At 34.4% G+C, this 230,686-nt stretch carries 185 protein-coding genes, 11 tRNA genes, 2 rRNA genes and 1 CRISPR repeat array (1 of these 199 running past the window's edge); of the genes, 54 read left to right on the top strand and 144 right to left on the bottom strand.

Translation table 11 applies throughout. The features are described from left to right. The 7 genes from J3U23_RS00995 to J3U23_RS00965 all read left to right on the top strand — a co-directional run. On the top strand, nucleotides 1-258 hold the 3' portion of the coding sequence (locus J3U23_RS00995; RefSeq protein ID WP_267330067.1) for a regulatory protein RecX. The gene continues 243 nt to the left of window position 1, outside the view; only the last 258 of its 501 coding nucleotides appear in the window; the start codon falls outside the window, past its left edge; it ends in the stop codon at nucleotides 256-258. 196 nt (nucleotides 259-454) lie between these two features. Beyond that, a complete protein-coding gene (gene alaS / locus J3U23_RS00990) occupies nucleotides 455-3,088 on the top strand; it encodes an alanine--tRNA ligase (protein WP_220225106.1) in 2,634 nt (877 codons plus the stop codon). A 139-nt stretch (nucleotides 3,089-3,227) separates the two neighbouring features. Beyond that, on the top strand, nucleotides 3,228-3,428 hold the full coding sequence (gene csrA, locus J3U23_RS00985) for a carbon storage regulator CsrA (RefSeq protein ID WP_065562297.1): 201 nt from the start codon (nucleotides 3,228-3,230) through the stop codon (nucleotides 3,426-3,428). A 123-nt stretch (nucleotides 3,429-3,551) separates the two neighbouring features. Then, a tRNA-Ser gene (locus tag J3U23_RS00980) sits at nucleotides 3,552-3,644 on the top strand. Nucleotides 3,645-3,662: 18 nt separating this feature from the next. Next, a tRNA-Arg gene (locus J3U23_RS00975) sits at nucleotides 3,663-3,739 on the top strand. A gap of 16 nt (nucleotides 3,740-3,755) precedes the next feature. Further along, nucleotides 3,756-3,832: transfer RNA gene (locus J3U23_RS00970), tRNA-Arg, on the top strand. Nucleotides 3,833-3,850: 18 nt separating this feature from the next. Beyond that, nucleotides 3,851-3,927, top strand: a tRNA-Arg gene (locus tag J3U23_RS00965). Between the two features lie 504 nt (nucleotides 3,928-4,431). Here the strand turns inward: J3U23_RS00965 and J3U23_RS00960 are convergent. Continuing rightward, nucleotides 4,432-4,704, bottom strand: a complete 273-nt coding sequence (locus J3U23_RS00960) for a DUF4190 domain-containing protein (protein WP_065734217.1) — start codon at nucleotides 4,702-4,704, stop codon at nucleotides 4,432-4,434. Nucleotides 4,705-5,304: 600 nt separating this feature from the next. Between J3U23_RS00960 and serS the strand changes: the two genes are divergently transcribed. Beyond that, nucleotides 5,305-6,597, top strand: coding sequence for a serine--tRNA ligase (gene serS / locus J3U23_RS00955; protein ID WP_267338214.1), 1,293 nt, complete (start codon nucleotides 5,305-5,307; stop codon nucleotides 6,595-6,597). A gap of 74 nt (nucleotides 6,598-6,671) precedes the next feature. After that, the gene (gene rarD / locus J3U23_RS00950; RefSeq protein WP_065734215.1) at nucleotides 6,672-7,568 is read left to right on the top strand and encodes an EamA family transporter RarD; all 897 of its coding nucleotides are present in this window, start codon (nucleotides 6,672-6,674) and stop codon (nucleotides 7,566-7,568) included. A 52-nt stretch (nucleotides 7,569-7,620) separates the two neighbouring features. Here rarD and pflA read toward each other — a convergent pair whose 3' ends face one another. From pflA to J3U23_RS00915, 7 genes are all read right to left on the bottom strand, one after another. Next, on the bottom strand, nucleotides 7,621-8,379 hold the full coding sequence (gene pflA, locus J3U23_RS00945) for a pyruvate formate lyase 1-activating protein (protein WP_267330064.1): 759 nt from the start codon (nucleotides 8,377-8,379) through the stop codon (nucleotides 7,621-7,623). A gap of 261 nt (nucleotides 8,380-8,640) precedes the next feature. Beyond that, on the bottom strand, nucleotides 8,641-10,923 hold the full coding sequence (pflB, locus tag J3U23_RS00940) for a formate C-acetyltransferase (RefSeq protein ID WP_267336726.1): 2,283 nt from the start codon (nucleotides 10,921-10,923) through the stop codon (nucleotides 8,641-8,643). A gap of 64 nt (nucleotides 10,924-10,987) precedes the next feature. After that, complete coding sequence (gene focA / locus J3U23_RS00935) at nucleotides 10,988-11,836, bottom strand: formate transporter FocA (RefSeq protein WP_218058385.1); 849 nt, start codon at nucleotides 11,834-11,836, stop codon at nucleotides 10,988-10,990. 293 nt (nucleotides 11,837-12,129) lie between these two features. Continuing rightward, on the bottom strand, nucleotides 12,130-21,951 hold the full coding sequence (locus J3U23_RS00930) for an SdrD B-like domain-containing protein (protein ID WP_267338213.1): 9,822 nt from the start codon (nucleotides 21,949-21,951) through the stop codon (nucleotides 12,130-12,132). Then, nucleotides 21,951-25,493 carry a hypothetical protein gene (locus tag J3U23_RS00925; protein ID WP_267336724.1) on the bottom strand — a complete coding sequence of 1,181 codons (3,543 nt, stop codon included), beginning with the start codon at nucleotides 25,491-25,493 and terminating at the stop codon, nucleotides 21,951-21,953. Before J3U23_RS00925 ends, J3U23_RS00930 begins: the two co-directional genes overlap by 1 nt. Nucleotides 25,494-25,880: 387 nt before the next feature. Then, nucleotides 25,881-26,951 (bottom strand): membrane-bound lytic murein transglycosylase MltC, encoded by a 1,071-nt coding sequence (mltC, locus tag J3U23_RS00920; protein WP_065562304.1) that lies wholly within the window; start codon nucleotides 26,949-26,951, stop codon nucleotides 25,881-25,883. A gap of 9 nt (nucleotides 26,952-26,960) precedes the next feature. Continuing rightward, complete coding sequence (locus tag J3U23_RS00915) at nucleotides 26,961-27,230, bottom strand: oxidative damage protection protein (RefSeq protein WP_065562305.1); 270 nt, start codon at nucleotides 27,228-27,230, stop codon at nucleotides 26,961-26,963. Nucleotides 27,231-27,430: 200 nt separating this feature from the next. On the opposite strand from J3U23_RS00915, the gene J3U23_RS00910 reads away from it, so the two are divergent. The 3 genes from J3U23_RS00910 to J3U23_RS00900 all read left to right on the top strand — a co-directional run bounded on the left by J3U23_RS00910 (nucleotide 27,431) and on the right by J3U23_RS00900 (nucleotide 30,320). After that, a complete protein-coding gene (locus J3U23_RS00910; RefSeq protein ID WP_267338212.1) occupies nucleotides 27,431-28,642 on the top strand; it encodes an aspartate aminotransferase family protein in 1,212 nt (403 codons plus the stop codon). A gap of 67 nt (nucleotides 28,643-28,709) precedes the next feature. Further along, entirely contained in the window at nucleotides 28,710-29,321 is a 612-nt protein-coding gene (gene yihA, locus J3U23_RS00905; protein ID WP_065562307.1) for a ribosome biogenesis GTP-binding protein YihA/YsxC, read from the top strand. Between the two features lie 12 nt (nucleotides 29,322-29,333). Then, nucleotides 29,334-30,320: a serine/threonine protein kinase gene (locus J3U23_RS00900; RefSeq protein ID WP_267338211.1), complete on the top strand. Its 987-nt coding sequence runs from the start codon at nucleotides 29,334-29,336 to the stop codon at nucleotides 30,318-30,320. 89 nt (nucleotides 30,321-30,409) lie between these two features. Here the strand turns inward: J3U23_RS00900 and J3U23_RS00895 are convergent, their stop codons facing one another. Next, on the bottom strand, nucleotides 30,410-30,706 hold the full coding sequence (locus tag J3U23_RS00895) for a GIY-YIG nuclease family protein (RefSeq protein WP_065562309.1): 297 nt from the start codon (nucleotides 30,704-30,706) through the stop codon (nucleotides 30,410-30,412). Between the two features lie 496 nt (nucleotides 30,707-31,202). Between J3U23_RS00895 and J3U23_RS00890 the strand changes: the two genes are divergently transcribed. From J3U23_RS00890 to J3U23_RS00860, 7 genes are all read left to right on the top strand, one after another. Further along, on the top strand, nucleotides 31,203-31,907 hold the full coding sequence (locus J3U23_RS00890) for a lipopolysaccharide core heptose(II) kinase RfaY (protein ID WP_065734822.1): 705 nt from the start codon (nucleotides 31,203-31,205) through the stop codon (nucleotides 31,905-31,907). A 189-nt stretch (nucleotides 31,908-32,096) separates the two neighbouring features. After that, nucleotides 32,097-32,681 carry a hypothetical protein gene (locus J3U23_RS00885; RefSeq protein WP_065734821.1) on the top strand — a complete coding sequence of 195 codons (585 nt, stop codon included), beginning with the start codon at nucleotides 32,097-32,099 and terminating at the stop codon, nucleotides 32,679-32,681. A 100-nt stretch (nucleotides 32,682-32,781) separates the two neighbouring features. Beyond that, nucleotides 32,782-33,225, top strand: a complete 444-nt coding sequence (locus J3U23_RS00880) for a hypothetical protein (RefSeq protein ID WP_065734820.1) — start codon at nucleotides 32,782-32,784, stop codon at nucleotides 33,223-33,225. A gap of 433 nt (nucleotides 33,226-33,658) precedes the next feature. Further along, nucleotides 33,659-34,954: a 2-hydroxycarboxylate transporter family protein gene (locus J3U23_RS00875; protein WP_065562313.1), complete on the top strand. Its 1,296-nt coding sequence runs from the start codon at nucleotides 33,659-33,661 to the stop codon at nucleotides 34,952-34,954. A gap of 113 nt (nucleotides 34,955-35,067) precedes the next feature. Continuing rightward, on the top strand, nucleotides 35,068-36,228 hold the full coding sequence (locus tag J3U23_RS00870) for an NAD(P)-dependent malic enzyme (protein WP_065562314.1): 1,161 nt from the start codon (nucleotides 35,068-35,070) through the stop codon (nucleotides 36,226-36,228). A gap of 107 nt (nucleotides 36,229-36,335) precedes the next feature. After that, nucleotides 36,336-37,952 (top strand): DcuS/MalK family sensor histidine kinase, encoded by a 1,617-nt coding sequence (dcuS, locus tag J3U23_RS00865; protein WP_267338210.1) that lies wholly within the window; start codon nucleotides 36,336-36,338, stop codon nucleotides 37,950-37,952. Between the two features lie 4 nt (nucleotides 37,953-37,956). Next, nucleotides 37,957-38,628, top strand: coding sequence for a response regulator (locus tag J3U23_RS00860; protein WP_065562316.1), 672 nt, complete (start codon nucleotides 37,957-37,959; stop codon nucleotides 38,626-38,628). A 53-nt stretch (nucleotides 38,629-38,681) separates the two neighbouring features. On the opposite strand, the gene yfbR is transcribed toward J3U23_RS00860, so the two are convergent. The 21 genes from yfbR to J3U23_RS00755 all read right to left on the bottom strand — a co-directional run bounded on the left by yfbR (nucleotide 38,682) and on the right by J3U23_RS00755 (nucleotide 61,330). Next, entirely contained in the window at nucleotides 38,682-39,275 is a 594-nt protein-coding gene (gene yfbR / locus J3U23_RS00855; RefSeq protein ID WP_065562317.1) for a 5'-deoxynucleotidase, read from the bottom strand. An 81-nt stretch (nucleotides 39,276-39,356) separates the two neighbouring features. Continuing rightward, a complete protein-coding gene (gene lpxC / locus J3U23_RS00850) occupies nucleotides 39,357-40,301 on the bottom strand; it encodes a UDP-3-O-acyl-N-acetylglucosamine deacetylase (protein WP_065734818.1) in 945 nt (314 codons plus the stop codon). 37 nt (nucleotides 40,302-40,338) lie between these two features. Continuing rightward, nucleotides 40,339-41,472, bottom strand: a complete 1,134-nt coding sequence (gene ftsZ / locus J3U23_RS00845; RefSeq protein WP_370632624.1) for a cell division protein FtsZ — start codon at nucleotides 41,470-41,472, stop codon at nucleotides 40,339-40,341. A gap of 92 nt (nucleotides 41,473-41,564) precedes the next feature. After that, nucleotides 41,565-42,818 (bottom strand): cell division protein FtsA, encoded by a 1,254-nt coding sequence (gene ftsA / locus J3U23_RS00840; RefSeq protein WP_065562320.1) that lies wholly within the window; start codon nucleotides 42,816-42,818, stop codon nucleotides 41,565-41,567. 21 nt (nucleotides 42,819-42,839) lie between these two features. Beyond that, nucleotides 42,840-43,673, bottom strand: coding sequence for an FtsQ-type POTRA domain-containing protein (locus J3U23_RS00835; RefSeq protein WP_081299464.1), 834 nt, complete (start codon nucleotides 43,671-43,673; stop codon nucleotides 42,840-42,842). A 14-nt stretch (nucleotides 43,674-43,687) separates the two neighbouring features. Continuing rightward, complete coding sequence (locus J3U23_RS00830; protein WP_065734816.1) at nucleotides 43,688-44,596, bottom strand: D-alanine--D-alanine ligase; 909 nt, start codon at nucleotides 44,594-44,596, stop codon at nucleotides 43,688-43,690. A gap of 2 nt (nucleotides 44,597-44,598) precedes the next feature. Then, nucleotides 44,599-46,047, bottom strand: a complete 1,449-nt coding sequence (gene murC, locus J3U23_RS00825) for a UDP-N-acetylmuramate--L-alanine ligase (RefSeq protein WP_416380082.1) — start codon at nucleotides 46,045-46,047, stop codon at nucleotides 44,599-44,601. Nucleotides 46,048-46,144: 97 nt separating this feature from the next. Then, complete coding sequence (murG, locus tag J3U23_RS00820) at nucleotides 46,145-47,191, bottom strand: undecaprenyldiphospho-muramoylpentapeptide beta-N-acetylglucosaminyltransferase (RefSeq protein ID WP_267338209.1); 1,047 nt, start codon at nucleotides 47,189-47,191, stop codon at nucleotides 46,145-46,147. Continuing rightward, entirely contained in the window at nucleotides 47,191-48,342 is a 1,152-nt protein-coding gene (gene ftsW / locus J3U23_RS00815) for a cell division protein FtsW (RefSeq protein WP_065562324.1), read from the bottom strand. Before ftsW ends, murG begins: the two co-directional genes overlap by 1 nt. Continuing rightward, nucleotides 48,339-49,673 (bottom strand): UDP-N-acetylmuramoyl-L-alanine--D-glutamate ligase, encoded by a 1,335-nt coding sequence (gene murD / locus J3U23_RS00810; protein ID WP_267338208.1) that lies wholly within the window; start codon nucleotides 49,671-49,673, stop codon nucleotides 48,339-48,341. Before murD ends, ftsW begins: the two co-directional genes overlap by 4 nt. 23 nt (nucleotides 49,674-49,696) lie before the next feature. Further along, on the bottom strand, nucleotides 49,697-50,779 hold the full coding sequence (mraY, locus tag J3U23_RS00805; RefSeq protein WP_065734813.1) for a phospho-N-acetylmuramoyl-pentapeptide-transferase: 1,083 nt from the start codon (nucleotides 50,777-50,779) through the stop codon (nucleotides 49,697-49,699). Nucleotides 50,780-50,784: 5 nt separating this feature from the next. Then, the gene (gene murF / locus J3U23_RS00800) at nucleotides 50,785-52,149 is read right to left on the bottom strand and encodes a UDP-N-acetylmuramoyl-tripeptide--D-alanyl-D-alanine ligase (protein WP_267338207.1); all 1,365 of its coding nucleotides are present in this window, start codon (nucleotides 52,147-52,149) and stop codon (nucleotides 50,785-50,787) included. After that, a complete protein-coding gene (gene murE / locus J3U23_RS00795; protein ID WP_267338206.1) occupies nucleotides 52,146-53,693 on the bottom strand; it encodes a UDP-N-acetylmuramoyl-L-alanyl-D-glutamate--2,6-diaminopimelate ligase in 1,548 nt (515 codons plus the stop codon). Before murE ends, murF begins: the two co-directional genes overlap by 4 nt. A 13-nt stretch (nucleotides 53,694-53,706) precedes the next feature. Continuing rightward, nucleotides 53,707-55,479 (bottom strand): peptidoglycan glycosyltransferase FtsI, encoded by a 1,773-nt coding sequence (ftsI, locus tag J3U23_RS00790; RefSeq protein WP_081299465.1) that lies wholly within the window; start codon nucleotides 55,477-55,479, stop codon nucleotides 53,707-53,709. Beyond that, the gene (ftsL, locus tag J3U23_RS00785) at nucleotides 55,479-55,853 is read right to left on the bottom strand and encodes a cell division protein FtsL (RefSeq protein WP_065562329.1); all 375 of its coding nucleotides are present in this window, start codon (nucleotides 55,851-55,853) and stop codon (nucleotides 55,479-55,481) included. Before ftsL ends, ftsI begins: the two co-directional genes overlap by 1 nt. Further along, the gene (gene rsmH / locus J3U23_RS00780) at nucleotides 55,846-56,787 is read right to left on the bottom strand and encodes a 16S rRNA (cytosine(1402)-N(4))-methyltransferase RsmH (RefSeq protein WP_416380086.1); all 942 of its coding nucleotides are present in this window, start codon (nucleotides 56,785-56,787) and stop codon (nucleotides 55,846-55,848) included. Before rsmH ends, ftsL begins: the two co-directional genes overlap by 8 nt. Before the next feature lie 9 nt (nucleotides 56,788-56,796). Beyond that, a complete protein-coding gene (mraZ, locus tag J3U23_RS00775) occupies nucleotides 56,797-57,243 on the bottom strand; it encodes a division/cell wall cluster transcriptional repressor MraZ (RefSeq protein WP_065562331.1) in 447 nt (148 codons plus the stop codon). Between the two features lie 378 nt (nucleotides 57,244-57,621). Continuing rightward, nucleotides 57,622-58,320 carry a 6-phosphogluconolactonase gene (pgl, locus tag J3U23_RS00770; RefSeq protein WP_267338204.1) on the bottom strand — a complete coding sequence of 233 codons (699 nt, stop codon included), beginning with the start codon at nucleotides 58,318-58,320 and terminating at the stop codon, nucleotides 57,622-57,624. 14 nt (nucleotides 58,321-58,334) lie between these two features. Then, complete coding sequence (gene zwf / locus J3U23_RS00765; protein ID WP_065562333.1) at nucleotides 58,335-59,795, bottom strand: glucose-6-phosphate dehydrogenase; 1,461 nt, start codon at nucleotides 59,793-59,795, stop codon at nucleotides 58,335-58,337. 191 nt (nucleotides 59,796-59,986) lie between these two features. After that, entirely contained in the window at nucleotides 59,987-60,271 is a 285-nt protein-coding gene (gene rplY, locus J3U23_RS00760; protein ID WP_065562334.1) for a 50S ribosomal protein L25, read from the bottom strand. 186 nt (nucleotides 60,272-60,457) lie between these two features. Further along, entirely contained in the window at nucleotides 60,458-61,330 is an 873-nt protein-coding gene (locus tag J3U23_RS00755; RefSeq protein WP_065562335.1) for a D-hexose-6-phosphate mutarotase, read from the bottom strand. Between the two features lie 174 nt (nucleotides 61,331-61,504). Here J3U23_RS00755 and hemW point away from each other — a divergent pair, with 174 nt between their 5' ends. Further along, complete coding sequence (gene hemW, locus J3U23_RS00750; RefSeq protein ID WP_267338203.1) at nucleotides 61,505-62,638, top strand: radical SAM family heme chaperone HemW; 1,134 nt, start codon at nucleotides 61,505-61,507, stop codon at nucleotides 62,636-62,638. 198 nt (nucleotides 62,639-62,836) lie between these two features. On the opposite strand, the gene J3U23_RS00745 is transcribed toward hemW, so the two are convergent. From J3U23_RS00745 to rpsU, 15 genes are all read right to left on the bottom strand, one after another. Beyond that, entirely contained in the window at nucleotides 62,837-63,802 is a 966-nt protein-coding gene (locus tag J3U23_RS00745) for a sugar kinase (RefSeq protein ID WP_065562337.1), read from the bottom strand. Between the two features lie 5 nt (nucleotides 63,803-63,807). Beyond that, nucleotides 63,808-64,641: a DeoR/GlpR family DNA-binding transcription regulator gene (locus J3U23_RS00740; RefSeq protein ID WP_267336707.1), complete on the bottom strand. Its 834-nt coding sequence runs from the start codon at nucleotides 64,639-64,641 to the stop codon at nucleotides 63,808-63,810. 226 nt (nucleotides 64,642-64,867) lie between these two features. Continuing rightward, nucleotides 64,868-65,983 carry a bifunctional diaminohydroxyphosphoribosylaminopyrimidine deaminase/5-amino-6-(5-phosphoribosylamino)uracil reductase RibD gene (gene ribD, locus J3U23_RS00735; protein WP_267338202.1) on the bottom strand — a complete coding sequence of 372 codons (1,116 nt, stop codon included), beginning with the start codon at nucleotides 65,981-65,983 and terminating at the stop codon, nucleotides 64,868-64,870. A gap of 8 nt (nucleotides 65,984-65,991) precedes the next feature. Further along, complete coding sequence (gene nrdR / locus J3U23_RS00730) at nucleotides 65,992-66,444, bottom strand: transcriptional regulator NrdR (RefSeq protein WP_034882816.1); 453 nt, start codon at nucleotides 66,442-66,444, stop codon at nucleotides 65,992-65,994. A 154-nt stretch (nucleotides 66,445-66,598) separates the two neighbouring features. Further along, nucleotides 66,599-67,888, bottom strand: a complete 1,290-nt coding sequence (gene thrC / locus J3U23_RS00725) for a threonine synthase (protein WP_267338201.1) — start codon at nucleotides 67,886-67,888, stop codon at nucleotides 66,599-66,601. Between the two features lie 70 nt (nucleotides 67,889-67,958). Further along, nucleotides 67,959-68,897: a homoserine kinase gene (thrB, locus tag J3U23_RS00720; protein ID WP_267338200.1), complete on the bottom strand. Its 939-nt coding sequence runs from the start codon at nucleotides 68,895-68,897 to the stop codon at nucleotides 67,959-67,961. After that, entirely contained in the window at nucleotides 68,898-71,354 is a 2,457-nt protein-coding gene (thrA, locus tag J3U23_RS00715) for a bifunctional aspartate kinase/homoserine dehydrogenase I (RefSeq protein ID WP_267338199.1), read from the bottom strand. Nucleotides 71,355-71,672: 318 nt separating this feature from the next. Then, nucleotides 71,673-72,002: a hypothetical protein gene (locus J3U23_RS00710; protein ID WP_065562343.1), complete on the bottom strand. Its 330-nt coding sequence runs from the start codon at nucleotides 72,000-72,002 to the stop codon at nucleotides 71,673-71,675. 139 nt (nucleotides 72,003-72,141) lie between these two features. After that, a complete protein-coding gene (locus J3U23_RS00705; protein ID WP_065734801.1) occupies nucleotides 72,142-72,894 on the bottom strand; it encodes an SDR family oxidoreductase in 753 nt (250 codons plus the stop codon). A 160-nt stretch (nucleotides 72,895-73,054) separates the two neighbouring features. Further along, on the bottom strand, nucleotides 73,055-73,507 hold the full coding sequence (gene uspA, locus J3U23_RS00700; RefSeq protein WP_065562345.1) for a universal stress protein UspA: 453 nt from the start codon (nucleotides 73,505-73,507) through the stop codon (nucleotides 73,055-73,057). A 64-nt stretch (nucleotides 73,508-73,571) separates the two neighbouring features. After that, nucleotides 73,572-75,086 carry an inorganic phosphate transporter PitA gene (gene pitA / locus J3U23_RS00695; protein ID WP_065562346.1) on the bottom strand — a complete coding sequence of 505 codons (1,515 nt, stop codon included), beginning with the start codon at nucleotides 75,084-75,086 and terminating at the stop codon, nucleotides 73,572-73,574. Between the two features lie 68 nt (nucleotides 75,087-75,154). Then, nucleotides 75,155-76,126, bottom strand: a complete 972-nt coding sequence (locus J3U23_RS00690; RefSeq protein ID WP_065562471.1) for a bile acid:sodium symporter family protein — start codon at nucleotides 76,124-76,126, stop codon at nucleotides 75,155-75,157. 62 nt (nucleotides 76,127-76,188) lie between these two features. After that, nucleotides 76,189-78,027: an RNA polymerase sigma factor RpoD gene (rpoD, locus tag J3U23_RS00685; RefSeq protein ID WP_065562347.1), complete on the bottom strand. Its 1,839-nt coding sequence runs from the start codon at nucleotides 78,025-78,027 to the stop codon at nucleotides 76,189-76,191. 81 nt (nucleotides 78,028-78,108) lie between these two features. After that, nucleotides 78,109-79,887 (bottom strand): DNA primase, encoded by a 1,779-nt coding sequence (dnaG, locus tag J3U23_RS00680; protein WP_065734800.1) that lies wholly within the window; start codon nucleotides 79,885-79,887, stop codon nucleotides 78,109-78,111. Between the two features lie 114 nt (nucleotides 79,888-80,001). Next, complete coding sequence (gene rpsU / locus J3U23_RS00675) at nucleotides 80,002-80,217, bottom strand: 30S ribosomal protein S21 (protein ID WP_034882800.1); 216 nt, start codon at nucleotides 80,215-80,217, stop codon at nucleotides 80,002-80,004. Between the two features lie 181 nt (nucleotides 80,218-80,398). On the opposite strand from rpsU, the gene hemB reads away from it, so the two are divergent. Beyond that, nucleotides 80,399-81,415, top strand: a complete 1,017-nt coding sequence (gene hemB / locus J3U23_RS00670; protein ID WP_267338198.1) for a porphobilinogen synthase — start codon at nucleotides 80,399-80,401, stop codon at nucleotides 81,413-81,415. Nucleotides 81,416-81,721: 306 nt separating this feature from the next. Beyond that, complete coding sequence (locus J3U23_RS00665) at nucleotides 81,722-82,594, top strand: hypothetical protein (RefSeq protein ID WP_065562350.1); 873 nt, start codon at nucleotides 81,722-81,724, stop codon at nucleotides 82,592-82,594. 28 nt (nucleotides 82,595-82,622) lie between these two features. On the opposite strand, the gene nudC is transcribed toward J3U23_RS00665, so the two are convergent. The 6 genes from nudC to epmB all read right to left on the bottom strand — a co-directional run bounded on the left by nudC (nucleotide 82,623) and on the right by epmB (nucleotide 87,088). Further along, complete coding sequence (gene nudC / locus J3U23_RS00660) at nucleotides 82,623-83,423, bottom strand: NAD(+) diphosphatase (RefSeq protein ID WP_065562351.1); 801 nt, start codon at nucleotides 83,421-83,423, stop codon at nucleotides 82,623-82,625. Between the two features lie 61 nt (nucleotides 83,424-83,484). Then, nucleotides 83,485-85,119 (bottom strand): membrane protein insertase YidC, encoded by a 1,635-nt coding sequence (yidC, locus tag J3U23_RS00655; protein WP_267338197.1) that lies wholly within the window; start codon nucleotides 85,117-85,119, stop codon nucleotides 83,485-83,487. Next, a complete protein-coding gene (gene yidD / locus J3U23_RS00650; protein ID WP_416380081.1) occupies nucleotides 85,119-85,439 on the bottom strand; it encodes a membrane protein insertion efficiency factor YidD in 321 nt (106 codons plus the stop codon). The genes yidC and yidD overlap by 1 nt, the downstream gene beginning before the upstream one ends. Continuing rightward, a complete protein-coding gene (rnpA, locus tag J3U23_RS00645; RefSeq protein ID WP_267338196.1) occupies nucleotides 85,412-85,762 on the bottom strand; it encodes a ribonuclease P protein component in 351 nt (116 codons plus the stop codon). The genes yidD and rnpA overlap by 28 nt, the downstream gene beginning before the upstream one ends. Before the next feature lie 11 nt (nucleotides 85,763-85,773). Beyond that, nucleotides 85,774-85,914: a 50S ribosomal protein L34 gene (gene rpmH / locus J3U23_RS00640; protein WP_025314679.1), complete on the bottom strand. Its 141-nt coding sequence runs from the start codon at nucleotides 85,912-85,914 to the stop codon at nucleotides 85,774-85,776. Nucleotides 85,915-86,062: 148 nt separating this feature from the next. Then, nucleotides 86,063-87,088, bottom strand: coding sequence for an EF-P beta-lysylation protein EpmB (gene epmB, locus J3U23_RS00635; protein ID WP_065562354.1), 1,026 nt, complete (start codon nucleotides 87,086-87,088; stop codon nucleotides 86,063-86,065). A gap of 32 nt (nucleotides 87,089-87,120) precedes the next feature. Between epmB and efp the strand changes: the two genes are divergently transcribed. Further along, nucleotides 87,121-87,687: an elongation factor P gene (gene efp / locus J3U23_RS00630; protein WP_034882790.1), complete on the top strand. Its 567-nt coding sequence runs from the start codon at nucleotides 87,121-87,123 to the stop codon at nucleotides 87,685-87,687. A gap of 160 nt (nucleotides 87,688-87,847) precedes the next feature. Here the strand turns inward: efp and trmL are convergent, their stop codons facing one another. The 4 genes from trmL to thiI all read right to left on the bottom strand — a co-directional run bounded on the left by trmL (nucleotide 87,848) and on the right by thiI (nucleotide 92,051). Further along, on the bottom strand, nucleotides 87,848-88,333 hold the full coding sequence (trmL, locus tag J3U23_RS00625; RefSeq protein WP_141673912.1) for a tRNA (uridine(34)/cytosine(34)/5-carboxymethylaminomethyluridine(34)-2'-O)-methyltransferase TrmL: 486 nt from the start codon (nucleotides 88,331-88,333) through the stop codon (nucleotides 87,848-87,850). A gap of 18 nt (nucleotides 88,334-88,351) precedes the next feature. Next, nucleotides 88,352-89,725, bottom strand: a complete 1,374-nt coding sequence (cpxA, locus tag J3U23_RS00620) for an envelope stress sensor histidine kinase CpxA (RefSeq protein ID WP_267338384.1) — start codon at nucleotides 89,723-89,725, stop codon at nucleotides 88,352-88,354. A 31-nt stretch (nucleotides 89,726-89,756) separates the two neighbouring features. Continuing rightward, complete coding sequence (locus J3U23_RS00615; RefSeq protein WP_065734796.1) at nucleotides 89,757-90,476, bottom strand: response regulator; 720 nt, start codon at nucleotides 90,474-90,476, stop codon at nucleotides 89,757-89,759. A 126-nt stretch (nucleotides 90,477-90,602) separates the two neighbouring features. Beyond that, nucleotides 90,603-92,051 carry a tRNA uracil 4-sulfurtransferase ThiI gene (gene thiI, locus J3U23_RS00610; RefSeq protein ID WP_267338195.1) on the bottom strand — a complete coding sequence of 483 codons (1,449 nt, stop codon included), beginning with the start codon at nucleotides 92,049-92,051 and terminating at the stop codon, nucleotides 90,603-90,605. Between the two features lie 175 nt (nucleotides 92,052-92,226). Between thiI and secG the strand changes: the two genes are divergently transcribed. From secG to J3U23_RS00595, 3 genes are all read left to right on the top strand, one after another. Then, a complete protein-coding gene (secG, locus tag J3U23_RS12060; RefSeq protein ID WP_065734794.1) occupies nucleotides 92,227-92,613 on the top strand; it encodes a preprotein translocase subunit SecG in 387 nt (128 codons plus the stop codon). Between the two features lie 7 nt (nucleotides 92,614-92,620). Next, a tRNA-Leu gene (locus J3U23_RS00600) sits at nucleotides 92,621-92,706 on the top strand. A gap of 355 nt (nucleotides 92,707-93,061) precedes the next feature. Then, nucleotides 93,062-93,505 (top strand): hypothetical protein, encoded by a 444-nt coding sequence (locus J3U23_RS00595; protein ID WP_267330036.1) that lies wholly within the window; start codon nucleotides 93,062-93,064, stop codon nucleotides 93,503-93,505. 365 nt (nucleotides 93,506-93,870) lie between these two features. Here J3U23_RS00595 and mukB read toward each other — a convergent pair whose 3' ends face one another. The 3 genes from mukB to mukF are packed head-to-tail and all read right to left on the bottom strand — an operon-like array spanning nucleotide 93,871 to nucleotide 100,383. After that, nucleotides 93,871-98,289: a chromosome partition protein MukB gene (gene mukB / locus J3U23_RS00590; protein ID WP_416380085.1), complete on the bottom strand. Its 4,419-nt coding sequence runs from the start codon at nucleotides 98,287-98,289 to the stop codon at nucleotides 93,871-93,873. A gap of 2 nt (nucleotides 98,290-98,291) precedes the next feature. After that, the gene (gene mukE / locus J3U23_RS00585) at nucleotides 98,292-99,017 is read right to left on the bottom strand and encodes a chromosome partition protein MukE (protein WP_065562474.1); all 726 of its coding nucleotides are present in this window, start codon (nucleotides 99,015-99,017) and stop codon (nucleotides 98,292-98,294) included. A gap of 43 nt (nucleotides 99,018-99,060) precedes the next feature. Next, a complete protein-coding gene (mukF, locus tag J3U23_RS00580; protein WP_065562362.1) occupies nucleotides 99,061-100,383 on the bottom strand; it encodes a chromosome partition protein MukF in 1,323 nt (440 codons plus the stop codon). A 292-nt stretch (nucleotides 100,384-100,675) separates the two neighbouring features. Here mukF and J3U23_RS00575 point away from each other — a divergent pair, with 292 nt between their 5' ends. Continuing rightward, on the top strand, nucleotides 100,676-101,398 hold the full coding sequence (locus J3U23_RS00575) for a DUF4198 domain-containing protein (protein WP_267338193.1): 723 nt from the start codon (nucleotides 100,676-100,678) through the stop codon (nucleotides 101,396-101,398). 49 nt (nucleotides 101,399-101,447) lie between these two features. Here the strand turns inward: J3U23_RS00575 and J3U23_RS00570 are convergent, their stop codons facing one another. Then, nucleotides 101,448-102,836 (bottom strand): MFS transporter, encoded by a 1,389-nt coding sequence (locus tag J3U23_RS00570; protein ID WP_267338192.1) that lies wholly within the window; start codon nucleotides 102,834-102,836, stop codon nucleotides 101,448-101,450. Between the two features lie 556 nt (nucleotides 102,837-103,392). Here J3U23_RS00570 and pntA point away from each other — a divergent pair. Continuing rightward, complete coding sequence (gene pntA / locus J3U23_RS00565; protein ID WP_065734782.1) at nucleotides 103,393-104,925, top strand: Re/Si-specific NAD(P)(+) transhydrogenase subunit alpha; 1,533 nt, start codon at nucleotides 103,393-103,395, stop codon at nucleotides 104,923-104,925. Between the two features lie 15 nt (nucleotides 104,926-104,940). Beyond that, on the top strand, nucleotides 104,941-106,335 hold the full coding sequence (gene pntB / locus J3U23_RS00560; protein ID WP_065562366.1) for a Re/Si-specific NAD(P)(+) transhydrogenase subunit beta: 1,395 nt from the start codon (nucleotides 104,941-104,943) through the stop codon (nucleotides 106,333-106,335). A 66-nt stretch (nucleotides 106,336-106,401) separates the two neighbouring features. Here pntB and J3U23_RS00555 read toward each other — a convergent pair whose 3' ends face one another. From J3U23_RS00555 to oxyR, 3 genes are all read right to left on the bottom strand, one after another. Next, a complete protein-coding gene (locus J3U23_RS00555; RefSeq protein WP_267338191.1) occupies nucleotides 106,402-107,430 on the bottom strand; it encodes an alpha/beta hydrolase family protein in 1,029 nt (342 codons plus the stop codon). Between the two features lie 99 nt (nucleotides 107,431-107,529). Next, nucleotides 107,530-108,174, bottom strand: a complete 645-nt coding sequence (gene fabR / locus J3U23_RS00550; protein ID WP_065562367.1) for an HTH-type transcriptional repressor FabR — start codon at nucleotides 108,172-108,174, stop codon at nucleotides 107,530-107,532. A 31-nt stretch (nucleotides 108,175-108,205) separates the two neighbouring features. Next, nucleotides 108,206-109,129 carry a DNA-binding transcriptional regulator OxyR gene (oxyR, locus tag J3U23_RS00545; RefSeq protein WP_065562368.1) on the bottom strand — a complete coding sequence of 308 codons (924 nt, stop codon included), beginning with the start codon at nucleotides 109,127-109,129 and terminating at the stop codon, nucleotides 108,206-108,208. A 410-nt stretch (nucleotides 109,130-109,539) separates the two neighbouring features. On the opposite strand from oxyR, the gene pcnB reads away from it, so the two are divergent. The 6 genes from pcnB to sppA all read left to right on the top strand — a co-directional run bounded on the left by pcnB (nucleotide 109,540) and on the right by sppA (nucleotide 118,130). Next, nucleotides 109,540-110,841 carry a polynucleotide adenylyltransferase PcnB gene (pcnB, locus tag J3U23_RS00540; protein WP_065734779.1) on the top strand — a complete coding sequence of 434 codons (1,302 nt, stop codon included), beginning with the start codon at nucleotides 109,540-109,542 and terminating at the stop codon, nucleotides 110,839-110,841. A gap of 74 nt (nucleotides 110,842-110,915) precedes the next feature. Continuing rightward, complete coding sequence (lptD, locus tag J3U23_RS00535) at nucleotides 110,916-113,297, top strand: LPS assembly protein LptD (protein ID WP_267338190.1); 2,382 nt, start codon at nucleotides 110,916-110,918, stop codon at nucleotides 113,295-113,297. 62 nt (nucleotides 113,298-113,359) lie between these two features. After that, nucleotides 113,360-114,673, top strand: a complete 1,314-nt coding sequence (surA, locus tag J3U23_RS00530) for a peptidylprolyl isomerase SurA (protein ID WP_065562371.1) — start codon at nucleotides 113,360-113,362, stop codon at nucleotides 114,671-114,673. Then, complete coding sequence (rsmA, locus tag J3U23_RS00525) at nucleotides 114,666-115,463, top strand: 16S rRNA (adenine(1518)-N(6)/adenine(1519)-N(6))-dimethyltransferase RsmA (RefSeq protein ID WP_267338189.1); 798 nt, start codon at nucleotides 114,666-114,668, stop codon at nucleotides 115,461-115,463. The genes surA and rsmA overlap by 8 nt, the downstream gene beginning before the upstream one ends. Before the next feature lie 4 nt (nucleotides 115,464-115,467). Continuing rightward, nucleotides 115,468-116,280, top strand: coding sequence for a bis(5'-nucleosyl)-tetraphosphatase (symmetrical) ApaH (apaH, locus tag J3U23_RS00520; RefSeq protein ID WP_267338188.1), 813 nt, complete (start codon nucleotides 115,468-115,470; stop codon nucleotides 116,278-116,280). Nucleotides 116,281-116,312: 32 nt separating this feature from the next. Beyond that, nucleotides 116,313-118,130: a signal peptide peptidase SppA gene (sppA, locus tag J3U23_RS00515; RefSeq protein ID WP_267330032.1), complete on the top strand. Its 1,818-nt coding sequence runs from the start codon at nucleotides 116,313-116,315 to the stop codon at nucleotides 118,128-118,130. Nucleotides 118,131-118,157: 27 nt separating this feature from the next. Here the strand turns inward: sppA and J3U23_RS00510 are convergent, their stop codons facing one another. The 4 genes from J3U23_RS00510 to moaC form a co-directional block, all read right to left on the bottom strand. Further along, nucleotides 118,158-119,972: a sulfatase-like hydrolase/transferase gene (locus J3U23_RS00510; RefSeq protein WP_267330031.1), complete on the bottom strand. Its 1,815-nt coding sequence runs from the start codon at nucleotides 119,970-119,972 to the stop codon at nucleotides 118,158-118,160. Nucleotides 119,973-120,164: 192 nt separating this feature from the next. Continuing rightward, nucleotides 120,165-120,608, bottom strand: a complete 444-nt coding sequence (moaE, locus tag J3U23_RS00505; RefSeq protein WP_255305717.1) for a molybdopterin synthase catalytic subunit MoaE — start codon at nucleotides 120,606-120,608, stop codon at nucleotides 120,165-120,167. Nucleotides 120,609-120,612: 4 nt separating this feature from the next. Further along, nucleotides 120,613-120,858: a molybdopterin synthase sulfur carrier subunit gene (moaD, locus tag J3U23_RS00500; RefSeq protein ID WP_267338187.1), complete on the bottom strand. Its 246-nt coding sequence runs from the start codon at nucleotides 120,856-120,858 to the stop codon at nucleotides 120,613-120,615. Nucleotides 120,859-120,862: 4 nt separating this feature from the next. Beyond that, nucleotides 120,863-121,348 (bottom strand): cyclic pyranopterin monophosphate synthase MoaC, encoded by a 486-nt coding sequence (moaC, locus tag J3U23_RS00495; RefSeq protein WP_065562378.1) that lies wholly within the window; start codon nucleotides 121,346-121,348, stop codon nucleotides 120,863-120,865. Between the two features lie 188 nt (nucleotides 121,349-121,536). Between moaC and priA the strand changes: the two genes are divergently transcribed. Continuing rightward, nucleotides 121,537-123,693 carry a primosomal protein N' gene (gene priA, locus J3U23_RS00490; protein WP_267338186.1) on the top strand — a complete coding sequence of 719 codons (2,157 nt, stop codon included), beginning with the start codon at nucleotides 121,537-121,539 and terminating at the stop codon, nucleotides 123,691-123,693. A 44-nt stretch (nucleotides 123,694-123,737) separates the two neighbouring features. Here the strand turns inward: priA and J3U23_RS00485 are convergent, their stop codons facing one another. The 21 genes from J3U23_RS00485 to accD form a co-directional block, all read right to left on the bottom strand. Continuing rightward, the gene (locus J3U23_RS00485) at nucleotides 123,738-124,037 is read right to left on the bottom strand and encodes a ComEA family DNA-binding protein (protein ID WP_267336692.1); all 300 of its coding nucleotides are present in this window, start codon (nucleotides 124,035-124,037) and stop codon (nucleotides 123,738-123,740) included. Between the two features lie 152 nt (nucleotides 124,038-124,189). Further along, nucleotides 124,190-126,073: a SurA N-terminal domain-containing protein gene (locus tag J3U23_RS00480; protein ID WP_267338184.1), complete on the bottom strand. Its 1,884-nt coding sequence runs from the start codon at nucleotides 126,071-126,073 to the stop codon at nucleotides 124,190-124,192. Nucleotides 126,074-126,200: 127 nt separating this feature from the next. Further along, nucleotides 126,201-128,636: an endopeptidase La gene (gene lon, locus J3U23_RS00475; protein WP_267330026.1), complete on the bottom strand. Its 2,436-nt coding sequence runs from the start codon at nucleotides 128,634-128,636 to the stop codon at nucleotides 126,201-126,203. 162 nt (nucleotides 128,637-128,798) lie between these two features. After that, nucleotides 128,799-130,064 carry an ATP-dependent protease ATP-binding subunit ClpX gene (gene clpX, locus J3U23_RS00470; RefSeq protein ID WP_267338183.1) on the bottom strand — a complete coding sequence of 422 codons (1,266 nt, stop codon included), beginning with the start codon at nucleotides 130,062-130,064 and terminating at the stop codon, nucleotides 128,799-128,801. Nucleotides 130,065-130,083: 19 nt separating this feature from the next. Next, the gene (clpP, locus tag J3U23_RS00465) at nucleotides 130,084-130,686 is read right to left on the bottom strand and encodes an ATP-dependent Clp endopeptidase proteolytic subunit ClpP (RefSeq protein WP_305054763.1); all 603 of its coding nucleotides are present in this window, start codon (nucleotides 130,684-130,686) and stop codon (nucleotides 130,084-130,086) included. Between the two features lie 89 nt (nucleotides 130,687-130,775). Further along, nucleotides 130,776-132,077: a trigger factor gene (gene tig / locus J3U23_RS00460; protein ID WP_065734764.1), complete on the bottom strand. Its 1,302-nt coding sequence runs from the start codon at nucleotides 132,075-132,077 to the stop codon at nucleotides 130,776-130,778. 105 nt (nucleotides 132,078-132,182) lie between these two features. Continuing rightward, nucleotides 132,183-133,211: a UDP-3-O-(3-hydroxymyristoyl)glucosamine N-acyltransferase gene (gene lpxD, locus J3U23_RS00455; protein ID WP_267336689.1), complete on the bottom strand. Its 1,029-nt coding sequence runs from the start codon at nucleotides 133,209-133,211 to the stop codon at nucleotides 132,183-132,185. Further along, on the bottom strand, nucleotides 133,211-133,699 hold the full coding sequence (locus J3U23_RS00450) for an OmpH family outer membrane protein (protein ID WP_267338181.1): 489 nt from the start codon (nucleotides 133,697-133,699) through the stop codon (nucleotides 133,211-133,213). The genes lpxD and J3U23_RS00450 overlap by 1 nt, the downstream gene beginning before the upstream one ends. A gap of 41 nt (nucleotides 133,700-133,740) precedes the next feature. Continuing rightward, nucleotides 133,741-136,164: an outer membrane protein assembly factor BamA gene (gene bamA, locus J3U23_RS00445; protein ID WP_267336688.1), complete on the bottom strand. Its 2,424-nt coding sequence runs from the start codon at nucleotides 136,162-136,164 to the stop codon at nucleotides 133,741-133,743. 25 nt (nucleotides 136,165-136,189) lie between these two features. Then, a complete protein-coding gene (gene rseP, locus J3U23_RS00440; RefSeq protein WP_267338179.1) occupies nucleotides 136,190-137,500 on the bottom strand; it encodes an RIP metalloprotease RseP in 1,311 nt (436 codons plus the stop codon). Nucleotides 137,501-137,513: 13 nt separating this feature from the next. Next, entirely contained in the window at nucleotides 137,514-138,350 is an 837-nt protein-coding gene (locus J3U23_RS00435; RefSeq protein ID WP_267338178.1) for a phosphatidate cytidylyltransferase, read from the bottom strand. Further along, on the bottom strand, nucleotides 138,344-139,069 hold the full coding sequence (locus J3U23_RS00430) for an isoprenyl transferase (protein ID WP_065734759.1): 726 nt from the start codon (nucleotides 139,067-139,069) through the stop codon (nucleotides 138,344-138,346). The genes J3U23_RS00435 and J3U23_RS00430 overlap by 7 nt, the downstream gene beginning before the upstream one ends. A gap of 47 nt (nucleotides 139,070-139,116) precedes the next feature. Further along, nucleotides 139,117-139,749 (bottom strand): cAMP-activated global transcriptional regulator CRP, encoded by a 633-nt coding sequence (crp, locus tag J3U23_RS00425; RefSeq protein ID WP_034903327.1) that lies wholly within the window; start codon nucleotides 139,747-139,749, stop codon nucleotides 139,117-139,119. Nucleotides 139,750-139,834: 85 nt separating this feature from the next. Next, complete coding sequence (locus tag J3U23_RS00420) at nucleotides 139,835-140,041, bottom strand: YheU family protein (protein WP_065734758.1); 207 nt, start codon at nucleotides 140,039-140,041, stop codon at nucleotides 139,835-139,837. Nucleotides 140,042-140,167: 126 nt separating this feature from the next. After that, nucleotides 140,168-141,247, bottom strand: a complete 1,080-nt coding sequence (locus J3U23_RS00415) for a hypothetical protein (protein WP_267338177.1) — start codon at nucleotides 141,245-141,247, stop codon at nucleotides 140,168-140,170. Nucleotides 141,248-141,364: 117 nt separating this feature from the next. Then, nucleotides 141,365-144,040: an inverse autotransporter beta domain-containing protein gene (locus J3U23_RS00410; protein ID WP_267338176.1), complete on the bottom strand. Its 2,676-nt coding sequence runs from the start codon at nucleotides 144,038-144,040 to the stop codon at nucleotides 141,365-141,367. Nucleotides 144,041-144,497: 457 nt separating this feature from the next. Continuing rightward, a complete protein-coding gene (gene purF, locus J3U23_RS00405; protein WP_267338175.1) occupies nucleotides 144,498-146,012 on the bottom strand; it encodes an amidophosphoribosyltransferase in 1,515 nt (504 codons plus the stop codon). A gap of 18 nt (nucleotides 146,013-146,030) precedes the next feature. Next, a complete protein-coding gene (locus tag J3U23_RS00400; RefSeq protein WP_065562475.1) occupies nucleotides 146,031-146,516 on the bottom strand; it encodes a CvpA family protein in 486 nt (161 codons plus the stop codon). 70 nt (nucleotides 146,517-146,586) lie between these two features. After that, complete coding sequence (locus J3U23_RS00395) at nucleotides 146,587-147,141, bottom strand: SPOR domain-containing protein (protein ID WP_267330018.1); 555 nt, start codon at nucleotides 147,139-147,141, stop codon at nucleotides 146,587-146,589. Further along, nucleotides 147,131-148,420 (bottom strand): bifunctional tetrahydrofolate synthase/dihydrofolate synthase, encoded by a 1,290-nt coding sequence (gene folC / locus J3U23_RS00390; RefSeq protein WP_416380084.1) that lies wholly within the window; start codon nucleotides 148,418-148,420, stop codon nucleotides 147,131-147,133. Before folC ends, J3U23_RS00395 begins: the two co-directional genes overlap by 11 nt. 3 nt (nucleotides 148,421-148,423) lie before the next feature. After that, a complete protein-coding gene (gene accD, locus J3U23_RS00385) occupies nucleotides 148,424-149,314 on the bottom strand; it encodes an acetyl-CoA carboxylase, carboxyltransferase subunit beta (RefSeq protein WP_065562398.1) in 891 nt (296 codons plus the stop codon). A gap of 307 nt (nucleotides 149,315-149,621) precedes the next feature. Between accD and tmaR the strand changes: the two genes are divergently transcribed. Continuing rightward, nucleotides 149,622-149,942 (top strand): PTS system regulator TmaR, encoded by a 321-nt coding sequence (tmaR, locus tag J3U23_RS00380; protein ID WP_065562399.1) that lies wholly within the window; start codon nucleotides 149,622-149,624, stop codon nucleotides 149,940-149,942. 62 nt (nucleotides 149,943-150,004) lie between these two features. Here the strand turns inward: tmaR and yciH are convergent, their stop codons facing one another. The 7 genes from yciH to tmk are packed head-to-tail and all read right to left on the bottom strand — an operon-like array spanning nucleotide 150,005 to nucleotide 156,625. Then, nucleotides 150,005-150,325 (bottom strand): stress response translation initiation inhibitor YciH, encoded by a 321-nt coding sequence (yciH, locus tag J3U23_RS00375; RefSeq protein ID WP_065562400.1) that lies wholly within the window; start codon nucleotides 150,323-150,325, stop codon nucleotides 150,005-150,007. A gap of 5 nt (nucleotides 150,326-150,330) precedes the next feature. Continuing rightward, nucleotides 150,331-151,035: an orotidine-5'-phosphate decarboxylase gene (pyrF, locus tag J3U23_RS00370; protein ID WP_065734751.1), complete on the bottom strand. Its 705-nt coding sequence runs from the start codon at nucleotides 151,033-151,035 to the stop codon at nucleotides 150,331-150,333. Nucleotides 151,036-151,065: 30 nt separating this feature from the next. After that, a complete protein-coding gene (locus J3U23_RS00365) occupies nucleotides 151,066-152,241 on the bottom strand; it encodes a hypothetical protein (protein ID WP_267338173.1) in 1,176 nt (391 codons plus the stop codon). Then, nucleotides 152,234-153,520: a DUF459 domain-containing protein gene (locus J3U23_RS00360; RefSeq protein ID WP_267338172.1), complete on the bottom strand. Its 1,287-nt coding sequence runs from the start codon at nucleotides 153,518-153,520 to the stop codon at nucleotides 152,234-152,236. Before J3U23_RS00360 ends, J3U23_RS00365 begins: the two co-directional genes overlap by 8 nt. A gap of 18 nt (nucleotides 153,521-153,538) precedes the next feature. Next, nucleotides 153,539-154,939, bottom strand: coding sequence for an MBOAT family O-acyltransferase (locus tag J3U23_RS00355; protein WP_267330014.1), 1,401 nt, complete (start codon nucleotides 154,937-154,939; stop codon nucleotides 153,539-153,541). Nucleotides 154,940-154,997: 58 nt separating this feature from the next. Further along, nucleotides 154,998-155,987, bottom strand: a complete 990-nt coding sequence (holB, locus tag J3U23_RS00350; RefSeq protein WP_267338171.1) for a DNA polymerase III subunit delta' — start codon at nucleotides 155,985-155,987, stop codon at nucleotides 154,998-155,000. An 11-nt stretch (nucleotides 155,988-155,998) separates the two neighbouring features. After that, on the bottom strand, nucleotides 155,999-156,625 hold the full coding sequence (gene tmk, locus J3U23_RS00345) for a dTMP kinase (RefSeq protein WP_065562405.1): 627 nt from the start codon (nucleotides 156,623-156,625) through the stop codon (nucleotides 155,999-156,001). A 462-nt stretch (nucleotides 156,626-157,087) separates the two neighbouring features. On the opposite strand from tmk, the gene J3U23_RS00340 reads away from it, so the two are divergent. Together J3U23_RS00340 and J3U23_RS00335 are read left to right on the top strand one after the other, a co-directional pair. Beyond that, the gene (locus tag J3U23_RS00340; RefSeq protein WP_267338170.1) at nucleotides 157,088-157,591 is read left to right on the top strand and encodes a hypothetical protein; all 504 of its coding nucleotides are present in this window, start codon (nucleotides 157,088-157,090) and stop codon (nucleotides 157,589-157,591) included. A gap of 99 nt (nucleotides 157,592-157,690) precedes the next feature. Continuing rightward, the gene (locus J3U23_RS00335; protein WP_267338169.1) at nucleotides 157,691-158,215 is read left to right on the top strand and encodes a hypothetical protein; all 525 of its coding nucleotides are present in this window, start codon (nucleotides 157,691-157,693) and stop codon (nucleotides 158,213-158,215) included. A gap of 83 nt (nucleotides 158,216-158,298) precedes the next feature. Then, nucleotides 158,299-158,632: direct repeats of the CRISPR family, unit length 29 nt; unit sequence CGGTTTATCCCTGTGTATACAGGGAACTC. Between the two features lie 84 nt (nucleotides 158,633-158,716). Here the strand turns inward: J3U23_RS00335 and cas2e are convergent. From cas2e to casA, 7 genes are read right to left on the bottom strand one after another with little or no spacing between them, the layout of a single operon-like run. Beyond that, the gene (gene cas2e, locus J3U23_RS00330; protein ID WP_267338168.1) at nucleotides 158,717-159,010 is read right to left on the bottom strand and encodes a type I-E CRISPR-associated endoribonuclease Cas2e; all 294 of its coding nucleotides are present in this window, start codon (nucleotides 159,008-159,010) and stop codon (nucleotides 158,717-158,719) included. A 2-nt stretch (nucleotides 159,011-159,012) separates the two neighbouring features. Further along, the gene (gene cas1e / locus J3U23_RS00325) at nucleotides 159,013-159,930 is read right to left on the bottom strand and encodes a type I-E CRISPR-associated endonuclease Cas1e (RefSeq protein ID WP_267338167.1); all 918 of its coding nucleotides are present in this window, start codon (nucleotides 159,928-159,930) and stop codon (nucleotides 159,013-159,015) included. A gap of 10 nt (nucleotides 159,931-159,940) precedes the next feature. Then, on the bottom strand, nucleotides 159,941-160,612 hold the full coding sequence (gene cas6e, locus J3U23_RS00320; RefSeq protein WP_267338166.1) for a type I-E CRISPR-associated protein Cas6/Cse3/CasE: 672 nt from the start codon (nucleotides 160,610-160,612) through the stop codon (nucleotides 159,941-159,943). Continuing rightward, entirely contained in the window at nucleotides 160,613-161,356 is a 744-nt protein-coding gene (cas5e, locus tag J3U23_RS00315) for a type I-E CRISPR-associated protein Cas5/CasD (protein ID WP_267338165.1), read from the bottom strand. Between the two features lie 12 nt (nucleotides 161,357-161,368). Next, nucleotides 161,369-162,433 carry a type I-E CRISPR-associated protein Cas7/Cse4/CasC gene (gene cas7e, locus J3U23_RS00310; RefSeq protein WP_267338164.1) on the bottom strand — a complete coding sequence of 355 codons (1,065 nt, stop codon included), beginning with the start codon at nucleotides 162,431-162,433 and terminating at the stop codon, nucleotides 161,369-161,371. Between the two features lie 5 nt (nucleotides 162,434-162,438). After that, a complete protein-coding gene (gene casB / locus J3U23_RS00305) occupies nucleotides 162,439-163,059 on the bottom strand; it encodes a type I-E CRISPR-associated protein Cse2/CasB (RefSeq protein ID WP_267338163.1) in 621 nt (206 codons plus the stop codon). A 25-nt stretch (nucleotides 163,060-163,084) separates the two neighbouring features. After that, entirely contained in the window at nucleotides 163,085-164,635 is a 1,551-nt protein-coding gene (gene casA, locus J3U23_RS00300; RefSeq protein ID WP_267338162.1) for a type I-E CRISPR-associated protein Cse1/CasA, read from the bottom strand. A gap of 858 nt (nucleotides 164,636-165,493) precedes the next feature. Between casA and J3U23_RS00295 the strand changes: the two genes are divergently transcribed. Then, the gene (locus J3U23_RS00295) at nucleotides 165,494-165,931 is read left to right on the top strand and encodes a hypothetical protein (protein ID WP_324169942.1); all 438 of its coding nucleotides are present in this window, start codon (nucleotides 165,494-165,496) and stop codon (nucleotides 165,929-165,931) included. Between the two features lie 14 nt (nucleotides 165,932-165,945). After that, nucleotides 165,946-166,302 (top strand): fumarate reductase subunit FrdD, encoded by a 357-nt coding sequence (gene frdD, locus J3U23_RS00290; RefSeq protein ID WP_065562411.1) that lies wholly within the window; start codon nucleotides 165,946-165,948, stop codon nucleotides 166,300-166,302. Between the two features lie 63 nt (nucleotides 166,303-166,365). On the opposite strand, the gene J3U23_RS00285 is transcribed toward frdD, so the two are convergent. The 5 genes from J3U23_RS00285 to J3U23_RS00265 form a co-directional block, all read right to left on the bottom strand. Beyond that, on the bottom strand, nucleotides 166,366-167,226 hold the full coding sequence (locus J3U23_RS00285) for a hypothetical protein (protein ID WP_065735187.1): 861 nt from the start codon (nucleotides 167,224-167,226) through the stop codon (nucleotides 166,366-166,368). Nucleotides 167,227-167,295: 69 nt separating this feature from the next. Further along, nucleotides 167,296-169,041, bottom strand: a complete 1,746-nt coding sequence (gene yejF, locus J3U23_RS00280) for a microcin C ABC transporter ATP-binding protein YejF (protein WP_267336679.1) — start codon at nucleotides 169,039-169,041, stop codon at nucleotides 167,296-167,298. Further along, entirely contained in the window at nucleotides 169,038-170,069 is a 1,032-nt protein-coding gene (locus J3U23_RS00275; RefSeq protein WP_267330009.1) for a microcin C ABC transporter permease, read from the bottom strand. The genes yejF and J3U23_RS00275 overlap by 4 nt, the downstream gene beginning before the upstream one ends. Next, nucleotides 170,069-171,157 carry a microcin C ABC transporter permease YejB gene (locus tag J3U23_RS00270; RefSeq protein WP_065562415.1) on the bottom strand — a complete coding sequence of 363 codons (1,089 nt, stop codon included), beginning with the start codon at nucleotides 171,155-171,157 and terminating at the stop codon, nucleotides 170,069-170,071. Before J3U23_RS00270 ends, J3U23_RS00275 begins: the two co-directional genes overlap by 1 nt. Before the next feature lies 1 nt (nucleotide 171,158). After that, a complete protein-coding gene (locus tag J3U23_RS00265) occupies nucleotides 171,159-173,105 on the bottom strand; it encodes an extracellular solute-binding protein (protein ID WP_267338161.1) in 1,947 nt (648 codons plus the stop codon). Nucleotides 173,106-173,504: 399 nt separating this feature from the next. On the opposite strand from J3U23_RS00265, the gene cas3 reads away from it, so the two are divergent. Further along, nucleotides 173,505-176,210: a CRISPR-associated helicase Cas3' gene (gene cas3, locus J3U23_RS00260; RefSeq protein WP_267338160.1), complete on the top strand. Its 2,706-nt coding sequence runs from the start codon at nucleotides 173,505-173,507 to the stop codon at nucleotides 176,208-176,210. Nucleotides 176,211-176,548: 338 nt separating this feature from the next. Here the strand turns inward: cas3 and J3U23_RS00255 are convergent, their stop codons facing one another. The 12 genes from J3U23_RS00255 to J3U23_RS00200 form a co-directional block, all read right to left on the bottom strand. After that, a complete protein-coding gene (locus tag J3U23_RS00255; protein WP_267338159.1) occupies nucleotides 176,549-176,785 on the bottom strand; it encodes a hypothetical protein in 237 nt (78 codons plus the stop codon). A gap of 37 nt (nucleotides 176,786-176,822) precedes the next feature. Next, nucleotides 176,823-177,338 carry a ClbS/DfsB family four-helix bundle protein gene (locus J3U23_RS00250; protein WP_065735182.1) on the bottom strand — a complete coding sequence of 172 codons (516 nt, stop codon included), beginning with the start codon at nucleotides 177,336-177,338 and terminating at the stop codon, nucleotides 176,823-176,825. A gap of 1 nt (nucleotide 177,339) precedes the next feature. Beyond that, nucleotides 177,340-177,657: a chorismate mutase gene (locus J3U23_RS00245; RefSeq protein ID WP_065735181.1), complete on the bottom strand. Its 318-nt coding sequence runs from the start codon at nucleotides 177,655-177,657 to the stop codon at nucleotides 177,340-177,342. Between the two features lie 84 nt (nucleotides 177,658-177,741). Then, a tRNA-Ala gene (locus J3U23_RS00240) sits at nucleotides 177,742-177,817 on the bottom strand. Between the two features lie 120 nt (nucleotides 177,818-177,937). Next, on the bottom strand, nucleotides 177,938-178,936 hold the full coding sequence (gene secF / locus J3U23_RS00235) for a protein translocase subunit SecF (protein ID WP_416380083.1): 999 nt from the start codon (nucleotides 178,934-178,936) through the stop codon (nucleotides 177,938-177,940). A 12-nt stretch (nucleotides 178,937-178,948) separates the two neighbouring features. Further along, nucleotides 178,949-180,805, bottom strand: coding sequence for a protein translocase subunit SecD (secD, locus tag J3U23_RS00230; RefSeq protein WP_267338157.1), 1,857 nt, complete (start codon nucleotides 180,803-180,805; stop codon nucleotides 178,949-178,951). 45 nt (nucleotides 180,806-180,850) lie between these two features. Beyond that, nucleotides 180,851-181,180, bottom strand: coding sequence for a preprotein translocase subunit YajC (gene yajC, locus J3U23_RS00225; RefSeq protein WP_065562420.1), 330 nt, complete (start codon nucleotides 181,178-181,180; stop codon nucleotides 180,851-180,853). 123 nt (nucleotides 181,181-181,303) lie between these two features. After that, a complete protein-coding gene (locus tag J3U23_RS00220) occupies nucleotides 181,304-182,806 on the bottom strand; it encodes an NADH-quinone oxidoreductase subunit N (protein WP_176713976.1) in 1,503 nt (500 codons plus the stop codon). A gap of 207 nt (nucleotides 182,807-183,013) precedes the next feature. Beyond that, on the bottom strand, nucleotides 183,014-184,552 hold the full coding sequence (locus J3U23_RS00215) for a complex I subunit 4 family protein (protein WP_065735177.1): 1,539 nt from the start codon (nucleotides 184,550-184,552) through the stop codon (nucleotides 183,014-183,016). A gap of 17 nt (nucleotides 184,553-184,569) precedes the next feature. After that, a complete protein-coding gene (locus J3U23_RS00210; protein WP_267330001.1) occupies nucleotides 184,570-186,417 on the bottom strand; it encodes an NADH-quinone oxidoreductase subunit L in 1,848 nt (615 codons plus the stop codon). After that, nucleotides 186,414-186,716: an NADH-quinone oxidoreductase subunit NuoK gene (nuoK, locus tag J3U23_RS00205; RefSeq protein ID WP_065562424.1), complete on the bottom strand. Its 303-nt coding sequence runs from the start codon at nucleotides 186,714-186,716 to the stop codon at nucleotides 186,414-186,416. The genes J3U23_RS00210 and nuoK overlap by 4 nt, the downstream gene beginning before the upstream one ends. Nucleotide 186,717: 1 nt before the next feature. Beyond that, nucleotides 186,718-187,209 carry an NADH-quinone oxidoreductase subunit J gene (locus J3U23_RS00200; RefSeq protein WP_065562425.1) on the bottom strand — a complete coding sequence of 164 codons (492 nt, stop codon included), beginning with the start codon at nucleotides 187,207-187,209 and terminating at the stop codon, nucleotides 186,718-186,720. Between the two features lie 324 nt (nucleotides 187,210-187,533). Between J3U23_RS00200 and ppc the strand changes: the two genes are divergently transcribed. Then, nucleotides 187,534-190,176, top strand: a complete 2,643-nt coding sequence (gene ppc / locus J3U23_RS00195; RefSeq protein ID WP_065562426.1) for a phosphoenolpyruvate carboxylase — start codon at nucleotides 187,534-187,536, stop codon at nucleotides 190,174-190,176. An 11-nt stretch (nucleotides 190,177-190,187) separates the two neighbouring features. Here the strand turns inward: ppc and J3U23_RS00190 are convergent, their stop codons facing one another. The 5 genes from J3U23_RS00190 to aspS form a co-directional block, all read right to left on the bottom strand. Continuing rightward, entirely contained in the window at nucleotides 190,188-191,261 is a 1,074-nt protein-coding gene (locus J3U23_RS00190; RefSeq protein ID WP_267336670.1) for an SEL1-like repeat protein, read from the bottom strand. A gap of 192 nt (nucleotides 191,262-191,453) precedes the next feature. Further along, the gene (gene ubiD, locus J3U23_RS00185; protein ID WP_267338156.1) at nucleotides 191,454-192,917 is read right to left on the bottom strand and encodes a 4-hydroxy-3-polyprenylbenzoate decarboxylase; all 1,464 of its coding nucleotides are present in this window, start codon (nucleotides 192,915-192,917) and stop codon (nucleotides 191,454-191,456) included. Between the two features lie 50 nt (nucleotides 192,918-192,967). Then, the gene (locus J3U23_RS00180; RefSeq protein WP_065735172.1) at nucleotides 192,968-193,384 is read right to left on the bottom strand and encodes a hypothetical protein; all 417 of its coding nucleotides are present in this window, start codon (nucleotides 193,382-193,384) and stop codon (nucleotides 192,968-192,970) included. A 15-nt stretch (nucleotides 193,385-193,399) separates the two neighbouring features. After that, nucleotides 193,400-193,849 carry a dihydroneopterin triphosphate diphosphatase gene (gene nudB / locus J3U23_RS00175; protein ID WP_065735171.1) on the bottom strand — a complete coding sequence of 150 codons (450 nt, stop codon included), beginning with the start codon at nucleotides 193,847-193,849 and terminating at the stop codon, nucleotides 193,400-193,402. Nucleotides 193,850-193,859: 10 nt separating this feature from the next. Then, complete coding sequence (aspS, locus tag J3U23_RS00170; RefSeq protein WP_267329997.1) at nucleotides 193,860-195,617, bottom strand: aspartate--tRNA ligase; 1,758 nt, start codon at nucleotides 195,615-195,617, stop codon at nucleotides 193,860-193,862. A 285-nt stretch (nucleotides 195,618-195,902) separates the two neighbouring features. On the opposite strand from aspS, the gene J3U23_RS00165 reads away from it, so the two are divergent. From J3U23_RS00165 to dusC, 6 genes are all read left to right on the top strand, one after another. Further along, on the top strand, nucleotides 195,903-196,448 hold the full coding sequence (locus tag J3U23_RS00165) for a cysteine hydrolase family protein (RefSeq protein WP_267329996.1): 546 nt from the start codon (nucleotides 195,903-195,905) through the stop codon (nucleotides 196,446-196,448). 32 nt (nucleotides 196,449-196,480) lie between these two features. Then, nucleotides 196,481-197,257, top strand: a complete 777-nt coding sequence (locus tag J3U23_RS00160) for a DUF3100 domain-containing protein (protein ID WP_065562433.1) — start codon at nucleotides 196,481-196,483, stop codon at nucleotides 197,255-197,257. A 10-nt stretch (nucleotides 197,258-197,267) separates the two neighbouring features. Further along, nucleotides 197,268-197,717 carry a hypothetical protein gene (locus J3U23_RS00155; protein ID WP_065562434.1) on the top strand — a complete coding sequence of 150 codons (450 nt, stop codon included), beginning with the start codon at nucleotides 197,268-197,270 and terminating at the stop codon, nucleotides 197,715-197,717. Nucleotides 197,718-197,737: 20 nt separating this feature from the next. Beyond that, nucleotides 197,738-199,057, top strand: coding sequence for an amidohydrolase (locus tag J3U23_RS00150; protein WP_065562435.1), 1,320 nt, complete (start codon nucleotides 197,738-197,740; stop codon nucleotides 199,055-199,057). A 76-nt stretch (nucleotides 199,058-199,133) separates the two neighbouring features. Next, a complete protein-coding gene (locus J3U23_RS00145) occupies nucleotides 199,134-199,913 on the top strand; it encodes a molybdopterin-synthase adenylyltransferase MoeB (RefSeq protein ID WP_267329993.1) in 780 nt (259 codons plus the stop codon). Continuing rightward, entirely contained in the window at nucleotides 199,904-200,854 is a 951-nt protein-coding gene (gene dusC, locus J3U23_RS00140) for a tRNA dihydrouridine(16) synthase DusC (protein ID WP_267338155.1), read from the top strand. Before J3U23_RS00145 ends, dusC begins: the two co-directional genes overlap by 10 nt. Nucleotide 200,855: 1 nt before the next feature. Here the strand turns inward: dusC and J3U23_RS00135 are convergent, their stop codons facing one another. From J3U23_RS00135 to J3U23_RS00115, 5 genes are all read right to left on the bottom strand, one after another. Beyond that, nucleotides 200,856-201,785 (bottom strand): hypothetical protein, encoded by a 930-nt coding sequence (locus J3U23_RS00135; RefSeq protein ID WP_267338154.1) that lies wholly within the window; start codon nucleotides 201,783-201,785, stop codon nucleotides 200,856-200,858. 28 nt (nucleotides 201,786-201,813) lie between these two features. Beyond that, nucleotides 201,814-203,352 (bottom strand): murein biosynthesis integral membrane protein MurJ, encoded by a 1,539-nt coding sequence (gene murJ, locus J3U23_RS00130; protein WP_267336662.1) that lies wholly within the window; start codon nucleotides 203,350-203,352, stop codon nucleotides 201,814-201,816. 138 nt (nucleotides 203,353-203,490) lie between these two features. Continuing rightward, nucleotides 203,491-204,846, bottom strand: a complete 1,356-nt coding sequence (locus J3U23_RS00125; RefSeq protein ID WP_220225229.1) for a citrate/2-methylcitrate synthase — start codon at nucleotides 204,844-204,846, stop codon at nucleotides 203,491-203,493. A 17-nt stretch (nucleotides 204,847-204,863) separates the two neighbouring features. Continuing rightward, the gene (gene icd, locus J3U23_RS00120; RefSeq protein ID WP_267338153.1) at nucleotides 204,864-206,126 is read right to left on the bottom strand and encodes an NADP-dependent isocitrate dehydrogenase; all 1,263 of its coding nucleotides are present in this window, start codon (nucleotides 206,124-206,126) and stop codon (nucleotides 204,864-204,866) included. A gap of 19 nt (nucleotides 206,127-206,145) precedes the next feature. After that, complete coding sequence (locus tag J3U23_RS00115; protein ID WP_267338152.1) at nucleotides 206,146-208,410, bottom strand: aconitate hydratase; 2,265 nt, start codon at nucleotides 208,408-208,410, stop codon at nucleotides 206,146-206,148. Between the two features lie 392 nt (nucleotides 208,411-208,802). Between J3U23_RS00115 and J3U23_RS00110 the strand changes: the two genes are divergently transcribed. Both J3U23_RS00110 and pepT read left to right on the top strand, forming a co-directional pair. Then, nucleotides 208,803-210,362, top strand: a complete 1,560-nt coding sequence (locus J3U23_RS00110; RefSeq protein WP_267338151.1) for an AbgT family transporter — start codon at nucleotides 208,803-208,805, stop codon at nucleotides 210,360-210,362. Nucleotides 210,363-210,383: 21 nt separating this feature from the next. Further along, nucleotides 210,384-211,613: a peptidase T gene (gene pepT, locus J3U23_RS00105; protein ID WP_267338149.1), complete on the top strand. Its 1,230-nt coding sequence runs from the start codon at nucleotides 210,384-210,386 to the stop codon at nucleotides 211,611-211,613. Nucleotides 211,614-211,665: 52 nt separating this feature from the next. Here the strand turns inward: pepT and J3U23_RS00100 are convergent, their stop codons facing one another. The 9 genes from J3U23_RS00100 to znuA form a co-directional block, all read right to left on the bottom strand. Then, the gene (locus J3U23_RS00100; protein ID WP_267338148.1) at nucleotides 211,666-213,771 is read right to left on the bottom strand and encodes a TonB-dependent receptor; all 2,106 of its coding nucleotides are present in this window, start codon (nucleotides 213,769-213,771) and stop codon (nucleotides 211,666-211,668) included. A 323-nt stretch (nucleotides 213,772-214,094) separates the two neighbouring features. Next, nucleotides 214,095-214,170: transfer RNA gene (locus J3U23_RS00095), tRNA-Lys, on the bottom strand. 136 nt (nucleotides 214,171-214,306) lie between these two features. Further along, nucleotides 214,307-215,050 (bottom strand): tol-pal system protein YbgF, encoded by a 744-nt coding sequence (gene ybgF, locus J3U23_RS00090; RefSeq protein ID WP_065735159.1) that lies wholly within the window; start codon nucleotides 215,048-215,050, stop codon nucleotides 214,307-214,309. A 67-nt stretch (nucleotides 215,051-215,117) separates the two neighbouring features. Next, the gene (pal, locus tag J3U23_RS00085; RefSeq protein WP_065562447.1) at nucleotides 215,118-215,591 is read right to left on the bottom strand and encodes a peptidoglycan-associated lipoprotein Pal; all 474 of its coding nucleotides are present in this window, start codon (nucleotides 215,589-215,591) and stop codon (nucleotides 215,118-215,120) included. Nucleotides 215,592-215,762: 171 nt separating this feature from the next. After that, nucleotides 215,763-217,058, bottom strand: coding sequence for a Tol-Pal system beta propeller repeat protein TolB (gene tolB, locus J3U23_RS00080; protein WP_065735188.1), 1,296 nt, complete (start codon nucleotides 217,056-217,058; stop codon nucleotides 215,763-215,765). A gap of 373 nt (nucleotides 217,059-217,431) precedes the next feature. Further along, a complete protein-coding gene (gene mutM / locus J3U23_RS00075) occupies nucleotides 217,432-218,241 on the bottom strand; it encodes a bifunctional DNA-formamidopyrimidine glycosylase/DNA-(apurinic or apyrimidinic site) lyase (RefSeq protein ID WP_267338147.1) in 810 nt (269 codons plus the stop codon). A gap of 13 nt (nucleotides 218,242-218,254) precedes the next feature. After that, nucleotides 218,255-220,579 (bottom strand): bifunctional glycosyl transferase/transpeptidase, encoded by a 2,325-nt coding sequence (gene mrcB / locus J3U23_RS00070; protein ID WP_267338146.1) that lies wholly within the window; start codon nucleotides 220,577-220,579, stop codon nucleotides 218,255-218,257. Between the two features lie 124 nt (nucleotides 220,580-220,703). After that, nucleotides 220,704-222,065, bottom strand: a complete 1,362-nt coding sequence (gene mepM, locus J3U23_RS00065; protein WP_267338145.1) for a murein DD-endopeptidase MepM — start codon at nucleotides 222,063-222,065, stop codon at nucleotides 220,704-220,706. Between the two features lie 29 nt (nucleotides 222,066-222,094). Then, on the bottom strand, nucleotides 222,095-223,027 hold the full coding sequence (gene znuA, locus J3U23_RS00060) for a zinc ABC transporter substrate-binding protein ZnuA (protein ID WP_267338144.1): 933 nt from the start codon (nucleotides 223,025-223,027) through the stop codon (nucleotides 222,095-222,097). Nucleotides 223,028-223,121: 94 nt separating this feature from the next. Between znuA and znuC the strand changes: the two genes are divergently transcribed. The 3 genes from znuC to J3U23_RS00045 all read left to right on the top strand — a co-directional run bounded on the left by znuC (nucleotide 223,122) and on the right by J3U23_RS00045 (nucleotide 226,335). After that, entirely contained in the window at nucleotides 223,122-223,892 is a 771-nt protein-coding gene (znuC, locus tag J3U23_RS00055; protein WP_267338143.1) for a zinc ABC transporter ATP-binding protein ZnuC, read from the top strand. Beyond that, entirely contained in the window at nucleotides 223,892-224,692 is an 801-nt protein-coding gene (gene znuB / locus J3U23_RS00050; protein ID WP_267329982.1) for a zinc ABC transporter permease subunit ZnuB, read from the top strand. The genes znuC and znuB overlap by 1 nt, the downstream gene beginning before the upstream one ends. 119 nt (nucleotides 224,693-224,811) lie before the next feature. Continuing rightward, nucleotides 224,812-226,335, top strand: coding sequence for a YifB family Mg chelatase-like AAA ATPase (locus J3U23_RS00045; RefSeq protein WP_220225242.1), 1,524 nt, complete (start codon nucleotides 224,812-224,814; stop codon nucleotides 226,333-226,335). 4 nt (nucleotides 226,336-226,339) lie between these two features. On the opposite strand, the gene J3U23_RS00040 is transcribed toward J3U23_RS00045, so the two are convergent. From J3U23_RS00040 to J3U23_RS00010, 7 genes are all read right to left on the bottom strand, one after another. Continuing rightward, nucleotides 226,340-226,678, bottom strand: a complete 339-nt coding sequence (locus tag J3U23_RS00040; protein ID WP_065562455.1) for a DUF413 domain-containing protein — start codon at nucleotides 226,676-226,678, stop codon at nucleotides 226,340-226,342. 134 nt (nucleotides 226,679-226,812) lie between these two features. Then, nucleotides 226,813-226,888: transfer RNA gene (locus tag J3U23_RS00035), tRNA-Trp, on the bottom strand. Nucleotides 226,889-226,896: 8 nt separating this feature from the next. Beyond that, a tRNA-Asp gene (locus J3U23_RS00030) sits at nucleotides 226,897-226,973 on the bottom strand. Between the two features lie 32 nt (nucleotides 226,974-227,005). Continuing rightward, nucleotides 227,006-227,121: ribosomal RNA gene (gene rrf / locus J3U23_RS00025) — 5S ribosomal RNA — on the bottom strand. 151 nt (nucleotides 227,122-227,272) lie between these two features. Then, nucleotides 227,273-230,171: ribosomal RNA gene (locus J3U23_RS00020) — 23S ribosomal RNA — on the bottom strand. A 209-nt stretch (nucleotides 230,172-230,380) separates the two neighbouring features. Beyond that, nucleotides 230,381-230,456, bottom strand: a tRNA-Ala gene (locus tag J3U23_RS00015). A 48-nt stretch (nucleotides 230,457-230,504) separates the two neighbouring features. Beyond that, a tRNA-Ile gene (locus tag J3U23_RS00010) sits at nucleotides 230,505-230,581 on the bottom strand. Between the last annotated feature and the right edge of the window lie 105 nt (nucleotides 230,582-230,686).

The following is a 230,686-nucleotide window of genomic DNA, read 5'->3' as shown; positions in this document are numbered from 1 at the left end:
ATGCGTGCTCATAAAGGTTATGGAAAATATAAAATAAGCTTGGAATTAAAACAGCGAGGTTTGCCATCAGATCTTAGTAGAGAGCTATTACTTTTAGCTGATATTGATTGGTCAAAAATTGCATGTCATCAATTATTAAAAAAGTTCAAACTTATCGAACCAAAAAATAATCAACAAAAACAAAAAGTAATACAATTTTTAAAGGCCCGAGGATTTACACAACTTGATATAAAAACTGCGTATAGTTTGTTGACTTAAATTATTATAGTCCCTACAATATTACTTAGATAATACCCATTACGTAAAAAGCTCTCAAGATCTTTTAATTTTATTCCTTATTACTTATTAATAGTAACTAGATCAATCGTTGTACTAAGAATATTTACTTTTCAACTTAAGTTGTAACGGGTATATTACTATGTCTAAAAATTTATCGTTTAATATGGAAGCATAAATGAAAAGCACTGCAGAAATTCGTCAAAGTTTTCTTGACTTTTTCCATAGCAAAGGACACGAAATCGTTGCAAGTAGTTCCCTTGTTCCACACAATGACCCAACACTTTTATTTACAAATGCGGGAATGAATCAGTTTAAAGATGTTTTTCTTGGTATTGATAAACGACCTTATACCAGAGCAACAACATCTCAACGTTGTGTACGAGCAGGCGGAAAACATAATGACCTTGACAACGTAGGTTATACTGCTAGGCATCATACTTTTTTTGAAATGCTTGGGAATTTCAGTTTTGGCGATTATTTTAAACGTGATGCGATTCATTTTGCTTGGGAACTACTAACCAGTGAAAAATGGTTTAATCTTCCAAAAGACAGATTGACGGTTACTGTTTATGCAACTGATGATGAAGCATTTGCTATTTGGGAAAATGAAATCGGTATTCCTAAAGAGCGTATCATCCGCATAGGCGATAATAAAGGTGCACCATATGCATCCGATAACTTTTGGCAAATGGGTGATACAGGACCTTGTGGGCCTTGTACAGAAATTTTTTATGATCATGGTGATCATATATGGGGTGGACCACCTGGAAGTGCAGAAGAAGATGGTGACAGATTTATTGAAATTTGGAATCTCGTCTTTATGCAATTTAACCGCCTCGCTGATGGTACTATGGAACCTTTGCCTAAACCATCAGTTGATACTGGTATGGGGCTTGAACGAATAGCAGCTGTGTTACAACATGTCAATTCAAATTATGATATTGATTTGTTTAAAACATTAATAAAAGCTGCTGCTGAAATCATTCAAGTTAAAGATTTAGAAAGTAAATCATTAAGAGTAATTGCAGATCATATACGTTCTTGCGCCTTTTTAGTTTCTGATGGAGTCCTACCTTCAAATGAAGGGCGTGGTTATGTATTACGTCGAATTATTCGCCGAGCAGTACGCCATGGACATATGTTAGGTGCTAAAGATATTTTCTTCTATAAGCTAGTTAAACCATTAATTGACGTAATGGGAAGTGCTGCTAATGAATTAGCAAATAATCAAAAGATAGTTGAAAATACACTTAAAACTGAAGAAGAGCAGTTCTTAAAAACATTAGAACGGGGTTTATTCTTACTAGACCAAGAGTTAGGTAAGATTACTAACAATGTATTACCTGGCGATATTGCTTTTAAACTCTATGATACTTATGGTTTTCCATTAGATTTAACCGCTGACGTTTGTCGCGAGAAGAATATCACTATTGATGAAAATGGCTTTAATCAATGCATGGAAGAACAACGTAAACGAGCTCGTGAATCTAGTTCATTCAGCGTTGATTATAGCAATATGATTAAGCTTGATGATAAGACAGAGTTTTTAGGTTATCAATCTAGCGAAGCTTCAGGAAAAGTGATTGCAATCTTCCAAAATGGAAACAAAGTTGAAACAATAAATGCCGGTGATCAAGCTGTTGTCATATTAGATAAAACACCATTTTATGGTGAATCTGGTGGTCAAGTTGGCGATAAAGGTGTATTAACCGCTGCCGATTTAGTATTTAACGTTTCAGACAGCCAGAAATATGGTAAAAGCATTGGTCATATAGGTAAGGTCACCAAAGGATCATTGAAAGTTGGTGATATAGTAACAGCTGCAATCGATGTAGAGATACGTGAACGCATTCGTCGTAATCATTCTGCAACACATTTATTACAAGCCGCGTTACAACGTATTTTAGGAAGTCATGTACATCAAAAAGGATCATTAGTTAACGATAGCTATCTTCGGTTTGATTTTTCACATAATCAACCGATTACATCAGAACAAATTGAAGAAATTGAAAATTTAGTTAATCAACAAATTCGACGTAATTTACCAGTAGACATAGAACTCATGCCTATTGATCAGGCTAAAAATAAAGGTGCTATGGCGCTATTTGGTGAAAAATACGAAGATATTGTAAGAGTATTAACTATGGGAGATTTCTCCATTGAGCTTTGCGGTGGAACACATGTTGATAGAACTGGAGATATAGGGCTATTTAAAATTATTTCTGAGTCAAGTATTGCATCAGGAGTACGTCGTATTGAAGCTACTTCAGGTCAAAATGCGATGGAATATATACACCATGAATCCAATTTGCTAAATCAAATTGGACAATTGGTTAAAAGTGATAAATCTGCTGTTTTATCACGAATTGAGCAACTGCTCGATCAAACCAAAACACTTGAAAAAGCAATAGAGCAGTTAAAAGCCCAACAAGCTAGCCAACAAAGTGGGCAATTGCTTAATCAATGTGTGGAAATAAATAATAAAAACTTACTAATTGCTAAGGTTGATAACGTCGAGGCAAAAATGTTACGTACCATGATTGATGATCTCAAAAATCAATTAAAAACTGGCGTAATTATTTTAGCTGCTGTCAATGATGGCAAAATCAATTTAGCTGCTGGTGTAACCAATGATTTATTAAACATTGTTAAAGCTGGCGAATTAGTTTCTCAATTAGCATTAAAAGTAGGTGGTAAAGGCGGTGGGCGGCCTGATTTCGCCCAAGCAGGTGGAATGGATCTTTCGGCGTTACCAGAAGCGTTATCTTCTGTAAAAAAGGAAATCAGTAATAAATTACAAGCAAGTTAGCCGGAAGTACTCCAGTGTTGTTAATTAGACATTAGTGTATTTCTGTAAAATTACGTCTTTCTATCTCTTCGATAGTAGGCTGACGAAGCTATATCTTAAAATTGTTTGGATATATACTTAACTGATATTAGGAGATCTAATGTTAATTTTAACTAGGAGAGTAGGTGAAACACTTATCATTGGTGACGATGTTGTTATTACCGTCTTGGGCGTGAAAGGTAATCAGGTCAGAGTCGGTATTAACGCACCTAAAGAAGTTTCTATTCATAGAGAAGAAATCTACAACCGTATTCATCAATCACAAGACAAAGTTGATGAATTAGTTCAACCCAAAGAGTAATATTGGGCACTAAATAAACAACCAGCACGTGTTCGCAAAAAAATGTTTGACTTATTTTTTGTAGAACGTAATATGTGCGCCACACATTATGATTTTGTTGTTCAAGCAGAGTCATAATGTTTTGGTGAGATGGCCGAGAGGCTGAAGGCGCTCCCCTGCTAAGGGAGTATGCGGTCAAAAGCTGCATCGAGGGTTCGAATCCCTCTCTCACCGCCATTTTAAAAATTAAAATATGCATCCGTAGCTCAGCTGGATAGAGTACCCGGCTACGAACCGGGCGGTCAGGGGTTCGAATCCCTTCGGATGCACCATTTTAAAATCTAATACGCATCCGTAGCTCAGCTGGATAGAGTACCCGGCTACGAACCGGGCGGTCAGGGGTTCGAATCCCTTCGGATGCACCATTTTTTACGAACTTACAAGCATCCGTAGCTCAGCTGGATAGAGCACTCGGCTTCGAACCGAGCGGTCAGGGGTTCGAATCCCTTCGGGTGCGCCATTTAAGCATCCTAAAAACCTTCTTCGATTTATAATGCAAATTAAACGTTATATTGAATATCATGAAAGGTTATACTCATTAACAATGTTATTTACTTTTTAGCTTATTAGGACTACAAACTATTTTAAAAACGTTGAATGCTATAAATCACTATACAAAGCTTTTTCTGTTTTCCCTTAAATATTACCCTACCCGCTCTTAAAAAGCTTCGTACAAGCTTAAATTTTAAATTGGCAATAATAAAATTAAAGTACATCGATTTAGAAAAATAAAGTTATAAAAAGAACATCTAGGACAACCGAAAAATAATTACTTAAAAGCTTTGTTTATACTTTCAATGATGAAATTAAAGAATTAAATATTAAGAAGCCTATATTGAATGTTTGATATGAAATGCAATGCGTTTATTGCAGAAACAATTGGGTATTTATTAGAACACAATCTTTTATTCATAATAAGCTGACAGCTTTTAATTCACCATAACATTATTCTTTATTTATGAGATTAATGGTTAGCTGATAATAATATACTGCCAATTACGAAAAAGAATAAAAACCATAATACAAGGGTAATGATTCCACAAACGATTCCTGCTGTTGCAAAACCAGAACCACTTTTGTTATTAGTTTTTATATCACTTTTAGCAACTGCACTTAATACTATAGCTACAATAGCTAATACAATGCTTATAAGGCCTATTGGGATTAGTGATATAATTCCGCAAACCATCCCTGCTATAGCTAAACCACTTATTACTTTATATTGCTGTTGATCCACTTATTTTTTGCTCCGTAAAGATTTCGAAAAGTTAAACAAATTGTGATTAAGTATAATATTATCGGTTTAGCAGATCAATCTAAGACAGATTCCACTTTACCAATGGCAAATCATAATAATTTATTCCATTAAATATCTTAATAAGATTTATATCAGCAAAAATATACATATAATCTTAAATAAATGGTTTGTACGTTGATTTACAACTATGAAATACAGAAAAATAGACTTCAACTCAAAATACAGCATTGGTATTATAAAATTTACTAAAAAATGATTGTTAATAACTTGTATTTGTTTTTCCTTTTATGAATAATAGTTAAGTTAAAATATTCAACAGTATTAGCAAATAAAATAATAAATAAAATTTATATATGTATAAAATCAGCGTATATAAAAAATGATTATTTTTTATCCTATTGAACTACATTGGTTTATGGCTATCAGTTAGATTTCTTCGGGTTTACCACTTCGGTTGAAACCCGATATAATTCTAGTATACTAAGCTCACAAATTTCATATGTGTTATTCATCATATTTTTTGTTAACTCAAACAGAAAATTAAATAGATAACATTAATAAACGATAATGGACTTTTTTATGTTGGACCCAAATTTACTTCGAAACGAATTAGATCTTGTTGCTAGCAAATTAGCACGTCGTGGTTTTAAATTAGATGTTGAAACCATTCGACAATTAGAAGAAAAGCGCAAAATATTACAAGTTGAAACTGAAAATTTACAAGCACAGCGTAATGCCCGCTCTAAAGCTATTGGGGAAGCTAAAGCACGTGGTGAAGATATTTCAGTTGTACGAGAAGAAGTAAACCAATTAGGCGAAAAGCTTAACAGCGCTAAAGCAGAGCTTGATATCCTTTTAAACCAAATTAAAGATATTGCATCCAACATTCCAAATATTCCTGATGACTCTGTACCCGATGGTAAAGATGAGAGCGATAATGTTGAGGTATCTCGTTTTGGTACACCAAGGACTTTTGATTTTCCAACCCAAGACCATGTCGCTTTAGGTGAACGTTTTGGTGGCCTTGATTTTGCTGCTGGGGTAAAACTTACTGGTGCACGTTTTGTGGTGATGAAATCACAATTAGCCCGTTTACATCGAGCAATTACTCAATTTATGTTAGATCTGCATACTGAACAACATGGCTATGCTGAAATTTATGTTCCATATCTTGTTAATCATGCTACCTTATTTGGCACAGGTCAATTACCTAAATTTGCAGGTGATCTTTTCCATACTAAACCTCTCGATGAAGAAGCTGAAAGCAGTAACTATGCATTAATTCCAACAGCAGAAGTGCCGGTAACTAACTTAGTGCGTGATGAGATACTTGATGAAAGCCAGCTTCCGATGAAAATGACTGCTCATACACCTTGTTTCCGTTCTGAAGCAGGCTCTTATGGCAAAGATACCCGTGGCTTAATTCGTATGCATCAGTTTGATAAAGTCGAACTTGTGCAAATTGTTAAACCGGAAGAATCTATGAAAGCTTTAGAAGAGCTGACAGCACATGCGGAAAAGGTTTTACAGCTACTTGAATTGCCATACCGTAAAATCGTATTGTGTACCGGCGATATGGGCTTTGGTTCATGCAAAACTTACGATCTTGAAGTTTGGGTACCGGCTCAAAACACTTATCGAGAAATCTCGTCTTGTTCTAATATGTGGGATTTCCAAGCTCGCCGAATGCAAGCTCGATATCGTAATAAAGCGGATAACAAAACCTATTTAGTCCATACCTTAAATGGCTCAGGATTAGCTGTTGGACGCACATTAGTGGCAATCATGGAAAACTACCAACAGGCAGACGGAAGCATTAAAGTGCCTTCTGTTTTAGTACCATATATGAATGGTGTTGAAGTAATCGGTTAACCATGTACTAAAAGTTTGCTTACTTCATTTTTAGCGCTATTAATTAGCGCTATTTTTTTATTAAAGGTGGAAAAATGATTAAAGGTGTTGTCCTTTCAATACTCGCATCATGCCTTTTTGGCTTACTTTACTACTATCCGGTTTTACTACAGCCTCTTCCTGTGGTTGACATCTTTTGCTGGCGTTTATTAACCTCGTTTCCAGCCATAGTGGTGTTAGTCTTTATAGAACACCAGTGGTCTGCAATTAGGGATTTATTTAAGCGTATTAGAGAGCAACCGATGATTTTAGTCGGATTGATCTTTTCCTCCCTATTGTTAACTATTCAGATGTTAATTTTCATTTGGGCACCGCTTAATGGGCATGGCTTATCGGCTTCTTTAGGTTATTTCTTATTACCATTAACCATGGTGATTTCAGGTCAAATTTTTTACAAGGAAAAACTCAGTTTTTTGCAAAAGATTGCCGTTTGTCTTGCTGCTATCGGCGTAGCCGTTGAAATCTATACCACAGGCGCATTTTCGTGGGAAACAGCAGTGGTTGCATTGGGTTACCCCATTTACTTTATTACACGTCGTAAATTGCAAATAGAGGGGATTTGTGGCACCTTTTCCGACTTCTTTTTTATATTTATTGGTTGCGTGATTTATTTCGCCTTTAATTACCCATTTAGCCAGATTGTGAGTGATATTACGCACTTTCACATTTTTATCCCAATGCTAGGGATCATTACTGCTATCGCCTTTGCTATGTACTTTTTAGCTAGACGACTATTACCTTTGGGATTATTTGGTTTGCTTGGATATGTTGAACCCGTTTTATTAACGCTTGTATCAGTTCTATTTTTACATGAATCGATCTCGGCACAACATATTATCTCTTACAGCTTTATTTGGTTGTCAGTATGTGTACTTGCGCTGGAGGGAACGATTTTTGTTTTGCGAGCAATAAAGCGTAAAAGAATTAGATAAAAAAGGATAGCAACTAAAAAGGTACCATAGCCGGTACTTTTTTATTATCATGTTATTTACTAAATGTAACCGATTGACCATAACTTTCTATGATCTGTTGTATTCTGTCTAAGGTTTCTCGCGGTGGCGCCTCTACCCCTTCTAACTGATATTTATCTCCGAACGTATCCCATTTGTAAGCGCCCATTTTATGATAGGGTAATAACTCTACTCGCTCAATATTCTCCATACCTTGAATAAATTGCCCTAAAAGATGTGCGGAATTATCATCATCAGTCCACCCCGGTACAACCACATATCGTATCCAGGTTCGCTTATTAATTTTTTGTAGATATTTAGCAAACTCGAGCACACGCTTATTAGGTACGCCAACTAGTTTTTGATGTATTTCATCATTGATTTGTTTGAGATCTAACATGACTAAGTCTGTCACTTCCATAAGTGCTTCAACTGTGTGATCTAACTGTCTTGCATAACCATTGGTATCTAAGCATGTGTGAATACCTTCTTGATGACAAGCTTTAAACCATTCAGTAATAAACTCAGATTGTAGTGTCGCTTCGCCGCCAGAAGCGGTTACGCCCCCGCCATTAGGCATAATAAAACTTTTGTAAGTAACGATCTCTTTCATCAGTTCATCAACAGTGACTTCACGGCCTGCTTTTAAATCCCAAGTATCTCGGTTGTGGCAGTACAAGCAACGCATCAAGCAACCCTGAAAAAAAACAATGAAACGTATACCAGGCCCATCTACGGTACCAAACGACTCATAAGAGTGGATGCGACCTTTGATTGGTTGCTTTGTTGTCATAATAATATTTTGTTCCATAAAAATTCTCTAGTGCTTGCTCATATTACTTTTTTATTGTTTAAGATATTTTAACTCATATGATACTTTCTTACACCAATTGTATTAATTGGATAATCGCTTATTAAATTAATGATGAGAATAACAGTTGAAAAACATTCTTTTTAATAATATTGATATGGAATCAATAAATCTTAATCTTATTCTGATAAAAAAATAGCGCCTCAAGTAGGCGCCATTTTAAGTTAGTATCAGTTAACTAAATTACATTGATTGTGTGAAAGTACGTGTAATAACGTCTTTTTGTTGTTCTTTAGTTAGTGAGTTGAAACGTACTGCATATCCAGAAACACGAATAGTTAATTGTGGATATTTTTCAGGATGTTCCATCGCATCTAATAATGTTTCACGATTTAATACGTTAACATTTAAATGTTGACCACCTTCAATAGTAGCTTCGTGATGGAAGTAACCATCCATTAAACCAGCTAAGTTACGTTTACGAACATCATCATCTTTACCTAATGCATTAGGAACGATTGAGAAAGTATATGAAATACCATCTTTCGCATAAGCAAATGGTAGTTTAGCAACAGATGTTAATGAAGCAACCGCACCTTTTTGGTCACGTCCGTGCATTGGGTTAGCACCTGGTCCAAATGGCGCACCAGCACGACGACCGTCTGGAGTGTTACCTGTTTTCTTACCATATACAACGTTTGAAGTAATGGTTAATACAGATTGTGTAGGAATCGCATTACGATAAGTTTTAAGTTTTTGAATTTTCTTCATGAAACGTTCAACTAAATCAACTGCAATATCATCTACACGTGGATCGTTGTTACCGAATTGTGGATATTCACCTTCGATTTCAAAGTCCACTGCTAAACCATCTTCATCACGAATAGTTTTTACTTTTGCATATTTGATAGCTGATAATGAGTCAGCAGCAACAGATAGACCTGCAATACCACATGCCATTGTACGAATAATGTCACGATCATGTAGTGCCATTAATGATGCTTCGTAGCTGTATTTGTCATGCATATAGTGAATTGCATTTAGTGCAGTTACGTATTGTTTTGCTAACCAATCCATAAAGTGATCTAAACGTGCAAATACTTTGTCAAAATCAAGATATTCGTCAGTGATTGGATCTTCTTTTGGTCCAACTTGCATTTTAAGTTTTTCATCTACACCGCCATTGATTGCGTATAGAAGAGTTTTAGCAAGGTTGGCACGCGCACCGAAGAATTGCATTTGTTTACCAACGATCATCGGGCTTACACAACATGCGATTGCATAGTCATCGTTATTGAAGTCAGGACGCATTAAATCATCATTTTCATATTGTAATGATGAGGTATCAATAGATACTTTAGATGCGAACTCTTTGAATCCACTTGGTAACTGTTCTGACCAAAGAATAGTCATGTTAGGCTCAGGTGATGGACCCATTGTATATAGTGTGTTTAAGAAACGGAATGAAGTTTTAGTAACTAAAGTACGTCCGTCAACACCCATACCTGCGATTGATTCAGTTGCCCAAATTGGGTCACCAGAGAATAATTCATCATATTCAGGCGTACGTAAGAAACGAACCATACGTAATTTCATAACGAAATGGTCAACAATTTCTTGAGCGTCTTTTTCAGTAATTAAACCTGCTTCAAGATCACGTTGGAAGTAAATATCAAAGAATGTAGAAGTACGACCAAGAGACATTGCCGCACCATTTTGAGATTTAACTGCAGCTAAGTAACCGAAATATGTCCATTGCACTGCTTCTTGAGCTGTTTTAGCTGGTCCAGAGATGTCGTAGCCATATTTAGCTGCCATTTCTTTGATTTGACCAAGAGCACGATGTTGTTCAGCGATTTCTTCACGACGTTGCATAGTCATTGCTAAATCAACACCATTTTCAAAATCAGCTTGTAATGAATTGAATTGAGCAAATTTATCTTGCATTAAGAAGTCGATACCGTAAAGTGCAACACGACGGTAATCACCAATGATACGACCACGGCCATAAGCATCAGGAAGACCAGTGATAACACCTGATTTACGACAACGAAGGATATCAGGAGTGTAAATATCGAAAACACCTTGGTTATGAGTTTTACGATACTCAGTAAAGATTTTTTTGACTAAAGGATCAAGAGTTCGGTTGTATGCTTTACATGAGTTCTCGATCATTTTGATACCACCAAACGGGATAATCGCACGTTTTAATGGTTTTTCAGTTTGTAAACCAACAATCTTCTCTAAATCTTTTTCGATATAACCTGCATCATGAGCAGTAATAGTAGAGATTACACTTGTATCAAAATCTACAGGAGCATGAGTAGCATTTTCAATTTTAATGCCTTCCATGACTTTATCCCATAATTTAGTTGTAGCATCTGTTGCGCCAGCTAAAAAAGATTCATCACCTTCATATGGTGTGTAATTTTTTTGAATGAAATCGCGAACATTGACATTACTTTGCCAATCACCCTCTTTAAATCCTTTCCAAGCCGTTGCTTGTACTTCGTTTAAATTACTCATAGTTATTAACCTCAGGTTTACAAAAATATCTATCTACTCTTACATAAGGGTAAATATTATAAAATCAATGTGGCTTACGAAGATGTAAAGCCCAATTAGGGATAGCGACTAACAAGCCTCCTAAAATATTCCCGATAGTAACAGGAATTAAATTATTTACAATAAAATGCTCAACGGTTAATGCCTTAAATGAATCCGGAGATATTCCAACAGTAGTCCAAAACTCAGGTGATGCAAAATTATTAATTACAATTCCCATAGGAATCATAAACATATTTGCAATACTATGTTCAAAACCACTTGCAACAAACATTGCTACAGGTAATACCATAATTAGCATTTTATCAAGTAGACTGCGACCAGCATAACTCATCCAAGCAGCTAAGCAAACCATTAAATTAGCTAATAAACCAAGAAATACAGCTTCGATGAAAGTATGATGTAATTTATGATCTGCGGTTTGTAATACATTCAATCCCCACAAACCATTGGCTACCATATATTGCCCAGAAAACCAAATAATTCCTACAAATAGTATAGCACCGATAAAGTTACCAATATAGACCAAAATCCAATTACGGAACATTTTTATCCAACTAATTTTATGTGTCATTTTAGGTAAAATGGTTAAAATAGTTGAAGTAAAAAGATCTGTTCCACAACATACAACAAGCATCAAACCTAACGAGAAGCAGATACCGCCAACTAATTTAGCCAAGCCAAAAGCAACGGTTGAAGTCCCTGTTGTAGCAGTAATATAGAAAACGAATGCGATAGAGATAAAAACACCAGCAAGGATAGCTGATACTATAGTACTAGTAGGGTTTTTATTTACTTTATAGTTGCCAAGTTCCTCGGCGATTTGGGTCATTTGCGCGGGAGAAAACGAGTCCACAAGCTTATCATTACTCAAGTTGACATCCTCAAAAAAACTATGCTTTTATGAGGCGCATAGTATACTACTAATTTAAGTCAGATCATCAATTTTTTAGTTAAAAAAAAACATTTTTTTTAACCAATTGTTTTTTTAGTTACTTTTCAATGTTTTTTTTCTGCACTTAAATAGTTAATATTTAGAGATAAACAATTATAAATCAATGTAATTATCAGTTAGAAATAAAAAATTCCGCCCTTTTCCTAATAAATCAGAAAAGGACGGAAATTAAGGTGGTTTAAAATTTGGATCTTACGATCCAAATTCATTTGTTATTGACTCTTTTCCTCTGAAACTGTGAAGTCAACTTTACTTGGTAAGCCTGGTGATACTCTCACTACTTTAGGATTACGCCCAATTACTTCATAGCCTTTCGGTAGTGATCTTGTATCTAATTTAAGAACAAAATTCGCACCTCGTTCCCAACGTCCACCAGATACACCGACTATGTGATAACGACCACTAGCATCAGTTGTAATAATTTCACCACGTACAGTAACTAGTTTTACACCACCTAAGCCTTCTTCACCTTCGTCCTGAACACCATTACCATTTTTATCAACATACACTTTTCCGAAGATTAGTGCATCATCAAATAATGGATCAGCAGTAACAGTTACTGTTGCCTGAGAAGTATTAGATACAACTTTTCCATTTATTGAATTAACTGCTACAGCTGTATTAGTGTATTCACCTTGAGTGACACCAGCACCAACAACAAGCATATAGGTAAAGGTTAATTCACCTTTTGGTTTTAATTGAATAAGTTGTGAATTTACTGTTCTTCCTCCAGTAGGATCTTCAACTTTTTTACCATTAAGGCGAGTGGAGCCTTTAACAAATTTAAAGCCTGCTGGTAAAACGTCTTTGATCTTAATAGTTGAAACGCGTGAACTATTATTCGTTATTTTAATAGAGTAAGGAACAATATCACCAACCGTTACCTTATCTTTTAATGCAATTTTAGCAATAGTTATATCAGCATCTGAACTACGATAACCTAATAAAATTCCATATGCTAAATTACTTGTTCCATCATTTACCATAACTGGTACAGTATGTTCACCACCTACACCATTAAAGTTTATTGTAGCCGGTGGGTTAGAGAGATTAATTAAATCATGCTCTACTAAATTACCACTAGCATCTCTATACTTATCAAATGATGGTATTAGATCATATAAAGGATTACCTCGACCTACACTAACAGTTCCATCATTATAATCGCCATAAAGAACACGGATAAAGTAACGTGCGCTTGTACTACGAGTAGTATCACTGATTAGATTACGGAAATTAAATTTACCATTGTCATTGCTGGTCGAAACAATTGGACGACCATTTCTATCCATTATATGGTTTTTATTACCATCTAATAAGTAAACTTTAACTCCAGATAAACCTTTATAACCAGATACTCCAGTTAAACCAGCACCTTGATTATCATCTAGAACTTTACCTTCGATAATACCACCATTGATATAACCAAAGTTTTGATCAGATAACTTACCTGTAATATTTATGACGGCAATATTCGCAGTTTGCGGTAATTTTAATTCACCACTTGCATTATGATGGGCATCATCAGGGTCAAAGCTAGCTTTTAGTGTTGATGGTACGCCAGCAATTTCAATACTCCATTTGCCCGGAATAAGATTAGCAACATCATAATCTATATCACCAGCAGCTAAATTACGTGTGAAGTTAATTGACGGATTATTCACATTTTTAAAGGTAATTGTTATTGGAGCATTAATAGCTGTATCTATTGAAGGATTATATTCTCCATCATCATTATTATCCAAGAACACTTTACCTTTAATGCCACTAATACCACTCCAAGCAAATGTAACGTTTTTAGCTTGATCTGTTGCACTAGCAAACTGATAGGTTTCTTCCATCAAGTTATCTGTTTTATTGATTGTTGCGGCAATATTACTATCAGTAAGCATGAAGCTACTAATGTAACTATTACTTCCCATACTAACTTTAACTTTATAACTAATACCAGAAGCTAAATTGTCAAATTGATATTTACCAAGCTCATCAATATTTGTTCCAGTAGTAGTTGCGGCTTTCTTATCAATTAAATTATCGTCTACAAATAACTCAACTTGATAATTTGGAATTAGAGAATCAATACCGATATCCCGAGATGAAATAGCATTACCATCTTGAGTATCAACATCAATTACAACTTGACCGCTAATACTTGCTTGTCCCTTCAATCCAAAATCAACATTCGTGACCAAATTAGAAGATGTTGCTTCAATTTTAATTCTTGTTCCATTTGTTATAGATGTTGAATTTGAACCTTGAGGCTGAATCACATAACTGTAACTATAACCTGCAACGGCTGTTGCGTTTACAGTTACATCCCATTGACCTTCAGCTATATTATTAATTTCATATTGACCATTAGGATCACTAATTGCAGTTAATACTATATTATGATCATTAACATCTCTTGCCTCAACGGTAACTCCCGCTAAAGTTGTATCGTATGTTTGATGCACACCTTTTCCAGAAACATCTTTATAAATAGTTCCTTTCAAGGTTTTTTGGCTCTTATAACCATAGTCAATCTGAGCAAGATCTTGAGTAGCAGATGTTAATGCTAATGTATCATGATTAATTGCAGACCCACCATTTATCATAGCTGGACTGAAACTGATTTGATAGCCAGCTCCAGTCAAGTTACTATCATTAACAGTCAATTCATAATCATTATATGCGGTAAGGTTTTCAAACTTATAACTACCGTCACTTCCTGTAGTTGTTGAAATAGCCGTTGTACCGTTTAAACCATTTGCTTTAAGGGTAACCTCTACACCGCTTAATGGTCTATCAATTGATGCTGCATGATAATTTAAACCGACATTATCATTTACATCCACGTCAACAACAACTTTACCTGATATTTTTGCACTACCTTTCAAACCGAAATTAATATTTTTTCCTACCGTATCATTTGACGCGATTATTATTTTCAATTCGCCAGGGTTAACTTCGCTAATAGTTGCTTTACCTACGGCAGCATCAAAATAACTATAATTCCAACCTGACGGTGAATTTGAAATTTTAATTATCCAAGTACCAGCAATCAGATTGTTTAGTGAATAACTACCATCTGCAAGAGAAACTGCATTAATAGTTAAATTATTACTTTGATTAACTGCGGTAATTCCAACACCTGCTAGCGGAGGATAGTTAGTATTATGCTGACCATTACCCATAATGTCTTGATAGATATGTCCACTTATACCTAAATTAGATTTATAACCAAAGTCATTCCTATCTGATTGCGCAGCATCGCCTGAAATAGAAATTGTCGCAATATCCGAAGCAGTATTTGCTGATGCTTGACCAGAAGGACTAAAGCTAATGACATAACCATTTAATTTATTAGATGGGTCAGTCACTCTAATTCGGTAGCTACCATTAGCTAAATTATCAAAAGTAAATTCACCATCACTATTCGATACCGCTTCCTTATAAATAACGGTATCACTATTTGGGTCTATCAATTTTATGGTTAAACCATCGACACCAGTATCGAATGATGACAATTGCTCATCCGCATCATTATCAAACACGACTTTACCAGTAATCTTAGCTTGGCCTTTCATACCTAAATCAAGTTTGATCTCATTGCCAGTATTTGAATCTACTTCATAAGTGATACTATTATTATTGACAGCAGTTGGGGTTACCACTTTTTCAACAAAATAACTATAGGTTAAATCAGTTCGTGTCGGATGAGAGACAGATACTGTCCATTTACCTTCAGTAATATTATTGAAGGTAAATTCACCGTTACTTCCTACAGTTTTAGTATGAGTTACATGCTTATTGTTACTCAATTCGCCTTCAACTTTAACTACCGCCCCATCTAGTTTTGGATTGAATGTTTTTTCAGACTCATTCCCACCGATATCTAAATAAACATTCCCTGATAATTTACGATCAAACTGATACCCAAACACTCTTGTATTTGGATTTGCTTCAAAACTTGTATCATTTGGTCCATTTACATTAAAAGTTGCTGTCTCAGATACAGGTGATGGATTTCCAGGACTAAAGACTAATTTATAATTAGAATCACTCACATTACTACTTATTTCATAATTATAAGCGCTCAATCCTGTTATTTCGAAAAGACCAGTTGATGCATCAACAGTAAATTCTTTTGTTTTAAATCCAGCTTTATTAGTTGCCGAAGTTAGTGTTATTTTCGGCGTTATAGGAGTAGCTAGCTGACCAAAGCTTATATCGTTAGAACTATAAACTCCATCACTATCACGATCAATAACGACATAACCGGTAATCTTACTATTACCTCGATAACCAATATCAATGTTATCAACAACATTTTGATCAGCTGTCACTTCAACTTCTAACGATAAATTATTACTTTGTTGTATTGGAACAACATTATTTCCAATAGTCGTATAATTTAGAACATAACTATTCCAATCAGTTATTGTTTGTGAAGATGCTGTTGAAATAGCCCATGTTCCTACCGGAATATTATCAAATACAAAGTTACCATTTGGATCAGTTGTTGCTTCAAATGGAGTTTGTCCACCACTGAAATTTGAACTTGATACTTTCGTTAGAACCAGTTTAACACCTGCAAAACTAGTGTCTACACCGGTTCTATCTTTGCTATCATCAACATCAATAACAACTTGACCTGATACTCGTCCAGTATATTTGAAAGCTGTACTGCTATTAAAATCATTATCAGTTAAAGGTTCAAAATTGAATGTATTAGTATTATTCGGTATATCAGTCGCTGGTACTAATACAGTCGAATTAGGCGTACTAACCTTAATTTGATAATTATAATCTTTTGGTAATTTATCAAACAAATATTGCCCATTTTTCGATGCATTACCATTCAATGCAATGTTAGCCGTTTTTGTCTTGTTAAGCGTCTTAAAAGTATCTGTATTTGGTTCTTGATAAGATAATTCAACCTCAACATTATTAGTCAGTTTTTGATCAGTTTTAATCTTATCACTATTATTATCTATCCAAACATCACCACCTAGTTGTAGTTTACCTAAAACTACATAGTGATTATCTAATGATCCCTCTTCTTTCAATGCTTTTACAGGAATAACAATATCTTGCGCTCTATTACCTGCTTTACTGAATTTAAAGTCATAGCCCGGAAGAGTGTTCATTTCAATTTTAACTGAGTAATCAACATCATTTCCATATAAAAGATCTGCAAAATGATAGTGCCCATTGGTTGTCAATTGTGTCATTAACAACTGACCTGTACCATTTAAACCATCATAAAGCTTAACTGTTACTTGGTTTGAACTATTGATTAAATGTGCATACTCATTCAATCGACTTGTATCAGTATTAGTATCATTAAAATCGACATAAATATCACCTTGGATACCATCATGGCTTGCTTTGCTATAGAAGAAGGTTTTATCCGTTACCCCTGAATTAGTAATAGCAATACCTGAAATAGTATCAATTGGTTGAGTAGTGCTCACACTATTTCGAACAACAACATAATATGCTGGTGGATGTTTCACGTTAACTTTATAATTTCCACTCGGTAAATTATAGAAATGATATTCACCATTCTCATCGCTATTTTGACGAGCCATCTCTTTACCGTTTTCATCAATCAAACTCAATAAAACATTTTTCAATGGTTTATATTCTGTAGGATCTGGATCATCAATTAATGTTTTACCAGAAATACCACTATTTATTGCTGTAGGGCTAGTAATCCCTGCTGAAGGATTAGGGTTTGTCCCTCCAGCTAACAAGAAGTATTTACTTTGTTGGTTTTGCCTTCCCGAACTAAAGCTAATTGGCGATAAAACTGTATTGGTATTTTTATCAGCATTAGAAATAACACCATACCCACTAGGAGGCACAATTTGAACAACATAAGTATCATTAAGTTGATTTTTATCTAAATCAAAACTATAAACCCCAATTTGATTAGTTTTTATCGTCTTAAATGGACTACCAGTTGCCGTAGGTCCCTTATATAAATTTATAGTAACATTTTGTACTGGCACATCACCTGTTTTATCGAAATTAATATCTGCTTCACCATTATTATTAATATCAATTAACACATAACCATAAATAGAGGAATCACCTTCTTTTTTATAAAGAAAATCTAACGCCCCATTTGGTACAGTTGGATTGCTTTGTGTAATTTTAATATTAGAAATTGTGTCAGATAAACTTTTCAATTCATAACGACTTGTATCTAATCCTTCAGCTGTGACTTTAACTTTATAGTCATCATATAACAGGTTTGTAAATTTATAATTACCATTACCATCTGTCATTGTATATGAGTAAACATTATTAGAACCATTACGATATAACTCTACTCGAACCCCTGTCATTGGCACGTCACCATTATTAGGTTCAAAAATACCATTGTTATCATAATCGTAATAAAGTTTTCCACCAATTTCAGTGGTTTCTCTTAATCTTAGTAACCAATATTGATCTGGAGTACCATTTTGCAATAGTTCTACCTGCATATACTCCAAACCATTTTGTACTTTATTCGGTAAATAGCTGCCTTTCGTTTGACCACTATTACCTACTATTTCGAATGCATTATCCAACCCTTTTAGTTTTAACATCATGTTGGAAATATATAATTTATTCATCAACCTTGCATTTGTCTTGTTATAGACAAATCTAGCGTTGTCTTTTACTCCCTTATCTATAAAATCTGGTGTATTGAATAATGATTCAAAACTTCCACTGTAATGATTTTTATAAAGACGAGGAGTAAATACCCCTTCAACAGTTATTTTGGAAGGATTATACCTTTCGAGTTCTTCTTTAGTTAACAAAATTGACTGATCATTCTTAACATTTGAACCAGTAACATCCAGATAGATATTACCTGAAACAGCTTCAGTTAACGCTTCTGGAGCTGTATTTGCTTGCATAAACCACTGTTTATCAGCTTGCATTCCATTAGCTAAAGATCCATCAGCTTGAACTTCAAACTGCAATGTACCTGGTTCAGTCGCAGGATCTTGATCGGCTATATCAATATAATCATCAGTGCTAGTCTTATGCACAATTTTATATTTACCTTTCGGTAAAGATTTTAAATCGAATGCATGATAATAATCACCAATATCTGCCCAATATTCATAATGATCGTTATCCCAATAATAGAGAGCAAAATTTCCTTTACCGACTTCAATTGTTTGCTCGCCTGCATATTGAGTGTCACCATTTATATCATTAATTGGTGCACCAGAAATAGTACCTTTACCTTGCATAAGGAAGTTTTTAGTAATAGGCGCATCAAGTGTTGTAAATTTAACTCTGTAAAATGGATATAAATTCTCACTAGCGTTTGTAACTGTTTTTATTCCATCATATTTTACCTTAATCATATAATCTGTATTAGGAGTTACATTATTAAGTTGCCCATTAAATGTGTAGTCACCTTTACCATCTGTGATTTGCTTATCAAGAAAGTTTATACCATTTTCCGTACAATCGCTTTCGTTACCATCACGGCAAAGTAGAACTGTTGCATATTTCAATGGCAAATCATTAGAGTTATAAAGTTGTCCTGTTTGGATCTTACTGTCAGCTAACCATGTATCAAGGTATACTGTACCTCGGATAACATAATCATCGACTCTCAACTTATACCAAAAATTGGTATTAGTATTAAATACTCTACCGCCATTAACTGATAATTCAATTTGTGATATGGTTTTTTTGTTATTACCTGGATCTATACTAAACCCTTTATTTTGGTCATTATTTTCAAAAACTAGATCCCCGTCTTTGATATTACTAGCCAAACCATATGTCTGTTTAGCCGTAATTCGATAATCACCATTCGGTAAATTAGTAAATTCATATTTACCATTTTCATCAGTAGAAAAGTTAGTAAATTCGACCCATTCACCGTCAACTTTCCTATCCAAAACAACTCGATTATATTTAATAGCTGTATCATTATTAGGAACATAACTACCTAAAACACCTGGATGACTATTATTTAAATAAACATAACCTGAAATAGTATTTTTCTGTTTAGGTACAAAAATAAGTCTATCGTCCCAAACTCTACCAGGGGTTAGCATCACCGTGAAATTCTGTAATGATGTAGGTTTTTCCAGAAGATTAGTATCATAACCTTCAACCGTATAATTAAATAATCCACAACGGTCAATATAATAATTCTGAAGGTCTCTTAAACCATAATACCCTGGTCTTTTATAAGTTACTTCAAGTTTATTATTTTTAGAGTCAGTTGCTTGGGTAACGCCATCTTCTTCATAAAATACTATCTTAGTATAGGTACTGGCTGAATTTGCCTCCAATCCATTGTAAGTTGTACTCCAACTCCAATGTCCTCCAGCTGTTTCTAAGTAGTTAACAACCATTAAATTACCCAAAGCTTCTTGCACTGGTGAATACCAGAAGTTTTGATATCCTTTCTTAGTATTTAAATTAGGAATAATGATTTCTTTTCCAGCAATATTATCTTTTGTATTGTTGCTTAATGTGACTTTACCTTTATGGCTACTTCTTGAATTTGGTGAAGTACTCGTTGATTTCCCATCAGTATCATTGATGAAATAGAATTTAGTCTGATCAATACCAGATTCAGTCAACAGAACTTTGTAATCTTTACCTTTAGTAAGACCTATAAATTGGTAGAATCCTGTTGTACCATTCGTTTTTGTAGTGGAAATTTTTTTCCATTCTGAACCAGTATGTTGATAAAGTGCTACTTTTGTTGACATTCCTCGGCTACCAACCGAAGTATCATAAAGATTATTATCCGATTTGCCTGAATCGGGACCGCTGCTAAGATATTGTTGTGATCCGATAACAAAAACATTACCTGATATACTAGATAGTGTTGTATCATTTGGGTCAATCTGGAATAAGAAATCAGGACCTGTTGGATTACCTATCTCATCAGGTATTTTCGCTTTCTTTCTCAGATCGCTTGGTAAATATTTAAATGGAGGTGCAGGAACATTTGATACTACAATATCATAACTTGCTACAGCTAAATCACTGAAACCATAAAAACCATCTTCTCCCGTAGTAACTGGATTTGTACCCATAACAGGGATAGTAGTATTCTCATAATAAATATCAACTCTTATTCCTTCTAATCCTGGATCGCTACCGACAGTGTAAAGTCCATCATTATCCATATCAAACGCAATGATACCATCTAGCTTATTCGGATTTCGCTTTTTGAGATTAAAAGAGCCACTTTGTTCAGCGCCTTTCATTGCAAATTTAATTTTATCATCATAGGTATTATTACCATTTGGTAAAGTAACATCCCACAATTTATACTTTAAACGCTTTAAAAAAATATCAACTTCAGCATCAAAGTAAACAGTATATTCATCATTCAATAATGTGTTTTTTATCTCAACTTCACCATTAGAATTAGTATCTAATACTATTACATTTTTTGTTGATGCATTAAGCAATTTAACGGGAAGATCATTAATCCCCTGATTATTATAATCTTTAACTTTAAGGTGAACAGTTCCACCATTACCTTTTAAAAATAGATTTTGACCCAATTCACCAGTCATACCACTGACTGAAACTGACTTGGAAACACTTTCATTATTTGTTGTTTTCACTTCAACACTATAAGAACCTAATGAAGATACATCAAATTCATAAGCTCCATCTTCATCAGTGTTTACGCTAGCAATTTTCGCACCTGTATAATCTTTTAGTTCAACAGGTAAGTTTTTTAATGGGAAGTTGACATTATTAGAGTTACCATCATAATCCAGAAAGACTTTACCTGAAATCGGTATCGCATTTGCTACCGATAGAGCCATAAACGAAATAAAAAATGAGAACAACACTAAATTAAAGTGTTTTATTATCGCTTTATAATTAAAAACTTTTATTAATGATCTTCTTTTAGATTTTGTGTTATGCTCAGTTCGCATTATCTTTTCTCCTGATATGCGTAAATTCTTTTTAACGTTTTCGACTTTTTGATCTGATTTCACTTGCATTTGTAAATGCGGTTGACCATTTTTAACTTTTTGCCAACTGTTCATTAGAAACTCCCCACGACATTTACAAACCAACCATGTGAACGGTAGTTCAGGTGCGTTAAGTTATCGTTATAATCAGTGAAGTTGTAACCTACACCCATCTTGATATTGTCACCAACATTGCGATAAACACTGGTGACTAAACCATCTTTATGGTCATCGGCTAAGCTTGTGCGTAATGTTCTTCCTTCTACCTGATATTCCCAATCGCCAAGTTTGTAATTGACTCTTAAGGCATATAAGTCTGCGCCTGATGAGTACCAATTACTTTCGCCTTTGTAACGTAAATGCCCTTGACGGTGCGCCGCTTTAAACGCCGTCTCCCAATTTGCATTCCATTCATAAACCCCTTCTAACGACCACACCCAGCTCTTCTGATCATATAAGCTTGATGTGTAACTTTTACTGCCTGATGAGGTAGAGTTTGCGATTAGCTGATCGTCAGGATCTAATCCATATACATAGGTCAGTTTTCCAAATAGATTTAGGTTATTAATAGCTTGTGGCCGATAAGCAAAACCAACCATTGATTCAGTATAATTGCTTACAACCTTATCATCGCGTTCACCTAATGTTTTAGCAAAATCAAACTGAGTAAGCCAACTTAAGTTTTCACTTACGATAGTTTTAGCACGGTTTGTTGTGACCCATTGTTTGATACGCTCACTCGCTTCATCTATACGATATTCAAGGCGATTACGCATTTGAAATTTTTCATTTTTAAAGCCATAACCTACTGCATATACATCTCGGCGAGTTTCATCATTTCCTGTCAAACTGGTACTATTTCGATTACGGTTATTTACTCGACCTATAGAGTAAGACCCTTCGACATATTGCGCTTCGGTTGGTTTATAATTGACACCATAGATATCTGAAGTAGTGTGATCGATTTTGCTGGTTTTAAATTGACGCTCAGAATATAACTCCATTTTACTTGTCGCATTGGTTTTTCCACCAAAAACAGTAGTTATTCCACGACCAGAAGTTGAATCGACATCATTTAATAATTTGGTGTATAAACTGGTTCGTTCATTAACATCCCAGCTACCTTGTACACCACCCCCTGCGCCTCGGTTAGAACCAAAAACTTCAGCACCGATATTGATGCTTTCTGTCACTTGCGAGTTATAACCTAGCGTCGTGCGGTTATCATCGGCAACATCACCTGATTTATTTAAGGTTAATTGTTGGATGATATAACCTTTATCTCGGCCATCAAAGAATGAACGTTCTAATTTTGCCGCTACTAATGTTTCTTTAGTTGAATCACTACCATAATTATGATCATTTCGTTGTTGGAGCTCTAAAGCGGTTTTATATAATTCACCTAAGGCAGTGTAGTATTGTGCGCGAGTAATTCGTTCAACGTAATTTGCTTTATCTTTTTCTTGACTATGACCAACCAATACACCTTTTTTATCTGGTTCAAAGTCATAACGCAATTCACCGCCCCATTCTTCTAAATCACTACTACGTGCTTTAGCAAAAGATGAAAAACCTTCTTGTTGCATCGAGTAATAGCCTTTGAAACTTAGTGGAACATCTTTTTCGGTAAAATCATTAAAATCGATTTTTTGTTCTATTTTCCAAGCAGCCCCACGAGTATCACCTGATAGCACAGTTTCAGTAAATGATAGACCACCATTGCTCGATACAAATATATCATTCATTTTCGCTTTGGTTTTGGCGTATTCTAATTGAGTATGTGTTCCTTGCGTTGGTCTTACAATTAAATCCACACCTTTCAATTCATAATTATCACCACTAGCCTGATCTTCACTTAGGTAAGTTCCCCCAATTCGTAGATAATCGTTTAACCAGTGATAAGCTCTTCCACCAAAAACTTTCTGACCTTCAAGATCAAATCCATCAGAGTAATATTCATATTCAGCAATAATCCAAACTGGATCACCACCAACTAAGTTTCCACCTTCGATAATGGAACTACCCGAGCCACCACTGGAGGTCATTGGTAATGGTTTAGTTAGTATTATACGACCTTGGAATTGGTTAACTTCATAATCCACACCTTCGGTTAAAGTACTGGTAGTTAATACTCGTCCAGTGTTACGATCGCGTACTTCGACCGAAAGTTTTAAACTACCTTGAGTTACACGTTGATGTTTCAAAAAGTATAAGCTACCACCAGTTGAGGCTAATTCATTATGACTACCTCGTGTTTCACCATTTGATAAAAATATGGTAGCTAATGTACGAGTATCGCCATATTTTGTCGTCTGCTCACTTTCATGGTAAAGCTTAGCACCGTATAGACTTCGGTTAAAATTTGCAAATTCATTGCCAGTAATTTGGGTATTATAATTACCCCATAACCCGTAATTTTTTCCTTTCTCTAACTTAACATAGAATTTACCTTCGGTATCAACATCACTTTCAGTGGTTGAGTCATCACCATAAATTGGATAATAAGCTTGAGGATCGATTTCTCGAACAAAACGCGTTGGGTCTTTTTCACCTAAATGACCAAATGCATTTTTTAATTTGGTTTCGGTGGTATCTAAATGAGCTGTTAAGCGATAATCTTCTTTATTGGCTTTTAAATAAAATGCAACTCGACCATCCCAACTACCTTTACCACTATAATGATGGCTATCAGCATCTTCTACTATTGATTGGCCTTCACCGCTAACATTATTTTGTGCATATGTGACATCAACAATACCAACATAAAAAATATCATTTTCTTTTTGAACAACTAATTTTTCGTTTTGTGAATGAGTTTGACCAAATTCATCTTTCCAAGTTAAATCGAACTGATATTCTCCTGGCGATAAAATCATCTCTCGCATGGCACGACCACTATTATCCACAACCAATCGTTCACCATTTAACATCACATCTTTTTTATCTTTTAGTCCCGCCATTTGAATGACAACTTTACGATCCTGCGCACCACTGACAATGCCTTGATGATCGATCCGACTTTCTCCAAAACCAGGAATAGTACTATCTGATTTTAATTTACCAAAGGTCAAGTTAGTGGCTGGTGAGGAAGAAATATTGGATTTGCTATATGAAATAAATTCACTCTCTTGTTTTATACCATGGCCTAATGTACTAAAGTTAACAGCATGAACGTTATCTTTTAAGCCGTCATGACTAGTCGTGGTTAAAATCGCTTTATAATCACTATCAATTGACAATGGTTCCCCATTGTCGGTATCACCTTGCCACAATAACGCTTCATATGGGCTAATTTCATTAAACTTCAATGTTTTTATTGGATGTTGGTTATCGACATCAGACTGGCGATAAATAGTGATTTGATATTCTGCTATTTTGCTCGGATAGTTGGTATAGACATAAAGCCCCATTGGGGTATTGAATAAACCTTGTGATGTTAATTTAAGCTTCGGATTATAGATACTTAAATTTAGTTTTTCCGCTGAATTAAATTCATCGCGAATAATATTTAATTTTGGTACGGTCTCTGTACCCGCATAAACACTATTTGAACCAAGTAAAAATGCAGCACTTATACTTAGATAAGAAATGTTACGGAAACGATTAAATTTGACCATGAACTATTATTTCCTTTCACTTAAATACATCTTGTTGTTATAAAAATAGAGCTGAAGAAATTTCAAAATTAAAGAAATGAAAATTTTCTATATATTTATTTACAAACATATAATTATTAAAAATTTATTATAAAAATTTTGATATATTCTAGATTTGACCTTGATAGCCAGCAACTTCATATTTGATAAGAGTTGTAAGCCAAAAAAATGTTATAAAACAAATTATTAAACGTCATACACAACTCTTGAAGTAAGCTTTTTTAAAGAAATGAAAGGGAAAGGTTAAAATATTAAACTTTGCATAAGAAATATAATGTTTTTTAAAAGGACCATCACAATATTACATTATTAAAAATAATGTGATAGCCCTATAAAGAATAGATACTTTTATTTATTATCTAGGATTCTACTAACTTTGATAAGGTAATTTCGTGACTCTTGAGAAACATGTGAAGTCACTAATTTCCGATAAACTTGTTGAGGTGTCATCGAGTTAATTATATTGATCGCTTCATTTCGGTCATCAGAAAAAGTACGTAATACACTTCCTGCTCCACCATTATAAGAGGTGATCATTGCATATCGTAGTGATATTGGATTATTTATACCTGCTAAATACTTAGTTTTTAGTAAAGATAAATAAGCAGTTCCCATATCAACATTATTACGAGGGTCAAGTAAAAACTGACGGCTCGGTTCACCAGGTTTACCCCGCAACTTGAAGATGTCTCGACCAGCAGTGTGTTGCTGTACTTGCATTAATCCTAATGCATCTGTACGACTTACCGCAAATGGGTTAAATGCTGATTCAACTTCCATAATAGCTAAAATCAATCGTTCATCAATAAAGTAACGATTTGACGCTTCAGTCACTAAAGGTAAGAATTTTCTTGCACGTTGATTAATATGGTTTGGAACAAGTTTGATTTCAACATAAGTGATTTTATGAGCTCCAGAAGAACGTACTTTTAAATTATTGGCAAGCAAATAATCGGCAAAGCTATTTGCCCTACCACTCCAACGAATTGGTTGTCTTTCTTGATCAAGAACCTGATTATATAAAAAAGGTTCTTGTGATAAATCCTGACTTATTTTATCTCGCCTGATAATATCAACAGGTTCAGGCATAAGTAATGTTGATACAATTGCGTCCTTCAAATTATTGATTGGTGTATCAGATAAAGTTTCAATGGTAATTATCCCAGAAACAAAATTGATATGAACTCGAGTTTGTAGATTATCTTCATATTGAACATAATCTTTAGGACCAGCAATAAGAACCTCTTTAGGTCCCCAGATTTGTTCTATATTATTAGCGTACTGACTTATTAAAATATTAAATGCATTAGTATCTTTTATATAATAGTCTTCATCAGTTTTTTTGTTATTTGAGCCAGGACAGGCTGTTAATAAACTTACTGAAATGAGTAATGTAAGAATTTTAAAATTGTTTTTCATTGTAATCTCTCAATTTTCAGGTTTATATCCATCAATAACCACGTCTTCACCTTCAAACAAAAACTTTATCATTTCGGTTTCAATTTTTTTACGATGTTCTAAATTCATCATATTAAGCTTATTTTCATTAATTAACATTGTTTGCTTCTTAAGCCATTCTTGCCATGCTATTTTAGAAATTTCATTATAAATACGCTTGCCTAGCTCTCCTGGGTAAAGCTGAAAATCTAGACCTTCGGATTCTTTTTTTAAATAATGGCAATAAATAATACGACTCATATTTATTCCTATTTTATTAACGATTAGTAATTAATCGCTAATTATACCCGAAAATAATTGCAGAAAAGAATAAAATATACAAAATATCCAACTTTTTTAAATGAATATAAATTCAATATTTATGAATAAATATTTACTTTACTATCTTTATAAATAACATAAAATAGAAAAAGACTGTTAGATAAGATAAGGATCGTATAATGCAGCCAGAAATAACACGAGAACTGTTTGACAAAGTAATCCTACCCGTTTACTCACCAGCTAAATTTATACCTATTAAAGGGAAAGGTAGTAGAGTATGGGATCAACATGGTGAAGAGTATATCGATTTTGCAGGAGGGATTGCGGTTAACGCGCTTGGTCATTGCCATCCTAGGCTAATTAATGCCTTACATCAACAAAGTGAACAATTATGGCATGTAAGTAATGTTTTTACCAATGAACCGGCTTTACACCTTGCCCAAAAAATTATTAATAATACCTTTGCTCAGCGCGTTTTCTTTGCTAACTCAGGTGCCGAAGCAAATGAAGCCGCCTTCAAATTAGCAAGATATTATGCGGCGCAAAAATATAGTCCTTATAAAACTAAAATTATCTCGTTTTATCAATCATTTCACGGTCGCACCTTTTTTACAGTATCAGTAGGGGGACAAGCTAAATATTCCGATGGTTTTGGTCCTAAACCTGCTGATATTATTCATGTCCCTTTTAATGATTTAAATGCCGTTAAGGCAGTAATGGATGATCATACGTGTGCAGTGGTGTTAGAACCGGTACAAGGAGAAGGTGGATTAAATGCAGCAACGCCAGAATTTTTGAAAGGTTTGAGAGCACTTTGCGATCAATATAACGCTTTGTTGATCTTTGATGAAGTTCAATGTGGAATGGGGAGAACTGGTACTTTATACACTTATCAGCAATATGATGTGGTTCCAGATATTTTAACTTCTGCAAAAGCACTTGGCGGAGGATTCCCTATCAGTGCAATGTTAACAACCGATGACATAGCATCGGTAATGCACCCAGGTGTTCACGGCACGACTTATGGTGGTAACCCTCTTGCTTGTGCTGTTGGTTGTGAGGCATTTGATATTATCAACACACCTGATGTACTTCAAGGCGTTCAAAAACGCCGAGCAATCTTTATTGAACAACTTGAAAATATAAATGATAAATTCAAAGTATTTCGAGAATACCGTGGTAAAGGACTACTTTTAGGTGCTGAATTACAACCAGTGTTTCATAATAAAGCACGTGACTTCTTGAATGTTGCCTCCGAATTTAAAGTAATGATCCTTAATGCAGGACCAAATGTGCTTCGTTTTACCCCTTCACTAATTATATCTGAAGACGAAATAAACGAAGGAATGAACCGACTTAGCAAAGCAGTCGAAAAAGTTGTCAATTCCTAAGTTTTTCTATACAGTAACGGCATTTTAAGTGATTAAGTGCCGTTAATGCACTTAAAGGACATTTTTTATGACCGACATTCGACCATTAAACTATGCTAAAACGCATTTTATTTTAAGTGCACCCGATATTTCACATTTACCAATTGATAGTGGCGTTGAAGTTGCCTTTGCCGGCAGATCTAATGCCGGTAAATCAAGTGCACTTAACACATTAACCAATCAAAAATCTTTAGCAAGAACCAGTAAAACACCGGGGCGAACGCAACTTATTAACCTATTTGAAGTGGAAGAAAATTGTCGTTTAGTTGATTTACCGGGCTATGGTTATGCACAAGTTCCGGAAGCGATTAAACGCAAATGGCAAAAATCATTAGGCGAATATCTGCAAAAACGAGAAAGCTTAAAAGGCTTAATTGTATTAATGGATGTTCGGCATCCGCTTAAAGATCTCGACCAACAAATGATTGAGTGGGCTGTATCAGTTGATATTCCTGTTATGCTACTGTTAACTAAAGCCGATAAACTTGCTTCAGGCGCATTAAAAAAACAGGTTAACATGGTTAAAGAAGCTATCTTACCTTTTCAAGGTGATATTACTGTTGCACCGTTTTCATCGCCAAAACGTATCGGCTTAGAGCCTTTGAAACAGAAATTAGACCAATGGTTCAGCCAGCAATAAAGGAACGTTAAAATGGATAGTTCAGCCTTTTCATTTCAATCATTATCACCCGACGTTATTTTTGCAAGTTTGGCAACCGTTGGTATTCGGGTTGATTCGGGGCTGACGGCTTTAAATAGTTATGAAAATCGTGTCTATCAATTTTCTGATGAGGATCGCATACGATATGTCGCCAAATACTATCGCCCCTATCGTTGGAATCAGGCACAAATTCTTGAAGAGCATCAATTTACTAAGCAACTATCAGAAGCTGATATTCCTGTCGCTGCGCCATTAACCTTTAATGGTCAAACTTTGCATGAATATGAAGGCTACCTATTTGCTCTGTTCCCAAGTGTAGGAGGACGGCAATATGAAAGTGATAATATCGAGCAGATGGAATCGGTAGCCACTTTGCTGGGACGTATTCATCAAATTGGTGCAAAACAACCTTTTATTTATCGCCCTACAATTGGACTGGAAGAATATCTTTATCAGCCTAAAGAAGTTTTGTTAACCTCTAATTTGATCCCAAAGAAAATCCATGACGAACTCAAGACCAGTTTAACCCACTTAATACAGATTGTTGAGCAGCATTGGCATACCGATTGGCAACCAATTCGCCTGCATGCTGATTGCCATGCCGGTAATATATTATGGCGTGATAGTGCCATGTTTGTCGATTTTGATGATGCGCGTAATGGACCAGCGATTCAAGATATTTGGATGTTACTCAATGGCGATCGAAAAGCGCAACAATTGCAACTTGATAGCATTCTTGAATGCTATCAAGAGTTTTATCATTTTGATATGAGCCAACTGAGTTTAATTGAGCCACTTAGAGCAATGAGAATGGTGCACTACCTAGCTTGGATAGTTCAGCGTTGGCAAGACAGAGCTTTTCCAATCGCATTTCCTTGGATACTCGATGCTGATTTTTGGTATCAGCAATTAGCTGAATTTAATCGGCAAAGTCAAGCCATTAAAGCACCACCGCTACAATTGATGTCAATGTTTTAAATTGAGCAGTATCAAGAATAATTTACGCCATATAACCTCTATTGCAGATCGGGACAATAGTATCATTCAATATTCTGCAATTGAGCAAATCATCGATTGATTAAGGTTAATAAATTCACTAAGTCGGGGGCGTTTGCCACTAGTTGCTCTTTTTTCTGTTTAGAAAGCTGTTTTATACGATACTCAAGTTTCAATGCGGTTGATCTGTCACCGACACTGATTTGATAAACAACGGTTAAATTATGATGCCCTTTAAGGTGTTTAGCACCTTTACCATTTTGATGCTGGCGTAAACGCCTGGCGACATCAGTTGTGATACCGGTATATAAAGAGTGTTTAGCCGTTCTGATAATATACAAAATCCAAATAGCAGAATGATTACCCATAACCAAATTTAAAACGCAGATGTAATTTAGATGGATATAATACGCTGTTTAACCAATTTAATCAGTAAAGTCCCGTTCTATTATTAGAGATGATCGGTTTGGTAGATCGACATCTTTGTCAAAGAGCCACATTAATGTCATATCATCCTGTTTATATTTGACAATGCTAATACAAGGATTTAGCCAAATTTGTATAATTCTATCAACTGATAACAATAAACTCATCTGTATTTAATCGCTAAGCTAAATTGCATAATAGAGTAAAGATTAAATTAACTTTATTGGCAATAAGTACACTGAGACATAACAAAAATACTATTGTATTAAACGTTACTTGCCCGCCTTTTTACCAATTTTATGTAAAATAAATTTCAGCTAACTAGTAATCAATATTTTTTCGCACGCATCACCTGTTAATATTGACAGTTTCATTTACTTTAAGCTTGATAGTGTTTAAGATAAACTCATTTTTTGATGTATCTTAGGACTTTAAAACTTGAATAACTTTGCAAACATTATTGAAATCGAGCGCGGCAATATGAAGTTCGCTTACGTACAAAATGATGAGATAAATTATTTGGAACTTTTTGACCAATTTTTGGCCGAAGAAGGACATCATGAGCTACTCGATCCAAGTGATAAAATTGAGAGATATACTTATCTAATTAATCACAATCAATCTAAATTTATTTTCAAAATAGATGGCGGTGTTGAGCATCGTTTAGAACGTCGACTTATTGCTAAAATCACTGGTGATTTTTATTTTAATCTGATTCGTAAGCTGGCTAAAATTTCGTTGGATAAATGCGATATCGCTTATGAACTCTATTTAGTCGCTTTTGATAAAACCACCAATCGCCACTATATGATCTTTAATTTTATAGAAGGACGTTCATTAACATGGGATGAAATGCGTGAATATGGTGAGCAAGTTAAAGCATGTATTGAAAAACTGCATAGTTATAATCTTGTTTCAAACGATGTTCACGGTGGTAACTTTATTTTAACTCCAGAGGGTAAAATCAAAGCAATCGACTTAACTAACTCCGGTTTTATTTGGTTAACTAAAGCCAATGATGCAATCGAATTGCGTGAGCGCTTTGGTATTAAAATTAATGTTCCTTTCTTGGCTATGGCAATTAAAAAATTTACTCACGGATTTAAACGGTTATCGCGTAAAATTCGAGGTAAAGAAGATTAATAAATTAAATGAGAGAAAGACAAACCTCTCTCATTTTTCTGCAAATAAATATAATTAATTCAATATATTAAATTATACATTTTAATGATTTTCAGCTCTAAAAAATATTTAAATTCTTCTGTTCTAAATACTGGTAAATACTTTTATAACCGTTTAGAATAAAACTAATCATGCAAAGAAGGATGAGTTATGAGAAAGTTAATTGGTTTTACTGTTTTAGTTGCGTTGCTAACTGGTTGTTCTTCTCAGAAGATGCTGTCAATCTATCAAACAGATGGTGTAGAAATTACTCAAAACACGTTTGGTGAGGATATCATAAATAAATACAGTACTTCACAACCAATTACCATTCTTCATTCTTCATTATCACTCTGTATTACACAAGAACTTGATAATCGCCCAGTAGTTTTGAACCGTGAAAACTATTTAAGTTCGGCATGGTGGCCATATTATAATATGGCTTCTCTACAAGCAATTACGATAAATGGTGGTGATACTCTCATATTAGTTGAAGGAAATAATGTTGTTGCTAACGCTATTACCAATTATCAATCACAATCTAAATACTTCGTTAGTTATACATTAACCGCAACTCGCAATGCCAAAAATATTCATTACTTATTTAGCAATATCAAACAAGCTCAACAATATACTGCTTCTATTGGCAATGAAGGGTTTGAAAATGTAAAAACCTTGGAAAGAACCCACCCAGATTTAGTTATTGATGCACTCAATAAAGAAGTCGATAAAATTCAGGCTTGTTTATTACATTAATACTGTACGCTAAAAAAAAATTACAGTTGAGAAACGGGGGTTTTAAGCCTAAAATTGATACAAAATTCTTATCAAGACATTTTAAAAAGTAAAACTCATCATGAAAAAAATTCTTTTTTTATTATTGCTTCCATTTTCTAGCTTTGCACAAAATGACATAAATGACTTTTGGAAAAATGATTTTTGGCAAATTAATGAAGTAGTAAATCATGAATTGGATTTATTTGAGTTATCCAATCCCCCCGCTGAAAGATTACATATAAGTTCGGATGGAACGAAATTTATTTACGGTAACTCGCTAACTTTTAATACTAATGGTACTTTCTTATCAAAATACTCTGCTAGGTGTGGTAACGATTGTTTTACCGGTTCGGAAGGTACTTTTGAAAAAATTGATGAAACACATCTTCGATTACAAATCAATTTATTCTCGCGTTCTGGCGATTGTGAAGGCGTAGAAGATAGAACAGTTCGAGATTTAGGAACTTTTGAAATTAAACCAACTGAAAATGGCTATGAATTAGTTAAATTAAAGGATGAATGAAGACTAGCTATAAAATAATAAGATAATAAGTAAGTAATATCCTTCTTTTCATTAAATTAATTAAACCAACTCCTTAATTTATTATTCCCTAAATTATTTGTTATCTATTAGATAAACAATACAAAAATTGTTGATTCATTGATGTATAAAAAAAGTTGAGGAGCGGGGTTTTTTGAGTTTAAAAATAGTCAAAATTTGACATCAATCCATTCTTTAATTAGATAACTTATAAAAGTCTTTCTAATAAATTAGTCATTACTAATTCTTCCATTTTAAAGGTGACTTTGTCATAAAAACCTATATAAATCAATCATAAAATTATTAAGATACTTACATTAGTTACAAAACTAGTTAGTTAACTTTCTTATTCTTCTGATTTCTTTCTGCATAACTATACTGCATATGTGCTATAAAAAAATAAAGAGGTTTAGTTATGAGTATGTTACAAGATATAAAAGAAAACAAAATGTATATAGGTTCACTTCCCCTCCCCATATTTTTAGTTTGTTCGATTATCGTTATTATTGCTGCACAATTAGATATGCTACCTAAAAGCCTTATTGGTGGTTTTGCTGTGATATTACCTTTAGGTTGGTTTTTAGGCACTGTCGGGCAGAATATTCCATTTTTCAAAAAATTTGGGGCGCCTGCCATTTTGTCACTTATCGTTCCTTCATTATTGGTTTACTACAACGTTTTTGATGAGAATACTTTATCAGCAACAAAGATGTTAATGAAAGACTCTAACTTTTTACTCTTTTATATCGCCAGTTTAGTGTGCGGTAGTATTCTTGGTATGCATCGAGTTATTTTAGTTCAAGGCTTTATTCGAATGATGATTCCGATGCTATTAGGTATGTGTTTAGCTGCGTTTGTTGGCGTCTGTGTCGCCGTAGCTTTTGGTGATGATTGGGAGCACGCCTTCTTTTATACAGTTTCACCAGTAATGGCAGGAGGAATTGGTGAAGGTGTTTTGCAACTGTCCAATGCCTACAGCAATATCCTTAATCAAGATTATAATGTTTTTGTTAGCGCATTAATTCCTGCAACTGTTGTAGGTAACTTTTTTGCAATCACTTTTACGGCGATTATGAGCCGAATTGGTGAAGTTAAACCTCACTTAAGTGGGCACGGTCAATTAGTAAAAATTGAATTTGATGGCTTAGCTGAAGCGTTAAAAGATGATAAGACACCACTTGATGCTCGTGCAATGAGTGGCGCAGTTATGATTTTAGCTACGTTATTTATCTTCGGTATGATTTTAGAAAAAGTAACTCATTTCCCTGGTCCTGTTTTAATGATTATTGCTACCGCTGTAGTTAAATATTTTCGTTTATTACCAGCGAGTGTCGAACGAGGAAGCCAACAATGGTACAAATTTATCTCAGGCAACTTTACCTTTCCATTAATGGCAGGACTTGGGCTACTTTATATAGATTTAAATAGCGTAGTTAAAGTATTAACTATCCCATACTTTATTACCATTATCTCTATCGTCTTCACTGTTTCAATGACAGGATTTGTTTGTAGCTTCTTCTTAAAAATGTATCCAGTTGAGGCATCTATTATTTCATCTTGCCAAAGTGGAATGGGTGGAACTGGTGATGTAGCAATACTTTCAACAGCCAATAGAATGAACTTGATGCCTTTTGCACAAGTTGCAACACGATTAGGGGGAGCTTTAATGGTGATATGCACCACGGCACTAATGCGTTATTTACATATGTAGTTTTATAAACATTAAAAAATTAATTAGAAGTTTTAAAAGCAGTTTGAGATAAATATTGGTTTGATCTCAAAAAATATTAAATATAGTTTTAAGTATTTAAAAAGGTAAGCATTATGACAACAGTACAAGAAAAAGCGTTAGCAATCAGTAAACAAATGCACGGTAAATTTGAAACTCACTCGAAAGTCCCTGTTAATTCAATGGCAGATCTTAGTGTTGCTTATACACCAGGGGTTGCGGCAGTTTGTACCGAAATTGCTAAAAATCCCGATTCAGTTTATGAATATACTAGTAAACGTAATTTAGTTGCGGTTATCACTGATGGTTCAGCTGTTTTAGGGTTAGGAAATATTGGGCCAGAAGCAGCAATTCCAGTAATGGAAGGCAAGGCAATTTTATTTAAACAATTTGCAGATGTTGATGCAATACCTTTATCAATTAATACTCAAGATCCAGATGAGTTAGTTAAACATATAGCAGCATTAGCGCCCTCATTTGGCGGTATCAATCTAGAAGATATTAGTGCACCAAGGTGTTTTGAAATTGAAAAACGATTACAAGAATTATTAGATATTCCTGTATTCCATGATGATCAACATGGTACAGCAATCGTTGTATTAGCAGCGCTTTATAATGCACTTAAAGTTGCAGGTAAGTCGATCGAATCGGCCAAGGTGGTGATTAACGGTGGCGGAGCAGCTGGTTTAGCAATTGCCGATATGTTATTAGCCGCTGGAGTAACCGATCTTAAAATTGTCGATAAGATTGGTATTTTATCCGAAGATGATCTTTCCTTACCACCTCACCATTTAGCCATGGCGAAGAGAACCAATAAGAACAAACAAAAAGGTACATTACAAGATGCGGTTAAAGGTGCTGATGTGTTTATTGGTGTTTCAGCCCCAGGAGTATTAAAAGCAGATTGGGTTAAAACGATGGCAGAAAAATCAATTATTTTTGCTATGGCAAATCCAACACCAGAAATATTCCCAGACGAAGCTAAAGCAGCTGGTGCTTATATTGTCGGTACTGGGCGTAGTGATTATCCGAATCAAATTAATAATGTTTTAGCATTCCCTGGCATATTTAGAGGCGCTTTAGATGCTAGAGCAAAAAATATTACATTAGCCATGCAGCTTGCAGCAGCAAAAGGATTAGCCAATATCATTACACCTGACAAACTATCAATTGATTGTATATTGCCAAATGCATTTGAACCTAATGTAGCCAAGGTGGTTGCTGAAAGTGTAAAAAATGCAGCAAATAATCTTTGATAGTCGATTAAATTAGCTATAAACCTACTAATACGAAATTTATTAGTAGGTTTTCCTGCCTAATAAGTTATGATAGTAAGTGATCGCTTTTTATACAGTAAATGAGAATGAGATATTTATTTAATAAATTACCACTCAACGTTAAGTTAATAAGCCTGATTTGCTTAGTGTTTATACTTTCAGTTATTGCACAAAATATTTATATTGTTCATGTAGTGAATAACGAATATCTTATCAACTCTCGCCAACGAGTTGAGAATATCGCAAATATTATCTCTACATCACAAAGTATCATTGACGAAATACAAAATCCAACACCAAAAAATATTGCTTCCATTCAAAAAACAACAGAACAATCCAGAGTATTAACACAAACTGATTTTATTGTGATATTTAATATGCAAGGCGTTCGATATTCGCATCCCGATGAAAATAAAATAGGTCAAACTATAGTCGGTGGAGATGAACAACGCGCATTAAATGGTGAGTCCTATACTTCAATTGCGAAAGGCACATTGGGAGATTCTGTTCGGGCTTTTAAGCCAATTATGAATGATAAAGATCAACAAATTGGTGTAGTTTTAGTTGGTCAGACCTTGCAAAAAATTAATCATTTAGCATCAAGAACAAGTCAGCCGATTTGGCTATCCTTGTTTGCTTCATTATCGATAGCTATTCTTTTGGCCTATTTGTTATCTCGCAATATAAAGAAAATTTTATACGGCCTTGAGCCAGTTGAAATGGCACAGCTATTTGCTGAGCGAAATGCTATTATCCGAACGGTAAAAGAAGGCATTGTGGTTATCAATCGAGATGGATTAATTACACAGATCAATGATGAAGCAATTAGAATTTTGCGCATAAAAAAAGATAAAGAAAATATTATAAGCTTACCTATTGGTGACTTTATTCCAAATACTCGACTGCACGAAGTGATGATGAGTGGAAAAGCTGAATATGATTGTGAACAAAATATTAATGGCGTGGTGATACTAACCAATCGAACTCCATTATTTGTTAATGATATTTTAGTTGGAGCTATTGCTTCATTTAGAGATATGACAGAAGTACGTAGATTGGCAGAAAATTTAACAGGAGTTAATCGTTATGCCGATGCTTTACGTTCACAATCTCATGAGTTTAATAATAAATTACATGTTATTTATGGGTTAGCCTTTAATGACAATAAATCTGAATTAATTGATTATCTTGAAGAAATTATTGGCAATCAACAAGCGGAATCTAAACTTGTTAGTCAATATATTAAAGATCCAATTATTGCAGGATTTTTAAATAGTAAATTTAGCCGAGCACGTGAGCTAAATGTGACATTAACGTTTAATATTGATGGTATTTTGGCACCAATAACAGATACATCTGTGACACATGGTTTAGTTACAATACTTGGTAATTTAATTGATAATGGACTTGATGCAGTACAATTTTTGGATGATAAGCAGATAAAGGTGAGTTTAGTTATTGATAATTCTAATTTTCAGATTGAAATCAATGATAATGGTGAAGGTATTTCTGAAAATGATATTCAATATATTTTTCAAAAAGGCTATTCGACAAAGGGCGATAATCGTGGTTTTGGGCTTTATTTAGTGTTAGCTAGTATTGATGAGTTAGATGGGCAAATACAATTATGTGATTCTGATAATAAAAAAGGGACTTGCTTTAAGGTATTATTACCATTAGAAGAGATTTATAGGAAAAAATAATCATATGGTAGAAGTTTTAATTGTTGAAGATGATCCGATGGTAGCAGAGCTCAATAAAAAATATTTGCAAATGCTTCCTGGTTTTAATTTAGTGGCAACTGTTACTAATGGAGAACAAGCGCTACATTTTATCCATGATAATCATATTGATCTATTGTTGCTTGACGTTTTTATGCCAAAACTAAATGGTCTTGATCTGTTAAAATATATTCGAATTAGTTACCCTAAAATAGATATTATTATGGTAACCGCCGCATGTAATACCAATGATATCCAAACCGCATTACGTTTAGGAGTCATTGATTATATTGTTAAACCCTTCACTTTTGAGAGATTTCGTACGGCTTTGATTTCATATCAAGAACGAATTCGCCTATTATCATCTTCCGAAATACTAAACCAGAATCAATTAGATGATCGAATTTTCACTAAAAACTTTAATACTACAAACAGATTACCAAAGGGAATCGACTCACAAACTTTACAATCTGTTCGAGATGTTATTGTTAACTATCAACAAGATTTCTCTATGAGCGATATTATCGAATTGATTCCTTTATCTAGGATATCGGTTAAGAAATATCTTGATTATTTAGAAGAGTTAGGAGAAATAGAAAGCCATTTGACCTATTTACCAATTGGCCGTCCAGTAAAACGTTATATTTATCAAAAATAGTTTATTTAGTTTGTTATTAATTGTGCTGTAAATGATTACTAAGTTTACTAAAACTATTCATCCATTGTAATTTCATCTAATGATAAGCTGAAACTTGGGACAAATACATCTAAAAAATAATCCATTTCTGGAGTATTACGATCTGATAATGTTTTTTTCAATCGTTGTTCTGCTAACCTAAACTCATTATTACCCGCACTAAGCTCTTCAATTGTTTTAAGATATGCACACAAAGCATCTGCTTGTTTTACAATGCTTTTTTCATCTTCATCATAATAATCGTCATCAATTAGTGTTTTAAAGTCATCTTGTAACTCTTTTGGCAACATATTAATGAGTTTATTTTGAGCTATTTTTTCAATCTTTTTGTATTCAGATGTGATCTGTGGGTTGTAATATTTAGTCGGTGTAGGTAAATCACCCGTTAATACTTCTGATGCATCATGATACATAGCCAGTAATGCTATGCGTTCAGGGTTAACATTACCATTAAATCGTTTGTTTTTAATTATCGCTAAAGCATGTGCAACAAAAGCAACTTGAAGGCTATGTTCTGATACATTTTCAGTTCTCACGTTACGCATTAAAGGCCAACGATTAATTAGTTTTAAACGCGATAAATGAGCAAAAAAATGGCTGTTATTCATTATGATTATCTCATTGATTCTAAAATAAAAAACGCCTCCAAATCGGAAGCGTTAGTAAATTTATAATACGATTTTAATGACTTATGCTAAAACAAGCTGTCTTGTACCTAAAGCAACAGGAACATTTTGTTCTTCATCAAAGGTGACATATTCCCAAGCATCTTGTTTAGCTAATAACGCTTGCAATAGTTGGTTATTTAAAGCGTGACCTGATTTATAACACACTACTTCACCAATCATATTGTGGCCACTCATGTATAAGTCACCAATGGTATCTAGCATTTTATGACGTACAAATTCATCTTCAAAACGAAGACCATCTTCATTAAGAACTTTATAATCGTCAACAACAATTGCACAATCTAAGCTACCGCCTAAACATAATCCTTTAGATTGTAATGCTTCAATATCTCGCATAAATCCAAACGTTCTTGCACGACTGATTTGACGAATAAAAGACTCTGAAGAAAAATCCAATTGGTAACGTTGTGAACTGTTATCAATAGCTGGATGACGAAAATCAATAGTGAAATCTAATCGAAAACCACTATATGGTCTTACTTCTGCCCATTTATCACCATTTTCGACACGAACAGTTTCTTTAACTCGTATGAATTTTTTCAGCGCATTTTGCTCAGTAATTCCAGCATCTAATAATAAGTAAACGAATGGGCTTGCACTTCCGTCCATAATTGGAATTTCGGGCGCATTTACTTCAATAATAATATTATCTATACCGAGCCCAGCTAATGCAGAATTGATATGTTCAACAGTTGAAATACGAACATTATCTTCATTAACCAAACAGGTACAAAGCATTGTATCACGCACAGATTTTGCATCCACAGGAAAATCAACATACGGATTTAAATCTGTACGGCGATAAATAACACCTGTGTTCTCTGGCGCAGGACGTAAAGTCAAAGTAACTTTTTTGCCAGTATGTAAACCGACACCAGTTGCTTGAATTGTCTTTTTTAAGGTTCTTTGTTTCACTTCGCACCTACTCTTTTTATTCGCTTCCATTATCCATTAGACAATAAGAAATCAAATAAGTTCAATACTAATTAGCCTGCTTACGGATAAAAGCAGGAATATCTAAAATTTTATGTTCTTCCATTGGAGAAACCGCTGGTTCATTAACAACTTTAGGCATTGGTTCCTCTTGTTGCTGTGGCAAATGATTTGTTTGGCCAAACAATGAACCATGTGATGTAACTGGCTTATTAATTTTAACTTCTGGACGTTTATCCATACCAATACCAGTTGCAACCACTGTCACACGAATTTCATCAGACATGTCTGGATCAAATGTAGTACCAACAACCACAGTTGCATTGTCAGAAGCAAAAGCTCTAACAGTACTACCAACAGTTTCAAATTCTTCTAAACCAAGATCAAGACCAGCTGTAACATTAACTAACACGCCACGCGCACCCGATAAATCAATATCTTCAAGTAACGGGCTTGAAATAGCCATTTCAGCAGCTTCTTCGGCACGGTTATCACCACTCGCACGACCAGAACCCATCATAGCGTAACCCATTTCGGACATTACCGTTCTAACGTCGGCAAAGTCAACGTTGATATGACCTGGTTTGGTAATTAATTCAGCAATACCTTGTACTGCACCTTTTAAAACACCATTAGCAGCAGCAAAAGCGTCTAATAGCTTAACGCCTCGACCTAATACTTTTAATAATTTATCATTTGGAATTGTGATAAGAGAGTCAACGTGTTTAGCTAACTCAGCAATACCTTGCTCAGCAAAAGCCATACGTTTTTTACCTTCAAATCCAAAAGGCTTTGTAACAACAGCTACAGTTAAAATACCGAGTTCTTTAGCAATTTCTGCAACAACTGGAGCTGCACCTGTTCCTGTTCCGCCACCCATTCCGGCTGCGATGAATACCATGTCGGCACCCTCAATCGCACTACGAATAACATCACGATCTTCTTCTGCTGAATTCCTTCCCACTTCTGGATTAGCTCCAGCACCAAGTCCTTTGGTCACATTATTACCGATTTGGATAGTTTGACCAACTTTAATTCTTTTCAATGCTTGTGCATCAGTATTTGCTGCAAAAAACTCAACGCCTTCAATATGTTCAGCAATCATATGCTCAACAGCATTACCGCCGCCGCCACCTACACCAATAACTTTAATGACTGCTGCTGGCTCATCATCCGCAACCATAGGCTCAAACATAACTTATCTCCAAATTTACGATCTAACAACATTGTACAGATAACCAGCTACAATGTCTACGAAGTTATTAAATATATTAGCTAAAATTCTTTTTTAAACCAACCGGTCAATCTTTTAGCTATCCCTTTCAATGATGATTTATTGCTATCTTTAGTATCATCATTTAATAAACTTTGTTTTCCATAGTGCAATAAGCCTACGGTTGTAGAACAATAAGGCTTTTGCACATAATCAGTTAATCCTGAAATATTCAAAGGTTGTCCAATACGAACTTGATTTTGAAAAACTTTTTCAGCACATTCAACCATGCCTTTAATTTGAGCTGCTCCACCAGTTAAAACAATCCCTGCTGCCAACTGATATTTCACATTTTGTTTCTTAAGTTCATCTTGTAACACTAGTAATTCTTTTTGGACTAAAGATAAAAGTTCTGAATAGCGTGGTTCTATTACATCTGCTAATGTTTGTCTTTGTAATGAGCGTGATGGTCGTCCTCCAACACTCGGCACATCAATAACTTCATCTTTACCAACTAATGAACCGACAGCACAACCATAACGAATTTTGATATTTTCAGCATCCATTGGTGGTGCACCAAATGCATAAGCGATATCACTAGTAACAACATTGCCAGCATAAGGAATAACTACCGAATGACGTAATGCACCACCTGTATAAACAGTAACATCCATTGTTCCGCCACCGATATCAATAACACATACACCTAATTCTTTTTCATCATCAGTCAAGACTGCATAACTAGAAGCCAACCCAGAGAAAATAAGTTGATCAACTTTTAAACCACAACGTTCAACAGCCTTAACAATATTTCTTGCCATATCATTATGACAGGTGACCAAATGAACTTTCGCTTTCATTCTTACACCAGATAATCCGATAGGATTTTTAATGCCTTCTTGTAAATCAATTGAATACTCTTGAGCAATAACGTGCAAAATACGATGTTCATCTAATATTCGAACGGATTTAGCTGTATGAACTACGTTTTCGACATCTTCTGCCGTAACCTCTTCATCAGCAATTGGCACCATACCTATTTCATTTTGACAACGAATGTGTTTACCCGATAGGCTTAAATAAACAGAAGATATTTGGCAATCAGCCATTAATTCAGCTTGGTCAACTGCTCGTTGGATTGATTTAACAACTGATTCAAGGTCATTTACACCACCTTTATCAACGCCTTTCGATGGACAATGTCCAACACCAATAATATTGACCACACCATCAGGAAGCACTTCACCGACAAGGGCAAGTACTTTGGATGTGCCAACTTCAAGTCCAACAACCAATTTTTTCTCTGTTGCTTTCATACTTAAGCCTTTATTTATTCCTTATTGCGATATTTTTTCTCGTTGTACTGCGATGCCGTTTTCATAACGCAAATCAGCAGCCGTTATTTTTTCATCAGCTGGCATTCTAGACTGAATTTCAGGAAATAATTTAATAAATTGTTGATAGCGTTGTTCTATTTTTTCACTACCAACTATCAATTTTATATCCTGACTTTCAGAACATAAATCAGCTGTACATTGTTTAATCAGCAATTGCCAAGCATTACGTTCATCAGCTATAGCTGCTTTAATTTCTGATGCAAACTTGTTATTAGCTAACTTTCTAGAAATTTCTTCTAGCTTAAAATACGTTTCTAATATTGTTTTTGCTTTACCTTCAGGGCCATATATCCTAGGTAATTGCAATTCACCCAAACGATCTAATGGCACACTAAATACATTGCCAGCATTATCAAGTAGATATAAATCATTCCAGTAAAATGCAGGTTTGTATTCTTCAATATAAACAATCAACCTATCCGGCCATTGCTTACGGATACTAGCTTGTTTAACCCAAGGGTATCGCATTATTTCTTGTTGAATATCGTCAACATCCTGTCCTATATAGGTATTTGGCAATCCTAAACCTAATATTGCTTGTCGAAGATCATCTTCAGTTGTGTAAGTATACTCTCCACTTAAAGTCAATTGTGATAAAACCATCTGATCTGGATCTTCCATCCAGTTCTTAACACAATTGATAGCCCAGGCACTAATACAAATAATTATAATAAAGAACAAAAAACCTATCATTTGTTCTGAATTACGAAAAACAAGCAACCTTCTTCTATTTTGATGTTCTCGTTTGTGTGCTGCTTGTCGGACTTTTTTCATAAAAATAAAGCCAATTATATGGTTGCTAATTGTAAAATACGTTTAACCAATTCACTAAATGACCATCCGTATTCTTTTGCTGCCATTGGTACTAAACTATGGTCTGTCATTCCTGGAGCAGTGTTTACTTCAAGTAAATATGGTTTTTCATTATTATCAAACATAATGTCCACTCTACCCCAACCTCGGCAACCAACGGCTTTATAAGCATCTAAAGCTAATTTACGAATCTCTTGTTCTTTTTCATCAGATAATCCGCTTGGACAGAAATATTGGGTTTTATCTGACAAATACTTTGCATCATAATCATAAAAATTGGTAGCAGGCTTAATGTAAATTGCTGGTAAAACCTCATCACCAACTATCGCAACGGTAAACTCAGGGCCAGATAAAAACGATTCAACCATTACGGTATTATCATATTTGAATGCAACATCAATAGCAGCTTTTAATTCTTCTGCCTTATCAACTCTTGTCATACCAACACTTGAGCCTTCATGGCTTGGTTTAACAAATAATGGTAATCCAAGATTTTTAACAATATTTTCAATGTCAATTAATTGCGATTTTTCAACCATAACGTAATCAGCAACAGGTAAACCAAGTGATTTCCAAACTAGTTTTGTTTTTAACTTATCCATGGTTAAAGCTGATGATAAAACATCACTTCCGGTATAAGGAATGTTTTGATAAGTTAAAATAGCTTGGGTAATACCATCTTCGCCACCTCGACCATGTAAAATAATAAAAGCTTTAGTAAACCCTTCTTGCTTCAAATTTGTTATACAGTGATCTTTAGTATCGATAAGATGAGCATCAATACCATTTTCTTGTAACCCTGAAAATACTGCTTTACCTGATTTTAGTGATACTTCTCGTTCAGCAGAGGTCCCACCATACAACACAGCAACTTTATCAACCATTATTATAAAACCTCTTTTGAAAATAGTTGGCTACTGGCTAACTGACGGGCAACTCGGCCAACGCTTCCAGCACCTTGAGTTAATAACAAATCCCCACCTTGTAATAATTCTTTCATTATTTCAGGTAGAAGATCTAAATCAGAAACATAAATTGGATCAACTTTTCCACGATTACGAATTGAACGGCAAAGTGATCGACTATCTGCGCCTGCAATAGGCTGTTCACCAGCAGAATATACATCTAACATAACTAACGCATCAACTTGAGAAAGAACCTGCGCAAAATCATCAAATAAATCACGAGTACGCGTAAATCTATGTGGTTGAAATAACATCACCAATCTACGGTCAGGCCAACCATTTCGAGCTGCCTGAATTGTGGCATTAACTTCGCTTGGATGATGTCCGTAATCATCAACCATCATAATATCTTTTCCATTTCCATCAGGAAAAATACCTAATAGATCGAATCGACGGCTAGTTCCAGCAAATTTTGCTAAAGCTTGTATAATTGAATTATCATCAATACCATCTTCAGTCGCAGCGATAATTGCTGCTGCTGAGTTTAAGGCATTATGTTTGCCAGGTGCATTTAATTCAATTTCTAAATCGTTATGATCTGGGCGACATACTGTGTAGTAACTAACGCCTCTTTCCTGACGATAATTTTTAATAACAACATCGGCTTCTTCACTAAAACCATAAGTGATAATTTTACGACCAACAATCGGTAACAATTCACGATTAATAGGATCGTCATAACACATAACAGCTAATCCATAAAAAGGAAGATTACGTAAAAAGGAAATAAAGGTTTGTTTAAGATTCTCAACACTTCCTTGATAAGTATCCATATGATCAGGTTCAATATTAGTTACTATAGATACCATAGGCTGTAAGTGTAAAAATGAAGCATCACTTTCATCGGCTTCTGCAATAAAATATCGACTACTACCTAATCTAGCATGGGTTCCTGCTGCTTTAACCAAACCACCATTTACAAAAGTTGGATCGAGTTTAGCTTCTGCATAAATAGCAGTTACCATTGCTGTGGTAGTCGTTTTACCATGGGTTCCTGCAATAGCTATACCATATCGAAAACGCATTAATTCGGCTAACATTTCAGCTCGTTGAATTACAGGAATACGAGCTTCTCTAGCTGCAACGACTTCTATATTATCTTGAGAAATCGCTGATGAGATAACAACAACACTTGTACTAAGAACATTTTCAGCAGCATGTCCGATAACAATCTTTGCGCCTAATGTTTCTAAATGTTGTGTTACTGCATTTTCAGCAATATCAGAACCGCTAATTTGATAGCCTTCATTAGCAAGAACTTCAGCAATCCCTCCCATTCCGGCACCGCCAATACCCACAAAATGGATATGTTTGACACGTTTCATTTCTGGAATGATTGCTCTTAATTCAGCTAATTCCTTAGTATTCACTATTAAACCCCTGGTTAATTATTTATTAAGTAAAGTCATTTTTTGCTCTCAAACAGAACTTAGCAAAACTGTTACTTAAAATTATAAATAAAATTCGTTATTTTACCACTGAAATCAGTGTTTCTGCCACTCTTTCTGTCGAATTTATAATGGATAAACTTTTCGCTTTTACAGCCATTTCAACTAATTCTTGTCGACTTAGGTTTGAAAGTAATTGAAATAATGAATCAACATTAAAATCAGGCTGTTCAATAATCTTAGCAGCATCAATATCAGCTAAAGATTTTGCATTCCAAAATTGCTGGCGATCTTTATGCATAAAAGGAACAAAAATAGCACCAATACCAACAACTTCTATTTCACTCACAGTTAATGCACCGCTTCGACAAATAACTATATCAGCCCAACTATAGGCTTCTTTAACATCACTAATAAATTCTGTTACTTGGTTAATGTTACAGTTCTGATAAGATTTAATTACATCATCTAACATTCCTTTGCCCGTTTGATGCCAAACAATAAATTTATCAGACAATTTTGAAATTGCTTGAGGAACAACAGTATTGATTACTTTGGCGCCTTGACTACCACCCATAACCAAGACTCTAATAGGGCCTTGTCTATTTCTGAGTCTTTCACTGGGTTCTTCAATTGTTAATAAGTCACTACGAACTGGATTACCAACCACTTCGGCATTTTTAAATGCTGTTGGAAAAGCTTGTAAAACTTTAGTTGCAATTTTAGACAAATATTTGTTTGTTAATCCCGCAATGCCATTTTGTTCATGTAGTACCACTGGAATACCTAAACTTTTGGCAGCTATTCCACCAGGCCCTGAAACATACCCGCCCATACCTAAAACAACATCAGGACGATACGCTTTTAAAATTTTCCTAGCTTGTAAAACAGCTTTCAATATTTTATAAGGCGCTTTTAATAATGCTAGTTTACCTTTGCCACGTAGTCCTGATATTTGAATAAAGTCTATTTCAATTCCATTTTCAGGCACTAACTGTGCCTCCATACGATCAGCTGTACCTAACCATCTTACTTGCCAACCTTGTTTCATTAAATGATGAGCAACAGCAATACCAGGGAATACATGCCCACCAGTACCACCAGCCATGACTAATAACTTTTTCATTATTTAATTGACCTTATTCTTGCTTGAGCTTGTTGTTGTCTAAACTCAAAATCTATTCTTAGTAATATTGCAACTGCAATACTCATTACAATAAGGCTTGAGCCGCCATAACTAATAAATGGCAAAGTTAAACCTTTTGTAGGTAACATACCGGATGTTACACCAACATTAACAAAAGTTTGAAAACCAAACCAAATGCCGATTTCACAAGCCAAATAGCCTGAAAATTGAGATCCTTCGTTTAACGCCCGATATCCTATAGCTAATGCTTTAAATGTTAGAAAGAAAAGTAATAACAACAAAGCTACGACACCGATATATCCATACTCTTCTGAAATAATTGAAAAAATAAAATCAGTATGACATTCAGGTAGATAGCGTAATTTAAAAATAGAATTACCAATTCCTTGTCCAGTTATACCACCATTACCAATAGCCATTAATGAAGCAACAAGCTGATAACCGGCTCCAGTGGCATCTTGCCATGGATCAAGGAATGTCATTAAACGTGTCAAACGGTAAGATTCATATAAAATAAGGCAAGCAACTGCACCAACCCCAGTTAGTAAAATGGCAATAAATTGCCATAATTGTGCACCAGCAATAAATAAAATGCCAATTGTGACCATGAATAATACAATCACCGTACCTAAGTCAGGCTGTTTTAGTAATAAAATTGATAAAACAGCCATCACCACCATAGGTTTAAAAAAGCCCCAAAATCCGTTTTGAACTTCATCTGATTTACGAGCTAGATAACCTGCTAAAAATAGAAATAATGATAATTTAGAAAGCTCAGCTGGTTGAAAATTAAAAACACCTAACGGAATCCAACGCGACGCACCATTAATTGAAGAACCGATCCCCAAAACCACTATCAGCATAATAATTGAAATAATTAATAAAACTGATCCAAATTGTTGCCAACGTTGCATAGGAATATATAAAGCTATACACATTAAAAATAGCGACATTCCAATTTGGATTAACTCGCGTTGGGTATAAAAGAAAGGAGCACTTTCACTAAATGCCATTGATGAGGATGTCACCATAATTAAACCAAATATCATTAAACCAATCACTGTCCAAAGCAACTGGTTATCGAAAGGAATATTTGGATTTACTTGTTTTCTTATCCAAAAGAATGTCATTTTTCACCCCTTTGAGTATACTGCTTAGCAAGTTGTGCAAAAAGATTTCCGCGTTCAATGTAATTTTTAAACTGATCTAAACTTGCACAAGCAGGCGAAAGCAACACCACGTCTTTTGGTGCTACTTTTTTAGCTATACATTCAATAGTTTCAGCCATCGTTTCTGTAATCGTTGATATATTAGGCGCTAAATTAGCAAGTAAATTTCGATCTCGTCCAAAACAGAAAATTTCAATATTTCTACCTTTTAAATAAGGAATCAAAGGTGAAAAGTCTGCTGATTTGCCATCTCCACCTAGCAATAAAAACAATTTTCCATTACATATAACACTATTTAAAGCAGCTTCTGTGCTACCTACATTTGTTGCTTTAGAGTCATTAATCCATTTTACCCCATTACTATCAAATACTAACTCAAAGCGATGAGGTAACCCCTGAAAATTAGCAATAGTTTTCAAACTTGAATCACGATCAATGTTTAAACTATCGGCAATAGCTAATGCTGCTAATGCATTCAAATAATTATGACATCCAATTAATTTCATTGCGTTAGTCGCTAGGACTGGCTTTTGTTGTGCAATCAAGTATTCATAATTATCATCTAAATGATAATCTCCAGCCTTTATTCCAAATGAAACACAGTGGTGATGATTATTCTTTGGTTTAGTTAATTTATCATCATGATTAATTACACAACATTTTGCATTGTGATAAATGCGTTGTTTAGCTTCAGCATACTGCATTAAACCAAGAGGATAACGATCCATATGGTCTTCGGAAATATTCAATATTGTTGCCACAGAAGCTTGTAAGCTTGATGTCGTTTCTAACTGAAAACTCGAAAGTTCTAACACATAAATATCACAATCTTGTTTTAATAGAGAAAGAGCAGGTTCACCGATATTGCCACCTACGCCAACTTTTAATCTAGCCTCTTTGACAATATCCCCAACCAATGTAGTAACGGTTGTTTTACCATTTGCCCCTGTAATAGCAATAATTTTTTTATTTCTATCTTGATTAACTTCACGGCAAAAAAGCTCGACATCACCAACAATCTCAATACCTTTTTCAGCGGCTTTTTGTAATTCAGGTGTAGATAATGCAATACCAGGACTGGCAATAATCAGATCTGCATCAAATAGCCAGTCTATATTTAGATTTCCTAAATGATAAATAACACGATCATCTAATTGCTCTAATCCTGAAGGAGATAAACGTGTATCAATCACTTTCGGTATAACATTCTGAGCAAGAAAATAGTCAACACACGAAAGTCCTGTTATCCCTAATCCGATAATAACAACTTTTTTACCTTGATAGTCAACCATGATGCAATCCTACTCTATTTTATTTAACGTAATTTCAAGGTTAATAAACCAATTACGACTAACATCAATGAAATAATCCAAAACCGAACAATTACTCTTGGTTCTGGCCAACCTTTTAATTCATAATGATGGTGAATTGGTGCCATTTTGAAAATTCGTTTACCTCTTAATTTGAACGAACCTACTTGTAAAATTACGGATAAAGTCTCTATAACAAAAATTCCACCCATTACTAATAATAAAAATTCTTGTCTCAGTAGTACTGAGATAATCCCAAACACACCACCTAAAGCTAACGAGCCTACATCACCCATAAAAACCATCGCCGGATAGGTGTTAAACCATAGAAAGCCAAGACCTGCACCAATGATTGCAGTACAAACAATCATTAGTTCGCCACTAAATTTGATATATGGAATATGTAAATATGCAGCAAAGTTAACATTACCTGTCGCCCAAGCAACAAGAGCAAAACCAGCAGCTACAAACACAGTTGGCATAATTGCTAAGCCATCTAAACCGTCAGTAAGATTTACTGCATTACCTGCACCAACAATAACCACATAAGTCAGTAAAATGAACCATAACCCTAATTGCGGCATAACATCTTTGAAAAAAGGAACAACTAATACTGTTACGGAACTATCTTTCCCATATGCATAAAGACCAAAAGCCACAATTAATGCAATAACTGACTGCCAAAAATATTTCCACCTAGCAATTAAACCCGCAGTATTTTTACGGATAACTTTTAAATAATCATCAGCGAAACCAACAAGACCATAACCAAGTAAAACAAATAAGGTTACCCAAACATAAGGATTTCGTAGATCTGCCCATAGAAAAACAGAAAACGAAATAGAAGCTAAAATAAGCGTTCCCCCCATTGTTGGTGTTCCCTTCTTACTTAAATGAGATTCAGGACCATCGTGGCGAATAACTTGACCAATTTGTAATTTTTGAAGCCAATCAATTACTTTTTGCCCCATAATTAACGAAATTGCCAATGATGTTAATAACGCAAGAATAGCCCTTACCGTTAGATAAGAAATAACATTAAAAAAAGTAAAATATTTAACTAAATATTCTGATATCCACACCAACATAATTTTTAATCCTGACCTGTTTTTAATTGAATTTCTGTGATTAATTCTTCCATTCTTGCACTACGTGAACCTTTAACTAACATAGTTAAGTTTGGATATTTTTGTAATAACGCTAACAAAAACTCCACTGCTTTATGTTTATCAACAAAATGGTGTCCAACACCACTAAATTGGCTAATCAATTCGCTTAAATCACCAACACTAACAACACAATCAATTTTTTGTTGTTTAGCTAATTCACCAATTTGTTGATGATAATTTTTTGCGTTATGTCCCAATTCCGCCATATCACCTACAACTAAAACTCGATAACCTGGTTGAGTTGCTAAAACATTAATAGCAGCCGACATTGACCCAACATTAGCATTATAGGAATCATCCCAAATTAATTGAGTTTGATTTAATTTAATTGGGTAAAGACGCCCTTTCACAGATTTCGACGTTGCTAATCCCTTCTTAACTTCTATTAAAGTTGCACCTACTGATATTGCTAAAGCTGCAGCAGCAATTGCATTAGATACATTATGCTCACCAACTAATGGTAAGGTGATTTCACTCTCACCAATTGGTGTGCACAATGTGAAAATAGTCTGATCCATTACTTTTATATTACTAGCATAAAAATCAGCAGAAGAATTATGTAAAGAAAAGGTCCAAACAGTTTTATTATTTAGCTCTTTTAACCAATTATCAGAACAACTATCTAAATTAATAATCGCGATGCCGTTTTCTGAAAGCCCTTCAAAGATTTCACCTTTAGCTGTTGCTACCCCTTCAAGTGAACCAAAACCTTCAATATGAGCTAAAGCAATATTATTAATGAGTGCACTATTTGGTTTAACTAAACGAGTGGTATAAGCAATTTCACCAATATGATTTGCACCCAGTTCAATAACTGCAAATTGATCTTGCTTTGATAATCTTAATAACGTTAATGGAACTCCAATATCATTATTAAAATTACCTTGAGTATAAAGTGTTTCACCACACTGCTGTAAAATAGTAGCAGTCATTTCTTTCACAGATGTTTTACCTGATGAACCAGTCAACGCGACAATTTTAGCTGAGCTTTGATCTCGCACAAATGAAGCGATTTGACCTAATGCTAAATGGGTATCATTTACTACTATTTGAGGAATATCATCGTCGAGTTTGTGATTAGCAATTACCAAACAAGCTCCATCTTTAATAGCTTGTTTAGCAAATAAATGACCATCAAATTTATCACCCACTAATGCAATAAATATTGATTTATGAGTAATTTTTCGTGAATCAGTACAAATTTCTTCAATAGTTAATCTCTCATCTTGAATATGATAAGAAGTCCCATTAACTATTTTTTCAACTTGCTTAATATCTAAAGGAATCATGATTGATTCTCTACCCCTAAAATCTGTTTTACGGTTTCTTGATCTGAATAATGATGCTTTGTTATACCTATAATCTGATAATCTTCATGTCCTTTCCCAGCTATTAGAATAACATCATCAGGTTTGGCTTGAGCTAGGGTCTTTGTGATAGCTTCAACTCTATCAGTAATAACTTGTGTATTTTTAACGTCAGTTAGCCCTTCTTGTATATCATGAATAATTTTTATTTCATCTTCAGTACGAGGATTATCATTAGTTAATACAATTTTATCGGCAAACTGTTCAGCAACTTCCCCCATTAATGGTCTTTTACCTGTATCTCTATCGCCTCCACAGCCAAAAATCACCCATAATTTACCTTTGCAATGAATGCGGCTTGCTTGTAATGCTTTTTGTAGAGCGTCAGGTGTATGGGCATAATCAATGATTACCGTTGGGCTATTTTTCACGTGTATCACTTCCATGCGACCACATATTGGCTTAAGATACGATGCCATATTGACTACTGCAAAAAATGGATAATCAAGTGTTAGTAATGTTGCGATTGCTAATAGTAAATTTGATACATTAAATTCACCTAGTAATCGGCTATGAATAATGGCATTACCCCAACTTGATTCCATATAAATTTCGGCACCTTTATCATGATATTCAATCATTGACACACCAACAAAAGGGTTGTCCATCATCTTCAAGCGTCGCAATGACTTAGGTTGGCATGATACTGCAGTCGCTTTTGATAATTTATCAATCCAACGTCGTCCATAAGCATCATCATAATTAATAATGGGTTTTCCTGAACTAGCTACCTGCTTTTCTTTTTCATCAGAACTAAATAGCGACCATTTTGCCTTAGCATATCTATTCATCGTTTTATGATAGTCAAGATGATCTCGGCTTAGATTAATAAATACTGTCGCTGCACAATGTAATTCTTTTACCCGACTCATCGATAACCCATGGGAAGAAATTTCCATTGCCACAACTTGAACACGTTTTGCTACAAAATCAGCTAGATAAGACTGAACTTCTACAGCAGATAAAGTTGTGTTTGGCGAGGGTTCGAGATGATTGTAAACACCATTACCAATCGTGCCTAACAATGCGGATTTTTTATTTAATAAAGTTGCACATTGTGCAATCAACTGCGTAATTGTCGTTTTACCGTTTGTCCCTGTTACTCCAATTACAGATAAATGTTTAGAAGGCGAATGATAAAAATCAGCTGCAATTTTTGATAATTTTTGAGAAAGTTGAAACACACTTATTTGTGGAATAACTTTCTCGTCTTTTTGATTTAGGTAATCAATTTTCAAATCATTTGATTTTCTGTTTGTTTCAGTTAGAACAAGTACAGCACCTGATGAAATTGCTTGAGGAATAAAATCTTTACCATTAACGGTATACCCTTTAATAGCTACAAACACATCTCCTTTTTGCACTTTCCGACTATCAATTACTAATTGATTAAGCGGGAAATCATCTACTGGTAGTTGATTCCCACCTAATAAGTTATATAAAGTTTTAAATGTGCTTGTTGCCATTATTTATTACCTATTAATATACAATCATTTGACCATCAACTTGACGATCTGGTTTTACATTCATTGTTCTAAGAACTCCCCCCATAATACGGCTAAAAACAGGGGCTGAAACAGAACCACCATAATATTGCCCAGCTTTTGGATTATCGATAACAACAACCAGTGAATATTTAGGTCCTGTTGCTGGTGCAATACCAGCGGTATAAGCTAAATATTGATTAACATATCGTCCACCAGATAGTTTTTTAGCTGTACCCGTTTTAACACCTACACTATATCCAGGGACAGAAGCTTTGGTACCACCTCCAGTCACAGCAACCGCTTCCATTAATTGCACTACTGTTTTAGCTGTTTTTTCAGCTACAACACGTTTACCTTCTACTGGCTCGTTAATTTTTAATATTGAAACAGGTCGATAAACACCATAGCTACCGATAGTTGCATAAGCCCTAGCTAGCTGTAGTGGGGTAACACTTAATCCATAACCAAAAGAAAACGTCGCTCTTTCTATATCAGCCCATTTTCTTGTTCTATCAGCAGCAATTGAACCACTCACTTCTCCACCTAAACCGAGTTCAGTTGGTTGTCCTAACCCAAAACGGCTATAAAACTCAACAAGGTCACCTGATTGCATTTGTAAAGCTAACTTACTCACACCGACGTTACTTGATTTTTCAAGGATACCAGCCAAATTTAGGGCTTTTTGATAAGACACATCTTTGATTTCATAACGATTTACCAAAAAAGGTCTAGTATCAATAACCGTGTTTAAATCAGCTATTTTTTTCTCTAATGCAGCCATAACAACTAAAGGTTTAACTGTTGAACCTGGCTCAAATGCATCTGTTATCGCTCGATTTCGTAATAAACTATAATCAATTGAAGATCGATTATTCGGGTTATAGGATGGACTGGTTGCCATAGCCAATATTTCACCCGTGTGAACATCAATTAAAACAGCTGTGCCACTATCAGCTTTGTTAAATTCCACAGCTTGACTAAGTTCACTGTAAACGAGCGATTGTAAACGTTCATCAATACTTAATGTCAAATCAGAAGCAACTTCACTTTCAGTCCTTTCTAATTCTTCTATAACTCTACCAACACGATCTCGCCTAACAACACGTTGTCCTGATTCACCAATCAGCCATTTATTAAAGCTTTTTTCAATTCCTTCTGAACCTTTTTCCGTTCCATTTTCATCAATGTCAGTTAAACCGATTAATTGTGCTATATTTTCAGCTGCTGGATAATAACGTTTAGATGTTTTGGCAAACGAAATACCAGGTAATTTTAATTGTTTTAAATAATCCGATATTGTTGGTGTAATTTGTTTAGACAAATAAACAAAACGCATCGATGGATTACTCAATTTTTGCTCTAGTGTCGACATTGGAATATTCAATGTCTTTGCTAATCCTTGCCAACGGATATCATTAGGATCAACTCCGCCTTTTTGTACAACAATTTTCGGATCAGCCCAAACATCATACATAGGTACACTAACAGCCAATGCTCTGCCATTACGATCCGTAATCATTGCTCGAGGTGCGCTCATTTCTTGATGACGAATTGAGCGTTTATTGGCTTCAGCAATTAACTTATCAGGTTCTATTATTTGTAAAATTGCCAATCGGACAAGTAAACCAATAATTGCTAAAATAATAAAACCATAAACAATATAAAATCGAGTGAGGGTAAAAATTTGTTTTTTACTATTTAATTTATTCCCTTTATTCGATTTTGTAGTATGTTTTACATTATCTCTTTTATTAGCAAACTTCATTATTTACTCTTTATCACAATAACGGTTTCATTTTGCGGTGTCACATACGACATGCCCAATTGATTTTTAGCTTTATCTTCAACACGTTTTGGATCAGCAAGTACATTTTCCTCAATAACTAAATTACGCCATTCACTTTCTAAAACATCTTGTTCGAGTAATAATTGTTCACGTTCAAATAATTGTTTACGGACTTGCTGGGTTATAACTAATACAGCTCCAGCAGAAATAATAATAAAAACCAATAACAATAATGAAATTTTTTGATGGCCGAGCAAATCACTAAGGATTAATCCAAATAAACTTTTGCTGGGTCTTTTTTGATTGTGTATATCTACACTTGTTCTTTGATAAATTTCATTGTTACTATTCATTTTTCCTTTCTGCTATCCTTAATATCGCGCTTCGAGAACGCGGGTTACCATATATTTCATTATTGCTTGGCTTAATTTTGCCAAGTGATTTTAATTTAGCATCACCATATTGTTTAATTTGTTGTTCTGTTAATGGTAAGCCAGCTGGTAAATTAGGACCTTTACTCTGTTTATTTATAAATTGTTTTACAATTCTATCTTCTAATGAATGAAAACTAATAACTGCAAGTCTTCCTTGAGCAGCAAGCACTGACAAACTACTATTTAAGGCTTGCTCAACTTCTTCCAATTCACTATTTATATAAATGCGAATAGCTTGGAACGAGCGTGTTGCTGGGTGTTTATTTTTATCTTTTTTCGGTGTTGCTTTTTCAATTAGATTTGCTAATTCTAATGTACGAGTAATTGGTGAAACTTTATTCTGTTCCACAATTGCACGTGCAATCCTTTTGGCAAACTTTTCTTCCCCAAAAGTTTTTAAAACCCATGCGATATCATTTTCATCACTATTTAGTAACCACTCACTTGCAGTTACACCTTTGCGGTTATTCATCCGCATATCAAGTGGTCCATCTCGCATAAAAGAAAATCCTCTTTCAGGATCATCTAATTGTGGAGATGAAACCCCCAGATCTAATAAAAAGCCATCAATATTACCTAACAACCCTAAATCATTGATATATTGATGTACATTCGAAAACTCTCCTCGAATAAAAGTAAACCTAGGATCGGTTATATTAAGTGAGGCTTGTTCAGCACGTTCATCTCGGTCAATTGCAATTAGTTTCCCTTCTTCGCCCAATTGTTCAAGAATTAACCTAGAATGACCACCACGCCCAAAAGTACCATCAATATAAATACCGTTTTTTTTTATATTTAATGCAGCCACAGCTTCATTTAACAAAACAGTTTTATGTTGATAATCCATCTTTATTTACTCTTATTAAATTGTTAGACTTTTTAAATTTTCTGATAAGTTTTCAACATCTGTTGATAATGTGGCAATGTCATCACTAATTTGTTGATACCAAATTGCTTCATCCCATATCTCAAATTTATTAGATTGGCCAACAAACATGGTATGTTTTTCTAGTTTTGCATAAGTACGTAAAGTTGGTGGAAGTAAAATACGTCCTGCATTATCTAAATTACATTCCGTTGCATAACCTAATAATAGTCTTTTAATTCTTCGTTCTGCTTCAACAACTGTTGATAATGTTGATAGCTGTAATTCAATTTTTTGCCATTCAGTCATTGAATAAAGTGTCAAACAGGGGTGATATAAACCAATGGTACAAACTAAACCATCAGGCAAAAATTCACGATAACGAGTAGGGATTGCTATTCGCCCTTTGCTATCTAAATTGACTGAAATTGCACCACTAAACATGAAAGCACCGTAATTGTTAATTTTTATTGTTTTTAAATTATTAAAAAAATCAATATGTTAATTAAAAAACCTATTTTTTACCACTTAACCCCACTTTTTACCACAAAAGTTACAAAAATAATAGATATTTAATCAAATAATTTCTAACAATTTAAGAAATTAATAAGATAATAAGTGAGCACTAACAAATTAAGTAAAGCGCTTAGAAATGGTAAGACAAAATTATTAACAGTGTTTATTAATATCCGAAACAAACTAATAAATAAAAAAGCCACAAATAATCAATTTATTAATAATTAAAAATAGCTCAATAGATGTTTTAATATGAGACCATAAATGAGAGCTTTGCCAGTAAAACTGGCAAAGTTGATTGTTCGGTTAAGATGCTGTCCAAAAACCAATTACATTGACTTTGTTTTGTTGCAGTATTGCACGAATTGGCATTTGATTAATATCATCTCCCTTTTCTGCTTGTTGTAATACCTGCATTTTGCTTCCTCCAACTAAATGCAGATAGATATTTTGACTATCTAAAATAGTTGGTAATGTTAAAGTAATGCGGTCTAATGGAGCCGTCAATGGAGTCATTCCAACAACTTTGCGACCTGATTTCATATCCAAACCAGCCCGCAAATTTGCCGCACCCGGGAAAAGTGAGGCAGTATGACCGTCTTCTCCCATTCCTAAGATTAAAACATCTAAAGGCATAGGAATTTTATTTAAAATTTTGTCTGTAATTTCTGCACCATCAAATGGATTATCACAACTATTTTTTAAACCTACAAAATTGGCCAATTTAGCTTTATTTTGTAATAAGTAAGTTAACACTAATTTTTCATTACTAGCGTCATCGGTATCATCTACCCACCTATCATCTACTAATGTAATAAAAACATTGTGCCAATCTAAATCTTGTTGGCTTAATAGTTTAAATAATGGAATAGGTGTTTTACCACCTGATACAGCAATAGAAGCATGTCCCTTTTTATCAATAGCTTGTTTCAAATCTTTGACAATATAAGCAGCTAAATCTTCAATTAATAATTGACTATTTGGATATTTTTTTAATGTAAACATATTGTTAAATTCCTCTATTCAAACTCATGCCATGAATGACCATCTTTAGTTATCAAAGCAACCGAAGCGACAGGCCCCCAAGTACCAGCAGGATAAGTTTTAGGTGGTTCATTATCTAATTTCCAGGCACTAATAATTGAATCAACCCATTTCCAAGCTGCCTCTACTTCATCTCGATGAACAAATAATGCTTGTCTTCCTCGCATCACTTCAAGTAACAACCGCTCATAAGCATCAGCACTTTGTTGATGAAAAGTTTCACTAAAACTTAAATCTAACTTAGTCGTTTGTAAATTATGTGTACTGTCTAATCCTGGCACCTTATTTAAAATTTCAATATCCATACCTTCATCTGGCTGTAGACGAATTGTTAGTTTATTCTGCGGTAGTTCAGAATAAGACTCACTAAATAAATTAAGGGGTAAAGATTTAAAATAAACTACTACTTCAGAACACTTGCTTGGTAAACGTTTTCCGGTTCGTAAATAAAAAGGCACACCCGCCCAACGCCAATTATCAATATCAACTCGAATAGCAACAAATGTTTCCGTATTACTTTGTTTGTTTGCACCATCTTCTTCTAAATAACCAGGAACATTGATACCATTAACAAACCCTGCAGTATATTGTCCTCTAACAACTTTTTCACGGATATTTGCTTTATTAATTGGACGTAATGCATTAAGTACAGCAATCTTTTCTCTACGCAAGCTATTATCTTCAAGATTTGCAGGTGGAGACATGGCAATCATCGTCAGAATTTGTAATAAATGGTTTTGCACCATATCACGCATTTGACCCGCTTTATCAAAATAACCCCAGCGGCCTTCAATTCCTACTTGTTCTGCAACAGTGATTTCAACATGATCAATAGAATTTCTATCCCAAAGCGAAGCAAATACAGGATTAGCGAAACGAAGTGCGAGTAAATTTAAAACTGACTCTTTTCCTAAGTAATGGTCGATACGATAAACTTGTGATTCACTGAAAAATTTTGCAACTGAATCATTAATTTCCTTTGATGATTGCAGATCAAAACCTAGTGGTTTTTCCATTACAATTCTATTTTGAGCCTGATTTAAACCTGCTTCAGCTAACCCTTGGCAAATCGTACCAAAGGCATTGGGATGCATCGCAAAATAGAAAATAGCAGGATGTGACTTTTCAAGCTTATCTTTTAATAAATTAAAACCGGCAATGTCATTAACATCTAATTTATGAAAGTTAAGGCGTTGGCTAAAACGTTGCCAAATACTTTCATCTAGTGGTTCAGTCATAAATGTGGTTAACGCATCTTTTGCAACCTCAGTGTAAGCGGCTTGATCCCAATCAGCTCGACCTACACCTAAAATTTTTGTCTGCTTTGGCAACTTTCCATATTTTTCTAATTGATATAGAGACGGTAAGAGTTTGCGCCTTGTTAAATCCCCTTTAGCGCCAAAAATTACCAAATCGCAAGCTGGGATATCAGACATGAGTTTCTCCTAAAATGGTGTAATCTACAATTTATTTTATTATGTTTAATACCAATATACATCAAGTTAATAGAATAAATTATAACAATAGGTATTTGTCGTTTTAAGACTATAGTAAAAAATAAAAGGTCACCATTTAGGTGACCTTTTATTTAAAGATATTGTTGAATGATTTTTCAACAAACATATGATTATGCGCGTACAAAATCCATGTGAACTAATTTTGGTTTAAATGGATGACGTTGTACTGCTTGCACTTTAGCTTTAACTGCTTTACCGTCAATTTCAATAGTTAGTACTTCAGAATAAAACTCTGGTTTTTCTTGCATATTGAAAATTTGATTGTGATCTAACACAATAGAAATTGCAGGTTCTGTTCCACCATAAACAATTGCTGGGAACTGACCAGCGTGACGCAGGCGGCGGCTCGCACCCTTACCATGCTCTTTTCTAACTTCTGCTTTAAATTTAAACATATTGATTTCTCTTGTTTATTCTAAATAAAAAACCAATTACAGGCGACCCAGTAGTTGGCTATAAAATTGATGCTCTAAAAAGCGCTAAGGATTATAAAGTGTTATGATTGTAAACGCAATCAAATAATCAGTTTAATAAAGATATAGTCTTATATTGATTGCGTTTGCAATATCAAAACCTAATGATTAAATAACTTCAATCTTAAATCCATATGTTGATTTCTGTATTGGCGATAATTTTAACGCCTTATTAATACGACACGTTTCAACACATACCATAGATTGATATTCTTCATCAGCAAAATCCGCCATTGCTTTAGCTTTATCTATCCAAGGATTCCAAGTAACAACATCACTTGCATTAACATTAGTTAATTTAATTGTTCGTTTACCATCGGTAATAAGGATTGAGTCATCCGCATGGGTATAAATGCGATCAACCTCTTGATTAAAGGTAAGTTGCCCTGAAATTGATGGTTTATTTTCAACTGCTAAGCGTTCTTGATAAGAATCGCCTAAACCTTTAACAGTGACATCATTAATATTATTAACTTCAAAATAAGTATGTAATGCACTTGTTGCTTCGAAATCCCCAGTGCAAGATAAATTCACTTCACACGTTTGTCCAACATGAATGGTTAACCAAGCTTGGAAAGGTTTTGTGAAAAACTGTTCTGTTTGCTGATTATTAGTTAATGATAAAGTTAAATTCACTCCATTATTATCTTCTTTGCAAGAATCTAATTTCCATTCAACCAGACGCGCAAAACCATGCATAGGATCACCCAATTTACCAAACCATGGCCAACAAATTGGTACTCCCCCTCTAATTGCAACTTCCTTTTTAAAGTTAGCTTTTTGACTTAACCAAATAACAGGTGTCGGTTCTGTTGAAGGTTGCCAAAATAAAAGATGAGCACCTTGTAACGATACTGCTGCTGAACACGTTTTATGTTTAATCACTATGACAGGCAATTCACCAAATGTACATTGATTAACTGATGCACTCACTGATGTACTTGATAAATCACTATCTAAAATCTGCTTAATAATACTCATATTTACTCCTAACTATCTAATTTGCTTGGCGAACATCGTCTTTAGTCATTAATTGTACGCGCATTATTCGAATTATAAAAACGGAATAAAAGCTTTTTTTACTAAATTGGAGTAATATAGCCAGCTATTTATTATCAGTTGCTGACACTTTTTTAAAAATTTGAGGAAAGGTATATGGTTCAATATAAAATCCCGTTGAGTTTATATATACATATGCCATGGTGTGTACAAAAGTGTCCATATTGTGATTTTAATTCACATAACATGAAGAAAACGCCCGATTATTCAGCATATATAAATCATTTAATTAATGATTTAAAACAAGACGTCATGCTTTCAAATGATCGTTCTATTGACTCTATTTTTATTGGTGGAGGTACACCCAGTCTTTTCTCCGCGGATTTAATTAATAAATTATTAATGAGTATAAATAAAATTATACCAATTAATCACGACGCAGAAATAACAATTGAAGCCAATCCTAATTCAGTTGATGTAGAAAGATTTAAGGGATATCAACAAGCTGGAATTAATCGAATATCAATTGGTGTACAAAGCTTTCAAGCAGATAAGCTTGCAAAATTAGGACGAGTTCATAATCCGCAAGAAGCAATAGATGCTGGAAAATTAGCACAAAATTTAAAGTTAAAAAGCTTTAATATAGATTTAATGCATGGCTTGCCTAATCAAACAGTATGTGATGCATTAAGTGATCTAAAACAGGCAATAGAAATTGCACCGCCACATTTATCTTGGTATCAACTTACAATAGAACCTAACACTTTATTTGGTTCTAAACCGCCTGTTTTACCTGATGATGATATGTTATGGGATATTTATCAACAAGGCCATCAATTATTAACTAAGCATGGTTACCTACAATATGAAACATCTGCTTATGCAATGGCCAATTATCAATGCCAACATAATTTAAATTATTGGCGGTTTGGTGATTATATCGGTATTGGTTGTGGTGCTCATGGAAAATTAACCCAAAATGATGGCACAATTATTCGCACCGTAAAAACAAAACATCCTAAAGGATATTTAGAAGGACGCTATTTGGAACAATCTTATACTGTCCCTAAAGATGAGTTAGCATTTGAATTTTTTATGAATAGATTTAGATTATTTGAAGCCACACCTAAATCCGAATTTGAACAACGAACTTTTTTACCTTTACACTCTATTGATAAGCAGATATCGACTGCTGTTGAAAAAAAATATTTGATTGATAACAACCAATGTTGGCAAATCACAGAGCATGGGAAATTATTTTTAAATTCATTACTTGAAATATTCTTATAACGAAATCAGTTAAAAGATTTACTATTTATTAACAAAACAAATACTAACAATTTAACTAAACCTACGCATATCTTAACTAAAACACATCTGAAAAGAGTGCATAATATGTACAACAATGAATTTATTTCATTGTTTTCCTATTCCTTATGTTTTCCCAATAACATTGTTATTGGGATTTTTTTAGGGTTTGAAATAAGATTAATTATTTATATTTTCCGATAAGAATTTTTCAATCGCGATAAGGGATGATGTTCCTTCCATTGGCCCTTTATAAGATGAAGACAACGCATAACAAGCATTTGCATACATTAAAGTCTGTTCAACACTAAATCCTGACAGTAGTAAACTCACAAAAGTTGCATCAAAGCAGTAATCAGCACCCGAATGGTCAATCGCATCAATACTAAAACCCTTAGAATAAATTGTATTAATATTATTTTTATCATCGCAACAATAATAATTTGCACCATCACTGCCTTTTTTCACCACGAGATGTTTGATACCTTTCTCCAATAAAGCTTTAATCGTTTCTTCATCACTTTCATAATTTTCAGAAAAATACCTAACTTGTGTTTCATTAATCAAAATGATATCGGTAAATTCTAATATATAACTAAAAGACTGTTCTATCTCACGAATCTCCGACATTTCTTTATGCAAATTAGGATCAAAAGAAACAGTTCCACCATGGCTTTTAATAAAATTTATTACTTTGCACATCGCATCAATGGCTCGAAATGAATAAAGTGATGATCCCATAATATGTAAATGATTGCAGTCTTTTAATAAAGCTTCATTCACATGATCAAATGAAATTAAGCCACAGGCACTATTTAAAACGTTATAAATTAAACTTCGCTCTTTTGGACCAATTTGCGTTGAAAATGCGCTAGCTGTTTTTACTTTATTGTGAGATGTGATCCCATTAACATTAACCCCATCTTGTTTAAGTCGGTTGATGCACATTTTTCCAAAAGGATCTTTTCCTACACAACTTAAAAAGATAACTGGAAAACCTAATTTGGCAACTTGATTTGCAAAGATAGCCGGGGCTCCACTAGGGTATGGTCCAATATATTCATTTGTATAATCAAACCGTTGATTGAATTCCTTAGCAACAAATTCAACAAACAATTCGCCCATTGTACAAATTTTAACATCCATGTTAATTAGGCCTCCAATGCATTATGGTAAGTCACAGAATATTTAGTTGTTGTATGTTGTTTAAAATTAGAATTAAGCAATAGTTGATGATATTCATTAACAGCGGAGCGGGATAAAATAATAACATCCATGTTTTTTAATTTACCAATAGTATGATTATCATTACTGCTGATTCTTGGTGGTAAAATACCGATAGAATGATCTGAACTTTTTAATATCTGTTGATAAAGTTCTTGATGTTCAATATCTTGAATAGCTAAATAATTGTTAGTATTAATAGCTGCGAATTCGAATATAAAATGTGATATTGGGAATTGCGTTAATATAGATGATGAAAAGTTAGGATGCTGTAGTACATTACCATTTATTAAAAAACCACCAACAAGAATCACTTCTGCATCTGAGAATTCTCTAACCAGTTTCGCGTTATTAATATCATTTAAAATAACTGTTAATGATTTTTTATTATGCAGAAAAGGAATCAATTTTCGAATCAAATGACCATGACTTAAAAAAATTGTATCACCATCTTCAATATAATTTAGACAAGTTTTTACTAAATTAACATCACTATTATCAGTATTAAGATATGATGCCAAACGACTTGGATACACACTATTTGAATTGCTAATAAAATCTTCAGGCGAAATATAGATTGCTCGCCCAAAAAAACGTTTTAAATACCCTTGATGTTCTAAATATGTTAAATCCTGACGAATAGTTACATGAGAAACTTGTAGCATGTCAGATAACTCATCAACTTTTATTTCTCCATTTTTGCGCACAATCGCAGCAATTTCCAATCGCCGCTTTAATTGTGCCGAAGATACTTTAGCCATTTCACATCCTATGTTAAAAGATAAATACCTAACTCAAAAACAGATAAAATTTATCATACAAGTTGTAAACGATAAACCCTAGAAAGGAACTGAACCGATTAAGTAGTGTAAAAATATACTCAGTTTGTACTTTATTTTTAAATTACAGAGATATAGTTAATCGTTAAAATAGAATATTAACAACTCAAAAATTGTTAAATAGCACAATATATTTAAATAAAAGTTATCAAAAAACCCCGTTCCTCAACATTATTTTCAGATCATCTCCCACCATTTCAACAGATTCAAATCGGAACTGAGGTGCTAACGAAAGTTTTTGTAAGTGAGGTAATACAAACATATCTTGTGCATTATGACCAAGCAATTTAGGTGCATAATAGATGATTAACTCATCCACGAGATTTTGCTCAATTAGCGCACCGGCTAAATGAGATCCAGCTTCAACCCATACAGAATTTATTTGCTGCTTGGCTAATATGGATAATAATTCTAATAAGTCGACTTGATGACTGTTTGATGATTCAATGATAAGTTTTGTATTTGGTGATGATATTAGAACATTTTGCTTTCTAACCAACCAAGTTTCACCAGGCTGATTAAAGATATTTTCATCACCCGTCATTTGATTTTTGCTATCGATTATCACTCGTATAGGTTGACGAATTTCGGTAGAAGGGTAAATTTCTTTAATTGAATCAGGTAATTCATTATATCTAACCGTTAAACTCGCATTATCTTCCTGAACTGTTTTTCTGGTACTTAAGATACAACTTGCCTGAGCTCTATATTGCTGAACATCTTGTCTTGCCGCAACGGAGGTTATCCATTTACTTTCGCCTGATGCCATAGCTATTTTACCATCTAAAGAAACTGCCATTTTAAGTTGTACAAATGGCAAACCTGTTCGCATCCGTTTTAAAAAGCCTTTATTAATGGCTTCGGCTTGATCAGCTAACACACCAACACAAACTTCAATGCCTGCATCAGTTAATCTCTTTATACCTTGTCCTGCGACATTGGGATTAGGATCCTGCATAGCAATAACAACTCGTTTAATTCCCGATTTAACCAGTGCATCTGCGCAAGGAGGTGTTCTTCCATAATGGCTGCAAGGCTCTAGCGTTACATAAGCCGTAGCATCTTTAGCTTCATCACCAGCCATTTTTAGTGCATAGACTTCTGCATGAGGTAAACCAGCTTTCATATGAAAACCTTTACCAATGATGTGATCATTTTTAACAATGATACAACCGACATTAGGATTAGGGGTAGTAGTGAAGCGACCAAATTTAGCAAGCTCAATAGCTTGCTGCATATAAAATTGATCTTTATTCATAGTCATAATGAGGATTACTTTTGTTGTAACTTAGCAATTTCATTACTGAATTGTTCAATATCATCAAAGCTAAAATAGACAGATGCGAAACGAATATAGGCAACTTTATCAAGATTTTTAAGCTCTTCAATAACAAAATTACCAATTAATTTGGCCGGTACTTCCCTTTCTCCTGTTGCTCTCAGTTTCGATTTAATTCGAGTAATTGCATCTTCAATTGCATCAAAACTAACAGGGCGTTTTTCTAGTGCTCGTTTTATACCATTTCGGAGTTTATCTTCATTGAAAGGTTCGCGAACTTTATTGCTTTTAATAACATTAGGCATAATTAATTCAGCCACTTCAAATGTCGTAAAACGCTCATTACATTCGACACATTGTCGACGACGACGAACCTGAAACCCTTCACCAACTAAACGAGAATCAATAACTTTTGTATCATCTGCATTACAAAACGGACAGTGCATAAATATATCCTGATAACGTTTTAACTTACATTACAATAGCCGAAATTAGCCATTTAAACAAGTTATCAACAAAGTAATATAAACTAGCTCTATTAATTAACTTATAATTCAAAAAAGCTAAAAACCGTCACCAATCTGGTGACGGGAATTGAATTTACCATGTCAATGAGATTAAGAAATCACGTAATTTATTAAAATCATCAGGCATATGGTGAGAAAGTAAAGGCATATCAGCTCGTTCAGCCAGAGGTTGTGGTAGCGAGATTGATCGGCCAAGGATATCCTCAACTACTTCTTTAAACTTAGCTGGATGAGCTGTACCCAAAAATAAACCATACTCCCCTTCTTGCAACTGGTCTCGTAATGCACGATAAGCAATAGCACCATGAGGCTCGGATAAATATCCTTTTTTATCTAATTTCTTAACCGTTTCTACGGAAACGGCATCAGAAACAGCAGCATGCCCTAATGATTTAAGTACCCAACCTTCTCGTTTATAAATTTCTTCGATTCTTGGCCAGTTGTTTGGCTGACTAACATCCATAGCATTTGATAATGTTGCCACAGTTTTATGGGGTTCCCATATTCCTGTTTCTAAATAACGTGGAACCGTATCATTAGCATTAGTAGCAGCAATAAAGCGTTTAATTGGTAACCCCATCGTTTTAGCTAGTAAACCAGCAGTTAAATCACCAAAATTACCACTTGGTACTGAAATAACTAATTGTTCGCGTTGTTTTGGCGTAAGCTGTGCATAAGCCTCAAAATAATAGCAAATTTGAGCTAAAAGCCGACTGATATTAATCGAGTTAGCTGAGTTTAAACCTATTGTAGTTTTTAGCTCTTCATCATCAAACGCTTTTTTAACTAAAGCTTGGCAGGCATCAAAATCACTTTGAATAGCAATTGTGTGAATGTTATCGCCTAAAGTACAAAATAGTTTTTCTTGTAACGGACTAATTTTACCTTCCGGATATAAAATCACTACACGAATATTGGGTAAGTGATAAAACGCATGGGCGACAGCAGCACCAGTATCACCAGAGGTTGCTGTTAAGATAGTAATCTTTTTATCTGCTGCCACTTGGACTAAAGCCTGAGCCATAAAGCGTCCACCAAAGTCTTTGAATGCTAATGTTGGGCCATGATAAAGTTCTAATGTTCCAATATCATCTTCTACTGATTTAACTGGAGCTGGAAATTGGAATGCGTTTTGCACTAATCGATGCATATCATTATCGCTAATTTCATTGCCAATAAACGCCGATAAAATTTTGGCACTACGTGTTATAAAGTCCATTTTTAAAAGTGCTTCTATTTCTGCAGATGAAAATTTTGGCAATTGTTCTGGAAAAAATAAACCTTGTTCTTTCCCTAAACCTTGTTGTACCGCCTGCGCGAAACTAACTTGCTCTGAATGATCTTTTAAGTTATACAGTTTCATAATGTGTTCCAATTCTTTTATGCTTTAATTGTTTTTTTATTGATTTAATATTATTGTTTTGTTTAATAACTTAAATCTCTCTTGCACCTTGTGGATCTATTTTACAAATATGAGTAAAACCTTCTTCATTTTGTAGATAAGAACTTTTTAACAACGACTCAATCTGCTGCGCAGTTTCAAGGTTGTCGGCCACCACAAACATCGTCGGCCCTGAGCCTGATATACCCGAGGCTAGTGCACCAAGTTGTTTGACCTTTTTTTGTGTTTCATCGAAATTAGGTAGCAATTGTTTACGATAAGGTTCTGCAATATTATCAATCAACATTGCTGCTGCAAGTTTTGGTTGTTTAGTATAACAAGCATGTAAAAAACCACCTACGTAACGACCGTGCGCGACACAATCGGCTTTTTGATATTGAGCTGGTAATATTGCTCGAGCTTCAGCTGTAGAAACTTTAATACCAGGATAAGCCATCACCCAATACCAATTTTCAAAATGAGGTATTGACTCACTTATAATGCCCATTTCGTCGAGAATAAGTTGCATTCCACCTAAATAGCAAGGAGCAACATTATCATAATGCACACTACCAGAAATGCAGCCTTCAAGTTCGCCCATCATGGAGAGCAATTCAAATTTATTAAATGGTTCATTAAAAAACTTATTTAACGCAACAAAAGCACCAACAATAGAGCAAGCGCTTGAACCTAATCCAGAACCAATAGGCATGTTTTTTTCAAGCGTCATTTTTATCGGTAATGTTTTCCCTATGGCTTTACAAAAACGCTGCCAACATTGATAAACAATATTTAATTTGGGATCCTTTGGTAAATTTTTAACAAATTGACCTTGGCTGGTAAAGCTAAACTCAGTTGCAGACTCGATAGTAATACAGTCGCCCAACATCGCACCACTAATTGGATTGATTGCTGCACCTAAAATATCAAAGCCAACACTAATATTTGCCATTGATGCAGGTGCATACACAGTTAATGATTTTTGACTCATTTAGCCTCCAATTTTTCCAGATGTGGTTCGTAAAATATCGGCAAACACACCCGCAGCTGTAACGTCATTACCAGCACCATAACCACGTAATACTAATGGAATTGGTTGATAGTACCTAGTATAAAATGCTAAAGCATTTTCACCATTTTTAACTTTATAAAGTGGATCATCATTATCAACAGATTCTATCTTAACGCTACATTGGTTTCCATCAATACTACCAACATAACGTAACACTTTTCCTTCTTTAGCTGCCTTTTCTGATTTTTCTTTAAACTGAGCGTCTAATTGTGGTAGTTTTGCCATGAATTCATCGATACTACCTTTAGAATATTCAGCTGGTAATACTGACTCAACTTTAATTTGATCAAGTTCTAGTTGTAATCCAGCCTCCCGAGCTAAAATTAATAGCTTTCTTGCGACATCTGTTCCTGATAAGTCATCTCTAGGATCAGGCTCGGTAAAACCTTTTTCTTTCGCTAATTTAGTTGCTTCTGACAATGACATACCTTCGTCTAACTTACCAAAAATGAAAGACAATGATCCAGATAAAATCCCTGAAAACTTGATCAATTCATCACCAGCATTAAGCAGATTTTGTAAATTTTCTATCACAGGTAAACCTGCACCAACGTTAGTATCATATTGAAATTTTCGCTTACTATTAGCTGCTTCTTGCCGTAAACGATGGTAATAAGCCATCGAACTTGTATTGGCTTTCTTATTTGGCGTTACAACATGAAAACCATTAGCTAAAAAATCAACATATTTATCTGATACATCACTACTTGAAGTACAATCGACTAAAATTGGATTGAGGAGCCGGTTATTTTTAGCAAAATCAATAATGCTATTTAGAGTATAATTGGTCTCGCTTTGTTTTATTTGATCGCGCCAATTTGTTAAATCAATACCATCCCGATTAAGTACAGCATGTTTGGAATTAAATAAACCACAAACACGTAAATCGATTTGTTTGTTTTTAAGCCATTTTTGTTGCCGACCAATTTGATCAACCAATGCACCACCAACACCACCAACACCAATAACAAACACATCTAACATTTTGTCAGTACCAAATAGCATTTGATGCGTCACACGTACACCCATTACGGCAACATCATTATCAACAACGACCGAGATTGAGCGTTCCGATGAGCCTTGAGCAATTGCTACGATATTAATATTGGCTCGGGCTAATGCAGTAAAGAAATTAGCCGATAAACCACGTAAAGTACGCATACCATCACCAACAACTGAGATAATTGCTAATTTTTCGATAACTTCAATTGGTTCAAGTAAGCCATCCTTTAACTCTAAGTAAAATTCTTGACTTAATGCCTCTTCAGCTCGGTAGAGTTCGGTTTGAGGCACACAAAAACTAATACTATATTCAGATGATGATTGCGTAATAAGTACCACGGAAATACCAGCATAAGACATAGCGGAAAAAACACGCGCTGACATACCTACCATGCCTTTTAATCCTGGACCTGATACATTAATCATAGCCATGTTATTTAAATTAGTGATACCTTTTACTGGTGTTGAGCTATCAACAACATTAGCGCCGATTAACGTGCCTGCTGCATCTGGATTATTAGTATTTTTAATTAAACATGGAATTTGAAATTGAGCGATAGGTAAAATTGTTCTTGGATGAAGCACTTTTGCACCAAAATACGATAGTTCCATAGCTTCTTGATAAGACATCGTTTTTAGTAATTTAGCATCAGGCACAATTCGAGGATCACAAGTATAAACTCCGTCAACATCAGTCCAAATTTCGCAGCTGTTGGCACGTAAACACGCTGCTAATACTGAAGCTGAATAATCAGAGCCATTACGGCCAAGAACAACTAATTCTCCTTTTTCATTACCAGCGGTAAACCCTGGCATCAAAATTATATTTTCTGGAGGTATATGCATTTCACTGATTCGATGCGATGACTCGACAATATCAACTGTAGACTCTAGATAGTCCCCCTCAGCAATCAGCATTGCCACAGGGTTAATAACTGTTACAGCATGACCTTTCGCTTTAAGCAATTCTTGCATAATTGCAATCGAAAGTTTTTCACCTCTACAAATGATACTTGCATTAATACTATCCGGACATTGACCTAATAGCCGAATACCTTCTAATAGTTGTTTAACGTTATTTAACTCACCTAGAGCAAACTTTTTCATTTCTTCATAGGCAAAATTAGGTACCGCTTTCGAAATACCTTCTAGTAAGTCTGCAAAGATTTTTTCAGCATCGTAGATATTAGTTTGGATATCTTGTTTTGCAATGGTTTTTTCAACCATTGCCACTAGATGATTAGTAATTTTAGCTGGTGCAGATAAAACCGTTGCCGTTTGTTCTTGTTTAGCATTATTTTCAATAATCTCTGCTACACGCAAAAAACGTTCTGCGTTGGCAACAGATGTTCCTCCAAATTTTAAAACTTTCATATCACACCTTACTTATTTTTCTAACTTATGCCAATGATAATTCAAAATGCAATTTTTAAAAAATACTGATAAAACTAATATTTTGAATTCTTTTTACTTTAATTTCTATTTAAGAACTTTTTTATTTCACAAAGTAAAAAACCCGCCTTTTGGGGCGGGTTTTTCGATATTTTTAAGGAAAAATCAACCCGCCCTATATTTCATAATAGTGCCGGTGGTACCAATAATGCCTGAAATCATCATTACCATTTTCATTATTTTTCCTTAACTAAACCCTAAACAAAACAGCCCGACATTTTCATGTCAGGCTGTAAATAATTAAAATACCTTTTTGCTGTTTTCGTATTCATTCACTACCTTATTTAAGGCTTGATAGATACTTTCGGCATTTTGTTTTTGTAATGCCTCATCAAGTATGTTGAGATACGATAACATTAATTTTTGATTGTCTTCAGCAAATTGTGGTGAAACTTCCTGATCTTCATATAACATCACATAAGTGCGAGCAAATCCAAAGATTAAAAAGTAAACCGATGCGTTATTCGGATCTTCTTGGATTAATGACCTCATAGCCTTACGTAGTTTTACATACGAATCGGTACCAGGTAAGCTTGTCGCAAATGTTTTTGTTACTTCTGAAAATGTCATTGCTAAAACCTCAATCAAAATCACAAATAAGAAGAATAGCAATCCATTAACATAAGTGCAAGTCTATTTTGTTTTTCAATTCACTTTTTTATTATTTTTTTAAAACCTCGGTATCATATAATGGTAATTTAATTTCACCTTAAACTTCTTTGCAAACTGATAACCCTGCTGAAGCTTGTGCGACCGGCATAATTTCAATTGAATTCACATTAAAATGATTTGGTGTATTAACTAACCATGAGACGGTATTGGCAATATCTTCTGGTGTAATAAAATCCACATCTTTATATACCGCAGCAGCTTTTTCGTCATTACCATGGAATCGGACATTGGAAAACTCTGTTCCTCCACATAATCCGGGTTCGATATTTGTTACTCTGATTTTTTTACCCAATAAATCTGTTCTTAAATTAGCACTAAACTGCTTAACAAATGCTTTTGTTGCACCGTAAACATTTCCACCTTTATACGGATATGTACCAGCAACTGATCCAAGATTAATAATATAACCATAGTTACGCTCTACCATGCCAGGTAATATTTGATATGTTAAATGCACTAATCCAATAACATTGGTTTCAATCATTGTTTCCCAATCATTGTAATCAGCTTCATATGCGGGTGCTAAACCTAAAGCTAATCCTGCATTGTTAATTAATATATCGATAGGCTGAAACTCTTTAGGCAGCTGTAACAAAATTGTTTCAACAGAGTCTTTTTTTGTCACATCAAGAGTTAGCGGTAAAAAATTATTACCTAATTCTTGTGCAAGTTTTTGTAATTTATCAAGTCGTCTGGCTGCACCAATTACTTTATAACCATCAGTAATAAGTTTTCGGCAAATTGCTTTACCAAAGCCAGAAGAAGCACCAGTAACTAAAGCAATATTCATATCCAATCTCCTTCATAATAATTACAAGTGTATACCGATATTGAATGAAAAGAAAAATAGGTGCCAAAATATATACAACTTGTTTGAAAACATAACTATCTAAATTTTAGATAAAAATATATAAAAAAACCCGCTACAAGGCGGGTTCATATCGTATGTTTCATTTAGATGGTTCTTCGGATGGCTCATCATCTTTCAAAGGAACAATCAATGTATCGATATGGGTATTATTAATTAGCTGGCGTGCTGAAGACATTAATTTACTCCAAAAATCTTGGTGATGACCACAAACAACTAGATCTGCCCCATATTCGTGGATAGCTTCAATTAATACTTGTCCAAATTCACCATTACCAGAAAGAGTATGTGCAATTGGATAACCTGCATCATCAGCTAATTTATTTAATGCAATATGTGCATCTTCAGTGATACGATCTTTCATATCATTCATATTAATATCAACAAGGCCTGTATAAAGGTCAGAGTAATTGATGCCCACATGAATGAGTGATATTTGAGCATTATATGGTCTAGCCATTGAGACTGCTTTTTCAACAAGAACTTCACTTTCAGGTGATAAATCCACTGCGACTAAAATGTGTTTATAAGCCATAATATTCACTCCTTCCTATTTTGACGCTCTAATTAAATTAAGATTTTATTCTTCCTTTTTACTACTAAATTAATTTTTGAGCAAGCCAAAAAAGTGACCCAGATAACAAAATTGAAATAGGTAAAGTAAGAACCCAGGTTAATGCAATATTTTTAATCGTTTTACTTTGCACTCCTCCACCATCGACAATCATCGTACCGGCAACAGATGAAGAAAGGACTTGTGTTGTCGATACAGGCATTCCTGTATAACTTGCTATACCAATTGATAACGCTGTAGTAATTTGAGCTGAAACCCCTTGTGCATAAGTCATTCCCTTTTTACCAATCTTTTCACCAATAGTAATAGCTACTCGCCGCCAACCAATCATTGTGCCAACTGCAAGTGCTGAAGCTACTCCGATAATTATCCAAATTGGTGCATATTCAATTGTTTTTAATAAATCATTATTTAATGATTTTAGGTACTGTTTATCTTCTGCTGATACATTTGGTTGTTTAGCAACATGAGATACCGTATCAGATAAACATAATAAAATACGTCTAGTTTGAGAACGTTGATCTACATTAAGCGAACCATAATCGTTAATTTTATTGAACAAATTGTTAGCAATACTTAACGTAGTGAAGGATCGAGAATAATCACAATGATATTTATTTAAATCATTTTCAGGAGTTGCAGTATCAACTGCTGATTGTTTACCAATTACTGTATTGAGATCATCATTATGAGTGATAAAGTACTCTTCAATATTATGAATCGCATTTCTGGTATTGGTAATTTCATAAGTTGATGCCCCCATGTTAACAATAAAACCAGCGGGTGCAATGCCCATCAATACTAACATCAATAAACCAATACCTTTTTGCCCATCATTTGCGCCATGCGAGAAACTTACACCAGCAGCTGAAATAATAAGCATAATCCGAATCCAAAATGGCGGTTTCTTTTTACCATATAGCTTTTCACGCTGTTCTGGTGTCATAAAAATTCGTTCTCTTTTTTTACTACGTTTTTTACCTTGACCTTTACGGGTCCAATATTTTCGTAATAAAAAAATCATTAATCCAGCGATAACAAGACCAACAATTGGTGAAATGATTAATGATAGGAAAATTTGTATCATTTTTGGAATATTAAGTGCATCAATGATAGATGTATCCATAATAAATGCATTAGCCAATGCAACACCAATAATTGCACCAATTAAAGTATGAGAACTTGAAGCAGGAATACCTACATACCAAGTACCCAAATTCCAAATAATAGCAGCGAATAAAATTGAAAAGACCATCGCAAGTCCATGAGAAGAACTTACATTAAGTAATAAATCAGTAGGTAAAAGGTGAACGATTGCATAAGCAACACTAAGCCCGCCAAGTAATACCCCAAAAAAGTTAAACATACCAGCCATAAAAACAGCGAGCTGTTCTTTTAATGCTCTAGTATATATTACTGTCGCAACTGCATTTGCGGTATCATGAAATCCATTAATTGCCTCATAAAAAAGAACAAAAAATAGCGCTAAAACTAGTAATATAATCGTAGAAAATTCTAAATCAGCAAATAGATGAAACATAATATATCTTTCTGTTGTTAATAGCGCTTCTATTATCCTTGAGAATAACCCAATGAGCAAAACAATTTTTATATTTTTCTTTTCGCGTAATGAGAAGCTAAAACAGCGCAGATCATTAATTGTACTTGATGGAAAATCATTAACGGTAAAATTATTATGCCTGTTATAGACATAGGAAAAATTACACTAGCCATTGGAATACCACTCGCTAAACTTTTTTTAGAGCCACAAAATACAATAGTAATTTCATCCTCTTTGTTAAAACCCAAGAATCTCGAGCTATAAGTCGTAATTAATAACACAATAGTTAATAAGATGATTGAATACACAATGATTTCTAAAAGAGATAAAAAGCTGACTTTCGACCAAATACCATTAACCACTGCATCACTAAAAGCCACATAAACAACTAATAATATCGATATACGATCGGTCTTAGAAATTACACCTTTATATTTATCTACCCATTTACCAATAAAACGTCTTGATAAATGACCGACAATAAATGGCACCATCAGTTTAAGCATAATAGATTCAATGGCATCTAATATATTCATTGAAGCAGCAGCTTGAGTATGAATTAATAATCCAACTAATACCGGTGTGATAAAGACACCTAATAGGGTCGATGCAGAAGCACTACAGATTGCAGCAGCAACATTGCCTTTTGCAATTGATGTAAAGGCAATGGCTGACTGAACGGTAGCTGGTAGGACACAAAGATATACAAAGCCTAAATAAAGATCTTCTGATAAAAAAGTTGGAACCAGTACCTGCATCATCACCCCTAAAATAGGGAATACTACAAAGGTAGTAGTAAATATCAACAGATGCAATCGCCAATTTTTTATACCAACAATTATCGCATCAAACGACAGTTTTGCACCATGCATAAAAAACAATAGACCAATAGCAAAAGTTGTAAGATTTTCAAATAACACTTTTGCTTGTCCTTTACATGGAAAAATACTTGCTGTAGTCACAACGCAAATCAAAGTCAGCAAGAATGGATCAATTTTAAATCGTTGAAGTATATTCATGATATTAGCTTGATAAGTTAAAAAAATCGCCACATAAGTGGCGATTTAGCTAAAGTTATAATTTATTCCAAGAAACTTCTAAGAACATCAGATCGGCTAGGATGACGTAATTTACGTAATGCTTTAGCCTCAATTTGACGGATACGTTCACGCGTTACATCAAATTGTTTACCTACTTCTTCAAGAGTATGGTCTGTATTCATATCAATACCAAATCGCATACGTAAGACTTTTGCTTCACGTGGTGTTAGACCAGATAAAATGTCACGTGTTGCACTACGTAAACTTTCCGATGTAGCTGCATCTAGTGGTTGCTCAAGTGCAGTATCCTCAATAAAATCACCTAAGTGTGAATCTTCATCATCACCGACTGGTGTTTCCATTGAAATTGGTTCTTTTGCAATTTTTAGTACTTTACGAATTTTTTCTTCAGGCATTTGCATGCGGTCAGATAACTCTTCTGGTGTTGGTTCACGCCCAATTTCCTGAAGCATTTGACGAGAAATGCGATTTAGTTTATTAATTGTCTCAATCATATGCACAGGGATACGAATTGTTCTTGCTTGGTCAGCAATTGAACGAGTGATAGCTTGTCTAATCCACCACGTTGCATAGGTTGAGAATTTATACCCTCGGCGATATTCAAACTTATCAACCGCTTTCATCAATCCAATATTACCTTCTTGAATAAGGTCCAGGAACTGTAAACCACGATTAGTATACTTTTTAGCAATAGAGATAACTAAACGTAAGTTTGCTTCAACCATCTCTTTCTTGGCTCGACGAGCTTTAGCTTCTCCAATAGACATTCTTCTATTAATATCTTTGATTTGTTCGATAGAAAGATTAGTTTCTGTTTCAATTTGCTGTAAAGCTTTAATTTGCTCTTCAATTGATGATTCAAATTCTTTTAATTTAGCAGCAAATGCACCTTTACCTGTACTCGCTTTTTTATACCAGTCCATGCTATTTTCATTGCCAGTAAAATGAGTCATAAACTGTTTTTTCGGCATTTTACATTGTTCAACACAAATTCGCATAATAATACGCTCATGAGATCTTACTCGATCCATCATGCTTCTCATATTATTAACAAGAATATCAAACTGCTTGCCAACTAATCGGAATTGTTTGAAAACTTCAGATAGATTTTCAATTTCTTGTTGTGCTTTTTTATGAGCACGTCCATATTTTTTAATTGCAGCAGAAGTTTTATCATGTTGCTCTTGTAATTCAGCAAATTTCGCTTTTGCTACTTCTGGATCGATAGAGACATCATCATCAGCTGAAGAATCGCTTTCTTCTTCACTTTCATCATCACTATCGTCAATATCGATCTCTTCTTCACCGTCTTCCAATTCTTCAGGAAGTTCTTCTTCTGACTCTTCAGCATTCGGATCGACAAAACCAGTAATAAGGTCGGACAAGCGAACTTCGCCGCTTTCGATTAAATTATATTGTTCTAAGAGATAAGTAATGGCTTCTGGATATTCAGATACTGAGGTTTGAACTTGATTAATCCCATCTTCAATACGTTTTGCGATATCAATTTCGCCTTCACGGGTTAATAGTTCAACCGCACCCATTTCACGCATATACATACGTACTGGGTCAGTAGTTCGACCTATTTCTGATTCTACATTAGATAAAACTAATGCTGTTGCTGCTTCAACTGCCTCTTCATCTGGAACATTATCTGAAAGTAATAATTCATCTGAGTCTGGAGCTTCTTCAAGTACTTGAATCCCCATATCATTGATCATTTGGATAATATCTTCAATCTGATCTGAATCAATGATTTCTTCAGGCAAGTGATCATTGACGTCAGCATAGGTCAGGTATCCCAGCTCCTTACCCCGTATAATTAGGAGTTTTAACTGTGATTGAGAATTTTGCTCCATAAAGTATCACCATTTAGTTATTCGGTCATGTGTATTATATGTGCAGAATAAAAAGTATTTTTCTACACATACCCTATATATTTAGTCTTTTTTTGATAAAACAAGTATTAGTGTCGCTAATTCTTTTTTCTCTGCGGTACTTAATCCGGAGACTCTCTCTTTTGCGATCAGTTCATCTTGCCTTTGGGCGAGTATATTATCATATAACTCTTTTAAAGTATTAGAAAAAATTGATTCTATTTCATCATCTTGGTAATGGTACTCCCAGGTTGCTAAACGACTTAGCTGTTTATAATATGGTCGGTTAATACATTCAGTTAATATTTGTGCTGTAGTTATATTTGGATATTGTTGGCATAATTCAAGTAGTTCAATAAATATATCAATTCCCGCTAAGTTAACTTGCCTCATAACGTTAATATCAGATACCATCTTAGCTAGATTTGGATATTGAAGTAACAAACCAATTAAAATCCGCATAGTGGTCAATTTCATTTTTGGCACAGGTGCTGAATCAATAGTTCTATTTTCGCTTATATTATTATTCGCGATTAATTGTTCAATTTGGGATAGATCCAATAGACCCAAATAACGCCCTAATTTTTGAAGTAAATTAAGTCTAAATACTTTTGCTTTTACCTGTTCAAGTAAAGGAATAGCAAGTGAACTCAATTTAGCTTTACCTTCAGCTGATTTTAAATCGACCTGTTTTAATAACTCATCGAACAAAAATTCAGATAAGTTAGGCGCCTTTTTTATGTAATCTTCAAAGCCATCTTTTCCGACTTTACGCACGTAACTATCAGGATCTTCATCTTGTGGTAAAAAAGCAAAAGTTATATCTTTACCATCAATCAAACAAGGTAGTAATACATTAAGCGCTCGCCATGCAGCATTTCGCCCGGCTTTATCACCATCGTAACAAAATATTACGGAATCTGTTGCTCTAAATAGAAGCTTAATATGCTCTTCTGATGTTGCTGTTCCTAAAGCAGCTACAGCGTAATCAATACCGTACTGTGCAAGAGAAACAACATCCATATAACCTTCAACAATTATTAATTGCTTTAAATTACGATTAGTTTCTTGAGCTTCATAAAGTCCATATAATTGAAAACCTTTATGAAAAATAGGAGTTTCAGGTGAATTTAGATATTTCGCCGACTCATTGAAGATCGTCCTTCCACCAAAAGCGATAACATTACCTTGTCTATCGCGAATCGGGAACATGATACGCCCACGAAAGCGATCATATCGATTACCTATATCGTTATTGACAGACATCCCTGCCTTGTCATATAGCACCACTTCATTTTCAGTCTTAACTATATTTTGAAAAGTTAGTTGTTTTGAATTAGGTGCATAACCGATTTTATACCTAGCTATAATCTCTGCGTTTAATCCGCGTTGTTCAAGATACTTTTGAGCATCTACCGAAGTCGATAATGCTAATTGCTGCTGGTAGAAATCAGTTATTTTAGACATCAATGAATAAAGATCTCGACGAACATTACGAGATTCAATTTGCTTTGATGCATCAGCTTGATTATTTTCGTTATCCGTGTATGGAACACGGATTCCTTGCATACTAGCTATCTCTTCAATTGCCTCAGGAAAAGACAATCGCTCATATTGCATCAAAAAATTTACTGCAGATCCAGTAGCGCCACATCCAAAACAATAGTAAATCTGCTTTTTTTCGCTTAATGAGAAAGAAGCGGTTTTCTCATCATGAAAAGGACAACAACCAAAATAGTTATTTCCTTTTTTTTTCATTTTAACGCGCTTACCTATCACATCAAGGATATTTGTGCGGGCAAGCAAATCTAAAATAAAATCGCGAGGAATAAGACCTTTCATGATAAAATTCAACCATTTATGGCATTACACAAAGACAACAAGCCGTAGTAAAAGTACGGCTTGTTAAAATTTTTATATTAAAAAAATAAATAAATTAAATTTTCAGTATAAATATTAATATAGACGAGTGCGACGAGCGTTTTCTCTTTCTAATTTCTTAGCGTGGCGTTTAACAGCAGCTGCTTTTGCGCGTTTACGAATAGTTGTTGGTTTTTCGTAAAATTCACGGTTACGAACTTCAGCTAAAACTCCTGCTTTTTCGCAAGAACGTTTAAAACGACGTAATGCTACATCGAAAGGTTCATTTTCACGTACTTTAATTACTGGCATGTGCCTCTCACCTCAAATTTGGTTAATATCACAAGGGACTAAAAATTAGTGCGCAATTTTACCTCTAAATCATATAAGTTGTAAAGTAAAATATCGTATAATTACGACATAACAAATTATTTGCTAATCTTACTTTTGAGTCAGATAATAAGACCGTTTAATCAAAAATATAGGTATTTATATGTCATCAGTCTTTACCGGTCAATATCCCCAAAGACGATTACGTCGTAATCGTGCTCATGATTTTAGTCGTCGCCTAGTTGCAGAAAATCGTTTAACAGTTGATGATTTGATTTATCCAGTATTTATCGTTGAAGGGAAAAATATTATTCAATCTGTATCATCAATGCCCAATGTTAAAAGAATGAGCGTTGATGTATTAGTGAAAGAGGCAGAGCAAGTTGCCAAATTAGGCATTCCTATATTGTCTTTGTTTCCTGCTATTGAGCCTTCTCAAAAATCACTGTTAGCTGAAGAAGCTTATAACGAAAATGGATTAGTTCCTAAAGCAATTAGGGCACTAAAAAAAGAGTTACCAGAACTCGGAATTTTAAGTGATGTTGCACTCGATCCTTATACCACTCATGGCCAAGACGGTATTATTGATGATAGTGGTTATGTTTTAAATGATACTTCTGTTAGTACTTTGGTTAAACAAGCATTAGTTCAAGCTCAAGCAGGTTCTGATATTATTGCACCCAGTGACATGATGGATGGTCGAATTGGCGCAATTCGTAATGGGCTAGAATCACATGATTTTGTTAATACGCAAATAATGGCTTATTCAGCAAAATATGCCTCTAGCTTTTATGGACCATTTCGTGATGCTGTAGGTTCAGCAAAAAACATTAAAGGTGGTAATAAAAAAACCTATCAACTTGATCCGGCCAACGCTAATGAAGCATTACAAGAAATTTACCAAGATTTAAGTGAAGGTGCTGACATGGTAATGGTTAAGCCTGGGTTGCCTTACCTAGATATTGTTCGTAAAGTAAAAGACACTTTTGCGGTACCAACCTTTGCCTATCAAGTATCTGGAGAATATGCAATGTTGATGGCCGCAATTGGAAACGGTTGGTTAGATGAAAAATCTGTCATCATGGAATCATTACTCTGTTTTAAACGCGCGGGTGCAGATGGGGTTTTAACTTATTTTGCCAAACAAATAGCTCAATGGCTCAATAACCCAGAGCATTGATGGTTTTATCTGATTCATATCAATCGGCAACTTATCGCAGATTGATATGATCAATATTTAAATTTTCTTACCTCATCATTTTTTTCGAAGTAATCTGTTAATTTAAAAATAAAAATTCTGACGAAAACTATATCTTTGACCTCCAATTTGCTAATATTTGTAAAGCTTATCTATAAGAAACGAATACAAATGAAATTCAAATTTATGCTCTAAACAGACTAAGATTGCAATAAAATACTGAAGTTGATTAAGCTTTTTTATTAGATATAAATAAAACTCTAACTCTAACATTAAGAGACTAATATTATGAAAAATTATATCTATCTATTCTTTTTGACTATTTTTTTATTAACGGGATGTGATAATCAAAAAAAGGCAGAAACAAATGCCGCCTCTAGTACAAGCAAAAATCAAGAGGCCCAAACTGAGAATAATGCTGTAAACAAAAATATAAATAATGAATTTAAATCCCAATCATCAATATTGGTAAGTAATAGTTATCTTTTTCATACCGAACCAGAACTCCTACCTCATAAAAAACTGATCAAACACCAAAAAATCCAAGGACCGACAGAAAAAACGATCAATTATAATGCTCAAGGTTATGTACAGAATTATGATCTTGAAGGTTTATATGGCGAAATAAACTATGATACAGCCAAATATATTTATGGCATGAAAGATGTTAGGAATAATTACGATGTTTCTTTTGACGATTCAAAAAATATTATTGGTATGAAAGATGATAATGGTGACATTGTTGCCATTAATGAATTTGATGAACAAGGTCATTTAGTTGAAACAACCTTATCCAACTTTGCCGATAATAATATTGTTTTTAATAGTAAAATTATTTATAACGGCGATCTGGTTGAACAAGTTTTATATAATGCTTATATAAAATCAGATGAACGAACTAAACTGCCCGTTTTAGTGAGAGAAAAAGATATAGTTTATAACACTAATAATCAGCTCGAAAAAACAATTACTAGAACATATAAATTATCAGCAAAAGGTAATGTAATCATCAATGATAAAAATGAGCAAGAGTTAGAATCAACTGAGACTTGTACCTATTTCGCTTATAACGAAAATAACGACTGGACTAAAGCTGTTTGTGAAACAGTAGGAGAAGGTTCAAGTAAAATTGATTTAACCAGAACCATTGAATATTTATAAATTGTTAATTAAGTGAATATGATGAATTTTACTCACCAAACTCATCATATTCACGACAAAGTATAATTGTATCTTCAATCAAACGTCTTGCTATCGTGCCATATTCGGGTATTTTAGGTAATTGAGAATAATGATACCAATTTGCTTCGACTAACTCATTTTTATCGATAGTAATTTCACCACTCTCATAATCAGCTAGATAGGCCATCATCATGGAGTTAGGAAACGGCCAAGGTTGTGAACCAATATAACGAATATTTTTAATTTTTATTTTTGACTCTTCGTACACTTCTCGGGCAACCGTCATTTCCATTGTTTCACCAATCTCTGTAAAACCAGCTAAAACGGTATATAAATTTTCTTGATTATGCCTAACATGCTTTGCCAATAAAATTTTATTTTTATCTCGAATAGCAACTATAATTGAAGGGGAAATTTGTGGGTAATAACGTTGGTGACAATTACTGCATAAACAACACCACTCTGTTTTACTAATATGCATCTCATGACCACAATAACCACAATATTTATGAGAACGATAAAACTCAGACAATTGTACCGCCCTGCCAGCCATATTAAATAATGATTGATCAGCATTATTAAGTAAGGGGCGAATCGTTGACATAGAGTTTTTCATTTCTTGGCAAATCAACCAAGCGGTTTGCCCATTCCACTCACCAATTGGTTGAGCTAGTTTGTTGGTAAAACCTAATTCACTAGCAATACCATGAGGAACTTCGCCATTTGGCAACCATAATCGCCCATTTTGACTAACAAACCAATAACCTTTTTCGTTACCAATTAAATTAAATTGTTGTTGTATATTCATCACATCAATACCAAAAAATAACTAATAAAAAGGAGGATCTTAATCCTCCTTTTTGGCAATACTATTTCTTTTTCTTTTTCTTTTCGTGTAGACCTTTTTTCTCAAGCTCCCAGTAAATTATACGTTGCTGAGCAATCGTAAATAAATTACTTACAATATAGTATAATACTAAACCTGATGGGAACCATAAGAAGAATACCGTAAAGATTAATGGCATATAAGTCATTAATTTTTGTTGTAAAGGATCGGTAACCGGTGTTGGTGACATCTTCTGAATTAAGAACATAGTTGCACCCATTAACAATGGGAAAACATAATATGGATCTTGTGCAGATAAGTCATGGATCCAAAGAGCGAATGGAGCATGACGTAACTCAACCGTGTTACCTAACATGTAAAATAATGACAAGAAGATAGGCATTTGAATCAGTAATGGTAAACAACCACCGAGAGGATTAACTTTCTCTTTTTTATAAAGAGCCATTGTTTCCATACTCATTTTTTGTCTATCATCACCATAACGCTCTTTTAATGCTTGTAAACGAGGTTGCAATAACTTCATTTTAGCCATTGAACGGTATTGTGCTCGAGTTAATGGGAATAAAATACCACGCACAATAAAAGTGATCACAATGATTGAAAAGCCCCAATTTCCAATAAAACTATGGATAAATTCCAATAAGTAAAAAAGAGGTTGAGATAAGAACCATAACCAACCATAGTCAACGATTAAATCAAGATGATTAGCTGTTTCTTTTAATTCACTTTGAATTTCAGGACCTAACCATAATTTGGCATTAATTGATTGAGTCTTGCCTGGTTGAATAACTGTTGTTTCACCTTCAAAACCAATTGTTGCTTGTGAATTGTTAGCTGTTGCACGTGAATAGAATAAATTATTTTGTTCCTGCGTAGGAATCCAAGCAGAAGCAAAATAGTGCTGCAACATAGCAATCCAGCCAGTTTTAGTTTTGACTTCTAACGCATCATCTTTGATATCACTGAAACTATATTTACTATAATTAGTGTTTGCACTGGAATAAGCTGTACCTCGGAACGCGCTTAGTCCTAATCCGCCACCACCTTCAGTAACAGCATCTTTGGGGAGTTCAATAGTCTGCCTCAACTGGCCATACATTGATACTTCTAACGGATTTTGGGTTTGATTGTTCACGTCATACTGTACATCAATAGCATAATTACCACGATGTAAGATGTAATATTTAGTATAAGTTACACCATTAACTTGATAGGTAAATGGAACCTTCAACTCATCTTGACCATCAGCTAAAACATATTCAGATTGATCAGTTTGATATAATGGTCTTTTTGAGCCTTGAGTTGCATTGTCTGGACCATCTTTACCTTTTAACCCACTTTCAGCAATGTAAATAAAATCAGGCTTAGAAGTAAGTAGTTGGAAAGGTGTACCTGAATGAAGAGACTGCTCATATTTCAACAATTGAGCAGATTGCACATCGCCACCATAGGTATTAACCGTTAATGACAATACATCAGATTTTATTGTGATAGTTTTACCTTGCACTGAATCCGCTGTTGAACTATCTTCACCTATTTGTTGTGTCAATTGGTTAGCAACTGGGGGTTTTGGTGCATGATCATCTACCCACGCTTTCCAAATCAGGAAAGAAACGAAAAGTAAAGCAATGACTAATATATTACGTTGAGATCCCATTAGTGTTTTTCTCTATTGGTTTTAGTTTTCTTAGGAGGAACAAAATCTTCACCTCCTTCATGTAAAGGGTGACATTTTAATACACGTTTGACCGTTAGCCAACCACCTTTTATCAATCCGAATCGCCTTAATGCGATTATGGCATACTGTGAACAGCTGGGAGTAAAGCGACATTTAGGACCAAATAACGGACTAATGATACGTTGATATAAACTAATAACAAAAACAAAAACATTAATAATCAAAGCGTTAACTGCATAAACATGCTGTTTGACAATTAATATTAATTTACTTAGTTTTTTTTGATGATTTGCTGACATAGTTTATCTAATGTCTCAACTAATTGTTGATTATTCAATTGTATAACAGGCTGTTTAGCCATCAAAATAAAATCGATATTAGGAAACTGATGTTGGTGGTGACGAAAATATTCTTTGACTAACCGTTTAATACGATTACGCTCATGGGCTCTTTTAACCTGTTTTTTAGCTATAGCAAAGCCTAATCTGGGATGACTTAGATTATTTTTACGTGTAACTAGAGTCAGGAAAGGCGAACCTGCACGAATAGATTCTTGAAATACATGATTAAAATCAAAGGGAGTTAACAAGCGTAACTCCCGAGGAAAAGTGAGTTTAGTCACTCAACTTTAAATTAGCTAGCAACAGTTAAACGAACACGGCCTTTAGCGCGACGGCGAGCAAGAACTTGACGACCGTTTTTAGTAGCCATACGAGCACGGAAACCGTGAGTTCTATTGCGTTTTAATACTGATGGTTGAAATGTGCGTTTCATGACGATTTATATCCAAATCTAATTTATCAACAAGTTGTAGAGTATAAACTCCACAGCATTAATTAAAGAGGTCCGAATTATAGAGTCTATTTTATTTTTCGTCAACGGGATTTTGAAACATAAATTGTAAGGACCTTTTCAAATTTCATTAATCACTAATAGCTAAAACTCGCTTACTTGCTTCACCACCAACTTCACGCGCTAATTTTGGAACTAAATAACCCGATAGTTTTTTTGTCAATTGCCGCATGATTTTTTTGGCCTCATCATCATCGACTAAAAAATGAGCCGCACCTTGTACTTTATCTAATAAATGGATGTAATAAGGTAAAATACCAATTGAAAATAACTTATTACTTAACTTCGCTAGCACATCAGCATCATCATTAATATTTTTTAATAAAACACTCTGATTTAGTACTGTTACCTCACTTTTCTTTAAATCTTTGATGGCATGAGCTACATTATTATCAATTTCATTCGGATGATTAATATGGGTAACTAACACAACTTGTAAACGTGTTTTTGCAAATAATCGACACAACTCAGAAGTAATACGATTAGGTATCACCACCGCTAAACGACTATGAATACGTAAACGCTTAATATGACGAAATTTCTCTAATTCAGCTATTAAAAAAGCTATTTCATGATCTTTTGCCATTAAAGGATCGCCCCCCGAAAGAATAATTTCATCAAGTTCGGTATGCTGTGCAATATACTCTAATGCGATACTAATATTCTTTTTGTTACTTTGATTATCATGATAAGGAAAATGTCGCCTAAAACAATAACGGCAATTAATCGCACAAGCAGTTTTAGTCATTAATAATGCGCGATTATGATATTTATGTAGTAATCCTGGAATATTGTTATGTTGCTCATCAAGAGGATCTTTAGTAAAACCCTGTACGTTTATTAATTCCTGTTCATCACAAAGTACTTGAAGCAGTAAAGGATCTTGAGGATCACCTTTTTTCATTCGATTTATAAAAGCCATAGGCACACGAAGTGGAAATTGTTTTCTTGCCTGTAACATGGGTAAAGAAATTTCCTCAGAATCTAAATCCAGACAATGATAAAGCTTTTTGATATCTGTCACTACATTAGCGAGATCAAAAATCCACTCATCTTTATTTGGTTGTTCAACATTTTGCTGTATAATATGGCTCATTTTTGTAATTCAGAATGATAGTTGGAGCTTTTATGGCATCTTATAGTACTAATGAGTTTAAAGCTGGTCTTAAAATAATGCAAGATGGCGAGCCGTGTGTAATTGTTGAAAATGAATTTTACAAGCCAGGTAAAGGACAAGCAATTAACCGTGTAAAAATTAAAAAATTACTTTCTGGTAAAACTGTTGATAAAACATTTAAATCAGGAGAATCTGTTGAAGCGGCTGATGTCGTTGATATGAACTTAACTTATCTTTATACCGATGGTGAGTTTTGGCATTTTATGAATAATGATACATTTGAACAACTTTCTGCTGATGCAAAAGCTGTAGGTGACAATGCTAAATGGCTAGTCGATCAAGCGGAATGTATTTTAACCTTATGGAATGGTCAACCAATTGCTGTTACTCCACCAAACTTTGTTGAATTAGAAGTTATTGAAACTGATCCAGGATTAAAAGGTGATACAGCGGGAACGGGTGGTAAACCAGCTACATTATCAACTGGTGCAGTTGTACGTGTTCCTTTATTTGTGCAAATTGGTGAAGTACTTAAAGTTGATACACGTTCAGGTGAATACGTTTCTCGCGTTAAATAGTAATTCATCAAAATAATTATTTAAATAATGAGGTCGATATGACCTCTTTTTTTAAGTAAAAAAATTTAAGTTAAATTTTTGAGTTGAGGAACGGGGTTTTTGAGTTAAACATCTGCAAAAATTTTTCATTTATTTGGTAATTAAAAATCAAAATTTAAATTTATTTAGCCCCGATATAATTAAGCTGTCGCCATGACTCATAAACAACTACTGCAACTGAATTAGACAGATTCATACTTCGGCTATTAGCAACCATTGGAATCCGAATTTTTCTATCTTGCGGCAATGCATCAAGAATTTTTGCTGGTAAACCTCTCGTTTCTGGACCAAACATCAAAAAGTCAGCTGATTTATAATTTACTTCACTGTGTGGTTTTTGACCTTTTGTCGTTAAGGCATAAACTTGAGAAGCTAAATCAAGTTGGTTCTCATCTAAAAAGCACTCAATATTTTTATAACGTTTTACATCAACAAATTCTTGATAATCTAATCCTGCTCGTCTCAATTTTTTATCATCCCAATAAAATCCCATTGGCTCAATAATATGTAAATTAAAACCAGTGTTAGCACACAAACGAATGATATTACCAGTATTAGCAGGAATTTCAGGTTCAAATAAAACAATATTTAAAGATGCATCTGACACAATTATTTCTCTTAGCTGTTAATATTTTTGAAGAGGTAATACTATCACAATTCTAAGTCCATCTAAGTGGCTTTTCTCTGCTTTAACAGTGCCATTATCTCGAGTAATAGCGTTAGAAACAATGGCTAAACCTAAACCTGTGCCACCTGACTCACGATCACGAGCTTCATTAGTACGATAAAACGGCCTGAATATTTGCTCTAACTCACTATCAGCAACACCTGGCCCATCATCATCAATAGTGATAATTGCAGTTTGTTGTTGAATAACAAAATTAACATCAATTCGCTGATTTGAATAACGAAATGCATTCCTTACTACATTTTCAAGCGCGCTACATAACGCCGTTGGATAACACAAAATTGTATTATTAGTTGGGGGAGTAAGAATTGAAAATTGTTTTGAAATTTGATTAGCTTCAAAAGTCGCATTATCTAAAACATTTTTAAATAATTCGTCTAACTGTTTATATTCACGAACTTCGTTATTATCATGCTGATTCCTTGCTAATGACAATAAATCACCAATCATTGAATCAAGCTTTATCGCTTCATCACTTATTCGTAAAACTTCGTTACTTTCACCTTGTTTACGACGTAGCAGTGAAGTTGCTAATTGCAATCGAGTTAATGGTGTCCGCAATTCGTGAGAAATATCAGAAAACAATTGTTGCTGTAACTCTTGCATCCTTTTCAACTCTCTAAGCATGCGGTTAAAACTTGCCCCCACTGCTTTATATTCATACGATCCAACTTTTTCGAGTTCAGGCCACTGTTGTAGATTACCTTTGGCTACTTGCTCAGCAGCCAATCGCAATCCACGTGCTGGCCTAGCAATACTCCAAGATAGCCACAACAAGAATGGTGTACTTGCCAACATGGTTAATGTCAAAAGCAAGAAAGGATGATCAAATATTAAATTAACAAATTGAGACTGAATATCCGATGCAGGTTGTAATAAAAATAATTGATAGTCTTCATTAGCATAATGAAGCAAGAAAGGACCAATAATTTCTTGGTTATCATAGATTTTCTTAGCTGGATCATCAACATCTTGGGATTTTTCACTAAAACTTTTTACTAAATCAATATTATTAGTATCTGCTGTGATAATTTGTTGATTGGGTGTAACAATAAATAATAGTTGCCCAGCCTTTTGATGATTATCCATTACAACAATGAATCTCATCCACCAACGGAAACTATCTTTAGGTATCTTGGTTAAATCTTTTTCGATTTCTTTAGCCAGTACATTGCCACTTTCTTTATCTTTATTGGCTAAATAGGTTAAATTTCGGGAGTCTAGCTTTGGCAAGGCCATTACCAGAATAAGAAAGAAAGCAATAGTAAGTAAGAATATTGTGAAAATTCTAATTGTTAGGCGATCAAAGATCCACATATACTCTTACCATATGAAGAAATAGCTAGTTTTGTAATACATCATCATTTTGATCTACAACAAACAGATATCCTTTTGAACGTAATGTTTTAATCCATGGTAAACCATCGCTACGAGGAGGAAGTTTTTTACGCAAATTAGAAACATGAACATCAATTGAACGAGCTAAAGGTAAAAATTCTTTACCTAATACGTTTTCGCTTAAATCATCCCTTGAAATGATTTTTCCAGCATTTTCAAGAAGTTGCAATAATATTTGGAATTCAGTACCCGTTAATTCAATATATTTATCATCAAATGAAACAGATTGCTGTTTTCGATTAACGGTAAGTTTATCAATGGTATATTGAACTGACTTCTCACCAGAAGTCACAGCCATATTATCCCAACGTTTCCTACGTAATAATGCGTTGATACGAGCAATAAGCTCCCGATCATTAAATGGCTTTAAGATATAATCATCAGCACCAAGCTCAAGCCCAATAATTTTATCAAATTCGTTATCTTTAGCTGTTAAGAAAATTACTGGAACGGTATATTTATTTCTCAGTTGAGATAATACACTTAGCCCATTCATTTCTGGCATCATAATATCAAGTAATATTAGGTCAATGCTACTATCAAATTTATCTAAAGCCTGAACACCATTATTAGCTATTACGACTTCAAATCCTTCTAATTCTAATAATTCACATAACATTGAGGCAATTTCTGGATCATCATCAACTACGAGCAATTTGTTCATTACTACCCTCATTAATTAAGAAATTTATAACTTTTATATTGGTTTTTGATTATTGTAAATTTATTTTATATTTTTAAAAATATTATATAGATAAAATGAAAGAATGTCGTAAATAATTGTTAAGATTTATAGTTTAAACACTTTTATATTACTAAATCCTTGTTCAATAAGATAAAGTGCTTGTAATTTACTCATAATACCTTTAGCACAATACAATAAATATTGTTTTGATTGATCTAGATCGCCAAATTGCGTCGCCAATTTATAAAAAGGGATGAGCTTAATATCGACATTTTCAATTTCTAATGGGTTATCCTCTTGTTCCTCAGGTGAACGAATATCAATTATAATTTGATTCTCTTCTAATGTTGAAACCATATCGACTTGTGTAATTGTGTTGTCAGTCTGTTTAGCAATTTCACGAATATCAATATTTTCGGCTTCTTCAACTGCTTTATCTAATATAGAGAAATCAAAATGTTGTTCTTCCTCTTCTATTTTCTCTTTAACCGCTTTTACAGTAGGATTTTTTGATATCACACCACAAAATTCTGGCATTGTCTTAGCGATATCTTCAGTACCGATTTGACGAGCAAGGTTAATTATAGTTTCTTTATCATACGTTATTAGTGGACGTAAAACTAAAGTATCACTCACATTATCGATCAAACGTAAATTAGTTAAAGTTTGGCTTGATACTTGCCCCAATGCCTCGCCAGTAATCAACGCTTCAACATTATAACGTCGAGCAACCATTGAAGCAGCACGAATCATCATCCGTTTTAAAATAACGCCCATTTGCCCATCGTCAATTTTCTCAAGAATCTCACCTACTACATTCGAAAAATCAATGGCGATAAAACGAACTTTATGAGAAGAACCAAATCTCTTCCACAAATAATGAGCCATTTGTTTAACGCCAATTTCATGAGTTTTTCCACCTAAATTAAAGAAGCAATAGTGGACTCGGCAACCTCGTCTAATAAACATATAGCTCGACACACCAGAATCAAATCCGCCAGAAATAAGAGAAATAACATCTTCTTGAGTTCCTGTAGGAAAACCACCAATTCCTGCATGGCGCTCTTTAACTAATAATAGCTTATCTTTATCTATCTCAAGATTAACTGTTACATCCGGACGGGTTAATTTTACTTTAGCTGTCGAAACATGTTGATTTAGCCCACCACCAACATAACGCTCTACATCAATTGAAGTAAACTCATGCTTACCACGACGTTTTACTCTGACACAAAATGTTTTATTCTCAATTAAAGGGGCAAAATGATTAAACGCTTTTTCATATATATCATGCAGATCGACAAAACTAAGCTCCTCAACTACTAATATATGGTGAATACCAGGAATTCGAGTTAATAGTTCTAAGATTTGACTTTCACTATTTACAACTTTAGGGCGAACTTCAATAAAATCCCAATGACGAATAACTGCAACATCATCAATTGAATGTTTTAAAATATTACGGATGTTGCTCGTTAATATTTTAATAAAACGTAAACGAACAGATTCACTTTTGATCGTGATTTCAGGAAAAAGTTTAACTATAAATTTCATACAACAGAATTTGCGAGACTAAAAATGGCGACATTATACTTATTTTTCCCTAAAAACGTACAATTGATTATGATAAATACAGAAAATAACAAAATATACTTGCTTGTTGCTCACTCTTTCGCTAATATTTCGCATCAATAAATTCTGTTCTATAACATAAAATTGACAGGTTGAAATGTACGAACTATTAATTATAGGTTATTTAATTATCGCACTTGCGATAATCGTTTTAGTGTTAATACAGCGCGGAAAAGGTGCTGACATGGGCTCATCTTTTGGTGCGGGTGCATCTGCGACTCTATTTGGCTCATCAGGTAGTGGAAACTTCCTTACACGTACAACGACAATATTAGGTGTATTATTTTTTGCATTAAGTATTATTTTGTCTAATATTGGTAGCTCAAAAACAACTAATATCAGCGATGATTTCAAAAATGTTGGCGATAATACAACTACACAGCAAAGTACAGAAGACTCGAACAGTAATAGGCAAGTAATTCCAACTACTGATCCAGTTATACAGCCACAGAGTATTAATCCGACTTCAGATATTCCAGAATAAAAACGGCGCCGTGGTGGTGAAATTGGTAGACACGCTATCTTGAGGGGGTAGTGCTCTAAGGGCATGCGGGTTCAAGTCCCGCCCACGGCACCAATTCAATAATCAGTAACATTCTTTAAAATTCTTTAAACCACATCAAAACCTGAATAAACAAGGCTCAAAGCCTGTTTTACTATTCTGCAAGTATCAGTAAGTTACATTTATAACCACTTTTTAATTATATGTTTATTTATGTAAATCTTGTATAACTAAAAATTTTATAACGACAGAAAAACCGTCAAAAAAATAGTAATAAATAAAATAATTAGAAATACCCTTTGACTGAAATTGAAAGTCTACATATTGATAAGGTTTGATAGAAAATGAAAATTTCATTAATGCAAAGTTTAACATCTAGTTGATATTGAAGAATAATTCTCATATTATTATTCAAAAACAAAGGAATGTTATGAAAAATTTTATTCTTATAAGCATGGTTAGTCTAATTCTATTCGGTTGTGGTGAGAGTGATAATAAAGTTCTCAAAGAATATCTTGTGGGCGATTGGCAATGCACTGCGATATATGGTATAGGGCTAAATGTATCCCCAGAAGAAGAGCTTAAACATACCACTGAGCCTGAAGATTTTACAATGAAATATAGAATATTAGATGATAAGTTTTACGAAATTAAAAATGATGGAACAAAACAAACTATCGATGTCAACGGCTTTAACAGTACAGTAAATGAAATATGTTATGAATCAAATTGCACTCTGAAACAATCTTTAGAAATCAAGGATAACGACTCATTTAACATCATAATAACGAAACGCATAAAAAAACTCAATAATCACACAGATACTATTGATTTTAGATCTAAAATCGAATCAGTTTGTAATAGAATAAAATAAGTATCAGGAATAACACTTTAATTTGCTTATAGATATTTTAATATTTATTAGTAACAAATTTTGAGCAACTATTATTAATAGATAGGATACATACATTAGTGAAAAATTTGACCATTGGCTAATTATGCTGCATATGTTATTGTTCTGAAGTATTCATGAGGTTTAAAAGAGCCGCCACCCATTCACCAATTCAATATTCAGCAGGATTCTTTAAAATCCTGTAAAGCACATCAAAAAGAGTATAAATAGTTTGTAGCCTATTTTGTTATTTTAAACGAGGCAAATACCAATCATACTTTTTGATTAGATTGAACGCTACCATATATCGCCGACATAAAGTCGGCGAATTAGTTTGTTAAATTAAATTATGCAAAGCCTTTTAAACCAACCACATGAACATGTTCTTGGTTATTAATGACTTTACGTACTAATTTATACGTTGTGCCTTTTTCCGGACTGATATTTTCTGGCGCTGCAATAATAAGTTGCATTTCCAATCTTTCGCAAAGTTCAAAGAGCGTTGCAATTGATTTAGCATCAAGTCGGGCTGCTTCATCTAGGAATAATAAACGACAAGGTGATATGTCTTTATTACGCAAGCGTTTAGATTCTTCTTCCCAACTTTGAATCACCATCAATAGGATCGACATACCTGTACCGATTGCTTCACCTGTTGATAATGCACCACTTTCAGCACGTAACCAGCCATCAGCGCCACGATTAACTTCAACATCCATTTCCAGATAGTTTCGATAATCAAGCAATTCTTCACCTATATTTTGCGCAGTTCGCTGCCCCATATCAATATGAGGATTCAAGCGTTGATAAAGTTTAGCTAATGCTTCTGAGAAAGTAATACGATTATTACTAAACAGATCTTGATGCTCGTTTTGATCATCAGCTAATGCTGCTAATAACGAAGAGTGCGCTTCCCGGATACTAACATTAAGACGTACACCATTTACCTGACCAAATGCCACCGCTTGCAGACCTTGATTAAGCATACGAATACGGTTTTGCTCTCGTTGAATAGTTTTACGAATAATATTAGCCACACTTTTTGAGCTAATTGCCAATTGCTGTTCACGTGAGGTAAGTTCTTCAGTTAATCGTGATAACTCAATTTCCATTTGCTCAATAGCTTCAATTGGGTCATCCGTTTTAACAATATCTTGACGAATTCGTTCACGAAGATGTTTATAAACCGCAATATAAAATTGTATTTTACGCTCTGGTCGTTTTGGATCTTCGGATAATCTTAATACATCACGTAAATGTTCATTATCATTTACTGCTAGACGCAATGAACCGAGTGCCTTATCTGACATAGAGCGCAATTCATCAGCACTTAGATAAGCTAATTCTCGACGATGTAACCTTCGTTCAACGCTATTTTCTTTAACTAATCGTAAAACTAAACACCACCCTGCTTTCGCTTCCACAACTTGTTCACGTAATTGTTTATAATCACGTAGTGTTTGTGCTAAACGTTTTTGCATTTGTGTCATTTCGCTTTCGCACATAATAAGTTGTTTTTCAAGCGATGAGCATTGTTGGCGATTACTGTTAAGTTTTTGATGAATTTCATCACGACGAATACGTGCTCGTTCTTCGGTTGCTGTATCTGCTTTAACACCTATTTGTTCAACCTCTTTATGCAACTCATTGAGCATGTCACGTTTAGTTTCAAATGCACTTTTCAAAGAAGCAAGAGTTTGATTATATTGATTGTATTTATCTTGATACTGTTGCATCTGGCTACGTGCTTCAGTACGCTGTGCTTCAACCACCTCAAGTCGAGAACGTAGTTTTTCATTCAAATCACTATTTTCATTTAGCATTCCAGCCGAATCTTCATAGCTAAAATGCGCACGGCGTTGCATGACTTCGGTTAAGGCAAAAACTTGTTGACGAATAGTTTGTTGCTGAGCTTTGATAGTATTATATTGCTCACGTAGTGATTCATTCTGTTCAGGATCACTTTGTAACACAGCAATAATTGGTTCTAATTCCGAAACAGTATGACGATGACGACTCACATATTGCGCAGCTTCTTGCGCTTCAGCCACTTGTTCTCGTAAATCATCAACTCGATCGGCTAAATCATCATCAGCCAATAAATGCATCTGAGCAACTAATCGATTAACTGTAGCTAGCTGCTCTTTACAAATTGCCACTTGCTGTTGGTTTTGTTTATCAATGCTTTCTTGTGCTAATAATTGGCGTTCAATTTCATTGCGTCGTGTTGTTAGTTTTTGTACTTCGGCTTCTGGATCGATATCAAAAGCTACAGATAAATATTCACCAATAAACTGCCCAACATTTTGCTCAATACGTTGCAATTTTTGAAGGTCAAACGAAATTGTTGCATAAAGTTCATGTAGCTCATCACGTTCAGCTGATAATTTCTCAAGATGTATTTCACGTGCAGCTCGACCAAACAAAGGAACTTTAGGAAAACTTGAGAAACGCCATTGACGATCACCTGTTTTAACAAGAACCGATTTATTCATCTCTTCACAATCAAATACGCTATCATCAAATGATGATGGATCACCTTCGATAAAATAGATATCTTCAGGATAATCTTCTTCACTGCTAGTAAGGCTTTCGAGTTGTGCTTTGACTAATGATAAATCCGGTACCACAATGGCTTGCCTTGACGGACCATACAATGCTGAAAAATAAGGTGCATCATCAATTGTTACATCTTCATAAATTTCAGAAAGTAAAACACCATTGAATCGTTCAGCTAAAACAGATAAACGTCCGTCATCAACACCACTTGGTTGATTAAGTTGTTCTATTTGCGTATCAAGTTGATTTCGTTTGAAGTTTATTTGATCACGCTGAGTAACTAAAGCTCGTTCCTGTTCAAGCAGTTGTTGCATATGCTGAGTAACTGATTGACTATTAGTAAAAGTTTGTTGTGTTTGTTCTTGCAATGCAATAAGTGCATCTTGAGCTTTTAACCATAATGGGGCTTTTTGACGATAGTCACTTATTTTTGTTTGTATTTGCTCAAATTCTTGCCTAAATTCAATTCGTTTTTCACTTGATTCGTTAGCAAGCTCGGCATTTTGATCCAATTGAACTTCAAGTTCTTGTTTAAATTCATCAAGTTCATCATAATTGATTTGACGACCAAAACGCTTACAGAATTGAGTTAGTAATGATTCAGCTTCTTTTTGTTCAAAAAAGCGTTGTTCTAATTCATCTAATTGTAGCTGTAAATGTTCTGCTTGCTCAGCTTGATAACATTGTGAAGGCCATTGTTTTAATGCTTCTCTAGCAGCACTCCATGCTTCACTTCGTACTACATCGCCAACCAATTTAACAACTAGTTGATACGCTCTATCAAATTGACTTATTGCAGCATCAGAAACACTAACTCTCTGTTCCAATTCTAATAATTTTTCAGTAACTTCTTTTTGTTTTTCTTGAAAAACTTCATAGTGATTTTCAACATTGCTTATACCTAATTTAGGCAATTGGCATAGTTGTTGGGCATTTTTCAGTGCTTGAATTGCTTGCTGATATTGAATAGCTCGAGTTTGTTGTACATCCAAAGCTTGTTGATAATCTGCCAATTGAGTTTTAATCTCATCAACTTCTTGTTCTGTCTGTTCAACTTGATCTCGGTAAGTTTGATACTGTTCATTTGCTTCAAATACAACTTCATTTTGCTCTTCAAGTTTTATATTAAGATCATCTAAATCTGCTTGATAGCGGTCAATTTTTTCTTGTTGACGCAAAGCAGTTTGTGCAAGATTAAGATGATCATTTGCTGCCTGAAGGTCGGTCTCTAAATCGCCTTGAGCATCTTGATATTCTTTAAGCTCTTTTGCCATCTCAACTTGTCGATACTGATTACTGATAAGCAGATCTTGCGTTTTGAACATATCTCGACGTAGTCCTAAAACGGACTCGATATGAACTCTACGCTCATTAGCATGACGCATATAATCAGCAGCCACATAATTTGTAGATTCAGTAATGAGATGTTTGAATAAATCACGATCTGATTGTGTAACTCGAATAGCTTCAAGTGTCATCCGATTTTCACGAAGTGCTGCTTCCATATCTTGGAATGCTTTTCTAACACCACTATTTTCTGGTAATAAATAATCACGTAATGATCGGGTTATAGCACTAGAAATCCCACCATAAAGAGAAGCTTCAATTAAACGATAATATTTACTTCGATCAGATGAAGAACGTAACCTTTTAGGTAAAATACCAAAATCAAACATGACTGAATGATAATCAGTAATGGAATTAAATTGCTTAAAGATAACCCCTTCCATTGATTCAATCTTATCTTTTAATTCTGGTAAAGATAAAATTCTAGCCTGTTTTTCATTTAAGCGCTCTGTTACTAATTCTGTTGGAGTAATATTGACAGGCAAACCTTGTATTAAAAAAGGTTTAATATCAACTTTTTTATCACGACCAGCAACCTGCTGCAAACGCACACCACAGATAATCCGTTGATTACGAGAATTAATTACATCCAGCATCGAGTAACACACGCCTGGCTTTAATTTACCATGTAAACCTTTATCTCTAGAACCCGAAGTTGCTCCAGCTTCAGTTGTATTTCTAAAATGTAATAAGGTTAAATCTGGGATTAATGCAGTGACAAATGCTGCCATAGTGGTTGATTTACCAGCACCATTACCACCAGAAAGTGTGGTGACAAGCTGATCAAGCTCAAACGTTCGAGCAAAAAAACCGTTCCAATTAATTAAGGTTAATGAGTGAAATTTACCGTGTCCCATTATCATTATTCAATCTCCTCATTAACATCTTCATCATCACTATTATCATCATCTAATATAAGTGATGATTCAATTTTAATCGCTTCACCATCGCGAATCAGGCGTAATTGTGCTTCTTGAGCATCATCACTGCTACGCACATCAGCTCCGAATCGGAATATAGATTCATTAATACGAAAACGGCTACTATCATTACCTACAATAAAGAAGATCATACCAAGTCGACGTAATCGATTTAATGCAGTTTTTACTTTATCAAATAATTTTTGGCGATCTAAATCCGAGCCTGTAGAACGCTGATTGACTAGTTTCAATAATTTACTTTCATCCGCTAATGAAACAAGCTCATCAAAAAGTTCTTGTAAGGTAAAAATGCCTTCATGTGCTAATCGCTCTGGACTTAAATAGAGATAACAAAGCACTTTACCGACTAACATATCAAGTTCAGATAATACTGAACGTGGAATCAGAGTAGTTGAACGAGGACGAAGATAGAAAAATCCTTCCGGTGCGCGAATAAGCTCAACATTATAACGCTGATAAAACTGTTCAAGCTCAAGTTGGAAATCCATTAAAAAAGCATGATTATCAAGCTCATCGATACCAATATGACGACCTGACCTTAATAGACTGTCAAGTTCCGGAAATATTGGATTGGCAATAGCTTGAGCTAATTTTACCGGCATAAACTTATCTATCGACGCTTGAGAGCTTGCTGCAATACGCCCCATAACCTCATCAAGATGATGGGAAGTTTGTTCTATTTCTAAATCATTAATATCTGTTGATGACATGTGCTTGTACCTTAGCTCCATAATCGTTAATAGGTTTCCATTCGGCTGGGATACCGAGTAAATCGCCTTCGGCAACACCTAATCGAATAGCCTGATCAATAAACAGTCTTGCAATATCAAAATGTTGTTCACGTGGGAACTGTGCTAAATAGCTATGAATTGCATTACTCATATCAAGTGGTTTATTTTCTTGTTTAAAGATCAATAAATTTTGTTCTATATGCGAAATAATATGTTCTTGAATTTCTTCAATCATTTCAAACTCAAGCTCGGATGGTAATTCACCCGTCACTTCTGCTTCATGCAGTGCTAACTCTTCATCACGCATATCAAGTAAACGCTCAGCATTAGCAAAAGTGAGTGACCATGGTAAATCAAAATAGCTTTGAATCGATTTACGTAATCGCTGAGAAAAAACTCGATTCTTATCTAAATCGATTGCTGTACGAATAAATTTATGAACGTGTCTATCATAACCAATCCATAGGTCTATTGCTTTTTGTCCCCAGCCAATAATTCGGTCTAGTTTTCCTTGCAGATCCATAACAACATTGTTAATTTTATCAAGATCTGGATTATCTAATGTGGCATCTTGTATCAGAAGCAAACTGGCTTGTAGCTTATCACCTGCTGCTGCCAACGTATCTTGCAGCTCACGCAATGTTTGTGATGTTTCGGTAAGTAAACCTTCACAACTACTGATGGCTGCTTGCCAATCTTGACTTAACAATGCTGAAATATTTTGTTTAACTTCAGCTTGTTGTTCATCCATTACTCTCTGAGTGATATCAATACTGTCAAAAATTTCTGCAACAGAATATTTTAATGGAGCAAAAACATTTCGATGCCAATGTAAATCATCGCCACCTTCAAGGGCCGCATCTGCTGCTCGCTTTAATTCTTGTGCAACAATAGAAAGCTGAATAGATAAGCGTAATGTCGAGAATTCTCGTTGGCGTATATAGTAATCAGAAATACCGATTCCTAGTGGAGTCAAACGATAAATAGAATAACCATCGGTCATTTCGCTAGCAAAGCGAGTAATTAAACGTTGGCGCACTAGATCATTAATGGCATTGTTAGCTCGAACAGTAATAGTATCTTCACTTTGCTCAAAGATCTGAGAGACATGTCTGAATCCGTCAATTAATTCAGATTCAGTCATTTCGCCATCAAAGCGCTCACTGTTTAATACAGCAATTGCTAATAAAAAGGCTAATCGCTCAACAGGTAGAGCAATCGAAAAATCATTCTTTTTTGCCCAAGAGACCAGTTCTGGCACTGATTGGGAAAAATCCATCATAGTGATTCCTTAATTAAAGATGCACACGACATCTTAAAATAATATGAGAAACACAATATATTGTGTTATGGACAAAATTTTATCGATTATATAACAAATTGTAGTAGTTAAAAATAGCTAAGTTTAGGATTTATTATTAGATGTGATAACCAATATTTAATTTTCTTAAATAAACTTGTTACCAAGACAAAAAAGACCAATTTATTAGCCAATTAACTTTATATTTAAATTGACTTATATAAATATAAAAATGATAATAATTATCGTTTTCATTTAAAATATTGAGGTATCTATGCGTAAAGTATTATCAGTTTTATTGGGGACTTTAATGGGTTTAATTTCACAATCCGTGACAGCTCATGGTATATGGATTACTGATCGAGTCGATCAAAAGCAGATTATTTTAGGTGAAGGACCTTTAGATAATGGCTATCAACCTGAAATGGTGAAAAAAGTTAAAGCTTATAATAGTGATTGGTCGGTACTATCCGTTTCAAAAACAGCACATAATAACTTTGTGACCATCGAACCTGCAAAAGATACAGCTGTAGTAACAGTTGATTTTGATTATGGTTATTGGACCAAAAATTCGGATGGTAAATACGTTAATTTGCCGATGAATCAAGTTAAAGGTGCAGATAAGGGCACTCATGCCATAAAATATAGTGTCAACTATTTATCATCCGTTAACAAACCCAAAATAATAGAAGATATTCCACTACAAATTGTTCCTTCTATTGACCCAACAAAATTAAAACGAGGCGACAATTTACCTATAACCGTTTTCAAAGATGGTAAACCACTAACCAATACACCTGTCATTATCGATGTTGTAAATAATTTAGACAAAACAATGAAAACTGATGATAAAGGCCAGGCTACTATTATTGTGCCAAATCAAGGATTAAACGTTATAGGTGTTGAAATTGGTTTCCCGCTTAAAGATAATCAATTAGCTACCCAAGACAAATTTTTTACTACATTAGTTTTTACATTAATTCCTGAAGAAGATTAATTTATATATAAAAAACGGGATCATTATCCCGTTTTTTATAATTATCTTTTTAAACTTCAGCACTAATCGGACGAGGTATAAGAAAACTACAAAATAGAGCTAACACCGTAATGATTAAACCTAACAACATACCATTAAAGTAACCATCAATTGTGTTTCCATTTATCATCTGAATTGCTGGCAATAAAGCAAAACTCAAACCAGCACCTAAATTAAATGCCCCTGCATTCATACCAGGTAAAAATCCTGGATTATCAGTAGGAGATAAGACGATACCTAATCCATTTAAAATGATATTAGCCATTCCAGCATAAAAAATACCTAAAACAATCACGCCAACCGATAAAATAGGTAAAGAATGAATGCCATAAAACATAATAACCAAAATACCAATAATACAACCCACTAAACCTAATTTGAGCACTTTATTATAGCCCATTATTGGTGCCAATCTTCCTGAAAATGGCCCAACAAACCAACCAATTAAAGCATAAGGCGTGAGAAAAATTAATGATGTCCAATCTGCGTCTAACCCAAAACCTATTTCATGATTTTGGGCAATTGACATCACTAAACCATTAACGATGGCAAAAATCCCCGTCATGGTTAATGTGGTTGTTAATAACAACGCCCAGGTGGCACGTTTCTTCAAATGATTGATTGTGACTAAAGGTTGCTTACTTCTTTTTTCTACATTCCAAAATAAAATAAAACATAAAAAAGCCAATAAACTTAAACCACTAACAATCAGCCAATTAGCATTGTCAAGTTTACCGGCTTCATTAAGTGCAAGTAATAACGCAGCTATTGTTAAAACAATTAACAAAACGCCTAACCAATCCATCTTGGTACCTTTAGAGGGCTGAGATTCTGACGCAAAACGATGAACAAAAAAAGTCGAAATTGCTGCAACAATAGCTATAATCCAAAATACAGACCGGAAGCCAAAATGCGTAGCAAGTAAACCTCCCGCAATAGCATCAACACCAGCAATACCACCATTTACTGCTGTTATGATACCCATTAACATACCATATTGCTTAACGTCTTTTACTTCAAAACTTAACATTAACAAACATAATGGAACCACTGGCCCTGATACACCTTGAATAATGCGAGCAACATACAAAACTTCAATATTCGGCGCAATAACAGCAATGACTGTACCTAAAGTCATTATAATCAACATGGCTGTTAATACTTTTTTTCGCCCTTTTATATCACTTAATCGGGGCAAGAATAGTGAAAATAGTGCAGCTGCTGTAAAAAAAGAAGTTTGAGATAGTCCGACAGCTGCATCATTAGTTCCTAATTCTTTCGCTATAGTAACTAACACTGGGCTTAACATACTTGCATTAAGTTGAAAAGCAACACATGCAGCAAGCAAAGCAACCATTAAAGCCAAGATATTATTTTTTTTCTGGCTTAGATCTGCCATATATTTACCTCATTAAATGTTTTAATTGATCGGCATTTGAATATCATTAGTAACTATACTCAAATGAGATGATTCTTTATTTGTATCTATTTGATATATAATTAAATATCAATAATTTTATTTTCTCACGTATAAAACCAATAAAAGGTTATTATCAGAGATCGTGCTGTCGTTGATGTTTTCAGCTGACTATGAAATATTAATTAAAGTTCAAATTAACCTTGTTGAATTATCAGATAATTGCAAAACTTAGTCTGATAACTCACTCACCAATTGAAATATCTAATTAATATTTAACCATAGGTAGAAAAAACAATTTTTGGCAAACAGAGGTGTTCTTAATGGCGATTAAGATAGTTCACTTTTAAAACAAACTATTCACACTGATTACAAGAGAAATATTCTAATTTCAATTCTCAGATTTAAAATCCACTTATTATTAAATTTAATATTAAGATTTCGATAATAAAAAATAAATTACCTACTCGCACTGTCGCTAATTTGTGCTAAAATCGGGAGACATGAATAATCTTTTTTAACATAAGGATGTAACGTAATGCATATCGGTATACCAAAAGAACGGTTAGCCAATGAAGCTAGGGTTGCAGCAACACCTCAAACTGTTGGACAACTATTAAAACTTGGATTTACAGTTTCAGTAGAACAAGGTGCTGGACACGCTGCTCATTTTGAAGACCAAGCTTTTATTGATGCTGGGGCCACTATTCAAAACACAAAGGATATTTGGCAAAATGATCTTATTTTAAAATTTCACGCGCCAACTGATGATGAAATTGCTCTGATGAAAGAGGGATTAACACTCATTAGTTATATTTATCCAGCTCAACATAAAGAGCTTTTAGAAAAACTTGCCACTAAAAATATTACTGTAATGGCAATGGATTGTGTGCCTCGTATTTCACGAGCTCAATCACTAGATGCATTAAGTTCTATGTCTAACATTGCAGGTTATCGCTCTGTTATTGAAGCTGCGAACCAATTTGGTCGATTTTTTACCGGTCAAGTTACTGCTGCAGGTAAAGTACCACCAGCAAAAGTATTGGTAATCGGTGCTGGTGTTGCTGGTCTTGCAGCAATTGGTGCAGCAGTTAGTTTAGGTGCTATTGTTCGTGCATTTGATACACGTCCAGAAGTTGCTGAACAAATCAATAGTATGGGTGCTGACTTTTTAGAATTAGATTTCGAAGAGGAAGCTGGTTCTGGAGATGGCTACGCAAAACAAATGTCTGCAGCCTTTATTGAAGCTGAAATGGCTTTATTTGCTGAACAAGCAAAAGATGTTGATATTATTATCACTACAGCATTAATTCCAGGTAAACCTGCGCCAAAACTTATCTCTAAAGAGATGGTTGAGTCAATGAAACCAGGTAGTGTTATTGTTGATTTAGCAGCCTTAACTGGTGGCAACTGCGAATTAACCAAACCGGGTGAAGTATTCGAAACAGATAATAATGTTAAAATAGTTGGTTACACAGATTTAGCTAACCGAATGCCGGCACAAGCATCACAACTATATGGAACTAACATTGTTAACTTATTAAAATTACTCGCCAAAGAAAAAGATGGTAACATCGACATTAATTTTGACGATGTTGTGATTCGTGGCGTAACTGTCGTTAAAGATAAAGAAATAACATGGCCAGCTCCACCAATTCAAGTTTCTGCACAACCACAGAAAAAAGCGGTTGAACCTATCGCCAAACCAGAACCAACACCAATGCAACCTGCAAAAAAATTTGGCATTTTAGCTTTATTGATTATTGCTTATTTCTGGTTAGCTAATGTGGTTCCTGAAACCTTTTTAGGACACTTCACTGTATTTGCTTTGTCTTGTGTAGTAGGGTATTACGTAGTATGGAATGTAACTCATTCATTACATACACCATTAATGTCAGTTACTAATGCTATCTCTGGTATCATATTAGTAGGTGCAATACTGCAAGTCGGTGATGATAATGGCTTAACTACGGCAATTGCCTTTGTTGCTATTTTAATTGCTAGTATCAATATTTTTGGTGGATTTTTTGTTACACAAAGAATGCTAAAAATGTTTCAACGTGGCAAGTAAAGGAGATTATTGATAATGTTTAGTCATGGAATAATTCAAGCAGCCTATGTTCTTGCTGCATTACTTTTTATATTTAGTTTACGAGGACTATCAAATCAAGAATCAGCCAAATCTGGAAACATTTATGGCATGGTTGGTATGGTAATTGCACTTATTGCTGCTATTGCAAGTATTAAAGGCGGACTACACTGGATCATTATTGCTATGGTCATTGGTGCAGCTATTGGTCTTTATCTTGCTAAAAAAGTAGAAATGACACAAATGCCAGAGCTTGTTGCACTACTCCACAGTTTCGTTGGTATGGCCGCAGTTCTCGTTGGTTTCAATAGCTTCTTAGATTCTAATATTATGGTTTTCACTGGCAGTGAACTTACTGTACATTTAGTAGAAATTTTTATTGGTATCTTTATTGGTGCAGTTACTTTTTCTGGCTCAGTCGTTGCATTTGGAAAACTAAATGGCCGCATTAGCTCTAAACCACTTTCTATTCCTTATAAACACTACTGGAACTTAGCGGCAATCGTTGTTTCAGTAATTTTGATGTTTACTTTTATTGGTGTGAAAAGTGGCGCAGGCGCACTTGTTAGTCTACTTGTTATGACGATCATCGCATTAGTATTTGGCTTCCATCTTGTGGCATCAATTGGTGGCGCAGACATGCCAGTAGTTATTTCAATGCTTAACTCATATTCTGGATGGGCAGCAGCTGCAGCAGGATTTATGTTAGGTAATGATTTACTTATTGTAACCGGTGCTTTAGTTGGTTCTTCAGGGGCAATTCTTTCTTACATCATGTGTAAAGCAATGAATCGCTCATTCATCAGCGTCATTGCCGGTGGTTTTGGTAGCGATGGTAGCGCATCAAGCTCTTCAGAAGAAGAACAAGGTGAATACCGTGAAATGCAGCCAGCAGAAGTTGCTCAAACATTAAAAGAAGCACGTTCAGTTATTATCGTACCAGGTTATGGTATGGCTGTTGCTCAAGCACAAGGTGCTGTAAGCAATATTACTGAAAAGCTTCGTGGTATGGGTATAGAAGTCCGTTTTGGTATTCACCCAGTTGCAGGGCGTTTACCTGGTCATATGAATGTATTATTAGCCGAAGCAAAAGTACCTTACGATATTGTATTAGAAATGGATGAAATCAATGATGACTTCCCTGATACAGATGTTGTTTGGGTAATTGGTGCAAATGATACAGTTAACCCGGCAGCGGAAGAAGATCCAAACAGCCCTATCGCAGGTATGCCTGTTCTTGAAGTTTGGAAAGCAAAAACGGTTATTATATCCAAACGCTCAATGAATACCGGATATGCAGGCGTTCAAAATCCACTATTCTTTAAAGAAAATAGTTATATGCTATTTGGTGATGCCAAAGATAGTGTTGAAAAAGTTTTACAAAATCTTTAATGACGATTAGTCTTTAGTAGATACAAAATATTACTGCGGCTTTAGCCGCAGTATTTTTATAAGATGTTAAGGGTTTAAATTTTTTTGATCTAAAAAAGAAGTAATTTGATTAATTATTTCATCATGAATTTCGGTTCTGGTTCGTTCCCCGCCATCTTTACAAATGATACTTTCGCCTTTAGCTTCTTGCTCTAATATTTCTATCGCCTGTGGTTTACAAACTTGTATAAAACTAAAATGCATCGCATCTGGTATAACAGTATAAGTAGATAATGATTTTAAAAGAAACCGTCTTAAATAGCCTGATTCAAGTTCTACATTCATATCACCAACATCAACACCAGCTCCAATAATCAAAGAGGGAATATTAATATTTTTCAGACTTTCGGGAGTAAAACCTCTGACTAACCCTGCATCTAAAGAGATAAATGATTTTATTCTTGAATCTAACATACTTTGAGTTAATTTTGGGTTATCAAGACCTAGTTCATTTACTAATTGGCAAGCTTTCAATTGTGAATTTTCAGTACAATCTTCTTTAAATAGATCAATATCAAATCTTGCACCAGCAAGCGCTATTACGGTCCAACCGCCAAGAGAATGCCCAATGGCTGATATTTTATTCATATCAATATGGTTAGCTAATAGCTTATCTTCTTTTAAAATATCAATAGTTTTACTTAGGTCTTCAGGACGTAGCCATAATTTTCTTGATTGATTAATATCTTTATTAAAAAAAGTTGTTCCTGGATGATTTGGCGCAGCAATAATATATCCCTTACCTGCAAGTTCATAGGCAAGCCAACTTAAATTTTGCCAGCTACCACCGTAACCATGAGAAACAACGATTAACGGAAGTTTCCTTGAATCATTGATAGGTATTGCGTTAGGCACAACTTCAGAACCATAAAAAACTACATTATCGCCTATAAATACTGTTTTCTGTTGATTAGTAGTTGGATACCATATTGCAATGTTAAGAGGTCTACCATCTTCTTCTCCATAATGGATTTCCCTAAATCCAACATTTGAATCTGCATAACCAAAAAATGAAATTGAATATATGAAAAAAAACAGATAGTACACTTTAGCCATTAACTTATTCCCTATATAACTGCATCATATAAATAATATTAATCAATAAGATAGGTTTTGATAATAGTGAGTTAAAATAACGATTTCAACTTATAATAATTATTCATTATTATTTTTGATTTTTTCTTTATGATAAAGGTAATAAGCGCCACGAGAAACCATACGAAGTTGAAATATAAGATCTTCAATTAGTTCTTGGCGTTGTACTATGTCGAAATCAATTGCTTCCGCGCCAGCATTAAATGCGATAGTCACCATTGCTTCGGCTTGAGCTTCATTATAATGATGTGGCATTTGGTTGGCATTGTCTAAATAATCAACAAGCTCCACAATAAAGTGCTGAATTTCGCGTGCAATTGCCGATCTGAATGCTGAAGAAGTCCCGGCTTTTTCTCTGAGCAACAATAAAAATACTTTAGGGTTTTTATCAATAAATTCAATAAAGGTGGTTACCGAAGTTCGAAGAACACTCCCCCCTTTTTCAATACGTTTTCGAGCTTGGCGCAATAATTGACGAAGAGTTAAACCGCTCTCATCAACCATCGCTAAACCTAACTCATCCATATCACGAAAATGGCGATAAAATGATGTAGCAGCTATACCTGCCTCACGGGAAACTTCGCGCAGACTTAAACTTGCAAAACCTTGTTCCGCGTTGAGTTGATGAAACGCAGCATCAATTAAACTTCGACGAGTTCTCTCCTTTTGCTGCGCTCTAACTCCACAGGTTTTAACATTTTTCATTTTTTAAATTCTGCGCTATAAGAAATATAAATTATTTCTGGCCTAACAGTCGTTCTTTTTCAGCAAAGACTTTTGGCATATGGTCACGAATAGTTTTAGCGATAGTTTCATAACGAGAACGTAATGGAGAACCAGGTCGATAAATTAAAGCGATGCTTCGTGTTGGGACAGGATCAGTACATGGAATATAGCAAATATTATCACGAGTACGTTCATTTGGAGCAGCTAACTCTGGAAATAAAGTAATTCCACGTCCTGCTGATATCATACTACGCAATGTTTCTAAACTCGTCGCTTTAAATTGTTTATCTTCATCAATTCCTACCTGAAAACAATACCCCATAGCATGTTCGCGTAGACAATGACCATCCTCCAACATTAAAAATTTCTTCCCTTTCAGACTAGAAAGCTTAACTGTCTGTTTACTAGCTAATTCATCATTTGCAGGAACGGCTAAAAACATAGGTTCATTGAATAAAGGTAGTTCAATAAATTGTGCGGTTTCTTTTACTTGAGCGATAATAGCACAATCCAATTTTCCACTTTCAAGTTGAGCAACAATATTGGCAGTTTGCGCTTCATGTAAATAAAGTTCTAGTTGAGGAAAGGATTCATGTAATACGGTAATCACATGTGGTAATAAATATGGAGCGATAGTCGGAATTAATCCAATATGCATAGGACCCGCCATCTCTTCCCCTTGACGACTAGCCATCTCTTTTAAAATCTGTATATTACGTAAAATTTCTTTAGCTTGCTCAACAAGCATCATGCCAGTTTGAGTAAATAATACTTTACGACTAGTACGTTCAAGTAACATTACGCCTAATTCGTCTTCAAGTTTTCTGATTTGACCACTTAGTGTTGGTTGACTAACATTACAAGCATCAGCTGCTTTACGAAAATGCCGGAATTCAGCTAATGATACAAAATATTCCAAATCTCGAATATTCATAGAGTCCCCAATAAGTTATCAGTTAATATTTTTATACTCTTAATTGTAAACCAAATTAATAAATATTTTTATCAAAAATCTTTTTTTAAAAGAGTATAAGTTTAATTAAATCAATTAGTCATTAATAAAATAAATAAGATAATCTATTTTGAATTAATTTTTATAAAGTTAAAAAATAATCTAACTAATTGTACTATATAAATTACTATTGTTGATAATTATGTTCAAAAAATCAAATAAAATATTTAATTAATATGAAGAAATTTCCTTTATTTTACTTGGTATAACTATTTCAAGAAAAATGGAAAGTTAGATTTAATTGCGATATAATCGCGCGCTATATTTCAGTATAGACCATTATTAATTCGAGGTGCGCTATTTTTAAACAAGTTTCTCGCTTTTATCGTAAAATGTTCCATCACAAAGAGCGACAAGAGTCGCATTATATTTCCATCTCACGTAATGAGCATAATATTTCTCGTAAGAATATAAGCGAAAATGCGTTGAAAGTACTTTATCGATTGAATAAACAAGGATATGAAGCCTATCTCGTAGGTGGTTGTATTCGCGACCTTCTATTAGGTAAAAAACCAAAAGATTTCGATATTGCGACAAATGCTACACCAGAACAAATTCAAAAGATTTTTCGAAATTGCCGCTTGATAGGTAAACGCTTTCGTTTAGCTCATATTATGTTTGGAAAAGAGATAATTGAGGTTGCAACGTTCCGAGGTGATCATGATGATCAGAGTGAACAAAAGAACATATCAAAACGATCACAAGCAGGTATGTTATTACGAGATAATGTCTATGGAACGATAGAGCAAGATGCCGTTCGTCGTGATTTCACAATGAATGCACTTTATTATAGCGTCAAAGATTATACAATTCGTGATTATTGTGGTGGACTAAAAGATTTACAAAATGGCATTATTCGATTAATTGGTGATCCACAAACAAGATATCGTGAAGATCCAGTCAGAATGTTAAGGACAATCCGTTTTGCAGCAAAACTTAACATGAAAATTGACCCAGCTACTGCTGAGCCAATAAAAAAACTGGCTCCATTATTAAATAATATTCCTTCAGCCCGTCTTTTTGATGAATCATTGAAATTACTACAATCAGGATATGGTTACGATACTTATATATTATTAAAGCAGTATCATTTATTTAAACAATTGTTTCCAGTGGTTGAACGTTTATTTACACATGACCATGAAGGAAATATGGAAAAAATGATTGCTCAAGTGTTAAAAAATACTGATTACCGTATAGCAAATGAGCAACGCATAAACCCTGCTTTTTTATATGCAGCATTTTTTTGGTATCCAATTATAGAACAAACTCAATTAAACTGCATTGAGAGCGGTTTGCAATATTACGATTCTTTTTCTATGGCAATTAATGATGTACTAAATGAGCAATGCCGTATTATCGCTATACCAAGACGTTTTACAGCGGTTATGGGTGATATGTGGCGATTACAATTAAGAATGAAAAAACGAGAAGGAAAACGTGCATTTGTCATTTTAGAGCATCAAAAGTTCCGAGCAGCTTATGATTTATTAGAAATGCGAGCTTCAATCGAAAAAGGTGAGCTTTTAGATTTAGCTAAGTGGTGGGATGAATTTCAACAAGTATCGACTGAAAAGAAAATAGCCATGGTAAGACAACTTGGTAAAACGAATAAACGACGGACTAAACGTTAATTTTCATTCGCACTTTTATAAATAACCGCTATAATGTTTCAATTAAAATAATCATAATCATATTCTAATCATTAATGAAAAAATTATCGCCTTCTCGTATTGCTATAGCTGTAACATTTTCTTTGTACAATTATAGCAGTTATGCAATAGATTTACCCCAAAATGACACTACTAATCCGCAGTGTCTTGTTGGTGTACCTAAATTTGAGCGACCAATTGTTAATGGAGATATAAATACATTACCTATTAATGCAGAGGCAGATGAGTTTGAAGGACTTTATCCTAATTTAGCTATTTACAAAGGTCGTGTTTATGTAGAGCAAGGCAATCGTACAGTTTTAGCTGATAAAGTGACGATTGACTCAAAAGATGCAAATAATCGGATGGTTACACTCGATGGTGATATCACTTATCAAGATAATATGATACAAACCAAAGGTAACCACGCATCGATGAATCTAAACAACAATGATGCCAATATGAATCCAAGTGAGTATCAATTAGTTAATAGACTTGGACGAGGTGAAGCCGATGAGATCAAACTTGATAAGAATCGCTATGTAATTCTTAAAAATGGTAGTTTTACCTCCTGTCCTGTAGGAGATAGTGCTTGGAATATTACAGGTTCAACAATTATTCACGATAATGAAGAACAGTTGTTAGAAGTTTGGAATGCGGTATTTAGAATAGAGAAAGTACCTGTTCTTTACTCACCTTATTTACAATTGCCTACAGGCAATAAAAGACGATCAGGGTTGTTAATTCCTAGTTTTGGTTACGATAGTGTTGATGGTATCGATTTTTCATTACCGTATTATTGGAACATTGCTCCAAATTATGATGCGACTATAACACCGCGAATACTACAACACCGTGGTGTACAGTTACAAACTGAGTTTCGCTACTTAAATCAATTAGGATTAGGGACTTTCGCTTTTGACTGGTTACAGCATGATAATCAATACAGTGACGATAGAAAAAAATCAACAAATGGCAACAGATACGATAACAATCGTAATCGATGGTTATTCTATTGGAAAAACGACGAATTAATTAACTACAATTGGCGTTTTATAGCTGATACTACACGAGTCAGTGACAATCAATATTTAACAGATCTCAGTTCTAAATATGCGTCTCAAACAGCTGGATATCTGACTCAGTTTTATAAATTAGCATACAATGATGAAAATTGGGATGTTGCTTTAGGTTACAAACACTTCCAACCATTCCACTATGATATTCTTTACCAAACTCAGCCTCAATTAGATATCAACTATTATAACTACGAGCTGGGACCATTAAAATTTAAGACTTTTTCACAACTTTCTCATTTTATAAATTCAACAGATAATGAACCCGAAGCTTGGCGAGTCCATATAGAACCAACTATCAATTATACAGTTACAAATTCTTGGGCAAATTTATCTGCAGAAACTGGTTTTATGGCAACTCATTACAACCAGAAAAACATATTTAAATATAATAATAATCTTGAACACATAAAAGAAGGGATAAAGTTAGATCGCACTGTAAATCGTTTTATACCGAAATTTAGTATTGATGGTAAAGTAATTTTTGAAAGAGACTTTGATCTAATCGATGGGTATAGCCAAACACTCGAACCTAGAGTGAAATATACTTATAACCCTTATCGTAACCAATCAAATATTGGAAATTACGATTCCACACTCTTACAAGCTGATTATATTGGTTTATTTAGAGATCAAACATATAGTGGTTTAGACCGTATTGCATCAACAAATAAACTTTCAACGGGTGTAACTACACGTTTTTATGATAGTAACAAAGTTGAAAAATTTAATATGTCCTTAGGGCAAATTACCTATTTTACAAAATCTAAAACCGGTGATCACAATAATGAATTAGATAAAAATTCTGATACGGGTAGTGTCACTTGGGCAACAGATAATTTCTGGCGAATTAGTGACGATATTATTTTCCGAAGCGGGATTCAATACGACACCCGTATCGATACTATTTCGCTAGCCAATACAACGTTTGAATATCGACCATCGGGTGACAAATTAATTCAATTATCTTATCGTTATGCCAATCGTAACTATATTGACACTGTAGATGACAGGTATAAGTATTCCGCATATAAAGGTTACAAACAAGATCTTTCTCAAGCCGGCATTATGGTTAGTTGGCCACTATCTGAAAAAGTGAGTGCTGTGGGATCTTATTATTATGATATTAAGCAAAAACAGATTTCAGACAGTTTTATTGGGGTAAATTATAGCGACTGCTGTTGGGGAGTAACCGTACAATATGGACGCAAATTAACCGACTGGGATAACACAGAACATATAAGTAAATACAAAAACAAACTGTCAATTAACTTTGAACTTAAAGGTTTAGGAAGTAATCGTGACACGCAAGCCAAAATGTTAAACTTTGGTAAATTACCTTATACAACAACATTTGAATAAACATACTAATAAATTTATTGTGGTAAATTTAATACCGCAACAACATAATGAGTTGAGTAAATATGAAATTATTAAAACTTTTTATTGCATTAAACTTGAGTGTTAATTTAGTACTCTTTACACCTTTTTCAGCAAATGCTGCTCCAAAAGTGGTTGAACAGGTTGCAGCTGTTGTGAATAACAACGTCATTTTAGAAAGTGATGTGAGTGACATGCTCAAAACGATTAAAGCGAGCGCCGATCCTAAATCTTTACCTAATGATAAAATACTTAGAAAACAAATTATTGATCGCCTTGTTGTTGAAAAATTAATTTTACAAAGAGCGGCAAAAGCAAAAATTACTATTAGTGATGATGAAGTTACCGCCGCAATCGATAGAATAGCAGCTGAAAATGGTATGACAATAGATCAACTAAGAAGCAGATTATCAACTATGGGCATGAGCTATAGCACTTATCGTGATCGTATTCATACTGATATGCTAATAGAACAAGCACGCCTGCATGAAGTTCGACCTAGAATCAAAGTCTCTAACAGAGAAGTAGAACATTTAACCAAAACAATAGCTAACCAACCAACTAACAATATTGATGTTAAAATTAGTCATATTCTAATTACTATTCCAGAAAAAGCGTCTAAACAACAAGTTGATAGTGCTACCAATAAAGCGATGGACATCATCAATCGTGCAAAAAAAGGGGAAAATTTTGCTAAATTAGCCGCGTCATACTCAAATGATGATCTTGCTTTAAAAGGTGGATCAATGGGCTGGAAAAAGTTAAATGAGTTACCTACTATTTTTGAGGAACGACTAATTCGAGCGCCCAAAGGAAGTATTATAGGACCAATTCGCTCTGGAGTTGGGATTCATATATTAAAAGTTGACGATAACCGTTCTGAAACACCACAAAAAATTACACTTCAAGAAGTTAATGCTCGTCATATTTTAATTAAAACCAACGTATTAGTTACCGATCAGGTGGCTAAACAAAAATTAATTAACATTCGCAAAGCCATTACCAGCGGAGCAACAACTTTTGCTGCAGCAGCAAAAGCTAACTCAGAAGACACAGGTTCAAAAGATAGTGGTGGTAATTTAGGATGGAATAGGCCAGAAGTTTATGATGAAGGTTTCAGGACTGCATTATCACAATTGAAAAAGGGTGAAATCAGTCAACCAATAAAATCATCTTATGGTTGGCATATAATCCAACTAATTGATACCAGACAAACTGACGGTACAAACTTAGTTAAAAAAGATCAAGCTTATCGGATGATTTTCAATAGAAAATTTGCTGAAGAAGCACAAGTTTGGATTCAAGAGTTAAAAGGTGATGCATATATCAAAATTACAGGTGAAGGTAAGAATGAATAATCGTGTTCATCAAGGTCATTTTGCCCGTAAACGATTTGGTCAAAACTTTCTACATGATAATTATATTATTGAAAGTATTGTGGCAGCCATACAACCTAAGAAAGGGGAAGCACTGGTTGAAATAGGACCAGGGCTTGCCGCATTGACAGTACCTGTAAGTAAATTGGTAGATCATTTAACTGTTATTGAGATTGATAGAGATTTAGCTAGCCGATTAGTTGAAAATCCTTTTTTACAAAATAAAATCAGTGTGATTGAACAAGACGCACTAAATTTTGATTTCAACAAATTGTCCGATAGATTAGGTCAACCTCTGAGAGTTTTTGGTAATTTACCTTACAATATTTCAACACCATTGATGTTTCACTTATTCGAATATGCACCAATCATTACTGATATGCATTTTATGCTGCAAAAAGAGGTTGTTACTCGTTTAGTTGCTGCACCTAACAGCAAAAGTTATGGTCGATTGAGTGTTATGGCACAATACTACTGCCAAATCATCCCTGTTTTAGAAGTACCACCTACAGCCTTTAAACCAGCACCTAAAGTTGATTCAGCTGTAGTTAAACTAATACCTTACAAAGAAAAGCCCTATTTAGTTAATGATATTAAAGTACTATCACGTATTACTACCGAAGCTTTTAACCAAAGACGTAAAACAATTCGTAATAGCTTAAGTAATTTATTTAACAGTGAGCAAATAGCTGAATTAGGTATTGACCCGAATTTACGTGCGGAAAATTTGACAGTACAACAATATTGTCTATTAGCAAACGCTTGGAAATAACCTTATGGCAAATCTAATAATTGGTGATATTCACGGCTGTTATGATGAGTTTATGCGACTATTAGAGAAAGCTGATTTTTCATCATCAGATACCTTATGGCTTACTGGAGATTTAGTTGCTAGAGGACCAAAATCACTTGAAGTTCTTAGATTTGTAAAACAAAACAGCGAACAAATAAGATTAGTTTTAGGTAACCACGACTTACATTTACTCTCAATTTACGCCAATGTTACACCATCAAAAAAGAAGGATAATCTTGACGAACTCATCCACGCTGATGATTTCGATGAACTAATGAATTGGTTGCGTAAACAACCATTAATTCAAATAGATGAAAAATTAAAACTTATTATGACTCATGCCGGAATATCTCCACAATGGGATCTTGAAACATTGAAAAAATGTGCTAATGATCTTCATCAGGTTTTAAGTAGTGACTCATATCCCCTCTTTCTTGACAAAATGTATGGTAACTTTCCTGATGAATGGTCATATGAATTACAAGGGTTAGATCGATTACGCTTTATTGCTAATGCTTTAACAAGAATGCGTTACTGTTACGAAGATGGACGGCTTGATTTTTATTGTAAAGATCAACCAGATGATGCTCCATCGAAACTTAAACCATGGTTTTCATTACCAAGTAAAATTCCGTCAGAATATAGTATTGCTTTTGGTCATTGGGCAGCATTGAATGGAAAAGGAACACCTGAAAATATTTACGCACTTGATACAGGGTGCTGTTGGGGTGGAAAATTAACATGTTTACGATTTGAAGATAAAAAATATTTCAAAAAGAAAAACATGAAAAATTAAAAATAAAAGAATAATTAAAGGGTTATTTTATTATGTCTGTACTAACTGTTATAAAATCAATTTGGAAAGGTATCAATTTAATTAGAGAAATATTTCTTAACCTAATTTTCTTAATCATAATCCTATTGATCTTGAGTGGTATTGCATTATTTAAAGAATCACAAAAGCAAGACATCATTCCTCAATATGGCACATTAGTTATAAATCTTGAAGGCGTTATTGTCGACAATTCGCTTTATAGTGATGAATTGTATGAAATACAAAATAAATTATATGGTAAAAGAGTAAATCTATCACGTGAAAATAGTTTATTCGATTTAGTGCAAAAAATATCACAAGCTACATCAGATCCTAATATAAATAGCATAGTCCTAAAATTGGATAACTTTGTCGGAGCAGACTTGAGTTCTTTGCAATATATTGGTAAATATTTAAACAGATTCAAAGAGGCAAATAAGCCTATTTACGCTATTGGTTCAAGCTTCAATCAAAGCCAATATTATTTGGCGAGTTATGCTAATAAAATCTATTTAACCCCATTAGGTGCAGTTAATGTTTTTGGATTATCCGCCAATAATTTGTACTACAAAACATTATTAGACAACTTAAAGATTAATACTCATGTTTTCCGTGTAGGAACTTATAAATCAGCTATTGAGCCATTTATCAGAGATAATATGTCAGAAGAAGCAAGAAGTAACACTTCTCGTTGGTTAAATTTAATGTGGAATAACTACCTTAATGACATTTCTGCAGAACGCAAAAAAGCACCTACACAACTAGTTCCTTCAGCCGATAAAATGTTATCAGAACTAAAATCTGTTAATGGTAATATGGCCCAATACGCTTTAGCAAACGGTTTAATTGATGCGATAAGTGATGAATTTGATTTTGAACTTGAACATAAAATAAAACAAAAAGTCAGTATCTATGATTATAGACTTAAGGAAAATGCTGAAGAATCAAACAAAGAACCAAAAATAGCTGTCATTTTTGTGAATGGAACTATTACTAACGGCGCAAATAGCAGTAATGTAGCTGGTAGCCAAGATATTGTTAAACAATTAAGAGATATTCGTAATAAATTACAAAGTAATAACATACAGGCTGTCGTACTCAGAGTAAATAGTCCAGGAGGAAGTGTCGAAGCTTCAGAAGCAATTCGCAGTGAACTAGAAACTTTACGTCGTTACCAAATCCCGGTTGTTGTTTCTATGGGCGGAATGGCTGCTTCCGGAGGATACTGGATATCAACTGCTTCTGATTATATTGTCGCTAGTCCGAATACGATTACAGGTTCTATAGGTATTTTTGGCATTGTACCAACCTTTGAAAATTCGCTTTCTCATATTGGTGTTTATAACGATGGGGTTTCAACCTCACCATTGGCAAATAACAGCTTAACTCAAAATTTATCCGATGAAATGAATCAATTTATTCAAATGAATATTGATAATGGTTACTTTAATTTCATCTCTTTAGTAGCAAAAGCTCGTAATATGACCTCAGAACAAGTAGATCATATAGCTCAAGGGCAAGTTTGGCTCGGCTCCGAAGGAAGTAAAAATGGCTTAGTGGATAAATTAGGGGATTTTGACGATGCGGTTGATATGGCTGCAACATTAGCCAATATTTCTAATTATAAAATAGATTGGCAAAAGCCTGAAGGCAGTTGGTTCAATGCACTTTACTCAGATATGTTTGCTATGATGCCAAAATCAACAGCAGAGGTATTTTTTGAGCATATCCCAGAAGTAAAACAAATTAAGCAACAAGTTTCACTATGGGATAAGTTCCAAGATTCACAAAACCGTTATATTTACTGTCTAAACTGTGCTGATGTTCGATAATAAAAATCCACCTTACGGTGGATTTTTTTATTTTTGTGTCTGGAAAAAATAACGCATATCATTCATTGCCGCTTGGATTGTTTTATAATCAGGTGTTTTATCGACCTGATTATTATGACAATCAAAATAGTGGCTTATACCAAGACGATTAACAAAATAGATGTTGTCTCTAGTCCGAACGGCATAAGAACTATAATTTGACATTAATAGCCAATCTCGATCGATTATTGGGCTAAATAAATCATAACCTGTCGAATAATCTGAAATATCATTTTCCACATGCAAATAATGTCGCATTATTGTTGGAACGACATCTTCATGGCTGGTAAATTTATTTATATTATCTGTGATATATTTAAGATCTTTTGCTCCAACTATGATAAAAGGTACTTTAGTTTGAGCATCAGTATAGTTACCATTATGCCCCCAAAAACCCAGATTATTGTCATTCATTTCTTGTGAATGATCACCTGTTATAAAGATTAACGTATTATCTAGCGAGCCTGATCGTTCAAGTTCATCATAGACCTTTTTAAGCAAATAATCATCATAGTAGACACTTTGTTTATAACGATTAAAAATGGGAACAGGATCTGTATCATTGCTTAATGTCATATAATTCAGCTCGCCAATTGGATTGAATTTAACTTCAAAATAATTGGGAAAATCATAAGCATGTGGTGCATCAAAAAATAAAAATGAAAAACTTGGTTTAGATGTATCTCTACTCTTATACCAGTTTAGCCAATCATCAGTTAACTGTTTATCTCGACTCGATGCAGATCCATCTTTACTACTAATTCTTAAGTTTTTAATGGTTAAAAATGCCGTACGATCGAATTCTGGCGCAGTAACTTTGGCTGAAGTAAATATACCTATATTATAATTTTCTTTTTGCAATGTTGTTATGAATAACGAGGGAATTCTATTTCTTAAAAAAGCATCCCAATACGTGCCGGGGATACCATAAAAAAGTCCAAAAATACCAGTTCGAGTTGCATTCCCTGTTGAGTAATGATTATTAAAAATTATTCCATTATTCTGTTTCACAAAATGGTAAGTATTGGGTGAAATTTCTTGACTAAAAGTATCATAACGCCAAGAATCTAAGACAATAAACATAATATTGGGTGTTGTAGTATTATGAGGGTTAATCATCAGCTCATTTTTAGGATAATAGATAGTTGCGTGTTGGTTCTCCTTTTCAATAAGTGTCTTACGTTGCCCTGATTTATCAAACAATCCCATTATCTTTTTCGAGGTAAATGGACGATATAATGGAATATATTCTTTAACAATCATGATGGGGGAATAGGCATAATAAAACGCAACCATATGGATTAAATGACTAATAAAAAAACAACCGAAGAGAAATACTGTCGATACGATTAATATTCTTGAACGTTTTTGGCTAAATTTTTTATCTAACAAATAAAGAATTAAATATTCTGCTCCAAAAGATACTAATATTAACAAAAACATCAAAACATAAGTGATCGTTGAAAAATCGACAACTTGCCCCGAGAAAACCATTGATAGCACAGATTCATTGATATGAAATCGATACTGCTGAAAAACAATAGTATCAACATACAGCACAATCTGTAACAAACTAAATAAAGCAGCTAAACAAATATTACTTAACGTTCTCTTCACCCAAATAAACGGAAAACATAAAATAAAAAGTAATAAATAAACAGAGAAAAAATGGCCTAACACGGCAAATAGAGAAAAAAAGCTACCATCCCAACTAAACGATGAACCAGGCACCCAAAAATATCGGATAGTAATGATAGACGAAATAAAAATATTTATTAATACGAACGAATAGAGTTTTTTCATATAGCTCCACGAGCAATAGGATTAAAAATTTTTAATAATAGCGATTTTTCTACTTAAAATTAGTACTTTCCTCAAAATTTTTAACAAAAAAAGATAAATATGAAGAGATTAATATAAGCTTAACAAAAAAGGCTCTTTTTTGAGCCTCTGAAGACATTTTGATGATGAAATCTATTATAGACTAAATAAATATTAATACCATTTCTTCAATGCATTTATATCCGATTGCTTGGCTTCTACCCAATTTTCGCCACTAGAAGTCTGTTCCTTCTTCCAAAATGGAGCCTCATTTTTTAGTACATCCATAATAAACTCCGCTGAAGCAAAAGCATCACTGCGGTGTGCTGCACTAACACCAACAAAAACAATACTTTCATTTGCATAAATTTGACCGACACGATGGACTATTGCAACACGATTAATCGACCATCTATCTCTGGCTTGATTAATAATATTGCACAGCACCTTTTCAGTCATTTCTGCATAATGCTCTAACGTTAAACTTATAACTTGGTTTTCAAAACTACGCACCTTACCCATAAAAGTCACTACAGCACCATCTATAGGCGATTGATAAAGCCAAGTTATTAATGAATTCACATCAATGGGAGATTGGTTAACTTGAATAATGTTCACGCTGTTAACCACCTGTAACTGGAGGGAAAAAAGCAATTTCATCACCCTTTTGAATGACATAGTCATAGTCAACTAAAGTCTGATTAACTGCACATAATACTGTTTTTTCTTTTAAAGCTAATACCCACTTATCACCACGCAAACTAAGGTGATCTAAAAGTTGATTTATTGACATTTGCTCTACCGATAATTCAAGTTTTTCAACCCCAATTAATTCTCTAATTTGTGCAAAAAAAATAATTTTGTTCATAGTATCACTGCTCTGCCGCATTAAATTCGCCCGATTTACCACCAATTTTATTCAGTAACCGAACTTGATTAATAACCATATCTTTTTGATTAGCTTTACACATATCATATATCGTTAATGCAGCAACTGAAGCAGCAACTAAGGCCTCCATTTCGACACCTGTTTGGCCCCTTAGCCGACAAATTGTTTCAATCCTAATGCTGTGATTTTCAAATACAGGTTCGATATTGACTTCAATTTTACTTAGAAGTAGTGGATGACAAAGTGGAATCAAATCCCATGTTCGTTTAGCCGCTTGAATACCGGCAATTCTTGCAGTTGCAAAAACATCACCTTTATGATGTTTCCCTTCAATAATTAGGTTAAATGTTTCAGCATTCATTAATACTATTGACTCGGCTCGAGCTTCTCGTAAAGTTAACTTTTTTTCAGAAACATCAACCATATGTGCATCACCATGTTGATTAATGTGTGAAAATGATGCTGACATTTTTAACTACCTTTAAATATTATGCTTTAACTTGCCGTTCAAGATAACAAATTTTGTTTATGGATACTACTATCATATAAATAAAGTTATTAGATAGTTAACTCAAAAATAATTAATTTCTCTATGTAACTTTTGCGAGTTAAATAAAATCTGCGTACAATATCAATTTTTAATAATAGTGATTGTTAATGCTGATTGCCCATGTAGCCTTACCGGTACCCCTTTATCGACTGTTTGATTACAAACTAACAGTACCTGCTGAAATTGGTGCGCGGGTTAGAGTGCCTTTTGGTAAAAGGGAAATGATTGGAATAATCATTAAAATTGATCAGCAATCGACCTTTGATAGCGAAAATTTAAAATCAATTACCGCAATTATTGATACCAAAAACCCCTTTCCTCAACCAATTTGGCAGTTATTGAATTGGGCAACAAGTTATTATCACTTTCCAATTGGCGAAGTCATATTTCATGCCATGCCAGTTCTATTAAGGCAAGGTCGTCAAGCTATCAAGGATGATATAAAACAGTGGCAATTAACACCTCTAGGGCAACAAATTGATTTAAGCTTATTATCACGTACACCAAAACAAAAGTTATTATTATCTTCACTTAGAAACAACTGTTTAAATGAAGACGAATTTAGTTCAAATTTATATCAAGAATTACAAAAAAAACAGCTTATAGAATTAGTTTATCAACAACCTGACAATATTTGCTGGCAATACTCGACCAACCCAACATCGATCCAATTAAATGATGAACAATCTAATGCCATAGAGACTATTAATAAACAGAATAAACAATTTGGTGTATTTTTGCTTGATGGTATAACTGGTTCAGGAAAGACTGAAGTTTATTTAAATATAATTGCAGATGTGTTATCACAAGGTAAGCAAGCTTTAGTTTTAGTTCCTGAAATTGGTTTAACACCTCAAACAATAAAGCGTTTTAAACAGCGCTTTAATGCCCCGATTGATATTTTACATTCAGGCTTAACAGACAAGGAACGTTTAGATGTTTGGTTAAGAAGTAAAGAGGGTGAAAATGCCATTGTTGTAGGTACTCGTTCTTCGCTTTTTACTCCCTTTAAAGATTTAGGTATCATTATTATCGACGAAGAGCATGATAGTTCTTACAAACAACAGGAAGGATGGCGTTATAATGCTAGAGATCTAGCTATTATCCGAGCTAGAATTGAAAATATACCTATAGTTTTAGGTTCCGCAACACCTTCTCTTGAATCGATTAATAATGCACAAACTCATAAGTACCAGCATCTCAAACTTACTCAAAGAGCGGGTAACGCCCAATTAGCCAAACAATCTATTTTAGATATTCGCGGCATGGCTTTAGCTTCAGGTTTATCTCAACCACTTATAGAAAAAATAAAAACGCATTTGAATAACAATAACCAAGTGATGTTATTTCTTAACCGTAGAGGGTTCGCACCATTAATAATTTGCCATGATTGTGGTTGGATAGCGGAATGCCCACGTTGTGATCGCCCTTATACTTATCATAAAAAGCAGCATAAACTGATTTGTCATTATTGTGATACGCCAAGGGAAGTGCCAAAACAGTGCCCTAAGTGTGGTTCGACCCAGTTACTACCAATTGGATTTGGAACGGAGCAACTTGAAAAACAACTTAATATTTTGTTCCCAAATATAAAAGTTACTCGTATTGATCGCGACACGATAACTAAAAAAGAAGCATTGAATACCTATTTAAATGATATTCATAAAGGCGGAGCCCATATTTTAGTCGGTACACAAATTTTGGCTAAAGGTCATCACTTTCCTGATGTAACGTTAGTTGGCATAATTGATGTTGATGGCGCCTTATTTTCAAGTGATTTCAGAGCAACGGAAAGATTTGCTCAGATTTATACTCAAGTATCAGGCCGAGCTGGTCGTGAAACAAAAGCTGGCGAAGTGATTCTACAAACCTATCATCCAGAGCACCCTTTATTAAATACTTTATTAAATGAAGGTTATCAGGCATTTGCAAAACAAACACTAATTGAACGTCAACAAACTTTACTGCCACCATTTAGCTATCAGGTGTTAATTCGTGCTGCTGACCGTAATAATTTACAGGCACCAAAATTTTTACAGCGTATCCATGATTGGTTAAAGTCCAATTATGACCATAATTTATGGCAACTTGGTCCAATGCCTGCTAGTCAACCTAAAAAAGCGGGTTATAATCGTTGGCAATTATTATTACAACATACGAACAGACAATTATTACAACAAATATTAGATAATCTTATAACTGAACAGTGGAGTGAAGCATCAAACGTAAGATGGAGTATTGACGTTGATCCAATTGATAATTAAAAATATCTTCCAACAGATAGATTATCTCTTGGAAGATAGGATATTTATAAAGTGATTTTTCCTATATTTTTATCCAGCGTTGCTTGACCAATACCAGAAACTTCCTTTAATTGTTCTATAGAAACAAAAGGACCAAATTTTTCTCGATACTCAATAATTTTCTTAGCTTTACTCATCCCAATACCAGTTAATACTTTACTTAGCTCTTCAGCTGTTGCCGTATTAATATTGACTTGTACAATTTGCTCATCTTTTATAGTGACATCTGCTTTCGAATCAGCAAAACTAACTGTTGAAAAAAGTAAAGATGAAAATAAAAGGCATAATAGTGTAAAAATTTTCATGTAAATTAACTCCAATATAATTATGCAACTAAATTTGCTTCATAACTATCTCATGGAATTAATTTGCTAAATTTTAATATTCATAAAAATGCGAAAAGCCACCAAAGTGGCTTCTCTTTTTTTGATTTATCACCAAAATTTTTCGATCTTTATCACAAATTTGCATCAGGCATGATTTCAATCTTCGCTTTAGAACGAATATCATTTGCAAGATAATGAAAAGTGTTAGACATAGATAATGGTAATAATTCTGGTGAAATATCTTGATACTCCTTAGGCGTATCAACTTTAATTAAGGTGAAAATATAAGCAGTATTATTTTCTAAATATTCCACATTAAACTCATCAGATTTAACACCTGAAATTGGTGGTTCTAAACTAAAAACCATATCAACTACTTTTTTGTCTAAATCTTTCGAATCTCTGTGCAAAACATATTTCTTACTAAAGCTTACTTTATCTGAATTTCCAGTAGTATTTAACTCATTTAAAAGGCTTTCAACATTAGCTTTAAAACGACTCTCGGAGATATTTTTAGATAGTTTTTTATTAATTTCATCTTTAACCTCATCAAACGGAGCTATCCCCTCTGGGTGATAGTCAGTAACTTGAATAATAAAATCATAGCTACCATGAGATCTTTCAACTGGAATTAAGTCTGATAATTTAAGAGTCGGTTGCCCATTAGCGATCATTTCTTCGCTAAAGACTAAATCACTAATTTCAGGATGAATCATGATTGTAGACATATCTTTATAAGTTGTCCAATCAGTTGTTTGAACTTCAAGACCCGTTTTTTCAGATAACTCTTCAATTGATTTAGGTGATTGAGATAAGGCATTTTTCATTTTATCTTCAACAGCATTAAATCCATTTTGTAATTTTTGTTTAGTTAAATTCTCGTAAATTAAAATTGAAGCATAATCAAAATCCATAGCCTTTGGTGGTAACTCAGCATCAAGTTTAATTATGATAAAGCCATCATCAGTCGGAATTGGATTTGAAATTTGATTAACTTTTTTCAAGTTTGCTTTTTTAAAGAACTCAGGCAGAGAATCATCATCAGCAAACCAACCTAAAGAACCATTCTTACCATAAGCTGAAATATTATTATTATTATTATTATTATTTTGATTTAGACTTTCAGCTATATTTTGAAAATTTGCGCCTGAAGATAACTCTTTAACGATCTTGTCTGCTTGCGCTTTGTCTGTAACAAAAATAGCACTAAACTCTTTTTTTGCTGGGTAGGTATATTTTTTTAAATTTTGTTCATATTCTTTTTTTACATCATCATCAGTAACCTTAATGGTTTTAGCGATGTCATCTTTTGAATTATAAATAAATTTTAATTTTACTCGCTCTTTCCTCATAAAATCATTTTTATGTTCATCATAATACTTTTTCTCATCTTCTTCGGTAATATTAATGTCTTTCATATCATCTATTGAAGAATCAATCTTAGTAGCATAGATAGTTCTTGTCTGATCTTTTAACAAGGAAATTTCAGATTCAGAAGGTAAAACAAAGCTAGTTGTGACTAATGCACCAATAACTTGTTCTTGTTGTAACGATGTTTTTAATGAGCTTGCATAACTTTCTGGAGTAAAACCATTTTCAGCAAGTAAATTTAAATAATTTTGATTATCAAATTTTCCATTTATAAAGAAAACTTTCTGATTTTTAATAAAATCTTTTACGCGCTCGTTACTGATTGCTGCATGAATATTTTTTGAAAATTGATAAGCTAAATAATTATCTATTTGCTCAGATAACACTTTTCTTCGGATTACTTTGGTAAGCGAAGCATCACCACCTGTAATTTTACTTAATTCATACTTTACTTGAGACTCAAATTGAGTTCGACTGATCCCTTCTCCGTCGACTTTAGCAACGTACAATTGCTCATCATTTGCACCACTGCCACCACCAAAGCCTAAAAATCCAACACCAGTAAAAATAAAACATAAAATAATAATAGCAAAGATTATTTTAACAACAAGACTGTTTGCAGCTGTTCTTATTTTTTCCATCATAGCTTGTCATTCTCCATATACCTGAATTTTAATTTCGCAAGTATATCATATTTGCCAAAATTGGCTATTATCTAATTAAAGGTCGAAAAAAAAGCCAACATAAGGTTGGCTTTTTGATTGGTTTATTTTAGTTCAATCGAGTTGAAATATTTGCTGTATTTTTAATTTTTTTAACAGATTTTTTAACTGGCGACTTTATTTGAACTTTTTCCTTAACCGGCTCAATACCAAATGGATTATTTTGCAATGCAATCGTCAATACATCATCTATCCATTTAACAGGTTTTATATCAATTTCAGCTTTAACATTTGCTGGAATTTCTTCGAGATCTTTAACATTATCAATAGGAATTATAGCTGTTTTTATGCCACCTCGGTGAGCAGCTAATAATTTCTCTTTTAATCCACCAATTGGTAATACTTCACCTCGTAGAGTAATTTCACCAGTCATGGCAACATCAGCACGAACAGGGTTACCCGTTAAAGTAGATACTAATGACGTACACATTGCAATACCTGCACTCGGACCATCTTTAGGTGTAGCACCATCAGGAACATGCACATGTATATCACGCTTTTCATAGAAATCGCTATTAATACCCAATTTTTCAGCGCGCGAACGAACAACCGTAAGTGCCGTTTGAATAGATTCTTGCATAACGTCACCAAGTGAGCCGGTATAAGTTAATTTTCCTTTACCAACAACACTCATTGATTCAATGGTTAGCAAATCACCACCGACTTCTGTCCATGCCAAACCATTCACTTGACCGATCCGGTTTTCACTTTCGGATTTACCATAATCAAAACGCTGTACACCCAAGTAATCTTTTAAGTTAGTTTGAGTTACACTTACTTTACGCAAACGCTTGTTTAAAGCCAATTGTTTAACAACTTTACGGCAAATTTTAGCAATTTCTCTTTCTAAGCTTCGGACCCCTGCTTCACGAGTGTAATAGCGAATAATGCCAATTACAGCTGAATCATCAATATCAATTTCATTTGCTTTTAGGCCATTATTAGCAATCTGTTTAGCGATTAAATGTTGTTTAGCAATGTTCAATTTTTCATCTTCGGTATAACCAGATAACCGAATAACTTCCATTCTATCAAGTAGTGGTGCTGGAATATTCATTGAATTAGCTGTCGCAACAAACATGACATCAGATAGATCATAATCCACTTCTAAATAATGGTCATTAAATGCATTATTTTGTTCAGGATCCAGAACTTCTAGTAATGCCGATGCAGGATCACCACGCATATCAGAAGCCATCTTGTCAATTTCATCTAATAAAAATAGCGGGTTTTTTACACCAACCTTTACCATACGCTGAATTAATTTACCTGGCATTGAACCAATGTAGGTTCTTCGGTGTCCACGTATTTCCGCTTCATCGCGCACACCACCTAAAGCCATACGAACATATTGTCTACCCGTAGCTTTAGCAATGGATTGACCTAATGATGTTTTACCAACGCCTGGAGGCCCGACTAAGCATAAAATTGGACCTTTAACTTTATTTACTCGACTTTGTACAGCCAAATACTCTAAAATTCGGTCTTTTACACGATCCAGCCCATAATGATCTTTATCTAAAACTTTTTGTGCAGCATTAATATCTTTTTTTACTTTACTGCGTTTATTCCAAGGAACTTGTAACATCCAATCAATATATCCGCGAACAACAGTTGCTTCGGCAGACATAGCAGGCATCATCTTAAGCTTATTAAGCTCAGAAAGTGTTTTTTCCTTTGCCTCTTTTGGCATTTTTGCTTTAGTAATTTTTGAGTTTAGCTCTTCAAATTCATCAGGTTTATTATCTATATCACCTAACTCTTTATGAATAGCTTTAATCTGTTCATTTAGATAATATTCCTTTTGCGCTTTTTCCATTTGTTGTTTGACGCGTTGACGGATATTTTTTTCAACTTGCAACAAGTCAATTTCTGATTCCATTAATGAAATAAGCAACTCGAAACGTTTTTCTAAATCAGCAGTAACTAAAATCTCTTGTTTTTGTTCAACTTTTATATATAAGGTAGCAGCTATGGAATCTGCTAATTGAGATGATTCTTTAATTAAATGAATTGAATCAACAACCTCTTGAGTGACTTTTTTATTAAGTTTCGCATAATCATCAAAATTTGATAATAAGACTCTTATCATCGCTTGACTAATATTATCAGCTTTCTTAGCTTCTTTTAGCGGTTTAATATTTGCAATTAAAAAATCATCATCTTTTCGTTCAATAATATCAACAATTTTAGCTCGCGCGACACCCTCAACCAGAACTTTAACTGTACCGTCAGGTAATTGAAGTAATTGTAAAACATTGGCTATAGTACCGACTTCATACAAGTCCTCTACATCAGGTTCATCTTGTGAAGGATATTTTTGTGTTACAAGAAAAACTTGTTTATCCATCTCCATTGCACTTTCCAAACAACGGATTGATTTATTACGACCAACGAAGAGAGGAATTACCATATGTGGAAATACAACAACATCACGCAATGGTAAAATAGGCATAATCATTTGTTTAGTTTGTTTTGTCTTCATTTTATTCTCTCGGTAGTACAAACTTATCTGTCTTATATTGGGGTGATTTTAAGATATTCAAGCTTATCCTGTTTTAAATACGTAGTACAATAAATGTACATACGTATTTCACTTTTTACATAAATGCTGCTTACCAGTTTGAATAGGATAATTGCTTATCTATTATGCAGATAGTTCTGTATCTTCACAAAAAATCAATTTAGGTGATTGCAAATGATTTACCGTATCTTTCTCAACAAGTACTTTTTTTACGTTTTGCATTGATGGTAAGTCATACATTGTATCTAACAGTATATTTTCGACAATTGAACGTAATCCTCGAGCACCTGTTTTACGTTTCATCGCATTAATTGCAATGGCATCTAAAGCTTCTTTAGTAAATTCCAGTTCTACACCATCCAACTCTAATAAAGCATTAAATTGTTTGGTTAAAGCATTTTTAGGTTCGGTTAATATATTAACTAAAGCATCTTTATCAAGTTCTGATAACGTTCCAATAACAGGTAATCGACCAATAAATTCAGGTATAAGACCAAATTTAACCAAATCTTCTGCCTCTATCTGAGCTAATAACTCAGATTCTGTCGCTTTATTCTTAGTGCTTTTTACATCAGCACCAAAACCAATACCTGTGTTGGTAGAGACTCGATTTTCAATAACTTTATCTAACCCACTAAATGCGCCCCCACAAATAAAGAGGATTTTAGAAGTATCAACTTGTAAAAACTCTTGTTGTGGATGCTTACGTCCGCCTTTAGGAGGAACAGATGCAACAGTACCTTCAATAATTTTTAATAAAGCTTGCTGAACACCTTCACCAGAAACATCTCGAGTAATAGATGGATTATCTGATTTTCTAGAAATTTTATCAATTTCATCAACATAAATAATCCCACGTTGCGCTTTTTCTACATCATAATCACAACTTTGTAATAATTTCTGAATAATATTTTCTACATCTTCACCAACATATCCAGCCTCAGTCAATGTAGTTGCATCAGCCATGGCAAAAGGGACATCAAGAAAACGTGCTAATGTTTCAGCTAATAATGTTTTACCACTACCCGTAGGACCAATTAATAAAATATTGCTTTTACCTAACTCAACATCACTACGGTTAGAATAGCTACGTAAACGTTTATAATGATTATAAACAGCAACTGATAATACTTTTTTAGCCCGTTCCTGACCAATAACATATTCATCAAGATGAGCTCGTATTTCGTGCGGTGTCGGTAATGGTTTACTAATAAATTCTTCATGTGAAAGAAAACTTTTTGTTTCTTCTTTTAGAATATCATTACATAGTCCAATACATTCATTACAAATATAAATAGATGATGGCCCAGCAATTAGCTTACGGACTTCATGTTCACTTTTGCCACAAAAAGTACAATAGAGTAATTTTTCTGAGTTTTCTTTATCCACTTTCTTTACCTATTTATTATTAAGATCGTTTACTGTATATGGCGTCAACTAATCCATATTCAACTGCTTTCTCGGCTGACATAAAGTTATCACGATCTGTATCTTTTTCAATTACACTAATATCCTGACCAGTATGCATTGATAAAATATTATTTAATCGGCTTTTAACCTGTAATATTTCTTGAGCATGAATTTGAATATCTGACGCTTGTCCTTGAAAACCACCTAATGGTTGGTGGATCATGACGCGTGCATTAGGCAGGCAAAAACGTTTACCTTTAGTACCAGCAGTTAAAAGTAATGAGCCCATTGAACATGCTTGTCCAAGACAAATAGTACTCACATCTGGTTTAATAAATTGCATCGTGTCATAAATAGCCATACCAGCAGTCACTACTCCACCAGGGGAATTGATATATAAATGGATATCTTTTTCAGGATTCTCAGCTTCAAGAAAAAGCATCTGAGCAATAATCAAATTTGCCATATTGTCTTCAACTTGCCCAGTTAAAAATATAATTCTTTCTTTTAATAATCGTGAGTAAATATCATAAGCTCTCTCGCCACGAGAACTTTGCTCAACAACCATTGGAATCACACTCATGTATGGTTCTAAAGGCATTTTCATCTCCTAATTAAACAAAATAGCCCAAACAATTGATCCTTATTTGGGCTTATAATGAATTTTAATTAAATAAAGTGACAAGCTGCTTAAGCAACTTGTTGATTCATTAATTCTGAGAATGAATAAGTCTTATCTGTCACTTTTGCGCTAGCTAATAATAAATCAACTACTTGATCTTCTAGTGCAACAGAACGGATATTATCCATTGCTTTCTTATCTTTACGATAATAATCAACCACTTCTTTAGGATCTTCATAAGCAGTTGCAATTTCATCAATTAAAGATTGTACTTTTGCTTCGTCAGCCTTTAACTTGTTACTTTCAATGATTTCGCTAAATAATAATCCAACTAACACACGGCGTTTAGCTTCTGCTTCGAATAACTCTTTAGGTAGATCCATTGATTGTTTAACATTACCACCAAAACGAGTTAAGGCTTGTTGACGTAAGACATCAATTTCGCGATCAATTAAAGCAGATGGAACTTCAATATCATTATTTTTTACTAAACCATCAATGACTTGTGTTTTGATTTTATTGCGAATTGTTGCATTAAGTTCACGTTGCATATTTTTACGGACTTCTGCTCGTAAACTTTCAACTGTGCCATCTGCAATACCAAATCTTTTCACTACTTCTTCAGTTAGTTCAGGTAACTCAAGTTCTTCAACTTTTTTAAGTGAAGCTGAAAATACTGCTGGTTTACCTTTTAAATTCTCAGCATGATAATCTTCTGGGAATGTCACATTAATATCAAATTCATCTCCAGCTTTGTGACCGATGATTGCATCTTCAAAACCAGGGATCATTCGACCTTGTCCTAATACAAGTGCAAAATCATCAGCTTTACCGCCTTCAAATTCAGCACCATCAACTTTACCTAAAAAATCAAGCGTGACACGATTTTGTTCTTTTGCTGTCTTTTTAACAACTTTCCAAGTACCTTGTTGTTTACGTAAGGTTTCAATCATTGTTTCCACATCAGCATCAACAACTTCAGCTACGGGTTTTTCAACTTCGATTTTATCTAAATCTTTGATTTTAATTTCCGGATAAACTTCAAATTCAACAGTGAAAGTATAATCTTCACCATTTTTATATTCTGTTGGAATATATGTTGGCGCACCAGCTGGATTTAATTTTTCTTGGATAATAGCATCGATAAAATTACGTTGCATCAAATCACTTAAAGCGTCTTGTAAAATAGAAGCACCATAGCGTTGTTCAACAATTTTTAAAGGTACTTTTCCTTTACGGAAACCATCAATACGGACTTTTTTTGCTGTATTGATAAGTTCTTTATCAACTGCTTTGGTAATATCTTCTGATTTAATTGTAATTGATAAACGACGGCCTAAACCTTCTGTTGTTTCTACCGAAACTTGCATCTTTATACCTCGGAATTATTGAATATATTTGCTCATAATTATAAATTGATTAATTGAGCTAATTAAATTTATAAAATAGGGAAGCATTATACCGACCGTAATCGTCTACGTCGAGACATTTAATAGCTTCTTCTCAAGTGCTTTCAAACGTTTATTCATTTCATCAATATGTAAAACTAATGAAGCTGTTTTACGCCATACTTTATTTTGTTGTAATGGAATACCCGATGAATATACACCCGGCTCAGTAATTGGTCTCATAACCATACCCATTCCAGTCACAGTTACTTGATCACAAATTTCCATATGGCCGTTAATAACACTCGCACCACCAATTAGGCAATGGCGTCCAATCTTTAAACTACCCGCCATAATAACACCACCAGCGACAGCAGTATGATCACCAATAATATCGTTGTGCGCAATTTGACATTGATTATCAATAATGACGCCATTACCGATGACAGTATCATCTAAAGCACCACGATCGATTGTTGTTGATGAGCCGATTTCAACGTTATTACCAATTACTACTCGACCAAGCTGAGGAATTTTTATCCATTTACCTTTGTCATTTGCATAACCAAATCCATCTGCACCTATTACTGTTCCTGATTGGATCAAACAGTTTTCACCAATAATACAGTTATGGTATATAGATACATTAGACCATATTTTTGTGCCTGCACCGATTTGAGTATCTTTCCCAATAAAACAGCCAGCACCAATACAACAGTTATCACCAAGATTTACACCACTTTCTATAACAGCATTTGGACCAATTGATACATTTTGTCCAAGCTTAGCAGTAGAATCAATCACCGCTGATTGTGCGATACCTTTAGCGGGTAACGGTGTCGTATCTAAAAGTTGTGCTAATTTTGCATAAGTAAGATAAGGATCTTTAACAATCAAAGCAGCCCCATTCCAATATTTAAGGCTATCTTCTGTCATAACAACTGCTGAAGCGTTACAAGTTAATAAATTGTTTTGGAATTTTTTATCCGACAAAAAAGTGATTTGACCTTTTGTGGCACTTTTCATTGATGCTACACCGGTGATAGTTAATTCACCATCACCATATAATGTAGCATCAAGCTTGTCAGCTAATTGCTCTAAACGAAAAGCAAACATTATTTTTTAACCTTCTCCAAAACTTTGTCAGTAATATCAACAGCGTCAGAGGCATATAAAACCGTATCTGCTCTTAAAATAAGATCATATTTTTCTTCAGCAACAATGGTTTTGACTGCTTCTTGAATTTTGGTTAGTAATTTACCAGCTTCTTTTGTTTCGCTATCACGATATTCATTTGTGAAAGCTGTGGCTTTATTCTGAAAATCTGCAATAGTTTTATTTAATTTAGTTTTTTCTGAAGATGACAAAGTTAGCCCTTCTTTCTTTAAACGTGCGGCAGCTGCATCAGCAAGCTTTTCTTCTTTTTCTAATGCTTTAGCTCTCGCTTCAAATTTTTGGTTCAATTCTTTACCGATTGCTTCTCGTTCTGGCATACGATCCATTACAGATTTAATATCGATAACACCAATTTTAGTTTCAGCGTTTGCAAAGCCTGTAAAAAGTAGAGCAATACTGATGCCAACAACAGATATAATTTTTTTCACTTTATTCACCTATGTGTATTTTAGTTATTAACAACATGGCATTACCATGTTGAACCTATATTAAATTGGAATTGCTGAGCTGAATCACCATGATATTTCTTTAACGGCTGTGCATAAGAAAATACCAATGGTCCTAATGGCGACATCCATTGAACAGCAAGACCAGCAGACATTCTAATATCAGATGGGGAACTATAATCAGGAATATTTTTGCCTTTTAGATCCCATTCACTATCCCAAACCGTTCCTGCATCAAAAAATACTGATGTTCTAATACTATCTGTATATTTTTCACTTGCAAATGGTGTTGGAACTATTAGCTCCGTACTTCCGAATGCTAACGCATTACCACCTATTGCATCTTTAGAACTAGTACATTGAGCTGTATCACCTAAGGTTCTACATCCGGTTTTATTAAAATATACCGCTTTAGGGCCGACAGTATTTGCTTTAAAGCCACGCAATACAGTTGAGCCACCTGCATAGAAATTCTCATAGAACGGTAATTCTTTTCCACCTAATCCAGCACCATAACCTAATCGGCCACGAGCTAAGAATACCCATTTATGATCGGTATCAATTGGATAATAATAAGAAGCATCACTAACCATTTTATAGAATCTATTGTCAAATACTGGCACTGTCGCTTTTAAATTAGCGGTTAGTTTTAACCCATCTGTTGGGAAATAGCCGCGATTTAACGTGTTATATGTCCAATAGGCATTCAATAACAAATCATTGGTGTCATATGAATAAGACTTATCTTTATCTTTCATATTTTCACCCATAGACTCAAAATAGCGCCACATATTATACTGTGGTTGCATATCAGTTAATTTATGATTAGCGTATTCTGTACCAAAACGGACAAAGTTATTTTCACTAATCGGGAAGCCTAAGTCTAAATTAGCCCCCCAAGTTTTACTTGAATACTCAGATTCATCATCATCACTATCAGTTTTATAAGTATTGTAGTAAACGCTACCACCTAAACTGACACCATCAACAGTAAAATAAGGATTAACAATCGAAACAGATGCAGTTTTATCACTGCTGGTTGTATTAATATCAAATGAAACGCTATTACCCGTTCCTAACCAGTTATCTTGAGAAATTCCGGCATTAAAACTTAAACCACTGTCTGAGCCGATACCCACGCCAAATTTAATACTACCGGTATTACGTTCAGCTACTTTATAAATAATATCAACTTGATCATCAATGCCAGGAACTCGTTCAGTATTCGCTTCAACACTTTCAAAGAAACCTAATCGATTTAAACGTTCTTTACCAAGTTCAACCAAACCATTACTTAACCATGAGCCTTCCATTTGACGAAGTTCACGACGAACCACACTCTCACTTGTAATGGTATTGCCGACAATTTTAATATTGCGTACGTAAAAACGTTGCCCTACATCAACTAATACTACTAATTTAACAGTATGTGATGAGTCATCCATTTCAGGCTGAATAGCTACTTGAGGATAAGCATAGCCAAAATTAGCCAGCAATCGCTTAATATTATCCTCAATATCAGTTATTTTTTTACCATTATAAAGTTCACCTACAGTAAGCTTTTCTTTGGCTAGTTTTTGTATTGCCTCTTCATGTCCTGCAAAGTTACCTTTAAAATCAAAATCGGCTAACTTATATTGTTCACCTTCATGAATATTAATAGTGACATAAATCCCTTTTTTATCTGGCGTTAAGCTAACTTGTGTAGACTCAATATTAAATCGAGCATAACCTCGATTTAAATAAAAGCTTTGCAACTCATCTAAGTCCGATGCCAATTTTTGCTTTTGATATTTACGATCACCAAGCATATTCCACCAAGGCACTTCATCACGTAATGAAAAACGTGAAATAAGCTCTTCAGATGAAAAAGCTTTTGCACCTACGATATTGATTTGATCTATTAAAGCAGATTTACCTTCAGCAATAACTAATTTTAAATCAACACGATTTCGAGATAATGGTGTTACGACCGCTTTGATTTGAGCATTATATTTACCAACACTATAGTAAAAATCTTCTAGACCTTTCTCAATTCCCGAAAGCATTGTACGATCTAATGCATCGCCTTCACGAATACCGGTACTATCTAAATTCTTTTTCAACATGTCATCTTTGACAGATTTATTTCCGGAAAAGGTAATACTTGCTATAGTTGGGCGTTCTTGGACATGAATAATTAATCTGTCGCCATCACGAGAAACAGTAATATCATCGAAATTACCGCTGGCGTAAAGTGATTTAATAATGCGGCCTAAATCAGATTCATTCACATAGTCACCGACTTGAACAGGCATTTCAAGCATTGCAGCACCGATTGTGACTCGCTGCAAACCTTCAAACTTGATATCCTTAACCACAAAATCATCAACACAAAATGCATTGGAACTATATACTGTTGTGGTACTAAACAGCAAAGATGCTATAAGTAATTTATTTATTTTCATCGTATATATTTATAACCTCATCCCATTACAATCGTAAAATATCATTAAATAGTGCAATTCCCATTATTACCATTAATAAAACAAATCCGATACGAAAAAAACGCTCTTGTGCTTTATTTGATAAGGCATTTCCTTTTATTTTCTCAAAAAATAAAAAAAGCAACTGCCCGCCATCTAACATAGGTAATGGAACAAGATTGATAACTCCTAAACTTATACTAATAAAGGCTAGAAAATATAAGTAAGGGGTAAATCCATAACTTGCTGTTTGCCCTGCGCTTTTTGCTATTGTAATTGGTCCTGATAAATGTTTTAGACCAATCACTCCTGTTACTAATTGATAAAGAGAACGAACCGTTAACTTAGTCGTTAACATTGTTTGTTTCATCGCTTTATCGAATCCATTAAAAAAATCATATTTTTTAATTACTGCATCAGATGTCGGATAGAAACCAGCAACACCTTCCCCATTTCTATTTCTTTTTGGCTCAAGTGTAAGATCGACGTCTTTATTGTTCCTACTTACCTTCAGTTTTATAATTCCAGCTTTTTTTATAGTATCAGTAAAATCATTCCAATTTTGATAAAGGTGCTCATTATAACTGATTATTTTATCACCTACTTTTAAACCAGCTTGAGCCGCTGCTGAATCGGGTACAATTTTACTCACAATTGGATAAATTTCCAATTGTTTAGGTATAAATCCAAATGCTGCGATTGCAGATTCCTTTTCAATATCAAAAGACCAATTACTAATATTAACATCCCGACTAACTTCTTGTTGCTCAATATCAGTACGATAGGTAACATTAATATTGCTTTTACCTAAAGCAGAAATCAATGCTGCATTTACATCATTCCAAGTGTCTATTTTAGCATTATCAATCATTCTTAACTCTGCATCTGCTGGCATATTTATAGATGCAGCTGGTGTTGAAGGTATAATACTTTTTATTTTAACAGGATAATCAACCACACCCGTCAAAAAAATAACCCAATAAATAATTAATGCTAAAACAAAATTAGCAAATGGCCCTGCAAAAATAATTGCAGCCCGTTGCAAAATACTTTTTTTATCAAAAGCTAGTTTTTCTAAATTGGGGGATAATTCACTCGTTTTGCTATCGAGCATTCTAACATATCCGCCAAGTGGAATCATAGCGATAACTAATTCAGTTCCGTTTGAAAATCTATGCGACCATATTTTTTTTCCAAACCCGATTGAAAAACACTCTACATGCACTTTACATAGCCGAGCAACAAAAAAATGCCCAAACTCATGAACTGTAACTAATATACTGATAGTAATAATAAATAACAACAGTGACCAAAGCAAAATCAGTAACCCTTTAGAATAAATGCAAAGATAATACAGTAAATACAGGAACTGCCGACGTTAAACTATCAATACGATCTAAAATACCACCATGTCCTGGGATAAGATTTCCACTATCTTTAATTCCTGCTTCACGCTTAAACATGCTTTCAGTCAGGTCACCTAATACCGAAGCCAAAATAGCCAATAGGGAGCTAAATAAAAATTGAGTAAAATTAATATTAAAATAACCAGTTAAGTAAGCGATCACACAAACTAAAGTTGCTAAACTGACACCACCGATAAAACCTTCTACCGTCTTTCCTGGTGAGACTTTGACAGCTAATTTCCGTTTACCAATCGCTCTTCCAGCAAAATAAGCACCTGTATCGGTTGCCCATACTAACACAAATACATAGAGCAACCAAATAGACCCAGTATAACTATTAACACTGTAATTAATAGTTCGTAATTCAAGCATTCCTATAAAAAAAGGGACTAAGGTAAAAAAAGCAAACAACAGCTTAATTAATGATGATTTAGACCAGTATTTTGCTGAGTTAGGATAACCTACAACTAATAACAAAGCGGTTAACCACCAAATAACTGATAAGCAAATTATTAAAGCAAATAACTGACTTTTTAGTGTTGACTCAATGGGGATGAAGTAAAGCAAAACTATTGAAAAAACAATAAAAAACAAAAGAACTGTTTTCTCGGTTCTTTTTGCTAAAAAATTACGCCATTCCCATGCTGCTAATGCACAAACAGCGATGATTAAATAAGAAAATATCGATAAAGGTGCAAAAAATAGTGCAATAATAACAAGGGGAATAAGTACGATGGCAGTTAAAATACGCTGGATTAGCATGAAAGGTCCTCATTTAGAACGCCACCAAAACGCCGTTCTCTAGTGTTAAAAATATTTATCGCTTCATCAAATGATGCCTGATTGAAATCAGGCCACAATGTGTCAGTAAAATACAATTCTGCGTATGCACATTGCCATAATAAAAAATTACTAATTCGGTATTCGCCACCGGTGCGAATAACTAAATCAACTTCAGGTAAATCATTCATACAAATAATCGAGCCAAAATATTCCTCATTGATATCCTGTGGCGTTATTTTACCATCTAAAGCTTGTGAAGCTATTTTTTTAGCTGATTCAACAATATCCCAACGACCACCATAATTAGCTGCAATATTCAAGGTAAGGCCAGTATTATCTTTGGTTAAAAGCTGAGCATTAATAATAAGATTTTGAAGATTTTGATTAAATTTTGATATATCACCAATGATATTTAATCGAACATTATTTTTATTTAAATTTTTAATTTCGCGATTTAACGCATAAATAAACAGTGAAATTAAAGCAGTAACTTCATTAGCTGGACGTTTCCAATTTTCACTACTAAAAGCATATAACGTAAGCACTTTTACATCTAATTTTGCTGCATATGTGACAATTTTACGCACCGCTTTTAAACCAGCTCGATGGCCTTTAGCGCGTAATTGATTTCTTTGCTTAGCCCATCGACCATTACCATCCATAATAATCGCCACATGGTTGGGAATATATTGTGTCATGTATAATCTCGTTATATATCTATCATATTAATGATAATTTCGATAAATCAACGGGTGCCATAAACAACTATCGTCTTACCATGTGCTGAAATTAGGTGTTGATCTTCAAGCATTTTTAAAATTCTTCCAACGGTTTCACGTGAACAGCCGACAATTTGCCCAATCTCTTGGCGGGTTATTTTTATTTGCATACCATCTGGGTGAGTCATCGCATCAGGCTGTTTAGTTAAGTTTAATAGTGTTTGTGCAATTCGGCCGGCGACATCTAAGAAAGCTAGATTACTGACTTTTTCTGATGTAACTTGTAACCGGCTTGCCATTTGACTAGCTAATCGCATTAATATATCTGGGTTAACTTGCACTAGCTGTTTAAATTTTTTATAGGATATTTCGGCCACTTCACAACTTGTTTTCGCTTTAACCCAAGCACTACGTTCTGTACCTTCTTCAAAAAGACCTAATTCACCTAAGAATTGATTTTGGTTTAAATACGACAAAATCATTTCATTACCTTCATCATCTTTAATCAATACCGCTACAGATCCTTTTAAAATATAATAGAGAGTTTCGGCTTTTTCACCTTGATGAATAAGGGTACTTTTAGCTGGATATTTATGAATATGGCAATGAGATAAAAACCATTCCAATGTTGTATCTGATTGCTGTTTACCAATCATTATTCCTTCCTATCTATTCAAATTACTACAGTAACACTATAACAAAGTTACAGAATAAATCATATACTCACTAAAATGATTTTAATCATTATTTAATAAATTTAATATCTACTGTTTCATGTAATTCAGACCAAAAAATTGCAGCTGAACCATTAATTAAATGAAGTTTTACATCATTCACTTTATCTTCAAGTGATTTTTCTTGCTCACCATAATCAGTCCCTTCACGTAAAACAAAGTATTCTATTAGATTGTTTAGAGTAGTTGAATCAAGAGATTGCCAAGGAATTATCATAATTATATTTGCTGAGTTAACTTACATTAATTTATTTTAACAAGTTAATTATAAGAAGTGCATATGGAATATTAAATAAAAAAACCACTCAGTTGAGTGGTTTTAATTAGTTACATTAAATAATGATTAGTTTGCAGTAACTTTAAGTTTGAAGCCTTGAATACCTGCATTATAGCCAGAGCCACCATTTAAGCCACTGTACACTGCATTATGTTTTCCACCAGCAGAGTCACCTAACACAATCACGCCATAACCATCTGCATCGCTAGCGGCTGCAGCTAGAGTCTCACCTGCTACAGCAGTTTGAGATCCCATTGCAGCACTATTAGTACCATCTAGACTCCATGTAAATGTGTAAGATGCTGATTGGTTTATATCTCCTCCAGTAGCGAAGTTAGGCGTTGTGCTAGTACTCGTTGGACTTGCTTTCAACCATACAACAGCCGCTAGTTTATCACCATATTTTGGTATTTCAGTAGAAGAACTATCAGCAAGGTTATTCGCGAACTCTACACTACCTGAACTATTATATTTAAATATACCTAACACTGTAGCACCAGGATATTCAATAGGACCCTCAGGGATATCTGGATCTTTATCACCAGGACCGTGTTGATCTGTACCTGGATCTGGAGGATTAGAACCAGTACCTGGAGTAGTAGTACCATCCCAAATATCACTTACCCATAACCATTGATTTTCTCTTGGAGCACCATAAGGAGTAATTTCTTCAAGTTTGAAACCGACTTTTGTAGCACCGGCCATAGAAGGAGTAATTTTGAAATAAACATGACCAGCTTCACCAGAGTTATCAGCTATTGCATCAATATCTGAAATTAGAGTCCAAGCAGCAGTACTGCTAGTTTTAATCCAAACTTTAAGTGTATCTGCTACTGCATGTTTATCAGATGGATCTTCATCTCCATCTAGATCTTTTAAGTCATAAAAGATATGAATGTAATTACCAACTTTAGCTTTTTCATTATTACCAAGAGATGTTGCACCTGTTGTATCATTTGAAATACGAAGAGTCAAAGATCTTTGAGCTCCGACACCACCATTAGTTATACCTTTTGACCAAATTACTGGTGCATTACCTTCTATCGAATTTTGAGTCATTACTGGATCTAATGCATAAGCACTGCTAGCAGCATAACCTGCTAAAAACAAACTTAATGCAACTTTTTTTATTGCTAATTTTTTCATGTTTAACTTCCTATTTTCTCTAATAAATTAACATGTTATATTTATATAAATACACCGTTTTTATTGGTGTTGCCTTTTAAATCACCTTCGATAATTCGAAGATGATTAAAAACTTTTTTAATTAACTGAAACTTGTAATTTAAATCCTTGATCTCCAGCACATGCTACTGGTGATGCTGTTACCTGATTTAGATCTAAATATGTAGGAGCTCCAGCCACAGCAGGAATACTTGTACCTGTTGTTGCATAACTAGTCATATTAGTTCTAATAGTGTAAGGTGCATTTGGTCCCATACTTACATTAAACCAAGGGCCATTAGGACTATCAACATAACTTGGTAATGTTGTCATTGCACTTCCAGGACACGCCGGGCTATTTGAACCAACAAGTGACCAGATAACAAATGGGTTGGTAATTTCTACAGCTTCAGTATCATCGACATAAGCTTTTACGGTATATTCAGTACCTACATACCATCCAGTAATACCTGGTTCAAAATCAAGTACGTTTCCATTTTGTCTAGCAACTAAAGTGCCATCACTACGATATACTTTAATGTAGCCCGCTCTACCACCACCAAAATTAACCGTAGCTTTGTTGAAAGACTGACCATAACCATCTAATTTGATAGAAAAATCAACTGCTCCATCAAAGTTTGACGCAACGTCGATGGTATAAGTATCACCAATAGCTGTTGTGCCTGCTGCGGTAGAAGCATTTGCTGAAATGCTGTCACCCATTTTGACTTTTTCAAAAGATTTAACAATGACACAACGTTCTGAGGTAGGGCAACTTCTTACCGTACCAGAAGTACCATCAATCAAAGTGACTTTTGTACCATTACTGGTTGCTGTCCATAAATCAATTACTGAGGATTTGAATGTATTGTCTACTTTAGACATCAATGATTGGTCACTAAAACCATTATAACCATCCCCAAAGCTTCCACTTCCAGTAGGTGTTCCAGGGGTAACCAAACTAGCTAATAGCGTTACTGAAGTTGTACCATCAGCTGTATTTTGCACAGAAGTTGCTGGATCTCCTGAGCTATCAACCGCCCAAACACCTATTTTACGAATACTTAAATTAGGCAGAACTTCAAACGAAACTGAATTAGATGTTGCTGATTTTCCTTTGCTATCAGTAACCGTTACTGCTAGGCTATAAACGCCATTTGTACTAATTGGCAATCTGTTCCCATTTCGATCTACATAACTAGGTGCAACAATCTTCCAATTCTTAACATCAGCAGGAGGTGTTAACCATGAAGAGCTAGTACATACTCCCGCAGCAGAACACAAGAAACCACCACCATTATCAATATCTTGCATATTGCCTGACCAAGCTAAGCTTGATATACCTTTGGCGTTATGAACACCTATAACTAGATCATGAGTAGTACCTTCGAGTAATTGAAGAGAATCTAACCCTAAATCAACAGTCATTTTCTTTTCTTTATATTCAAGAACGATATAGTTATTACGATCAACTAAATCATATCGACTGCCTTTTAAAGAACGAGCCGCTTGAACCATATCCGGATCTAGCTGATCTTTTAACGGTGTACCAATACGATAATTCATGGTTAATTCAGCAGATGTGACTTTTTTACTATCCTGTCCGCGCTTATGTTGAGCTTTAACGGTAAATAAAGGAACCGGGGTATAATCCAATCCGACTGTGATCGCTCTTGGATCTTTTTGTAAATTATCCTTACCAAATAAAGCAACCTTATCACCATAGTATTGTTCATACATAAGTGATCCGCCTAAATGAGGATATTGAGGTAAATAGCCCTGAAAGCGAATATCAAAACCTCTAGCAGCTCGTTCTAAATAGTCATCAAAGTCTCTTGAATCTTTCCAATCAGATAATGGATGATAATAGTTAGCTGCGAACTTCATATAATCAGTCCAAGCTTCAGCACCTAGGCCTAAACGATTGTGTGAACGTTGGAAATCATGATCAAGAAAGGCGTTATATCCTAATAACCATGTATTATCAGCAACATCCCAACGTTGACCAATACCAAAGTTACCAATATGACGATTATGTTCATATTCTTGGAATGATAACTGACTAAAAATCAATGTGCTGTCAGTATCAATCAATGGGCTAAATAATTTAACATTGATATTATTGAATTCACCCTTATCGCCTAAATCGAACTGTAATTGAGCAGTACCAAAACGCCCTAAAAAATTTTGAGCAGCGCTACGAAGAGGATCGACTACTTGTGAATGAATACCATTGCGAACATAGTTTTCAGCATAATCTTTACCTTTGTTTTTCAAATGGCCAGAGATACCGCCATTATCTGCTGAAGTAATATTTTTCCAATCTTGAGTTGCAAGAGTTTGCAAGGTGGTAGCTACTTGGCTTGATAGTGCATCTTTGTCTTTTTTTACATCGTAACTATCATCAGAGCCTAGCGAAGGTAAATTTGAGTATTTATCTTTTTTATTATTATTATTTATTGCAGGTAATAAAGGAGAATTTTCAGGTAAAACTAGTCGTTCATCGACTTCAACCATATCTTTTTTATCGAAACGACCTGCATTCATAGCTCGTAATTCAGAAATTGAAATATTGCTTAATAATGCAATTTGGTACAAACTGCGTTTTTGATTATTAATCATTTCTCGAGCTTTAGTACCATTTTTTAATTCAATGATTTTATTGCTATCAACCTCATTCGACGATAGCTGAGTATCAATAGCATAAGCATAATTCCAACTTAACGTAGCTATTACAAATGCTGAGATAACTCTTAATCTAAGATTCTTTCTCACCGTAGTCATTCCTTATATCTCACTAACTTTACAAATGCATCGTATTTATTTACGTTGTAAGTAAAGTTTTTATTATTTAATGTGTTGTTTTTAATATGCGATTTTAAAACTAAATAATATTCGCCTAAAAACTAAAACTTCTTTACAAAACAGCTAAGTTTAGGAGGATTTTATTACATAAATGTAATTTATAAAACTATTTTGTAACTTTTTTTGACATCTTTTTGTAAAGACGGTTTTTTGATATATTAATCAACAAGTTAATTAATTATATTTTTGTTTAAAACTTACTATTTTTATTAATTAATCAATTTTATATTACTTTTTAGTAATAGAAATCAAACAACAATATGTCAATTGTAAAGAAGAAAGGCTAATTTTGGGGATGAAAATAAGCTTGAACTGTTCACTTCAAGCTTATTTATGACTTTAGGTTATATTTTAGAAAATTAAATGACTAGTATTGACCTTCATTATAAATTTCAAGATTTTCAGATTCTGGCGTGATTGATTTGTTTTCAGCTCTGTGATGCTCTAGCGTATCAAAATAATTATCATCAATTCCTTCAGTAACATATTTTCCATCAAAAACAGAACATTCTAGATGATGAATATTAGGATTTTGCTCTTTAATACAATCAATTAAATCCGAAAGATCTTGAAATATTAATTTATCTGCTCCAATTTCTTTGGCAATTTGACCAACAGAGCGGTTATAAGCTATAAGTTCACTAGCAACTGGCATATCAATACCATAAACATTAGGATGTCTAATTTCAGGCGCTGCCGAAGCGAGATAAACTTTTTTAGCACCAACTGAACGCACCATCTCAAGTATTTTTTCCGATGTCGTTCCTCGAACAATAGAATCATCAACTAGAAGAACATTCTTACCTTCAAATTCAATACGATTAGCATTTAGCTTTCTTCTTACTGAAAGTTTTCGTTCCGCTTGACCTGGCATGATAAAAGTACGTCCAACATAGCGGTTTTTAACAAATCCTTGTCGATAGGGTTTATTCAGAATTCTGGCAATTTCAAGCGCGGCATCACATGATGTTTCAGGAATAGGAATTACTACATCAATATCAATGTCTTTCCATTCTCTAGCAATTTTTTGACCTAGTTTCTGTCCCATTAATATACGGGATTGATATACTGAAACACCATTCATCAATGAGTCTGGGCGGGCAAAATAAACATATTCAAAAATACATGGATAATATTGAGGATTATTTGCACATTGTTTTGAATGAAGTTGTCCATCTTGAGTAATATAGATAGCTTCACCTGGTTCAACATCACGCATAAATTCAAAATCGAGAATATCTAAAGCAACACTTTCCGATGCAACCATATATTCTGTCTTTTGATTATCAAGCACTTTTTTACCTATCACCAAAGGACGAATACCATATGGGTCACGAAATGCGACTAATCCATGTCCAATAATCATTGCAACACAAGCATAAGCACCTTTAATGATTTGATGTACCCGATTGATAGCGGTGAAAATATTTTCTGCAGTTAATGGATAGGTAGGGAATTTATCAAGTTCGCTAGCAAAAATATTAAGTAATACTTCTGAATCAGAACTTGTATTAATGTGGCGTCTTGCTAATTCAAATACTTTATTTCTTAATTGGTCAGTATTAGTTAAATTACCATTGTGTGCAAGTGCAATACCATAAGGTGAATTGACATAAAATGGTTGCGCTTCTGAAGGACTTGAGCTGCCCGCAGTGGGATAGCGAATATGCCCTATTCCTAAATTACCTTGTAAACGCAACATATGATGTTCTTGAAATACATCTTTAACTAAACCATTTGCTTTACGTAAGCGAAAACGATTTTGCTCGTCGATAGTTACAATCCCCGCAGCATCTTGTCCTCGATGCTGCAAAACAGTTAAAGCGTCATAAATAGATTGATTAACTGTACTGCATCCTACAATACCAACAACACCACACATACAATGATTACCTCAAAGTTATTGAACTAAAAATGAAGACGACTGCTGTATAAAATCAAAAAACCAACGAATAATAAAATGAAAATGCGGAATTAGCTGCGATTGCTCCCATTCAGGAGATTGGGATAACGGTGTGAAAGTATCGACAAAAAAGAGCACTGCCGCCACAACTAAAATACCCCTTAATACACCAAAACAAATACCTAATACGCGATCTGTACCTGATAGTCCTGTTTTTTGAACCAATTGCCCAATAATATAAGAAACAATGGCACACACAATTAGTGTAGCAATAAATAAAATAGCGATAGCTACAGCAATACGAATTACATCACTATCAAAATAAGTTAAGTAACTAGTGATATGCATGTAAAAACGACTTGCTATAAAAAAAGCCAGAACCCAACTTATTAGGGATAACGCTTCTTTAACAAAACCTCTAATAATACTAATTAGTGCAGATAAAATAATCACACCAATAATCGTATAATCAACCCAATTCATCATAATAACTCACAATTTTATATTAATATTTTTATTTAATGTTTGTACTCATTAAAGAGTAAAATAATTTTTAATTTGTAACAATGACACCTTTTAATTTTGTTAAATTGTTTAGGTTACTAAGCAACTGCTCTGCTTGCTCTTTTTTTGCATAAGGACCGACCTGTAATTTTATTAATTGATTAGGTCCTGGATTACTTGGAATGATTCTAACGTCATAATTGTTAAGCCTTAATAATGCCACTAATTCCTCAATTTTTTTCTTATTTTTCAATGCGCCAAGTTGAATCATGTAGGGCTTATCTGTTTGTTCAGAAATAGATGAAGCATCGCTATTATCATTATCAGGTGATGCTAAAGGGCTAGTATATTGATCAGAATCAGGTGTATAAGATTGTTCAAATCCTGGACCACCATTAATAGTTGACTCATTTTGTGATGTAATCACTTGATTTTGTTCATTTACTACTTCTGGTTGTAAAATAGGAATTGTAGGCGTATGTAAATTAGATTTATCTGTTATGATATTAGGTGCAATTATAGCAATAGTTAGCAATAATGTAGCAAAACCAACTAGTTGATTCCTAATTTTATTTGAAGTAGTTTTCTCTTGATTAGTATCCATGATTACATTTGCCTAATTTATCTAAAACGGCAGATACAGTATAAAATGAACCACAGACGACAATAATATCATCTTCTTTTGAATCTTGCATGGCCTTTTGATATGCATTATCAACTGATTCAAACGTAGTTATATTTTCTACTTTATTATCTTGCAAATACTGCTTTAATACCTCAGCATTACATCCACGCTCACCGTAAAGTGAAGCACAATACCATTGATCAGCATTTAATAAAGATAGAGTGCTTTTAATATCTTTATCTTTCAACATACCAATGACAAACCTAATCTTACCAATAGTAGGTTGTTTCTTTACCAATAACTTAATTTGGTTAGCTAAATAGTTAGCAGCATGAGGATTATGTGCAACATCAACAATTACAATTGGTGATGTCTGTATTATTTGAAATCTTCCAACTAAATTTGTTTTTTCAAGACCCTCGATTATTTGATTCTGGTCAATTGAAAGCGAAGAATAAGTTAGTGCTGCTATTGCAGTAGCAGCATTAGCTAAAGGCACATTGGGAATAGGCAATTGATCATACTGTTTTAACGGTGAAATGAATTGCCATAATGAATCATCAATTTGTTGATATGACCAATCTTTATTAACTACATAAATAGGACAATTCACCGTTTTAGAAACATCTATAATAGATGATGGTATCTCTGGCTCACCAACAATAGCAATACTATTGGGTTTAAAAATACCTGCTTTTTCTCGACCAATACTTTCTCGAGTATTGCCTAAATATTCTACATGGTCGATACCGATTGTAGTAATAATTGCTATATCAGCATCGATAATATTGGTGGCATCAAGTCTTCCACCTAAGCCTACTTCTAGAATAACTACATCCAATTGAGCCTGTTTAAATTGATATAATGCAGCTAACGTTGCATATTCGAAATAAGTTAAGGAAATATTTCCTCTCGCTTTTTCAATTTCAACAAATGCATCAACTGTGTCTTGCTCTTTTGACTCTTGATTATCTATTCTAACCCTTTCAGTAAAACGCACTAAATGGGGAGAGCTGTAAACTCCAACACGCTTATTTGCAGCAAGTAATATCATCTCAAGCGTGCGGCAAGTCGTTCCTTTGCCATTAGTCCCTGCCACCGTAAAAACATAAGGGGCTGGCTGCAAAAGATCTAGACGCTCTGCAACTGTTCTAACACGCTCAAGTCCTAAATCAATGGTCGTTGGATGTAATTGTTCCAAATAAGAAAGCCATGTTTCAAGATTAGACATGGCATCAGGAATTTCAGGTCGCATGATTAATTAAATAGTCTCATCATTAACGATAGAATCAAAAGGAACTGGGAGTTTCATTAATTTAGCTAACAGACCTGCAATTTTAGGGCGCATATCACGACGATCAATAATCATATCAATTGCACCTTTTTCTAATAAGAACTCGCTACGTTGGAATCCTTCTGGCAGTGTTTCACGCACTGTTTGTTGAATTACTCGAGGCCCCGCAAAACCAATTAACGCTTTAGGTTCAGCAATATTAATATCACCTAGCATCGCTAGACTAGCAGATACACCACCCATTGTTGGATCGGTCATCACAGAAATATAGGGTAAACCTTCATCTTGCATTTTTGCTAAGATAGCACTCGTTTTTGCCATTTGCATTAATGAAAATAATGCTTCTTGCATTCGAGCGCCACCACTGGTAGAAAAACAGATTAATGGGCACTTATCTTCAATTGCCTGTTCTGCGGCTCGAGTAAATAAAGCACCAACCACAGACGACATCGAACCACCAATGAAAGCAAATTCAAAGCAGGCAACAACGACTGGAATGCCCAGTAATGTGCCTTTCATTACTACCATCGCTTCTTTTTCATGTGTTTCTTTTTGAGCGGCAGTTAAACGATCTTTATATTTTTTGGTATCTTTAAACCTCAAAATATCTTTAGGAGCAAGTTCTGAACCAATCTCTACATCAGAACCTTCATCTAAAAAACGATATAAGCGAACTCGGGCAGGAATATGCATGTGATGATCGCATTTTGGGCAAACTTCTAAATTACGATCAAGTTCAGCTTGATAGATAACCTGCTCACAATTACTACATTTGGTCCAAACACCACCTGGAATATTTGCCTTTTTATGATCTGACGATATATTATTTTTACTCAGAATTTTTTCAATCCAGCTCATTATGATTCTCTCATTTGGTACTCTTTTCAATTAACGACACATTGTATAATACTTTGCAATAATTCTTAATAGTTGTTTTTATTTTTATCGCAATTAGAAGGAAAATCGATAAATTTATCGACAATTTTATAAAAATATTATTATTTCATACTTCAAAAAATTTGATTTAAAACAAAACTCAGCAAGCTTGATTGATATTTAAATTTAACATTTTTCAATAAAAGTATATTTAGTATGACCTTAAAAAATTATTGGTATATAATTAACTCAGAATCGTTTTCCATTTTTTAGAAATAAGGGGTTATAGATGGACAAGGAAAAATCAGCCGCACCATCATTTCAAGATGTACTTGAATATATTCGTTTATCACGTCGTTTAAATAAATTAAAACGTGAAATTTCAGATAACGAGAAAAAAATTCGTGATAACCAAAAACGTGTGCTATTACTTGAAAATTTAAGTGATTACATTAAACCTGATATGACTTACGAAGAACTTCAAGCTATTATTGCTAATATGAAGAGTGATTATGATGATCGTGTTGATGATTATATAATCAAGAATGCTGAAATTTCTAAAGAAAGACGTGAAATCAGCAAAAAAATGCGTAGTTACCGTTCTAATTAATGTTTTTATGAATAACAACGCCCTTTTTCTCAATAGGGCGTTATTACTTTATTTTTAATCAATTAACCGCCAGCAAATTTGACTTTAAAACCTTTATCTTCTAATAATGATTTTAATAGTTCACGTTTGTCGCCTTGAATTTCAATTTTCCCGTCTTTAACTGAACCACCGCAACCACAACGCTTTTTCAGCTCAGCTGCTAATTGCATCAACTGAGAATCCTCTAAATCGAATCCCTCAATAACACAAACTCCTTTACCTTTACGCCCTGATGTCTGGCGTGAAATACGGATAAAACCATCGCCTTTAATACGAGGTTTAGCAGCCTGCTTTGGCGTAATTCGACCATGTTCAGTTGAATAAACAATAGCGTTATCAGACATAATTATTAACTCTTTGATAAATCTAGTGTTGTTAAAATAGCATGTAATGCTTTGGTTGGGTCTTCCGCTTGAGTAATAGGACGCCCAATAACTAAATAATCTGAACCAGCAGCTTGTGCGCGTTGAGGTGTCATAATACGGCGTTGATCATCAGGTGTTGATCCTGCTGGACGAATTCCTGGAGTAACTAATTTAAAATCACTTCCTAGTCTAGTTCTAAAACTTTGTACTTCTTTAGCAGAACATACAACTCCATCGAGTCCGCAATTCTTTGCCAGTAATGCCAGCTTTGTTGCTTGCTCTAATGGTGAAACGTTAATACCTATTTCTTTAAGATCAGAAGACTCCATACTCGTTAATACAGTCACTGCAATTAACATTGGTGCATCCTTACCGTATGAATAAAGCGCATCTTTTGCAGCTTCCATCATACGAGCGCCACCACTAGCGTGAACATTTGTCATCCAAACACCTAAATCGGCAGCTGCAGCTACTGCTTTAGCAACAGTGTTAGGAATATCATGGAATTTAAGATCCAAAAAGATATCAAATCCTTTTTGTTTTATTTGCCTAATAAAGTCAGGACCTGCATGAGTAAATAATTCTTTGCCTATTTTAAGACGACAATCTTTTGGATCAACTTGGTCTATAAAGTTCCATGCTGACTTAGTATCTGAAAAATCAACAGCAACAATGATTGGAGATGACATAACTTATTTGTTCCTTTTTAATTATATATTCTATCTTTTCTTCTTAATAAACTCATTAAAACCAGTATAGAAAATTTTAGCACTTTCTTTGTAGCCTTGTAAGGTTTGATGTACTAAATCTGGTCGAGTCAGTCCACGTTTTTGCCAAACTTTAACTGAACCAGCTCCCCCCATAGCTGCTTGCCAATTCCAATATAGTGTCCTTTCAGATTTAGCTACTTGCTTTTGAATACTCATAATTGCTAAAAATGATTTAGGGATACTATTTTCATTTACCATTGTATCTGGAGGTGTCATCAATAAAATGGCTGCATTAGGTAATGCTCTACGAATTTGGCGAATATTATTCACTAAGTTTTTGCGGTAATCATTAACATCTAAAGTTTCATCAAAACTTTCATTTGTTCCGTATTCAAGAATAACTAAATCACTTTTTGAAGCAGATAATTCTTTCAACCAACTTGAACCCCATTTTTGCCATATGCTCTGTTTAGCGCCATTAGTTGCAATTGAAGATACAATAACCCCTGATTTTTTTGAGCGATTTAACCAAATTCCTCCAATTTCAACATCACGGTTTCCTTTAATCGTAAAAGGGTTTTTAGTCACAAATGACACCGTTTGCCAAACACTACTTTTGGGTAAATAACTTATATTTATTTTTTTACCGTCAGCATCATAAATACTCAATAAATTAGGGGTATTCTTCAATGCTTTGAAGGTTAATTTTACTTGCCAATTTTTGTTATCTAAACTTTTTGGTATTATTTGTATAGTGGCTGAATCGTTAGTCGCTTTTGCAATAAATCCACCCATTGGAAAATCTACGTCACTTACTGTACGGCTACTTATTACACGCCAATCTTTTACTTTCCAACCAACTGCTGTATGATTTTGACCTTTAATGGCAACAGGTGTAACCCAACCAATTCCGGCATCACCATATTTTTGTTGCATTAATGTTCGAAATTCACCAGTAAAAAAATCTGCTGCTGAATGCGAATCTCCAAATTGTGTAATATTAACGACTTGATTGCCATTTTTATTTCTAGCTAATGAATTTAACCGTTGAGCTAATTGTTTTGCATTTGGGTCACCAAAGTTAACAACAGTCGATTGTGCATCAGTTTTACTTTCTGCTACACTGCATCCTACTGAAACAGTGATAGTCACTATAGTAATAATATACTTTAAAAGTTTAATCACTATCGTCATCCTCAAATTGTTTAAAAATGATTTTATCCATAATTGCTTTAGCTAAAATTTTTTGGCCTATAGGTGTAAAATGGATTCCATCATCAACTCTAACTTTTATTTTATCTTTATTCGATTCAATAAAACTATTAAATGTTTCATAAGTACAACCTAATAATTGATTGGTTGTTAAAAAGTGTTGTTGTCTCTTTTCTACTTCAGACTGATACAGCGTATTTAAATAAACCATCCCTAAATTTAGTCGCTGTTTGCGCATACAAGGAGCAGCCAGCCAAAGCACTTGAACATTATGTTCACTAGCACTATTTAAAATTGTGGCGATACGTAAACGGTATTGTTCTTCCCACAACTCGGATTTAAATTTAACGTATTTAGCATAACCTTTTACAGGAAAGTCCCAAGGATCATTAGGTCCTAAAAAAACAACAAGTAACTTGATAGAAGGATCGGCAATTAAAATATCATTGATTGTTTTTGGCCAATTGAAAGCCTTTGGATAAGCGAGCCCAGTACTTTGTTTGCTTAGATTTACACTTTCTATTTTATATTGTTTAAATAACATTTTTTTAACATATGGTGCAACGCCTTGCATCAAAGAGTCACCAACAAACAATACTTTGTCATTTTGAGTTAATACAATCGGTATGGGCTCATGAATTAATGGAATATTTTGAATTTTAGGTGCTTCATCTTTAGCTTCGGTATCTATCTGTTCAGTTACTGGCGTTCCATCAAACCTAGTTTTGCTTAATTTAGTATTTTCTTGCTTAATTGATATTGGTTGAACATGAATTTTTTGCCTTTTTTTATCTTTTTTAATATTAACCATTTCGGATGGTGAAATAACTAACACATTTGTTACTGGTTGGTTTAAATGTGACTCATCATCAATGGAGCTAATGACATTATTTTGATCAATAACTACATCTTTCGAATATTCTTCTACTCGACCATCAGAATCGTCTAGATCCATTTTTTGGGTCATACTTCCTGAATTAAAGAGATCATGATGATACGTTTGTTGCCAATAAATTAATACCGATTTGTGATAAATTGCTATTAATGCTATTGCGGTAATCAATAGCATAATAAAAACATATTTAGGTGAAAGTGATTCTTTTTGAGTTATTGCAGCTTCTGATACTTTAGTCTTAGCATTATACTTTCTTGATTGCTCATGTAAGCCATTTTCGAACAAATCAATTTGTTGCCTATTTTTTTGAGGCCTATTTCTTCGTCTATTTTTTGATAATGTTTTTTTATATTTCATTTTTATTGTTCTTCATAATCAAAAATTAGCATAAATAAAATTTGGCACTCCAGATGGTGCAAAATAGATAGTTAGCCATAATATAAATATAAAAATGATAGGCAAATAAATCCGATTTATTTTGCTAAGTTGTAAAGCGCACCAATCAGGAATATTTTTAAATAATGGGTATAACAAAAATATTACACATATACTTAGAAATACCTCAATATAATGTGACTCAATTAAAAAGTTATGGCCTAGAGCCGTTAAATAATCTAATGCGTCAGGTAAGCTTGCACAATAAAAAAATAACCAAGTAAAACAGATATAATGCCAAGTAATTAATCTAGCAATAATTGGGGAACGTTGAGTAATCCAACCTCTTCCCATATAACAATCTAATATATTAAGAACAATAATCCCCAAACCATGACATCCCCCCCAAATAACAAAATTAATCCCAGCTCCATGCCATAAACCTGACAATAACATAGCTGACATAACATTAATTTGAGTGCGAATAAAACCACGACGATTGCCACCAAGAGGGATATAAATATAATCGCGGATCCAATGAGATAAACTAATATGCCAACGTTCCCAAAATTCGCGGACATTACAGGCTAAATAAGGAAAGTTGAAGTTGATAGGAAGTCGAAAACCTAATAATAAAGCAATACCTGTAACAAGGTCGGTATAACCAGAAAAATTCAGGTAAATTTGTATAGCATAACCGTATAAGCCTACCAATAAATCAAGAGTACTGTATTCTAATGGATTTGAAAAAATCGGAGTTATCCAGTTTTCGCTAATTAATCCACCTAAACAATAAACTTTTATCACGGCCAGAATAATTAACGTAAATGCCCGAAAGGGTTCTAAAATCTCTCTAGGTTGACTCACCACAATTTGTGGAATAAATGTTTTTGCTCGATTAATTGGACCCGCAATTATACAAGGAAAAAAGGATAAAAATAAGGCAAAATCCGAGAATTTAGCAACAGGTAATTCTTTCTTTTTTATCGAAACTAAATAGCTTACCGAGTGGAACGTATAAAAGGAGATGCCTATTGGAATAAAAATGGTTATTGCTGGCAATAAAATAGATAAATTTAGATAGTTAAGCAATGATTGTAATTCATATCGAAAAAAATCAAAATATTTGAACAATGCTAAATTGATTATTGCGGCACTTAATCCTAGAACCAGCCATCTTTTTGCGTGTTTTTTAGACGTTGCAATCATTATTGAAAAGAAATATATCACGCTAGTGTAGCTAAAAAGGATAACAGCAAATTGAACACTATAACTAGCAACAATAAGGTAACTTGAAATCAAAAGTAAATTATTTTGGAATTTTGGTAATAATCTAAAAGACCAATATAAAGCAAAGAGAACTACAAAAATTAGACCAAATTCAATTGATAAATAACTCACTGCAATCCTTTCATATGTAAATCTACTATTGACCTAAAATTTTATTATTCTATAAAGTCTATTTCTGATACCCAATTAATTGTGATTGAGCAAGAACATTATAAACAATCAACTCCCTATTTAACCCATTTATCGATAACAAGTTTTTTGCCTTTAACCACAGTTGATAAAGCGAAATAATTTCATCATTACTTTTTGTGGCAAGTAGCCTAACTAACGGAACCTGATCACGATTCACAATATATCGACCAACTTTCTGTTTAGCTTTTAACGCATCACCTAGCAATGCACAAAACCAAGTGATACGCTCAAAAAAGTCCTCATGATTAAATGTCTTTGCTAATTGCCAAAAATTGTTTTGTGGCAAGATATTTAACAAGTTTTCACAAAATAATTTTCGTTGTTGCCAATTTTCGGGTTGCAACAGAAGAGCTGCATTTAGTGGCGCATTTTCACTCAATAACAGAGCAGTGGCAAGTTCATTATCACTGTATAAATCATTATGTATCTTTTTTAACCAATTAATAGATTCTTCTATTTTTGGTATTTTTAAAAAATAACAAAAACAACGGCTATGAATTGTAGGTAAAAATTGACTATTATGGTTATCACTTAAAATAAAATAGGTATTTTCTGGAGGTTCTTCTAACGTTTTAAGCAATGCATTTGCAGCGGCTTCTGTCATAAAAGCAGCATGTCTAATCCAGATGACCTTATTACCTCCCTGTTGGGATTTTTCATAGATTTTTGTAGAAATATTCCGTATTTGATCAATACCAATCGATTGTTTTCCCTGTTCATTTGTTATTTGGTAATAATCAGGATGATGTTGAGATAAAAATAACTGACAACTATGACATTTACCGCATGGTTCCAACTGTTTTGAAGATTGACAGAGTAATCGATTAGCTATTAAGTTGATTAATTCTTCTTCACCACTACCTTGAATATAATTGATTAACAAAGCATGATGAGCACGATGATTAACAATCGTTTCTGCTAACTGTTCAAAAGGTAATTTAAGCCATGGATATTCGTTGAAAATCATAAAATCGAAACCTAATTTGTTAACCATGAATTTAATGTTGTTTCAATTTGAGCTGTCACTTCTGTAATTGATTTTGATGCATCAATAGTAATGATAGTGTTATCATTTTCAGCTAACTCTAAATAACGCTGACGAATTCGCTCAAAAAAAGGCAGTGATTGTTGTTCAATACGATCAAGTTGCCCTCGAGATCTGGCCCTCATCAATCCAAGTTCTGGTGAAATATCTAAATACAACGTTAAGTCTGGTTTAAAATTACCTAAAACCTGAGAGTGTAGTGTTTCGATAAAAACTCTGTCTAACTCTCGTCCGCCACCTTGATAAGCTTGAGTAGATAAATCATGTCGATCACCAATGACCCATTTCCCCATTTTCAGTGCAGGCTTAATCACGTTATCGACTAATTGAATACGCGCAGCATATAACATAAGTAATTCAGCTTTATCAGTTAATGGCTCATTATCTAAACCATTTTTAATAATATTACGCAATGCTTCAGCAATCGGTGTACCACCCGGTTCACGAGTAAATTGCAGATCGCAAATATGATGTTGATTCAAAACACGCGCAACAGTATTTATGGCAGTCGTTTTACCGGCGCCTTCCAAACCTTCGATGACAATAAATTTGCCTGTCATACTTATTTCCTAAACTAATTAAGCTGATGAACGAGTAAACATTGCGCTATTGTACGCTATTTTTACCAATTATTTTAGTTCGTATCGTAAATACCTTGTTAATACTTATCAAATATAAGTACTTTTTAATATACCGACATAGTAAAACTATCCTGTTTAATTATTAGCGATTCGTCTATAAGATCGAAATAAATCAAAATAAAAATAGTTTGATGTTGTTCATTAATAGGAAAATCATTGAGTATATGAACTTTGTATTTATCGCCTTCTAAGAAAGCGATATCGATTGGTATTTTTCACTCACTTATCATTTGTTTAGTAAACAATTCATAGTATTATGAATTAGTATTTAACACTGTGTTGCTAGAGAAAATAAAGTTTTTAGATTATAAAATCATTAGGCGGATTTCCAACCATACCTGAACAAGAATATAAAACAAAATTAATCCGGAATGCCAAAGAATGAAAAAAATACTCCTACTATTAGTCGCATTTATGTCAATAGTAACATTAACCAGTTGCAACAAAACACCTTTAGAAAAAGTAGCCGAATATATAGAACAAAATCACCCTAAAATTATAAAACTCTCTGATTATACTAATTTTAAATGGGATGAAGCATGGTTAATCTATGGAAATGTTGGTGTAAGTTATTTAAACTTCATGAGAGATCAAAATATTAATGTGGAAAGAATAGATGATACCATCAAAATGTGGAAGGAATTTTCAAATACTATAGTGTACATATATAATAAAAAAGTTGTTTATTACGAATTCCCTCCGGATAATAGGGATGGCGAGATTTTTGGTTTTGCCGAGCCATTTTCACTTTTAGATTTTAATTTAGAAAGAGGACAAATTATAGTTCTTTCAAGTAATAATTCTGAGTGTGAAGTAAAAGGCAAAACATTAATCCCCATTAAGCCAATTAAGATCTATGAAAATATGGATAAAAAACTGAAATAAACTGCTAACAAATTGTTTTAAACAATTTAGAGGTTAAACAAAAAGATATAGCTTGGTTTAAGACCATACCTAAAGCAAAAGAATATTAAGAAATAAAAAATGAATAAAATAATAATACTATCAGTAATAACATTCATATCAATAGTAACATTAACCAGTTGCAACAGTGAAAGACCTTTAGAAAAAGCATTAAAAGATATAGAAGAAAATCACCCTGAAACTATAAAACTCTCTAATTATACTAATTTTAAATGGGATGAAGTTTGGATAATCAGTGGCAGTATTAGTGGACGGTATAACATATTAATGCGAGAACATAATATTGATGTCAAAAAAGTAGAAAAACCTAAAAGGAAATATGGAAAATATCAAGAGCTTTCTAAGACTGTAGTGTATGTATATAATAAAAAAGTTGTCTATTACGAATTTCCTCCGGATAACAGGGACAGGGAGTTTTCTCTTTTAGGTTTTGTAGAACCATATGCACTTTTAGATTTTAACTTAGAAAGAGGACAGATAATGGTTGTTTCCAGTAATAATTCTGAGTTTGAAGTAAAAGATAAAACATTAATCCCCATTAAGCCAATTAAGATCTATGACAACATGGATAAAAAATTGAAATGATCCCTAATGCATAACGAATTCTAGATATTCTGAAAAGTTCAAATCCCACGATTTTTATATATTGAGTTTTTATGATATAGATAATGGTTATACCTGTGTATACAAGGAACTCGCCGTGCATACGACATCTACCATTTGTCATTGTGGTTTATCCCTGTGTATACAGGGAACTCGCTTCTGTAAATAACGGTTGTGGTTTAGTTTCCGGTTTATCCCTGTGTATACAGGGAACTCTGGCGCATCATGCTGAGTGGTACCAAGAAAATCGGTTTATCCCTGTGTATACAGGGAACTCGACGATGAGATCGATGACGAGACAGGACAGAACGGTTTATCCCTGTGTATACAGGGAACTCTTACAGCCCAACGCCCCGGCGATCTTTTAGAACGGTTTATCCCTGTGTATACAGGGAACTCTCTAAACATAGCTATTTGTTTTATTTAAACTTATAGCAACCATAAAATTCCACCAGATTTTTTAAATTTTTAAAGAGCGTTAACTTATTGATTTTCTACAGGTAAAAAAGAGACCAACCTGATTCCATCGAGTTCTACCGGAACTCTTCTGTTGGTACCATAAGTTTGGAAGTCAAATCCTGATTCAGTATTGGTTGCCCAAGCAAGTACAACATTACCTTCTTCAGCGAGTTCAATGATTTGTTGCCAAATCATCTCTCTTATTGGTCTGGAAATATCGCCTATGTAAACACCGGCTCTGATTTCTAATAACCATATAGCTAAGCGTCCTCTTAATCTAGGTGGTACATTTTCTGTAACGACAACACTCATACTCATGATTAATGGCTCCTAAAGCCACTATCGGCAAGTGATTGTGGTTCTGGTATCGCAGGTGGTGGTACATCATCTGGAGGTGGTGGAGGCTCAATCCCTCCAGCGGATAATACCTCTTCAATAAGTGGAATTAATGTCGCTAATGTTTTTTGACTTCTAAAAATTTCACGACAAGCAATACGCACTTCACGATCGGGATCAGCTCTATTTTGGGCAGCAATTTCAAACGCTTTCGGAACTACCGTATCAAATTTTATAATATCAGCAATATCATAAACAAAAGATAGCGGTTTTCCACTATGCACAAAACCGATAGCAGGAGCATAACCAGCTGCCAAAACTGCTGCTTCAGTAATACCATAGAGACAAGAAGTGGCAGCACTGATACATTGATTGACAGTATCTCCTTTTTGCCAATCTTTAGGATCATATTTACGTCCATGCCACTTAACACGATACTTTTTAGCTAATAATGCATAAGTTGCACGTACACGAGCACCTTCAACTCCTCGTAGTTGTTCAACAGAACGTCGACTAGGAGCCGGTTCACCAAATCGTAGTTCAAACATCTTTTTAACAACTTTTAAACGAAGTTCATCATCCAGGGCTAATTTGGCTTGATAAAGTAGTTTATCCGATCGAGCACCGCCTGGTTGACCTGACGAATACATTCTGACACCAGCCTCACCTACCCATACTAACAGAGTTCCCACGGTAGCAGCTAATCTAACCGCAGCATGCGATACTCGTGTACCAGGTTCAAGCATAATACAAGCGATAGAGCCAACTGGAATGTGAGTTCTAATGCCTGTTTTATCTATTAATACAAAAGCACCATCTAAAACATCAATTTGTCCATATTGGAGAAAGATCATTGATGTTCTATTTTTTAAAGGAATAGGATTCAGTGGAACATACACCATATCAAATATCCTATTGGCAGTGTTTAATTAAAAATAGTCCACAGCCAAATCCTTTGCTTTTACCAATACCTTGATAAAGTGTAGCTAAAAATAGTTTTGGATCAGTAACAGTCAAAACCCCCTCGAAATCAACACTACTATAACTAATCGGTTTAAGTTCTGACTTTTTATTAAGCAGATGTTGGTTGTAACTGATAACATTACAGCAAACTGCCGAATGCTCATTTTGTTGTAATGAGAATCCACGTTTTTCACTTTGCTTAATCAACCAATCTATAGCTGCTTGATATTGCTGAGCTTTGATCTCATTAGATGATAAACCCTTCTGTTTAGCCAGATATTTAGCATTCATCATCACATCACAACGTTTCCCTTGTTTCATTACAACAGGATTGGCACGTAATAAAAAACTTAACTTCATACCTGTTGTTAATTGCGGCGCATAAAGTTTTGTGTCAATTTTAAATAACTCATGATTAGCCAGTGGTGCAACTTCAGATAAAAGATAAAACTGAGTTTTTTTAGCATTAAGATCTTCATGAAATAAAAAAGAACGTTTATTTTCATCAGGAAACAGCTGCCATAACCATTGATGTATTGCATACTCACCTGCATGAAGTCTTTTTTGTTGCATCACATAAGGAAGCCGTTCAAGTTTTAGCTCCACTTTTGAAAAAAACATCTATTCGCTCCTTTTTAAATGTCCTGCATATTGATGGCGATTGATAAATTGCCAACGCTTCCTGTTAATGGGCTGATCTTGTCGAAGTTGTATTTTAATCACGTCAAAATACGCATCTTGATCAGGATGATCCCAGTAATATTCGTTAGCATCACTATCAATTAAATCTTTAAGGATAGAATCACACTGGTGATATTTACGATAATGGTCATTAGCGAAGATAAAAGCATCACTAAGTTCACCATCATAAATTACCGGCGCTAATGGCAATGACAATGGCGAGTTTTTCCTGCCCACATACAGAGGAAATACAGGCGTTAATAATGCCTGCTGTATCTGTTTTACAGAATAAGGAGCTCCATTCGTTTCTGTAATAACAATTTGATAATAAACGTCATTGTAATATTCACGCTTAGTAAGTAAAGTTTCAAGATCCTGAGGATTACGACGTATTTCATCAAAACGAGTGTAAAATACTTCTTTTTTATTCGCTTTTGGCATCTGAACGGTATGAAAATCAGAAAACCAACTACTCTTAGAAATAAAAGGGCGAACTGCAACATGATAATGTTGATTGAAAACTTCAATATGATCATCATCTCGCTGAATACCTAGTGCAGCAGCTAAAAAACCCAATAAAGCTGAACGGGAAGGAATAATATTACTATGACGAATTTCCCCAACAGCTGGTTCTCCCCACGATGTTAGCGGTGCATAGATCTGAAAAATAAGGTGTTTTTTCATCTTGACCGCTCCTTATTTTTGCGCAACAAACTCTAATGCAGTTGCAAGTTTTCCTTCTCCAGTTTCAATATTAAGTTTGTAGCGATTATCGGCACATTGACCATAAACTTGATCAAACTTATCCAATTGTTGTTCTAATCGAGTAATGGCATCATTCACCATATCTTGACTACGGATTGGATTAAAATAAGCAACAGCTAGTGAACGTGGTTGCTGAGTACCTTTTTCTATTAATAAATAAGAGGTATAAGCTCGTGATGCAAAGCTATTCTGCATGCCTGATGGTGCTACTTTGGCAGCAGATTCAGTTAATGCTTTTAGTGTCTTTTCAACCAATGCTTCATCACCATTTAAATTATCAAGGAGTAAATCACGGCTAATACAGATATAAGTATAAAACAGCGCAGAGGCAAATCCACGTTCGCCTAAATGGGCTGAACCAGCATCTTGCTCTTTATTGTTTAAATCATCAACAGCAGTAAAAAAATCATCTTCGATTGTGACTGAACTAACCCCTAAAGCATGAGAAACTTGACATGCAGCATCAACATTAAATGCAGGACTATCCGCTAACATTCGACCAAACAGTGCTATATCAACACTACTATTTTGTTTACGTAACAGTTTAACTTCGTCATCTGTTGGAACCCTTTTTTCGCTAATTAACAGCTTAACCAACGAGGCTATTGCTTGTTGCTCATCGTTACTAATATGGACTAACTGTTCAATATCTATGTTAGCAAGCGGATCTTTTGGTGCTTTTTCATTTTTAACTTTGCCAAATTGTCCTGCAATTTTAATAGCGCTTTCTTTGGCTATTTTTTCAGAAACTCCCTGTTCAACCATCGGTACATAAATCCAATCTCTTGCAAACCGACGAGAACGAACACCTATATGATCGTTCAAAGATTGATAAAAACAATCTGATGTACGCCATGCTCTTTTTAAACTCTGAGATGAAATACGTAGACGATCGCTGTTACCCATCACAGCGGTTTTTGGACGCCCAAGATCATCTCGATTCAAATTAGAAGGGGCATAAGCCGTTAATAAATGTAATTGAATAAATGTGCTCATATTAATTATTCCTTAGATATTTTTTTAGTTGAGTTATAATCCATTGCCCAACGAACAGAAAGACGTTTAAATGGATCAGAATTAAAAGGTAAATTTTGTTGACGTTCATGCCACTCTTCTACCCATAAAAATATACCATCAGCCAGAGAAAAAATATTCACACCATTTTCTCCACGCATTTTTACGGCACGAATTAAAAGACGACAAAACTCTTCATTCGTTTCACTAGCTAAAAGCTGTTCAAAGCGTAATCGGGATAGAAAGTTACGCTCTCCCCCTTTAACTTTTTCACTTAGTTGTGTAGCAAAAGGCGCATTGCCATTATTGGCACTGGCAAATGAGGCAACCCACGTAAAACAAGCTAATGCTTGCAGATGGATCGGATTATTACTGGATAAAGTACTATTTTGATCAAATAGAGCATCCTTTAAAATAACATAACCTTCTTGTAAAATTATCTCATGAAGCAACGTTGTACGACGCAGCTCTGCACGTAATTGCCGACCGTTATAAGTACCTCCATTAAATCCACATAGTCGTTGTTGCAGCATCGAAAACCAATCATCAATAATTTTTTTGTGGTTTTCTTTAAGTATAATCGACTTTTTTATAAAACTTTCCGACATCTTGTTCTCCCTTTTTCAAGCAAGGTTATTTGCTATTTTTTATTTTCTTAAAATATGTAAGTTTATTAAAATCAGAAAGCAACTTTTCTCTAGCATTAATCTGAATACAGACTTCTTGATTCGTTTTATTATCCTTGATGTATTTAAACGGCTGATTAGGATCATCAAAAGCAGCTTTATCATAAATTTGGGTAATATAATGTAATAATGTCTTAGTCCAATCAGCTAATAATGGTTGCCGACCACTAGGATTATCTTTTTGTGATATTAGTTGTTTTACAAATTGGTAAAATGGCAGCTCTGTCTCTTTCCAAAAGGCCATATCTATTGCCGTTGACTGCTTATTGATTGCCGTCATCGCTTTACGCAAAATCGGTAAGGTATCTTTGCTAAGATCTAAAGCTTGTGCAATTATCTCTTTTAAATCACTGTTAGGATCCGCCAAATCGCGGTAGACAGGAAATGTGTGTTCATACCAACAACGAGCTTTCATATTGTCAAAATCGTAACCAAAACACCATAAATGATAGTGTTGTTTATCTTTAAAGTTTCGATCAAGATGAGTTGTAACAACTCTAGCCGACTGTGTATCATCATTGGCGCTTACCATACCCAACCAATCTCGATAAATTAATCCACCTGGTTGCCCTTTAATGGCAAGTTGCTCGCCTGTTTTTTTATCTGTGCGATATGGCGTTAGCGGATGTTGCCAATGTTGATATTGGATGCCATAATTTTTGGTTTGATATTGGGTAATTAGTTGTTTTGAATCTTCACCACAAATGTCACATTGCCCCTGCTCAGTTTGGTGAAAATCTAACTCAATTCGCCTAGGCATTCCCCAAAAAGCTTGGCAGTAATTAGCTTGCTCAGGAAATAGACTTAAATTTTTTGGTGGTTCACTGGTCTTCGTTGGGGCTAACCAAGGAAAGACTAATGCATCAAACTGCTGTGGTTTTTCTTCTTCATCTAAAGGAATTACATTCAACCACAATTTTTTCCATAATGGAGTCTGTATATTCAGTTGAGGCATGATTAAAGTCGTGATAGGTCCTCCACCACGCAGGCTCACCCGATGTCCTTGACCACCCGAAGGGGCATTAGTTTGTAACGTAAACAGCGCCATAACAGCACAGTGTGGGCATATAGCCTTGACGAAATCTCGTTTAATAAAGTGATCGGTATTTCGTTTTAATGCATTCTCGCCTGGGGCTTCAACTAATAAACCCGATATAGGTACTTTATTCCCATCTAACGCTGCAAAGTCTTGCATAAAAGAGGGTTTAGTAGCACCAAATTGCATGGCGGATCTGACTTGTTCAAACGCTTCGATTAGTTGCTGTGATGAAAAACCATTATTCCAATATTCTCGCCATTCAGAATTATCTTCTGGCGATAGAGTAGTTTGTAATAAACCAATAAGAAACTGGTAAGCCGCACCTTGAAAATCGGGTCTAAAATAAGCTAAATCTGAAATTGTTTCATCAACCAGTTGACTAGGTTGAATTTTACTAAGATGACCATCGAAATGAACAACGGGTATCCATTTTTCGTCTAATAAAGATAAGATAGACAAATTTTACTCCTTTATTTCCTATATAGGCGATATCATAAATCGATACCGCTTATCGTTTTTTTAATGGTAAAAAATTAATAAATCACAGAATAATGGATTTGTTAATTTCAAAAGTGAATATAAAACTATATTCACCATTTTCATCTATTTTCTTTCTAAATTTAAAAATCCAAGATATTCTCTTAAATCGAACGTTAATAGGTAATCTAAAGATTTTATGTAAAATTGATGTAAATGTTTTCAATGAAATAACCTCATAGCTGAATTAATGATTGAAAATATCAGCAATGCATGTATACTCAAGGAACGCTAATCCATGGAGGTTACATGCAATGCTGGACTTGGGCTAGTTTGTAACCAACCATGATCAATTTAACACAATAAAAAAACATTGCAACAAAAATAAAAGGCGGATGATAATAATATTTATTAGATTACTGTCTAAGTATTTTTATGATATAATATTGATTGTTCCTTATATTAATAGGGTTAAACCAGCGGAAGATAAAAATTATAATCTGTTCCCCACCATCGTGGGGATTTTCACATCAAGAGTATTTAACCAGATAATTACAAATTTTGCGATGAATTAATAATAATAATTTGATTTACAAGAAATTTTCTAATAAATCTAATCTGCTTTTATTATTTGTTAATTTAACTTTTTACATAGATATATGTTAAAAAATTAAAATCTCGCACATTATGAGTAACTTCAAAATAATAAATCCATTATTATTCAATTTTTATTAAATTAGCGACATCAAGTTGGTTTGCTAATATAATTGCTAGCTAAAAGCCAATATAGAAAAGATAAAAATTTAATAGTAGATAGATAAATTTAATATTGAGAGAGTTATGAATCCCCCAAATAACACTAAATATCCACTAAATAATCATAAAAATCTAATAGATAATCCTCATCAACTTGACAATGGACTAGTAAAATCAAAGATGTTTTTGATTCTTTCGGTCATTAGTAAAATTACCCCTTTTTCCATGATTTGGGTAAGTATAATATTGATGTATGGGGTTATTTGTATGTACACAAACGCAATGGGGCAAGACGAGTTTTATCGTTTTATCTTTTTCTTGCAAAAGCCTTTAGTTGTTGTCATCAATTCTATTGCTTTATTACTTGCTTTATTTCATTCAATTAATTGGTTTAGATTAATACCGAAAGTTATTTTTAAGCAAGATTCGCATAAAAAGGGTAAAGTATATTTACTTATTATTGGCTTTTGGTGTGTAACACTTTTACTTTCATATTACTTACTATTATTGATTATTAAATAAGTGGTGTTTGATTAATGAAAAAACAAGAAAATCAACCAATACGCTCTGATTCAACAGTGGCAAAAGGACTATTTGCTTTAGGTGGACTTTGGGCAGCTATTTTTGCTCCCGTGGTATTGGGTATCATTGCATTTATTATCCCTTTTGGTGATGCAATAACGCGTTCATCAATTCTTAAATTAGCCAACACTGAATTAGGCAAACTATTTTTATGCTTAATGATTTCGCTACCAATTTGGTGTGGATTACAACAGATTCTAACTTTGCTGCATCATTTCAACATACATCCAAAACGAGAAAAGCTACTAACTTTCTGTTTAGCATTCGCATGGACTGCTCATGCAATTTATATTTTATTTGTCAGAGTCTAAAGCTACTTTGATATTAATTTATTGGCGCTATCGATTACTTTTGATAACGCCATTTAAATTTGATTAATAATAGGTAATTTGTCGAACAATATTAGTCTGTTTGTTTTTTCTATTTTGTTTAGACTGACTTGCACTAAGCCAATCATTTTTTTCATTAAAAGTTAAGAAATCGGTTATATAATTTGTTGTATCTTTACCCACCATTGAATAAGCTGAATGAATGGCCATTAATCGGTTAATTTCATCAAATTGGTAAGAAAAATTACTTTCATTTTGGGTTTTATTGCTATATTGCGCTGACACTTTTGCTAATTGATGATTTTGGTAAGTAAATGAATATACCGAAGCACCTTTTTGAACAGTTCCAACTACATCTCCATTAGCATTCAACTCTTTTAGCTGCCATTGAACATTTTTATTAACTAAACAATTGTTATTATCAAACTGATAATTGTCATTCTCAATAAATGTAAAATCAGGAGCCTTCTTTATTTGTTCCGACGCAATAATACGGCCTTTTTCATCTGTTTTGAATTGAATCGTACTGTTAGTTTTATCTTCAATATCTTGAATAACATTTTGCCAACCAAATTCTGTTTTTTGTAGATGCTCAGAATAAAGTTTTTCATTTTTATCAGAATAAAGGTCGTAATGACTTTCAGTAATTAAGCCATTGGAATCATAATTTAAACTATGTTTCGCAATTGAACGGATCGCACCTGTATCTGATGTGATTGTTGAAGTTCTAACTTCTTGTTTTATACCTTTAGCTTTAGAATCAATAAAATCTAATATTTTGAAGATATAATTATTTGCCTCAACTTTATTTTGCTCAACATCATCAGAACACGTTAATGCCATGACATTTATTGAGACAAATGATAAACATGAAGCAGTTAAAAATCGGAATACTCGTTTTTGCATAATTAACCTGTTTAATCTTTTTTACTAAATTAAATTTTTAATTATGGCCTATACCTAAGCCGTATAAATTTATTTTTTGCGCATTAACAATGCATCTTCCCAATTGACCTTTTTTTCTTCTTCACCATCATGCTTTTCAACCTTTTCTATATTTTCTTCTGTTTCAGCTTTCTGCGTTTTTTCAAGAATATCAGCATGAATTAGGGTTTTAGTCGCTTTTCTAGGTGGTTTATCTAAAAATGAAAGCAAATCTTTTGTATAGTCAGTTTCAGGCGTATAGAAGATTTGTTCACGAGAGCCTTGTTCAATAATTTTTCCATCTTTCATCACAACAATTTGGTGACAGAAAGAATAAACTAAGGCAAGATCATGACTAATAAATAGATAGCTAAGATGGTGTTTTTCTTGCAATGATTTAAGCAAATTAATTATTTGCTTTTGAATAGTATGATCTAATGAAGAAGTTGGCTCATCTAAAATCAATAATTCTGGTTGTAAGATTAAAGCTCTAGCAATGGCAATTCGTTGTCGTTGTCCGCCAGAAAATTCATTAGGGTAACGAAAACGCATTTCAGGCTCTAATCCAACTTCTTGCATAATATCAATCACGGCTTGTTCACGCTCTGTTTTACTCAATTTCTTATGAGTAATTAAGCCTTCACTAATAATTTGTTCAACGTTTAAGCGCGGATTAAGTGAAGAGTATGGGTCTTGAAATACCACTTGGATTCGGCTGCGAAACGGTAATAATTTTTTAGCGGATAAATTCTGTATAGGATGGCTATCGAATAAAATATCACCTTGTGATTGAATTAAACGCAAAATAGCTAGTGCAGTAGTACTTTTACCTGATCCTGACTCGCCAACTATACCCACAGTTTCACCTTGGTGCACCGTGAAGCCAATATTATCAACAATTTTCTTCTTTTTACTACTAAATAATCGTTTTTGCGCGATAACTTCAACATTCAGATGATTAACACTGAGCAATATACCCGGTGTATCAGGTAAAGGAACGGGTTCACCACTAGGTTGTGAATTTAATAATGTTTGGGTATATTCTTGTTGAGGGCGCAAAAAGATGCGTTGTTTATTATTGAATTCAACAATTTGCCCATTTTGCATTACTGCCACTTTATCTGCCAGTTTTTTTACAATCCCCAAATTATGTGAAATAAATAGCATACTCATATTAAGTTCTTTTTTAAGTTCTTTGAGTAAATCAATAATTTGTGCTTGAACTGAAACATCTAAGGCTGTAGTTGGTTCATCGGCTATTAATAATTTAGGATGCGTTAAAATTGCCATTGCAATCATGACCCGTTGTCTTTCGCCGCCAGACAATTGATGAGGATAAGCAGAAAGTTTAGTTTTAGGCTCTTTGATTCCAACACGATCTAAATATTGTAAAATCTCCCCCCGAGCAACATTACGTCGCATACCACGATGTAATGATAATACTTCGTAAAGTTGTTTTTCCACTGTATGTAATGGATTAAGTGATACCATTGGTTCTTGGAATATCATACTTATTTCATTACCACGAATTTTGCGTAACTCTTTTTCAGGCGCATGTAATAACGATTTATCCTCAAAAATAATATCGCCAGATGGATAGATCACCTGCTCTTTGGGTAACAATTTTAAGATCGATAGTGCAGTCACACTTTTACCAGAACCAGATTCACCAACTAATGCAACCGTTTCTTGTTCGCCGATATCAAAGCTAATATTTTCGACAATTTGACTTTGCAAGTCTTGACCAGTTTTAAACGCAATACTTAAATCAACAATCGATAATAAAGGAGAACTCATTTATATACTCCTTTGTTTGGATCAAATGCATCTCTAATTCCTTCACCAATAAAAATTAAAAGTGACAATAATATAGAAATAACTAAAAAAGAACTAATACCGAGCCAAGGTGCTTGTAAATTGTTTTTACCTTGTAAAAGTAATCGACCTAAGGATGGTGAATCAATGGGCAAACCAAAACCTAAAAAATCCAATGCAGTTAAAGTTGAAATTGAACCACAAAGAATAAATGGTAAATATGTTAATGTCGCAACCATCGCGTTGGGCAACATATGTCGAAACATAATTTTACTATCACTCACTCCCATTGCTTTGGCAGCTCGAATATAATCAAAGTTACGAGTACGTAAAAACTCGGCTCGCACAATACCAACTAAAGCCATCCATCCAAATAATACTGTAATAGCTAATAACCACCAAAAATTGAGTGGTAAGATACTTGCAAGTAGAATAATTACAAATAATTCTGGTAATCCGCTCCAAATTTCAATGAATCGTTGTCCCAATAGGTCGACTTTTCCGCCATAATAACCTTGGATTGCACCGATAAGTACACCAATAATGGAAGTGAAGAAAGTTAAAAATACTGCAAAAAACATCGATATTCTAAATCCGTATAAAATATTGGCTAATACATCAAATCCAGCATCAGTTGTGCCAAGCAAATGCGTTTTAGATGGTGGTGTTGGAAATGTGCTAGCTGTATCATGAATTACAGTATTATAGGTATATCGGAATGGAGGCCAAAATATCCAACCATCTGATTCAATCTTATTTTGTACTGCGGGATCTAAATAATTAGTTTGCGTTTGAAACTGCCCACCAAACTCTGTTTCCGGATAAAAATGAAATATTGGCGAGTAATAGTTATTTTGATACTTTATGAAAATGGGGCGATCATTAAATATAAAATCAGAAAATAGACTTATTATAAATAATATTGAAAATAGCCATAACGAATAATACCCACGTCGATTGCGTTTAAATCGTTGCCAACGTAGCTGATTAATTGAATAGTGCATAGTCATCAGTTGCGAGCCTCAAAGTCAATACGTGGATCAATTAACATATAAGTTAAATCTGATAAAAGTTTAGTGAGTAGGCCAATTAATGTAAATATATATAATGAGCCAAAAATAACAGGATAATCTCGTTGAATAATTGCCTCATACCCTAATAAACCTAATCCTTTAAGTGAAAATATCGCTTCAATAAGTACAGAGCTAGTAAATAAAATTCCGACAAATGAGGTTGGAAAACCCGATACAATAAGTAAGGTTGCATTGCGGAAAACATGTTTATACATAATTTGCCTTTCACTCAAACCTTTAGCTCTGGCAGTCACAACATATTGTTTGCGAATTTCATCTAAGAATGAGTTCTTAGTTAGCATAGTTAATGTTGCAAAACCACTAACCACCATAGCAATAGTTGGTAAGCAAATATGCCAACAATAATCTTTGACTTTGCCCCAAAAATCTAATTGTTCAAAATTATTTGAGATTAATCCTCGAAGCGGGAAAATATCCCAATAACTTCCCCCAGCAAAAAGGACTATTAGCAACACGGCTAATAAAAAAGCGGGTATTGCATAACCAATAATGATTAAAGTACTTGTCCAAAAATCAAATATTGAACCATCTTTAACTGCTTTACGAATCCCTAATGGAATTGAGATTAAATAAATGATTAATGTACTCCATAACCCCAATGAAATAGAAACAGGTAAACTTTTTGCAATTAAACTTAGCACTGATTCACTTTTGAAAAAGCTGTTACCAAAATCAAACTGAATAAATTGTTTCAATGTATTAATGTAGCGTTCCCAGATCGGTTTATCAAAACCATATTGCTTTTCAATCATTGCCACAATTTCAGGATCAAGACCTCGCCCGCCCTGATAATTTGATTGTTTTTTTTCTTCTTTTAATATTGTTGGGCTAGTTTCACTGCCTGGTAACAAGGTTTGTCCTGCTTCTGGTCCATTTTCAATCATAGACAATGCTTGATCAACAGGACCGCCGGGTGCAATTTGTACAATAAAAAAGTTGATCGTCAAAATGATTAGCAATGTTGGAATAATTAGCAATAATCGACGGATAAAATAATTCAGCATATTAGTGTTCTCTATTCTTTGATAAGCTAGCTGCTTTATCTTCATCATACCACCAGCTATCAATTCCTATTGCATAAGTTGGTTGTTGGGTTGGCTGGCCAAATTTATTCCAATATGCATAAAAAGTTTTACTGTTATACCACATTGGAATCATCGGATATTCTTGAGTCAAAATTCGATCTAACGCTCGCCCAAGAGGAATTAATTCCTCTTGGTTTCCAACATTTTTAATTATTTCATTAATAATTGAATCAATTGCCTGATTATGTAAGCCTGAGCCATTATATGTAGAGTTTAAATATTCGGTTCCCCAAAAAATCATTAAACTTGAGGATGGATAATCTATCGAACTATAATTACGTGGCATCATATCATAATCACGTTCACGCATTCTGCGATTGATCTGCGCGTAATCAAGTGAGATTATATTCATTTTAATACCTAAACGAGCTAAATTTTGCTGGAAAGGGATCGCATATTTGATGTCGTCACCAAGGTAAGTTAACAATTCAAATTCTAAAGGTTGTTGGGTTTTAGGATTAATTAATTTACCGTCTTTAATGATCCAACCTGCTTCTTCCAATAATTTAGCAGCTGTTAATAAGTTATTGCGATTAAAACCTCGCCCATCACTTTTAGGAATAGTAAAAGCTTCATCAAACGCTTGTTCAGGAATAATATTTTTATAAGGAGTTAACCATTTAAGCTCAAGTTCACTCGGTTTACCTTTAGCGGCATAAATAGTATTTTCAAAAAAGCTTGATGGTCTTTTATAACTATCATAATAAAATGCATGATTTAACCATTCAAAATCAAAAGCTAAGGTAATCGCTTTTCGAACTTTTATATCTTTAAAAAAATCTTTCTGCAAATTAAACGCTAACCATTTAGTATCTACTGCTGTTTCAACGATTTTTTCTTTTTTAATGATATCTTTTGAATCAAAGTATTTTCCTTGATATTGAGTAAACCAATTTTTCGGTTGCCCTTCACCTCGAAAATCATACTCCCCAGCTTTAAAAGCCTCTAAAGCAATGCTCGTATCCATATAATAATCGATACGTTTTTCATCAAAATTATTAAGACCTTTATTAACCGGTAAATCTTTTGCCCAATAATCAGGATTTCGCTTATAAATGACATACTGTCCCATTTTATAATCGCTAATATAATAAGGTCCGCTACCAATCGGAGGCGTACTTACTGGCTCGGAAAAATTACGATCTTTCCAATAATGTTCAGGAATAATATGCATATTACCAACAAAGGATAGTAATTTTTCACGGTCGGCTTCAGGTAAGTCGACACGAACGCGATAATCGTCTATGGCTTTAACATTTATCCCTTTGTTGTAAACCCGATATTGTGAAACACCTTCAGTCATAAATTTTTGAAAAGTAAATTCCACATCATGTGCGGTTATTGGCTTACCATCTTGAAAACGCGCATTAGGATTAATTTCTACCTCTGCCCAACGATAACTATCTGAATAAGTGATTGAGGTAGCAATTAGTGGATAAAAACTCGAAATATCATCAGCTGTTGTGGTAAATAGAGAATCATATAAGGAGCCTGAATAATGTTCAGGTGCGCCACGACTTGCGAAACGATTAAAATTATCAAAAGTCCCTATTTCATACAATTTAATAATTCCACCTTTAGGAGCATTGGGATTGACATAGTTAAGATGTTCAAAATTTTCAGGGTATTTAGGTTCACCTAACAATGAAAATATAGTTTTGTGATAAATATGTTCATTAGGTTGAGAAGGCTCAACATTATCAATTGATTCTATAGTCTCAGTTGAGGAATTAACCTCTTCTACCGTCTCGGTTTGCAACGTGAGATTTGAGTCTTCGGCATAAGCAGTCATTGAACAAAGGAATAATCCACTCAAACAGCTTGAGATGAATAACCTCTTAATAATTTTTTTTCTTTGACTAATCATCCTAATTTAGTTCCTGTTTTATCTTCAACCTATCAATATGAGATTTTACTTTAATTGAAAATTTTAAATTATCTAAAGTACTTAAAATAATACATAGTAAGTTAGCTATTTTGCCAAACTTCAATCAAATGAGCAAAACCTAATTAATAAACTTAATAGCTAATCTTAATTACCCCATTAATATTTATCGATATTTGTTTAAGATATATCCTCTTATCGTTAACCGAATATTTTTAGTAGGCAAATGTGATAGCCAATTAAAAAAAGTTGAGGAACGGGGTTTTTGAGTATAAAAATTTAGCAATTTAGTCAATATTCTTTTATTATTCTAAAATTAATGGTAATACACAGCTTCACATTTCAAACAATTGGCTGATAAAAATAGGGATATTCTTTTTAATGTGCGAATCATTTTATCAATATTGGGGAAAGTGCCAACCAGTCGATCAATCAAGTGATTATCATCTTTTACCTTACCACAATTTAGATGTAGCCGCGTGTGGTTATCAAATAGTTAAACAAAATTTATTTAATTCATCACAATTATTTGAACAAATTGGCTTTTCTGCAAAGGATGTCGATCAAGCAGCGCTTTGGTTTGCTTATTTTTTAGCTTGGCATGATATTGGTAAATTTGCGAATGGATTCCAAGCATTATTTAAGCACAATCATCCACAGCTTGTCAGCGTCGATCCATCTAAAAGCTATTATTCCAGACATGATTCACTTGGTTTTTGGTTATGGAATGAATCACTTAAACACCAACCAAATATTAAGCTTGAACAACATAGTGAAGATATTGATGATTTATTTGACACATGGCTGCTTATTATGACTGGACATCATGGCAAGCCACCAGAACGAGGGGCAGATGGCAATTTATCATTTAATGAACAAGATAAACAAGCGGCTTTAGATTATATTATCGCACTGAATCAATTGTTTATTGTCGATAACAATCTAGCACACTATCCTTTTCATTTTTTTGATATGAATTATCATAAGAAATTAAAACAAATCAGTTGGTTAATTGCGGGTTTAACCGTAATCAGTGATTGGCTGGGCTCAAATGAACAATTTTTTCCGTTTTGTTCACAGCCCATGCCACTTGACGAATATTGGCACAATCATGCGATGTTGAAAGCCAAAAAAGCCATTGCCACTTTACCAACAGCCTCGCCAATCACTTCTTTTAGTGATATTAAAAATTTGTTTCCTTTCATTGAAAAACCAACACCACTACAGCACCAAGCGTTAACCTGTCAACTTTCTAATAATGGCGCAGAGCTTTTTATTATGGAGGATGTGACGGGGGCAGGAAAAACGGAAGCGTCAATGATTTTAGCACATCGGCTTATGACAGCTAAAAAAGCACAGGGTATCTATATCGGCTTACCAACGCAAGCAACAGCTAATGCTATTTATCAGCGTACCGCTCAAGTATACGAACAATTATATCAAGCTGATAGCCATCCTTCGCTGGTACTGGCTCATGGCTCTAGCTATATGAATCCGCATTTTACTCAAACAATTTTAAATCAGGATGATATTAGCCAGCAAAAATATCCCAAGGGTGAACAATCAGTGAGTGGAGAATGTAATGAATGGTTTGTTGATACTCGAAAAAAATCGTTATTAGCTGAAGTTGGGGTTGGCACGTTAGATCAAGCGTTAATGGCAATTATGCCTTTCAAACATCAATCGTTACGTTTATTAGGATTACGACATAAATTACTGATATTAGACGAAGTTCATGCTTATGACAGTTACATGGTAAAATTACTCGAAAACTTATTACATTACCATGCGTTACAAGGTGGCAGTGCTATTATTTTGACAGCAACATTACCTTTTTTTCTGCGTCAAAAACTGCTCAATGCCTTTTATAAAGGCTTAAGTGGCAATAAACAAGCTTTAGAATTAGAACAGTCATTACCTTTTCCACTCATGACACAGCTTAATCATAACGGCTTAGTTGAACAAGCGATTGAAACCCGACAAGAAGTTAAACGCCAAGTAAATATCGAATGGATTAACCATATTGAAGCAGGTATAGACAAAATCAGCAAAGCTATGCAACAAGGTAAAATTATTTGTTGGATCAAAAACAGTGTACAAGATGCGATTAGTCTATATCAACAAGTTCAACTCAATTTACAACTGGATCATACGCAAATCCTACTTTTTCATAGCCGTTTTGCGTATTGTGACCGTTTGGAAATTGAAGAAAAAACATTACAATGGGCAGGAAAAACATCGAATCATGAAATCCGTGCGGGAAAGGTCATTATAGCAACACAAGTGATTGAACAATCCTTGGATCTTGATTTTGATGAAATGATCAGCGATATTGCCCCGATAGATTTATTGATACAACGAGCTGGACGTTTACAGCGACATGTTCGCGATAAACAGGGTAATATCAAGCCATATGATGAAAAAAATCAATCGTTAGATGAACGCCATCCCCCTACCCTAACCGTGCTTGCCCCAGACTGGCAAGCTGAACCTAACGAGAATTGGCTTGACGAACCAGCCTTTCGAAATACCAGTTATGTTTACGCTAATCCGGCTCATTTATGGTATACCCAAAAAATACTATCCGAGCAAGGTTGCATTAAAATGCCGGATGATGCAAGGCAATTAATTGAATCCGTTTATGAACAAGATCTTGAACCACCAGCAGGATTACAAAAAGGTTATTATGGTGCTCAAGGAGCTAATTTAAGTAAATCATCAATCGCCAATCAAAGCGTATTAAATTTGAATGCAGGTTATAAGCGTGATTCAACAAATGGATGGGATAACGAAGTCGAAGTAGCAACTCGTTTATCAGAAGATAGCGTTGATATCTATTTAGCTTATCAACAAAATGGAAAAATTATTCCTTACTGTGGTAATGCCGAATATGCCTGGGAGCAAAGTCGAATTTCGCTAAGACGTGCAAAATGGGAAAAAATCAAAAATCAGATCCCTCAACTTGATCAAACAAGTTTAGAAAAACTCCGACAACAAATACATAGACCGAACGCTATTATTGTTTTAATTGATACAGAAAAAGAATCTTCTTTTTATTCTAAAGAATTGGGTTTTTATTTGAATTGAATTAGTTTGATTTAATTTAAAAGTTAACACTTTTAAATTGGAATGTATTGAATAAAATTTATCAAAAATTAAAAATTTAAATCAATTTGTTATAAAATTAACTTATTTCTTTATACATAGAGATGAACCGCAATGGGGCTGGAAATTAAAGACTGTCTTTAGTGTTCTCTATATACATAGGGATAAACCGTTTTGTTGGAATTGTATAGTATGTTTGACTCAGTGTTCCCTATATACATAGGGATAAACCGCGGTAAACGAAGTCTAGCCAGATCAGCGTTTAGTGTTCCCTATATACATAGGGATAAATAAAATAGCCACATATTAGTGACCGCAAATTAATCACATTGATTGACCAAAGCCAAAATATTTTGGATTGCGGTTTTTGCCTGATGGCTGTTTTTCCAACATGATGATCCGGTTAATAAGGCACCTTTATTCAGTATTTCAACTAAAGTAGTATTACGCAACTTTTCAAATGAATCGAATTCCATCTGTTGTAATCTTTCTATGATTTTATCGCCAACGTATTTTAGTTCTAAAAGGTGTTTCTTTTCTTGTTCTGAAAAAGCCATACAGTTCCTTATCTTTTTGGGAATAAATGTTATGATTTTACTGATTTGAATTTAATTTTTTCCATTTTCTAATTTTAGCTCTAAAGGATTTAAATGGTGCAACAGAATTAATATGGATAAATCGTGCAACAGTCCATGCTGGAGGAAAAGGTTTAGTCCAATTACGCGTGTCTTTTATGAAAAGTGTACTATCATCTAATGAGTTAATCCAATTATTCCAGATAACAATTTTCTCATTAAATAATTTAATCAGTTCTTGTAATGAATAATCCTGATAAATCTTATAAAAGTGTTGATATAATGTGCCTAACTGATTCCATTTGTAGCCTTCTGCTGGTAATGTTGGGGTTTGTCCAGCAAGTTCAAGATCATCCCAAGACTTAACAAGATCCAACCATCCTAACTGATAAGCAATCATTTGACTTGGAGTTCGATCTACTCCATCTATTAACTTATCTTTATCTAGTTCGGATAATTCGCTGAATTCATCAATAAATAGCTTAGCAGTTTTATTTATCTCATCCAATAGATGCTGTTTGTTTTCATAATTCATCTTATTTATCTGCCTTATTAAAATGTTTCATTTCTTCATTAATAAAATATTTAACTAAGTTAGCATACAATTGTTTAATCACTTCACCATCAAGTCCCAACTCATTAGCCCAAAGCATACGTTGCTCTAACATACTGTTAAAACGAGCTTGAGCCTGCACATCAGTGACATTTTTTTTGAATTGGCTTGCAGCTTTAACATACTCAAACCGAGCGGCTAATAATTGAATTACCAAATGATCTATTCTGTCGATTTCAGCTCGAATATCATTCATATCACGACATTCATTAGCTAATATTTTTGAATGATATTGAATCATATAGAGTACTCAATAGTTAATAGTTTTGCTATCTTAGCACTAGATATATGTATTTGAAAGAATTTGATTTAAGAAATGGGGAATTGGTGGAGCCAAGGGGGATCGAACCCCTGACCTCAACGCTGCCAGCGTTGCGCTCTCCCAGCTGAGCTATGGCCCCAAATAGGTAAAACTTTGGCTAATAATATGCAACTAGTTAGAGGGTGTCAAATAGTTTGGTATTATTCGCTTAAAAAACAGTCTAATAAAGCTCTGCCAAACCATGACAGAGCATAAATAATTAACGAATAATTGCGTTTTGATCTGCACCTTCAACTTCAACTTTTGGTGGCATAAAGTGCTCACGTTTAACACCCAACTTAAGTGACATATATGCAGCCACATAGATTGATGATATCGTGCCTAACACAATCCCTACGCCTAATGTTTCAGAAAAACCTTTTAACATTGAACCGCCAAATATATACAAAATAATAACAACAGCTAAGGTTGTACCTGATGTCATTAAGGTTCGATGTAATGTTTGAGTTAATGAGATGTTGATCACATCGTATGGCGACGCACGTCGAATTTTTCTAAAATTCTCACGAATTCGGTCAAATACAACGATGGTATCATTGAGCGAATAACCAATGATAGATAACATCGCTGCGATAATAGTCAAATCTAACTCTCGATTAAATAACGATAAATATCCTGCGGTTATTACAACGTCATGCGCTAATGCGACAACAGCACCAGTACCAAATCGCCATTCAAATCGAAACGCAATGTAGATTAAAATACAGATTAAAGCAGCACAAATCGCTAATATTCCATCTTGAGCTAATTCAGTACCAACTGTTGGGCCAACGAATTCAATTCGTTTAATTTCCGCATTACTATCAATATTTTTATGCACTAAATTTGAAATTTTCATACCTAATGCATTATCAATCGTTGATGATACACTACCTTCACTTTGGTTGGCAGTTGGTAGTCGAATAATGATATCTTTACTGCTACCATAATATTGAACGATTGGTTCATGATAGCCCTCATCACGTAAACTGTTACGTAGGTCATCAAGGTTTATAGCTTTAGTAACGGTTAACTCAACAGTTGTCCCACCAGTAAAATCTTGTCCAAGATTAAATCCTTTAACAAAAATTATTACAAATGACGCCACAACTAATATCATTGAGATGGCAAAAGCAATAAAACCAAATTTTAAAAAGTCGAGGACTCTGCGGCCATGATTTAGCTCCCTAACATCATGATTTTCTTTTTTATCAACAATCACAATAAACCTCTAAATTGATAACTTATCAACACGACGACCACCATAAATAAGATTGGCCAATGCTCGAGTCCCTACGATCGAGGTAAACATCGATGTTACAATACCGATACCTAATGTAATAGCGAAGCCTTTAATTGAGCCAGTACCAAGCGCATAAAGAATAACCGCAGTAATCAGTGTGGTGATGTTGGCATCAAAAATACTACTCCAAGCACCCGCATAACCTTCGCTAATTGCGTGTTGAACACCTCGTCCGTTACTTAGTTCTTCTTTTATTCGCTCGTTAATCAACACATTAGCATCGACTGCCATACCTACGGTTAAAACTATACCGGCAATACCTGGCATACTCAATGTCGCACCTGGTAATAATGACATGGTACCAACAATCAAAATTAAGTTCGCTACCAGTGCAAGACTTGCAAATACTCCAAATAAGCGATAAACCACCAACATAAATACGACAGAAATTAATAATCCCCAAACACAAGATTCTAAGCCTTGTGTGATATTTTCTTGCCCCATTGAAGGACCTACTGTTCGTTCTTCAATTATTTGAATCGGAGCAATCAACGCACCAGCTCTAAGTAATAATGATAAATTCTTAGCTTCATCAATACTACTTATGCCTGTTACTTGGAATCGGTCACTAAAAATACCTTGGATAGTTGCGACATTGATGACTCTCTCTTGTTTTTCAAGAATAGGTTTATCATTTTCATCACGTTTTCCAGTATCTTTATACTCGACAAAAAGTGTTGCCATTGCTTTTTTCAGATTTTTTTGCGTGAAACCAAGCATGGTTTTACCACCAGTACTATCAAGAGTGATAGAAACCTCTGGTTGGCTATATTCGTTTACTCTAAATGAAGAATCGGTAATATGATCACCTGTTAATACTACACGTTTATAAAGTAAAACTGGTCGGCCGTTTTCCATATATTTTATTTCAGAACCATATGGAACACGCATATTGCCGTTTAAAATTGCAGCTAAGTCAATTGAGCTATCATCATTTACTTGCCTAAATTCAAGGGTAGCTGTCGCACCTAAAATGCGTTTAGCCAATGCAGTATCTTGGATACCTGGTAATTCAACCACAATACGATCTGAGCCTTGGCGTTGAACAATTGGTTCAGCCACACCTAACTGATTAACTCGATTACGTAAAATGGTAGTATTTTGTTGAACTGCATCATTTTTCGCTTGTTGCAGTCTCTGTTGACTAACACTAATGACAATGCTATTTTCATCTTGTGAAGTTAACTCATAATCTTGTAATCCATTGATCTTAGTAATAGCTTTATTTCGATCTTCAACATTATCAAATTGCATTGTTATTTGTTGATTAGGATTTTTGCTGATTGTTTTATATACAAGATTGTTTTTATTAAACTCTGTTTTTAAATTTTCAATCGACTGGTCTGTCAATTTACTTAATGCAGTAGTCATATCTACTTCCATTAAGAAATGAACACCGCCGCGCAAATCGAGGCCTAATTTCATTGGCTCGGCGCCAATCACAGCTAACCACGATGGTGTTGCTGGTGCTAGATTTAGCGCAACAGTATAATCTTCACCTAATTCTTGTGATATTAATTCTTTAGCTTTAAGCTGAGTATCATTATCACTTAATCGAATTAAAATAGATTTATTTTCATATACGAGTGATTTAGGTTCAATTTTGTTTTTCACCAAAAGTTGCTTAACTTTATCTTGCATAGCAACATTAATTTCGGTACCGTTTGAACCTGAAATTTGTATAGCAGGATCTTCACCATAAATATTTGGAAGCGCATAAAGCAGGCCGACGCAAATTACGACGACCAACATAATGTACTTCCACAAAGGATAGCGATTTAGCACGACATTTTCTCTTGTGGAATTAGATAATTAATACAATGAAATTTATTATAATGATTTCATTGTTCCTTTTGGTAAAACAGATGTGATAAAGTCACGTTTGATAACAACTTCTGTTGTATCATTTAACTCTAACGCAATATAACCATTGTCGTTAACTTTTGAAACTCGACCAATAAGTCCACCATTAGTTAATACTTCATCACCTTTAGAAATTGATGCCATTAACTCACGATGCGCTTTAGCGCGTTTTTGTTGTGGGCGCATAATCATAAAATAGAAAAATAACCCGAATACCACTAACATAATTGGCATTAAATAATCAGCACCAGGCTGAGCGCCATCGGCTGCATATGCATTAGAAATAAAAAAGTCCATATCGGTCCTCTTAATTATTACAAAAATATTAAAGTTCAGAATTATAACACAATAAATATGTCGATAATTAACTATTTCTTGTCAATGTCTTTTTAATCAATCTCAAGAAAGTGACAAAAATAATTAAGTCGTTAAATATTGAGCCATACTAACTAAGTTAACTAACCATTTTGGATAGACACCACATACAATCGTTAAAACTGCTGCAAGAACAATTAGCAATTCGCTCATTTTTATATCCTGCCATTTTAATCTGATGTTCGAATTCAGCTGTTCATCATTGGATGGTTTGATATAAAGGTTGAGAATAAGTCTTGCATAAAAATAAAGTCCTAGTGTGCTACCAATAACCACTGCCGCAATTAACCACCATAATTCAGCCGTTACACCCAACAATATTAGAAGGAAACGCCCAACAAAACCAGCTGTCAGTGGAGCACCGGCTAAAGAGAGTAAACCTATACCCATTGCTAATGCTAAAACAGGACGACGCCAGAATAATCCTGAAAGATCGACTTCGTTTTCATGATCCTGTAACTCGTTGGAATGTGATTCTAAACTGATCACGCCCAAAATACAGATATTGGCAAGAATGTAACCAATCAAATATACACCAATGGTTTCTAAGGCCAATACTTGATATTGCACCGCAATTAAAGCAAGTAATAAATAACCAAAGTGAGCTACGGATGAATAAGCTAATAAACGCTTTAAGCTACTTTGCATTAAAGCAGATAAATTACCCCATAGTATTGAACAAAAAGCCATAATCACCAAAATAATACGAATTGTTTCATTATTAACAATTGGCGCAAGTAAAAATAATCTGGCAATAGCACAAAATACTGCCACTTTTCCTACTGTTGATAATAATAATGCTACTACAGTCGGCGCACCTTGATAAACGTCAGGCAACCAAAGTTGAAAAGGTACCAATGAAAGCTTAAAACCAATTCCCACTAATATTAAACAAATGCCAATTAATAATAATGTACTTTGATAATTCATGGTTGAAAGCTGGTAACTTAAACCACTAAATGTAAGCTCTCCAGTTGTTGCATAGTAGAAGGCTATTCCCATTAACAAAAATGAACTAGCTATTGCAGATAGAATCATATATTTGATCGCAGCTTCTAACGCATGTGTTTGTATATATTGATAACCGATCAATCCAATAAATGGTATCGAAAGTAATTCTAAGCCTAGGAAGAATGACATTAAATGACTTGCATAAACTAAAGTTACGCCGCCTAATGCCATAAGTAATAAAATTACATAGAATAAACCATGTACGACCAGTTCTTGTACAAACCATTGATAAGCGAGTGAAGCAACTACAATAGAAATAATCAAAATCAAACTGGTATAAAGTAATCCATAGCCATCACAGGTAAATAACGCTGTAACTTGATGAGCACGCCATTTATTATCAGTATTATCATCAGCTTGTGTAGTATCAATAACATTCTGAGGTGGGCCTACAAAATCTTGTTGAACCATAGGTTCAGAGTTCTGGTCATTTTGAGGGGATGATGTTTCCGTTGGAACTTCATCAACGGCTATAGTTTGCTCACTTGATAAATCAGTATCAGTTGAACCTTGTGAAGTAGGTACAGATATTTGCATATTGTCACTACTAATATCAGTTATTGCGGGTGTGTTATGAGAAATTTTAAAGCCTAGAATTGATGAACAAATTAAAGCGCATATCAACCCTGATATAGCTAAAATAGCACATTTTTTAGTTCCTACTTTAAAAACAAAAAGCGCTATGAGCAAAACAATTATGGCAAAGCTCAATATGAATATTGGCAATAAAGCTATCATAAATTTTTACTCTCCCACTCGTTCTGCTGTTATATACTGCTGTGTTTGGTTGACAGTAGAATAAGATATATCTAACACTATCTTAGGGTACAACCCGATAAAAATTAGAACAATCAACACACTAGATAATAATAAAATATCTTTTTTACTTAAAAAGTGTTTGGTTACATCTACTTTATCAACTACTCCATAAAAAATAGGTTGCATACGAATAATTAAGGAAATTGACAGTAACAGCAACCCAATTACCAACAAAATTGTATAATATGAATAAGAGGTATAACTACCTAATAACATCATATAATTACCAACAAAATTAGCTGTACCTGGTATGCCTAATACAGCTAACATAAAAAATAAAGTAAAAGAGGACAGATATCTCACTTGCTCTTTTAATCCAATAAATTGGTTTATATTCCGAGTTAAATAGCATTCAGCCAATAATCCGCTAATCATAAACATGCCAACGATAGCTAGATTTATGGCTATCATTTGAATAACAACGCCTTGAAATGCTATTACAGATCCACTATAAATAATTGTAGTAACAAATCCCATTAACGCGATATGGATATAAGCAATTAATTTTTTTATATCTGTTTGGTTAAATGCTAGTAAAGCAGCATAAAAAACAGTAAACATAGCTAGTATTGAAATAACAGGCATAATGGCCAAAGACGCGTTTGGAAAAAGGGGGATTACAAAACGTAATAAACCAAATGTTGCCGTATTAAGTAATAAACCACTTATCATCATTGAACCACTTGTTGAAGATTCAATATGTGCTTCAATAAACCAATTGTGAAAAGGAACTAAAGGAATGCGTATAAGGAAAGCAGCTAGAAATCCTAACATTAATAAAAATTCAGTATTACTTGAAATTGGTGTTTTAGTTAAAATTTGATAGTCAAAAGTCCATTGACCGGTTAAATTCCAATTAATTAGTGCTAATGAAACAATAGATATTAGCATTAATAAACTACTTATTTGTGTGTAGATTAAAAATTTATTAGCACCATTGAAGCGTTGTGAATTTAAATCTCTCCTTCCCCACAATGAAATTAAGAAATAAATCGGAATAGCTACCGCTTCCCAGAAGAAAAACATCAAAAACAGATCAGTAATGACAAATAACATCATAATGGCTGATGTCATAAATAATACACATAAGTAAAACAACCCAAGGTTATTTAGGTTTTCTTTGCTAGAATAAATAATAACTAGTAGTACAATGAAAAGTGTCGAAGTAATTACTACCAACGATAGACCATCCAATAGAAGATGAAAATGGATACCAAGTAATGGGATCCAGTCATAATTAACCTCTTTACTCCAACTTGTATCTGGTTCTACATTTATTGCATTCGCCCATAAAATTATGGCTAATATTAATGTGATTAATATAGTCGTGAAAGCAACCATAATTGGTAAACGTTGCCAACGCAATTGTACATCAGTTGATACTACGATTCTTTGTAAGAATACTTGACATAACCAACCAATGAATCCGCCAATTACAGGTAAGAAGACAAGCCATAACAACATGAAAGTTCACACCTTTATTAAATAAAAATCAATAACATTAATATAATAATGCTACCTATGACCATTGAAACCATATACCATCGTATCTGTCCATTTTCTAGGCTAACAATATATGAGTTTATTTTTTTAATTCCCCACATTATCCAGTTGTCCCATATCGCTAACGGATCTTTTTTCAGGAAATCCGCTAAATAGATATAAGGTTTTACGAAGATATTGTTCAAGACAAAATCAAATCGCCAATTGCTTTTACATAATCTTCCTAAAAATTTGACCATCGGAGTATTAAGTATTTCATGAACCTCACTATTAAGATGCCCATAAAGAATATAAGCAATAACTAAACTCAATATAGTCACTGCACTTAATAATATCCGAAATGGTAACTGTTCCTGAGTATCAAGATGGGCTATTGGAATTATTCCTTGTATCGGCAATGGGAAATAAATAAATAATGCAGTAGTAAATATTAACAATATAAAAATTGGAAAATAATTTATCGTTTTAATTTTTATAATATGATCCATTTTATGGGTATGATGGAAAACTAAAAAGATTATGCGCCAAATGCCCAAACTTGATAATAAAACACCTAATAAACCTATGGTGCCAGCCATCAAGCTATCTTGTGCCATTAATCTCCAAATAATATCGCCTTTAATATAAAAAGATGCAGAAATATAAGGGAATGCACTAAGTGAAAGCATAATAATTAGAAAAATAGCATATAATATTGGGTTAGATTTTAATAAACCACCAATTTTGCTAATGTCTCTTTCACCTTGGCATTGTTTTAATAAAATTGCTGAAGCTAGTATTAATAATGTACTGGTTACAGAATAATTTATCAAACAATTTAATGATAAATTCCAACTTTGAGTTGAAAAGGCAAAAAATAGGTAACTAATTTGAGCTAAATTAATATAGGTTATAATTCGTTTTATATCATTTTGAACCAAAGCAATACTACTAGCAAATATAATAGTTAAAGATGCAAATAAAAGCATTATATAAAGTGTATCACTAGACATCATAAACAAATTGCTTAATCTTAAAACAAGATAAACTCCGGCCAATATGACAGTTGAAGACTGTAATAGAGCAACAGCTGGCATTGGTGCTAATGTGGTTTCTGTGAACCATGTATGCATTGGAAAAAGAGCCGATTTACTCATAGCGCCAAGGAACAACATAATGGTGATCCAAAAGATAATATCTGAATCGATAGCTAAATCGTTATGTGCTTTAAATAAAATCTCGCTGATTTTTAATGTTTCTACTGTTTGATAAAGTAAAAATATACCAATAATTAGAAATATGTCGGTTAAATGCATCATAACAAAAGCTTTAACTGCAGCATAACCATTACGAGCCTGTTTGTAATAAATACCAATAAGTAAGTAAGTGCTTATACTCACACCTTCCCAACCGAGTAGCATCACAAACAAATTATCAACAAGCACAACTGTTAACATGCTAGTTATGAGTAAATTACTATATGCATAGAAAGTATAAATATCTTCTCGTGATTTTAGATAACAGGCAGCAAAGATAGAGATCAATAAACCAAAGAAAGAAATTAGCACTAAAAAAGTTAGCGATAACCCATCCAAAGTTAAGGAAATCGGAACTTCAAAATCACCGACAGAAAACCAAGTCCATAGATTTCTTGTATAAACGAGTGTCATATCTGGGACGGTATTGGTAGAAAAATCAATACATGAAAATATTGTTATTAAACCAACAATAAATATAGTACTAATTCCGATTAACTTAACATTAATGGATTGTATTTGTCGCCCAAAACAAACCTGTATTAGAAAAGATAGTAATGGAACAATGATAGTTAAATAAAGTAAATTCATCCTTTCATTTCGCTCAATGAATCAATATTAAAGTTTTTACGTCGATAAATTAATTTAACAAGTAAAGCAAGCCCGACACATATTTGAGTTAAGACAGTAATTACAGCTAAGATAGCTAAAACGCCACCATCTGATTGCTGCCAATAACTACTCGCGACAAACAAAGCTGCTATTGCTCCATTATTCATGATAATAAGGCTTAATAATAAAAAATAGAGATTTCGTCTAATCATTACACCTAACAGCCCGATTACAAACAAGATAGAAGCAAAAATTAGCCCATGCATAAGTGGTATCACGTTATTTCTCCGAAAACATTCGATGCATAAAATGATAAGATATAACTACTGCACCTAATAACAAAAATGCAGCTAATTCCGTCATCAAAATATAAGCATAGATAGACATTTGATGCATTAATTCATGTGTTTCTTTAAGTTGTGAATAGTCAGTGCTTACTACACCATATATAAGAATAACTAACAATATGAATGCCAAAACTAATGGCCCCAACCAAATCTTAGGACTTATACCATGTTTATTATTTTCAACATTATCATTACGAATTTTAAGCTTTAAAGAAACACCCCAAAAAAGAATTATGCCACCGCAAATAAAAAAGAGGATATATAAAGCAGCTGAAATATATGTTTGTAACAGAATAAATATTAATGCTGATGCAAAAAGTGAAATAGCGAGATATAAAATTGCCTTCTCTACCCTTCTACAAAAAATCACTTTTAAACTAGCAATAATAGCTATTATCGATGCAATATAAAAAACAACGATCATTAGATAATCCAATACTTATTCATAATGATATTAGTATATACCCAATCGACGACAATATACAGTTTACTAACGTTTCGTTAATACAAAAAATTCTTTCTAAAGAATTTATTATCTTTATATAGTCAACAGAATGTTATTTTTACCAAATATAATAAAAACGATGGAAATAATAAAAACTATAAGATTTTATTATTTAAATTCAATACAACATTGTTATAAAGTATATATCCTGAGCAATTAACTTATATTTATACCTTTTTCTTTAATTTTTGGTCATACAGCTTAAAGGCTCTTAGGCAAAATATAAACAAAGTAGAGAATAGAATGAATAGCCAATACTCATCAATGCGAAGCAACGTCAATATGCTAGGTACATTATTGGGCGATGCAATTAAACGAGCAACAGGGAATGAAACTTTCGATTTGGTCGAAAAAATAAGGCAGTTATCAAAATCAGCTCAACAAGGTAACAAACAAGCACATAATGAATTACTAAAATTGATTGAAAATCTTAATGATCAAGATTTACTCCATGTTGCACGTGCGTTTAATCAATTTTTAAACTTGGTTAATACTGCTGCTGAGTATTATGGAATTTCACCACATGGGGAAGCATCGAGCAGCCCTAAAAAAATGACCGAATTATTTAAAACACTTAAAAATTTAAATTTCGCGCCTAAAACAATTGAACAAGCTATTGATAATTTATCTATTGAGTTAGTGCTTACTGCACATCCAACTGAAATCAATCGCCGAACAATGATTAATACTTATACCGCTATTAATAATTGTTTGTCACAACTTGATCATAACGATTTAGCGGATTATGAAAGAGAACGTATCATGCGTCGCCTTAAACAACTTGTTTGCCAAGCATGGTACACCGACGAAATTCGTAAAAAACGCCCTACTCCTCTTGATGAAGCTAAATGGGGATTCTCTGTAATTGAAGATAGTTTATGGGAAGGCGTCCCGTTATTCTTACGTGAGTTTAATGACCAATTAGTTGATGCATTCAATGCTGAACTATCTGTTGAACATGTTCCAGTGAAATTTACCTCTTGGATGGGGGGAGATCGAGACGGCAACCCAAATGTAACAGCTAAAGTTACAGGAAGGGTGATGTTGCAAGCTAGATTAAAAGCAATTGAACTATTTTTAGCTGATATTCAAATTTTAGTTCGTGAATTATCAATGACTGAATGTAGCCAATCAGTCATTGACTTATTAGATGAACAAAATAAAACAGCATCAGAGCCTTATCGGGCTGTAATGAAACAGTTGCGTTCACGTTTAACTAAAACCCATAGCTACATAGTTGCATTATTAAATAATGAACAAGTTTTAGCACCTAATGATCTTTTAATAAAGAATGAACAATTATGGACACCACTTTATACATGTTATGAATCATTAATTGAAAACGGAATGTCAACTATTGCTCATGGCCCACTATTAGATACATTAAGACGTATTAAAAGTTTTGGATTGCAATTAGTTAGATTAGATATACGTCAAGATAGTTCAGTGCATACTGAAGCGTTAGACGCCTTAACTAAAGAGTTAAACTTAGGCAGCTATGCTTCATGGTCAGAAGAAGAAAAACAAGAATTTTTATTAACCGAATTACAATCTAATCGACCATTACTACCCTATAATTGGCAACCAGATGAAATGGTTAAAGAAGTATTAGACACTTGCCGTGTTATCAAAAAAGCAGGTGAAGAATCGATTGCGTCTTATGTCATTTCGATGGCAAAAGCACCTTCTGATGTCCTAGCTGTTTACTTACTTTTAAAAATTGTTGATTGCCAAAAAAATATTCCTGTTGCGCCTTTGTTTGAAACCTTAGAAGATTTAAATAATGCAAAATCTGTTATGCAAAAGCTTTTAGATATTCCTTGGTATCGTGAAAAAATCAATGGCAAGCAGATGGTTATGATTGGCTATTCTGATTCAGCAAAAGATGCAGGAACTCTCGCAGCATCATGGGCACAGTATCGTTCACAAGAAGAATTAGTTAATTTATTTGAACAATATAATGTTAACTTGGTGTTATTTCATGGTCGTGGAGGTTCAATCGGACGGGGAGGCGCTCCTGCTCATGCAGCTTTACTGTCACAACCACCAGGATCATTAAAAGGTGGCTTACGTGTTACAGAACAAGGTGAGATGATTCGGTTCAAACTTGGTTTACCTGAAGTTGCACTTAGTAGCTTAATGCTTTATGCATCAGCTATATTACAAGCTAATTTATTACCACCACCTGAACCGAAGCAAGTCTGGCGTGATATTATGGATGAAATGTCTGATTATTCATGCCAATGTTATCGTAGCTACATAAGAGAAAAAGCTGAATTTGTTGATTATTTTAGATCAGTTACACCAGAAACCGAACTTGGAAGATTACCTCTAGGCTCTCGACCACAAAAACGTCGTACCGGTGGAGGAATAGAAAGTTTACGAGCAATTCCGTGGATTTTTGCTTGGACTCAAAATCGCCTAATGGTTCCATCATGGCTAGGTGCAGGAAGCGCACTTAGGCAAGTTATCAATGAGGGCAAAAAAGAACAACTTAAAGATATGTATCATAATTGGCCATTTTTTAATGCCCGATTAGGTATGTTGGAAATGGTTTACGCTAAAGCGGCGCCGAATATTCATGAGTACTATGAACAAAGGCTAGTTTCTCCTACATTATGGCCATTAGGAGAGGAGTTAAGAAATTTATTAACCGAAGATATTAATACCGTATTAACGATTACTGATGATATTAGCTTGATGGCAGACTTACCTTGGATTGCGGAGTCTGTTGCATTACGTAATACATATATTGAACCACTTAATTTATTACAAGCAGAATTATTAAGTCGTTCTCGTAAAAATGATAACGAAAATACTATAGTTGAACAGGGATTAATGATTACCATTTCTGGTATTGCGGCAGGAATGCGAAATTCAGGATAAGAAAAAAGGGCTTATTCGCCCTTTTTATTTTTTTTAGCTATCTCTTCTAAATAAGCTTTAGCGTCGGTATCCCCTTGCTCACTAGCTTTAGTAAACCAATAAACTGCTAGGTTATCATTTTTTTTAACGCCTTCACCTTCTAAATATTTAATACCTAAATTATATTGCGCATCAACACTTCCTTGCTTGGCTGCTTTGGTATACCAATCGATTGCTTTTTGTTCATCTTTAGGAACTCCCCCGCCAACATCATACATAACCGCTATATTATATTGTGCATCAGCGTTACCACCTTCAGCGGCTTGAGTAAACCAATATGCGGCTTGAGTGTTATCTGGTCTTGTTCCTGTTCCGGTTGCATACATAATGCCTAAATTGTACATTGCTAGTACATAACCGCGTTCGGCCGCTTGAGTATAAAAATAAAGGGCAGCAACATTATCCTGGGTTAAACCGTCACCAGTTTGGGACATTAATCCTAAATAGTATTGTGCTTCTGGATTGTTATCTTTTGCGGCTTTACTAAACCAATCGGCCGCTACCAGGCGATCTTTATCAACGCCATCACCCGCAAAGTACATAATGCCTAAATTTAAATAAGCATCATAAATACCTTGATCGCCAGCTTGGGTAAAATAATCAATTGCGGTAGACGTTTTTTTTTCTACGCCTTCACCATTTTTATACATCAAAGCTAAATTATATTTAGCTAAAGCATAATTTTGATCGGCAGCCAATTTAAACAATTTGAATGCCTCAGATAAATTAGCTTTAGTCCCTAAACCATTTTGGTACATATAAGCTAAATTATTTTGAGCTTTAGCTAAACCTTGATCAGCGGCTTTCTTAAACCAGAAAAAAGCCTTTAGATCATTAACCTCAACCCCTAAACCCTGCTTATAAATTGTTCCTAGCATATATTGTGATTGCATATCACCCTTTTCAGCAGCAATTAACAACGAAGGAATTAATGAACTAGGGTCACTTACTTTTAACTCAGTATCCGATTGTGTTTTAGCTTCGCTTGCAACTGCTCCACAAGAGATAGATAACACCAAAGCCAATATAATTTGAAGTTTTTTCATAATTTTTTAAATGTCATAATATTAGCAATAATTATACATAATTGATTAAAAGGGGAATAGTTTTGTTTTTTTAAATATACTTTTTTTTATTATTTAATTGAAAGTTAAAGTTATTCTAATATTGTAAATATTATTAAATCGCTTAATCGGACTCATTATAAAAAAATATAATTAATTATTTAACAAAAGCTATCACAATCCAAGTTCGTCCCAAATTTCATCAATATGAGCGACTACTTTAGCATCTTTAGTAATAATTTTACCCCACTCACGATTAGTTTCACCCGGCCACTTGTTAGTTGCATCAAGTCCCATTTTAGAGCCTAAACCGGAAATAGGTGAAGCAAAATCCAGGTAATCAATTGGCGTATTATCAACAAATGTTGTATCTCGATGTGGATCCATTCTTGTCGAAATAGCCCACATAACATCTTTCCAATCTCTAGCATTAATATCGTCATCACAAACAATAATAAATTTAGTATACATAAATTGTCTTAAATAAGACCATACCCCCATCATCACTCTTTTAGCATGTCCCGGGTATTGTTTTTTGATTGTCACAATGGCAATACGATAAGAGCAACCTTCAGGAGGTAGATAAAAATCAACAATTTCAGGAAATTGTTTCTGTAATATCGGGATAAATACTTCATTTAATGCTAATCCCATTACAGCCGGCTCATCTGGAGGTCTACCTGTATATGTAGAATGATAAATTGCATCTTTACGTCTGGTTAAATGTGTAACTGTGAAGACAGCAAATTTTTCTACTTCATTGTAATAACCAGTATGGTCACCATAAGGCCCTTCAACAGCTTGCTCATGGGGATCAATATAACCTTCTAAAATAATTTCGGCGGTTGCAGGAACTTCTAACTCATTTGATAATGATTTGACCACTTCTGTTCGGCTATTACGCAATAATCCAGCAAAAGCATATTCAGATAAGGTATCAGGTACTGGTGTTACTGCACTTAATATTGTTGCAGGATCAGCCCCAATAGCTACACTAATAGGAAATTTTTCATTTGGATAAGATTGTTGCCATTCAGCAAAATCAAGTGCCCCACCTCGATGGGACAACCAACGCATGATTAATTTATTTTTACCTAGTAGCTGTAATCGGTAAACACCTACATTTTGACGATCTTTATGTGGTCCTTTAGTTATAGTTAGTCCCCAAGTTACAAGTGGAGCTACATCATCTGGCCAACAATGCATAATAGGCAATTGAGTTAAATCGACCTCATCATTTTTAAATATTAATTCCTGACAAGGCGCTGAAGAACGCCGTTTTACCGGCATATTTAGAACTTGTTTATATTTAGGTAATATATTAAAAAATTGTCGAATACCTTTGGGTGGCTCTGGTTCTCGCAAAAAAGCTAGTAATTCACCAATTTCTCTTAATTCTGTAGTCTTTTCTCGCCCCATCCCCATAGCAACTCGTTTAGCTGTACCAAAAAGATTGCAAAGTACAGGAATGTCATAGCCAATTGGGTTTTCAAATAATAGAGCTGGTCCCTGAGAGCGTAAAACTCTATCAGCAATCTCGGTCATTTCAAGATGAGGGTTAATTGGATAAGTAATGCGTTTTAATTCACCTTGCTGCTCAAGGTAATCTAAAAAATCACGAAAATTAGACAACGACATTATTACTCCTTTTAACTCTCGCTATTGAAATACTAATTGATGAAGATTAACTAATCTTCATCAAAGTTCTCACTATATATGGGAAGTTGTTTTGTTTGATTACATTCAACGATTTTAGGTAATAATGCTTCAAATTGTTTTTGGTCAACTTCAATAATTTCGTTTTTATCAACTTGATAAAATAGATAAAATTCTGATTTGTCATCAGTTTGTATCGATGCTAACCAATAATTACGATCTTCACTATTTTCATTTGTAAAAATTTTAATAATGCTATTTTCTCTTTTTTCAGGTTGATTATGTAACTTGTAATCAATAATTTTTTCAGCAATTTGTGAATCATATTCATCAAAAATTAAAGCTTCTTCTTTAGTTACTTTGCATTTTTTTATATTCATTTCTGCATGACTGATAGATATTACAAAAAACAAGCTGAATAACGAAATAACATAATGGCTAAGTTTCATTTTGGATCTCTTGTATTAATTTTTATCAATTGAGCCAATTTTACTAATAGCCTCACAATTATTTGGCGATATAGTAAGATTGGCTGCACTATTTATAGTTAACCATTGATAAGATAAATGTTCAGTAAGCAATGGCGTTATTTCATCATTAAGAGCTAAATAAAACCAATGTTCTTTATTTATCTTTACTTCTGGTGCGTACCGATATCTAAACTGAGGAAAAATTTCAAACTCAACCGTATGTTTTGCATCAATTAATTTAAGATTTTCTCCGTTAATATCTATACCGGTTTCTTCAAAAACTTCACGAATTGCCGTATCTCTAGGTAATTCCTTATCTTCCATACTACCTGTAACTGATTGCCAAAAATTAGGATCATCCTTACGTTGCAACATAAGAACACGCAAAGTCCGTTTACAATAAATAACGACTAATACTGACTCAGGGTTCTTATATTTTTGCATATAAATATCGCTATTTTTTGCTCACTTCTATACCTAATTCCATTAAAGCTGTAGGATTTGCAGGACTAGGCGCATCAGTTAATAAACATGTTGCTGCAGTCGTTTTCGGGAAGGCAATAACATCTCGAATATTATCTGTTCCAGTTAACAGCATAGTTAATCTATCTAGGCCAAATGCTAAACCCGCATGAGGTGGCGTACCATATTTTAATGCATCAAGTAAAAAGCCGAACTTTTCACGCTGATCATGTTCATCAATTCCTAAAATAGAAAAGACAGCCTGCTGCATTTCACTGCGATGAATACGTACAGAACCACCGCCAACTTCATAACCATTGATTACCATATCATATGCATTAGCTACTGCATTTTCAGGATTGCTAATTAATTGCTCTGGGGTAAAATCTTTTGGTGATGTAAATGGATGATGCATTGCACTTAAGCCTTCGTCAGTTTCCTCAAACATAGGGAAATCAACAACCCAAAGTACCGCCCACTTACTCTCATCGGTAATACCTAAATCTTTACCAACTTTCAAACGCAATGCACCTAATGCATCACTCACTACTTTATAACTATCCGCACCAAATAATAAAATATCACCATCTTTAGCATTGGCACGATTAAGTAATGCTTCCATTTGAGGTTCATTAAAAAATTTAGCTACTGGGCTTTGCACACCTTCAAGGCCTTTACTACGATCATTAACTTTGATCCAAGCCATACCTTTAGCACCATAAACTGAGATAAATTGCGTATAATCATCCAATTGTTTACGTGTTAGTTGGGCTCCATTTGGAACGCATAATAAAGCCACTCTTCCTTTAGGATCATTTGCTGGTGTTGAAAATACTTTAAAATCGATATCTTTAACCAAATCCGCCACATCAATAATTTCAAGCGGATTACGTAAATCAGGTTTATCACTCCCATAACGACGCATTGCCTCAGCAAAAGTCATAATTGGGAATTTGCCTAAATCAATATTTTTAACATGCAACCAAAGTTCGCGTATCATTTTTTCCATGATTTCGCGCACTTGTTCAGCTGTCATAAACGAGGTTTCAACATCTATTTGTGTAAATTCTGGTTGGCGATCGGCTCGTAAATCTTCATCACGAAAACATTTAACAATTTGATAATAACGATCAAACCCAGACATCATCAGTAACTGTTTAAACAGTTGTGGAGATTGAGGAAGCGCATAAAACTCACCATTATGAACTCGACTTGGAACAAGGTAATCTCGAGCACCTTCTGGTGTTGCTTTGGTTAACATTGGTGTTTCGATATCTAAAAAACCATGCTCATTCATAAATGAACGGACAAATGCCGTAATTTTTGCGCGAGTTTTAAATATAGTCGCCATTTCTGGACGGCGTAAATCTATATAGCGGTATTTTAAACGCTGTTCTTCACTATTATTTTGGTTGAAATCAAGTGGTAAAACATCACTACGATTAAAAATCACAAGCTCAGTCGCCAGTATTTCAACCTCACCAGTTACCATATCTTTATTAATTTGGCCCTCTGGTCGTGCTCTTACTTTTCCTTTAATTTGAATACAAAATTCATTACGTAATTCGCCAGCTAATTGATATGCTTGTTGATAATCAGGATCAAAAAAAACTTGCACAATTCCTTCACGATCACGCATATCAATAAAAATCATCCCACCTAAATCTCGGCGTTTATTGACCCATCCACATAGTGTGACTTCTTGATTAATATAACTTGCGTTTAGCTGTCCGCAATAAATTGTTCTCATTAAAAATATCCTGTGTACAGTTATCAAAAATAATAATTATTATAGAGCAATTTATCAGGGTATAAAGACTATGTTTGAAAATAATCACTATTTAATTTATTTATACTCGATTTATTATAATAATTTTACTTTATACATTTTTTTACAAACTATTTTAAATTCAATTAGATAATAAATATAAAATCGTTTTATCTTGATAAGCTTTTAAAATGATTTATTTAAGAGCTTGTCTTATCAGATATTTATTACTAAGCTTTAGTATTATTTGGATATTACTCATATGATATGAAAGCTTTAATTTCAATTGACTATACTAATGATTTCATCGCTGACGATGGCGCTTTGACTACAGGTTCTGCTGGGCAACAAATTGAGTCAGAAATATTAAATTTAACTAAATCATTCATCCAAAATAATCAATTTATCGTTTTTGCAATTGATTCTCATGACCCTTCGGATAAATATCATCCAGAAAATAAACTCTTTCCCCCTCACAATATTATTGGAACTTTTGGGCAACAGTTATTTGGTAATTTACATCCTCTTTATCAAAAACATCAGAATTCAGATAATATTTATTGGATGAATAAACGACACTACTCGGCATTTTGTGGTACGGATCTCGATCTACGCTTACGCGAAAGACATATTACTGAAATCCATTTAGTTGGTGTCTGCACAGATATTTGCATATTACACACAGCGATTGATGCCTATAATTTAGGCTACAAATTGATTATTCATCAAAATGCAGTTGCTAGCTTTGATCCAATCGGACATCAATGGGCTTTAAAACACTTTCAAAACACTTTAGGGGCAACCGTAATATAAAATATAGATAAAAATTAAAATAAGGAGCAGGAATGGAAGTTTTACGAGACTATAAATTGCATATAATTGCACTGTTAGTAGTAATTATTTGCGAACTAATCGGTAAACAATCAATATGGATTATCGCCGTTTATCCAATGTTATATGCAATGATCTTCGGCGGTGTAATCAGCCTACCAAAGCTAAAAATATTAACTAATAAAAATATGCAGCATGCCAGTTTAGTGATGATGGTTACATTAATATTACTTATTGCAAAGCTTGGTGTGGCTGTAGGTCCTAAAATTGACATGATTTTAAACGATGCCAAGTTAGCCCTAATTTTTCAAGAATTAGGCCATTTCGCAGGAACAATTTTACTAGGATTACCATTAGCTATGTTATTAGGTATGAAAAGAGAGGCAGTTGGTGCAACCTACTCTGTTGCTCGCGAACCTAATATAGCTATTGTTGCAGATAAATATGGGCTAGATTCACCTGAAGGACGAGGTGTTATGGCTATGTATGTATGTGGGACTCTTTATGGTGCAATTTGGATGAGTATCCTTGCAAGCATAATAGCACAATTGAATATTCTTCACCCTTATGCTTTAGCAATGGGAGCTGGAGTAGGTAGTGGGAGCATGATGGCTGCTTCATTGGCACCGATAAGTGATTTATATCCTGACTTATCAGAAAATATCAATGCTTATGCAACAACAGCGAACTTAATGTCTGGTATTGTAGGCATATATATTTATACACTATTTTCTTTGCCTTTCGCTTCTTTCATGTATAACACTTTAGCTCGCCTTCGTCGCAATAAATAAGGAATCGAATATGAAAATTTTAGAAACAATTTTTGTACTTATTTTAGTAGCCGTTATCATGGCAGCAGGTAACACTGTAGGATATAAAATTGATTTTATGCTATCGCTTCAAGCATTAGCTGTGTTAGTTGTCATATCTATTGCAGGATTATTAATAAGTAAATTACCTGTATTAAATAAACTTCCTGTAATTCTATGGGTATCCGTTGTTGCTGCTATTGTATCAGCACCGATATTCCCATATCATCAAGAAGTGGTTGCAATTACAGATCAAGTCTCATTACTTGCTGTTTGTACACCAGTACTTGCTTATGCGGGACTAGCGATTGGTAAAGATCTTGCGCTATTTAAAAATATATCTTGGCGTATCATTCCCGTATCTTTAGCTGTTTTTTCTGGTACGTTTATTTTTGCTGCCCTAATTGCTCAAATTACTTTACATTGGGAAGGCGTTATCTAATTTGGATAAGGATTTTATTTATGACTAAAGAAGAACTAAAGAAAAAAGTCTGCGATGCAATTGCAAATCGAAAAGCAGATATCAAGTCGATTGCTGAAGCAATTTGGTCAGAGCCAGAACTTGGTTACAAAGAACATAAAACAGCTAAAAAAGTAGAAGACGCTTTAGAGAAATTAGGTGTTCCATTTAAAAATAAATTAGCCTTAACTGGTGTTAAAGGTCGATTAAAAGGTGGGAAAGGAAGTAAATATAGCATTGCCATTATTGGCGAGCTCGATGCAATTATTTGTGCCGACCACCCTGCCGCAGACGAAACTTCAGGAGCGGCTCACTGTTGTGGACATAATGCGCAAATCGCTAATATGATGGCTGTCACTATGGGGCTAATTGACTCAGGTGCAATGCAATTTTTAGCCGGGGATGTGGTACCATTTGCTGTCCCTGCAGAAGAATATGTTGAAATTACCTATCGAAACCGATTAATTGAAGAAGGCAAAATCAAATACATTGGCGGAAAACCAGAATTGATTTCACGAGGTGATTTTGATGATGTTGATATGGCATTACAAATACATTTAACAAGCGTCCCAAATGAACGTCAGGATGGTTTTATTGAAATCTCAACCACAAGTAATGGTTTTATCGGAAAATTAATTAAGTATAAGGGAGAGGCAGCTCATGCGGCAGCAGCCCCTCATGCTGGCGTAAATGCTTTAAATGCAGCTATGATGGGGATGATGGGTGTTCATGCTATTCGCGAAACCTTTCAAGAAAAAGATTATATTCGCTTCCATCCAATTATTACCCAAGGTGGTGACTTAGTAAATGTTGTACCAAGCGATGTAAGAATGGAAAGCTATGTACGAGCAGGTAATGTTCCTGCAATGATTGATGCGAATGAAAGAATCAATCAAGCATTAAAAGCTGGTGCAATGGCTGTTGGTGCAACTTGTGAAATTAAAGATTTACCAGGCTACCTACCATTACATAATAACCCAACACTTAATGACCTTTTAAAGCAAAATGCTGAAAATTTAATTGGTGAAGAAAACGTTTCAATCGCACCACATATGACTGGAAGTACAGATACTGGCGACCTATCTCATATTATGCCAGTAAGTCACCCTTGGATTGGTTCGGTTAGAGGTATTTTACATGGAAAAGACTATACCGTATTTGATGAAGATATGGCCTATATTCGCCCGGCTCAAATGATGGCTTGTACCATTATTGACTTGCTCTATGATGATGCGAAACCAGCCGAAACATTAATGGCGAATTACAAACCGTTAATGTCTAAGGAAGAATATTTAAAATTCCTATCGGGTTTTGACAAATAAAGTTAGAAACTTGGCACAATCTTGTGCCAAGTTTTTGTTATACTATCCACTTCATCATCAACCTTTATAACTTCATATGTTAACGCTTACCGACCAAGAATTGTTTCGTTATGACAGGCAAATAGCTTTGCATGGTTTTGATATTGATAGGCAGCAAGTTTTAAAAAACAGCACAGTTTTAATTATTGGATTAGGCGGGTTAGGTTGTGCTGCATCCCTCTATTTAGCTGCATCTGGCATAGGCAAAGTGACTTTAATTGATTTTGATACCATATCCGAATCAAATTTGAATCGACAAATTTTATACACGCCAAAATCCATAAATCAATATAAGGTTGATATAGCTAAGCAAAAATTAAGCCAAATCAATCCAAATATGATTATTGACACCATTAATCAGAAGCTGGTTGATAGTGAATTAATGACAGTAATCAAACAGCATGATATCGTCATTGATTGCACTGATAATTTAACGAGTCGTGAACAAATTAATCGTTGCTGTTTTCAAGAAAAAAAACCTTTAGTTTCAGGCGCTGCAATTCGAATGGAAGGTTTACTGACTGTATTTAATTATGAAGATGATCAACCATGTTATCATTGCTTAAGTCAATTATTTGGTCAAAACCAGCTTACTTGTATTGAAGCAGGCATAATGGCGCCATTAGTCGGTATGTTTGGTTCAATTCAAGCACTAGAGTCCATCAAAGTACTTACCAAGTATGGGAAACCTCTAGTTGGGAGAGTATTGATGGTTGATGGTATGACGATGGAGTTTAACCAAGTTACATTTGCTAAACAAAGTAATTGTATTATTTGTGGAAATCAACATACTACACAGGCCATAAAATGCAAATAAATCGAATTATTTTAGCACCAATGGAGGGAGTGCTTGATTATCATGTTCGAGAAATATTAACTGAAATTAATAAGTTTGATTATTGTGTAACTGAATTTGTAAGAGTGACCAACCATAAATTATCTAATCGAACTTTCTTCCGACTATGCCCAGAACTTCATAATGATGGCAAAACAATATCAGGAACGCCTGTACGTATTCAGCTACTGGGACAATCACCAGAATGGATAGCAGAAAATGCCGTTAAAGCTATCGAGTTAGGCTCTTATGGTGTAGATATTAATTTTGGCTGTCCGGCTAAAACAGTAGTAGGCAACCATGGTGGTGCTTATTTATTACAATATCCGAATCAGATATATAACATTGTGAATCAAGTTAGAACAGCAATAGGTTCTAATCCCGTATTATCAGTTAAAATTCGATTAGGATGGGAAGATAAATCCCGCTGTTACGAAATTGCAAAAGCAATTGAAAATGCAGGAGCAAATGAAATTGTCATTCATGGTAGAACAAAAATAGATGGATATAAAGCTGATAAAATTGATTGGTCAACAATTGGAAAGATAAAACAAAAACTAACCATTCCAGTTATTGCTAATGGCGAAATTTTTTCTATTGAAGATGCCTACAACTGCATAAAACATAGCCAAACAAATGACATCATGCTTGGCCGTGGGATACTAAATATTCCTAATTTAGCTAATATAATTCGTTATAAACATTCATCATTAATCTGGCAAGAAGTCATAAAAATACTACTTAGTTATGCGATGACGGCTATTGACGATGTAAAGCCACTTTATCATTCTGCTCGAATTAAACAATGGTTAGCTTATTTAAAACAGCATTATCCAGAAGCATCGGTATTACTGCCTGAAATAAGACAATTAAAATCACAAATTGAAATCTGTGATTTTTTGAAAACTAAATTAAATAATTAATCTAACTGGTTTTGGCACTCTTAAAATTTGTCTTACCAAAATAATATTTAGTTATTTTATTAAGTACTAGGCAAATCCATAAAATAAGAAATATCAATAAAAATAATATACGAATATACTTAAATAATATATCAAACAAATCAATATAGTATTTGGTTGGATTGTCATAAATAATGGTAAAGATAATATAAACAACGGCTAAAATTAAAATATTTGATATTGATACACTTTTAAAAAGTTTTATATAGATAACTTTATTAGAAAAAATATGAAACCATCGTTTGCTCAATACAAGACCCAATAATAAAGCACCCAGATAAATAGCAGTAAAAAAATTAGAAATATCAAATTTTTTTGAAAGAGGTTCATAAAGAAGGTTAAAACCTTTAATCAATATAAAGCCACTAAAAATAGAAAAAAGAATAAAGTGAATTTCAGAGGAATTTTTTTTAGTCAAAATAAATTCATTTTGATCTTTAACAAAATAAATTTTAGAAAAGTCAATTAAATAATACAAAAGCAAAACTTCGAGTGAATAACGAATAATAGCAAATGCTAAACTAAATAATATTGAATAAAGGTGATAATTTTGGGGTTTAACGTTTGTATTAATTGCAATGAAAGATGCAATAATTGAATAAATCAACATTAAAATGATTAGTGAAATTATATTAGCTTTATTAACAATATGAATATGGAAAGAATAAAAGAAGACCGCTAAAAGACCAAAAACCCATAATGCTTCTATAAAACTTTTTTCAAATAAAAACCGAAATAAAAAATCTGATTCAAAAAAGAAATACCAAAACATATTATCTGGAATTGAAGCATTGTGTTGCAAATATAAAAAAGATGTATTCAAAAATGTGCTAAATAAAAAATAAACTAAACATCCTGTTAACGGCAATTTAAAAAAAGATACTTTTTGCATTTAACTTCCTTGTTATCAATACCACAACTTATTCAATTCTTTTAATAAAATGTTTTATTTTAAAGCCCATCAAGGCCAGCGAGCCAAAATAGATACAAATACCAACAATAACTAGCAAGAATAAATATCCAATTCTAGTTAGCATTGAGCCTGTAGACCAATCGGGTAATAATTGAGCTCCAAACCACAACGCTACTGACATCAATAAAACAGCAATAATAACCTTGAGTAAAAATCGATACCAACCTGGTTGTGGTTGGTAGAGTTTCTTCTTACGAAGTTGCCAAAACAATAAACCAGCATTAAAACATGCTGCAAGTCCAATTGATAATGAAAGGCCTGCATGTTGTAAAGGTCCAATAAAAGCCAGATTCATCAATTGCGTTAAAATAAGGGTTATTATTGCAATTTTCACCGGTGTTTTAATATCTTGTCTGGAATAAAATGCGGGGGCTAATACTTTAATCAAAATTAATCCAAGCAAACCAATTGAATAAGCGACTAATGCGCGTTGAGTCATCAAAGTATCATTTAAAGTAAATTGACCATACTCGAAAAGGGTTGATATTAATGGTTTAGAAATAACACCTAATGCCACAGTACTTGGCAAAGCTAATAAAAAACAGAGGCGAAGTCCCCAATCTAACAACTCTGAATATTGTTTGTGGTCACCTTTGGCAAAACTTTTGGCTAAAGAGGGTAACAAAATAGTTCCTAATGCAACACCTAGTACACCTGCAGGAAATTCCATTAATCTATCAGCATAATACATCCATGAAACAGAACCTGAAATCAAAAATGATGCAAATATTGTATTAATAATTAACGATATTTGACCGACTGATACACCTAAGATAGCGGGCCCCATCTGCTTTAACACTCGCCAAACACCACTATCTTTAAAACTAATACGAGGCAAAACCAACATACCAATCTTTTTCAAATAAGGTAGCTGATATAGCAATTGTAAAACTCCCCCCACCACAACAGAAACAGCTAACGCAAGCACTGGTGGATTAAAATAAGGGGTTAAGAATAAGGTAAAAGCAATCATGCTAATATTTAACAATGTTGGCACAAATGCAGGTACAGAAAAACGATTCCAAGTATTAAGTATAGCGCCCACTAATGATGCAAGTGAGATAAAAAAGATATAAGGAAAAGTAATTCGTAGCATAATTGTTGCAAGTTCAAATTTATCTGATGATTCTTGCATAAAACCTGGTGCAGTTATCATTATAATAAATGGTGCAGTTACAACACCAATTAAAGTAACGATAGCTAATACCAGTGTTAATAAACCTGCGATATAAGCCACAAAAGTACGTGAAGCCTCAATGCCTTGCTGATTTTTATATTCAGCTAAAATCGGTACAAAAGCTTGGGAAAAAGCCCCTTCAGCAAAAATTCGTCGAAGTAAATTGGGCAGTTTAAAAGCAACAAAAAATGCATCCGTAGCCATTCCTGCTCCAAAAAAACGGGCAATAATAGCATCACGAACAAACCCCAAAACGCGTGAAACCATTGTCATTGAGCTAACTGTTGCTAAAGATTTTAAAAGATTCATATACGATTTATGTACCAAGTACATAGTCAAAAACGATTAATGAAGCATAGTCTACAAACTATTGTTCTAAATCACCATGATTTTTTAATAAACAGCCATTTTAATATCACCGTCAGAATGATACTGACGGTATATGTATCAACGATCTTTCAATGGAATAAAAGGCATAAGTTCGCCAATGTTTTTATAGGCAGGACGTATAATTCGACGATCATCAAAATTAAGTTCTTCAATGCGATGAGCACACCAACCAACGATTCGCGACATAGCAAATAATGGCGTGTAAACTTCTTTTGGTAACCCAATCATGTCATAAACAAAACCTGAATAAAAATCGACATTAGCACAGACTTGTTTTTTAGTTCTGGCATTTTTACGATTAACTATTGCATGAATCGCACGTTCCTCAAGTAAGTTTAGAAAGTTAAATTCTTTTTCTCGGCCTTTTTCTTGAGCAAGTTTATGGGCCATCTCTTTTAGCAACATGGCTCTTGGGTCTGATACGGTATAAACCGCATGACCAATACCATAAATTAACCCTTTTCGATCAAACACTTCTTTATTTAAAATACGTTGTAGATATGCATCAATTTCATTTGCATCAGTCCAATTTTTAATCTCTTCGGCAAGATGTTTAAGCATTTTTCCTACTTGCAAATTAGCCCCACCATGCAATGGACCTTTCAATGATCCTATACCTGCAGCAATAGATGAGTAAGTATCGGTACCCGTAGAACTCGTTACGCGAACGGTAAAAGTTGAATTATTCCCGCCACCATGTTCAGCATGAATAATCATGGCTAAATCAAGTACTCTTACATCAAGTTCTGTGTATCGACCGGATCCTTTCATCATATAGAGAAAATTTTCTGCAATTGAAAAATCTTCGTGTGGATGGCGGATATGCAGTGATTTACCTTTAGCACTATGACTTAACATATTGTAAGCATAAGCAATAATTGCTGGGAATTTAGCAATTAAATCGATGGATTGACGCATTAAATTATCACGTGAGGTATCATCAGGTTCAGGATCATAAGTATACATTTCAAGAACAGTTCTAGCCAAAATGTTCATCACATCATGGCCTTCAAGTTCCATTATGGCAATCTTAGTTTGTTTTTCTAACGCCATCGACTCACAGAGTAAACGTGAAAAATCTCGTAATTCTTCTTTATCGGGTAAGTAACCAGATAATAATAAATAGATAGTTTCTTCAAACCCTGTTCGTCGCTCTTGTTGAGCATTATGAACCAGCTCTTCAATATCAATTCCTCGGTATAATAATTTACCGGCAATTGGTTTTAGAGAACCATCTTCTAAGCGTTCATAGCCTAATACATCACCAATTTTGGTTAATCCAACTAATACACCAGTATGATCTGCATTACGTAATCCACGTTTTACATTAAATTGTTCGAATAACTGCGATTCAATTTTACTAGTATTTTTAATGGTTTCCGATAATTTATAAACCAAGAACTTTTCTTTCATTAACCATCCCCTTTGAATTATAAATTATCGATAACTGCTTGAGTAAATTCAGTTGTTGATAATGATTGTCCATTTTGCATAAAGCGTGCTAAATCAGTTGTTGCTTTACCTAATTGAAACAAACTTTCCATCGCATTAGTGATTAATTGTCCTACTTCATGCCAACCTAAGTATTCAAACATCATCACTCCTGACAATATAAGTGATGATGGATTGGCTTGATTTTGACCTGCTATATCAGGTGCAGTACCATGTGTTGCTTCAAATATAGCATGTCCGGTTAAATAATTAATATTAGCACCTGGCGCAATACCAATACCACCAACCATGGCAGCCAGCTGATCCGATACATAATCACCATTGAGATTTAATGTTGCAACAACAGAATAGTCCTCAGGTTTTAATAATGTATTTTGTAAAAATGCATCACAAATAACATCTTTAATAATTAATTTAGAGTTTGCTTTAGCGGTTTGTAATGCTTGTTCTGCTGCTGCTTTACTTTGGGCCTTCTGAATTTTTGCATATTGATTCATGGTGAAAACTGCGTCAGCAAATTCTCTTTCCGCAAGTTCATAACCCCATTGCTTAAATCCACCTTCGGTAAATTTCATAATATTACCTTTATGAACTAGGGTCACAGACGGTAATTTATGTTGTAACGCATACTTGATTGCTGAGCGTATTAGGCGTTCAGATCCCTCAATTGAGACAGGTTTCACTCCAAAAGCTGAGGTTTTAGGGAACCTAACTTTAGTTACTTTCATTTGTTCAGATAAAAAATGATAAAACTTTTCAGCATCATCAGAACCTTGTTGCCATTCAATACCGGCGTATATATCTTCGGTATTTTCACGAAAAATGGTCATGTTTACTTTTTCAGGATGCTTTATTGGTGATTCAACACCTTTGAACCAACGGACAGGGCGCAAACAAACATAAAGATCTAATTCTTGTCGCAATGCAACATTTAGTGAGCGAATCCCTCCGCCAACAGGTGTCATTAATGGTCCTTTGATACCGATAAGATAATTTTTGAAGGCACTCATGGTCTCTTCAGGTAGCCATGATCCATTTAAATTAAACGACTTCTCACCAGCAAGTACTTCTTTCCATTGAATACTACGCTTACCTTGATAAGCTTTTTCAACTGCTTTATCAAAAATAGCTCGAGCAGCGTGCCAAATCTCTTTACCCACACCATCACCTTCAATAAAAGGAATCGTTGGATGATTTGGGACAACTAATTGTCCATTTTCAATTGAAACTTGCTGATTCATATTGTCTATTCCTCTTATTTTACTTAACTTCTTCTTTTAACTTATTCAATGCACTACCTGCCTTGAACCATTCAATTTGTGCTTGATTGTAAGTGTGCGAAACGGCGAAAGACTCTTTACTACCATCACGATGATGAAGGGTTAATGTTAGATTTTTTCCAGGAGCAAAATTACTGAGTCCAGTAATGCTAATTTGATCATCTTCACGAATTTTGTCATAGTCATCTTTATTGACAAAGGTTAAAGCAAGCATACCTTGTTTTTTTAGATTGGTTTCATGAATACGAGCAAACGATTTAACTACGATGGCTTTAACATTTAAAAAACGTGGTTCCATTGCAGCATGTTCTCTTGATGAACCTTCACCATAATTCTCTTCAGCAACAACTATTGACCCGATTCCTTGTGATTTTAATTTACGCGCTAATGCTGGTACTTCAACATAATCTTCCGTTTGTGCATCCAACACACAATTCGTTTTTTGATTAAAGGCATTAACCGCACCTATTAGCATATTATTTGAAATATTATCTAGATGACCACGAAATTTTAGCCACTTTCCAGCCATTGAAATATGGTCTGTGGTACATTTACCAGTTGCTTTAATCAATAGTGGTTGCGAAATAATATCTTTGCCATCCCAAGGAGTGAAAGGTAAAAGCTGTTGTAGTCGATCTGAATGAGGATCGATACGAACTTCAACTGCACTACCATCAGCTATTGGCCCAATATACCCAGCATCATCAACCGCAAATCCTTGTTTTGGCAACTCATCACCGAGTGGCTCAGGAAGTTTCACTTTTTCACCTTTAACATTAATGAGATGGTCAGTAAGTGGGTTAAAGCTTAATTTACCTGCAATTGATAATGCCACTACAATTTCTGGGGAACAAACAAACGCATAAGTGTTTGGGCTACCATCATTACGTTTAGCAAAATTACGATTGAACGAGGTGACAATCGAATTTTTGTGTTCATCGGCAACTTCATCACGACGCCATTGCCCAATGCAAGGGCCACATGCGTTAGCCATAATAGCAGCACCTGCTTGTTCAAAACGACTTAAAATGCCATCACGTTTAGAAGTATATTTAACTTGCTCTGAGCCAGGATTGATAATTAATTTTGCATTTACTTTTAAGCCTAATTTATTAGCACTATCAATAACTGAAGCTGCGCGCATCATATCTTCATAAGAAGAATTAGTACATGATCCAATAAGTCCAACTTCCATATTGTCTGGATAATCGTGTTCTTTAACGGCAGAAGCAAGCTCTGAAATAGGATAAGCTAAGTCAGGTGTGAATGGACCATTCACATAAGGTTCTAAGGTCGATAAATTAATTTCAATAACTTGGTCATAATAATTTTCAGGTTGCTTTAAAATTTCTTTATCAGGATTGAAACAATCTGCCAATGTATTAGCTAAATCCACTACTTCTTGACGACCAGTCATGGCAAGATAATCAGCAGATTTTTTACTGTAAGGGAAGATTGAGGTTGTTGCGCCAACTTCAGCTCCCATATTACAAATTGTTGCTTTACCAGTAGCTGATAACGACTCAGTACCTTCTCCAAAATATTCAATAATTGAATTAGTACCACCTTTAACGGTTAAAATACCAGCTAGTTTTAAAATGACATCTTTTGGTGATGACCAGCCAGATAATTTTCCAATTAGCTTTACACCAATAATTTTTGGCATTTTTAGTTCCCATGGCATACCCGCCATCACGTCAACAGCATCAGCGCCACCAACACCAATGGCAATCATGGATAGGCCACCTGCATTAGGGGTATGCGAATCGGTACCGATCATCATCCCACCAGGAAAGGCATAATTTTCAAGCACTACTTGGTGAATGATTCCTGCATCAGGCTTCCAAAACCCGATGCCATATTTGTTCGAAACATCACGTAAAAATTGATAAACTTCATGGTTATTACTTTCAGCAATGATGAGATCATCATGGGCATTTTTATAAGCTTGAATAAGGTGATCACAATGGACTGTTGAAGGTACCGCAACTCGTTTACGACCAGAATTCATTAATTGTAATAGTGCCATTTGTGCCGTTGCATCTTGCATAGCGACACGATCTGGGGAAAAATTTACATAATCTTCCCCTCTTTTATAAGCTTTAAGCTCTTCACCTTCAGCAAGATGGGCATAAAGGATTTTTTCCGTCAAGGTTAATGGTTTTCCAATTTTCTGGCGAATAAGATCAATTTTTTGCGGGTAATGTTGATAAATATCTTTTATTAAATCAATATCGAAAACCATAATTAAGCTCCCATTGCTTATATTATAATATCCTTTAGAGCCTTACTCACAATCAGGATGATTGAATATTTATTCTTTTTTTATGATTAAATATTCAGACAATATAGCATTATTTTTGTTTTATGCAATCTTGCAGCAATACTTATTGTTAACTTTGATTAAAAACAATAAATTTAGATGTCATCGTTAACAGGAATTCTATACTAGCGAAATATTAAATATTATGCACATTAAAGAAAATTCAAAATTAGTAAATCCCATAAGTAAAAATAATGTAAAAAAAGTTGAGGAACGGGGTTTTTTAAGTCATTAAAATCGCGCCAACGCATTGTTTACTTACATTATTAAACTATGTTACATTGTTTTCCCGAATAATATTTACACTTTTTTTCATGAATCAAATAAAAAATACGTCACCATTAAAAACTGGTGGATTTTTAAATACAATAGAACGAATTGGAAACAAAATTCCTGATGTTACAACTCTTTTCTTTTATGCATTAATAATTTGTCTGGTTGCTTCATTATTACTTTCTTTTGTCAGCTTTAATTATATTAATCCAGTAACGCAAGAAAAACTGGCAGTAGTGAATATGTTAGCACCCAACCAATTAGTTACCTTTTTTACAAAACTTGTATCAAATTTTGTCTCATTTCCACCTCTTGGAATTACCATTGTAGCTACATTGGGTATTGGTATTGCTGAAAGCAGTGGCTATATTCATGTTCTGCTCAAAAAATTATTAGCTATCACACCTAAAAAACTGGTTACTCCATCAGTTATTTTTGTCAGTATGGTTTGTCATATCGCGTCAGACTCTGCTTATGTAATTTTAATGCCTGTGTCAGCAATGATGTTTTATGCGACAGGGCGTCACCCATTAGCGGGGATTGCTGCTGCATTTGCAGGATTAGCTGGAGGTTTTAGTTCAAGCTATACCCCGTCAATTATTGATCCAATAATGCAAGGCTTTACACAAAGCGCCGCTCAAATTATTGACCCAACATATCAAGTCAATGTTCTTTGTAATTACTTTTTAAGTTTTGGTGGTACTTTCTTTGTATTGATAGCCTGCTGGTTTGTTACAGATAAGATTGTTGAGCCTCGCTTAAATGCCACGATGCCTTTAAACAATGATATTCAATTAGATAACATTGCTGATTCCCCTGAGATTTCACCAATTGAAAATAAAGCATTTAAAATTGCATCAACTGTTTTTTTAATTATTGCTGTCGGCTTAGTATTGGTTTTATTACCAGAAGATTCTTTATTACGCGCACCCGACGGTAGTATGACGAGTAACAAAGCACCAATCATGCAAATTATTGTGCCGTTGTTATTTGTATTTTTTGCAATACCAGGCTTAATTCATGGCTTTATCACTGGCGCATTTAAATCATCTCGAGATATCGTCAAATCAATGGAAAATATTACTAAGTCACTTATTCCATTTATTGTTTTTGCTTTCTTTTGTGCGCAATTTTTATATGTATTTTCAAACTCACAAATTGGTACCTTAATTGCTATTGGTGGAGCTGAGTTTTTAAAAGCATTACATTTGCCATCAGTTGTTACTATTTTTGGCGTAATAATTCTAACTAGTCTGCTTAATGTGTTAATCACTTCAGCCTCTTCCAAATGGGCTATTTTAGCGCCGATTTTTGTTCCGATGCTTATGTCTGTGGGGATCTCGCCAGAATTAACCCAAGCAGCTTATCGTATCAGTTCAGCAGTTAATGTTAGCACGCCTATGTTTGCTTTTTATCCTTTGATCATTGCTTATTGTCAGCAGTATTGTAAAAACACTGGTGTGGGTACTTTGAGTTCGATGATGATCCCATATACGGCTGCTCTCTTAATTGCTTTGACAATAAATTTATTACTGTTTTGGTTTTTAGGTCTTCCTATCGGTTTTGATAGTGGTTATGTCTATCCTCCAATAACTAGTTAATCGCAGATAAGGATTTTACTCATGAATATTACCGAACAATTAGTTAAACGATTTTTACGTTATGTAAGTATTCCAAGCCAAAGCAAAGCTGGCTCGGCAGTTGTGCCCTCTACTCCAGGACAAACTAATTTAGCAAAACAACTTGAACAAGAGTTAATTGATTTGAAGTTACAAGATGTTCACCTTGATGAACATAGTATTGTGACAGCCAAATTAACCGGTAACCAACCTAATGCGCCAAAAATTGGCTTTGTTGCGCATCTTGATACTGTAGATGTCGCACTGTCAGAGAAGATTAATCCACAAAGGGTGACTTTTACTGGTGAAGATATCTTATTAAATAAAGACAAAGATATTTGGTTTAAGGTGGCAGAACATCCAGAGTTGAAGAAGTATCTCAATGAAGAGCTGCTCGTTACAGATGGTACCAGTGTTCTAGGCGCTGATAATAAAGCAGCAATTGCAGTTGTCATGACCATGTTAGATCAGTTGCAACAGCAAAATTGCCCACATGGTGATATTTATGTTGCTTTCGTGCCAGATGAAGAAGTTGGGTTAAATGGCGCCAAAAAACTGGATCTGCAACGTTTTAAACCTGATTTTGCTTATACCATTGACTGCTGTGAATTGGGTGAAGTCGTTTATGAAACATTCAATGCTGGCTCGGTTACGTTTGAAATTGAGGGTGTATCTGCTCATCCTATGTCAGCAAAAAATGTCTTAATCAATCCAATTCGCATAGCGAATGATATTATTAACTGTTTTGATAGCTTTGAAACACCTGAACATACCGAAGGTAAAGAAGGATATTTTTGGTTTAATGATATTATTGGTAACCAAAGCACAACTACATTAAAAATGAGCATTCGTGATTTTGATTTAACTCGATATGAAGCTCGTAAAACTTACATTCAAGATGTGGTTAGTTTTATCAGTCGTAAATATCCTAAAGCAAAAATTGAATGTCAACTTACTGATATCTATAGCAATATTGCTAATTATTTAGGTGATGATCGTCGTTGTATTGATTTGATTTACCAATCATTTGAATTATTGGGTATTAAACCAAATACTATCGCCATGCGTGGAGGAACAGATGGTTCAGCACTATCAGCAAGAGGACTCACCACGCCAAACTATTTTACTGGCGCACATAACTTCCATTCTTGTTTTGAGTTTTTACCATTATCATCATTCTTGAAATCATTCGAAGTCACGATGAAAATTATTGAACTAGCGGCGAAAGTTTAAAAATAATCAACAAGAGGGAATACCATTCCCTCTTAAAAATACTTATCGAATATTATAATTTATAACTTGCAGTTAATAAAAATGCGCGAGGAGTGCCTGGCATACTACTTGAGCGCCAATATTTTTTACCCAATAAATTGGTTAATGCTAAGGTTAGATCAACAGATCGTGTTTGATAACCGATTGCGGCATTCCATGTTCCATATCCAGGACGTTTAACGAGGTTTTTATCATCATTATACATTGAACCTTTATAATCAAATCCCACTTCCGTGAACCAATCTTCATGTGGAAGGTAGCGAACACTTAGATAGCCACTATGTTTAGCTGTATTAGATAGGTATTTTCCTTGGTTAGCTGGTGTTTTTTTATCTTTATGCACTTTAGCTTGTTGATAACCAATACCGCTATTGATATACCAATTTTTACTTAATTGTCCAATAGCACTCAACTCTATTCCCTGACTGCGATCACTGCCTCTAACTTGCCAATTATAAGGATCATTGACCGAGTCAGGTTGATACCTAACATTATAAAGTTCAAGATCATAGAGTGCGATTTGAGTAGAGAGCTTATCATTAAACCAATCACTTTTGACACCGATTTCATACTGACGTGAATACTGAGGCTTATCATCATAAACAGTTTTAGAATCTGTAGCTATGGTTATTAAACCTCTACCACCATAAGGTGCAAAGTTTTTACTATACGAAGCATAAAAACTTTGAGACGCAATCGGTTGCCAAATTAAACCAATACGTGGACTTAAAGTGTGACCATCATATGACCGATTTTGATGATTCAATTTGTTATCTGAAGCAAATTCATAATTATCATAACGTAATCCTGCAAGTAATTTCCATTGTTCTGTAAAGCTGATGAGATCCTGCCAATATAACCCTCTAGAAGTAGCTTTATGATTAGTTTTGGTATTCAATGTTGTGAAGTGAGGCTTTTTAGAGCGCCAATGAGGATGATAAGGATCCACAGCTTCAGGATATTGGCTAGCTAAAGCTAATCGTGGTTCCCTTTTTTCAATGTTATATTCAACTCCGATTAACATATCATGGGCAATACTTGCAGTATTAAATTTACCGGCTAAATCAAGGGTATTACTGTAGGTTTTGTTCGAAGTTTCTTGCCAAGCTCGACGGAATTTTAATTTACCTTTGTAATTACACGGCTTACCATTGTTTAATTTCCCATTCCAATCACAATAATTACCAGCATAAAGATGATCGAAATTTTGGTCAGCTTTACGATACATATTTGTTAATTTAATAGACCAATGATGATCAAATTCATATCCCATCACCGAACGTAACGAATTAAAATTATCTTTTACATAATCATCTGGGTGAGCATAGGCCGTTTTGATTGAAACACCTCTTGGTAAATCATAATAAGCCGGCGCCCTATCTGGTTTACGCCATAATTTATCATTTGTATATTGTACTAACCAATTAAATCCGTTTAGATTATCATACAAAACGCTTGGCGAAACCATTGTATCTCGTTGTTTAATGCCTTTACGAAAACCTTTATCTGATTGGTGATCTATAGTCATTCGTACGGCAAATTCATCACTTAAAACATGGTTAACATCTATCATTCCACCATATTTATCCCAAGATCCACCTCGTAAACTCAAGGTAGACGGTGAATCAAAATTTGCCTGCTTACTGATCATATTTATGATTCCACCACCTGAACCTCGACCATAAAGTACCGAAGCAGGTCCCTTTAAAATTTCAATTCGCTCTATATTAGCTGTACTTTGTCTAACTTGTCCGCTAGCACGGACACCATCTCGGTAAATATCGCCGGAACTAGCAGAAAACCCTCTAATTTTGATACCTTCATCTCGCATATCATAAGTTGCATCGACTCCGGGTAATTTATTGACAATGACACTGAGATCATTTTGTCCATAAATTTTTTGTTGTTCAAGGTTAATCGAATTAATGGTTTGAGGAATATCCTTTATTTCAAAGGTTTGTTTAGTTGCAGTTGATGATAGTTTTATGCGCTGATCATTATTATCCTTAGCGACTACCTTCATAGTTTCAATATCATCATTAACTTTATCTTGGGCGTAAACTATAAAAGTAAATAAGCCCAGAGTACATGGGAAGACTAATTGATTAACTAATTTCATTATTTTTCCTATTGTTTGATTAATTTTAAAACAACAGTTGTTAATGATAATGATTGTTATTTGCGATTACAACTTTTTTCTATCTTGGCAGCTTTCAATATAAACCTTAAATCATATTTTTATAAAAATATAAATTTGATTTGAAAGTCTCTAAGTTAGTTAGTGAATGATATGGTAATATTTTGATTATTTGATTTTTTTTGAATTATCTTCTAATAACTAACAGTGGATTTTATTAAAATAGATTTTTAATCAGATCACCAAACCGACAAGTTTAGTATGTCTAGTTTGTTTGGAAGATAAATTCATTATGTAAGAGGAAGTGGTGGGTCGTGAGCGATTCGAACGCTCGACAAACGGATTAAAAGTCCGCTGCTCTACCGACTGAGCTAACAACCCATTTTGATAGAATTACTTTCTGCTTTATTACTTATCGCTTCAAGCAATTTCGGGTTGCTATAATACTTATAATTATAAGGCGGTGCAACCCTTTTATTGCTATTTTTATTCAATAGCTGGTTATTTATACACTTTATTATAACGATGCTATTTTTTTATTTGCTAGATCAACTGTCTTTTTATCTTTAGGGTATTTATTTACGACTTGTTGAAATACAGTTTTGGCATTCTTTTTATCACCTTTATCAAGTAAAATTAAACCCACTTTGTAAAGGCTATCTGCTGCTTTTGGAGAAGATGGAAAATCTTTTACTACTGTTGCATAATAAAATGATGCATTATCTTTTTTTCCTTTTTTATAACAAAGTTGACCAAGCCAATAATTTACATTTGCACGGTAACTTGTCTTTGGGTAGGCTTTTAGATAATTTTGAAAGGCTATAATTACGTCATCACTCTGTTTGTCATCATTAATATATTGCATGACGTAATTATAATCCGCTTTATCATCACCTGAAGTAGACCATCCAGATAAACCTGAAGATGATGATGGCGATGCCCCAGCATCAGTGCTTGATGTTGAATCAGAACTGTCACCTTGGGTTTCATCATTTGGATTTGATGAAAATCCTGTCCCATTAGTCATTTGCTGTAATATCATTTTTTGGCGTTCAATTGTTTGGTTAAGTTGATGCTTAGTTTCTTCCAATTGACCACGAAGTGTATCTACATCAGATTGTAGATCATTAATTTTTTGTTGATTCTGGATTATCAACTGTCCTTGTGCTTGTATTGTTCTATCCACATCAGAACTACCAGCAGCACAACCATATCCAGCAAATAATAAAAATAAGGACAATGTGAGTATTTTTTTATACATATTATATAAACTCGACGTGAACTTAAACATAAAAAACGGCTGATAAATCAGCCGTCATAAGATGGGATTAATATCCAGCGTAAGTAATTACTGCACGACGGTTTTTAGCATAAGCTGCTTCGTTGTGACCTAATACTGCTGGTTTTTCTTTACCATAAGAAACGATTGAAAGTTGTTCACCAGAAACACCGTTACTTTGTAAGTAAGATTTAACTGCTGCTGCACGACGTTCACCTAACGCGATATTGTATTCTGGAGTACCACGTTCATCGGCATGACCTTCAATAACAACATTTAAGAATGAATTTGCACGCATAAAGATTGAATGTGCATTTAATAATGTTGAATATTCTGATTTAACATTGTATTTATCATAATCAAAATAAACTGTATTGATTTGTTGTAATTTTTGTAATTGAGCTAGAGCTTCTTTAGATAAAGAACCGTTACCTGCTTTGCTGCTGCTGTTTGAAGAACATGCTGTCACAGCAATTAATGGTAAAGCAACTGCAGCTACCTTAAGAAATTTAGAAAATTGCATTGAATTAACTCCTTTGTGTTTAAATAAATTATTATTTATATTTTGTATACTTCTAACCAACTTCAAAGTAACACCTGTTACCAACTAGAAAGATTAGAAGTATATATTATAACGACCTTCACATTTACACAATTTTAATAATTATATTATTGCTTAAAATTTAGTCGTTCCTCATAAATAAGGTGACCACGATGGGAATTTTACTTGTCCATCAGTCGCTGGTAACCTTGCTTTAAAATTACCATCAGTTGAAACAAGATTTAAAATTGTACCTAAACCTTGCGATGAACTGTAGATAATCATAGTGCCATTTGGAGCAATACTCGGTGTTTCATCTAAAAACGTATCAGTTAATCGTTGATAAGTATTCGTTTCTAGATCATATCGAGTAATATGTTGCTCACCATTATTAGTAGAAATCACAGCAATAAACTTACCATCTGGAGATACGCGAGCATTTTGATTCTGCGTATTATCCCAAGTTATACGTTGTGATGCTCCACTATTAATGTTAATTGAATATAGTTGAGGACGTCCCGCCTGATCAGATGTATAAACTATAGTTTCATTATCAGGCATCCATGAAGGTTCAGTGTCATTACTGCGGCTAGAGGTAATTTGAGTAATTTTCTTAGTTCTTAAATTCATCATATATAAATTTAAGCTACCCCCTTTTGATAAGGCAAAAGCTAATTTGCTACCATCTGGTGAAAATGCTGGTGCACCATTATGCTGTGGAAAAGAAGCAATAGTTTCAACTGCACCACTTTCTAATGTTTTTAACACTAATGCAGAACGACCACTTTCAAAAGTTACATAGGCTATTTTTTTGCCATCAGGTGACCATGTTGGTGACATTAATGGTTCTTTTGAACGGTGTACGGTGACTTGATCAAATCCGTCATAGTCAGATACACGTAATTCATGTGTGTAAGGACCCTTACTATTTTTAACGACGTAGGCAATACGTGTTCTAAAAGCACCCTTGATACCAGTTAACGCTTCAAAGATTTCATCACTTGCAGTATGGGCTGCATAACGTAACCAACGTTGTTCAATAGGAAATTGATTTTCAACTAAGACAGCGCCAGGACGTTCAACTGTATCAACTAATTGATAGGTGATAAGATATTTTCCTGATGCATCAGGTTGGATTGTTCCGACGACAACGGCAGAAATACCAATATTGCTCCAAACACTAGGATTGACTTCAGAAGCGGTAGTTGGTTTTTGCGGCATTGCTGCCACATCAATTGGATTAAATTTACCACTATTGCGTAAATCAGAAGCAATAATATTATCCACAACTTGTGGAGGTTCACCACTACCTGTCCATTTAAATGGTATGACCGCAATTGGTTTAGCAGAACTTACGCCATCAGTGATTATAATTCTAACTTCAGCAGTAGCTATCATTGTATATAAAAAAACAAAACAAGCTATCAAAAAGCGAGAAGCAAATTTGATCATCTTAAATTCCTTAATCAAAAAGAAATATATTTAAGTTAAAATAAGTATAACAACCGTATTTAAATACAAAAAGATAAAACCTTTTAACAATTAATAAAATGTTATTAAATGGTATCACTCTTTACAAAATATAAATATCAGCGTGAAAGATAGCCGAAATTGCGTAACAAGTCCATAGCTATTTGAGTAAAAAAGATTTTTCTATATAAATTATTTATTATTCTTATATTCGCAATTACTGTCGCTTATTTACTATACTATTCTGATTTGGGTGGAGTTAAAAGTAGTCGTCAAAGATTTTTATTTAAATTAAATATAATCAGGCTAAAGATATTAAAGAATGATCAATAAGAATATATTTCCAAATTTGCTATTTTTGGCATTTTTCACAATAGAATGTATTGCGTTGGCCTATTCGATGAGACTTTATGTCAGATTTACAAATTAAACACTTTTCACCTTCTCTACCATATACTTGGAGCTTTTGTACAAAATAACCAGGTTTACCATCAGATTGAACAAAGTCTTTAAGTGTAGTACCACCTTGTTCTATAGATTTGGTGAGCACTTGTTTAATTGCTGTGACTAATCGTTCAAATTCTTCTAAAGTTAAACTATTTACTTTCCGGTGCGGATTAATTTTTGCCATAAACAATGATTCTGAAGCATAAATATTACCAACACCAACCACAATATGGTTGTCCATAATCCAGCTTTTTATAGGAATATTTCGATTAGTCGCTTTTTCGAAAAGATAGTTTGCTGAAAACTCCTCGCTTAGAGGTTCTAATCCTAAATGCTTCAATTGTTTAAGATCATCAATAGAATTAGTCCAAAGCCATGACCCAAAACGCCTTGGGTCGGTATAACGTAATGTCACACCATTTTCTAATACCAAATCAACATGATCATGTTTATCTGGTTTTTGGTTTGATTTTACTATGCGTAAGCTACCAGACATACCTAAATGAATAACAATCCAATTTTGCGTCAACTGTAATAATAAATATTTAGCACGTCTTTTAATATCTATGATTATTTGGCCTTGAGCATCGGAGATAGCCACATCAATAGGCCAACGAAGCTTGGGTTGTCGAACAACAACTTGTTTGATAATTTGGCCTTTTAAATAAGGTAAAATACCACGCCGACTAGTTTCTACTTCTGGTAATTCAGGCATTTAATAATCTCATTTAATTATTGAACATGTCAGTAACCCAGCTAGGAGCCGATTGATTTGTCTCAGTTTGAGAACTAACAGCACATAAACTTTGCGGATTGACCGTCCATGCAGGTAAAGTCCTTACTCCTCCTCCATCGCACTGCCATTGGCCACTACTATCAATAGGTACCATAAAGATATTTTGTGGTACTGAAAGTTGTAATTTTTTCGGTGGATTATTTTGTAAGTATTCACTATATATTTTTAATGCACCTGTAGCCCCTGTTAATTTCATAGGTGAATGATCATCAAGCCCTATCCAAATGACTGCAACATTTTTTCCATCAATACCAGTAAACCAACTATCACGCGAATCATTACTTGTTCCAGTCTTGGCAGCTAAATTGAAAGATCCATATTTAGCTTTCAATGAACGTGATGTTCCTGATTCAACGACTTGTTGCATAGCGTAAGTGGTTAAATAAGCCGATTGCTGAGAAACCGCTTGAATTTGTTGCGGGTAATTTTGATAAACAAGTTCACCTTTATCAGTTAATACATACCGTAGTATTGTGAGCGGTGCACGTTGGCCATTATTGGAAATAGTTTGGAACATTTGTGCTGTTTCTAATGGTGTTAACTCTAGAGCACCTAATAAGCGAGAAGGCAAATTAGGGATACGATCTTCAGGTACCCCCAATGCTTGTAAAGTCGTTTTAGTTGCGTCTAAACCTAATGACATACCTAAGTTAACTGTAGGTACGTTAAGTGAAAGGGCTAATGCATCAATTAACATCACTTTATCGCGAAATTTCCGATCAAAATTCTTCGGTTGCCAATAACCGCCGTTATCAAGTTTGATTGATAGTGGGTTGTCGTTTAACCAAGTATTAAGCTGATAACGTTCTGGCTGACCTAATGCAGTTAAGTAGGTTGACGGTTTTGCCAGTGAACCAATTGCTCGTCTAGTTAACCACGCTCTGTTATAACCAGGGTAACGTGGCTCAGCGCTACCAATAATAGAACGGATTTCACCTGTCTCACGGCTAACAATAACCATTGCTGTTTGTAATTCTTTATTAGTCGATTTACGTAATGTTTCTATTTCATCCGTAACCGATTGTTCTGCTGCAGCCTGAGCAACTGGGTCGAATGTGGTGAAAATTTTCATTCCTGACAGGTGGTCTGCTTTATCACCCAACTGTTTTCTCAGCTCACTACGGACAACTTGCATAAATGCTGGTTGCGGTGATATCACACCACCTTTTGGTAAGACTGAAAGTGGGCGTTGGCTGAGTAAATTATATAATTCCTCATCAATAATTCCTTGTTGCTCAGCAAGTTTTAATACAACATTACGACGTTCAATCACTTGTTGTGGTTGAGTCCAAGGATTATAGTACGAAGCACCTTTTACCATACCTACTAATACAGCTTGCTGATCTAATGTCAATTCATTAACTGGTCGACCAAAATAGTAAAGGCTTGCTAATGGGAAGCCATGAATTTCTTCACTACCAGCTTGACCTAAATAAACTTCATTTAAGTAAAGTTCTAAAATACGTTCTTTACTATATCGAGCATCTAAAATGATAGCCATATAGGCTTCACGTATTTTACGACTGAGACTTCTCTCATTCGTTAAAAAGAGGTTTTTAACCGTTTGTTGTGTTAGTGTGCTTCCACCTTCAGTACGACCTGTTGTTAAATTAACATATATGGCTCGACCAATAGAATATAAACTTACACCATGGTGGTCATAAAAACGTTTATCTTCAGTTGCAACTAAGGTTTTTATTAACGAGTCAGAAAATTCTCTTAAAGGCACAAAAAGCCGTTGTTCACCATTTGGGGAATGCATCATCGTTATTAATTTAGGATCAATCTTAAGTAAGCCAAAATCACGACCTGTGTCTAAATTAGATATGCGATCTATCCTGTTTTCATAGAAAGTAATTTTGACACGAAAAGCTTTTTCTTCACCATCAGGAAATGTAAATGGACGACGGTAAATTTCAACAGCACCATTTTGAACAATAAATTCACCTGGTCGAGTAGCTTTACTATCTTGCTGACGATATTGTGCACCTTTTAGCAAAGTAACAACATCACTAAGACTATAATCACTATCTGGTTCAAGGTCGACTATCTGTCCATAGACAGCCGCAGGTAATTCCCAAACATTACCATCTATACGTTCTTTAATTTGTTGATCTAAATAAATCCCATAAACGACAGTTACAGCAACAAAGATAAGACATAATTTGAAAAGCAACGACCAAAGTCGACGCCACAATGATTTCTTATTTTTTTTTGAAGCCTTTTTAGTCGATTTCTTTTTAGTTGGTCTGTTCAAACTGCACCCAATATTAAGATTAAATAAAATTAACTTATAATAACATAACTTTTTAATGAAGCATTGAGCTTCTTATCAATAAGATATTTTAGTTTAAATAATATAGTTGAATATATAAAATCAATTAAAAACTAAGTTGTGGCTGAATATTTTTAACTTTTTCTATAAATGCTTTTTTAGACTTACCGGTTAAACCTTCATTAATCGGTAAACTTGCTGTTAATGGATTAACAGGTTTATTATTGATATGTAATTCAAAATGCAAATGTGGTCCAGTAGAACGCCCAGTATTACCAGATAAACCAATTTTGTCACCCTGTTTAACTTGTTGGCCTGGTTTCACTAAAATTTTGTCTAAATGCATGTATGCCGTCATATATTGCCTACCATGGCGTATAGCGACATAGTTACCTGCTGAGCCGCTGTATTTCGCAATAACAACTTCTCCATTTCCTACAGATAATACTGGCGTTCCTCTAGATACTGCAAAATCAACACCATTATGTGGTGTAACAACGCCTGTAACTGGATGTAACCGACGCGGATTAAAACCTGATGATACGCGAGCTTTTTTAGCTAAAGGATATCGGAAAAAACTTTGAGATAAACTACCTGCATTAATATCATAGTATTTACCATCATCAGCTAGAATCGCATAATAATCTTTAGACCCATTTTTAATGCGAACACCAAGTAATTTACTATTTGATAAACGATTTCCATGCATTTCACGAGATAAGTATACCACGAATTTATCGCCTACTTTTAAACGTCGAAAATCCAAACGCCACTGCAATGCACGTGTAATAATTCCAATCTCATTACTCGTTAAACCAGCTTTACGAGCATCTGAAACAAAACTGGTTTTCAGCTCACCTTTAATAACATTATTTTGTGAGACACCTTCTACTGTTTCAGTACTTTCTATAAATTGATTGCCTGACTTTTCAAAAATTCGAACATTATTAGTTGATATTGTCCAGTTAAAAGTGAGCAAATTGTGATTATCATCGGTCGTCCAACTAACCTGCTGTCCAATTCTCAAATTGGCTAGTTGTTTATACTTACCTGTTAACTGTGCAATATCATTTTTATTTACATTATAACGATTCAAAATATCGTGTAATGTATCACCACGTGATATGGTATATTGCACTGTGTTATCTTTTTCTTCAGCAAGATCATCTAATTCGTCTTTAGCTATATCATCTTCAGGAACATCAGACGACTCTGTAACATTGTCAGTTTTAGATTTATCACTAAGCATATCAATTCGCCCATCGCCAATAACAACTGAAGACGAAGGCGTATCTGTAACTGTAGTTTGAGCTTGAGAATTTAGAGGGACGTACACTGTGCGATCTAAATTTAAAGGTCGCCACAATATAGTTACAAAAATAACAACAACAAGGGCTCCTAATACTGAAAAATAGGGAATTTTGAATTTATTTTTTGCAATATTAGGGGATTTAATCTGCTGTGCCAAAATTAACCTTAACTATCTTATAATCTAAACTATTTTTTATCTAAACAATCCAACAGCTCCTGAGTTAATGTTAATAAAAAGTGTGAATAGGCACCTTTTTCGACAATGATACCTGTCCCTAATGGATTTAATTCACCAATTTTAACATTTGTACCATTTACTAACTTCTTTATAACTGCAGGGCTAAACTGTGGCTCTCTAAAAACACAGACTGCTTGATGTTCCGCTAGCTTTTTTTGAATTGCATAGACAGTTTGAACGCCAGGCTGTACTGCTGGGTTTATGGTAAAACTTCCTAGATTTTTTAATCCGAACTGTGATTCAAAGTACCCATATGCATCATGAAACACAAAATACCCTCTATTTTGTACGCTAATTAGTTTTTTTGCAATGTTTTGTTCTGTTTCTGATAGATTTGTAATGAATTCGTTCAGATTTGCATCAAGCAACTGCACTTTATTAGGATACAGTTCTATAAGCTTATCATGGATTGATTTTGCAATAATTTTAGCAATTTTTGGCGAAAGCCATATATGTTCATCATATTCACCATGATGATGGTCATTATCATCATGAGGTATTTCTTCATCGTGATGATTGATTCTAAGCAAACTCTTAATTTCGGGAACATCCATTAATTCTATCTGCTTTTGTTCATCAACATTTTTTAAAACAGTTGGCATAAAAACTTCCATATCTTCACCAACCCAAATTATTAAATCAGCATTCTTAATTTTAGCCAAATCGGAGGGTTTCAATGAATAAGTATGAGGAGATGCGCCATCCGGCAATAGTATATCTGTATTTGTTACGCCTGATGCAATTGCTTCAGTAATAAAACCTATCGGCCTTACTGAGGAAATTACATTGGCATTAACATTATTTGTTAATCCAATAACGATTAGCGTAAGTTGTGTAAGAAAACGTAGAACTTGTCTGATGTTTTTAGTTAAATTTTTCACTTTGTCATCCAATATTTATAAAATATGATGGAATAAAACCACATTATTGTTATAATATAACATAACATATTGATCGGCAAGGACTATCGATATCATGACACAATTAATGGCTCTAAATAATATTTCGGTTAAAATAAATCAACAAAAAATATTATATGATGTTTCATTGACGATTAACTTAAGCCAAATTATTACGATTCTAGGTCCAAATGGTGCAGGAAAATCAACACTCGTCAAAGTTATTTTAGGATTAATTTCACCTACAACAGGCACCATTGAACGTGCTTCTGATTTGACTATCGGTTATGTCCCTCAATCAATAAATTTGAATCCTACTTTACCTATAACCGTCAAACGGTTTATGCAGCTAAATAAACAATTAAGTTATGATGATATCATCCAAACATTATCTTTAGTAAAAGCTCAATATCTGATTGATCGATCTATGCATCAATTATCAGGCGGGGAGTTACAGCGAGTGCTACTTGCTCAAGCATTAGCAAAACGCCCAAAACTACTTATTTTAGATGAGCCTACACAAGGTGTAGATGTAAATGGGCAAGTGCTATTGTATGATTTAATTATTGATGCTAAAACGAAGTTTAGTTGTGGTGTTGTAATGGTTTCACATGATTTACATTTAGTTATGGCAAAAACAGATGAAGTAATTTGTTTAAACCATCATATCTGTTGTTCAGGAACACCAGCTAGTGTCTCAAACGATCCAGAATTTGTTTCTTTATTTGGACCTCACGGCGCATCACAAATCGCTTTATATAAGCACCATCACAATAATGATTGTTGCCAGCATCACAATTATCATAATCGGAAAATTATATTACCTGATTCAAGAGGAACAAAATAATGATTGAGTTACTCTTACCCTCTTTACTTGCAGGTTTATGCTTATCGTGTTTAACAGGTCCATTGGGTACATTTGTTGTTTGGCGAAGAATGTCTTATTTTGGAGATACGTTATCCCATGCAGCATTATTAGGGGTTGCCTTTGGCTTCCTTTTTGATATCAATCTATTCTATGCCATCGTTTTAGTGACACTGATATTAGCTATCGGGCTGTTATGGTTAGAATCTCAAAAACAACTACCTGTTGATACATTACTGGGTATTTTAGCTCATAGCGCTCTTTCACTTGGTTTAGTTGTGATAAGTTTAATGAATAGTATACGCATTGATTTGATGGGTTATCTATTTGGTGATCTTTTATCTATAACAATGTTTGATGTTTATCAGATTTTAATTTGTGTAGTAATAATTGGAATTCTGTTGATATGGCGTTGGAATCAATTTTTATTTATCACTGTTAGTGAGGAACTAGCATTTAGCCATGGCATTAATGTACCACTAACGAAATTTATGCTTACAATACTTTTAGCATTAACAATTGGTATTGCTATGAAATTTGTTGGAGCTTTAATTATTACTGCATTATTAATCATTCCTGCTGCTACAGCAAAATATTATGCTAAAAACCCAGAATCAATGGCATTTTTTGCAATATTAATTGGGATGCTATCTATTTTGGGTGGAATTCTGTTTTCATTAATTTATGATACTCCAACAGGTCCTTCTGTTGTATTAAGTAATACTTGTTTATTTTTTATATCATTATTTATTTCTAAATTCTTTTTAAGAACTAAAAATTAAAATATCAGTAAAATTAGAAAATTTATTGCGAGGGAACACGCATTTTTAGTTATTTGTTTGTTCACATTATTTAATTACTAATAAAGTGCTAAAAATCAGAAACTAATGAAGACAAAACTATGTCTCTCGCAATTATTTACACAAGAGCCTCTATTGGAATACAAGCACCTCAAATTAATGTTGAAGTACATATTAGTAATGGATTACCAGGTTTTGTTCTGGTTGGTCTTCCAGAAGCAACAGTTAAAGAATCTAAAGACCGAGTTAGAAGCGCTATTATTAATAGTGGCTTTACATTTCCAGCAAAAAAGATAACTGTTAATTTATCTCCAGCAGATCTTCCTAAAGAAGGTAGTCGCTTTGATTTGCCTATAGCTATCGCTATTCTTGCAGCAACCGAACAAATACCTAACGATAATCTAGCTAAATATGAATTTTTAGGTGAATTAGCCTTATCTGGGGAGATTAAAGCAGTAAAAGGTGCTATTCCTGCTGCTATATCATCTAAAAAAAATAATCGTACATTGATTATTTCTAGAGAAAATCAATCTGAAATATCATTAATCCATCATAATAATACGTTAATTACCCATAATTTATTAGAACTATGCCAATATCTATACAATGAAATTAATTTACCTACTGTTGAATACAGAGAATACAAAGATGATGATGAGCAAATAATTAACCTACAAGATATAATTGGTCAAGAACATGCTAAAAGAGCCTTAGAAATTGCCGCTGCAGGTGGACATAATCTATTGTTAATTGGTCCACCAGGGACGGGGAAAACTATGCTAGCCACTCGGTTAACTTCATTATTACCATCATTATCAGATGATGAAGCACTTGAAAGTGCAGCAATCACCAGTCTTGTTAGCGCTAATGGTTCGATTCAAAATTGGCGTAAAAGGCCATTTAGAGCCCCGCATCATAGTGCATCTGCAGCAGCTTTAGTTGGTGGCGGCTCAATTCCTAAACCAGGAGAAATTTCATTAGCCCATAATGGAGTGTTATTTTTAGATGAATTACCAGAATTTAACCGTAAAGTATTAGATGCCTTAAGAGAACCCATTGAGTCGGGAGAAATTGTTATATCTAGGGCAAATGCAAAAATAAAATTTCCAGCAAAGTTTCAACTCATTGCCGCTATGAACCCTAGCCCTACGGGTCATTATCATGGAACTCATAATAGGACAACACCACAACAAATTATACGTTACTTAAATCGACTTTCTGGTCCATTTTTAGATCGTTTTGATATATCAATTGAAGTACCATTACTACCTAAAGGTACACTAAGTCAAAAAGTTAGTGTAACTGAACCAACTGATAAAGTGAAAAAAAGAGTTATGGATGCTAGAAAAATTCAAATGATAAGAAATAAAAAGTTAAATAGTCAATTATCACCAAAAGAAATTCAAATTCATTGCTTATTAACTGATGAAGATAATGAGTACTTAGAACAGGCTTTAATTAAATTAGGGCTTTCTGCTCGAGCATGGCATAGAATATTAAAGGTATCTCGGACTATCGCCGACTTAGATTGTTCAAAGAACATAGAACGAAAACATATTTCAGAAGCACTGAGTTATCGTTCTATGGATAGATTATTAATTCAAATGCACAAAAATATTGGCTAATAAATTAATCATCACTATCGACAAAGTCATCACTCACGTCAACTTGAGGTTTTCCACCTGATAACGTGTGAAAACGTTTTGGTTTGTTAATTTTAGAAAGGTACTTTATCCATGTTTTTTCATAATCTGTAACTGGTTCCTTTTTCCCTTTACAAACTGCAACAAAAGATTTCTCTTCTGATGTAGTTGGCTTTTTAGTTTCTGCATCGAGATCTCTAAAAGCACAACCATATTTTTCTAAGATCTGTGCTTCTTTGATAGTAAAATCGCCATGACGAGAAAATCCTCTTGGATAATTCTTATTATCAAAAAAACGTTGTTGACTTACAAAACTTTCAGCCATGTTATATCCTCTAGATTATAAAAGTTGTTGGGCGGGAATTATAATTGACAAAGTTAATCTGTAAACAAAATTTTTTTATTTATATAAATAAAATTGAATAAATGACTAAAATTAGAACAAATCTATTATTTTTATGGCAGGGGCGGAGAGTCTCGAACTCCCAACACCCGGTTTTGGAGACCGGTGCTCTACCAATTGAACTACGCCCCTAGATAAGGTGGCGGAACGGACGGGGCTCGAACCCGCGACCCCCTGCGTGACAGGCAGGTATTCTAACCAACTGAACTACCGCTCCACCGTATTTTTTGGTGTGTTTATAAATTAAAAGTCTGGCGGCACCCTACTCTCACATGGGTAATACCCACACTACCATCGGCACTACGGCGTTTCACTTCTGAGTTCGGCATGGGGTCAGGTGGGACCACCGCGCTATTACCGCCAGACATATTCTGTCTTCTCTTTTTCTATTGATGATGATTATCACATATCTTCACCAATCGCTCAATCCGGAACAAACTGTTTTATTAATCTTTAACCATCTTTCGATGATTTCTTAATCTCAACTTCGCGTAACCCAAAACAACTCCGAGTTGTAAGGTTAAGACTCTCGGTTCATTAGTATCAGTTAGCTCAATGTATCACTACACTTACACACCTGACCTATCTACGTCTTAGTCTCAAACGGACCTTACTGAATCTCTTCAGGGAAAACTCATCTCGAGGCTAGTTTCGTGCTTAGATGCTTTCAGCACTTATCTATTCCGCACGTAGCTACCGGGCAATGCAATTGGCATCACAACCCGAACACCAGCGGTGCGTTCACTTCGGTCCTCTCGTACTAGAAGCAAACCCTCTCAATTTTCCTACGCCCATGGCAGATAGGGACCGAACTGTCTCACGACGTTCTAAACCCAGCTCGCGTACCACTTTAAACGGCGAACAGCCGTACCCTTGGGACCTACTTCAGCCCCAGGATGTGATGAGCCGACATCGAGGTGCCAAACACCGCCGTCGATATGAACTCTTGGGCGGTATCAGCCTGTTATCCCCGGAGTACCTTTTATCCGTTGAGCGATGGCCCTTCCATTCAGAACCACCGGATCACTATGACCTACTTTCGTACCTGCTCGAGCCGTCACTCTCGCAGTCAAGCTAGCTTTTGCCATTGCACTAACCTCCTGATGTCCGACCAGGATTAGCTAACCTTCGTGCTCCTCCGTTACTCTTTGGGAGGAGACCGCCCCAGTCAAACTACCCACCAGACAGTGTCCCTTACCTCGATTCAGAAGTATAGGTTAGAACATCAAACATTAAAGGGTGGTATTTCAAGGTTGACTCCATGCATACTGGCGTACACACTTCATAGTCTCCCACCTATCCTACACATTAAGGCTCAATGTTCACTGTCAAGCTATAGTAAAGGTTCACGGGGTCTTTCCGTCTTGCCACGGGTACACCGCATCTTCACGGCAATTTCAATTTCACTGAGTCTCGGGTGGAGACAGCCTGGCCATCATTACGCCATTCGTGCAGGTCGGAACTTACCCGACAAGGAATTTCGCTACCTTAGGACCGTTATAGTTACGGCCGCCGTTTACTGGGGCTTCGATCAAGAGCTTCTGCTTACGCATAACCCCATCAATTAACCTTCCAGCACCGGGCAGGCGTCACACCGTATACGTCCACTTTCGTGTTTGCACAGTGCTGTGTTTTTATTAAACAGTTGCAGCCAGCTGGTATCTTCGACTGATTTCACCTCCATCCGCGTGGGACTTCAATTACCGTCAGCGTGCCTTCTCCCGAAGTTACGGCACCATTTTGCCTAGTTCCTTCACCCGAGTTCTCTCAAGCGCCTGAGTATTCTCTACCTGACCACCTGTGTCGGTTTCGGGTACGATTAACTATAACCTGAAGCTTAGAGGATTTTCCTGGAAGCAGGGCATCAATTACTTCACTACCTTAGTAGCTCGTCATCACGCCTCAGGGTCTCAGTGACCGGATTTGCCTAATCACACCCCTACACGCTTAACCCACCATCCAATAGGTGGTAAACCTAGCCTTCTTCGTCCCCCCATCGCAGTTATAGCCAGTACGGGAATATTAACCCGTTTCCCATCAGATACGCCCTTCGGCCTCTCCTTAGGGGTCGACTCACCCTGCCCCGATTAACGTTGGACAGGAACCCTTGGTCTTCCGGCGAGCGGGCTTTTCACCCGCTTTATCGTTACTTATGTCAGCATTCGCACTTCTGATACCTCCAGCATGCCTCACAACACACCTTCGACGGCTTACAGAACGCTCCCCTACCCAATACACTTACGTGCACTGCCGCAGCTTCGGTGCATAGTTTTAGCCCCGTTACATCTTCCGCGCAGGCCGACTCGACTAGTGAGCTATTACGCTTTCTTTAAATGATGGCTGCTTCTAAGCCAACATCCTAGCTGTCTAAGCCTTCCCACTTCGTTTCCCACTTAACTATGACTTGGGGACCTTAGCTGGCGGTCTGGGTTGTTTCCCTCTTCACGACGAACGTTAGCACCCGCCGTGTGTCTCCCATGATTAAACTTGTCAGTATTCGGAGTTTGCATCGGGTTGGTAAGCCGGGATGGCCCCCTAGCCGAAACAGTGCTCTACCCCCAACAGTTATACATGAGGCGCTACCTAAATAGCTTTCGGGGAGAACCAGCTATCTCCCGGTTTGATTGGCCTTTCACCCCCAGCCACAGGTCATCCGCTAATTTTTCAACATTAGTCGGTTCGGTCCTCCAGTTAGTGTTAACCAACCTTCAACCTGCCCATGGCTAGATCACCGGGTTTCGGGTCTATACCCTGCAACTTAACGCACAGTTAATACTCGGTTTCCCTTCGGCTCCCCTATTCGGTTAACCTTGCTACAGAATATAAGTCGCTGACCCATTATACAAAAGGTACGCAGTCACACATACCCAACGGTACATGCTCCCACTGATTGTACGTACACGGTTTCAGGGTCTATTTCACTCCCCTCCCGGGGTTCTTTTCGCCTTTCCCTCACGGTACTGGTTCACTATCGGTCAATCAGGAGTATTTAGCCTTGGAGGATGGTCCCCCCATCTTCAGACAGGATATCACGTGTCCCGCCCTACTCTATAAGCTTCCACATAATGCACTTTCATGTACGGGACTTTCACCCTCTATCGTGCGACTTTCCAGACGCTTCCACTAATACATTATGCTACCCGCTTGGGCTACTCCCATTTCGCTCGCCGCTACTTTGGGAATCTCGGTTGATTTCTTTTCCTCGGGGTACTTAGATGTTTCAGTTCTCCCGGTTCGCCTCATCTGACTATGTATTCATCAGATGATAGTGCAGTCGCCTGCACTGGGTTTCCCCATTCGGACATCAACGGCTATAGCGCCTTTTATCGGCTCACCGTCGCTTTTCGCAGATTAACACGTCCTTCATCGCCTCTGATTGCCTAGGCATCCACCGTGTACGCTTAATTTCTTAACCTTACAACTCACAGTTGTCTTGGTTTCAATTACGCTTTTTTCTCTTTTTTACTTCATCACATCCATATTTTCATATCAATGCTTTTCGTAAAAACGAGAACTCGTTTCTTTCAGCTTGTTCCTAATTGTTAAAGAGCTTTATCTTTCTATTCATTCGAATATCAAATAAATACAAAAATAATTTTTGATTTTTAAAAGAGGTATCTTTAATGGTGGAGCTAAGCGGGATCGAACCGCTGGCCTCCTGCGTGCAAGGCAGGCGCTCTCCCAGCTGAGCTATAGCCCCATTGTTTCACTTCATCAACTAATCAAGCCATCAGCTTAATTGTCGAATTGGTGGGTCTGAGTGGACTTGAACCACCGACCTCACCCTTATCAGGGGTGCGCTCTAACCACCTGAGCTACAGACCCAATAAAGTGACTCTTTCTAAACAAACAATCTGTGTGAACACTTACGAGCTCTTCGTAAGGAGGTGATCCAACCGCAGGTTCCCCTACGGTTACCTTGTTACGACT

Origin of the sequence: Gilliamella sp. B3367 (assembly GCF_026536825.1) — a bacterium.
Classification (GTDB): Bacteria; Pseudomonadota; Gammaproteobacteria; order Enterobacterales; family Orbaceae; genus Gilliamella; species Gilliamella apicola_E.
This window is presented reverse-complemented; position numbering and strand designations above follow the sequence as displayed.

Bases quoted from the DNA above. Each gene is read 5' to 3' on its own strand.
- fabR (WP_065562367.1), bottom strand. From the start codon at position 108,174: ATGAAAAATGTTAAAACCTGTGGAGTTAGAGCGCAGCAAAAGGAGAGA.
- pntA (WP_065734782.1), top strand. From the start codon at position 103,393: ATGCATATCGGTATACCAAAAGAACGGTTAGCCAATGAAGCTAGGGTT.
- mukF (WP_065562362.1), bottom strand. From the start codon at position 100,383: ATGATGGATTTTTCCCAATCAGTGCCAGAACTGGTCTCTTGGGCAAAA.
- dcuS (WP_267338210.1), top strand. From the start codon at position 36,336: ATGAGATATTTATTTAATAAATTACCACTCAACGTTAAGTTAATAAGC.
- thiI (WP_267338195.1), bottom strand. From the start codon at position 92,051: ATGAAATTTATAGTTAAACTTTTTCCTGAAATCACGATCAAAAGTGAA.
- ftsI (WP_081299465.1), bottom strand. From the start codon at position 55,479: ATGAAGTTTGCTAATAAAAGAGATAATGTAAAACATACTACAAAATCG.
- dnaG (WP_065734800.1), bottom strand. From the start codon at position 79,887: ATGAAAGGTCTTATTCCTCGCGATTTTATTTTAGATTTGCTTGCCCGC.
- ubiD (WP_267338156.1), bottom strand. From the start codon at position 192,917: ATGTCGTTGTCTAATTTTCGTGATTTTTTAGATTACCTTGAGCAGCAA.
- thrB (WP_267338200.1), bottom strand. From the start codon at position 68,897: ATGAGTCAAAAATCATTAACTGTGTATGCACCTGCATCAATGGCAAAT.
- secG (WP_065734794.1), top strand. From the start codon at position 92,227: ATGTACGAACTATTAATTATAGGTTATTTAATTATCGCACTTGCGATA.
- apaH (WP_267338188.1), top strand. From the start codon at position 115,468: ATGGCAAATCTAATAATTGGTGATATTCACGGCTGTTATGATGAGTTT.
- J3U23_RS00200 (WP_065562425.1), bottom strand. From the start codon at position 187,209: ATGATCGTTGTTTTTTATATTGCATCGATAATAGCTATTATTGCTAGT.
- J3U23_RS00265 (WP_267338161.1), bottom strand. From the start codon at position 173,105: ATGATTAGTCAAAGAAAAAAAATTATTAAGAGGTTATTCATCTCAAGC.
- J3U23_RS00870 (WP_065562314.1), top strand. From the start codon at position 35,068: ATGACAACAGTACAAGAAAAAGCGTTAGCAATCAGTAAACAAATGCAC.
- J3U23_RS00285 (WP_065735187.1), bottom strand. From the start codon at position 167,226: ATGCAAAAACGAGTATTCCGATTTTTAACTGCTTCATGTTTATCATTT.
- pflB (WP_267336726.1), bottom strand. From the start codon at position 10,923: ATGAGTAATTTAAACGAAGTACAAGCAACGGCTTGGAAAGGATTTAAA.
- J3U23_RS00485 (WP_267336692.1), bottom strand. From the start codon at position 124,037: ATGAAAATTTTTACACTATTATGCCTTTTATTTTCATCTTTACTTTTT.
- rarD (WP_065734215.1), top strand. From the start codon at position 6,672: ATGATTAAAGGTGTTGTCCTTTCAATACTCGCATCATGCCTTTTTGGC.
- yfbR (WP_065562317.1), bottom strand. From the start codon at position 39,275: ATGAATAACAGCCATTTTTTTGCTCATTTATCGCGTTTAAAACTAATT.
- J3U23_RS00595 (WP_267330036.1), top strand. From the start codon at position 93,062: ATGAAAAATTTTATTCTTATAAGCATGGTTAGTCTAATTCTATTCGGT.
- znuB (WP_267329982.1), top strand. From the start codon at position 223,892: ATGATTGAGTTACTCTTACCCTCTTTACTTGCAGGTTTATGCTTATCG.
- murD (WP_267338208.1), bottom strand. From the start codon at position 49,673: ATGGTTGACTATCAAGGTAAAAAAGTTGTTATTATCGGATTAGGGATA.
- J3U23_RS00880 (WP_065734820.1), top strand. From the start codon at position 32,782: ATGAAAAAAATTCTTTTTTTATTATTGCTTCCATTTTCTAGCTTTGCA.
- serS (WP_267338214.1), top strand. From the start codon at position 5,305: ATGTTGGACCCAAATTTACTTCGAAACGAATTAGATCTTGTTGCTAGC.
- mraZ (WP_065562331.1), bottom strand. From the start codon at position 57,243: ATGTTTAGTGGTGCAATTTCAGTCAATTTAGATAGCAAAGGGCGAATA.
- J3U23_RS00895 (WP_065562309.1), bottom strand. From the start codon at position 30,706: ATGGGTAATCATTCTGCTATTTGGATTTTGTATATTATCAGAACGGCT.
- lpxC (WP_065734818.1), bottom strand. From the start codon at position 40,301: ATGGAAGCGAATAAAAAGAGTAGGTGCGAAGTGAAACAAAGAACCTTA.
- casB (WP_267338163.1), bottom strand. From the start codon at position 163,059: ATGTCGGAAAGTTTTATAAAAAAGTCGATTATACTTAAAGAAAACCAC.
- moaD (WP_267338187.1), bottom strand. From the start codon at position 120,858: ATGAACAAAATTATTTTTTTTGCACAAATTAGAGAATTAATTGGGGTT.
- murG (WP_267338209.1), bottom strand. From the start codon at position 47,191: ATGAAAAAGTTATTAGTCATGGCTGGTGGTACTGGTGGGCATGTATTC.
- pyrF (WP_065734751.1), bottom strand. From the start codon at position 151,035: ATGTCATCTCCAATCATTGTTGCTGTTGATTTTTCAGATACTAAGTCA.
- J3U23_RS00570 (WP_267338192.1), bottom strand. From the start codon at position 102,836: ATGGCAGATCTAAGCCAGAAAAAAAATAATATCTTGGCTTTAATGGTT.
- yajC (WP_065562420.1), bottom strand. From the start codon at position 181,180: ATGGACTTTTTTATTTCTAATGCATATGCAGCCGATGGCGCTCAGCCT.
- J3U23_RS00690 (WP_065562471.1), bottom strand. From the start codon at position 76,126: ATGAATATACTTCAACGATTTAAAATTGATCCATTCTTGCTGACTTTG.
- csrA (WP_065562297.1), top strand. From the start codon at position 3,228: ATGTTAATTTTAACTAGGAGAGTAGGTGAAACACTTATCATTGGTGAC.
- J3U23_RS00395 (WP_267330018.1), bottom strand. From the start codon at position 147,141: ATGGATACTAATCAAGAGAAAACTACTTCAAATAAAATTAGGAATCAA.
- J3U23_RS00040 (WP_065562455.1), bottom strand. From the start codon at position 226,678: ATGGCTGAAAGTTTTGTAAGTCAACAACGTTTTTTTGATAATAAGAAT.
- tmk (WP_065562405.1), bottom strand. From the start codon at position 156,625: ATGACAGGCAAATTTATTGTCATCGAAGGTTTGGAAGGCGCCGGTAAA.
- J3U23_RS00150 (WP_065562435.1), top strand. From the start codon at position 197,738: ATGACTAAAGAAGAACTAAAGAAAAAAGTCTGCGATGCAATTGCAAAT.
- J3U23_RS00180 (WP_065735172.1), bottom strand. From the start codon at position 193,384: ATGAAACTTAGCCATTATGTTATTTCGTTATTCAGCTTGTTTTTTGTA.
- J3U23_RS00860 (WP_065562316.1), top strand. From the start codon at position 37,957: ATGGTAGAAGTTTTAATTGTTGAAGATGATCCGATGGTAGCAGAGCTC.
- surA (WP_065562371.1), top strand. From the start codon at position 113,360: ATGAAATTATTAAAACTTTTTATTGCATTAAACTTGAGTGTTAATTTA.
- oxyR (WP_065562368.1), bottom strand. From the start codon at position 109,129: ATGAATATTCGAGATTTGGAATATTTTGTATCATTAGCTGAATTCCGG.
- mltC (WP_065562304.1), bottom strand. From the start codon at position 26,951: ATGAAAAACAATTTTAAAATTCTTACATTACTCATTTCAGTAAGTTTA.
- lpxD (WP_267336689.1), bottom strand. From the start codon at position 133,211: ATGTTTGCTTTTCGTTTAGAGCAATTAGCTGACAAGCTTGATGCTACA.
- J3U23_RS00100 (WP_267338148.1), bottom strand. From the start codon at position 213,771: ATGAAATTAGTTAATCAATTAGTCTTCCCATGTACTCTGGGCTTATTT.
- cas3 (WP_267338160.1), top strand. From the start codon at position 173,505: ATGTGCGAATCATTTTATCAATATTGGGGAAAGTGCCAACCAGTCGAT.
- J3U23_RS00740 (WP_267336707.1), bottom strand. From the start codon at position 64,641: ATGGCTAAAGTATCTTCGGCACAATTAAAGCGGCGATTGGAAATTGCT.
- lon (WP_267330026.1), bottom strand. From the start codon at position 128,636: ATGAAGACAAAACAAACTAAACAAATGATTATGCCTATTTTACCATTG.
- pgl (WP_267338204.1), bottom strand. From the start codon at position 58,320: ATGTTTACATTAAAAAAATATCCAAATAGTCAATTATTAATTGAAGAT.
- rplY (WP_065562334.1), bottom strand. From the start codon at position 60,271: ATGTTTAAATTTAAAGCAGAAGTTAGAAAAGAGCATGGTAAGGGTGCG.
- yidD (WP_416380081.1), bottom strand. From the start codon at position 85,439: ATGTCAGCAAATCATCAAAAAAAACTAAGTAAATTAATATTAATTGTC.
- alaS (WP_220225106.1), top strand. From the start codon at position 455: ATGAAAAGCACTGCAGAAATTCGTCAAAGTTTTCTTGACTTTTTCCAT.
- yciH (WP_065562400.1), bottom strand. From the start codon at position 150,325: ATGTCTGATAACGCTATTGTTTATTCAACTGAACATGGTCGAATTACG.
- J3U23_RS00875 (WP_065562313.1), top strand. From the start codon at position 33,659: ATGAGTATGTTACAAGATATAAAAGAAAACAAAATGTATATAGGTTCA.
- J3U23_RS00835 (WP_081299464.1), bottom strand. From the start codon at position 43,673: ATGAAAAAAGTCCGACAAGCAGCACACAAACGAGAACATCAAAATAGA.
- priA (WP_267338186.1), top strand. From the start codon at position 121,537: ATGCTGATTGCCCATGTAGCCTTACCGGTACCCCTTTATCGACTGTTT.
- J3U23_RS00270 (WP_065562415.1), bottom strand. From the start codon at position 171,157: ATGCTGAATTATTTTATCCGTCGATTATTGCTAATTATTCCAACATTG.
- J3U23_RS00705 (WP_065734801.1), bottom strand. From the start codon at position 72,894: ATGAATATTGCTTTAGTTACTGGTGCTTCTTCTGGCTTTGGTAAAGCA.
- thrA (WP_267338199.1), bottom strand. From the start codon at position 71,354: ATGAAAGTTTTAAAATTTGGAGGAACATCTGTTGCCAACGCAGAACGT.
- J3U23_RS00190 (WP_267336670.1), bottom strand. From the start codon at position 191,261: ATGAAAAAACTTCAAATTATATTGGCTTTGGTGTTATCTATCTCTTGT.
- tig (WP_065734764.1), bottom strand. From the start codon at position 132,077: ATGCAAGTTTCGGTAGAAACAACAGAAGGTTTAGGCCGTCGTTTATCA.
- icd (WP_267338153.1), bottom strand. From the start codon at position 206,126: ATGAATCAGCAAGTTTCAATTGAAAATGGACAATTAGTTGTCCCAAAT.
- pcnB (WP_065734779.1), top strand. From the start codon at position 109,540: ATGTTCCATCACAAAGAGCGACAAGAGTCGCATTATATTTCCATCTCA.
- J3U23_RS00145 (WP_267329993.1), top strand. From the start codon at position 199,134: ATGTTAACGCTTACCGACCAAGAATTGTTTCGTTATGACAGGCAAATA.
- hemB (WP_267338198.1), top strand. From the start codon at position 80,399: ATGTCATCAGTCTTTACCGGTCAATATCCCCAAAGACGATTACGTCGT.
- holB (WP_267338171.1), bottom strand. From the start codon at position 155,987: ATGATTTTCAACGAATATCCATGGCTTAAATTACCTTTTGAACAGTTA.
- rpsU (WP_034882800.1), bottom strand. From the start codon at position 80,217: ATGCCAGTAATTAAAGTACGTGAAAATGAACCTTTCGATGTAGCATTA.
- J3U23_RS00885 (WP_065734821.1), top strand. From the start codon at position 32,097: ATGAGAAAGTTAATTGGTTTTACTGTTTTAGTTGCGTTGCTAACTGGT.
- J3U23_RS00115 (WP_267338152.1), bottom strand. From the start codon at position 208,410: ATGGTTTTCGATATTGATTTAATAAAAGATATTTATCAACATTACCCG.
- ftsA (WP_065562320.1), bottom strand. From the start codon at position 42,818: ATGAAAGCAACAGAGAAAAAATTGGTTGTTGGACTTGAAGTTGGCACA.
- nudB (WP_065735171.1), bottom strand. From the start codon at position 193,849: ATGCAAAAATATAAGAACCCTGAGTCAGTATTAGTCGTTATTTATTGT.
- cas6e (WP_267338166.1), bottom strand. From the start codon at position 160,612: ATGTTTTTTTCAAAAGTGGAGCTAAAACTTGAACGGCTTCCTTATGTG.
- ftsL (WP_065562329.1), bottom strand. From the start codon at position 55,853: ATGAATAGTAACAATGAAATTTATCAAAGAACAAGTGTAGATATACAC.
- ybgF (WP_065735159.1), bottom strand. From the start codon at position 215,050: ATGTATAAAAAAATACTCACATTGTCCTTATTTTTATTATTTGCTGGA.
- murE (WP_267338206.1), bottom strand. From the start codon at position 53,693: ATGGCAACAAGCACATTTAAAACTTTATATAACTTATTAGGTGGGAAT.
- J3U23_RS00420 (WP_065734758.1), bottom strand. From the start codon at position 140,041: ATGATAATTCCTTGGCAATCTCTTGATTCAACTACTCTAAACAATCTA.
- J3U23_RS00430 (WP_065734759.1), bottom strand. From the start codon at position 139,069: ATGACACAATATATTCCCAACCATGTGGCGATTATTATGGATGGTAAT.
- J3U23_RS00930 (WP_267338213.1), bottom strand. From the start codon at position 21,951: ATGAACAGTTGGCAAAAAGTTAAAAATGGTCAACCGCATTTACAAATG.
- J3U23_RS00340 (WP_267338170.1), top strand. From the start codon at position 157,088: ATGAAAAAAATACTCCTACTATTAGTCGCATTTATGTCAATAGTAACA.
- zwf (WP_065562333.1), bottom strand. From the start codon at position 59,795: ATGTCTGATATCCCAGCTTGCGATTTGGTAATTTTTGGCGCTAAAGGG.
- J3U23_RS00255 (WP_267338159.1), bottom strand. From the start codon at position 176,785: ATGGCTTTTTCAGAACAAGAAAAGAAACACCTTTTAGAACTAAAATAC.
- J3U23_RS00360 (WP_267338172.1), bottom strand. From the start codon at position 153,520: ATGAAATATAAAAAAACATTATCAAAAAATAGACGAAGAAATAGGCCT.
- frdD (WP_065562411.1), top strand. From the start codon at position 165,946: ATGAAAAAACAAGAAAATCAACCAATACGCTCTGATTCAACAGTGGCA.
- thrC (WP_267338201.1), bottom strand. From the start codon at position 67,888: ATGAAACTGTATAACTTAAAAGATCATTCAGAGCAAGTTAGTTTCGCG.
- cas5e (WP_267338165.1), bottom strand. From the start codon at position 161,356: ATGAAAAAACACCTTATTTTTCAGATCTATGCACCGCTAACATCGTGG.
- J3U23_RS00160 (WP_065562433.1), top strand. From the start codon at position 196,481: ATGGAAGTTTTACGAGACTATAAATTGCATATAATTGCACTGTTAGTA.
- accD (WP_065562398.1), bottom strand. From the start codon at position 149,314: ATGAGCTGGATTGAAAAAATTCTGAGTAAAAATAATATATCGTCAGAT.
- rpmH (WP_025314679.1), bottom strand. From the start codon at position 85,914: ATGAAACGCACATTTCAACCATCAGTATTAAAACGCAATAGAACTCAC.
- pflA (WP_267330064.1), bottom strand. From the start codon at position 8,379: ATGACAACAAAGCAACCAATCAAAGGTCGCATCCACTCTTATGAGTCG.
- J3U23_RS00135 (WP_267338154.1), bottom strand. From the start codon at position 201,785: ATGCAAAAAGTATCTTTTTTTAAATTGCCGTTAACAGGATGTTTAGTT.
- J3U23_RS00400 (WP_065562475.1), bottom strand. From the start codon at position 146,516: ATGAATTGGGTTGATTATACGATTATTGGTGTGATTATTTTATCTGCA.
- J3U23_RS00275 (WP_267330009.1), bottom strand. From the start codon at position 170,069: ATGACTATGCACTATTCAATTAATCAGCTACGTTGGCAACGATTTAAA.
- J3U23_RS00710 (WP_065562343.1), bottom strand. From the start codon at position 72,002: ATGACATTTTCAGAAGTAACAAAAACATTTGCGACAAGCTTACCTGGT.
- efp (WP_034882790.1), top strand. From the start codon at position 87,121: ATGGCATCTTATAGTACTAATGAGTTTAAAGCTGGTCTTAAAATAATG.
- ftsW (WP_065562324.1), bottom strand. From the start codon at position 48,342: ATGACATTCTTTTGGATAAGAAAACAAGTAAATCCAAATATTCCTTTC.
- moaC (WP_065562378.1), bottom strand. From the start codon at position 121,348: ATGTCAGCATCATTTTCACACATTAATCAACATGGTGATGCACATATG.
- yejF (WP_267336679.1), bottom strand. From the start codon at position 169,041: ATGAGTTCTCCTTTATTATCGATTGTTGATTTAAGTATTGCGTTTAAA.
- lptD (WP_267338190.1), top strand. From the start codon at position 110,916: ATGAAAAAATTATCGCCTTCTCGTATTGCTATAGCTGTAACATTTTCT.
- J3U23_RS00480 (WP_267338184.1), bottom strand. From the start codon at position 126,073: ATGATGGAAAAAATAAGAACAGCTGCAAACAGTCTTGTTGTTAAAATA.
- J3U23_RS00575 (WP_267338193.1), top strand. From the start codon at position 100,676: ATGCGTAAAGTATTATCAGTTTTATTGGGGACTTTAATGGGTTTAATT.
- bamA (WP_267336688.1), bottom strand. From the start codon at position 136,164: ATGAAAATAAATAAATTACTTATAGCATCTTTGCTGTTTAGTACCACA.
- mutM (WP_267338147.1), bottom strand. From the start codon at position 218,241: ATGCCTGAATTACCAGAAGTAGAAACTAGTCGGCGTGGTATTTTACCT.
- pal (WP_065562447.1), bottom strand. From the start codon at position 215,591: ATGCAATTTTCTAAATTTCTTAAGGTAGCTGCAGTTGCTTTACCATTA.
- J3U23_RS00615 (WP_065734796.1), bottom strand. From the start codon at position 90,476: ATGAACAAATTGCTCGTAGTTGATGATGATCCAGAAATTGCCTCAATG.
- J3U23_RS00250 (WP_065735182.1), bottom strand. From the start codon at position 177,338: ATGAATTATGAAAACAAACAGCATCTATTGGATGAGATAAATAAAACT.
- J3U23_RS00335 (WP_267338169.1), top strand. From the start codon at position 157,691: ATGAATAAAATAATAATACTATCAGTAATAACATTCATATCAATAGTA.
- J3U23_RS00900 (WP_267338211.1), top strand. From the start codon at position 29,334: ATGGATAGTTCAGCCTTTTCATTTCAATCATTATCACCCGACGTTATT.
- ftsZ (WP_370632624.1), bottom strand. From the start codon at position 41,472: ATGGTTGCGGATGATGAGCCAGCAGCAGTCATTAAAGTTATTGGTGTA.
- yidC (WP_267338197.1), bottom strand. From the start codon at position 85,119: ATGGGATCTCAACGTAATATATTAGTCATTGCTTTACTTTTCGTTTCT.
- J3U23_RS00915 (WP_065562305.1), bottom strand. From the start codon at position 27,230: ATGAGTCGTATTATTTATTGCCATTATTTAAAAAAAGAATCCGAAGGT.
- J3U23_RS00755 (WP_065562335.1), bottom strand. From the start codon at position 61,330: ATGAGTATTATTAAGCAGATTTTAGATAGTGATTTATCAAGTACATCA.
- J3U23_RS00555 (WP_267338191.1), bottom strand. From the start codon at position 107,430: ATGGCTAAAGTGTACTATCTGTTTTTTTTCATATATTCAATTTCATTT.
- J3U23_RS00910 (WP_267338212.1), top strand. From the start codon at position 27,431: ATGCAGCCAGAAATAACACGAGAACTGTTTGACAAAGTAATCCTACCC.
- J3U23_RS00045 (WP_220225242.1), top strand. From the start codon at position 224,812: ATGTCTCTCGCAATTATTTACACAAGAGCCTCTATTGGAATACAAGCA.
- hemW (WP_267338203.1), top strand. From the start codon at position 61,505: ATGGTTCAATATAAAATCCCGTTGAGTTTATATATACATATGCCATGG.
- pitA (WP_065562346.1), bottom strand. From the start codon at position 75,086: ATGTTTCATCTATTTGCTGATTTAGAATTTTCTACGATTATATTACTA.
- epmB (WP_065562354.1), bottom strand. From the start codon at position 87,088: ATGAGCCATATTATACAGCAAAATGTTGAACAACCAAATAAAGATGAG.
- J3U23_RS00215 (WP_065735177.1), bottom strand. From the start codon at position 184,552: ATGTTGTTATGGCTTGTCTTCTTACCTGTAATTGGCGGATTCATTGGT.
- aspS (WP_267329997.1), bottom strand. From the start codon at position 195,617: ATGAGAACAATTTATTGCGGACAGCTAAACGCAAGTTATATTAATCAA.
- nrdR (WP_034882816.1), bottom strand. From the start codon at position 66,444: ATGCACTGTCCGTTTTGTAATGCAGATGATACAAAAGTTATTGATTCT.
- sppA (WP_267330032.1), top strand. From the start codon at position 116,313: ATGTCTGTACTAACTGTTATAAAATCAATTTGGAAAGGTATCAATTTA.
- nudC (WP_065562351.1), bottom strand. From the start codon at position 83,423: ATGAATATACAACAACAATTTAATTTAATTGGTAACGAAAAAGGTTAT.
- J3U23_RS00155 (WP_065562434.1), top strand. From the start codon at position 197,268: ATGAAAATTTTAGAAACAATTTTTGTACTTATTTTAGTAGCCGTTATC.
- J3U23_RS00295 (WP_324169942.1), top strand. From the start codon at position 165,494: ATGAATCCCCCAAATAACACTAAATATCCACTAAATAATCATAAAAAT.
- cas7e (WP_267338164.1), bottom strand. From the start codon at position 162,433: ATGAGCACATTTATTCAATTACATTTATTAACGGCTTATGCCCCTTCT.
- J3U23_RS00165 (WP_267329996.1), top strand. From the start codon at position 195,903: ATGAAAGCTTTAATTTCAATTGACTATACTAATGATTTCATCGCTGAC.
- J3U23_RS00415 (WP_267338177.1), bottom strand. From the start codon at position 141,247: ATGAAAAAATTAGCAATAAAAAAAGTTGCATTAAGTTTGTTTTTAGCA.
- tmaR (WP_065562399.1), top strand. From the start codon at position 149,622: ATGGACAAGGAAAAATCAGCCGCACCATCATTTCAAGATGTACTTGAA.
- znuC (WP_267338143.1), top strand. From the start codon at position 223,122: ATGACACAATTAATGGCTCTAAATAATATTTCGGTTAAAATAAATCAA.
- J3U23_RS00125 (WP_220225229.1), bottom strand. From the start codon at position 204,846: ATGAAAGAAAAGTTCTTGGTTTATAAATTATCGGAAACCATTAAAAAT.
- rpoD (WP_065562347.1), bottom strand. From the start codon at position 78,027: ATGGAGCAAAATTCTCAATCACAGTTAAAACTCCTAATTATACGGGGT.
- J3U23_RS00245 (WP_065735181.1), bottom strand. From the start codon at position 177,657: ATGATTCAATATCATTCAAAAATATTAGCTAATGAATGTCGTGATATG.
- cas1e (WP_267338167.1), bottom strand. From the start codon at position 159,930: ATGGTGTATGTTCCACTGAATCCTATTCCTTTAAAAAATAGAACATCA.
- murJ (WP_267336662.1), bottom strand. From the start codon at position 203,352: ATGAATCTTTTAAAATCTTTAGCAACAGTTAGCTCAATGACAATGGTT.
- J3U23_RS00220 (WP_176713976.1), bottom strand. From the start codon at position 182,806: ATGCAAATATCTGTACCTACTTCACAAGGTTCAACTGATACTGATTTA.
- murF (WP_267338207.1), bottom strand. From the start codon at position 52,149: ATGATTCCTTTAGATATTAAGCAAGTTGAAAAAATAGTTAATGGGACT.
- J3U23_RS00110 (WP_267338151.1), top strand. From the start codon at position 208,803: ATGAATCAAATAAAAAATACGTCACCATTAAAAACTGGTGGATTTTTA.
- cas2e (WP_267338168.1), bottom strand. From the start codon at position 159,010: ATGAGTATGAGTGTTGTCGTTACAGAAAATGTACCACCTAGATTAAGA.
- uspA (WP_065562345.1), bottom strand. From the start codon at position 73,507: ATGGCTTATAAACACATTTTAGTCGCAGTGGATTTATCACCTGAAAGT.
- rsmA (WP_267338189.1), top strand. From the start codon at position 114,666: ATGAATAATCGTGTTCATCAAGGTCATTTTGCCCGTAAACGATTTGGT.
- purF (WP_267338175.1), bottom strand. From the start codon at position 146,012: ATGTGTGGTGTTGTTGGTATTGTAGGATGCAGTACAGTTAATCAATCT.
- J3U23_RS00830 (WP_065734816.1), bottom strand. From the start codon at position 44,596: ATGGTTGATAAAGTTGCTGTGTTGTATGGTGGGACCTCTGCTGAACGA.
- mukE (WP_065562474.1), bottom strand. From the start codon at position 99,017: ATGGGGCGTATTGCAGCAAGCTCTCAAGCGTCGATAGATAAGTTTATG.
- J3U23_RS00665 (WP_065562350.1), top strand. From the start codon at position 81,722: ATGAAAAATTATATCTATCTATTCTTTTTGACTATTTTTTTATTAACG.
- J3U23_RS00745 (WP_065562337.1), bottom strand. From the start codon at position 63,802: ATGGATGTTAAAATTTGTACAATGGGCGAATTGTTTGTTGAATTTGTT.
- mraY (WP_065734813.1), bottom strand. From the start codon at position 50,779: ATGTTGGTGTGGATATCAGAATATTTAGTTAAATATTTTACTTTTTTT.
- ppc (WP_065562426.1), top strand. From the start codon at position 187,534: ATGAATAGCCAATACTCATCAATGCGAAGCAACGTCAATATGCTAGGT.
- J3U23_RS00210 (WP_267330001.1), bottom strand. From the start codon at position 186,417: ATGAATTTACTTTATTTAACTATCATTGTTCCATTACTATCTTTTCTA.
- clpP (WP_305054763.1), bottom strand. From the start codon at position 130,686: ATGCCTTTAGAACCATACATGAGTGTGATTCCAATGGTTGTTGAGCAA.
- pntB (WP_065562366.1), top strand. From the start codon at position 104,941: ATGTTTAGTCATGGAATAATTCAAGCAGCCTATGTTCTTGCTGCATTA.
- J3U23_RS00925 (WP_267336724.1), bottom strand. From the start codon at position 25,493: ATGGTCAAATTTAATCGTTTCCGTAACATTTCTTATCTAAGTATAAGT.
- J3U23_RS00435 (WP_267338178.1), bottom strand. From the start codon at position 138,350: ATGCTAATCCAGCGTATTTTAACTGCCATCGTACTTATTCCCCTTGTT.
- pepT (WP_267338149.1), top strand. From the start codon at position 210,384: ATGAATATTACCGAACAATTAGTTAAACGATTTTTACGTTATGTAAGT.
- yihA (WP_065562307.1), top strand. From the start codon at position 28,710: ATGACCGACATTCGACCATTAAACTATGCTAAAACGCATTTTATTTTA.
- J3U23_RS00510 (WP_267330031.1), bottom strand. From the start codon at position 119,972: ATGAAAAAACTCTATTCGTTCGTATTAATAAATATTTTTATTTCGTCT.
- ribD (WP_267338202.1), bottom strand. From the start codon at position 65,983: ATGACTATGAATAAAGATCAATTTTATATGCAGCAAGCTATTGAGCTT.
- dusC (WP_267338155.1), top strand. From the start codon at position 199,904: ATGCAAATAAATCGAATTATTTTAGCACCAATGGAGGGAGTGCTTGAT.